A 198,692-nucleotide genomic window follows, 5' to 3' on the forward strand; every position below is an offset into this window, starting at 1 on the left:
CTTCCCGGTTGACCCGAATATTCTGACGCAGTTGCAGAACACGATGCCGATGATTCAGGAACATATGAAAGCGCAGGGAATGCCGCCGTTGCTGCTGGTTACGCCGCAACTACGGCCGCTGATTTCCCGCTATGGCCGCCTGTTCGCTTCCGGTTTGCATGTGTTGTCTTACAACGAAGTTCCTGATGAAGCAGATCTGAATATTGTCGGAACGCTGGCCTGACAGCGAGCCCAGCGTCGGGTTGAGAAAGGCGCTGGGCTATTTGAGTATGTAAGTTTTCACAAAATCTATTTTCTTCATCGGGCGGGAAAAAAGAAAGCCCTGAGCCAACTCGACATTGTGCTTGAGCAACATTGAGGTTTGCGCCATCGTTTCAACGCCTTCAGCGATAATTGAAGCGTTATTTTTATGCGCCGCCAGAATGAGCTGATGGGTTTTCTCGCTATGACCGGTTTTCAGACAATCACGATCCAGCTTGATAAAATCGCACTCTGCCAGGGCCTGCCGGTTATGCACGTCATCAATGGTGGCTATATCATCCCAGGCAAAAGCAAAGCCTTCATCCTGTAAGCGTTGAATATTTAGTTGACCGACTGGCGATAATGCTTCAGCCGATCGGGTTATCTCAAAAATCACACTCTTCGGCAATATCCCATATTCATTCTGCAGATCAATAATAATTTCCGCAAAGCCTTCGTCATTAAGCTGACGGGTTGCCAGATTAATGCTGAGGAAAAAATCAGGTTTCTCCTTTAACACATCTTGCTGAAGAAACTCAAAAGCTTTACCGATAATGTATTTACCTACGTTGATAATTCCGTCGTTCTCTTCAAGCTGTTGTAAGAATTTTGCAGGCTGAATAATATTGTGGCGATGTACACCGCGTAATAACACTTCAGCACCAACGCACTGAAAAGTTGATAAATTAAATATAGGCTGGACGAAGAAATCCACTACTCTTGAATATTCACAGTGAGTGATTTTTCTTAAAATAAAATTTGAGCCAATTTCGCTCATGTTACACCCTCTTTATAATACGGGAATGGGGAATTTCTACGTTAGATCGACGCATGAGAAGAGATAGCGCTGGGCAAAAATATGGGGTTCGAGAGGAGCAGAGTAATAATATCCCTGACAGACCTTAACGTTTTGTTGAAGCAACCAGTCTCGCTGCCAGGCATATTCAACACCCTCGGCAACTAACTGGAATTTGTCTGCCAGGCATCGTGAGATAATGTCCTTTGTCAGAGGTAGATGGGGTTCTTTCAAAAGACTGCGGTCAAGCTTAATCACATTGCTGGAAAATTCCGGGCTATTTTTATTCAGATCCTGATGACTGCGAATATCATCCCAGGCCACAATAAAGCCATGCTGTTGTAACCCTTTTGCGTTTTTCCGGCCTTGAGTACTGAGTTGAATCTCTGTTTCAGTGATTTCAATCATGACTCTATGGCTTGGGTAGCCTGCAGCATCCGTAATAGTTTTAATTTTCTCAACCACTGCACAGTCGTTGATTTCTACGGGAGAAAAATTACTGCTCAGGACAAAATCACTTTGTTGATGTAACCGGTGCTTCCTGGCAAAATTAATAGCACTGCGCAGGACAAAGATGCCTACCTTGCCGATATCGTTATTCTCCTCCAGCAGGCCGATAAAGTTTTCCGGAGAAACAAAGCGGCCCTGAGCCTGACCTCGAACCAGCGCCTCAGCACCTGTACAGTGGCCATCAGACAAACGAATAATCGGCTGATAATAAACACAGAGTGCGAGCTCAGGGTTTCCCTGAGAAATATGAGTCAGTATGACGTTAATATCCTTGTGGCTGACCGTCATTTTCTCTCACCTCCCTGTTAATGGTTAAATATGAAGCTGCCCTGTTCTGCACAACCCGCTCCATGGTTTATTCACACGCTCTGCAAATGGTATTTTTTCCGGCATGCTTGGCTTCATACAAGGCTTTATCGGCTTTGATGATGATATCCTGGGCGGTTTCACCTTTGTTCCAGCGGGCAATACCACAACTGAATGAGACCTTTAAAGGGGTTTCTCGCCAGACTCGCTGGCCCACCGCAACACGCCAGGTATCCATTAAATTGAAACAGGTTTCAAAATCGTCACCCGGGAAGATGACCACTAATTCCTCGCCACCAAAACGATAAACGTCGTAGTCAGGTTCGAGGACAGATTTCCCGACATTACTGACATACTTAAGTACCGAGTCGCCTACGGCGTGTCCAAACGTATCATTTATTTTTTTGAAATTATCGAGATCCACGATCGCCAGGTGGAACAGTATGTTGTTTTGAATGAGTTCATTGAGTTTGTCATCAAACCTGCGGCGCGTACCGATACCGGTTAATGCATCTTCACCTGAAATTCGGCGAGCTTCTTTGAGTTCGACATGACTTTGTTTAATGCTGTTATAGACGCGTTCCAGATCCTGAGACTCACCCTCATAACTAATACCATGCATGCTCATATAGAGACGGCTAATAATGCCTTTGATATAGACACGGCATAAGCAAATCAAAATTATATAAATAATCAAACAAATCGCCACGATGCAAATGAGTGTTTGTGGCGCTTTGCTAATAAACTCATCGTACATGGCTTTATCGACAACGGTAAATGCCACCCAGTAGGGTTCAGAAAATGAATGATAGAAAATAAACTTCTCTGACGCTTCATCATAAAAGCTACCTTCTATATCGATAGCTTTTTCAAGCCATTTTATTGGAACCGAACGATGGAAAATTTTTTTATCATTGGAGTGCATGATGATACTACCGTCTCTTGCCGCCACCAAAAACCGCCCTTCAAAAGGGGTAACAATATTCCGTAATGGCGCACTCATGGCATATAAGTCGAGGTCGAAAGCAATGTTGCCATATTTCAGCAACTCTTCATCAAACAGATCCATACTTACCGTGATCGCGCGGTCCGTCTTTTTTTGCGGATCAGGTAGTAAATCCTGGTATGGTTCAGAATAATGGACACCATTTTGCTGTTTGATGCCTGGATACCATGGGCGTTTGGACGGAAAATAATTATCAAACTTCATGTCAGGATAGATACGGTATTGGTTTTGGTTATCTGAAATAATGGCCGCATCAAAAAAGGTCAGTGTATTTACCATCGATGCAAAAATTGAATGCAGGACATCATGCTCATTATCAATATAGCCCTGCATGCCTTTGTGTGTGATTCGGCTGTTGAGGATCTTAAAGACCATCTCTATCTCTTCGAGCTGCCGGTTGACACTTTCCATTGCCGTATTATGGGTAAAACGACTCAGGCTATTTTCAAACACTTCAATATTATCTTTACGGGTATAGTCAAATGTCCACACCGAAACCATTATGAATGGAATGAGCATCACTAAAAAAAATAAGGTCAAAATGTGATTTACGGTGAACAACTTTTTACTGGCTTGCATATCATGATTCCATTCTGAGTTTGGCGTAACGTGAAACTGATGCCCTTGACGCCAGACCTTCACACTTCATCAGCATAAAACGACACACCAGCATCCAGTCTTAAATCGCAGTTTGAAAAATCTGCTTTGCCACCTTCGCCGGGCCTTTTCCCTGCTCAATGCCAGGCTTCGTGGCATCTGTTCATTAACCATTCAAATTCAAACAACTGCCAAACAAATAATTAACAAATACAACACAAACACTTTGAAACACCATTTCACAATTTGAATAACATTGTTTCTTTTGTGATGTGCATATCAGATAACGCTTAATCCCGAGTGCTAACATGATGTCGCTTTAATCTTGATTATTAAAAACTACCTTATTCAGACAAAAATAGAGACGACAGGGTAAACAAATGGATATTTTATTAGGGTTAGTGAAAACTCCCGCAGTCATCATTGCGATCGTGGCATTTCTGGGTTTATTATTTCAAAAAGCATCGGTTTCCCGATTAATAACAGGAACCGCACTTTCTTTTATCGGCTTTACGATGATAAAAGTCGGTGGAAGTATTTTGATGAAAGTGCTAACGGCCTTTAGCTCTCTGTTCTCTAAAGCTTTTGATATTGTCGGGGTTGTGCCGAGTAACGAAGCTATTATGGCGGCGACCATAGACAAACTGGGTGCAACAGCGGCTTTAATCCTGTTGTTCTCAATGATTTTAAACATTCTGATTGCACGTTTTACACGTTTTAAATTCATCTATCTGTCTTTGCATCTGGTTTTATTTATGGCATTTGCGCTGACAGCCGTTCTTATGCAGTTCGGATTTAGCAATACCGAGATGGTCGTCATATGTTCCCTGCTTATCGGGTCGTATATGGCAGTCTCGCCATTTATTCTTAACCGCTTTAGCCGCCAAATTATCGGTTCGGACGAATATGCGATTTCTCACGCCGCTATCTCCTCATATATTATTGGCTCCTATATGGGGAAATGGTTTGGTAACAAAACTACCGATACTGAACATCTGAATATCAGCAGTAAGTTTGATTTTATCCGCGAACCTAATATCGCGACGCTGTTAACCATGTTGGTGCTGCTGCTTATCTCTTGTATCTTCGCCACGCAGCCGCAGGTTAAAGATGCGATGACCATGGTATACGGTGCCGGGGCCGGTGATAAAAACGTGGTCATTTTCGTTCTTGAACAGTCGGCTATTTTTGCCTGCGGCCTGTATCTTGCCAAAGCCGGTGTTAACCTGTTCACGGCTGAAATCGTGCCCGCGTTTAAAGGCTTTGCTCGTGTGTTTGCACCCGGTGCGGTGCCCGCTGTAGACGTGATGGTACTGTTTACCAAAGCCCCTAATGCAACCTTAATCGGCTTCCTGGTGAGTTTCGCCGTTGAGCTGGTGTGTATCATTATTTTCCCGTTCATTGGCTTACCGATTATTGTCCCGGGGATCATGGCAAGCTTTATTACCGGTGGTGCAGCAGCCATCTTTGGTAATGCGACCGGTGGTTTCCGTGGCGCGATTATCGCCAGTGGTATTAACGGGTTACTGTTATGCGTACTGCCTGCCCTGACCTTGCCGATTTTCTCCCAACTCGGCGCTCATGGCGTTACCTTTGCAGACCCGGACTTTACTATCCCGTCACTGATCCTCGATTATATTCTGCGGATTTTCTATTAATCGAGACTCAAGCATGGATGCCCGGAATCATCTCTTCGGGCTCCAGATATAAAGGGCAGGCATTGAGATCTCTCTATGCCTGCCCTTCCTCTATTTCAGAGCAATAGCTTAACTTAGCCAATGCGAAGTCCAACATCCCCCGTGACTCAGCCACAAAAAAATTAACCAAATAAAAACCATAGAAGCCTTTAAATCAACAGGTTAAACCTGCGAACACTCACATTCCAAAACCAGGTTATCTCTTAGGCTGTGCGGTATAACTCACGCAGTGATCGCTCATAAGAGGTGCCAATACCATGATGAAAACACGGGTGGAGAAACAGGTAATCACGCTGGAAGAGCTGCTTGAAGCTAAGGAGCGCAGGGTGCAGCGGCAGCAAGACTGGCTGACGAGTTATCAACAACCGGTTATCTCGCTAACACTGGTAACGCCCGGCCCTGTAAAAGACAACCTCCGTTACCGCAACTGTATGGCAGTGGCATTACAGGCTTGCGATCAATTGTTGTGGCAGCGCCGCTGGCAGGTGTCGAACCGCCAGGTGTTTTGGATGCCGACGGGTGCCGAAGCCATATGGTCGGTGGCACATCCGGCGTTAGAACTGAAAGCATTGATGGTCAATCTGGAGCACAGCCATCTGCTCGGACGATTGTGGGATATTGATGTCCTCTGCCCCGAACAAGGCCCGGTAGGACGGCATACCCTGGCACTCGCCGGGCGACGCTGTGTCGTTTGCGACCAGCCAGCCCATGTGTGTGCGCGCGCGCAAAGCCATCCTTTAGTTGAAGTGACGCAACGTGTCGAGGAGCTGCTTGATGGCTGGTTTGCCAGGGATTGAGGTTCCAAAAGTTGCGGTATTACCCCAGGTCGACGTTTGCCGATTAGCACAGCAAGCATTGTGGGACGAAGTTTGGTTAACCCCGAAACCCGGCCTGGTGGATAGCGCCAATAATGGTTCACATCGTGATATGGATTTGGCTCTGTTTCTCAAGAGCATCACCGCCATTGCGCCATGGTTTAGCGCCTTTCACTCGTTAGGGGTTGAGCATTCTGGCCGCGCTGCAAAAGAATTATTAAACCTGATCCGTCCGACTGGTATCGCCTGCGAACAAGCCATGTATCAGGCGACCTGGGGGGTGAATACTCATAAAGGCGGCGTGTTTTCGCTCGGCCTGTTGTGTACTGCTGCCGGGCGGCTGGAAGGTCAAAAAAGGGCAATCACCGCGTCGTCGTTATGCGAAACCGTCAGTGAAATATGCGCGGGTCTGGTGGAGCGAGAACTGATCAACTCCTGTAAATCAGCGACGGTGGGTGAACGTCTTTATCAGCAACTTGGTTTAACTGGCGCACGCGGTGAAGCAGAAACTGGTTTTATGACCGTACGCGAGCATGTCTTGCCTTACTGGTTTGAAGAATCCGAGTTACCGCGCCGTTTGCTAAACGCTTTGCTGCGGTTGATGGCGCATAACCCTGACACCAATCTTGTCTCGCGTGGTGGGGTTGCCGGGTTGCAATATGTGCAGCGTTACGCCACACGTTTACTGCGCCAGCAATGGACAATTGAGGATATTCGCGAGATGGACGCTAACTTGATTGACCGTAACCTTAGCCCCGGTGGAAGCGCAGATTTACTGGCGGTGAGCTATATACTGGCAAACATCGGGATGTAATCGATAAAGTCAAAATGGTTTCGCAGGCTACCACGCACTTTCTCATGCTGCAGTAGCCTGCAATATCTCTCTTCGTTATCTAGTTTATAAATATTGGGCCCGCCGGAAACTGGCTAAGAAACCAGGTCACAGCCAGCAAATCCACACTGCCGCTCGGGCACAAGTTGCGTTCGATCAACTCATCATCCAACTTTTGCAGTGCTTCAATTCCCCCTTCAGCCAGTACGCCACCGCGCCAAAGCAAGTATTGCGCCTGCTGTTGCACAAAGTACAAACCTTCCAGCCCGCCACGAGATACCAGGTGAGAATCGTCGTTCCACGCCATCAGATGCAGCAGGGTTTGTAATAGCGCCAGTTGAGTATCACCCGTCTCGTGAATCACTCGCTGAAAAGTCGGCAACGCCAGCGTGCGTACGGTACGAAAACCGCTTTCCGCCTCACCACGCGCACCGCTAAATCCATAACGCAAAAACTGAGTTTCGCTGTGACCCGGTTGCCCTGTTTTTGAGGCCAGTTCCCGCTCGACCAGGTTACGACATAAACTCGCAACCTGATGACACAAGCGGTTGTGTTCAATCGGCTGGTTTTGCGCCATCAGGCGCCCAATAGCCGCGCTTAATAAACCAAAAGCAAATACCGCTCCGCGATGAGTCTTCACTCCACCATTCACTTGAAGAATGTCCGTTTCGCAGGCGATACCCACGGGTCGCAGCATCGTTAATACTTGCTGCGGTTGCAGAGCCGCACTATCGTGTCCCATCACGTAAAACTTCTTCATCCATGACATCATCATCTGGACTCCGGCTTCATAGCTCGCCAGATTGACCGCCTGCTGTGATCCGGTATTACGAATGTCCAACAGCCCTGGTTTCGGGGTTAAATGCAGGCTTTTCAGTAGTGCCTGTCTGACTAAATTCGCCACTTCTTCGGCGCGCAGGTTTTCACTGGCCTGCTGGTGTCTTTCAACGTGGCTGGCTTCGCTCATCACTTTCAATTCTCCTGGGATATTCATCGCCGTCAACATCAGGTCTGACAGCGATCGGCTCGGTTTATCAGTCCCGAATCTGGTGGATCACATCCACGACCGAACCATCGCGATAACGCACCACCGCGACAATACGATCGGTAAACTCGATGGCTTGAGGTTTACCCGTCAGCAACTCTGCCCGTTGTTGCAATTGCTCAATGGTGGTGAGCGAAATACCCGCAGCGCTGAGGTTATCAATCAGATCCTGCCGTGCCGGATTGACGGCAATGCCATGATCGGTAATCAGGACATCGACACTGGCACCAGGGGTGACGGTGGTTATGACCTTTTCCACCACGCAAGGAATACGCCCGCGTACCAGCGGTGCGGTGATGATCGTCAAATCCGCTCCCGCCGCCGTATCACTATGGCCGCCGGATGCACCACGCAGTACCCCGTTAGAACCAGTCATCACGTTGACGTTGTAGTTAATGTCAATTTCCAGCGCACTGAGCATCACCACATTCAGGCGTTCACACGCCGCCCCTTTGGAGCTGGGGTTAGCATACTGATTGGCTGAAATCTCAATGTGATTGGGGTTTTGCGCCAGCGAACGCGTGGCATCGCCGTCGAAGGATTGCGTATCGAGAAGGGCTTTGATTAACCCCTTTTCATGCAGGTCGACCATCGTGCCGGTGATGCCACCGAGGCCAAAGCCCGCGGTAATATTGTGACGACGCATTTTGTCTTCCAGAAAACGCGTCACCGCTAGTGAAGCGCCGCCCGTACCGGTTTGCAGTGAAAATCCATCATTGAAATAGCCGGAATGCTCAATGACATTTGCCGCCTGCCGGGCAATAAGCAACTCCCTCGGGTTACTGGACAGGCGAATCGCACCCGCGGTGATTTTGTCCGGATCGCCGACTTCATCAACCTGCACAATGAAATCAACTCGATCCTGAGCGATGCTGGCTGGGTAATTCGGATAATCCACCCACTCTTCTGTCAGCAACACCACACATTTGGCGTGATCCGCATCCACTCGCGCATAACCCAACGATCCACAACGCGATTTACCGCTGAACCCATTAGCGTTGCCAAATTCGTCACAGCAAGGCACGCCGAGGAACGTGACATCAATATTCAGTTCACCACTTGTGATCAGATGGACACGCCCACCGTGCGAGTGGATTTGCACTGGGTTTTCCATTAAGCCTGCGGAAATTTCCTCCCCTAATTTGCCACGCAAACCGGAGGTGTAAATTTGGCGGATGACGCCATTTTTGATGTGTTCGATCAGCGGCCAGTGAGCGTCGATTAACGAACTGGAGGCAAGGGTCAAATCGCGAAAGCCCATCTCTGCCAGCTTCGCCACCACCATATTGACGACTTTGTCCCCCCCGCGAAAGGCGTGATGGAAAGAGATGGTCATGCCATTTTGTAGCCCGGAGCGGCGAATGGCCTCTTCCAGCGAAGCGCACACTTTACGGCGACGCTTTTCACTTTCGCTGCTCAACCAGGGGCTACGAACCGTCACACCGCTGAAGGGTTGGAGATCTTTCTCATCCCGATAATGGGTTTTAAGTACTTCGATTGTCTTTTTCATCTTCTCTTCCTTAATCCCTAATCCCTGATGCCGACAGCGTCACGACTTTTCTGGCATGATCAATAATCGGCCCATCCACCATTTTGCCATGCAGTGAAACGACGCCCAGACCGCGTGATTCCGCTTCTTTCGCTGCGGCAATCACCTCGAATGCGTGTTCAACTTCTTTACGCGTTGGCGCATAGGCCTGGTGGAGAAGTTCTATCTGACGCGGATTCACCAGCGATTTACCGTTGAAGCCCAACCCACGAGCCAGTTTCACCTCTTTCAGGAAGCCTTCTTCATTATTAATATCCGACCACACCGCATCGTAGGCCGCGATGCCCGCCACTCTTGCCGCATGTAGCACCGCACAACGTGCGTAAAACAACTCAGTCCCATCCCCGCGACACGTCCCCATATCCATCACGTAATCAAACGCGGCCAGGGCAATCGCCACCATTCGTGGGCTGGAAGTGGCAATTTCAACCGCGTTCACCACGCCCATCGCTGATTCGACCGCCGCCATGATTTTCGTGCTGCCCGCTTCGCGGCCACACACAAGCTCGATGCGTTCAATGTGTTTTTCCAGCTCCAGCACATCCTCTTTACTGTCGGTTTTTGGCAGGCGAACAATATTGACTCCACCGCGAACCGCCGCTTCTAAATCGCTAAGTCCGAAGGGGGTATTCAGCGGATTAATGCGCACCACTTTTTCCACATTCTGATAAAAGGGATGTTGCAGTGCGTGATAAACCAGTAAGCGGGCGGTATCTTTTTCCCTTAGCGCCACTGCATCTTCCAGGTCAAACATCACCGCATCGGCGCCATAAACAAAGGAGGTACTCAACATAGCGGCGTTAGCACCGGGGATAAAAAGCATGCTGCGACGGGGTTTCATAGCTGGCTCCATTGAATTTGGGATTGTCCGGCTGCGCGCAATACTGCGGCCTGAATACGGGCGCGAAGCACACATTCCAGCGCCCCTTTGTCATCCACCACTACCCTTGCTCGAGTCACGCCCATACGGGTGAGGGTTTCCCGTGTCACCTGTTCAATGGCGGCACCAAATTGTTTTTTCACCAGACTTTCAATTTCAAGCTGAATACCTGATTCATCAGATGGCCCAATTCTGATCATCGCATCACTGGATTCCAGCGTGCCAGCCAGCGCATCTTTTATGATTTCCATTAGTTCTATTCCTTAGTTTCAAAGTAGCGTCAGGCGGTTTGTTTGTTGCTTGCCGCCAAACGTGTCAGAAATGTGAGGGTTGCCGGAGGCACCAGAGGGGCAACGGCCTGCCAGTCGCCCGCCTGGTAAAGCTTGCGGACGCGCGAAGCGGAAACCGGAGCGCCGCGTAATTCCATACGTTCCAGTTCAACCACCTCGATTGCAGGCCAGGGCGCAGCTTCTGCGCTTAGCGAGATTTTCATGCGCTGGTTGTAGGCGTGGGTCAGCGGGCATAACGGTTCACTGCCGACAAAACGGTGGGTAATACCCAGTACAGGAGCAAGGTGCTGACGAAAAAGTTGCAGATCGATCTGGCTGTGGCAGTCGTCGACCACGCCCTTTTCTTTCAGGAAGTAACCGGGGAAAGTTGCCCGAGAAATCAGATAGGCTGAGCCGGGATGCAGCGTGACGTGCGGGATACCGGCAATGCCCTGTTCAATTAGCTTCCAGCGATCGTTATAGCTGAAACAGGAGGCATCCTCTTTCACTACAAACAGATGCAGCCAGTCACATTGGCGCGCCGCCTGCTCCACCAGCCAGCGGTGCCCGAGCGTAAAGGGATTGGCGTTCATCACGATGGCACCCACCTTTTCCCCCGGCTGGCGATACATCGCTAACTGTCGACAGTAACGGCTCAGACGTTCACTGCTGTTTTCCATTAGAACCGCCTGATGGCCGGCGTGGGCGATAACTGAGAAGCCCGCTGCGGAAAACAGAACGGCATTTTCTGGTTTGGTGAATAAAAACAGCTCGCTGCGCCCAAGTTCATAAGCCAGAGTCAGCAGTTCGGTGAGTAATTTCAGACTCACCCCTTCCCCTTGCAGCTGCGGGTCAACGGCAATGCACTTCAGAACATTACCAGCCAGCGTTCCACAACCCACAAGGCGTCCGCATTGCTCGGCAATAACAAAGATTTCGCAATCACCGTCTGGGGTTAAACCTGCGGTTTGTAAGAAATCCAGGATGGCACTCATGCGCAGGGCATCGCGCTGCGGATAAACCCGTTTAAATGTCAGATTCATTATTTTTAGGTTCTCAGAAAATAATAACGGCTATTGCGCCACGGTTATGAAAAACGTTCTTCTATTCAGCTCACAATTTATTCAGCCTTTTTATTGGCTTTATAATTTTTATGTTGTTAATTATTTAAGCGCCATAAAAATAATTAAAGCCATTAAAAATACAATCGCAAAGTGAAGAGTGTCACATCAAGCCGCACCATCCTTTTATTAACATGCGATGGCCTTGAAACTATTTCATATACTTAATAACAGGATGTCTCATGACAAACATAAGCCAACTCCCGGCCTCGGAAAAAAAGGTGGTTAGTGGATTGCTGAAGTTTAAAATCTTCGGCATGCCGTTACCGCTGTATGCGTTCACGCTTATTACGCTGTTACTTTCACATTTCAATGATGCATTGCCGACTGATTTGGTCGGTGGCTTATCACTGATGTTTATCATTGGTGCTATTTTTGGAGAAATAGGTAAACGCTTACCGATATTCAATAAATATATCGGTGGTGCGCCGGTGATGATTTTTCTGGTTACCGCCTGGTTTGTTTATGCCGGAATATTCACGCAAAAAGAAATTGATGCCATCACTAATGTGATGGACAAGAGTAATTTCCTGAATTTATTTATTGCAGTATTGATTACCGGTGCGATTCTTTCAGTGAACAGAAAGTTACTGCTGAAATCTCTGCTTGGCTATATTCCAACCATTCTGTTAGGCATTCTCGGGGCATCCGTTTTTGGCATTGTCATCGGCTTGTGTTTTGGTATTCCCATTGACCGGATCATGATGCTTTATGTATTACCGATCATGGGCGGTGGCAATGGTGCCGGTGCCGTTCCGTTGTCAGAGATTTACCATTCTGTGACTGGACGCTCGCGTGAAGAGTATTACTCTACCGCCATCGCGATTCTGACTATTGCCAATATCTTCGCCATCGTTATTGCCGCCGTTCTGGATATTATCGGCAAAAAATATCCTGTGCTCAGCGGTGAAGGTGAACTCGTCCGAAAAACTTCTTTTAAAGTGGAGGAGGATGAAAAAGCGGGTGAGATTACCCATCGCGAAACCGCTGTCGGTTTAGTGCTTTCCACCACCTGTTTCTTGCTGGCCTATGTGATTGCAAAAAAAATCCTGCCAAGTATTGGTGGCGTTGAGATCCACACCTTTGCATGGATGGTGCTGATTATCGCGGCACTGAATGCTTCGGGTCTTTGCCCTCCAGAAATTAAAGCCGGGGCCAAACGCCTGTCTGATTTCTTCTCCAAACAATTGCTCTGGGTGCTGATGGTCGGCGTCGGGGTTTGTTATACCGATTTACAGGAAATCATCGACGCGTTGACTCTGGTTAACGTCATCATCGCGGGCTTCATTGTTATTGGTGCGGTAATCGGTTCAGCGATTGGCGGTTGGTTGATGGGCTTCTACCCCATTGAATCCTCTATTACCGCTGGCCTGTGCATGGCTAACCGTGGCGGGTCAGGTGATCTGGAAGTCCTCTCTGCCTGTAACCGTATGAATCTTATCTCTTATGCGCAAATCTCCTCTCGTCTTGGCGGCGGTATTGTGCTGGTCATCGCCAGTATTGTGTTTGGCATGTTCATCTAAATCATTGCGCGGTAGCCCCGTTTGCTACCTCGCCTCACTTTGAGGTGTAGTCCATGACCGATGCCCAACTGTTGAGCGAAGGCTTTACGCTCATGTTTGCTGGAATGGGATTTGTTGTGCTGTTTTTACTGTTGCTTATTCTGGCTATCCGCCTGATGTCGACCGCCATTAATCACTTTTTCCCGGAACCTGTCGCAGCCCCTGGCACCCAGCGTACTGCGCCTGCCGTCGTGGATACCCGCGCCCATTTAATGCCGGTGATTGCCGCCGCTATTTATCATCATCGTCAAATTAACCCCGATTTACGGAGTCACTCATGACCGTTGCTATTACCGATGTCGTCCTTCGCGATGCTCACCAGTCCCTGTTCGCAACCCGTCTGCGTCTTGACGATATGCTGCCCATTGCCTCCGCTCTCGATGAGATGGGTTATTGGTCGCTTGAATGTTGGGGCGGCGCAACATTTGACTCCTGTATTCGTTTTCTCGGAGAAGACCCCTGGTTGCGTTTACGAGAGTTGAAAAAAGCGATACCGAAAACGCCGCTGCAAATGTTGCTGCGTGGGCAGAATCTACTGGGTTATCGCCATTATGCTGATGACGTTGTGGAACGCTTTGTCGAACGAGCCGTGAAAAACGGCATGGATGTGTTTCGCGTATTTGATGCGATGAACGATCCGCGCAATATGCGTGCTGCCCTGCAGGCAGTGCGCAGTCACGGTGCGCACGCCCAGGGGACGCTTTCCTATACCACAAGCCCGGTGCATACCTTACAAACCTGGCTTGATCTGACAGAACAACTGCTGGAAACCGGCGTTGATTCTATTGTTATTAAAGATATGTCCGGCATCCTCACGCCTGCTGCGGCCCATGAGCTGGTACGGGAAATTAAAAGTCGCTACGACGTGCGCCTGCATCTGCATTGCCATGCGACGACCGGCATGGCAGAAATGACGCTGTTGAAGGCGATTGAAGCAGGCATTGATGGTGTAGATACCGCGATTTCTTCGATGAGTGCGACCTATGGTCATCCGGCCACCGAAGCGATGGCGGCGGCCCTCGCAGGCACCTCCAACGACACGGGTTTAAATATCGAAAAACTGGAGAAGATCGCCGCCTATTTCCGCGATGTTCGCAAGAAGTACCACGCTTTTGAAGGGCAACTGAAAGGCTACGATAGCCGGATTCTGGTCGCACAGGTACCCGGAGGGATGCTCACCAATCTGGAAAGCCAACTCAAACAGCAAAATGCGACGGATAAACTCGATGCGGTACTGCTGGAGATCCCGCGAGTGCGTGAAGATCTCGGCTTTATTCCGTTGGTGACACCGACTTCGCAAATCGTCGGGACTCAGGCGGTACTGAATGTTCTCAGTGGCGAGCGATACAAAACTATTGCCAAAGAAACGGCCGGGATCCTGAAAGGAGAATATGGCCGTACGCCCGCGCCGGTTGAGGCAAAACTTCAGGCGCGGGTGCTGGAAAATAATCCCCCCGTCACCTGTCGCCCGGCGGATTTGCTTCCCCCTGAACTGTCGCAACTGGAAACGGATGTGAAACGCCAGGCCGCAGAGAAAGGTATTCAGCTGGCAGCTAACGCCATTGATGACGTGCTGACAGTGGCACTGTTCCCACAAATTGGTATGAAGTTTCTTGAGAATCGCGGTAATCCGGCAACGTTCGAACCGGTACCGCAACAGGAGCAGGCGAAAACGCCATCGGCACCTGTAAATCCTTCTCAACCGGTTTCGGGGCCCAGTGTTTATACCCTCGAAGTGGAAGGTAAAGCCTTTGTGGTGAAGGTCAGCGAAGGGGGGGATTTAACTCAGGTTGTTCCGCTTAACGCCCCTGCTACACCTGCTACATCCCCAGCTGTGACAACCGGTACGCCTGTCTGCGCCCCACTTTCTGGCACTATCTGGAAGGTCGTCGTCACGGAAGGCCAGCACGTGGCCGAAGGAGAAGTGTTACTGATCCTCGAAGCCATGAAGATGGAAACTGAAATCCGCGCAGCCCAGGCCGGCGTGGTGCGCGGAATTACAGTGAAATCTGGCGATGCGGTGGCGGTAGGCGATTCCCTGCTGACACTGGCATAACGGGGGCGGCATGGAAAGTTTGAATACGCTGATACAAGGGTTGGGCTTTATGCATTTACAGGCAGGCCAGGGAGTCATGCTGCTGGTCAGTCTGGTATTGCTTTGGCTGGCAATCGCCAGGAAATTCGAGCCATTATTACTCTTACCAATAGGTTTTGGTGGCCTGCTGGCGAACATTCCTGAAGCCGGACTGGCGTTAACCGCGCTTGAAAACCTGCTGGCTCACCACGACGCCATCGCTCTTGGAGTGATTGCTGAAAAGTTGAATTGCGCCGTGGATGTTCACGTGATCAAAGAAGCGTTAGCGCTGGCATTGCCATCCGTGCAAAACCAGATGGAAACCCTGGCGACGGATCTGGGCTACAGCACGGGTGTGCTGGCCATATTCTATAAAGTGGCCATCGATTCTGGTGTTGCACCACTGGTTATCTTTATGGGTGTCGGTGCCATGACGGACTTCGGCCCGTTACTGGCTAACCCGCGTACTTTGTTGCTGGGGGCGGCGGCACAATTCGGTATTTTCGCCACGGTACTTGGTGCGTTAGGGCTGAACTATTTTGGCTTTATTCACTTCACCCTGCCCCAGGCCGCATCGATTGGCATTATCGGTGGCGCTGATGGGCCAACAGCGATTTATCTCTCCAGCAAACTGGCACCGGAACTACTCGGCGCCATTGCGGTAGCCGCCTACTCGTATATGGCGTTGGTGCCACTGATCCAGCCGCCAATCATGAAAGCGTTGACCACCGAATCCGAACGCAAAATTCGCATGGTGCAATTGCGCAACGTCAGTAAGCGGGAAAAAATCCTCTTCCCAGCGGTACTTCTGCTTCTGGTGGCATTGCTGCTTCCGGATGCGGCCCCGCTGTTGGGCATGTTCTGCTTTGGCAATCTAATGCGTGAAAGTGGTGTGGTCGAACGCCTGAGTGATACGGTGCAAAATGGGCTAATTAATATCGTAACCATTTTCCTCGGCTTGTCCGTGGGGGCAAAACTGGTCGCCGATAAGTTCCTGCAACCGCAGACCCTGGGGATTTTACTGCTCGGTATGATCGCCTTTGGTATCGGCACGGCAACCGGTGTGCTGATGGCAAAGTTACTGAATAAATTTGGCAACAACCCGATCAATCCGCTTATCGGTTCCGCAGGGGTTTCGGCAGTCCCGATGGCAGCGCGTGTTTCCAATAAAATCGGCCTCGAAGCAGATCCACAAAACTTCCTGCTGATGCACGCCATGGGCCCCAACGTCGCAGGGGTCATTGGTTCGGCGATTGCCGCCGGCGTCATGCTCAAATACGTGCTCGGAATGTAGCCATATAATGCGGAGTCCGCTCCGCATTTGTCCAAAATAATATAAAAGAAAAAACTGAAAATCAGAGCCGTAGCAATCTATAAAACTCTTAAACAACGGAAAATATTTTTTATTTACTTATCCTATATGTCAATTAGCCAAGTCACTCACTGGTTCGCCAGACGCTCATTTCAGAATCGCATTTTCTTGCTGATTCTTTTCACTTCTACGGTGGTGATGCTGGCCATTTATTGGTACCTGACCAGTATCAGTAGAGAGCGTTTGCATTACCAGGTTGGACAACGTGCGCTAATTCAGGCGATGCAGATATCTGCCATGCCGGAACTGGTTGAAGCGGTGCAAGCGGCAGATATTAAACGAATCAAAGTGTTAATTGATCCTATGCGATCGTTCTCGGACGCCGTTTATATTACCGTCGGTGATTCTCAAGGCCGCCGGCTTTATCACGTAAATTCAAGCGAGATTGGAAAATTTATGGAGGGGGGTGACAGCCAGGAGGCCCTTTCTCAGGCCAAAAGCTATATCTCAGTGCGTAAAGGTTCACTCGGTTCTTCTTTACGGGGTAAATCGCCGATTCAAGACAGCACCGGGAAAGTTATCGGTATTGTCTCCGTGGGTTATACCCTTGAGCAGTTAAATAACTGGCTCAATTTGCAACTCAGCTCTGTGATACCACCGATGGTTATCATGCTGTTTTTATTATTGCTTTGCGCCAGAATTTTTTCTCTACATATTAAAAAGCAAATGCTCAATATGGAGCCACAACAGCTAGCTCAATTAGTTATCCAGCAAAGTGTCTTGTTTGAATCAGTATTTGAAGGGTTGATTGCCATTAATTCAGATTATCGCATTACGGCCATTAACCAGACCGCACGGCGGATGCTGAACCTCGTTCAGCCGGAACAGAATCTGATCGGCAAAATTATTAGCCAGGTAGTGTCACCCGATAACTTTTTTTATCATCAGCCAGAGAAAAATAAGAAAGATGAGATCGTCGTTTTTAAGGATATTAAAGTCATTGCCAGCCGCATGGCGGTTATTTTGCATGGTGTGCCTCGTGGTTGGGTGATTAGTTTTCGCAGCAAAGACGATATTAATACTCTTAGCCTGCAACTTAGCCAGATCCAGCAATATGCGGATAACTTGCGTGCCGTACAACATGAACATCGTAATCTCATTTCAACTATCGCCGGACTGCTTTTTTTGAAGCGTTATGACAACGCGCTCGAACTGATTCAATTGCAGTCGGAAAGCCACCAAAAAGTTGTCGATTTCATTGCTACTAATTTTAAAAATAATCACCTTGCCGGTTTATTGATCGGCAAATATTACCGTGCCAAGGAATTGGGGCTGGAACTGGTGTTTGATCCCGGTTGTTACGTAGAAACGCTGCCAGAAACGTTAACCCAAAATGAATGGATTTCTATTGTCGGCAATTTGTTGGATAACGCCTACAACGCCACCATTCGTCAGCCGGGAGGCTCAACTCGCATTGAGTGTCTGATCAACAGTGAAGGCGCGGAAGTGATCATTGAAGTTGCCGATCAGGGTTGCGGAATTGATGAAAGCATCCGCGATTGCATTTTTGATCGCGGAATTTCCAGCAGCAAAAGCGCTGAGCATGGCATCGGATTATGGCTGGTGAGAAGTTATGTCCAACAGGCGGGAGGCTCCATCGTCGTTGAAAACAACATTCCATCCGGCACCATTTTTACCCTGTACATTCCACAAACAAGAGAAGAACATCATGGACTGTATCACTACACTGGTCGTTGAAGACGAACCCCTGCTCGCTGAGATTCTGGTCGATACCATCAGGCTCTTCCCCCAATTCAATGTGATTGGCGTGGCGGATAAACTAGAAACAGCCAAAAAATATATTCGCCTTTATCAGCCTGAATTAATTCTGCTGGATAATTTTTTGCCCGATGGCAAAGGTATCGAATTAATAAAGCACGCGGTCAGTATCAATTATTCTGGGCGAATTATTTTTATTACCGCCGATAATCATATGGACACCATCAGCGAAGCCATCCGACTCGGCGTGTTCGACTATCTCATTAAGCCGGTGCATTACCAACGCCTGCAACATACCCTGGAACGTTTCTCCCGCTATCGCAGTTCGTTGCGTTCCAATGAGCAAGCCAACCAAATGCATGTTGATGCCCTTTTTAATATTCAGGCCAAAGAGCTACTGGTGCCAGCGGCCTCTACCCTGCGGGGAATTGACGAGTCGACATTAAGCCGCGTGCGGCAGTTATTTAACGAGCGGCATATCGTCCATACCGCCGATTCCCTCTCTCACCTGTTTGGTTGCAGTAAAACCACCGCCAGGCGCTATCTGGAACAAGGGGTGAAGGACGATTTCCTGGAAGCCGAAATCAATTATGGCAAAGTGGGCCGGCCGGAGCGCATTTACCACGGAAAATAGTCTGGCTTATCTCTGCCATCCGGGGCGCGATTATCGCCAGAGGTATGAACGGGTTACGGTTATGCGTGCTGCCGGCCCTTTCTCTATATCAGAGCAATAATTATTTTGTTTTTTATTAAATGAAATAAGGCAAGCATTGCGACGGCTATTTGATAAAAATACCACCCCCAAAAAAGCTGAATTGATTAATACCGTGATTAATCGTGCACTCGTGTTGAGGTCAGCCATGGGGAATGATGTGAAGTTTTATTAATTGTAGAGTCCCCCCCTATTTGGCGTGATTCCCTATTTTGAGGTTTACCATGAAAAAATCTGTATTGATGCTTCTGACATTGTCTGCGCTTTTCACTGCCATCCCTGCTCAAGCAACTCAGCAGGCGACTGAGCGCCGTGATGCACGCGATGTGCGCCAGGATACGCGTCAGGATTCACGTGAAGTTAAGCAAGATTGCCGCAATGGTGTATTCGGGAATGCCGATTGCCGCCAGGATCATCGTGAGAACAAACAAGATGGCCGCGACGCTGCACGTGATGTGAAGTACTAATATCGCCATTCGCTAACCACCAGCCAGACCGGGATGTCATCGATATTTTTCCCCCTGATGGTGGTCATCTGTCACGGGTAATGACGCTATTCCCCTGACCAGAATATAGCGAAAACTCATATGAATTTTAGTATTACGCGTCTGCGCGCTTGCACGAGCGGGTTGCTTTCCAGTCTGGCTAACAAGCGCTGGTTGCTGCTCGCTTTGTTCGTTCAGGGGATGGCTGCTACCAGCTATCTTTATCTGGAACGCAACGGGATTGAAACCGGTGTGGTCCAGAGCCTTAAAAATGTGTCGGCGATGCATTTGCGCAGCTTTGAGCAACTCGAAAATACCATCCGCTATCAGCTTCTGACGGTTGGCGAGAGAATGCTGGCTAACAGTCGCATCGACTCCGGCTCGCAAAATGATAACAGTCGGCTGAAAACCGAGATCGGTCATCCGTGGCTGGATACGGTTATCGTTCTTGATCCAACAGGCAATATTGTGGCATCTGACTCCACTGTGCCACTCGCCTCAATCCTGCCAGCCAGCGTGCTGAAATCGCACTCCTTTAAGGGCTTACCCCAATATCAGTCCTTCTACAAAGGCCTCGGTTCTTCCTTCTTTGTACCCCGGCATTACGCCTCTGAAGCAGGCAGCAAAGGGTTGGTGATGTACCAGACCATCTCATCACGCGAGGGAGAAATTTTAGGCAGTGTGGTGGGTTATACCAAACTGAACAGTTTGTCCTCCTTGCTCAGGACTGATATCACACGGGGTTTTGATCTGGGCAAGGACGGTATTTTGGCCCTTCTTGATAACCGCACTGACGATGTCCTGTATCGCTATTCGTATGCCCAGGATCCCATAAATAAAAATCACAGTGACTCAGGGGTGATCGCAAAGGCACATTTTCGCGACACAAAGTACGGACCAAATGTGAAGTTCTACCGCTCGCCGATTGACGGTGTGGAGCGACTTGCGGTGCTGCAACCTCTGCATCAGGGGCAATGGCTGCAATTGACCGCTCAAAGTAAGAACGTCTACGAGTTTTACTGGCAACGTCAGGTGGTTATTTCCATCCTGTTATTTGCCTGTCTTGCGGTATTACAGTGGTTACTGATGAGCGCTTATCAGCGCAGTCGCCAGCAGCGCCTGCTATTGGATTTGGTCCTTGATTCCGTGGACGCCTGCGTCTATTTCAAAACCAGTGAACGGCACTTTGCCTACGTCAATGCAAAGACCGCAGAGCTGTTTGGCCTTCGCGCCGAAAAGATCATTGGCAAACGGGATAGCGAAGTTCTGCCACAGAAAATGGCTGATGATTTCTGGATCACGGACAGCAAGGTGCTCACTGCGGGTAGCAAGCAGATGTGCACAGAAATTGTGACCAATCCGCAAGGGGAAACCCGTTATTACTCATCCATTAAGGTCCCGGTGCAATTGCCAGGGCAACTGCCTGCCCTGGTGGGTATTTCGAATGATGTCACCGAATTACATCAGCAAACCCTCGCCCGCGAAGCCGCAGAGATTGAGCTGGCGGCGCACAACCACTCGCTATTGCTGCACAACATCGTCCTGGAGAAATTGGGTGATAACACCCCGCTTTCCGAAGTGCTGGACACCATGGTGCGCATCATCAATGACTATCGCCCGGGAATGATGAGTACCGTGCTACTGCTTGATGATGATGGCAAGACACTGATTGGTTGTGCAGGACCGGATTTACCTGAAGCCTGGTGGAGTAACAGTGCGCGGCTTCCGGTCAAAGAGGGCTACGGATCTGCGGTGACAGCGGTGCTTCGGGGTGAAACCGTGATTGCCGAGGACATTGCCATCCATCCGTGTTGGGCTGCGTTACGTGAAGTCGCTTGTGGTCAGGGGCTGCGTGCGGCCTGGGCGCAGCCAGTCAAAGACAATGAAGGCCGGATCCTCGGCGTCTTCGGTATGTACAAGCGGGAACCCGCCACTCCGGATACCCATGATCTTGCCCTGCTGGAGGATTACGCCCGTCTCGCGCAAATGGCTATTGAGCGTGCGCGAATGGCCGTAGCGCTTCAGGAAAGCCAGGCCCTGTATCGTCTGATTGCAGAAAACAGCAATGATCTTATCTGGGTGATGAAATATCCCTTTTTGACCTGCAGTTATGTCAGCCCGTCGGCTGAACGGATACGTGGCTGGACGGCAGAAGAAATAATGGAACAGCAACTGGAGGAGATGGTCTCGGAAGACTCAGTGCGACTGATACAAGAGACGCTCCAGGACTGCATGCAACGAATCAGCGAAGGCGACCTGTCGGGCCAGTTCTTTAGCATGGAGCTGGAGCATTTGCACAAGGATGGACGCGTGGTTCCGGTCGAAGCTAAGGGCACCATCATGCTCGATAGTGAGGGTAAACCCTCTCACATCATCGGCAACACCCGCGACATAACCAAACGCAGAGCCGCCGAGAACGCATTGCATTTGGCCCGGGAGCAACTCGCTGACCAGTTACTGTTTGCACAAACACTCATCAATGCGATTCCCAACCCGGTGTTCGCCAAGGACCTTACGGGGCGCTACATGATGTGCAACACGGCGTATGAGGAATACAAAGGCAAGTCCCACCAGCAAATACTCGGCAAGAATGTTTTCGATCTATGCCCGCGGGAAATGGCAGAGGTCCACTCTGAGGCAGACCGCGCACTCTTCGACAATCCGCATTCCCAGATGTATGAAGCGAAAGCAGTGTATCGTGACGGGTCACAACGTGATGCCTTATTTAACCGGGCGGTATTCCGCAACAGCAACAAAGAGGTGGCAGGTCTGGTGGGTGTGATGCTGGACATTACGCAACGCAAAGCGGCGGAGGAAGTTATTCGGAATATGGCATTCTTCGACCAACTGACGGGTCTGCCCAATCGCCGGATGATGGAAGACCGGCTTAGCCAGATGCTGGCACTGGCGAAACGGGAGCAACGCAAGCTGTCGCTGCTGTTTGTCGATCTGGATAAGTTCAAGGCGGTGAATGACCAGCACGGTCATCAGGCGGGTGACTGGCTGCTGCCACAGGTTGCCTACCGGATGAGTGCGCAACTGCGCCTCTCCGATACGGTGTCACGCATTGGCGGCGATGAATTTGTCATCCTGCTGCCCGATACTCACACCACAGAAGATGCCGTTCTGGTGGCGGAGAAGATCCGTGCGGTACTGGAACTCCCGTTTGTCATGGAGAATGACGTTGTGCTGGAGATTTCGTCGAGTATTGGTGTGGTGATGTACCCTGACCAGGCGGACACCGTGCGCGATTTACTGCACTTTGGCGACGAAGCCATGTATCGCGCCAAGAAGAATGGCAGGAATGCCGTGGAAGTCTTTGATCACCCGCTCCTGTAGAGCCTCGCACACACTCTGACTTCACTGGCGGCTCGCGCACTTGAAACGACTCAAACGCTAAAAACGAAAAAGCCCCAGCTTATTTCTAAGCTGGGGCCTGAATGTTGGTGGAAGCGTAGAGATTCGAACTCTAGAACCCTTTCGGATCGCCGGTTTTCAAGACCGGTGCCTTCAACCACTCGGCCACGCTTCCAACGAGGCGAACTATAAACATCCCCATACTTCCTGTAAAGCACGATTTTGTTCGTTCGCCTGATAATTCACCAAACTCGTGTTGTTTGAGCGAAACATCAACAACCTGAGTAATTTAACATCAGGATCGTTGCAGCTTTGCAGCCTGCATCCAGCGGGCATCAATGTTTTTTAATGTACATATCTTTGGTGTAGTAGAAACCAAGGTTGTTTGGCGCGTATCCCCCGACAAAAGGTTTCACCAACTGGGCTAAAACATAGTGATAAACCGGAATGGCTGGCACGTCTTCTGCAAGTTTATCCTCAGCTTGTTGATAGAACTTACCGCGCTGTTCAACATTGTCGGCTTTGGCTGCATTTTTTAGTGCGTCATCAAAAGCGGCATTGCTGTACTTCGAAGTGTTTTCGCTATCGCCAGTGCGGAAGTTGTTCAGGAAAGTTGCTGCATCGTCGTAATCAGCAATCCATGCATAACGCACCACGTCGAATGTTCCGTTATGCATTGTATCGAGCATCGTTTTCCATTCCTGGTTTTGCAGCTTCGCTTCAACCCCCAGATTTTTCTTCCACATTGAACTGGCGGCAATGGCAATGCGCTGATGCGATTCAGAGGTGTTGTACAACAAATTAAAACTCAACGGATGAGAGGAATTAAATCCCGCTTCTTCCAGTAGCTTTTTTGCTTCTGCTACACGCTTCTCATGGCTCCAGCTGGCGTAATCAGGAGATTTGAGTTCAACGCCACCAATACTTTTCTGACTGATAACCCACGCTGGAATTTGCCCCTGCCCTAACACTTTTTCAGCGATGATATCTTTGTCGAGCGCCATATTCAGCGCACGCCGCACACGCGGGTCATTGAATGGCGCTTGAGTGGTATTGAACTGGTAGTAGTAGGTTGCAAGCTTCGGGGTGACGTGAACCTGATCCGGAATGGATTTCTTCAATGAAGCGTATAGCGTTTGGGGGACGGTCAAAACTATATCTATCTCACCTGCTTTATAACGATTGATGTCTGCCGTTTCAGAAGCTATCGGCAGATAAGTGACTTTATTAATAACGGTATGGGCATCGTCCCAGTACTGTTTGTTACGCACTCCGATGACTTTTTCGTTAACCACCCAGTCTGAAAGCGTATACGCACCACTGCTGACAAAATTGCCTGGCTGCGTCCATTTGTCACCGAATTTCTCAACAACAGCTTTATCAACAACCACCAACGATGTATGTGCGAGCATTGCGAGGAATGCGGCGGTTGGTTGGGTCAGCGTAACTTGTAGCGTCGAATCATCTAACGCTTTAACACCTAACGTATCAGGGGATTTTTTACCTTCTGCAATATCTGCCGCATTTTCCACATGCATATTGCCGAGATAGCTTGCATAAGGCGACCCGGTTTTAGGGTCAACCAGACGCTGCCAACTCCAGACGACATCTTCAGCAGTTATCGACTCACCATTTGACCATTTAATTCCAGGTCGAAGATGGAAAACCCAGACCGTGCTGTTTTTCTCTTCCCATTTTTCGGCGAGTCTGGGTTCAATTGAACCGTCGTTGCGTACTTCTACCAGACCTTCAAAAAAGTCACTGATAATCGCCGACTCAACACTACTCTCGACCTTATGAGGATCCAGCGAAGCAGGTTCACTACCATTGTTGCGCACAATCTCTTGTTTCTGTGCCAGTTCAGTCCCTGCCGGCACGTTAGCCGCCCAGGCACCGGAAATGGCACTAGCCAATCCAATAGCGATAAAAGATTTGATCAATGTGTTGTGGTGGGTTGCTTTCATTACACACGCCTTATTTGAGTTATTAACGACGGTACGGTTAACACTCTTAGCACCCGTATTAATTTAAGCAATAATTTCCAGCCACATATAAGTGAAATTTATGACGCATGTCTTGTCTGTTATTGAATTCTGGACAAGGTAAAGATGGGTAAAAGGGCTTCCTTGCAATAAAGGAGGCCATTATTCTCGGTCACTATAACCACCTGCTATAAGAGAGAGTTTCTGAATGGATCGCATTATTACTTCCTCGCGTGACCGTTCGTCACTGCTGAGTACCCACAAGGTACTGCGTAATACTTATTTTCTGCTCAGCCTTACACTGGCGTTTTCTGCGATAACCGCAACCGCCAGCACGGTGTTGATGCTGCCATCTCCGGGTCTGATTTTGACCCTGGTCGGCATGTATGGCCTGATGTTTTTAACCTACCGCCTGGCAGATAAGCCAACCGGTATTCTTGCAGCGTTCGCCTTTACTGGCTTCCTGGGTTATATCCTTGGACCAATGCTGAACTCCTACATCTCTGCCGGTATGGGAGATGTGATTGGCATGGCGTTAGGCGGCACGGCGCTGGTGTTCTTTAGTTGCTCTGCGTATGTGCTGACGACGCGTAAAGACATGTCCTTCCTCGGCGGTATGCTGATGGCGGGTGTTGTCGTTGTGCTGGTTGGTATGGTTGCTAACATCTTCCTGCAACTGCCTGCCCTGCACCTGGCGATAAGCGCGGTGTTTATCCTGATCTCTTCCGGCGCCATTTTGTTTGAGACCAGCAACATCATCCGCGGTGGCGAAACGAACTATATTCGCGCAACGGTGAGCTTGTACGTTTCTCTGTACAATATCTTCATCAGCTTGTTGAGCATTCTGGGCTTCGCAAGCCGCGATTAATCGCTTACCACTCTCCATTCTAAAGCCTCGCTAATGCGGGGCTTTGTTTATTCTGACGCGGCAAAATTTGCTACACTGCGGCCAGTTTTTCTGGAGCAAAGAATAATGACGTTGATGTTTGAAGGCCGAGAAATAGAAACCGATGCCGATGGTTATCTGAAAAATAGCCAGGAGTGGAGTGAACCGCTGGCAGAATCAATTGCAGCAAAAGAAGGTATCACGCTTGCAGTTGAACACTGGGAAGTGGTGCGCTTCGTACGCGAGTTTTACCTGGAATTTAATACCTCTCCGGCGATTCGTATGCTGGTCAAAGCGATGGCCAACAAATTTGGCGAAGAAAAAGGCAATAGCCGTTACTTATACCGTTTATTCCCTAAAGGGCCGGCCAGGCAGGCAACAAAAATTGCCGGTCTGCCAAAGCCGGTGAAGTGTATTTAGTAGCGAATACCAAAATCTGTCCATTGACGGTCGGGTTGGTGAGGCTCAGTCAGCACTTTATCAACCCGGGCACTGCGCGGCCCCCCTGCTTTTAGCCACGCGACAAGTTTTTCGACCTGCGGTGCTTCACCGCAGGCTAATACCTCAACGCTGCCATCATCCATGTTACGGGCGTAACCGGTTAAACCCAGTTTTAGCGCCTCACGTTGTGTGCTGTAGCGAAAACCTACCCCCTGAACCAGGCCGTGGACCCAGGCAAGTGTGCATACTGTGGTCATAACTTCCTCCGTTTCGGGTTCTTACGTTGCATTTTCCCGGTGTTAACCGGAAAATGACGCCAAATTCTTAGCAAGAAAGCATAGCAAATTATGAGTGTACGTTTAGTGTTAACCAAAGGGCGCGAAAAATCGTTATTGCGCCGTCATCCGTGGGTGTTTTCTGGTGCTGTCGCACGCATGGAAGGCAAAGCCAATTCCGGCGAAACAATTGATGTTGTCGATAGCCAGGGCAAATGGTTGGCACGTGCCGCTTATTCTCCTTCCTCGCAAATCCGTGCACGCGTCTGGACGTTCGACGCCAATGAAAGCATCGATATCGCATTCTTCACCCGCCGTCTGCAGCAAGCCCAGCAGTGGCGTGAATGGCTGGCCGCTCGTGATGGACTGGACAGCTACCGTCTGATTGCGGGCGAATCTGATGGTCTGCCAGGTGTGACAATCGATCGCTTCGGTAACTTCCTGGTGCTGCAATTACTTTCTGCTGGTGCGGAATACCAACGCCCTGCTTTGGTCGCGGCACTGCAAAATCTCTATCCAGATTGCGCTATTTATGACCGTTCAGATGTCGCGGTGCGTAAGAAAGAAGGGATGGAATTAACGCAAGGCCCAGTGAGTGGCGAACTGCCACCTGACCTGCTACCAATCGAAGAGCATGGCATGAAGTTGTTGGTAGATATTAAAGGTGGCCACAAAACCGGTTATTACCTTGACCAGCGCGACAGCCGTTTTGCCACGCGCCAGTATGTGAAAGATAAGCGTGTGTTGAACTGCTTCTCTTACACCGGTGGTTTTGCGGTTTCTGCACTGATGGGCGGCTGTAGCCAGGTTGTCAGCGTGGATACGTCTCAGGACGCTTTAGATGTAGCGAAGAAAAACGTTGAGCTGAACAAACTCGATTTGAGCAAAGCGGAATTCCTGCGTGATGACGTGTTCAAACTGCTGCGCAAATACCGCGACCAGGGTGAAAAATTCGACGTTATCGTGATGGACCCACCGAAGTTTGTTGAGAATAAGAACCAGCTGATGGGCGCCTGCCGTGGTTATAAAGATATCAATATGCTGGCAATCCAGTTATTGAACCCAGGCGGGATCCTGATGACGTTCTCCTGTTCAGGATTAATGACGACAGATTTATTCCAGAAAATCATCGCCGATGCCGCCGTAGATGCTGGGCGTGATGTACAATTTATAGAGCAATTCCGTCAGGCAGCCGATCATCCAGTCATCGCTACCTATCCGGAAGGGCTGTATCTGAAAGGGTTTGCCTGTCGCATCATGTAACTTGAAAAATGGAATGTTGCCCGCACATTAATTGCAGGTAATGTTTCTCAGGAGGTGACTATGATTGCCAGCAAATTCGGCATTGGCCAGCAAGTACGACATTCTTTGCTGGGCTATTTGGGGGTAGTGGTCGATATCGACCCGGAATACTCTCTGGATGAACCCGCAGAAGATGATTTGGCCGACAACGATGTCCTCCGTAGTGCCCCCTGGTATCATGTAGTGATGGAAGATGATGATGGCCAGGCGGTGCATACCTATCTTGCTGAAGCCCAGTTAAGTGGGGAGTCACAAGACGAGCATCCCGAACAACCGTCGATGGATGAATTGGCGGCTTCGATACGGCAGCAACTTCAGGCACCTCGCCTACGTAATTAGCAAAAACCCCGCAATCGCGGGGTTTTTTAATTATTTCGCCAGACCCAGGCGGGGGATTTCAATCGCCGGGCATTTATCCATCACCACGTTTAACCCTGCATCCTGTGCCAACACCGCAGCCTGTTCATTAATCACACCTAGCTGCATCCACAATGTTTTTGCACCGATGGCGATGGCTTCTCGCGCCACTTCCCACGCAGCTTCTGAATTACGAAACACGTCGACCATATCCACTTTTTGTGGAATTTCAGCAAGCGACCCATAGCCTTGTTGCCCTAACAGGGTCTTGCCGGCCACTTTTGGTGACACCGGAATCACTTCATATCCTTGATCCAGCAAATACGCCATCACCCGATAGCTTGGGCGATCAGGTTTATCACTGGCTCCCACCAGTGCGATTGTTCGGGTGCTTTTTAAAATAGTTTCGATATCTGCCTGTTTCATCACACTCTCCGCTGGGACTTCGTAATCAAAAGTGTATGTCATCCATTACTGACTCACCATCTTTCCCATACAGAGGTAGTAGAGCAATTTTGCGAAATATGTCTATATGTTAATAAACTGTCCTTGTGAAAAATTTTGATACATTCAGTAAGGGATAGCCCCATTTACCCCGGCAGGAGAAATTGATGAGAACGGTGTTCTTTATCGCGATATGTTGGAGCCTTCTTTTGCCGTCTGAATCGTGGGCGACAACGTTACGTCTGTCCACGGATATCGATTTGCTGGTGCTTGATGGGAAAAAAGTTTCCAGTTCTTTATTAAGAGGGGCTGATAGCCTCGAACTCGATAACGGCCCGCATCAAATGGTGTTTCGCATTGAGAAAAATATTCGCAACAGCACACGCGAACAGCGTCTTTATATTTCGCCGCCTTTAATCGTCAGTTTCGATACTAAGGAAGTCAGCCAGGTAAATTTTAATCTACCCCGCATCGAAAACGATAAAGAGAGCGAGGAATTTGACCTCGCACCGCATCTTCAATTACTGGACGGTAACGCCGCAGTCATTCCGGTGAAAGTGGATATTTTGCCGGTAAAAGTGCTGCCACAAGGCATTGATTACGAGCAGGACACCCAGGTTTACAACAAATCGGGTAAGGTCGCGTCAGTAAAAGGTTTTGCCACCATGATGGCTGATGACAGTACATTGCTGTCCCGCGATTCCGAACTTGATGCGCCACCTCCTCAGTCCGAAACGATGACCGAGCAACGACTCAAGTACTGGTTCTTACAAGCAGACAAAACGACTCGCGAGCGTTTCTTACAATGGGTGAAGGACAACCCCGCGCAATAATTGCCTTTCCATTCCCGCATTTTTCACACCCTTCTCTTGCAGCATCAGTGGCTTCCAGTAAGCTGTAGGCATTATTAATCGTTCAATCTTAATCAATCAGGATTAACCAATGGAATTAACCTCCCGCACCCTGGCGGAAAAGAAGCATATTGCGCTGGTTGCGCACGATCACTGCAAAGATGCGTTATTGAAATGGGTTGAGCGCCACAAGTCTGTTCTGGCTCAGCACGTGTTGTACGCGACCGGCACTACCGGGAATCTCATCCAGCGCGGCAGCGGTCTGGATGTCAATGCCATGCTAAGTGGCCCAATGGGCGGCGATCAGCAAGTGGGTGCTTTGATTTCTGAAGGGAAGATTGATGTGCTGATTTTCTTCTGGGATCCGTTGAATGCTGTTCCACACGACCCAGATGTTAAGGCGTTACTGCGTCTGGCGACGGTATGGAACATTCCTGTAGCGACCAACTTATCTACCGCCGATTTTATTATTCAATCGCCGGGCTTTAATCAGTCAGTGGAAATTTTGATCCCCGATTACGCGCGTTATCTGGCAGAGCGACTGAAATAATTACGGTCGATTTGCAGCGGGCACGCCAAGTTGTTTCAGGATATCGACAAAACTGGATGGTTCTTTTTTGTTGAATAACAGCCAGACACGATGACGGGCCCGCGTTATCGCCACATACAACAATCGCCGCTCTTCAGCATCCGGATAATCTTCCGGCTGTGGCAGTAATGCCTCTTCCATAACAGATTCACGCGCCGCCGCCGGGAATCCATCTTTCCCCTGTTGTAGCCCCAGGATCACCACATAGTCAGCCTGTTGCCCTTTGCTGGCATGGATAGTCATGAACTCAATCGTGAGTTTAGGCCAGCGCGTCGCTGCCTTTTCCAAAATTGCCGGGCGTAAATGGTGGTAACGCGCCAGCACCAGAATGCGCTGTTGTGGCTGCACATAGCCGCTCATCTTATCGAACAACGCTTCAATCTGGTCATCAGCCAATAACGTGACCGATTTTTTATCACCTTTGGACAGGCTATTCAGCGGCTTAGCCAGTTGATGCGGGTTCAGCTGCACGAATCGATTTGCGATTTCACCGATGCGATCGTTGAAACGGTAGGTGGTATCCAGCGCGCACTGATCTGCATCGCCAAAGTGGTGAGCAAAGGCGGTCGTCAACGACATTTCCGCACCGCTGAAACGATAAATCGCCTGCCAGTCATCCCCAACGGCATACAGCGAAGTCTGGGAGTTTTGTTTTCTCAATGCTGCCAGCAACGCTGCACGCTGCGGCGAGATGTCCTGAAACTCATCCACCAGAATATGTTTCCACGGGCTGATAAAGCGCCCTTTTTCCAGTACGTTGACGGCCTGATGAATCAAACCTGAAAAATCGACGGCTTCTTCGGCTTTCAGCGCTGTTTTCCAGGTTTTTAATAATGGCGCCATCAGTTTGACGCGTTTTGTGAACACATCACGGATCTCATCTGGGGCTGAGGCAATCATTTCTGCCTGAGAACCTCCATGCATACGCATTAATCCCAGCCAACGGTCTAAGCGGCTGGCCAGGCGTTTGGCTAAACGTTCATCCTTCCAGTATTCCCCTTCGGGGACTTCCCACTGCAACTCGTCGCTCAGCCATTCGCGCCACCCTTTTGCCTGTGCTTTTTTCTCATGGCATTGCTGCTGCCAGCTCTCAATCAGCAGTTGATGGCGTGCCTGGGTATCTGACTCCAGATCGCTCACGCGCGGAACTTTTTTGCTCCCTTGCTGGATGATGTGCAGCGCCAAAGAATGGAATGTGCGAGCAGAAATCGCATCAGTATGCAGACGTTCAGCAATGCGCTGGTCCATTTCTTGCGCGGCTTTGCGACCAAACGCCAGCAATAAAATTTGCTCTTCGCTGGCCTCGCCGCGTTGCAGTAACCAACCCGCACGGGCAACCAGAACCGAAGTCTTGCCGCTCCCCGCTCCTGCCAGCACTAACAACGAGTCTTCACCATTCACCACCGCGCGAGCTTGAGAAGGGTTCAATGGAGAGCTTTCTATTTTCTCGAAGAAGTCAGCATACTTTTCAAGCATGTGATTAGTGAAAGCGGTATTACGTTGATGGCGGCGTTGATCGCCTTGCTCAAGCCAGGCCTTGCACTGTAACCAGACGTCGCGGCAATTATCGAACGCTTCGAGTCGCGCCTGAGGAAGGGGCAACCCGGTAAATGCAGCGCGGACATTCTTTTGTAATGCCTGCATATCGCTGCGTTTAAACCATTTCTCCTGCTGGATTCGGCGTGTAATTTCAGCGTACTGCTGGTGTAAAACCTGTGCCGCGACTTCACTCATCTCAGCACTCCAGCTCTGCCAAAGCTCGTCGAGATGATGATAAAAGCGCTGCGTTTCACTCCATTCTGTACCGTGCAGACGCACGACTTTATCGTCCGGCAGAACAAATTCCAGTTCACCCCATACCAGACCACGCTTGCAATTAATGGCAATTAACTGATTGAATGGAATAAGGTATTCATGACGATCACCCTTTACCTCAACACCTGCAGTCAGCAATCTCACACGATTGTAGGGATGTTGTGCTAAATGTTTGCCTAGGGAGGTCGCTTTCAGTTCCATTACGCTTTGCCTGATCCAAAATAGAGGTTGTGGTTAAGTTTACCCGCCGAAGGAATGACGCTCCAGGGTAAAAACGCGTTACAATTGTTGTGGTTATTCATTTATAGAACTTTAAACCAACGAAGAGTGAGTATGCGTACAGTCCTTAATATTTTGAACTTTGTACTGGGTGGCTTTTTGACCACTCTCTCCTGGTTGCTGGCCACGCTTGTCAGTATCATTTTTATTTTCACCCTGCCGCTGACTCGATCCTGCTGGGAGATTACCAAACTTTCCTTCGTGCCGTACGGCAACGAAGCCGTTCATGTTGATGAACTCAGCCCGCAGAGCAAAAGTGCCATCATGAATACCGGTGGGACGTTGCTGAATATTGTCTGGCTGGTGTTTTTCGGCTGGTGGCTCTGTGTGCTGCATATCTGCACCGGTATTGCCCAATGCATCACTATTATTGGCATTCCTGTTGGGATTGCTAACTTCAAAATAGCGGCTATCGCGCTTTGGCCAGTTGGCCGCCGTGTGGTTTCTGTTGAAACTGCGCAGGCTGCACGTGAAGCAAATGCCCGCCGTCGTTTCCAGTAATTCAGACAAGAATAGTGAGTATTAATGCTTAGTCCAATTCTGCGCCGCTATACCTGGAACAGCACGTGGCTGTATAACTTGCGCATTTTCATCGCGCTTACGGGTACGGCTGCCCTGCCCTGGTGGCTGGGTGAGGTAAAGCTGACTATCCCATTAACACTGGGTGTTGTTGCCGCGGCACTGGCAGATCTGGATGACCGGCTGACCGGACGTTTGCGTAATCTCCTGATTACCTTAATCAGCTTTTTTATTGCGTCAGCATCGGTTGAACTCTTGTTCCCATGGCCAGTATTTTTTGGCATCGGGCTAATGATTTCCACCAGCGGATTCATTCTGCTCGGCGGATTAGGTCAGCGTTACGCCACCATTGCCTTTGGAGCTCTGCTTATCGCGATTTATACCATGCTCGGGATCACTTTATATGAGCACTGGTATCAACAACCGATCCTGCTGCTGGCGGGGGCAATCTGGTACAACGTACTGACGCTCGCCGGGCATCTGGTCTTCCCGATTCGCCCGCTTCAGGATAACCTGGCGAGATGTTATGAAAGCCTCGCGCGTTATCTCGAAGTCAAAGCAACGCTATTTGACCCTGACATCGAAGAAGAAAGTCAGGCGCCAATGCTTGAACTTGCAATGGCTAACAGCCAACTGGTCACGACGCTGAATCAGACGAAAGGCTCATTATTAACACGTTTACGCGGCGATCGTGGACAGCGGGGCACTCGTCGGACTTTGCATTATTATTTTGTCGCGCAGGATATTCACGAACGCGCCAGCTCCTCGCATATTCAGTATCAGGCGCTACGGGATAAATTCCGCTACAGCGATATTATGTTCCGCTTTCAGCGCCTTCTGACCATGCAGTCGCAGGCCTGTTTACAACTTTCACGTTCAATTTTGTTGCGTGAGAAGTATCAACACGATCCACGTTTTGAACGTGCTTTTATCCACCTTGATGCCGCGGTCGAAAGGCTGAAAGCCGACCAATATCTGGCGGGCGAATTTAAAGCGCTTGGCTTCCTGGTGAGTAATTTACGCGCCATTGATGCGCAACTGGCGACCATTGAATCCGAGCAAGCGCTTGCCGCCCCGCAAAGCGATATCGAAAACCGTCTGGCTGATGATCGTATCACTGGTTTTGGCGATGTCTGGCAGCGTTTGAAACGCAATTTAACTCCGGAATCTGCGTTATTTCGCCACGCGGTACGAATGTCGCTGGTGCTGTGTGTCGGCTACGCTTTCATTCAGTTTACCGGGCTAAAACATGGTTACTGGATCCTGCTGACAAGCCTGTTTGTCTGCCAGCCAAACTACAGCGCCACGCGCCGCCGTTTAGCATTGCGTATCATCGGTACGTTAGTCGGTGTGGCTGTCGGGCTGCCGGTGCTGTTCTTCGTGCCGTCAATAGAAGGCCAACTGGTATTAATCGTGATTACTGGCGTGCTGTTCTTTTCTTTTCGCAATGTGCAGTACGCGCACGCCACGATGTTTATCACCTTACTGGTACTGCTGTGCTTTAACTTACTCGGTGAAGGGTTTGAAGTCGCCGTGCCGCGTATCTTCGATACACTGTTAGGTTGTGCCATTGCCTGGGCTGCGGTGAGTTTCGTCTGGCCAGACTGGCGTTTTCGCAGGTTGCCGCTGGTGGTTGAGCGTGCATTTAATGCGAACTGCCGTTATCTGGATGCGATTCTTGAGCAATACCATCAAGGGCGAGATAACCGTGTTGAATACCGAATCGCGCGACGGGATGCACATAACAAGGATGCGGAACTGGCATCAGTCGTGTCCAACATGTCGTCCGAGCCGCGCGTTACACCGCAGATGCAGGAAACTGCATTTCGCTTGCTATGCCTCAATCATACCTTTAACAGCTATATTTCGGCGTTAGGTGCGCACCGCGAACAACTCACCAACGATGATATCTTGCTGCTACTTGATGACGCAGTGTGTTACGTAGACGATGCCCTTCATCATTTGCCTGCCGATGAAGAGCGAGTGCAAAAAGCGCTGCAAGGGCTTTCCGAACGTATCACTTCGCTTGAGCCGCAACCAGATACCAAAGAGCCATTAGTGCTGCAACAAATTGGCCTGCTGGTTGCGCTACTGCCTGAAATATCACGACTTCAACAACAGGTGTCGCAGCAACATGATTAACGGGACTTTCGTTTCGCGTAAAGATGCCCCCACTCGACTAACTCCCGGCGCGTTGACGCCGGGAGTGCCGCTTCATGAACACCACTAATCGCGCCAGCTAAAGCCAACAACACGCGGACACCCAGCCCTTTCTTCAAATGCCTCAATTTTATCCATGTGCGTTTCGCGCCATATGCATGAAGGGTTCGCACATCAGCTATCCCCACCTCCCACAACATCATCTCCAGACTATGGGTTAAATTGGGTAAATCTTTGAGACGTTGCTGCGCTTTCAGGCGTGATTTTTCACGTCGGGCGCTAAACAACGCATCGGTTGAAAGCTGTAAAAGTTTTTCTCGATCAGACCACAGCGCTTCATCGACATGATAATAATTGAGCGCGATTGATCGCCCGCGCTTTTGATAAACCAGCGACTCTGACGCTCTTTCAACGAAGTAAACTTCCGATTGTTCGCACGCTCGCAGATAAAGTTCCCCCTCAGAAACCATGGCAAACACCACATTCTCGACGGTCAAACTGTATCCACCAAATAGCGAGCGATAGCTGATATCGCCTAATGGAGATAGACATTCTTTTGATTGATGAATCCTTGCATAAGACCGCTTTTTCATGAATATGTCCTTAAATATCAATCTATAACGCATCATCACGATTTGTTACCGTATCCCGTAACACGAAAATATGTAACCTGATGACCGACGGCAATCACATTCTTTCTTTCCGCCGATTTACATGTTGAAATTGCGATATGCTTTCCGAAATTTAGATTGATCTTTGTCCGAACTGGTATTACTGTATATTCATACAGTAACCCATCAGGCGGGATTAACTATGCAATCACATAACGTTCTAACTCACGTTGCCACTGTTCCAACTTCTGGGTCTTCATTGACTCAGTCATCAGCAGGTAACAACATTAAAGGGTTGATCAGTGAAGTGATCTACAGCGAAGATCAGCCATGGATTACGCAGTTGGTGTTGCTGCCTCTTCTGCAACAGCTTGGTCAGCAATCGCGTTGGCAGCTGTGGCTAACGCCGCAGCAAAAATTGAGTCGTAAGTGGGTACAATCTGCTGGTTTGCCGCTGACAAAAGTGATGCAGGTAAGCCAGTTAGATCCACTTTTTACCGTAGATGCTATGGTAAAAGCATTGCAGACAGGAAATTACAGCGTTGTGATCGGTTGGTTACCGGAAGAATTGACTGACGAAGAGCATTATAAACTGTCATCTGCTGCTGAAATGGGTAACGCAATTGGCTTCATTATGCGTCCCACCCGTACCTCGAAAACAGGTTGTCGACCACGAAGCGGGCTAAAAATTCATTCTAGTTTGTATCATTAAGTAAATTTAAGAGAAATCCTGGAACTTTTTCTTCTCTGCTGACAATTCATTGTGAATTATCGAGAATCCGCACTGCAAGCCGCTCCTGGCGGCCTTCCCCCCGTTTCGCTGAGTCTATTTTTTGTGCAAATTTGTGAAAAAATGTGAACGCAACTCGTTTTTTTTCATATGCCTGAGGGACTTCACACTTGTAAGTTTTCAACTACGTTGTAGACTTTAGCTCGCCAGGGTTGCTCTTCCATAACACCGATTGATCGGTAGAGTAACAAGTGAGCATAAACTCGGGCGAAGGATTTAACCCTGGGCTTTAGAGCGATTTTAAAGCTCATGGCCTTTTTGGATGATAATGAGGCGCAAAAAATGAAAAAGACAGCTATCGCGATTGCAGTGGCACTGGCTGGCTTCGCTACCGTAGCGCAGGCCGCACCGAAAGATAACACCTGGTATGCAGGTGGTAAGTTGGGTTGGTCCCAGTTCCACGATACCGGTTTCTACGGTAACGGTTACCAGAACAACAACGGCCCTACTCACAGCAGCCAACTGGGTGCTGGTGCGTTCGGTGGTTACCAGGTTAACCCGTACGTTGGTTTCGAAATGGGTTATGACTGGTTAGGTCGTATGCCTTATAAAGGCAGCGTTGATAACGGTGCTTTCAAAGCGCAAGGCGTTCAACTGGCTGCTAAACTGAGCTATCCAATCAATGACGACCTGGACATCTACACTCGTCTGGGTGGTATGGTATGGCGTGCAGACTCTAAAGGTAACTACGCATCTACTGGCGTTACCCGCAGCGAACACGACACTGGCGTTTCCCCACTGGCAGCAGTTGGTCTGGAATATGCAATCACCCGTGATATCGCAACCCGCCTGGATTACCAGTGGGTTAACAACATCGGTGACGCGAATACCGTTGGTACTCGTCCAGACAACGGCATGCTGAGCCTGGGTGTTTCTTACCGTTTCGGCCAATACGAAGCAGCTCCAGTTGTAGCTCCGGCTCCAGCTCCAGCTCCAGAAGTACAGACCAAGCACTTCACTCTGAAGTCTGATGTTCTGTTCAACTTCAACAAAGCAACTCTGAAACCAGAAGGTCAGCAGGCACTGGATCAACTGTATACTCAGTTGAGCAACCTCGACCCGAAAGATGGTTCTGTTGTAGTTCTGGGCTTCACCGACCGTATCGGTTCCGACCAGTACAACCAGAAACTGTCTGACAAACGTGCACAGTCTGTTGTTGATTACCTGATCTCTAAAGGTATCCCAGCTAACAAGATCTCCCCACGCGGTATGGGCGAATCTAACCCAGTTACTGGCAGCACCTGTGATAACGTAGCTCCTAAAGCTAAACTGATTGATTGCCTGGCTCCAGATCGTCGCGTAGAGATCGAAGTTAAAGGTATCAAAGACGTTGTAACTCAGCCTGCGGCATAAGTTACCGTTATAAAAAAACCCCGCCAAGGCGGGGTTTTTTGTTTTTAATCTTCCGGAAAATCACAGTAAAAAAGCACAGTGACAACTCAACTGCGCTCTACTTTTTACCCAGCATGGCCTGAAGGTCTTGTTTCAGCGAAGACATCTGATTGGCGTATTGCTCTTTACGTTCGGCATCTTCAATGAGTTGCACTATCGTTTCTGAAAGCGTGCATCCTCGTCTATGAGCAAGCCCTGCTAACCGCTGCCAGACCAGATACTCAAGGTCGATGGACTTTTTACGCGTATGTTGATGTTCGGCGTTAAAGTGCCGTTTACGACGTGCGCGGATAGTTTGCTTCATGCGGTTGTGGAGTACTGGATTCATATGCTTCTCTATCCAGCTCAACACGTGCACAGGCTCATTTTCAAAGCGTAGCAGTTCATCAACGGCTTCTTTCGCAGCACTCGCCTCGATATAACGCGTGATAAGCTCGCCTTCGCGATGTTTTTTAACCAGATACTTCCACTTCCAGCCGCTCTCGAGATTTTCCAACTGTTGATATTTCATTGTTGTCTCAGTGTGACCGTGTAACTCGTTTCAGAATAACAGTTTTTTTTATTTTCGCTTACCTGAAAAATGAAAGCTGTGAGCTAAGTAAACTTGCCGCTCCGCATAATCCGTGTGCTGCTCTGCCTATTCTTGTATAATCGCGCCTTTGACATCTAATTAATAAATAGCGACTTTGACGACTAATCGACTTGAATGGCGTGCTCTTGTACCTGATACCGAAAGCTATCAGGAAATTTTCGCACAGCCTTATGATTCCGAAACTGCCCCTTTCTCCGCTGTGCAACCCCGTCTGACCTATGGACTGGTGCAGCTCAGCCAACCGGTAGCCTCGGCCGATCTGATGCTGGTAAAAGCCGCTGAAGAAGCCGAATACCTTAATCTTATTGCAAGCGCGGCTCGCGATTGCTGGTCCCCGGAAAACACATTGACCGGCGGACATTATCTGATAGAAGGCGCGCGTATCACATTACGCCCGGCTGAGTCGGCTGAAGATAATTTTGCCGGTCAGTCGGAAGTCGTCGTGGCTGACTGGATTGAAGCCGAGCAGTTGTTTGGCTGTGTTCGTCAGTTTGCGGGCGAAATAACCCTGACTCCAGGTTTGGTTCACCAGGCTAATGGCGGCATTCTGGTTCTGTCATTGCGTAGCGTGTTGGCACAACCGCTGCTGTGGCTGCGTCTGAAGCAAATGGTGATTCAGGGTCGCTTTGACTGGATTTCGCCTGACGAAACGCGTCCGTTGCCTGTAAGCATTCCTTCATTACCCTTGAGCCTGAAACTGGTTCTGGTTGGTGAACGTGAATCGCTGGCTGATTTCCAGGAAATGGAACCCGAGCTGGCAACCTCCGCTATTTACAGCGAATTTGAAGAAAACCTGCAAATTACTTCTGCCGATGACATGGCGTTGTGGTGCCAGTGGATTTACGCCGTCGCGAAATCCAAAGCGCTACCTGCGCCGGCAACGGATGCCTGGACTGCATTTATCCGTGAAGCAGTACGTTATACGGGTGATCAGGAAACGCTTCCGCTGTGCCCATCGTGGATTGGCCGCCAACTGCGTGAGGTCGCCGCTTTTACTGAAGAAGAAACCTTCAGCGCGGATGAACTTATCCAAATGCTGACCCAACGTGAATGGCGTGAAGGCTATCTGTCTGAGCGCATGCAGGACGAAATTCTGCTTGAGCAAATCCTGATTGAAACCGAAGGCGAAATGATCGGCCAAATCAACGCGTTGTCGGTAATCGAGTTTCCTGGCCATCCACGTGCATTCGGTGAACCTTCCCGAATCAGTTGCGTCGTCCATGTAGGCGATGGTGAATTTACGGACGTTGAGCGCAAAGCAGAGCTGGGCGGCAATATTCATGCGAAAGGCATGATGATTATGCAGGCATTTTTGATGTCTGAATTGCAGCTCGAACAGCAAATCCCTTTCTCAGCATCACTGACTTTTGAACAGTCTTATAGCGAAGTTGATGGCGACAGCGCGTCAATGGCTGAACTGTGTGCATTAATCAGTGCGCTGGCGAATGTGCCGATTTATCAGCATATCGCGGTGACGGGTTCAGTTGATCAATTCGGGCGCGTACAGCCCGTTGGCGGCTTGAATGAGAAGATTGAAGGTTTCTTCCGTATCTGCCAGGAACGTGAATTTACCGGCAAGCAAGGCGTGATAATCCCGCTGTCTAACGTTCGCCACTTGTGCCTGCATCAGGATGTTCTGGATGCGGTGGAGCAAGGACAATTCACGATTTGGGCCATCGACGATGTCACTGATGCGCTACCATTATTAACAAATCTGCCCTGGGATGGTGAGGGGCAAAATACGCTCATGCGTGCGGTACAGGAGCGAATTGCTCAGGCATCGGCGCAAGATATTCGGCACCGTTATCCATGGCCACTGCGTTGGCTTAACTGGTTCAATCAAAACTGATCGGACTTGTTGAGCGTACACGTGTTAGCTAACATGCGTGCTTCATTATAAAAAGGCTTACTGTAAACATGGTAGATAAACGCGAATCCTATACTAAAGAAGATCTTCTTGCCTCTGGTCGTGGCGAACTGTTTGGCGCTGAAGGCCCACGGTTACCTGCACCATCCATGCTGATGATGGACCGCGTGGTCAAGATGACCGAAGACGGCGGTAACTTCGATAAAGGTTACGTTGAAGCAGAATTAGATATTAATCCTGACCTGTGGTTCTTTGGCTGCCACTTTATCGGCGACCCGGTAATGCCTGGCTGTCTGGGCCTGGATGCGATGTGGCAGCTGGTAGGTTTCTACCTCGGCTGGCTCGGTGGCGAAGGTAAAGGTCGTGCTCTGGGTGTGGGTGAAGTTAAACTCGCCGGCCAGATTCTGCCAACCGCGAAAAAAGTGACCTATCGTATTCATTTCAAACGCGTCATCAATCGCCGCCTGATCATGGGCCTGGCAGATGGTGAAGTGTTGGTTGATGGCCGTGTTATTTACACCGCTACTGACCTGAAAGTCGGTCTGTTCAAAGACACTACCGCTTTCTAGCTCTCTATACCCGCTAGCATTCCAGTTGCAGGTAGGCGGCAAGGGAGCTTATCCCGATGAGCTTACTTAGGTAAGTGATTCGGGTAAGTGAGTGCAGCCAGCACCCCTGAAGCTTGAAAGATGATGGGCATAAACGCGAAACCTCCGCATTGCGGAGGTTTCTTTTCTAAAGAGACAGTGATTACGCGGTAACCGCCCTGTCTTCCATGGCTTCTCGCCAGCCTCCCATCCAGTACGACCTTTGATTCAGTGTCTGATAAGGACACATCTCTTTGGAACGTCCGACGATACCTGCTTGATAACCACGTTGATGAGCCCGTTCCAGGCGATCTCGTTTTTGTCTCTTCATGCCTCGTTTCCCTCATTTCTTTAATCTGGTGGAAAGAAAACAGTGGCTACAAAACGTGCAACCACATATAACGAATACCTGTAAAAACTGATATCGTCAATGCGCAATATTCACGCCAATGTCATAAATGCGAGCTACGTGGGGTCGTTTTTTACAAAAAAATGTGAGACAGGCGGGATAACAAATTCATGTCAAAAGAAAAGCTGCGCTCCGCTTGAAGGGGATGACGCAGCTTTTTTGTGCTATTGAGCTAATTAATTAAAGCGTGTTAGCTGGCTGGCAATACTTTGGGCTTCTTGTTGCCACGCCTGAGCTAACGTTTTCACCATCGCATCATAACCATCGGCTTGTTGCGTCAGTTCAACATGGAATGGGCGCTTTATCAGCTGTCCCTGATGATTGAGAAGCCATTCACCACTCACAATCACCTTACCGTCGTAACGTCCGTGGAAACCTGTCACGTTAACACTTAAGGTGTCCTGAACACTGCCAAGCGGCTGTGATGCCACCACCCAGCCTGGCAGCGCGCTGCTTAAATTGCTTACCAGGGTATTGCGCAATTGCTGATCCAACGGACTCGCCCACAAATTACTGGTGGCAATAACGTATTGCACATCACTGGTCTGATAAACCACGCCGTTTCCGGCGAGGTAATCAGGCACCGCCACCTGCTCTACCCACAATAAATGGGTGCCAGGCTGGCTCACAGCCTGCATAGCAGGCGATGAGCTTTGTGGTAGCTGGTAATACGTTTTTCCATCATCAGTGCTGCTACAAGCCGTTAAAACCAAAGCAGCAATTATCGGAAGCCATTTTTTCATTATTGTGCCCTCTTCGGCTGGGGATCTTTTTTATCCTTCGCTTCAAAGATCAGCGAATTGCTCTTATCGTTCAACGTGCGCAGAACAGGCTGCAGCTCGCGCAGAACTTGATCAAGGCGCTGCATATCGGCAACCATCTTGTTGTATGCCGCGGAGCCCGGCTGGAAGCCCTGCATGCTGCGATTAAGCTCACGCAATGTGGTCTGCATATCCTCAGGCAGCGATTGCATGGACTTATTCGACGTAATCTTATTCAGATTATCCAGCGTCTGCTGCAAGCGCTTCATCGTGCGTTGGCTTTCAGCCAGCGAGTTGGTTGTCTCTTGAATCATCGGATTCAATGGCAAGTTGTTAATCTTATCCAGAGTCTCCAGCAATCGTTGTTGGATCTGCGCCAAACCACCACTCATGGTTGGAATGATCTGATAACCATCAAAGGTCGGCAAATCAGTCACCGGCGGTGCTTTCGGGTTGAAATCGAGATCGATAAACAGCGCGCCGGTCACCAGGCTGCCGGTTTTCATCGAGGCGCGTAAACCGCGTTTAATCAGCGATTCCATGTTGTCCTGAATACGCACGTCATCACCTACCAGATTCTGCAAACGTTCAGGTTCAAGACGAATCAGAACAGGAATACGGAAGTCATCGTTAATTTTCTGACGCATACCATCGGTGAAGAATGGCACCTGAGCCACCGTCCCGAGGCGAATACCACGGAATTCAACCGGAGCACCAGGCTGCAAGCCACGCACGGAATCTTTGAAGAACATCAGGTAATCGATGTGTTCGGTATACAGAGAATCCTGAATACTTTTTTGATCGTCAAAGAGCTTATATTCGCTGCCCGGTTTAGCCGGTTTTCCAAGCTCCCAACCTTCCGGCACATCGAAGCTCACGCCGCCGCTAAATAGCGTCGTGAGCGAGCCCATCTCAACGCGCATGCCCTGGGAAGACATATCAACGGCAATTCCGCTGTCTTTCCAGAAACGCACGTTGCTGGTCACCAGTCGGTCATTTGGCGCACTGATAAACAGCTGATAACTGATTAGGCGTTTGGATGCATCAAAGTTACTGGTTTCAACCGAACCGACGCGATAGCCGCGGAACAAAACCGGGTCGCCCGGAGAGAGCTGCCCTGCTTTATTACTGTCGAGGGTAATACGGATCCCTTTCGCATCAGGCGGTGCCAGCGGTGGTGAATCCAGTAAGTCATACTTCTCTTGTTTGGCACCTTTTGTTCCCGGTTGCAGTTCGATATAAGCACCGGAGAGCAAGGTTCCAAGCCCGGAAATACCTTCACGTCCAACCTGTGGTTTCACCACCCAAAAAACTGAGTCTTTATGCAACAGCTTTTCCATACCGGAATTCAGACGTGCCGTAATTTCCACGTGCAGTAAATCATCTGACAAGACCGCACGTTCGACGACGCCCACATTCACGCTGCGGCTTTTGATGGTGGTTTTCCCACCTTCAATACCTTCTGCGTTGGTGGTAATCAGCGTAACTTCAGGCCCCTGATGACTGTAGTGGTAGAATAAAATCCACGCGCCGATGAGCAGCGTAACAATCGGGAAAATCCATACTGGGGACCAGTTTTTAACCTTTGCTACTTTTGCTTCCCCGCTTTTATTTTCCATGCTCAGACGACTCCTCATAAGTTGAATCAGGTGCGCGATCCCAGGACAAGCGAGGGTCAAAGGTCATCGCCGCAAACATTGTCAAAATAACTACTAATGCAAACATGACAGCACCAATTGCCGGGTAGATACTCATCAATCCTCCCATCCGCACCAGTGCCGATAAAACGGCAATCACGAAGACATCGATCATCGACCACCGACCGACAAACTCGACGACCTCGTAGATCAAATGCATTCTTTCACTATCACGTTGACCGTGACCTTTGGCATCCCAACACAACCAGGCGATCGCCAGCATTTTTAGTGTTGGAACCATAATACTGGCGATGAAAATAACCGCTGCCACAGGATAAGACCCTTCACTCCATAGCAAGATAACCCCGGCAATAATCGTCGAGGGAATTTTGCTCCCAAGGACTTCGGTTATCATGATGGGTAAGATGTTGGCAGGTAGATAAAGCATAATTGAAGTCAGCAACAGCGCGAGCGTCCATTGCAGACTATGGCGACGACGGATGTAGCCTTTCGTTTCGCAACGCGGGCAGGTTTCCTGATCTTCGGGCACGATAGCCGTGCAGCATGAACACGACCGCAACCCTTGATGAATACCCGCCACGCCGACTTTTAGTGGCGCATTGATAACAGGTACAGGAACGATATCATCCCAAAGCCAGCGTCGGTCGACACACTGGAAGGCCCGTAATTGCAAGATGCAGAAAAAACACCATGGAAGAAAGCTACTGCCGACACCAATGTCGCCATACGCCATAAGCTTGACGAAACTGACCAGGATGCCGGCAAGAAAAATCTCAGCCATCCCCCAGGATTTTAAGTTAAACAGGATCCGCGCCAGGCGCTTTTTAAGCGTTAACGGCATGGCGACCTGGTTAACTAATAGCAAAATAGTGATGAGACAAAACGCCGGTACAGCTTGCACAAAGGCGATAAAAAAGGTGCCGAGGCTGGCGTAATCTTCATTAAAGAGCACACCAGGAATTTCAAGCAGTGAAACTTCACTGTTGATACCGGCAACTTTCATATTAATGAAGGGGAAAAGATTGGCGAGCACCAGCATACACAGAGCGGCTACCGCATAAGCTGTAGGACGTTGCCGTGGCGACGACCACTGCGTCAAAAGAGTGGTGCCGCAACGGGGACAGACGGCCTTATGGCCGTCTTCTAATACTGGTAGGGCTACCAGTAAGTCACATTGTGAACACAATATGTGTGAACGATCGTGATGCGTGGCACACATATCGTGTCTCCTTGCGTTAGGCGCCGTTTTTCAGAGCTTCAAGATATTCCCAGCGTTCAAAAGCATCTTCTAATGCTTTCTCGGCTGCAGACAGGTCGCCCAAGGTTTTTTGCGTGACATCATGTGGTTGGTTGAAAAACTCTGCATCACCGACTTTCGCCTGTAGGGCTTCTAGCTCATTCTCAAGCTGCTCAAGACGTTGCGGTAACTGCTCTAGTTCGCGTTGTAGGTTATAGCTTAGCTTGCTGCTTGCACGTTTAACAACTTCGGCTTTAGCAGCGGTGTTGTTTTGAGCCTTATCTGCCACAGACTGGCGTAAAGATTGAGCAGAAGCCTGCTGGCCTTTCGCATCATGATAACCACCGACGTAGCGACCGATTTTGCCCTCACCCTCGAAAATCCAGCATTCGGTCACGGTATTGTCGACAAATTGACGATCGTGGCTCACCAGCATAACGGTACCCTGATAACCATCAATCAGTTCTTCGAGCAGTTCGAGCGTTTCGACATCCAGATCGTTTGTCGGTTCATCGAGAATCAACAGGTTACTTGGTTTTAAGAATAAGCGGGCTAATAACAAACGGTTACGCTCACCGCCCGACAACGCGCGGACTGGCGTCATTGCACGTTTAGGGTGGAACAAGAAGTCCTGCAAATAGCCAAGAACATGACGCGGCTTACCGTTCACCATTACTTCTTGCTTACCTTCGGCCAGGTTGTCCATTACGGTACGGTCTGGATCAAGCTCGGCACGGTGCTGGTCAAAGTACGCCACTTCCAGTTTAGTACCGCAATGTACGCGACCGCTGTCCGCTTCCAGTTGGCCTAACATCAGTTTCAACAGCGTAGTTTTACCGCAGCCGTTTGGCCCAACCAGTGCAATTTTGTCACTGCGTTGTACCTGAGCTGAAAAGTCTTTCACCAGCGCACGTTGAGCAATGGCGTAGCAAACCTCTTCCATCTCAAAGACGATTTTCCCTGAGCGAGCCGCTTCTTCAACCTGCATTTTGGCGCTGCCCAGCACTTCGCGACGTGCACTACGTTCGTTACGCATCGCTTTCAACGCACGGACACGGCCTTCGTTACGGGTACGACGCGCTTTAATACCCTGGCGAATCCACACTTCTTCCTGGGCCAGTTTGCGATCGAACTCGGCGTTTTGCAGATCTTCCACTCGCAGGGCTTCTTCTTTCGCCAGCAAATACTGATCGTAATTGCCCGGGTAAGAAACCAGTTTGCCGCGATCGAGATCGACAATACGGGTCGCCATATTGCGAATAAAGGAACGATCGTGGGAGATGAACACGATGCTGCCCTGGAACTCTTTCAGGAAGCCTTCCAGCCAGTCAATCGCTTCAATATCCAGGTGGTTGGTAGGCTCATCAAGCAACAATACGCGCGGAGAACTGACCAGCGCACGGCCCAGCGCCGCTTTACGCAGCCAGCCACCAGACAGTGCAGACAATTCGGTATCTGCATCCAGGCCGAGTTGCAGCAGTACTTCATTGATGCGGCTTTCCAGTTGCCAGAGATTCTGGTTATCCAGAATTTCCTGAATACGCGCCATCTCGTTGAGATTTTTCTCGCTCGGATCGGTCATCACTTTATGAGAAATATCGTGATAAGCCTTGAGATGTTCAGCCTGCTCTTCAACGCCTTCGGCAACGAAATCGTAAACTGTTCCCGCAACATTACGCGGAGGATCTTGCTGCAGACGCGCCACGATCAAATCTTGTTCGTAAATCATGCGCCCATCATCCAACGGGACTTCACGATTCAGGATCTTCATCAGCGTGGATTTACCCGCGCCGTTACGCCCTACCAGACAGACGCGTTCATTTTCTTCGATATGGAGTTCGGTGTTATCTAATAACGGTGCGTCACTAAAGGACAACCAGGCACCGTGCATACTAATTAATGACATGACAATTAATCCTTGGCTACGTGAGTAACGAGCCAGCAGTTATGAATTTGGCGATTGCGGGCAAAGTCTTGCGACAGGGTTTTCTGAGTAATTTCCTGAGCGCTCAAGCCCAGGTTAGCCAGCCCGTCAAAGTCCATTTTGAAGCCACGTTTGTTGTTGGAGAACATAATGGTGCCGCCCTGGCGTAGCAGGCGCTTCAGGTCTTTCATCAGCACCAGATGGTCACGCTGGACATCAAAAGATTCTTCCATACGTTTTGAGTTCGAGAACGTCGGTGGATCGATAAAAATCAGATCAAACTGTTCATCGGTTTCACGCAGCCAGCCCAGGCAATCAGCCTGAATCAGGCGATGTGCGCGGCCACTCAAGCCGTTGAGACGCAAGTTACGTTCCGCCCACTCCAGATACGTACGGGACATATCGACGGTAGTGGTGGTTTTTGCGCCGCCCAACCCCGCATGAACGGTCGCACTGCCGGTATAAGCAAACAGGTTAAGGAAGTCCTTACCTTTGCTCATTTTGCCCAGCATATGGCGTGCAATACGGTGGTCGAGGAACAAACCGGTATCAAGGTAATCCGTCAGGTTGACCCACAGGCGCGCGTTATATTCGCTGACTTCCATGAAGTCGCCCTTTTCATCCATTTTCTGATACTGGCTTTTCCCTTTCTGGCGTTCACGGGTTTTCAGAATCAGGCGGTTGGACGGTAATTCCAGCACTGACAGCGTTGCGGCAATCACATCGAACAGACGCTGGCGAGCCTTGTTCGCATCAACGGTTTTCGGCGGTGCGTATTCCTGCACCACAACCCACTCGCCGTAGCGGTCAACGGCAACGTTATATTCCGGCAGATCCGCATCGTAAATTCGGTAGCATTCGATACCTTCCTGACGCGCCCATTTGTCGAGTTTTTTGATATTTTTGCGTAGACGGTTGGCATAATCATCAGCAATTTGGCCAGACGTTGCGCCGGTGCTGTTTTCTGCTAACTGATAGTTTTTCTGCACGCAATCCAGCGGGCCGTTCTTCGCTTTGAACTGGCGCTCGGCACGCAACTGCAGGCAGCTCAGCAAGTCTGGGGAAGCACTGAACAGTGACAAGTTCCAGCCGCCGAAGTGGTTCTTCATATTGCGGCCAAGCAGGCTGTGCAAGGCAATCAGTGCAGGCTCACTGTCCAGACGCTCGCCGTAAGGCGGGTTGCTGATAACCGTTCCCACCGGGCCTTCCGGCAGCGGGTTGGTCAATTTCGCCACGTCTTTGACTTCGTAACTGATGATATCGCCCAGACCCGCACGACGGGTGTTGGCGCGAGCGCGTTCAATTACTCGTGAATCGTTATCCGAGCCGAAGAAACGTGAGGTGTATTCGCCAAGGCCTTTACGGGCACGAACCTGAGCTTCGGTAGTGATTTCTTTCCATAGATCCACATCGTGATTAGCCCAGCCAAGGAAACCCCAGTGCTTGCGATGCAAACCTGGTGCACGATCGGTTGCGATCATTGCCGCTTCAATCAGCAGCGTACCGGAACCACACATTGGATCGAGCAGCGGTGTGCCCGGCTGCCAGCCTGAACGTATCACAATGGCGGATGCCAGCGTTTCTTTAATTGGAGCGGCACCGGTGCTGTCACGGTAGCCACGCTGATGCAGGCCTTCACCGCTTAAATCCAGCGCGATACTGGCGGTGTCTTTATTCAGCCAGACATTAATACGCAGGTCTGGTTGCTCACGTTCAACATTTGGACGCGGCAGATTTTTACGCGTGAAGGAGTCAACAATCGCATCCTTCACTTTTAGCGCGCCGTACTGGCTATTACGGATAACTTCGTTCAGGCCGCTGAAATGCACCGCGAAGGTCGCATCCGGGCCAAACAGCGCAGGCCAGTCGATGGTCTGTACGCCGAGGTACAAATCCAGATCGCTATAAACTTTGCATTCGTTTAATGGCAGCAAAATGCGGGACGCAAGGCGGCTCCACATCAAGCTTTGATAGAGCAGACGTGAGTCCCCCTGGTAATGTACGCCGCCCTGAACCACCTGGCATGCTTGCGCACCAAGGCCCTCCAGTTCAGTTTTTAATAGCTCTTCAAGCCCACGCGCCGTACTGGCAAACAGAGAATTCATATCGTCACTTAATCAGGTGTAAAAAGAAAATTGTGGCGCATTATAGCCAATCTGCCACGCATGTCATAAAGTTGGCCTCTTATATTGTTTATTTATTTCTGTCCAGGGAATGCGATGATCACCTTATCCCAGCTTTATATCCACCCGGTGAAATCAATGCGCGGGCTGGCCCTCTCTCATGCACAGGCAACCACCAGCGGTTTGGCTTTCGATCGCATCTTTATGGTGACAGAACCTGACGGCACTTTTATTACCGCGCGACAATTTCCACAAATGGTGCTCTTTACCCCGGCAATCACACACGATGGCCTGTTTATGAGTGCACCAGACGGCAGTTCTGCCACCGTACGCTTCGTCGATTTTCAGCCACAAGCCGAGCCGACCGAAGTCTGGGGCAATCATTTCACCGCGCAGATAGCGCCGGAAGATATTAACCAGTGGCTAAGCGGCTTTTTTTCACGGCCTGTGCAATTGCGTTGGCTGGGCGAAACTTTAACCCGCCGCGTGAAACGTCATGAAGACGTGCCTTTGTCGTTTGCCGACGGTTTTCCTTTCTTGTTAGCTAACGACGCCTCATTGCGTGATTTGCAAAGTCGCTGCCCGGCGAGCGTGAAAATGACACAGTTCCGCCCGAATATTGTCGTCACTGGCGCGCAAGCCTGGGCGGAAGATAGCTGGCAAGTGGTACGCATAGGCGGTGTGACTTTTGATGTCGCGAAACCGTGCAGCCGGTGTATTTTCACCACCGTCAGTCCGGAGCGTGGACGTAAACATCCGGGCGGCGAACCGCTGGCGACATTGCAACAATTCCGCACCGCACTGGATAACGGTGATGTCGATTTTGGTCAGAACCTGATTGCCCGCAACAGCGGTGTGATTCGTGTCGGTGATGAACTGGAAGTGTTATCCACCAAACCAGCGAAAGTTTATGGCGCAGGGGAAACCGCAGAAGCGATTGAAGCTTTCGAGCAACAAGAAAGCCTTGTTGATGTTGACTGGCAGGGTCAGGTTTTCCGCGGCAATAACCAACAAATTCTCCTTGAACAGCTAGAACAGCAAGGCGTTCGGGTGCCCTATTCTTGCCGGGCTGGGATCTGTGGCAGCTGCCGAATTAAGTTAGTCAGTGGAGAAGTGAAAGCATTGAAAAAAAGCGCCGTAGGAAATGATGGCACTATTCTGTGTTGCAGTTGCGTTCCTGCTGGGGATGTAAAACTCGAAGAAGTTTAAACCGCCTGATCGAGACTGAGGTCGTTAACCACCGGTTGCGGCCTTAATCTGTCATTCATCACTTTAATCGCATCGCCAAGTTGCATGGTACGACCGGCAAGTTGTAAACCCGGTTGTGCCAACAAACACAACGCTGCGTTATCACCGGTTTCAACCACCAGCAGATTAACCTGCTGCATATCGTCACTCAACCAGACACACGCGGCATCACCTGGAATGGGCTGCCAACAGTCTCCATGAGAAATGAAGTGCCAGCTTTTTGGCATTTGCGGCTTGAGATAACGAATGGCGACCAGCGCATTTAATACCAGTTCAGCACGCTGTTCTTTACTTAATACCAGCTCGCGGCATTTCTCTTCGAAAGAGAAAAACAGCGCAGCATCATCAACACAAAAACCTGTGTTTTCAAAGGCATCGGGGGTAAGCATTTTACGAGGGAAACGAGAACGGAATAGCATGCCATTGGCTAAATCGAGCATCATACGATCATGCTCTTCATCAAAATACCAACGCCAATTATCGTCCGGTTTTATCCGCATAACTATTTGCCCTTTCGTTTATTCCCACGATTTAAAACATCCTTATCGCCGCTTCGTTAAAGACCATATTAATAAAAGACCAATATGTATAATTTAGCAACAGTGGTGGAATATAAAACAACCAGGGCTGAAAATAAAGCCCTGGTTGTCTGAAAGATAAAATGTTGGGATTAGATTCCTGAGACGATTTCTTTTATCAGCGGTGGGCCTTTAAATATGAAACCAGAATATATTTGCACCAGTGAAGCACCCGCCGCCATCTTCTCGCGAGCAGCAATCACCGAATCAATTCCGCCAACACCAATAATCGGTAAGCGACCATTTAATTCTTGTGAAAGACGACGAATAATTTCTGTACTCTTCAACTGCACTGGACGGCCACTTAATCCCCCCATTTCATCGCAATATTTCATGCCCTGAACGAGGCTACGATCAAGCGTAGTATTGGTGGCAATGACTCCGTCAATATTATGGCGCACTAAACTGTCGGCCACCTGGATCAATTCTTCTTCAGAAAGATCCGGAGCGATCTTCACCGCCACTGGCACATATTTATGATGCAATTCCTGGAGGGCTTGCTGTTTATTTTTAATCGCAGCTAACAGATCGTCTAACGCTTCGCCGTATTGCAACGTGCGTAATCCAGGGGTATTTGGCGAGGAAATATTGATCGCGATATAACCGGCATACGGATAAATTTTATCCATGCAGATCAAATAGTCGTCTTTACCCTGCTCAACTGGAGTGTCTTTATTCTTACCAATATTGATGCCCAGCACCCCATCAAAATGGGATTTTTTGACGTTCTCAACCAGGTTATCCACGCCGTGGTTATTGAAGCCCATGCGGTTGATCAAACCTTCTGCTTCTACCAGACGGAAGATCCGCGGCTTGTCGTTTCCAGGCTGTGGACGCGGCGTGACGGTACCAATTTCAATCGAGCCGAAGCCCATGGCACCCAGTGCATCAATACACTCACCGTTTTTATCTAAGCCGGCAGCAAGACCTAAAGGATTCTTAAACGTGAGGCCCATGCAGGTCACAGGTTTAGAGGGTACATTTTGCCGCACCAGCCATTCGAGAGGTGTACCAGTTACACGACGCAATTGCTGAAATGTCACTTCATGAGCGCGCTCGGGATCGAGCTTGAAAAGGGCTTTACGAACGAAGGGGTAGTACATGAACACTCCAGAATTCCCAGTATGCAAACTGGGGCAGTATTATTAACGATAACGCCCCTGAATGGAATTGACCTGCAACAAAAAAGGCCTCATCAGCGCAAACGTTTTCTTATCCTCCTCTGCGTTATGCGTTTTTTGCAAATTGATTACCAGATAAATCATTTAGTGGAAAAACACTTCTGCGCGACTATCACACTCAATTGTTATCAAAGTTACCTAAATGCAAACATTTGGTTATAAGGATGCGACATGCGTGTGATTACCCTTGCAGGAAGCCCCCGCTTCCCTTCCCGTTCCAGTGCTTTGCTGGAGTATGCCCGCGAAAGATTAAGCGCACTGGATATTGAGGTGTGTCACTGGCATCTACAGAACTTCGCCCCTGAAGATTTACTGTACGCCCGTTTTGATAGCCCCGCACTGCTCGCCTTAACCGAACAACTGCAGCAGGCCGATGGCGTGATCATCGCGACACCCGTTTATAAAGCTTCTTTTTCCGGTGCACTGAAAACACTGCTCGACCTGCTGCCTGAACGTGCGCTGGATAAGAAAGTTGTCCTCCCTTTAGCGACCGGCGGAACTGTAGCCCACATGCTGGCCGTCGATTACGCCTTGAAGCCTGTCCTTAATGCGCTGAAAGCTCAGGAGATTCTGCACGGTGTGTTTGCTGACGATAGCCAGATTGCTGACTACCAGCACAAACCGGTGTTCTCTAACAATTTACAACAGCGCTTAGATAGCGCCCTCGAGACCTTCTGGCAGGCATTGCATCGCCGGGATTTTATCGTCTCTTCCCCGTTTAAAACTCAAGGAGCTGCTCATGTTTAATCTGCTAAAACGTACTGCCCCCTGGCTGATGCTGACAGGTGCTTTGAGTCTGAGCGCGACGCTTCACGCCGCAGAAACCGGACCAGACCAGCTGCGTATCGGTTATCAAAAAGGGTCAGTCAGTATGGTTCTGGCGAAAAGCCATGAGCTGCTGGAAAAAGAGTACCCGCAGACCAAATTCCAGTGGATTGAATTCCCGGCCGGCCCACAAATGCTGGAAGCGCTGAATATTGGCAGTATTGATCTTGGCAGTACCGGTGATATTCCCCCAATCTTCGCGCAGGCAGCGGGAGCGGACCTGGTTTATGTCGGTTCAGAACCGGCCAAACCTAAAGCCGAAGTGATCCTGGTGCCAGAGAACAGCCTGCTGAAAACCGTGGCCGATCTGAAAGGGCATAAAATTGCTTTCCAGAAAGGCTCCAGCTCTCACAACCTCGTGCTGCGCGCCTTGCAAAAAGCCGGGCTGAAATTTACTGATGTTCAGGCGGCCTATTTAACTCCAGCAGATGCACGAGCAGCCTTCCAACAAGGCAACGTGGATGCCTGGGCGATTTGGGACCCGTACTACTCAGCCGCCCTGCTGAACGGCGGTGTCCGTGTCCTGACCGATGGCAGCGAACTGAATCAAACCGGCTCTTTCTATCTCGCTTCACGCCCTTATGCTGAAAAAAATGGCCCATTCCTGCAACACGTCCTCAAAACATTTAGCGATGCTGATGCGTTAACCCGCAGTCAGCGCGAGGCAAGTGTCGCGTTACTGGCAAAAACCATGGGGCTGCCTGAAAACGTTATCGCCACCTATTTCGACCACCGTCCACCGACAGTGATCACCCCGGTCAGTGCAGAAACGGCTGCTAAACAACAGCAAACTGCTGACCTGTTTTACGAAAACCATTTAGTGCCGAAGAAAGTCGATATCCGCACCCGAATCTGGCAACCCTAACCACAGTAATACCCGAATAATTCGAGTGGTATCGCGGCGGCAAGAGAACGCATCCCAATGAGCTTACATAAGTAAGTGATTCGGGTAAGTGAACGCAGCCAACAAAGAGACAACTTGAAGTATGAAGGGTATTAAGGAGATAAATCATGAGTTTGAATATGTTCTGGTTCTTACCTACCCATGGCGATGGCCATTACTTAGGCAGCAATGATGCGGCGCGTCCGGTTGACCACGGTTATCTGCAACAAATTGCCCAGGCAGCGGACAGACTGGGCTTTACCGGTGTGCTGATCCCGACGGGCCGTTCTTGCGAAGATGCGTGGTTAGTTGCCGCATCCATGATCCCGGTGACGCAGCGTTTGAAATTCCTGGTCGCTCTGCGCCCGAGTGTTGTCTCGCCAACCGTGGCAGCTCGTCAGGCGGCAACCCTCGACAGACTGTCAAACGGCAGGGCTTTGTTTAACCTGGTTACCGGGAGTGATCCTGAAGAGTTAGCCGCAGACGGCGTGTTCCTCAATCATACGGAACGTTATGAAGCTTCCGCCGAATTTACTCGCATCTGGCGCAGCCTGCTGGAAGGTGAAACGGTTGATTACGAAGGCAAACATATTCAGGTCAAAGGGGCAAAATTGTTGTTCCCACCTGTGCAGCAACCACGTCCACCGCTTTACTTTGGCGGGTCATCTGATGTGGCTCAAGACCTGGCTGCCGAGCAGGTTGATCTCTATCTGACCTGGGGCGAACCGCCCCATCTGGTGAAAGAGAAAATCGAGCAAGTTCGCGCTAAAGCTGCCGCGCAAGGGCGCACTGTGCGTTTCGGTATTCGTCTTCACGTGATTGTGCGTGAAACTAATCAAGAAGCGTGGGATGCGGCCAATCGTCTGATTTCACAGTTGGATGATGAAACCATTGCCAAAGCGCAGGCTGCTTTCGCCCGCACAGATTCAGTCGGCCAGCATCGTATGGCTGCGTTGCACGGTGGCAAGCGTGACAATCTGGAGATAAGCCCGAACCTGTGGGCAGGGGTGGGTCTGGTACGTGGCGGTGCAGGTACTGCGCTGGTCGGGGATGGCCCAACCGTGGCCGAACGCATTAACGAGTACGCCGCACTGGGTATCGACAGCTTTATTCTTTCCGGTTATCCGCATCTGGAAGAGGCTTATCGCGTCGGTGAGTTGCTGTTCCCACACCTTGATGTCGCCATTCCGCAAATTCCACAACCGCGCCAGATCCATGAGAAAGGCGAAGTGGTGGCGAATGACTTTATTCCGCGCAAAGTCGCGCAAAGCTAAGGAGCCGCCCATGACACCTTCAACGCACAAACTGTTGTTGAGACTTGCCCCGTGGGCGCTGCCGGTTGCCATTATCGCAATCTGGCAACTCTCGTCGAGTGCAGGCTGGCTCTCAAATCGCATCCTCCCTTCGCCAGAAGGGGTGGTTGTCGCATTCTGGAACCTCTCAGCCAGCGGCGAATTGTGGCAGCACCTGGCTATCAGTTCCTGGCGTGCGGTGATTGGTTTCAGTATCGGCGGTTCTTTGGGATTAATACTGGGGCTGATTAGCGGGCTCTCCCGTTGGGGGGAGCGTTTGCTGGATAGCTCCATTCAAATGTTACGTAACGTTCCGCATCTGGCGCTGATCCCGTTGGTGATTCTGTGGTTCGGTATTGATGAGTCAGCGAAAATTTTCCTCGTCGCGTTGGGGACCTTGTTCCCGATTTACATCAATACCTGGCACGGTATCCGCAACATCGACCAGGGCTTGCTGGAGATGGCACGCAGCTACGGATTGTCCGGTTTCAGCCTGTTCGCTCAGGTAATTGTGCCAGGCGCACTTCCTTCGATTATGGTCGGGATCCGTTTCGCCCTCGGACTGATGTGGCTGACGTTAATCGTGGCAGAAACCATTTCTGCTAACTCAGGGATTGGCTATCTGGCGATGAATGCCCGTGAGTTCCTGCAAACCGATGTTGTCGTGGTCGCCATTATTCTTTATGCCTTGCTCGGCAAGCTCGCTGATATTAGCGCGCAATTACTCGAACGTGTCTGGCTTCGCTGGCACCCGGCTTACCAGTTACAGGAGGAGAACGCATGAATACCGCTCGTTTAAACCAGGGGACTCCCCTACTCCTTAACAACGTGACCAAACGTTACGGCGATAAAACGATTCTTGATGAGCTGGAATTACGCATTCCCGCCGGGCAGTTTGTTGCCGTGGTCGGGCGTAGCGGCGGTGGTAAGAGTACGTTGTTGCGTCTGCTTGCAGGGCTTGAAAATCCCAATGGCGGCACGTTGAATGCCGGTAACGCGCCGCTTCGTGAAAGCCAGGATGAAACCCGCTTAATGTTTCAGGATGCGCGCCTGCTGCCGTGGAAATCCGTGATTAATAATGTGGGGCTGGGACTGAAAGGAAACTGGAAAGAGGCAGCAACGAAGGCGCTGGAAGCGGTTGGGCTTGCCAATCGTGCTAATGAATGGCCGGCCGCCCTGTCCGGTGGTCAGAAACAGCGTGTGGCGCTGGCTCGGGCGCTGATTCATCGCCCACGTCTGTTGTTACTTGATGAGCCATTAGGTGCGCTGGATGCCCTGACGCGCATCGAAATGCAGGAGTTAATTGTTTCTCTGTGGCAGGAACATGGCTTTACGGTGTTGCTGGTGACGCACGACGTCAGCGAAGCCGTAGCCATGGCGGATCGTGTTTTGTTGATTGAAGAAGGGAAGATAGGCCTCGACCTGACGATTGATCTGCCTCGCCCACGTAAGCTCGGCTCTGTCCGGCTGGCTGAACTGGAAGCGCAGGTTTTAGAACGTGTGATGAAACGGCAGGTGGTTGAAGAACCGGAACGCGTGGTGCGCACCGGTTAAGTTTGTTCGCCCTCACCCCGGCCCTCTCCCCCAGGAGAGGGAGAAAACCGAGCAGTTCCCTCTCCCCCAGGAGAGGGAGGAAGTCCGTAATCCTCTCGCCCTCAGGGAAAGGGAGAGCACCGGACAATCCCCTCTCCCTCAGGGAAAGGGAGAGCACCGGATAATCCCCTCTCCCTCAGGGAGAGGGTTAGGGTGAGGGTGGTTTTTAAGCTAACGCCTTGCTGATCTTCTCGAACAAATCACCGGACAGATTTTCCAGCCCTTTCAGTTGCTCCAGTGCCGCACGCATCATTTCCTGACGTTTCGCATCATAACGCTTCAGTCGAATTAACGGCTCAATCAGACGTGACGCCACCTGCGGGTTACGGTGGTTCAGCTCGCTGAGCATTTCCACCATAAACTGATAACCGCTGCCGTCGACGGCATGGAAAGCTGATGGGTTAGCCGCCGCGAATGCTCCAACCAGTGAACGTACGCGGTTTGGGTTACCCATGCTGAATGAACGGTGGTGCAGTAATTCACGCACGGTGTTCAATGTGCCTGCCGCAGGGCTTGTCGCCTGCAACACAAACCACTTGTCCATCACCAGGCCGTCCTGATGCCACTTCTCATCGAACGCCGCCAGCAGCTCGACTCGGCATGGCAATTGCGCAGCAACACTTGCAGACAGCGCCGCGATGGAATCGGTCATATTATCGGCAGCTTGATACTGATGACGCACCAGTTGCTCGGCTAACTGTTGCTCACCAAACGCCAGATAACGCAGACAGGTATTGCGCAACGCACGTTTACCAATATCAGCATGCTCCACACGATAAGCATCGAGCTTGTTGGCGTTGTAAACGGCGAGGAACTCATCTGCCAGTTCATTTGCCAGGGTGCGGGTCAAGGCTTCATGCACAGCGGCAATCGCCTGCGGGTCGATAATCTGGAACAGTTCCGAGATTTCGATTTGCGAAGGCAGCGTCAGAATTTCTGCGGCTAGTGCCGGGTCGATTTTCTCGTCCAGCAATATGGCGCGGAACGCATCGGCCACATGCAACGGCAGAGACAGTGGCTGGCCCTGCTGGCTGCGGTTTACATTGAGCTTAATGTAAGTTGCCAGCAGACTTTGCGCCGCATCCCAACGGGAGAAATCGTTGCGAGCATGGCGCATCAGGAACGTCAGTTGCTGGTCGCTCCATTTATATTCCAGTTTTACCGGTGCTGAGAATTCACGCAGCAAAGATGGCACTGGTTGGAAGTAAACGTTATCAAAGACAAACGTCTGTTCTTCCTGAGTCACATTCAACACATGGTGAATGGGGTGACCATTCTTCTGCAATGGAATGACTTTGCCTTCGTTATCATACAGTTCGATGTCGAACGGGATATGTAACGGATGTTTTTCATGCTGTTCAGCCGTTGGCGGCGTTGTCTGACTGATCGTCAGCGTATACAGCTCTTTTTCCGGGTCGTAGTCATCACGCACGGTGACAACCGGCGTGCCCGCCTGGCTGTACCAACGACGGAAATGGGACAGGTCAACGTTTGACGCATCTTCCATCGCCTGGACAAAATCATCACAAGTCGCTGCACTGCCGTCATGACGTTCAAAGTACAGTTGCATACCTTTCTGGAAGTTTTCTTCGCCCAGTAAAGTGTGCAGCATACGGATAACTTCTGAACCCTTTTCATACACGGTCAGCGTGTAGAAGTTGTTCATTTCAATGACTTTATCCGGACGAATCGGGTGCGCCATCGGGCTTGCGTCTTCTGCAAATTGCAGGGCTCGCATGGTGCGCACGTTTTGAATGCGGTTGACCGCGCGTGACCCGAGATCTGAGCTAAATTCCTGGTCGCGGAAAACCGTCAGCCCTTCTTTCAGGCTCAACTGGAACCAGTCACGGCAAGTGACACGGTTGCCGGTCCAGTTATGGAAGTATTCGTGACCGATGACGCGTTCAATATCGAGATAGTCTTTATCAGTCGCCGTTTCAGCACGTGCCAGCACGTATTTAGAGTTAAAGACGTTCAGGCCTTTGTTCTCCATGGCGCCCATGTTGAAGAAGTCGACGGCGACAATCATATAGATGTCGAGGTCATACTCGAGACCGAAGCGGGACTCATCCCATTTCATCGAAGCTTTAAGCGAGGTCATCGCCCAGCTTGCACGGTCGAGGTTGCCACGGTCGACAAATAACTCGAGGGCGACTTCACGGCCAGAACGCGTTTTGTAACTATCGCGCAGCACGTCGAAATCGCCTGCCACCAGCGCAAACAGGTAACACGGTTTTGGGAACGGATCTTGCCATTGCACCCAATGACGGCCATTTTCCAGCTCGCCTTCGGCGATACGGTTGCCGTTAGAGAGCAGGAATGGATACTGTTTTTTATCGGCAATGATTTTAGTGGTGAAGCGCGCCAGAACGTCTGGTCGGTCGAGATACCAGGTAATGTGGCGGAAACCTTCAGCTTCACATTGGGTGCAAAGCGCGTCGCCTGAAAGGTAAAGCCCTTCCAGCGCGGTATTGGTTGCAGGGCTTATCTCATTAACGATGGTCAGCGTGAAGGCTTCTGGCAGTGATTCGATAATCAATGCACCCTCTTCCTGGCGGTAATCTTCCCAGGCAGTGCCATTTACAGCAACAGACACCAGCGTCAGGTCTTCGCCATCAAGACGCAGTGGTGCGCCTGCTGCCCCGTGGCGGGTAATCTGGCTAATGGCTGTGACCAGGGTTTTTGCGGCATCAAGGTCAAAGGTCAAATCGATATCGGTAATCGTGTAATCCGGCGCACGGTAATCGTGGCGATATTTGGCTTGTGGCTGTTGTGTCATAAAAAACCTTATATATCATCCGTAAGTTTTCGAGGTTCAGTCTATTCCTGTTGCCCTAATGTTGCCACGCAGAATCATTATCTTTTCTGGGCTTCTCACGCGAATTGCTACATTTTTATAACAAGCGGCACGAATTGCCATCGACCCGGATCGGTTCGTGTGTTGTGATCCAGGTTTAATAAACTGATAATCAGGGTATACTCCTGCGTCTTTTATCTGCTTAGCCCTTGATGGAAACGCTCCTGTGAGAGGATGCTGCAACGCGCCATGACACGACACGCTTCCCCGATTTTGCAAACGCTACTGGATACTGACGCCTATAAGCTTCATATGCAGCAGGCGGTATTCCACCGTTATCACGACGTGAGCGTCGCGGCCGAGTTCCGTTGCCGCGGTGACGATCTGCTGGGCGTCTATGCAGATGCCATCCGTGAACAGGTGGATTTAATGCAGCACCTTGCGCTCAAAGACGAGGAGTTCGCTTTCCTGGAAACTCTGCCGTTCTTTAAAGCAGATTATCTCTCGTGGCTGCGTACCTTCCGCTACGACCCCACTCAAGTGCACATCCGCAATAACAACGGGCATTTAGATATTCGTCTAACCGGTTCGTGGCTGGAAGTGATTATGTGGGAAGTGCCCCTGCTGGCGGTGATCAGTGAAGTGGTGCATCAACACCGCTCCCCTGGCGTGACGGCGCAAATGGCGCTGGATAATCTGGAAAGCAAACTGCTTCAGTTCAAAGAGCTGACAGCAGATATTGATCTTTCGGCATTCCGCTTGATGGATTTTGGTACCCGTCGCCGTTTCTCGCGTGAGGTCCAGGAGGCAATCGTCAGCCGTCTGCAACAAGAACCGTGGTTTGTTGGCACCAGCAACTACGACCTGGCACACCGCATGGATTTAACGCCAATGGGCACGCAAGCTCACGAGTGGTTCCAGGCGCATCAACAAATCAGCCCGACGCTTGCTAACAGCCAGCGTGCGGCACTCCAGGCGTGGCTTGATGAGTATCCGGATAAATTAGGCATCGCGCTGACTGATTGCATCACTATGGATGCCTTCTTGCGTGACTTTGACCTCGCTTTTGCCAGCCGTTATCAAGGATTGCGCCACGACTCCGGGGATCCCGTTGAATGGGGTGAGAAAGCAATCGCTCATTACCAAAAGCTCGGAATCGATCCAAAAACCAAAGTACTGGTGTTTTCTGACAATCTCGATTTGCCAAAAGCCATTGAGCTCTATCGGCATTTCTGCGATCGGGTCAATTTGAGTTTTGGTATTGGCACCCGTTTGACGTGTGATCTTCCACTGGTAAAACCGCTTAACATCGTGATTAAGCTGGTGGAATGTAATGGCAAGCCGGTAGCCAAACTTTCTGACAGCCCAGGCAAAACCATTTGCCACGATAAAGCTTTTGTTCGTGCACTGCGCAAAGCCTTCGATTTGCCACTGGTTAAGAAAGCGAGTTAATCCTGATAAAACCCATGAACGGTATTCATCTTGTTTATGGGTTCCCTTCTTTATTGTATTTCTTCATCTGCTTTGATTTTTCTGCTTGTCACATCGCACGCGACAGGTAACATAGATAACCCCCGATTGTGGGTAATTATTTCTTTTGTCACTGACCAATTAATAGAGAGAAAAATATGAGCGTTGTGCCTGTAGCCGACGTACTCCAGGGCCGTGTAGCCGTTGACCAAGAAGTCACCGTTCGCGGGTGGGTGCGTACTCGAAGAGATTCAAAAGCTGGTATCTCATTCCTCGCCGTCTATGACGGTTCCTGCTTCTCTCCTGTACAGGCCGTCATTAATAATTCTCTGCCTAATTACAATGAAGATGTACTGCGCCTGACAACCGGCTGCTCCGTTGTTGTCACCGGTAAAGTGGTTGAATCTCTTGGTCAGGGCCAGAGCTTTGAAATCCAGGCAACCGAAGTCGAAGTGACCGGCTGGGTTGATGATCCTGACACTTACCCGATGGCAGCTAAACGCCACAGCATCGAGTATCTGCGTGAAGTGGCTCACCTGCGCCCACGCACCAATATGATTGGCGCGGTGGCTCGTGTGCGTCATACCCTGGCTCAAGCGCTGCACCGTTTCTTCCATGAAAATGGTTACTTCTGGGTGTCCACGCCACTGATTACTGCGTCAGATACCGAAGGTGCAGGCGAGATGTTCCGCGTTTCTACGCTTGATCTCGAAAACCTTCCGCGTACTGATGCGGGCAAAATTGATTTCGATAAAGACTTCTTTGGTAAAGAGGCGTTCCTGACCGTATCCGGCCAGCTGAATGGCGAAACATATGCGTGTGCTTTGTCCAAGGTTTATACCTTTGGCCCAACCTTCCGTGCTGAAAACTCCAACACCAGCCGTCACCTGGCTGAGTTCTGGATGCTGGAGCCTGAAGTCGCTTTCGCCAATCTTGACGATGTTGCAGGTCTGGCTGAAGCCATGCTGAAGTATGTCTTCAAAGCTGTGCTTGATGAGCGTATGGATGACATGGAGTTCTTCGCTGAACGCGTTGACAAAGATGCAGTGGAACGTTTACAGCGCTTCATCGATGCTGACTTTGCTCAGGTTGACTACACCGACGCTGTTACAATTCTCGAGAATTGTGGTCAGAAATTCGAGAACCCAGTTTACTGGGGCGTTGACCTCTCTTCCGAGCATGAACGTTATCTTGCCGAGCAACACTTCAAAGCGCCGGTGGTGGTGAAAAACTATCCTAAAGACATTAAGGCCTTCTATATGCGCCTTAACGAAGACGGTAAAACCGTTGCCGCAATGGATGTGTTAGCACCGGGTATCGGTGAAATCATCGGTGGTTCTCAGCGTGAAGAGCGTCTGGATGTACTGGATGCGCGCATGGCTGAGATGGGTCTGAATAAAGAAGACTACTGGTGGTATCGCGATCTGCGTCGTTACGGCACCGTTCCGCATTCCGGCTTCGGTCTTGGTTTTGAGCGTCTGATTGCTTATGTCACCGGCGTACAGAACGTGCGTGACGTGATCCCATTCCCACGTACACCACGTAACGCGAACTTCTAAAACCGCGTTTTTTACGAAGGCCAGCATTGCTGGCCTTTTTTACATCTGCACCATGAACGTGTTTTTTCTTCAACGAAAGTTAAACAAACGTCAATTTCAACCCCATTCCACAACTCCCCGGTTACGAAGTGTGTCTGTGAAACAGATAAACATAAATTAACCCCACTTTCCGCTCGCGCTCCCGGTTTTAACATTGACTTAGCATAAATGGTTAAAACTCGCTCAGATGTCTGGACATCCAAAAACTACTCAAAGAATGTACAAATGTAAGCATAATATTCACCTGGGATTTCATTATGCGAATTAAACATAAGTAATTCATATATATAGGATAGGAGAGGTGATTTTTTAGGCGAAGCGGCAAGGAAGTTTGAGATAGTTCACAAAGTTCCATAAAATACATATTTAGTTACACATAGTTTCTTTTTGTAACTCACTCTCGATGTTTGTAGCACTTTCTGGCTAGCGAAACGGTTTCATGGATGGAAAGATGCCTGACAGATACAGAAAGACACCAAACTCTCATCAATAGTTCCGTACAGAATTATTGACGGCAGTGGCAGGTGTTCACAAAAAAAACCAATGAGGGTAATAAATAATGATGAAGCGCAATATTCTGGCAGTGGTAATCCCTGCTCTGCTGGTAGCCGGTGCAGCTAACGCTGCAGAAATCTATAACAAAAACGGCAACAAACTGGATTTCTACGGTAAAGCTGTTGGCGAGCACATTTGGACCACTAACGGTGCAACTGCAAGCGATGACACCACTTACGCTCGTATCGGTTTCAAAGGCGAAACTCAGATCAATGACCAACTGACCGGTTACGGCCAGTGGGAATACAACATGAATGCCTCTAACGCAGAAGGCACTCAGGGTACTAACACCCGTCTGGCATTTGCTGGTCTGAAATTTGGTGATGCAGGCTCCCTGGATTACGGCCGTAACTACGGTGCAATCTACGACGTAGCTGCTTATACCGATATGCTGGTTGAGTGGGGCGGCGATTCCTGGGCTGCTACCGACAACTTCATGAACGGCCGTACTACTGGCGTTCTGACTTACCGTAACAACAACTTCTTCGGTCTGGTTGATGGCCTGGCATTTGCTGTGCAGTACCAGGGCAAAAACGAGCGTAGCAACGTAGTTGCTCCAAGCGTTGATGACAACGGTACCATCTCTCTGGGTCGTGCTGGTAACGGCGCTAAAGCTAACGGCGACGGCGTAAGCACCGCTGCGACTTATGACATCGGCGAAGGCTTCAGCGTTGCTGCTGGTTATGAAACTGCTGACCGTACCAACGAGCAGGTTTCTGCAGGTACTTCTACCGCTTGGGCAAGTGCTGGTGGCGACCGCGCTGAAGCATGGTCTACTGCTGCTAAGTACGATGCGAACAACATCTACGCTGCAGTTATGTATGCAGAAACTCTGAACATGACTCGTGAAGCTGATAACAACTTCGCTAACAAAACTCAGAACTTCGAAGCTGTAGCACAGTACCAGTTCGACTTCGGTCTGCGTCCATCCATCGCTTACGTGCAGTCTAAAGGTAAGGACCTGAAATCTCGCGGTACCTTCAACGGCGGTGATGCTGACCTGGTTAAATACGTAGAAGTGGGTACCTGGTACTACTTCAACAAAAACATGAACGTATACGCTGCGTATAAGTTCAACCTGCTGGACGACAACAACTACAGCGAATCTGCTAAACTGGCAACAGACGACCAGGCTGCAGTTGGTATCGTTTACCAGTTCTAATTATCCAGCAACTTCGTTGCCAGATGGTTCAAAAAACAGGGCTTCGGCCCTGTTTTTTTATACCTGCAAAGTAGAAAAAAATAACTTGTGACAAGAGCGGTTTCTTTTTGTTGCAAACGGTTGGCATTTACTAAAACAGCAGTTAACCTGAGAGCGTTACTCCCTCGATATCACAATGGAAACTCGTCATGTTTGAGAACATTACCTCTGCTCCAGCTGATCCAATTCTTGGCCTGGCCGATCTGTTTCGCGCCGATGACCGTCCGACTAAAATTAACCTCGGCATTGGTGTATATAAGGATGAAACGGGTAAAACTCCGGTTTTGACCTGCGTTAAAAAAGCAGAGCTGTATCTGCTGGAAAATGAGAACACCAAGAACTACCTCGGCATTGACGGTATTCCAGAATTTGGTAGCTGCACCCAGGAATTACTGTTCGGGAAAAATAATGCTCTGAGCGCAAACAAACGTGCTCGAACTGCACAAACCCCGGGTGGTACAGGTGCGCTGCGTGTTGCTGCTGATTTCCTCGCTAAAAACACCACCACCAAACGTGTGTGGGTGAGTAATCCAAGCTGGCCAAACCATAAAAGCGTGTTTAACTCCGCAGGCCTGGAAGTGTGCGAGTATGATTATTATGACGCGCAGAACCACTCTCTGAATTTCGATGGTCTGATTAACAGCCTGCAAGCAGCGCAAGCGGGTGACGTGGTGTTGTTCCACGGTTGCTGCCATAACCCAACCGGTATCGATCCAACAGCTGAGCAGTGGAACACCCTGGCAGAAATGTCACTGGCTAAAGGCTGGTTGCCGCTGTTCGATTTCGCCTATCAGGGCTTTGCTCGTGGTCTGGAAGAAGATGCTGAAGGTCTGCGTATCTTTGCTGCAAGCCACCAGGAACTGATTGTTGCCAGCTCTTACTCTAAGAACTTCGGTCTCTATAATGAGCGCGTGGGTGCCTGTACGCTGGTTGCTGCTGATGCAGATACCGTCGATCGCGCGTTCAGCCAGATGAAATCTGTTATTCGTGCCAACTATTCTAACCCACCAGCGCACGGCGCATCCGTTGTTGCCACGATTTTGAGCAACGACGCGCTGCGTACTATCTGGGAACAAGAGCTGTCTGACATGCGTCAGCGTATTCACCGTATGCGTCAGCTGTTCGTGAATACCCTGCAAGAGAAAGGCGCTAACCGCGACTTTAGCTTTATCATCAACCAGAACGGCATGTTCTCGTTCAGCGGCCTGACCAAAGAGCAGGTGCTGCGTTTACGTGAAGAGTTCGGTGTGTATGCAGTTGCTTCCGGACGTGTAAACGTTGCGGGGATGACGCCAGATAATATGGCTCCACTGTGTGAAGCCATTGTCGCTGTGCTGTAAAAGCCAGACCGATAAAAAAAGAGCCGCGCAATGCGGCTCTTCTATTTTGCAAACTGCCCTTCCCAGATTTACCAGACCGGTAATTCGTCTTGCAGGAACGGATTATGCAGGCGCTCGTAGCCCAAAGTCGACAACGAGCCATGGCCTGGAATAAACGTGACATCATCGCCAAGTGGCAACAGTTTACGCTTAATCGAATCAATCAGTGCTGCGTGGTCACCACGTGGGAAATCACTCCGCCCCACTCCGCCTTTGAAAATCACATCACCGGAAATCAGTAACTGTGATTGCGCATCAAAGAACACGACATGGCCCGGTGTATGGCCAGGACAATGCAGCACTTTTAACGGCACATTGCCTACCGACACATTATCGCCTTCAATTAGCCAACGATCTGGCGTCAGTGGCAAACACTCTTCAAGCCCAAACATCTGGCTTTGCGCCGGTAAACCTTGAAGCCAGAATTCGTCTTCTTTTTCCGGCCCAATAACGGGAACACCGTAATGTTCTGCCAGTTCAGCGGCGGCTCCAACATGATCAAGATGACCATGCGTCAGCAGGATCTGTGTGACCATCACGCCTTTCGCCGTGACGTGCTGGATGATTTTTTCAGCTTCGCCGCCAGGATCAACCACTGCTGCTTGCAGCGTTTCTTCACACCAAATCAATGAACAGTTTTGGGCAAATGCGGTGACCGGAATAATGTGATAGTTCATGAGGCTCCAATACCGGCAACAATCGCCGGATTCCGTTGTTTTACCAGTGCCTTAGTGGCCCGGTATCAATATGCACAAAGTTGCTGCTGGGGTAGTATCCTACACCACCTGCACGCATAGATAATGCTGCTTTGCGAATATTGCTCAACGAAATCCCTTCAATATGAAAATCCATTGCCTGCCCTTTGGTGTGATAGCTTTTTTTCGCCACCCCACGGCTGCGAGCGCGTAGTTCATTATTGGTGTCCACAGAGCGATAACCCGACACCAGTTGCACTGGTTTGTTGGTCCCCAACAAGCCTTGCAGGCGATAAAGTTGGTCAAATAATTTAGGGTCGATGGATTTAATTTTATTCGCGCGATAATCACGGAAGAAATGATTAAGTCTTGCTAATTCATCCTGAATATAGCCTTTACCATCGAAAAATTCGGCTTTTAATGACTCACCAGTATGCAAATTATTGAGAGTCAGAATGCGCGGGCGCGGTGTTGATAGCATAGCAAATGCTTGTGTTGGCAACAGCGAGGCACCCAAAGCCACGCCGCCCAACGCCAGCAGCTTGCGGCGGTTTGCGTCAAATTTGTCCATGATGTCCAGGTCTACATGTAATAAACGATCGAATAATATGCACTTCAGGCGCACTGCCCGCACCTTAACCGCCAAAACAACATGAGTCAAGGCACGCTAAAACCCAGATAAACCGGGTCCTGTAGAGGACCCGGATGAGTTTCACAATTATTACGACCGCTAATTCATTAGAATTGCTGCATTTACCGTATCAATAACTCAGCTTTTGAAAGGATTTGTGCGCCAGATCGCGCGGTGAGATCATAATTGTAAATATCAGTTCGATATTGTGTCCGACCATCATCACCGACAAATGCAGTCAGATAGTAGAGATTGACTGGAATTGTCTGACGAATATTCACATATTTGGTGCTGCCATCTTTAAGCTGGCTGGAAATCCGTGCATCGTTCCAACCCGCATCTTGCAATAGCATGTTTGCCAGTTCAGACGCTTTATTGACCCTGACGCAACCAGAGCTCAGCGCACGCGCATCTTTCTGGAACAGGTTGTGATTTGGCGTGTCATGCAAATAAATCGCATCAGAACTTGGCATGTTAAATTTATATCGACCTAACGAGTTCTGCGTGCCAGGTTTTTGCTGGAAGCGGAAAGGCAAATTGCTGGCCGTGATGGTTTCCCAGTCCACGCGCCACGGGTCTATAGATTCGGCATTGTTACTCCAGCCACGCAGCACGCTATAACCGTGTCGGTCGAGATAGCCCGGATCCTGGCGCACTTTTGGCAGAATATCATTACGCGCAAGTGTTGGTGGGACGTTCCACGGCGGATTAACCACCACATTATTGAGCGCGCTGCTCATCATTGGCGTTTTACGATCGGGACGTCCAACAATTACGCGCGAAGCCAAGACTTCACTGCCGTTAAGGTAATAGCTCAGGGAATAGTTAGGGATATTGACCATGATGCCGGTATCGAGTTTCTTCGGCAGTAATCGCAAACGTTGAATATTTAACGCCACCAGCGATGCACGCTGTTGTGGCGTCACATTCAGCCAGTCACGGGTGAGTTGCCCAATCGAGCCATCAACACCCAGCCCTTGCCATTTCTGGAAGCGTTTCACCCCTTCCACCAGCTCTTTGCTGTAAACACTTCTCACCGCTGGAGCCGATTTCTTTTTCTTACCCGCTACCGCATCTGGGATCTGTTGTGTGGTCTGCTCACTGTCTAACTGAATAGCCGAGGGGCTAACGGCAACGGCGGCAGTAGATGAACCCGCACGTTCAGGAAGCGGTAAAGCAGGCTCGGCTTGAAGCATGCCAGTACGAGCCAGAATCTCTCTTAGCGCTGGCGTATCATTGCTCCACTGCCCCGGGCGAAGCGTTTCGCGGCCCGTCAGTTGTGGCCACGGACGCGAATCACTTAACAAATGCACTAAAGATTGATGCAGTTTGGCGTACTGCGGATGTTGCGGCGCAAGGGTTTCGACAAAACTCACCAGCGTTCCCTGGTCAACCGCCACCTGCCATTGGTTAATCACAGAAATGGGCGGCGTTTGCATCTTGTAAGGTTTGGTGCTGTACAACCAGCGGTTGCCTTCCGTTGGGATGCCGTAAACAAATTGCAGATAACCCATCATCGCATCAGATAATACGATGTCGCGGGTTAAACCGGTAACGGACGGATCGGTGAGCAGCTCAACCCATGTGGTGAATTGTGGCTGAATACCTGCAATCGCCAGTTCAGCAAGCTGTTGCTGGAAAGCCTTAACCGCATCGCGGTTCTCCCACATCGGCTTCATCTCACGCGCAGCATAGAACGCCGAGAGCGCATTCAGGTAAACCGGGGTGTAACCCGCAGGCAAACTGGCGACCAGCTGAGAACGACTTTGTGCGGCAGACATGCCTGTTGAGTTGAGTGGTAACACGCCCACCATATTAGCGGTAGCGGTAGATTGTGGTAATGGCTGGTCTGGAGAACTCGCGGGTTCAATGCTCACCGCAGAGCTGTCAGATTGAACGACTGCTGGCTCATCTGCATGTGCCATAAACAGTGGAGCGAAACTGAGTGCCAGCCCAAATGAAAGCGCTGACAGTCGAAAACCGTGCAATTTTGTAAGCAACATCCCTTGCCCCCTGTTTTTCACTTTCTATTTCCCCCAGTTTATGTCGCTGGGTTTTAATATCAGTATATAAACAGGAAAAAGTAATTGCCCGTATAAATGTAAATAAAATTAAAGATTAAGAACAATCAACAAAAGAAACGCGGGCCGAAGCCCGCGTTTTTTATGATGCATCTAAAGTGTCAGCAACCGGCTCGGGAAGCGGCGGGGCAAAGCCTCGCAGACCTACAACGTGAACGTGTTCATGGTTCTGAACCACTTTACGGACCAGCTTATAAGTGGTGCCTTTTTCTGGGCTGATGTTCTCTGGCGCTGCAATGATCAGTTGCATTTCAAGTCGTTCGCACAACTCAAACAGCGTGGCAATCGACTTCGCATCCAGTCGTGCGGCTTCATCGAGGAACAGCAAACGGCATGGGGAAATGTCTTTACCGCGTAGACGGCGCGACTCTTCTTCCCAGCTTTGAACCACCATCACCAGAATCGACATCCCGGTACCGATGGCTTCACCGGTCGACAACGCGCCACTTTCTGCACGCAGCCAACCATCTGAACCACGGTTAACTTCCACTTCCATTTCAAGGTAGTTACGGTAGTCGAGCAGTTCTTCACCGATAGTCTGCGGCGTACGTTGACCCATATCAATCTGTGGATTCAGACGTTGGTACAGTTTCGCTAATGCTTCAGAGAAGCTCAGGCGGTTGGAGTTAAACAGATCCTGATGCTGCTCATGTTGTTCGGAAAGCACATCCAGCAACGTCGCATGGGTTTCACGCACGTTCACATTCAGACGCACGCTGTTCACCTGGCCGAAGGAGACACTTTGCAGGCCCTGGTTCAGCATACGGATACGGTTTTGCTCGCGCTGAATAGTCTTACGGATGATATTCGCCACACTGCGAGAACTGATCGCCAGTTTTTGCTCGCGTGAAGTCAGCTCTTCCGTCAGACGGCTTAGTTCAATCTCCATCTGCTCGATAGCTTCAACAGGATCATCGGTACGGATAATGTCCTGGCGAATACGCTCGCGAAGATGCTGATAAACGGCCACGAAGAACTGAATCTTACGTTCCGGGCGCTTCGGATCTTCAGACATACGCAGCACATCACGCAGGTGTTCGTTGTCGGCAACAGCCAGACGCAGCGCGCCCAACGCTTTATCCGAGATAGAACGCAGTTCATCACCGGTGACGTATGCCAGCTCGCGACGATTCAAACGGCGTTCAACCCCATTCTCTTTCACCATCCGCATCACGGCACACCAACCGGCTTTCGCGGTCACAACCTGCTCGCGCATTTCGAAATAGCTGCGTTCCAGTTGCTTCAGTTTACGCGTCAGGTTGCTCATCTCCGCTTCACACATCGTCAGCGCTTTCTCAAGCTGATTGCGGCGGGAGCGGTTATTGCTCAATGCGGTGTGCAATTCATCACGACGTGAACGTGCGCGCTCTTCAGCACCAATATCAGCACGAACACCGATGTCCTGCAGTTCTTTGTGCAGGTCGGTTAACAGCTCTTTTTTGGTATCAAATGAGCTTTTCAGTGACGCCATTAACTGGCTGAACTGGCTTAATTGCTGTGCATGCTGACGCAAGGCTTCACGGGAGCGAGTACGTTCTGCTTCGGCTTGCTCAAGACGGCTACGCAATTTCTCGTTTAAATCGCTGTTGCCATCAAGCATTGCGGCGGAGTCAGAGTAGCTAAAGTGCGCTCGACGCTGCACAACTTCAGTCAACGCAAACGCCTGCTGACGGGCGTCACGCTGCACTTGCTGTGCGTACTGGTAATCTTCTTTTAACTGCTCGAATTGCTCAGGGTCACTTTGCAGTACCGATGCCACGGCTTCGAGTTTAGTCAGTTGAGTACCGAACTGATGCAGGAAGCGCGCGGCTTCTTCTGCCTCGTCGAGGCGTTCACGGATCTCATCACAACGGTCAGCCAGGGTTTCGTCATTAAGCAAGCTGATACGCGGCAACAGGCGGTTAAGTTGATCAACCCCTTCTTTCGCCTGATCATATTGCTGACGTTGCTGCTGATTGTCATTTTCATGGCTGCTGATAGCACGTTCAACTTCACCACGACGGGTGTTGAGCTGGCGAATTTCAGCTTCCGGGTCGTCATCAAATGCCACGCCCAAATGCTGGCCGATGAAACGACTGAATGCCTGGTGTAAACGCTGTGATTTCTGCACATCAAACGACAGTGTCGCAAAACGCTCTGCCAGGGTTTCACGTTCCGCATGCAGGCTTTCAAGGCGATTCTCACGCGCCGCACGGCCAAATATTGGCAGATCAGGCAAGCGAGAATAACGCCACTGGCGTTCAGCGGTTTTCACCAGAACGGCTGCGTTTAATTCTTCAACGGTAAATACGTTGTCATCGAAGGAAGACGGATCCCCTTCGATTAAATACAGGTCTTCCGGGCAATCTTCCAGGTTGTCTAGCTGCTCGCGCACCAGCGATAAATCTGGCACCACAATGGCGTGACGTGACGGACCATACAAAGCCGAGAAGTAAGGAGCATCGTCGAGACTAATATCGTCATAAATTTCGGACAGCAACACGCCGCCAAAACGTTCTGCCAGCGCATTTAAACGAGGGTCTTCGGCACCGCCGGGTTGGCTAAGGCGCTCGATTTCTTCGTCGATAGCACGTTTACGCGCACCCACTTCATCACGTTCAACCGTGACATCACGTTCGCGCTCAAGCAATTGCTGCATGTATTCGGTAACTTGCTGGCTGCTTTCAAACTGCTCGTTACTCTGCTCGCAAAGCTGATTGAGACTGGTTTGCGCCGCCACCCAAATTGGTGCGCGTAGCAGCAGGCGCTTGGTGCGTGCCTGAATCTGCTCTTGTTCCTGGCGCAAGTTTGCACGTTGATCGCTGGCATCAGAAACACGCTGCTGCAAGGTTTCGATACGTTCTGAGAGTTCTTCGTGCAGCACTTCCAGATCTTCAGGATCAAAGTGTTTGCCCTGACGCTTGCAGAATTCAGCGAACATGCGCTCAGCTTCTTGCTGTTCGCGAAGGCGCTGTTCAAGTTCATTGAGACGCGCACGGAGCGGCTGAACTTGTTCCATCAAATGGCGCTGGTTATTGCTGTCACGTAATAATTCACGCGCAACGCCCCAGGCTTCACTGCGACTGACCGGGCCATTAATAGCAGTAACAAGTTGATAAGCATGTTCAAACTGGCTGTGCGCCGTTTGCGCCACGCTCATTTTCTGTTCCAGGGTCAGCAGTTTTTCTGTGGTTTCCTGCTCTTTTGCCTGGAAAGTTTCTAACCATTCTTCCGCGCTTTCGGCGGTCAGGTCAGGCAAATGACACAGTGAACGCGCACGTTCCAGAGCCTGTAACGCTTGCTGATACTGAATGGCGCGCGTCTGCTGAACATCCAGCGCCTGCTGGTAATCCGCAAGCTGGCTTTTCAGTTCATCGACTTCGAGTTCAGCCGCTTCAGCGCGAGCTTCGTTTTCTTCTTGCTGCTCGGAGGCCTCGGCAACAATTTCATTTTGTTCTTCGAGGCGCATCTGCAGTTCGTCGAGATCGGCTTCGTAACGCTCGATTTTTTCCTGCTGGCGAATCGCCGTTTGCACCAGGTTCAGGTGGTCACTGGCCGCCTGATAATCCGTTTCCAGATCGCCTTCCGCGCCGCTGTGTTCGCCAAGCTCGCGTGCCATTTCAACATGTTTGTATTGTTCCGCAGCCAGTTGCTTACGGCTGGTCAATAATTCACGGCGGAATTCGAGCGCTTTATCCAGATGAATACGGCGCTCGTTGGCATGACGCATGTAATCAGCCGCCACATAGTTAGTGGCTTCCGAAATCAAATGCTTGAACAAATCACGATCTGACTGAGTCACGCGAATCGCTTCGAGCGTCATGCGGTTTTCACGCAATGCCGCTTCCATATCCTGGAACGCCTTACGCACACCGCCGTTTTCTGGCAACAGATAGTCACGCAGAGAACGGGTAATGGCGCTGGAAATCCCGCCGTACAGCGAGGCTTCGATAAGACGATAGTATTTGCTGCGATCCGAGGCGCTGCGCAGACGACGCGCCACAATACCCAAATCGAACATCAACGAGTGGTAATCAGTAATCGAGTTGAACTGTTTAAACTGAACACCTTCGATGGCTTCCACTTTATCTTTCAGTTCTTGCAGACTCAGAACGCGAGCCTGACGCTCATTAAGCGTTTCGGTCAGCAATTGCGTTGGCTGAATAGACGTCGGCAATCCCTGAATCGCGAACGGTTTGATGTCGACTTTGCGGTCGCGGCCTGCCACTTGTTGCAGGCGCACACCGACGACAACCCGCTGGTGACGCGAGTTGACCACATCAAGCAGCGAATAACACACACCGGCTTTTAACTTACCGTGCAGGCCTTTGTCGCGTGAACCTGATGTGGCTCCCGCTTCGGTGGTGTTTCGGAAGTGCAGCAGCGTTAAATCAGGGATAAGCGCGGTGACAAACGCCGCCATGGTAGTGGATTTACCAGCACCGTTACCGCCAGAAAGCGTAGTCACCAGTTCATCTAAATCAAAAGTACGCGCGAAGAAACCATTCCAGTTAATCAGCGTTAGTGAGCGAAACTTTCCGCGTTCAATCATTCCTGTTCATCCTCCGCGTTATCCTGAACAATTTGCGACTCTTCCGTTTCATCATTGAGTTGCAAACGAGTCTCTACCGGCATCGCTTCACCATCGCGGATCATGCGTAATTGCGCTTCACGCGCGTCATCACCGGCGCGCACATCGGCGCCAAAGCGGAATACAGATTCAGAGATACGGAATTTGCTACTGTCGTGGCCCATAAACCAGATCATGCCGAGGCGGCGCAGACGGGTTAACGACGCACGGACTTTTTCTTGCAGTTTTTGGCGGTCCAGATCCGAACCTGTAGAACGGTTATTCACAAGTTTTAGTAACTTGTTTTCATCTGCAAGCGTTAACAGCTCATCGTAGAGTTCAGCCTGCGTGAAGATGCCTTCGTTTGCCAGGCGTTCCGGGCTGAGATAGAGGTAACAAAGAATTTTACCGACCATCATATCCAGCTCGGACAATACAGAGCGCGGAATTAGCGTGGTGGAGCGCGGGCGCAAATAGAAGAAACCTTCCGGGGCGCGAATCAACTCGACGTTATAGCGGGTGTAAAACTCTTCCAGTTCATCCTGGAAATCCATCAAATAGGCATGATTATCCAGCTCGTCGAGCCCGACGTGTCGTCCGGAGCGTAATTGGCTATCGAGTGCCGGAAATAACGGATTGGCCAACGCCTGTGCCAGTTTTACTGGCATCACTTTTTCAATATTTGTTGATGACATGCGCCTGTACCTTGGCTCCGTAATCGTTAATTGCCTGCCACTGTGGCGGCAAGCCAGTAAAATCTGCTTCAGCCACACCCAGACGTACCGCCTGGTCGACTACGATTCTCGCCACATCAAAATGGCGGGCGCGTGGGTATTGCGCCAGATAGTCCCGCATTACTACACCTAAATCCAGCGGCACTTGTCTGGTTTTGTAGACCTGCAATGCGGCTTCGATCAGTGCAGCGAGTTGCTCGCGGATTTCGTTGAATTCTTCGAATTCCAAATAGCCTGGCAGTTCACCGGTCACTTCATCATCGCGCAGCGCCATTTCTTCATCGCGCATATCGAGCAGACGGTCAGCATTGGCATACGTCAGCGCCCATGGCGCATCGAAATAATTCTGTACCGAAACACGCAAACGCTGGGCAAAGACACGGTTTTTATCCATGTCGATAGCGGTACGAATGAATTTATGCACGTGGCGGTCGTAACCAATCCACAAGTCGATGGCCTGTTGGCCCCAACTAACGATACGATCGAGTTTGCTTTGCAGATCAAATACCAGACGGTCAACAAAGTGCAGGTCATCACGCCCCAGAATTGCATCCTGAATACGCAGCAGGTTTGCCTGCAATTTATCACCCGCCGCTTCCAGGGTGTCCTGCAATTCGCGCAGTGTCCCGGAAGTTTCCGACAACAGCATTTCGCAGCTTGAAATGGCAGCTCGCCAGTCTTTGTTCAGCAGCTGTGCGATGTCATCCTTAACCTGTTGCTGGTGCTCATCCATGATGCGCTGGGTGAGATCGATGCTGTCAAAAATCTCGGCAACCGAGTATTTCAGCGGGGCAAAGACGTTACGGTGCCAGTGGAATTCGTCACCACCTTCATCTGCCGAATCGGCAGCACGTTTCAGTTCACCCGCCACAATTGACAGTTGCATGGATAAACGCAGCGTCGAAAACTCACGTTGGCGAATGTAGTAATCTGTGATGCCAATCCCGAGCGGAGTCAGGCGATAGATAGCGTTGCCTTCGTTGATTTCGCTGACAAAACGGTTAAGTAAACGCTGGCGCACCATGTCATTGATGGCGTTATTAGCACGAACGTTTATGGTTTCGCTAGTCTGCTCAAAACCGTCACTCACGTGACGGAAGGCATCAATCAGCTCACCTTCACTCATTTCACCGTCGAGTCGCTCACCATTCAACGTGGCGATCGCTAACAGAAACGTCAAACGCTCTGTCGGTAGCGAAATCGAATAGTCATTTTTCCTGGCCCAGGCAACCAGTTCCGGCACTGTCTGGGAAACATCACTCATAATTTTTCCTTGGCTCAAGCGGCTTGATTGCTGTCACGTGGATATAGCGGCCGAGGCTCACAAAAGGTTCCTGCCGACAATAACGCGTTTCCAGTTCAAGCAAATTCTCAAAACCATCGCGTTGTTTGTGCTTATCGCGCAAGTAGTCGTGGAAAACTCGCACACCGGTTTTACCGGTAATCTGCCAGCCAATTTGCTCCAGCCAGTGATAAACCTGTTCTGGCTGCAGCGGATTGTCAGGCGAAAGTGTTTTTCTCTTATTCTTTTTCATACCCTGAAGAACATATTCGAAGTTGCCGACAAACATGTTTCGCATCAGCAAGCCGTTAGCATTGTAGAACATCAGGGATAAAGCACCGCCAGGTGCAAGGCTGTCCCACAAGGTTTTCAGCACCGCTTGTGGGTCGACGACCCATTCCAGCACCGCGTGGAACAATATCAGATCAACCGGCTTTTCCAAATGTTGACCAATATCCTGAGCGGAGGAATGTATGAAATGCATGTTGCTGCTCACACCTTTTTCACAGGCCAGGGCCTGGGCGCGGGAAATCATCTCAGCAGAAACATCACAAAGCAGGACGTCATGGCCACGTTCAGCGAGACCACTCGCAGTTTGCCCTTCTCCACCACCCGCATCTAATACGCGTAATTTTTCGGGCAGCGTGGAAAGCAGTGCATCAAGGTCTTGCCATAAGATGGCCTGGCGGAGCTGTCCTTTGGTTGTACCGTAGATGTTGCTTGAGAACTTCTCAGCAATGTCGTCAAAATTGCGGTCACGCACGGGTACGGCTCCATGGGGAAAGGGATCATCTTAGAAAGACGCTATTTTGGCACAGCTGCGCCAGGAATGAACCCGTCTGGTGTAATATCACCAGCGTTTACCTGCTGTATGGCTAAAAAAGGACCCATAATTCATGCTTTTTATCCTGAAAAAATATATCGGCGGGCTGCTGCTTCCGTTACCCTTTTTGCTATTGATGATGGGCTTTGCGCTTTGCTTGCTTTGGTTTAGTCGCTGGCAAAAAAGCGCAAAAGTACTCTTAAGTGTGAGTTGGTTAGTTTTGCTGCTGATTAGCCTGCAGCCGGTCGCTGATAAAATGCTCAAGCCCATCGAAGATACCTACCCAACCTGGCGGGGTAGCGAAAAAGTGGATTACATCGTGGTGCTTGGCGGCGGCTATACGTGGAACCCTGAATGGGCACCGAGTTCCAATCTGATCAACAATAGTTTGCCCCGGGTGACAGAAGCGGTTCGTCTGTGGCAAGCGAATCCTGGCGCAAAAATGATCTTTACCGGCGCACGTGCGATAACCAATCCGGTTAGTACAGCGGAAGCTGGTGCTCGGGTGGCAGAAAGCCTGGGGGTTCCGCGTACCAACATCATCACGCTGGAAGATCCAAAAGATACTGAGGAAGAAGCGGCAGCGGTCGCTAAAACTATCGGGCACCAGCCATTTCTACTGGTGAGTTCCGCATCCCATCTGCCGCGAGCGATGATTTTCTTTAAACATGCCGGGTTGGATCCGATCCCTGCCCCTGCCAATCAACTGGCCATCGCCTCGCCTCTTAACCCCTGGGAGCGAATTATCCCCGCACCGGTTTGGTTAATGCACAGCGATCGCGCCATTTATGAAAGTGTGGGTCGCGTGTGGCAATGGTTAAAAGGATCGTCAGGAGATCCAGGGCAGTAAGTTTTTCGAAGCGAGATCAAAGGCGGGTCGATTCAGTCGGCCCGACTGTAACAACTGCGCGACGCAATCCCACAGGACGTACACCCACCGCCGCCACAAGAATGACTCCGCAACCGGAGCTCGCTGCAAATAATGCCAGAGCAGGCTTTCCGACTGGCCAGGTTCATACAGACGGAATATTTCATATTCACGCGGTGCCCAAAGCATCATTCCAGGATTGACCATCGCCAGTAACTGGTCACTGCGTCCGTCTTTGAGCATACTACTGAGCGAAAAGTTGCCGTGGACCAGCACGCAGTTATCATTAAAGCCGTCGAATAAGCGCGGTAAGCATTCGCGGGTACGAAACAGGATGCGGCGATCCTGCATGGTCAGGCCATTGTTAGGATATTGATTGAGGGTGGCCCACAGGGTTTCGACACGCTGCCGATACCATGAAGGCCAGATATTTTCCTGGGTGCTGTCGACGTTACCGACACAACCGCGACTATCGACGCGATGCCAGGCCAGCAGCCCTTCCACGATTTGATCTTTAAGATGTTCCCAGCGGTCAGGCGTACGGGTGGGCGCTTCAACAGGTACGCCACGCAAGCGCTCCATTAAAAGCACATCTGGACCCGGCGTGTCATCATGCGTCACTACACCGTAAACTACAGGCAAACGTACCGTGCCGGAGCGGGCAAGCATCGACATTTTCCAGGCGAGTTGCGCTGCAACACCTGGTGTACTAAAACTTTTCGCCAGCAAAGACATCGCATGACCATCGCTGTCATACAGCGACCATAGGGCGGTGTTTGGCTGTTCGTTAATGCATTCGATCCGGCTTAGTTTTTCACCCAGCAGATGACTCAGTTCCTTGCGTAGCAACTCCATGACTCATTACCCCTTACAACACTGGTGTTTTTATAATGAGCTTGCTGGCAGCGGATGTCATCACCTCAGATCAATATGCCTTGAGATAATAAAAAAACCGGCATTTTGCGCCGGTTTTTAATAAATGAACGTGATTTACGCTCTGTCCTCTAGAGGATGACAGAGCGGTTAGCGCATCGCCAGGCGAACACGTTCCAAATCTTCAGGCGTATCAACGCCGATACCCGGAACCTCTTTCGCGACGGCAACATGGATTTTTTCGCCATTCCACAGCACGCGCAATTGTTCGAGCATTTCGATTTGTTCGAGCTGGCTTGGCTCCCAGGTCACATAGCGACGGATGAAACCGGCGCGATAACCGTAGATTCCAATATGACGCAGCAAGGTATCGCCAATCATTTCACGTGACTGGGCAAAACGGTCTCTGTCCCATGGAATGGTCGCACGGGAGAAATACAGCGCATAACCCTGCGCATCCATCACCACTTTTACCGCGTTCGGATTGAATGCTTCTTCTGCAGAGTCGATTGGCACTGCAAGAGTAGCCATACCGGCCTGGCTATTGGCCAAATTGTTGGCAACCTGGCGAATGATCACCGGCGGGATCATCGGCTCATCACCCTGCACATTCACAATCACGGTATCATCGCTGAAATTATATTTTTCAATAACTTCAGCCAGGCGTTCAGTACCTGAATGGTGATCGGCACGCGTCATGCACACTTCGCCACCCGCAGCTTCAACGGCACGAGCAACTTCTTCATGATCGGTTGCAACAATAATGCGATCGGCTCCCGACTCGCGGGCGCGTTCCAGAACGTGGACCACCATTGGTTTACCGTTAATATCTTTTAACGGCTTGCCCGGCAAGCGTGTGGAAGCAAAGCGAGCAGGAATTATTGCCACAAAACTCATGGGTTAGTCTCGTCAGAAGTCAGAACTCGTGCTTCAGTTTCCAGCAGCACTGGAATGCCATCGCGCAGAGGAAACGCCAGATGATCAGGTTTGCAGATAAGCTCCTGTTTTTCCTGATTAAAGTACAGCTTACCGTTACAAACCGGGCAAGCGATGATTTCAAGTAATCGATGATCCATGGTTACTCCAGAATGGCTGCCATCAAAGACGAAAGAATAACATAACTCACGCGCCCTCCGGGCTAATTTCCCAACCTTCACCCCATGATGAAGCGAATGCCGCCGGGATGTTACCCAGGCGAATTTGCTTAGCATTTTGCCATTGAGCAAATTCAGTAAATGCCGTGTGCAGGCCATTTAACAAGGACTGACTGGGCTTAACTCCGTCCTCAAGATAGAGGCTGATAATTTCCAGCTCTTCTATTTTACGATGCATTTTTGCATCAACCCGCCCCACTAACGCCCCTTGATGCAGCAATGGCAAAACAAAATAACCATATTTGCGTTTTTCAGCGGGGGTGTAGCATTCAAGACGATAAGAGAAGTTAAACAGCGCTTCAGCACGCTTACGGTCCCAGACTACAGGATCAAAGGGGGATAACACTGCTGTGTGAGTGGCACGCAGCGTGTTTTGTTCGGCTTTAGCCAGTAACGGAAACTGGTCGCAGTGAAGCCACATTTCGCCAATACCCTCAACGTTTACCGGTATGACGCTGCCGTTTTCCTGCCATTGAGCCAGCAACGGCTTGAGAGCGATGTTCTTTAAGCGGTAATAATCAGCCAGCCATTCGGGGCGAAAAATCCCGAGGCTACGCGCACTGTTTTCCAGCATCTGCTGCTCGGCATCGTGCTGATGGATAAGATGCAATTCATCATCCCAGTGCGGCATCACACGCGAGGTCAAATCATAGACACGCTGGAAATTGCGCCGTTCAATCACCATGACTTTCCCGGCCGTGAATAAACCCTCAAGATGTTTCTTGTGCGGTTTCCATTCCCACCAGCCACTCTCACCTTTGCGAGGATGTTCAAAGTCTGCTGAACGTACCGGGCCATTGCTCTCAATATGAGCCAGCAGTTTTTCAATCTCCTCCGCATGCTCAACCATCCATTCAGGACGATATTTCCATCCCATGTTTTCGGGATGAAGCATTCGATGACGAATCAGCGAAAAATCTTTTCTCGGTAAAAAACAGGCTTCGTGTGCCCAGTACTCCATTAAATCGCCGTTGAGCAAAGCTTCATCCAGCCAGCTTTGCGAGAACTGGCCTAAGCGGCTGAATAACACCAGATAGGGACTACGAGCGACAATATTAATGGTATCGATCTGGAGCAGCGACATGCGGTTAATCGCCGCGACAACATCGGCCGATTTGGAGCGACGGCGAGGCTTGAGCAATAAGCCTTGCGCCGCGAGATGGAGGTGACGAGCAGCACGTAAAGTCAGTTGCGGTACGGACATAAAAGAGTCCTGTATTTAGCGAACTCGAATTCTGGTGCGGAAAAGGAGGTTTATCGCACCAGCGCCAATAATGACTGCAATAACGCATCGGCTTGTGGTTGAGCCAGATGGGCATCCACTGGCAAAAACCACCAGTTATCGTGGCCGGCAGAGAACACGCGGCATTTGACTGCGTCTTTTTCAGTCATCAATAGGGCTTGGCCCGGTTGCACTAATTTTTCTACGTCACTCTCGCTAAGAGTCTGATGGTCTGCGAGACTGACCGTACGAATCGGAGTCAAACCACATTGCTGCAAGGTCGCGAAAAACCGTGGAGGGTGGCCAATACCAGCCATTGCGACCACGTTTTCCAGTGTATGCACCGGACGGCGTTCGCCCGTCAACAAATTGACCGCTTCGTCTGGCTGCAATGTCATGCTGATTTCACCCGATTGAGCTTCACCACCATTGGTGATGACGGCATCCACAGAAGCCAGACGACCTGTTCGTTCGCGCATCGGCCCGGCAGGAAGCCACCAGCCATTGCCAAAACGCCTGACACCATCAACAACCACAATTTCTTTGTCACGCGCGAGTGCATAGTGCTGCAAACCGTCATCGGTGATGATCAATTGCGGTTGTGCTTTTTCCACTAACATTTGCACTGCTTCGCTGCGTCGCGGAGCTACCGCTACGGCAGCACCAGTACGCAAATAGATAAGTACCGGTTCATCTCCAGCCTGGGATGTAGTGGTGCTTGCATCAAGCAATAACGGATATTGTTCGGCTTTACCGCCGTAACCACGGGAGACCACCCCAACACGGATACCGTGCTGCTGTAGTTGTTCAACCAACCATATGACAACGGGTGTTTTCCCATTGCCACCGGCTGTCAGATTGCCCACTACCACGACCGGCACCGGAGCACGCCACGATTTTTTAATTCCCAGCCGGTAGCAAAGACGGATAGCACCGCTCACCAGGCCATACAGCCAGGAGAGCGGTAACAGCAAAAGGTAGAGGGGAGATTTCCCCGACCAAATGCGTTCTATCATGAACCGAATTGCATTCTGTGCAGTTGCGCGTAAACGCCGCGATGCTCAATCAACTCTGCGTGAGGACCGCGTTCCACGATACGCCCATCTTCGACCACCACAATTTCATCAGCCTGTTCAATGGTTGATAAGCGGTGAGCGATGACCAGAGATGTACGGTTTTTCTGCAGTTCATCTAACGCCGCCTGAATGGCACGTTCTGACTCTGTATCTAAAGCGGAGGTTGCTTCGTCGAGAATCAGTATTGGGCTGTCACGCAATAATGCACGTGCGATGGCAATACGCTGGCGTTGGCCACCGGATAGCAGGACGCCATTTTCGCCGATAATCGTATCCAGGCCGTTATCCATCTTGCTGATAAAGTCCATTGCATATGCCATACGTGCAGCATTTTCAATGTCGGCACGGCTGTACTGTTGAGTACGCGCGTAGGCGATGTTGTTAGCAATGGTGTCATTGAACAAGTGAACGTTTTGCGAAACGAGAGCCACCTGATTACGCAGTGAGGACAAGGTGTATTCACGAATATCCACCCCATCAATCGTAATGTTACCTTCCTGAATATCGTAGAAACGCGTCATCAGACTGGCGATTGTGGACTTGCCTGAACCAGAACGCCCAACCAATGCCACGGTCTTACCGGCGGGAATGTCGAGGTTAATCTTACGCAGAGCAGGCACTTCACGGCCAGGATAGGTAAAGGTCACGTCACGGAATTCAACATCACCTTTCGCGCGTTCAATCACACGTTTCCCTTCATCTTTCTCTTGTTCTGAATCGAGAATAGAGAACAGAGTCTGGCAAGCCGCCATACCGCGCTGGAACTGAGCATTGACGTTAGTCAGTGATTTCAGTGGACGCATCAGTGCAATCATTGAAGAGAACACCACGGTAATCGTACCGGCGGTCAACGTTTCCATCACACTCGGGAAACTCGCCGCGTAAATTACGAAGGCCAGCGCCAGCGAAGCAATAAGCTGAATGATTGGGTCAGAAATGGATGAAGCTGAAACCAGTTTCATCCCCTGGCGACGCATACGGTTACTGACGTTGTTGAAACGTTCAGTTTCCACTTCCTGGCCACCGAAGATCAGCACTTCTTTATGGCCTTTCAGCATCTGTTCCGCACTAGTGGTCACCTGCCCCATCGTGTTTTGCATGTTTTTGCTGATATTACGGAAACGTTTGGACACCATACGAATCGCAAAGGAAACGATAGGTGCCAGTACAATCAGGATTAATGAAAGCTGCCAGCTATACCAGAACATCAGCACAAACAGGCCGATGATGGATGCGCCTTCACGTACCACAGTAATTAAGGCGCTCGAAGATGAGGAAGCTACCTGTTCAGAATCGTAAGTAATTCGTGAGAGCAGTGTACCGGTGGATTGTTGGTCAAAGAACGCAACCGGCATCCCCATCATGTGGCTGAACAAGCGACGACGCATGTTCATGACAACCTGCCCTGATACCCAGGAGATGCAATAGCTGGAGACGTAGCTCGTCACACCGCGAAGCACCATGAGCCCGATAACAACCAGCGGCATCCATAGCAGCACTGATTTATCAGTTTTTCCAAAACCATCATCCAGTAACGGCTTAAGCAAAGACAGCATATAGGTATCACTGGCAGCGTTAAGGATTAACGCGATACCAGCCACAATCAGACCCGGCTTGAAAGGAGCAATCATCGGCCAAAGACGGCGGAAGGTCTGCCATGTGGAAAGATCTTTATCGTTATGCATTCAGTAAACCAGCATTAGATGAAATAGCCGCATATTCTACCCATTATCCTGGGATACACCAAACCACTGATGATACCAACGGGGTGAAATTTGCTCTCTGAAGCTATTGATTTGCCATTTATCACTATTTATTTCGATAGTGACCTGGCCTGATTGGGCCGTGCTATACCATTTGACCCCCTGAGATTTATAGCGTTGAACCACTTTCCCGGAGGGTAAATGCCAAGCGTTGTAGCGCGATGTTGATGCAAGCGCAGCACTGGCGGAAACTGCACGCAGCAGCGGCGCACTGGATGATGTACGGCTTCCGTGATGAGGGACCTGAATAATATCAGCATCTAAGGAACCCCAACGCTTCTTGAGCATAGCTAATTCTGCTTCAGCTTCCACATCACCGGTTAATAAAATCCGAAAGTACCCGTCAGTCACCATCACCACACAAGATCCATTATTACCTTTCATCACTGGCTGAGTCGGGGGCCATATCGCAGTAAATTTCAATCCCCGCCACTGCCACTCCTGCCCTTGAAAACAAGGATGATGCCCTGCCCAACGCAGTGGACTGAGAATTTTTAACGAGGGCCATTCACGCTGTAAACTGATTAAACCCCCGCGATGATCAAGATGTTCGTGGCTAATGACGACTTGCTCAGGCGTGAGGTTGTGCCAACGCAACCATGGAATGATGACTTGCTGCGCCGCATCCCCACCCGGCCAGGCGTTCCCGGTATCGTAGAGAAAGACTTTCCCTTGCCGAATAAAGGCGACAGCCAGCCCATGTCCCACATCCAACATGGTGATTTGCCACGTGTCGTCTTTTTCCTCGGTCCGCATGGTGGAAGCGACCAGTGATACCATGAGAGCGATCACAGATAAAAACGAACTGCGCCATAATGCCAACCGATGGATGATGACCCCAATCCAACCACTCAGGCTCAAACACTGGAAACGTTTATCCACTTCCAGCCAGCCGTCAGGAAGCAGTGACAATGAGGTAAAAAGCAGCGCCAGCAAACGATCAACACTCCACCACAAACACTCTCCTGCCCATGGAACACTGTTAAGCACTAAACCTGCCAACAGCAATGGAACTACAGCGAATGTAATCAGCGGTACTGCGAGTAAATTCGCGAATAACGCACTGAGGCTAACGCCGTGGAAAATGAAAATTTGCAGAGGCAAAAGCAAAACCATGATGCCAATTTGTAAGTGCAGTAATGTGAGCGGGTAACGATAGAACCCTTTTTCCCCGGCAATCAGCTGTGGAAGCGGCATCCACTGGTACCAGAAAATCAGCGATGCCACGGCCAGTACTGATAGCCAAAAGCTGTCTGACAAAACAGTCAGAGGATCATAAATCAGAATGCCCGTGATACAGCAAAGCCACACCTCCCACCCGGACCAACATCGGCCCTGCAGCCGTAGAAAAAGCCAGATAACGACACCAATCAAGGCTCTGACAGCCGGAGGATTGCCACCCGCGAGCCAGGTATAGACAACCGCTGCAGCAACACTGGCTAATAAAGGCATTCTGAAATGTATTCGATGAGCAGGAAAACTCATTTGTATCAACCGCGCAATGAGCCAGCCAACCATCGCGGCCAGTGAAATATGCATTCCCGAAATGGCCATAAGGTGGGCCGTTCCGCTCTCACGTAGTAAGTTTTTCTGTTCATCACTGACTCCCGAGCGGTCGCCAAATGCTAATGCCAGGATCACACCCTGATATGGCAAAGATTGAGTCGCGATTTGAACAGTAGCCATCCATTGAGCACGTAGACTGCACTTCTGACTGATGGGCTCAGCCGAGAGAATACGAGCTCTCAAAGGCTGATGCTGTGCAAGAGCATATCTTTGGCTATCAAATCCGCCGTCGTTCAATTGACCATGCACGGGTCGCAGTTGCAGTTTCAGGCGCCAGCGCTGTCCGGCGCAGATGCTACCTGGTAAATAACTGCCGCGACTTCTGACACCGAATGGGGGAAAAACGCGTTTCCCTTCAACAGACGCTATCTCCCAGTCGTGGTTTTGCTTGCCGTCAGTACTCGTCATTACCGCTACAACCGCAACAGGTTTAGACGTCCATTGTTCAAAAAGTGTCAGGGTTCCTCTTGCACTAAATAGCGCCCAGCAAAAGCACAACAGACTAAAAGCGACATAGCGTGCAAACCGAAGTGGGATGAGCCCAAAGCATATTGCTGCCAGGAGGATTGCAGTGATAACAGACAGCCCGGGAATAGCCGGCAACCACATCAAAGGTTGAATGCCAATAATTGCACTGAAACATAATCTGATTGTATTCCTCACGTCAGCCTCCTTGTTGAAGCGAGTGTGGACTTTCAAAAAGATGGCGTCAGCTACGGATTATCACTTCTACGAGGAGGGTTCGAGGTTTTCAGCGTTGCATGCAAATGCGATTTAATTATTTGCGAGCAAAGTCGAAAACTGTGATTTTTGACATAAAAAAACGGCACCCATAGGTGCCGTTCTTGATGATTAAATCCGAGGATTTAATTACCGTAAATGTTGGCGCGGTCACGCAATTCTTTACCTGGTTTAAAGTGCGGAACGTACTTGCCTTCCAGATCCACTTTATCGCCAGTTTTTGGATTACGTCCGGTGCGAGGTGCGCGATAGTGTAAGGAAAAACTGCCGAAACCCCGGATTTCAATACGCTCACCTTGGGCGAGAGTAGAGGCCATATGCTCCAGCATCTCTTTAACTGCATCTTCTACAGCTTTCGCTGGGATGTGAGATTGCTGAGTTGCAAGTCTTTCTATCAATTCTGACTTGGTCATGATTCCTCCGGTTTCCTTTCAGGAAAATTAACTTACACCTATCATTCGAACAAGGGCGGCCGTAGCCGCCCTGATTTAGTGCTCAGACGATTACTCGCCTTTAGCTGCTTTGAATGCTTCAGCCATAGCGTTAGAGAAGTTCGGTGCATCTTCCTGTTTGTTGTTAACAGTAGCGATTGCATCTTTCTCGTCAGCTTCGTCTTTAGCACGAACAGACAGGCTTACAACACGGTTTTTACGGTCAACGCCGGTGAATTTAGCTTCAACGTCGTCGCCTACGCTCAGAACCAGAGTTGCATCTTCAACGCGGTCACGGGAAGCTTCAGAAGCACGCAGGTAGCCTTCTACGCCATCTGCTAATTCAACTGTAGCACCTTTCGCGTCAACTGCTGTTACTTTACCAGTAACGATAGTACCTTTCTTGTTCAGTGCAACGTAGTTGTTGAACGGATCTTCTGCGAGTTGTTTAACACCCAGGGAGATACGCTCACGTTCTGCGTCAACTTGCAGAACCACAGCCGCGATTTCGTCGCCTTTCTTGTATTCACGAACTGCTTCTTCGCCTGCAACGTTCCAGGAGATATCAGACAGGTGAACCAGGCCGTCGATGCCACCGTCCAGGCCGATGAAGATACCAAAGTCAGTGATAGACTTGATTTTACCTTCAACGCGGTCGCCCTTGTTGTGGGTTTCAGCGAACAGCTGCCATGGGTTAGATTTGCACTGCTTCAGACCCAGGGAGATACGACGACGTTCTTCGTCGATATCCAGAACCATAACTTCCACTACATCACCAACGTTAACAACTTTGGATGGGTGGATGTTTTTGTTGGTCCAATCCATTTCGGAAACGTGAACCAGACCTTCAACGCCTTCTTCGATTTCTACGAAGCAGCCGTAATCAGTCAGGTTAGTCACGCGACCAGTCAGTTTGGTACCTTCTGGATAACGCTTAGCGATAGCGACCCATGGATCTTCGCCCAGTTGTTTCAGACCCAGAGACACACGAGTACGCTCACGGTCGAACTTCAGTACTTTAACGGTAATTTCATCGCCAACATTCACGATTTCGCTTGGATGCTTAACGCGTTTCCATGCCATATCAGTGATGTGCAGCAGGCCGTCAACGCCGCCCAGATCAACGAATGCACCGTAGTCAGTGAGGTTCTTAACGATACCTTTAACTTCCATGCCTTCTTGCAGGTTTTCCAGCAGTTGATCACGTTCTGCGCTGTTTTCGGATTCGATAACTGCACGACGAGAAACAACAACGTTGTTACGCTTCTGGTCCAGCTTGATGACTTTGAACTCAAGCTCTTTGCCTTCCAGGTGCAGAGTGTCACGTACCGGACGAACATCTACCAGTGAACCTGGCAGGAACGCACGAATACCGTTCAGCTCTACAGTGAAGCCACCCTTAACTTTGCCGTTGATAACACCGACGACAGTTTCAGCTTCTTCGTAAGCTTTTTCCAGCGTGATCCAAGCTTCGTGACGCTTAGCTTTTTCACGGGACAGCAGAGTTTCGCCAAAGCCATCTTCAACAGCGTCCAGAGCAACATCAACTTCGTCACCAACCTGGATTTCCAGTTCGCCAGCAGCATTTTTGAACTGCTCTGCAGGAATTGCAGATTCAGATTTCAGACCAGCGTCAACCAGTACTACGTCTTTATCGATAGAAACTACAACGCCACGAACGATGGAACCCGGACGGGTTTCGATTGTTTTAAGGGATTCTTCAAAGAGTTGAGCGAAAGATTCAGTCATGTTGTTAATCTTCAAGGTTCTTTAGTTTAACGTCCATTTAGCATCCCGCCGAATGGGGTTGTTTCACATACCCCGCCATTGGCTCCATGCCGACAGGGTTTAGGTTACAGGGGTAAAAAACTACCCGATATGTCAGGATACCACTATGGCAATATCATGACAAATATGACAAAACTTCCACCAGCGCAATATTCACTATTGAGCTGGTGTTAAAATTTTCTGCGCATAAGTCAGCGCTTGTTTGATGACGTCGTCGATAGACATACTGGTTGAATCCAGCACCAGCGCATCTGCAGCTGGGACTAACGGTGCTATTGCACGGTTGCGGTCGCGGTCATCACGTTCTTTTATTTCTGCCAAAAGGCGCTCAAAGTTAACACTAAAGCCCTTCTCCTGCAACTGTAGCATACGTCTGCGCGCACGCTCTTCAGAAGATGCGTCAAGGAAAATTTTCACGGGCGCGTCAGGGAAAACTACGGTACCCATATCTCGGCCATCAGCAATCAGGCCTGGCGCTTCTCTGAATGCACGTTGGCGGCGCAGCAACGCTTCACGAACGCGTGGAAAAGCAGCGATTTGAGAAGCTGCATTGGCAACTTCCTGAGTACGGATTTCCGCACTGACGTCTTCGCCTTCAAGCACGACTTCCAGATTGCCATGGGCGGCAACAAAGCGTACATCAAGGTGTGCAGCGAGCGGGACCAGAGTATCTTCAGAGGTCACATCAACCTGATGATGCAAGGCCGCTAATGCCAGGACTCTATAAATTGCTCCAGAATCAAGCAGATGCCATTGCAACGCTTCCGCCATGGCTTTACACAGCGTGCCTTTACCTGCGCCGCTTGGGCCATCAATCGTTATTACCGGGGCGGGTGCCGTCATCGTACTCTCCTCTCGCTGAAATTGCGGACCTAAAATAGAAACGCCGCATATTATACGCCGCCAGATTCCTGACCGTTATCTTTCCTGCCAATTATCGTCGTTAATGACGCTGAGTGTAGAAGAATTGCGCAACTTGCGTTGTAACGAAAGGTGGTGATGTGAGAAAACCGCACCATAGTTGATGCGGTTAGAGGGTATTAAGCTAATGTACTAATGCGCGCTAACTGTTCAAAATAGTCCGGGAAGGTTTTCGCAGTACATTTCGGATCCATAATAGTGACGGGGATATCTGACAACGCCACCAGCGAGAAACACATCGCCATGCGGTGATCGTTATAGGTCCCAATTTCAGCGACTTGTAGCTGGGCCGGTGGAGTCACAGTGATGTAATCCTCACCCTCTTCTACTACAGCGCCCACTTTACGCAATTCAATTGCCATCGCGCTCAGTCGGTCCGTCTCTTTTACACGCCAGTTATAAATGTTACGCAGCGTGGTGGTGCCTTTAGCAAATAACGCTGCAGTCGCGATAGTCATTGCTGCGTCAGGGATATGATTCATGTCCATGTCGATGGCATTGAGTTCACCACGCTCGCAGGAGATGAAATCATCGCCCCAGGTCACTTTCGCACCCATTTTTTCCAGCACATCGGCAAAGCGAATATCGCCCTGAACGCTATTACGACCGATACCCGTCACTTTTACCGTTCCACCTTTGATTGCACCGGCAGCCAGGAAGTAAGAAGCAGATGAGGCATCGCCTTCCACCAGATAAGCACCTGGAGAGGCGTACTGCTGACTACCGCGAATGACGAAACTGCGGTAATCGCGGTTTTCTACATCCACACCGAAGGTTTTCATTAGATGTAATGTGATGTCGATATAGGGTTTTGATACCAGATCACCTTTGATGGTGATTTCGGTGTCGTTTTCCGCCAACGGTGCCGTCATCAAAAGCGCCGTCAAGAACTGGCTCGAAACACTGCCATCGACGGCTACCTGGCCACCACTAAAACCGCCACGTAAACGCAACGGTGGATAATTTTCTTGTTCCAGATAGTCAATCTGAGCCCCGCCCTGACGCAAAGCATCAACCAGATGACCAATCGGACGTTCTTTCATGCGAGGTTCACCGGTCAGTACAATATTATTGCTGCCGAGGCACAATGCTGCCGCAAGCGGGCGCATTGCGGTCCCTGCATTACCTAAGAATAACTCCAGGTCACCAGCATCTTGTAATGGGCCGCCCATGCCAGTGACTTCACAGCGCGTACGGTCGGCAGAAAGTGTATAGCTAACTCCCAATGCTTTCAGAGCGTTGAGCATATGACGCACATCGTCGCTATCGAGCAAGTTAGTCAGTTCAGTGGTGCCTTGCGCCAGTGCAGCAAGCAGCAGCGCGCGGTTTGACACACTTTTTGAACCAGGAAGGTTAATCGTGCCGTCGACCAGTGCGATGGGTTGTAACGTCAGGGATTCCAGCATGGGAAAAATACTCTCAACTCAAACAGAATAAAAACCCCGCGAACGATGTCGCGGGGAGAATAACAACGAGCAACGGTTAACCGTGGCGACGCTCAAAGTCGACCATGAAATCGGTTAACGCTTTAACGCCTTCAAGTGGCATCGCATTGTAGATAGATGCACGCATTCCGCCCACAACACGGTGGCCTTTCAATGCATGCAAACCAGCAGCAAACGACTCTTCGAGGAAGACTTTATCCAGCGCGCTATCCGCTAACTGGAATGGTACGTTCATGCGCGAACGGTTGGCAGGAGCCACATCGTTACGGTAGAAATCGCTTTTATCAATCACACCGTAGAGCAGGCTCGCTTTCTCACGGTTAATTTTGTCCATGACTTCCACACCACCCTGTTCTTTCAGCCATTTAAAGACCAAACCTGACAGATACCAGGCAAAGGTAGGTGGCGTGTTGAACATGGATTCGTTTTCATTTAGCACGGTGTAGTCAAGAATGGACGGGCAGGCTTTATGCGCCTTGCCGAGCAAATCTTCACGCACGATAACCAGCGTTAAACCTGCCGGGCCGATATTTTTCTGTGCGCCGGCATAAATGACGCCAAAACGGCTAATGTCCAGCGAGTGCGACAAAATAGAGGATGAGTAGTCCGCAACCACCACTTTATCGCCAAAATCTGGGGTTTCGTGAGTTGCAATGCCGTCGATGGTTTCATTCGGGCAGTAGTGCAGATAAGCACTCTCTTCAGAAACCTGCCACTCGCTCATTGGCTTGAGTGCGCGCAGGCCGTCAATAGTCACTTTCGCATCGAAAACATTTGGAGCGCAGTATTTGTGTGCTTCTTTTACTGCGCTGCTCGCCCAGTAGCCGCCATCCACATAATCCGCAGTCGTTTTGTCACCCAACAAATTGAGAGGGACGCCCGCGAATTGACCGCGACCGCCGCCATGACAGAACAAAACTTTGTAGTTCGAGGGGATTTGCAGCAGATCACGAAAATCTTTTTCAGCTTCAACAGCTACCTGAATAAACTCTTTTCCACGGTGGCTAATCTCCATCACGGAGGTGCCTAAACCTTGCCAGTCGCAAAGTTCACGTTGGGCACGACGAAGCACATCAGCTGGTAGCATCGCCGGACCGGAACTAAAATTGTATACCTGAGTCATTTCCCCTCACCACGCTTAGATCAACAAGTTTTTATACGTTATCGGTTTTATCACTCAGATGCTGAGCCTGCAATGGTTAATCAGGTGTGACCGAGTAATGTGCGCAAAATCACACAACAGAATCAACTACTCGCTGAATTAAACACCCGATAAATACCCGTCAGGTCACTCGCGAAGCGGTGCTGGCCTTAACCCAAACTTTGTTTGCACAGCGCGGGCACGTGGATTCGTCCCCGGCATTTAACGTAGTGACTTCACTGCAATGGATACAGGCATAGTCGGCATCTTCTGGCATTTTAATAAACCGTTCACAGCAGTGCTCAGGCAAAATGGGTAATCCCGGTCTGACGAGTTTGTCAGGGAAGAAATAGACACTTATCTGGCCATTGGTTTCAAGTATCGCCAGACGGACTTGCCCAAGGTGTTCAACGCCCAGCAAGCGAAGCTCCATAAAAAACTCAAATTCAGTCATGTTTTGCGACTTCATTTTTTCCCAGGCAAACTCCCCTTCTTCAATAATGACTGAAGGTTTTCCCTCAAACAGGTTTTCGAGTTTTTCACTATGGCTCATCAGCCACATCACCAGCCGATAAAGCCCCCCCAACGTAACGAAAACAATCAACACCGGTAGCATTGGCACGTCATGATAAAACGCCACATCCCCCGCCGCCGAGCCAAGGGTTAAGATTATCAGCACTTCAAATAGCGACATCTGCCGTACGCCGCGCCGCCCCGTTATTTTTAAAAACAGAAACACCAATATGAAGGTATAAAGACTACGTAAAGCGACTTCCCAGAGGAAATCGAGGGGTACGTCGTTCAAAGCCATCCGCTGGAGATCAAAGGTCTTCATTTTTCCGCCATAACAGTAGGTTACTGACAGTAAGCATAGCCTGTTATGCTATTGCCGCCTGCTTGCTGCTGACAATGGCGTCAGTCTGCTAAAACCCGTATCATTGCGCGCTTTGCGTACGACAAAAGTGAAACCTGATGACTCAAACCTTTATTCCTGGCAAAGATGCCGCACTGGAAGATTCCATCGCTCGCTTCCAGAAGCAGCTCTCCTCCCTTGGCTTTAATATTGAAGAAGCCTCCTGGTTAAACCCCGTTCCTAACGTCTGGTCAGTTCATATCCGTGATAAAGACAGCGCGCTGTGCTTTACCAATGGTAAAGGGGCAACTAAAAAAGCCGCATTGGCTTCCGCTCTGGGTGAATATTTCGAACGTCTGTCGACCAACTATTTCTTCGCTGATTTCTGGTTGGGCAAGACCATCGCCAATGGCCCGTTTGTGCATTATCCAAACGAGAAGTGGTTCCCAATTCCAGAAGATGAGCAGTTGCCAGAAGGCATTCTCGACGATCGTCTGCGTGCGTTTTACGATCCGGAAAACGAAGTGACTGCGGGGATGCTTATCGATCTGCAATCAGGTAATGAAGAGCGTGGGATTTGCGCCCTGCCATTTACCCGCCAGTCGGATCAAGAAACTGTCTATATTCCAATGAACATTATCGGCAACCTGTACGTTTCAAATGGCATGTCTGCAGGGAATACGGCAAACGAAGCTCGCGTACAGGGTCTGTCAGAAGTTTTCGAACGTCATATTAAAAATCGCATTATTGCTGAAAGCATCAGCCTGCCAGAAATTCCACAGGAAGTGCTGGCTCGCTACCCTGGTGTGGTTGAGTCGATTGCGACCCTGGAAGCGGAAGGATTCCCAATCTTCGCTTATGACGGTTCATTAGGCGGCAAGTACCCGGTTATCTGCGTTGTGCTGTTCAACCCAGCGAATGGAACCTGCTTTGCTTCATTCGGTGCCCACCCAGACTTTGGCGTGGCGCTGGAGCGTACTGTCACCGAACTGCTTCAGGGTCGTGGCCTGAAAGATCTGGATGTCTTCACTCCGCCAACCTTTGACGACGAAGAAGTTGGCGAGCATGCCAACCTCGAAACTCATTTCATCGATTCCAGCGGTTTGATTTCATGGGATATGTTCAAGCAAGATGCTGACTATCCGTTTGCTGACTGGAGCTTCTCTGGCACAACTGAAGAAGAATTCGCCACCTTGATGGCTATCTTCGACGCAGAAGATCAAGAAGTTTACATCGCCGATTACCAGCATTTAGACGTATACGCTTGTCGTATCATCGTGCCAGGGATGTCCGATATTTACCCTGCTGAAGACCTGCTGCTTGCTAACAATAATATGGGCTATCACCTGCGTGACACTATTCTGGCGCTGCCGGGCAGTGAGTGGGAGAAGCAAGATTATCTGGACCTCATCTCTCAGTTTGATGAAGAAGGCCACGATGATTTCACTCGCGTACGTGAGTTGCTTGGCCTGGCAACAGGTAAAGACAATGGCTGGTACACCTTACGTATCGGTGAATTGAAAGCCATGTTAGCGCTGGCTGGTGGTGACACCGAACAGGCGCTTATCTGGACTGAATGGACGATGGAGTTCAACGCATCTATTTTCAGCGCGGAACGTGCTAACTACTATCGTTGCCTGCAAACGTTGTTGCTGCTGGCTATGGAAGAAGATCGCCAGCCGTTGCAGTATCTGAATGCCTTCGTGCGTATGTATGGCGCAGAAACGGTGGAAGCTGCGAGTGCCGCACTGAGCGGTGAAGCGCCATTCTACGGCCTGCAAGCCGTGGACAGCGATTTGAAAGCCTTCCCTGCACATCAAGCGTTGTTAGCAGCTTATGAAAAATTGCAACGCGCAAAAGCCGCTTTCTGGAAATAGTGCCAAAAACTAAAACTCAAGCTACGTAAACCTTAATGTTTACGCTATATTACGGGGCGATTTTTATTGCCCCTTGTTTTTATTGGCAGCGTAATAATTTCATTTGTGTCTCAATAGTTAAATATTGGTGACATATTATTATTTTAAACTACAAATAATGTTGCGAAATTATTGAAATACTCCATTCTAATTAACCTGTCACCGGAGCTTAAAGGCTAAATATCAAATTACATTATAAAATTTAAACTTTATTTTTATCATCAAAATCAACAATTTAAGCTGAATTACAGGTAATCACCTGCTTTTTTCAGGCCTATAAGCTTGGCGAGATATGATCCATATCAAATTTTACTCTATAATGCTTTGTTAGTATCTCGTCGCCGAATTAAATAAGAGAGAGTTAGTGTGAAAGCTGACAACCCTTTTGATCTATTGCTCCCAGCCGCTATGGCTAAAGTCGCCGAAGATGTTGGCGTCTATAAAGCAACTAAACACCCGCTGACCACGTTTTATTTAGCGATTACAGCGGGCATGTTCATCTCGATTGCCTTTGTCTTTTACATCACTGCTACAACAGGCACTGCAACTATCCCATTCGGGATTGCAAAGCTGATTGGCGGTACTTGCTTCTCCCTGGGGCTTATCCTTTGCGTCATCTGCGGTGCTGACCTGTTCACCTCTACGGTGTTAATTGTGGTCGCTAAAGCCAGTGGCCGTATCACCTGGGGCCAGCTCGCAAAGAACTGGATTAACGTTTATGTCGGTAACCTTTGCGGCGCGTTGATGTTTGTCGCGTTGATTTGGTTGTCAGGTATGTATATGACAGCCAACGGTGCATGGGGTCTGAATGTGTTACAAACCGCAGACCACAAAATGCATCACACCTTTATTGAAGCTGTGTGCCTCGGTATTTTAGCTAACTTGATGGTCTGTCTGGCTGTCTGGATGAGCTACTCTGGCCGCACTTTGATGGACAAGATGTTTGCTATGATCCTCCCGGTCGCCATGTTTGTTGCTTGTGGTTTTGAGCACAGTATCGCAAACATGTTCATGATCCCTTTGGGTATCGTAGTACGCAACTTTGCAAGCCCGGAATTCTGGACCGCTGTAGGGTCGTCTCCGGACAATTTCTCTCACTTGACCGTATTGAACTTCATCACCGACAACCTGATCCCAGTAACTATCGGGAACATTATTGGTGGCGGCGTACTGGTTGGGTTGACGTACTGGGTAATTTATCTGCGCGGTGGTGATAAGCACTAAGTGCTCGCTAACGTGTAGGGAATAAGAAATCCACATTAGAAGGTAGGTGTTAAATGTCCGAGCTTAATGAGAAGTTAGCCACAGCCTGGGAAGGTTTTGCCAAAGGTGACTGGCAGAATGAAGTCAACGTGCGTGACTTTATTCAGAAAAACTACACCCCTTACGAGGGTGACGAATCCTTCCTGGCAGGTGCTACTGAAGCAACCACCACCCTGTGGGATAGCGTCATGGAAGGCGTTAAACAGGAAAACCGCACTCACGCGCCTGTTGATTTCGACACTGACCTCGCTTCCACCATCACCTCTCATGATGCTGGTTACATCAACAAGTCCCTCGAAACTATCGTCGGCCTGCAAACTGATGCTCCACTGAAACGTGCAATTATTCCGTTTGGTGGCATCAAAATGGTTGAAGGTTCTTGCAAAGTATACGGTCGTGAACTTGACCCAATGCTTAAGAAGATCTTCACCGAATACCGCAAAACCCACAACCAGGGTGTGTTTGACGTTTATACCAAAGACATCCTGAACTGCCGTAAATCAGGCGTAATCACTGGTCTGCCAGATGCTTACGGCCGTGGTCGTATCATCGGTGACTACCGTCGCGTTGCGCTGTACGGCATCGACTTCCTGATGAAAGACAAATTCGCCCAGTTCAATTCTCTGCAAACTAAACTGGAAAACGGCGAAGATCTGGAAGCAACAATTCGTCTGCGTGAAGAAATCTCTGAGCAACACCGTGCTCTGGGTCAGATCAAAGAAATGGCTGCTAAATATGGCTGCGATATCTCTGGTCCTGCTAAAAACGCTCAAGAAGCTATTCAGTGGACTTACTTCGGCTATCTGGCTGCAGTTAAATCTCAGAACGGCGCTGCAATGTCCTTCGGTCGCGTATCCACCTTCCTGGATGCATTCATCGAACGTGACCTGAAAGCAGGCAAAATCACTGAGCTTGAAGCACAGGAAATGATTGACCACCTGGTCATGAAACTGCGTATGGTTCGCTTCCTGCGTACCCCTGAGTATGATGAGCTGTTCTCTGGTGACCCAATCTGGGCAACAGAATCCATCGCTGGTATGGGTGTTGACGGCCGTACTCTGGTCACTAAATCTAGCTTCCGCTTCCTGAACACCCTGTACACCATGGGTCCTTCTCCGGAGCCGAACATCACTATTCTGTGGTCTGAAAAACTGCCACTGAACTTCAAGAAATACGCTGCTAAAGTCTCCATCGATACCTCTTCTCTGCAATACGAGAACGATGATCTGATGCGTCCTGACTTCAACAACGATGACTACGCAATTGCTTGCTGCGTAAGCCCAATGATTGTTGGTAAACAAATGCAGTTCTTCGGTGCTCGTGCAAACCTGGCGAAAACCATGCTGTACGCAATCAACGGCGGCGTTGATGAAAAACTGAAACTGCAGATCGGTCCTAAAGAAGCGCCAATCATGGCTGATGTTCTGGATTACGATAACGTTCTGGATCGTCTGGACCACTTCATGGACTGGCTGGCTAAACAGTACGTCACCGCGCTGAACATCATTCACTACATGCATGATAAGTACAGCTACGAAGCGTCTCTGATGGCTCTGCATGACCGTGACGTTGTTCGCACCATGGCGTGTGGTATCGCAGGTCTGTCTGTTGCAGCTGACTCCTTGTCTGCAATCAAGTACGCGAAAGTTAAACCAATTCGTGACGAAGACGGTCTGGCTGTTGACTTCGAAATCGAAGGCGAATATCCACAGTTCGGTAACAACGATTCTCGCGTAGATGACATCGCTGTTGACCTGGTAGAACGTTTCATGAAGAAAATTCAGAAACTGACTACTTACCGTAACGCTATCCCGACTCAGTCTGTTCTGACCATCACCTCTAACGTGGTTTATGGTAAGAAAACCGGTAACACCCCAGACGGTCGTCGTGCAGGCGCTCCATTCGGTCCAGGTGCTAACCCAATGCACGGTCGTGACCAGAAAGGTGCTGTTGCCTCTCTGACTTCCGTTGCTAAACTGCCGTTTGCTTACGCTAAAGATGGTATTTCTTATACCTTCTCTATCGTTCCTAACGCACTGGGTAAAGACGACGAAGTTCGTAAAACTAACCTCGCGGGTCTGATGGATGGTTACTTCCACCACGAAGCGTCCATCGAAGGTGGTCAACACCTGAACGTGAACGTAATGAACCGTGAAATGCTGCTGGATGCGATGGAACACCCTGAGAAATATCCTCAGCTGACTATTCGTGTATCTGGTTACGCTGTACGTTTTAACTCTCTGACTAAAGAACAGCAGAAAGACGTTATTACCCGTACCTTCACTCAAACCATGTAATTCACGGTTTGTCTGAAAAGGCGTAGAATAAAGGCTCCACTTCGGTGGGGCCTTTTCTTATATCAGAACCTATTTTGCAAGATAACTGCTACGTTTAGGGTATCTTGCAAAATTGATTCGACGCGGCATTCTGTCTAAAGACCGCGCTCAACCTGGTTCGTGCTTAAAAGCATGGACCAATACTGGAGAAAACACCGCAATGTCAGTAATTGGCCGAATTCATTCCTTTGAATCCTGCGGTACCGTGGATGGTCCCGGTATTCGTTTTATCACCTTTTTCCAGGGCTGCCTTATGCGCTGCCTGTATTGCCATAACCGTGATACATGGGATACGCACGGCGGCAACGAGATTACTGTTGAAGAACTGATGAAAGAAGTGGTGACCTATCGCCACTTTATGAACGCTTCTGGCGGTGGTGTCACAGCTTCAGGTGGTGAAGCTATTCTGCAAGCTGAATTTGTACGTGACTGGTTCCGTGCCTGCCGCAAAGAAGGCATTCATACTTGTCTTGATACCAACGGTTTTGTTCGTCGCTACGATCCGGTTATCGATGAGTTACTGGAAGTGACTGACCTGGTGATGCTCGATTTGAAACAGATGAACGACGAGATTCATCAGAATCTGGTTGGTGTTTCTAATCATCGCACGCTTGAGTTTGCTCGCTACCTTTCTGATAAAAACATTAACGTCTGGATTCGTTATGTTGTCGTTCCAGGCTGGTCAGACGATGATGATTCCGCACATCGCCTCGGCGAGTTCACGCGTGATATGGGCAATGTTGAAAAAATTGAATTGTTGCCGTACCACGAGTTGGGCAAGCATAAATGGGTGGCGATGGGCGAAGAGTACAAACTTGATGGCGTTCATCCGCCGAAGAAAGAGACCATGGAACGCGTTAAAGGCATTCTGGAACAGTATGGTCACAAAGTAATGTACTGATCTTTATACACCTAACAAAAATGGCCCTCAATTTGAGGGCCATTTTGTATCAGGCATGGGCAATAGGTGTGGAATGTGGCCCTGCTTTGCGCAGCAGCATTAGCAAGTAAACAAATGCCACTCCGGCAATCATCACAAACAATAGGCTATCCGAGTAGCTTTGCATCAGCATTGAGGTCAATGTTGGGCCAAGCAAGCTGCCAACGGTGTAACTCAGCAGCAGCGCCTGGTTCATCGCGACCAGCTGGTGATGTTCAACTTTTTCACAAGCCCACGCCATCGCCACCGGGTAAAGCGTAAAACCAGCCGCACCCAGTACAAATAAAGTCGGCCCCATGGCGGCGTGACTCAGCATCGCCATGCAACCCAGAATCACAATAAACACCTGAACACGCAGCACTAATAAACGGCCAAAACGATCGGCAAGACGGCCAACTGGCCACTGCCCTACAATCCCTGCGCTTACCATCACCGCCATCCAGAAACCAATCCCGGCATCACTCACACCCTGATGGTTTAAATACAGTGGCATTAATCCATACAGGGAGCCGAGAACAATCCCGGAAATAATACAACCGTTGACGCCCAGGCGTGCATGGCGCAGACGCAGCATAGGCCATACTTGTGCCGCTTCCTGGTTTTCACTGCGATCATTCACAATGCGAGTGAACAGTAACGGAAGAATAGCGGTCAACGTTAACGCCGTAACCCACGGTAAAACACTGGCTATATCGGTCGGCATTTTGCTGATCATCAACTGGCCAAGCACCGTGCCAACGTAATAAACCATCATGTAGGCTGCCAGCAAGCGCCCACGGTTACGCGACGTTCCGCTACACATCAGTGCACTCTCGACCACCACCCAGATCATCGCGCAACCAATACCTGCGATAAACCTCCACATCATCCAACTCATGAACCCGGTCATTAATCCCAAGCCTGCGCAGCCCGCAGCGAAGATCAACGATGCAAGATAATAGCTACGGTTGAATCCCTGGCGCTTAATCAGCCAACCGGTCATCAAAGTACCCACCAGATTTCCGGTAAAGTACGACGAGCCCACCATCCCGACTTGCCAGGTTGGAAGATTTTCGTGCGCTAACCAAAGTGGAACCAGCGTGTTTAACACTGCTATCGCCAGGGTCAAAAGCATCAGACCGCAGAGCAAAAGCATGACTGGCCGTGTATAGGTGGACATGTAAAAAACCGAGAGGAAGAGATGAAATTTGTGCGCATCATGCCACTGGAAAATTGATTGTCAATCCAGCGCTGACGGGGCCTGGCACGATTTGCAAGTTGTCGATTTGAAAAACTTATCTAAGTTGTCAGCAAAGTATGGGACGGTAATGCTATCTCTCTGTTTTTGATAAGATCAGCGATTGCGAACCGAAGCGGAATGGATGAAATATTTCATGGAGAATGGGTGGTTATTTTCTTATGCGATATTGAAAAATGCGCCCGAAGGCGCATTTAATTATGATTATTGATACTAGCTGGCAATCGCCATGCCGACGGTCATATGCAGACCGTAGAACACGCCGCGCCCGATCAGTTCGCCTGCAATCACCAGAACTAAGGCAAGAGTCAGCAATGCCGGACTCGCCTGTCGCCCTTTCAGCTGCGGAACAATCCAAATGACTAAAGCTGCAGCCAGTGCCAGCAGTCGCCATGACATTAATGCGCCGTATTGCGGCACCAGTGCTGATGCCTGTGCAATCGAGCTTTGAATCGTTGCCAGTCCCATGCCTTGCATCATAACGACAACACTGCTTGCTACCACCGCCAGCAGCGAAATTGCGGGAAGCATGCGCATTCCCCAACCAGTTACGCCCGCAACACGCAGCAACAAATAACCCAACAGCGGCCCGCCAATAAACATGGTCAGGAAGAAACTCAGCGGTGTGTAAACGCTAAACCAGGTGGGTACGGTATCAATCAAGTAAACTTTGCACATCATCCAGACGAAGACAACGCCGAGAATCATTGTCAAAACCATCCAGATTTTACCCAACGCCTGAGGCATTTTGCCCAGCACGGTCACCAGCCACCAGAAGCCACCGACAGCGAAGAAGACCGAACCGCTGGCAATTTCATTACTCAGTGCTGAATCACCAATGCGATTGAGTGAGTTGAACGCGCGCAACGGAGAGCCTAAGTGTAAAACTGAGGCAATAAAACCAATACCCATTAGCACCCACAATACAATCATTGCCCAATGGACACGTTTTTGCTGTGTGCGTTCTGAAACACCCGTCATCAATGCCAGCGCCATGACAATAAAACCGCCCGCAACGCACTGTCCCAAAACTGTAAAGACCATTAAAGGCCATTCATGCCATCCGTTACCCATCTCACACCTCCTTCGGGTTTGCCAGATAGCCGGTTTTATCCCCACAAGGACGGCTGTTGGCGTTGGGTTTAATGACGATATTTGGCTTCGTGAAGTGTGGTGATGGTAAAGGTGCAATCGCTGCTTGCTCGCCATACTTTTCACGCAGTTCCGCGATAGGCGCCATATCCAGAGCACGTAACGGGCAAGATTCCACACAAATAGGTTTCTTACCTTCAGCAACGCGCGAATAGCAGCCATCACATTTCGTCATGTGCCCTTTTTCCGCGTTGTACTGTGGTGCACCGTATGGGCAAGCCATATGGCAATAGCGGCAGCCAATACACACATCTTCGTTTACAACGACAAAACCGTCTTCACGTTTATGCATTGCACCGCTTGGGCAGACCTTGGTACAGGCAGGGTCTTCGCAATGGTTACAGGCAATCGACAAATAGTAAGCGAACACATTTTGCTGCCAGACACCGTTATCCTCCTGCCAGTCACCACCTGCATATTCATAGATGCGGCGGAAGCTGACATCCGGACCTAAGTTCTTGTAGTCTTTGCAAGCCAGCTCGCAAGTCTTGCACCCGGTGCAGCGGCTGGAGTCGATATAAAATCCATATTGAGTTGTCATCAGCTATTCCTTACGCCTTCTCGACCTGGACGAGGTTACTGTGGGATGGGTTACCTTTCGCCAGTGGCGATGGTCGCTGGGTGGTTAACACGTTAATGCAGCCTGCGTGATCCACTTTGTTAGCATCCGGGCTGTATCATGCCCCTTCCCCCATTGCCACAACACCAGGAATAATGCGTGGCGTAACTTTCGCGTTGATATTGACTTCGCCACGACCGTTGAAAACGCGCACGATATCGCCATTTTTTATCCCGCGCTGTCCTGCATCAATTGGGTTGATCCACATTTCCTGACGACAAGCTGCCTTCAATACTTCCACGTTGCCGTAGGTTGAGTGCGTACGCGCTTTGTAGTGGAAACCGGTCATCTGCAATGGCCATTTCTCGGCGAGTGGATCGCCATAGTTTTCGAAGCCAGGGCTATAAACCGGCAGTGGATCGATAACATCCCCTTCGTTGAGTTGCCACGTCGCGGCAATCTCAGCCAGCTGTTCAGAATAGATTTCAATTTTGCCGGACGGAGTGGTCAGCGGGTTAGCTGCGGGATCTTCACGGAAGGCTTTATAAGCCACGTGATGCCCTTGCGGGTCGCGCTGCTTGAAGATGCCTTGTTTGCGGAATTCATCGAAGCCTGGTAATGCAGGAATCGCTTCCTGAGACTGTTGATACAAATGACGCATCCAGCCTTCTTGCGTGCGGCCTTCGGTAAACTTCTGCTCAACGTCCATACGTTTCGCCAGTTCACTGGTCATCTCATAGATCGTTTTGCACTCAAAACGTGGCTTGATTGCCTGATCGGCAAAAATCACATAAGCCATGTTGCCGCACGACGCATCGAGACAGAAGTCCATTTGTTCAGACGCTGTGCAGTCTGGCAGCAAAATATCTGCATATTTAGCCGATGAAGTCATGTGGTTATCGATGACCACAATCATTTCGCATTTCTTGTCGTCCTGCAGAATGTCGTGGGTGCGATTGATTTGTGAGTGCTGGTTAATCAGACAGTTACTGGCGTAGTTCCAGACCATCTTGATTGGAACATCCAGTTTATCTTTGCCCCGTACTCCATCGCGAGTGGCCGTCATTTCCGGGCCACGCTCGATGGCATCGGTCCACAGGAACATCGAGATACTGGTCTGCACCGGGTTTTCAAGCGTAGGCATACGGACGAACGGTAAACTGTAAGAACCCTCGCGCGCACCGCTGTTCCCGCCGTGGATCCCAACGTTACCCGTCAGAATTGATAACATAGCGATAGCACGTGAAACCAGTTCGCCATTCGAGTGGCGTTGTGGCCCCCAACCCTGGCTGATAAAGGCCGGTTTAGCCATGGCGATTTCACGAGCCAATTGAATAATACGTTCAGCAGGAATACCGGTGATTTTCGCCGCCCACTGCGGCGTTTTCGCCACGCCATCGACACCATTTCCCAGAATATAGGCTTTATAGTGCCCGTTTGCAGGCGCCGATTTTGGCAGTGTTTTTTCGTCGTAGCCGACGCAATATTTGTCGAGGAAAGGCTGATCAACGAGGTTTTCAGTGATCATCACCCACGCTAACGCGGAGATAAGCGCGGTGTCAGTACCTGGACGAATTGGAATCCATTCATCTTCGCGCCCTGCACCCGTATCGGTATAACGCGGATCGATGATAATCATGCGAGCATTAGATTTTTCGCGCGCTTGTTCGAGGTAATAGGTCACCCCGCCGCCACTCATACGCGTTTCGCCAGGGTTGTTGCCAAACAGCACCACGAGCTTGCTGTTTTCAATGTCAGACGGGCTGTTGCCATCCGCCCATCCACCGTAGGTGTAATTCAGGCCAGCGGCAATCTGAGCGGTTGAATAGTCACCATAATGATTCAGATAACCGCCGCAGCAATTCATAAGTCGTGCGATCAGTGTTGAACCCGGTGGCCACGAACGAGTCATGGTGCCACCCAACGTACCAGTGCCATAGTTGAGATAGATGGCTTCGTTGCCGTATTCTTTTATGATGCCTTTCATGCTGTTAGCGATGGTATCGAAGGCTTCATCCCAACTAATACGCTCAAATTTACCTTCGCCACGGGCACCCACCCGCTTCATTGGATATTTCAGACGATCGGCATTGTAGACACGTCTGCGCATGGAACGGCCACGCAAACAGGCGCGAACCTGATGCAACCCTTCGTAATCATCATTTCCGGTATTGTCTGTCTCAACGTATTTGATCTCGCCATCTACAACATGCATGCGCAATGGGCAACGGCTACCACAGTTGACAGTACAGGCACTCCAGATAACTTTTTCAGGTTTACTTACGGTATCAGCAGCGTTTTGTGCAAAAGCCAGGCGGCTAAAGGGAAGTGTTAATGCACCGCTCGCAGCAGCAAGCCCACCGATAGCCGTGGTTTTCACCAGCTTACGGCGGCTTACAGGGGCAGTAAGTACCGCATTAGAAGTTTTCTCTTTCATAGGACCCACTTGTTTCGTGCTCACATTTAAACAAGCCGGCAGCGGTTACTCAGGGAGGTACGGCCCGTGCTTCCATTGCTCAGCCAAAAAGAGAAAGGAGTGTCTTAATTTTTGTCAGTATCACGATTGACGACCCGGTTAAGTCATTTAACCTAAGCCGACAAATGATAAGAATACTGAATGAGTTGTGTAAGTAATCATCACTCGCTTTCTGGGGATGATCATACTCATATAGGGGTATTTGTTATTGTTTGGAGTCAATAAAGTCTGACTGACTCTGGGAATGAGAATATTTACGCGAAAAAAAAGCGCCCGTAGGCGCTTTTTAAGCATTTAATCGTACTAACCGATTAGCCGACGTACTCTAGGCCTTTCATGTAAGGACGCAATACTTCAGGCACTTCGATACGACCGTCTGCCTGCTGGTAGTTTTCCAGCACGGCGACCAGGGTACGACCTACAGCCAAACCAGAACCGTTCAGGGTATGCACCAGACGAGTTTTCTTGTCTGCCTTGCTGCGGCAGCGAGCCTGTAAACGACGCGCCTGGAAATCCCACATGTTGGAACAAGACGAGATTTCACGGTAGGTGTTCTGCGCCGGCAACCAGACTTCAAGATCGTAGGTTTTAGCCGAGCCAAAACCGATATCACCACTGCACAGCAGCACTTTACGGTATGGCAGACCCAACAACTGCAACACTTTCTCAGCATGCCCGGTCAGTTCTTCCAGTGCATCCATAGAGTCTTCTGGACGAACGATCTGCACCATCTCAACTTTATCGAACTGGTGCTGGCGGATCAGACCACGAGCATCACGACCGTAAGAACCGGCTTCGGAGCGGAAGCATGGCGTATGAGCAGTCATCTTCAGCGGCAGTGTATCTTCATCAATGATCTCGTCACGCACCAGGTTGGTCAATGGCACTTCTGCGGTTGGGATCAGAGCATAGTTGCTGCTGTCAGCTTCTTCATCCAGCGGACGTGTATGGAACAAGTCACCACCGAATTTTGGCAACTGACCGGTACCGTACAACGTTTCATGGTTGACCAGATACGGAACGTAGTTCTCAGAGTAACCGTGCTGTTCGGTATGCAGATCCAACATGAACTGGCTCAGCGCGCGGTGCAAACGGGCGATTTGCCCCTGCATCACCACAAAGCGGGAACCCGTCAGTTTTACCGAAGCAGCGAAATCCAGGCCTTTAGCCATTTCGCCTAGGGTCACGTGATCGCGCACTTCGAAATCGAATTTACGCGGCTCGCCCCAGCGGCTGATTTCAACGTTTTCGCTGTCATCTTTGCCCAGCGGTACGCAATCGTCCGGGATGTTCGGCAGAGTCAGAGAGATATCGCGAATTTCTGCCAGCAGAGTATCAAGCTCAGCTTTCGCTGCATCCAGCTCTTCACCCAGCTGGTTTACCTGCAGACGCAATGGCTCGATGTCTTCCCCGCGTGCTTTCGCCTGGCCGATGGATTTCGATCGCGAGTTACGTTCAGCTTGCAGATTTTCAGTTTTGACCTGCAACACTTTACGACGCTCTTCTAAAGAGCGCAGCGTTTCTACATCCAGCTTAAAGCCTCGGCGTGCCAGTTTTTCAGCGACTGCGTCTGGCTCTGTACGCAGCAGATTGGGATCGAGCATGCTTATCCTGTGCTTATCGAATTAATGGAGGGGATACGGTCACAGCCTGCAACCGCATTGATATTCTTGCTAACCTTACCGCAACGCCTTCATTAGCGGTAGCGTTTTGTCGGGCTATTTTGATCCTGTTCAGTAAGCCAGGCGAGCTTTTCACCAATCTTGCCTTCAAGACCTCTGTTTGTCGGCTGATAATAGCGAGTTTGTGCCATTTCCTGCGGAAAGTAGACCTCGCCGGACGCGTAGGCGTTAGGTTCGTCATGAGCATATCGATACTCCTGACCATATCCCATTTCTTTCATCAATTTGGTTGGCGCATTACGCAAATGGACCGGAACATCGTAATCGGGGCGATCGCGGGCATCGGCCATGGCGGCTTTAAAAGCCGTATAAACCGCATTACTTTTTGGCGCGCATGCAAGATAAACAATGGCCTGAGCAATCGCACGCTCACCTTCCGCCGGGCCAACGCGGGTGAAGCAATCCCACGCCGCAAGAGCGACCTGCATCCCGCGCGGGTCGGCATTCCCCACATCTTCCGAGGCAATCGCCAACAACCGGCGGGCCACATACAACGGGTCGCCACCCGCTGTAATAATGCGCGCATACCAATACAGTGCAGCATCAGGGGATGAGCCGCGAACTGATTTATGCAAGGCTGAAATCAAATCGTAGAAACGGTCGCCTTTATTATCAAAGCGCGCGCTGCGTTCGCCTGCAATTTCCGTCAGCAGAGCAATGTGCAACTCACGATTTCCATTGGCATTGGTTTCGGCCATATCAGCCATCATTTCGAGAGTATTCAACGCGCGGCGGGCATCGCCATTCACCAGTTCGGCGATGGCTCTACGCGTCTCATTCGGCAGGACAATATTCTGGCCGCCATAACCGCGTGCATTATCGCTCATCGCCTGGTCGAGGACTTTTTCGATATCTTCCGTGGTAAGTGATTTAAGCAAGTAAACGCGTGCGCGTGACAGCAGTGCCGAGTTCAGCTCGAATGAGGGGTTTTCGGTAGTGGCACCGATAAACGTGATGGTGCCGTCTTCAATATGAGGCAAAAAAGCGTCTTGTTGGCTTTTGTTGAAGCGATGGACTTCGTCGACAAACAGAATAGTGCGACGACCTGCGTTCCGGTTCTGACGCGCGCGCTCTATGGCTTCGCGAATTTCTTTCACACCGGAAGTGACAGCCGAGATACGTTCAACATCCGCGTCAGCATAGTGAGCAATCACTTCAGCAAGCGTGGTTTTCCCCGTGCCGGGTGGGCCCCATAAAATCATCGAATGGAGATGTCCCGCTTCGATAGCCTTAGGAAGCGGTTTGCCAGGGGCGAGCAGATGTTGTTGACCGATGTACTGCGCGAGGTTCTCCGGCCGCATTCGAGCGGCCAGAGGCTGGAAGGTATTCTCAGAAAAATCGAGCGACAGGTTGCTCACTCATACCTCTACTTACGTTGATCGTCCACCGTCACGCCTTTAGGCGGGGTAAACGTAAACTTACTCATATCTACAGCACCATTTTGCTGGGTTTTCAGCGCATAGCTGCTGCGTTGGTCGTCTTGCTCAATGGCACTGAACTGATGAATAGTCCCGTCGCGTCCAACATTGATGGTGAACTGCTTCAGGTTACCGGCGCTGGTTTTTGGCGTCAGGATGAAATCATCACCGCTTTGTTTGATGTTGTACTGCTGCCAGTCGCTGCTTTGGTTACGCGCAATCAACATAAACGGCGTATTGCCCGTCGCATCTTTCAACCAGGTTGCGCTAACTTGTTCAACAAACGGGTTATAGAACCACAACGTTTTACCATCAGAAACCAGAATGCTTTCATCGGGCTGAGTCATGTGCCAGTTGAACAGGTTAGGACGTTTAACCCACAAATCACCCTGACCTTCTTGCACTGCAGCACCGCTACCGTCTGTCACTTTCTGAGTGAAGCTGGCGTGGAAGCTGCTGACTTTATCTAAACGATCTTTCAGGTCACCTGCGGCATCAGCCCAGGCAGCAGTTGCGGTCATAGCAGTCAACAAAGCACAAGTAATAGCGATTTTTTTCATTATGATCCCTTAAAATTCATGCGCCACAAAGCGACTGCGCTGTGGCATTTCTGTTGCCCACTCTAGTCGAGTGCTATTGATGAGCAATAGAAGAAAAAGCTGATTTTCCGGTAATTTACCCTTCTTTGCACAAGAGCCACATCAGCGACCCTTGTACTCAGGTTTACTCGAATGGCGGCGGAGCCAGTACTTCGCGATTACCGTTATGCCCTTGTGGGCTGACGATCCCCTGCGCTTCCATTTGCTCAACAATTCGGGCAGCACGGTTATAGCCGATCCGGAACTGACGCTGAACACCAGAAATAGACGCTTTACGTTTTTCGACCACGAAAGCAACGGCTTGATCAAACAGCGGATCGAGTTCTTCATCCCCGTCAAGGCCGCCACCTGCACCACCTTCACTTTCGTTATCTGAGGTAATGCCGGTGATATATTGTGGACGCCCACGCGCTTTCCAGTCCTGAACGACCGCATGCACTTCCTGGTCACGGACAAACGCGCCATGAACACGCACTGGCAGCGTTGAGTTTGGCCCAGAATAGAGCATATCCCCCATCCCCAACAGTGACTCAGCGCCAGCCTGATCAAGAATGGTACGAGAGTCAATTTTGCTCGATACGGTAAACGCTACGCGCGTCGGGATGTTGGCTTTAATCAGACCGGTTATCACATCAACCGATGGACGCTGAGTGGCCAGTACAAGGTGAATCCCCGCAGCACGCGCTTTCTGTGCCAGACGAGCAATCAACTCTTCCACTTTCTTGCCAACCGTCATCATCAGGTCAGCAAATTCGTCCACCAACACCACGATATATGGCAGCTTCTCAAGCATTGGATGAGACACTTCCATGCTGTCGCCCGGCTTCCAGAATGGATCAGGAATTGGACGGCCCATGCGCTCAGCTTCCAGCACTCGTTCGTTGTAGCCTGCCAGGTTTCGCACGCCTAACGCTGACATCAGTTTGTAGCGGCGTTCCATCTCGTTAACGCTCCAACGCAATGCGTTAGCGGCGTCTTTCATATCGGTAACGACTTCAGTCAACAGATGTGGAATGCCTTCGTACACTGACAGCTCAAGCATTTTCGGGTCGATCATGATAAAGCGCACTTCTTCAGGCGTCGCTTTATACAGCATGCTGAGGATCATGGCGTTGACGCCAACAGATTTACCGGAGCCCGTGGTACCGGCAACCAGCAAGTGCGGCATTTTCGCCAGGTCAGCAATCACCGGTTCACCACCGATGTCTTTACCCAGCACCACCGTTAACGGTGAAGCACTTTCACGGAACTTGGCGCAATCGAGCACTTCACGTAAGTAGACGGTCTGACGCTTTTTGTTCGGTAACTCCAGACCCACATAAGGTTTGCCCGGAATAACCTCAACGACACGCACTGCGACTGTCGACAATGAACGCGCAAGGTCACGAGACAAGTTGGAAATACGCGCGGCTTTCACTCCTGGAGCTAAATCAAGCTCAAAACGAGTGATGACCGGGCCTGGAGAGTAATCCACGACATCGGCTTTAATACGATAATCCGCAAGGCGCGCTTCCACCAGGCGCGCCATTTGCTCAAGCGCAAAGGTGTCCACAGGCTCAACTTCTGCTGGCGGTGAGGTCAGCAAGTCCAGCGACGGCAAAGGCGTGGTAGGACGTTGCAACGGACGATCATCACCATTTCGCATGAGGAATGGATGGATCAAACTTTCCTGCGCCTTTGGTGCGGCAACCGGTGCAACAGGCTGTGGCGGCGTACTCTGCGGTTGGGCTGCTTGCCAGCTGTGCTGAGGCTGAACCGGTGCGGGTTCTTCAACCGGGCTCGGCGTAAACAATGGTTCACTTGGCCCATCGTTGACTAAGGTTTTCATTGGCGAGAAATCAAAATCATCCAGTGAGAACGGCGCATTATTCGGTTGTTGCTGAGTGGATTGCGGCTCAGGTGCTGAGTAGCGTTGCTGCTGTTGTGCCGCAAATTGACGCGCTAACTCAGCCTGTTCGGCCTCATCTTCATCTTGCTGGGAAGCGTCGTCTTCATACTCTTCGCCATAACGTTGATGTTGTTGAGCAGCAAACTGACGAGCAAGCTCATGCTGCTGAACTTCTTCGGCATCGTCGGCATACTCATCTTCGATGTCCATACCATTTTGACGACGAGCTTCCTCTTCAGCCATGCGCTGAGAAGGCAACTTAATCCCATATGAAGCCAGTTCACGGCGAGTCGGTACCCGCACTCGATTTGGGCGTGGCAATTGCGGGCCAATCCCCTCTTTAGTTTGAGGACGTGGCGCATCACTGGCTATGCTAAATACCGGGCTAAAGGCTGCCGCTGCACCCACGACTTTTGCCGCATCTTTTACATCCTGCGGAATGGCAGCCGTTGGGGCTGGCACCGCAGATGGGGTGTCGAACACACCTTGCGGCATTGATGGTGTTTCAATGCGTGGCGCTGTCGTCGAGGTCGTTTGAGTAAACGCAGGGCTTTGATCATAGCCGTAGGGATCAGGTTTGGGCTCGTTAACCGGTTGATACCAGGCAGCAAGTTGCTCACGCTCACGCGCACGTCGCTCTTCAACCTCTTCGAAATGGTAAATCGGCGGGCGGACGTACGGTTTAACTTCTTCTACTACCGGTTCCGGCTCTGAGATTGGCTCGACAGGCGCAGGCTCGTAGTAAGCAGGTTCAACTGCCACTGGCTCAACGACAGGTTCTGACCAGTGGTTAGTCACCTGCTGCGGAATATATTGCTCGGCCTCACGCGGTGCCTGATAGCTTTCAGGAGCAGGCGCAATCACGGGGTCTGGCGTGACGGTGGTTGGCGCAGGTTCCCAGGCAATAGCAGGTGTAGGTTCCACTTCTGGAGCCGGTGCCGTAACCGGAGGCACGGTTGCCGTTGGCATAACCGGTGCTGCGTAGTCTGGGTTATTTGCCATCGCCGCGGCTGCAGTCGCGGCGACCGGTGCAACAATAGACTGGCCGTGTAAAAGCGGATCGTACTCTTCGCTTTGCGGCAAAGTGGCTTTATTACCCGAGAACAGCACGTCATCTTCCGGCAGCGTCGCTTTGTTATTTGAGAACAAAACGTCGTCTTCAGAGTCATCCATTCGCTTACCAGAAAACAGCGCAGAGTCTGTTTTGCGCGCGTTTGGATTAGCAAACTTCTCTGAGATACGCTGCTTACGGGCTAAAGCGCCACGTAAAATGCGCGCACGACGAGACTCACGCTTTTCGACTTCTGGCGCGTGTTCTCCGTCATGTTTTTCATCTTCTTCGTAGTCGTAATCATCATCCTGCCAGGTGTTATCACGACGAGTGCGATTGCTGGCAAAGGTGAGCACGCTTAAGGTTGCTCCGCCAATTTTTTCAGCAATGCTGACCCACGACCAACCGGTAAACAGGGTCAAGCCCGCGGCCCATACGCACAGCAATGCGATAGTCCCGCCGCTGCTATTCAGTAAAGGCATCATGGCGGTACTCAGCAGACTCCCGATAACGCCGCCGGAGGCGAAATACCAGATGTCATCGGCGTTAATCGCCGCGAGGCCGCAAGCCGTCAGCACCATGGCCAGAACGCCAATCAGACGTAAGGAAACGGCAAAATAATCGACAAACTCTTCGCTATCACGATTGCGGAATGTAAACCAACATGCACCGATAATAATCACCGGAATGGTGTAGGCCATTACGCCAAAGATGAAAAATAGCGTGTCGGCCAACCATGCGCCGGGCGTCCCACCCAAATTATGGATAGGTTCATGCCATGCGGTTTGTGACCAACTGGGATCGGAAGGATTGAAACTAAGCAACGCTGCCATCAAATAGACGGCAAAAATGGCCACAAGAAGCAGTAACGCCTCTAATGCCCGACGCCCGCTGCTGAGTTTCCTCAATGTAACTTCTTTTTCTTCGGTGTATTCCTGGCTCAAGTAAGACTCTCCAGGTCCTTAATAAATATGGAGAGCAACAATGCCGGGCATTCCCGGCACTGTTGCTGTATGAATTACCAGGAGTGTAACCAAAATACGCAGATTTTGCACCTGGCCCGTGTTAACGGGTCTTAATAACCAGACGATTGCTCTGTTTGACCTCTTCCATGACCACATAGGTACGGGTATCGTTCACACCCGGCAGTCGCAACAAGGTTTCGCCCAGTAATTTGCGGTACGCTGACATATCCGGCACACGGGTTTTCAACAGGTAGTCGAAATCACCGGATACCAAATGACACTCTTGAATTTCTTCAAGTTTTTGAACTGCGGCATTAAATTGCTCAAACACATCCGGTGCGCCACGATTCAGAGTAATCTCAACAAATACCAGAAGTGATGCATCCAGATAATGCGGGTTCAACAGAGCAGTGTAGCCCTGGATGAAACCCTGTCGTTCCAGACGACGCACGCGCTCAAGGCACGGAGTCGGTGAAAGCCCTACTCGTTTAGAAAGCTCGACGTTGGAAATACGCCCATCCTTCTGCAGTTCATTAAGGATGTTGCGATCGATGCGGTCGAGATCTTTGCCAGGGCGCTTCTTGCTATCTACCATTATTATAGTCTCTCTGTGTTCCTTCCTTCACCTGCCATAACCCGGTCAACGTCAATGTTCCGGGTGTACGTGAGAAGACCGGTGCCCAATGGCTGCTAACGACATCACTTATGGCGTCTGTCCACGCCATGAGTAGATTTCAATAACCCGGTAAAATTGCATCAGGTATGCGTGATTATTTTGCAACTGTCACACCAAATGTTTTTCTTCCTCGAATGTTTTCGCAAATGCTTAGCGGATTGTCAAAGCAAAACATCTAAATTTAGTGGAACGTGCCGGATATCTGGGCTACTTGACGATTATTCATCACTTTACCCAGGTGAGTATTTAGACTTTCTGAATGATTTTTTATGCGCTTCTACTGAATTTAATGCGGCTGATTGAACACAGCTATTGCACATATAGTTAACATTATCGCCAACACAACCCCTGTACCCTTTTTTTACCCCGCCAAATTCCCTACAATCCCTCGATTGTCTGCCAACGAACAATGAGGATCTCATGGGCACCGCTAAACACAGTAAATTGCTAATTCTTGGCTCCGGCCCTGCGGGCTATACCGCAGCAGTCTACGCGGCACGCGCCAACCTCAAGCCCGTTTTGATTACCGGGATGGAAAAAGGTGGCCAGTTGACCACCACGACCGAAGTCGAGAACTGGCCGGGTGATCCTAACGACCTGACTGGCCCTGCGTTAATGGAACGTATGCACGAACACGCAGCCAAGTTCGAAACAGAAATTCTTTTCGACCACATCTCGAAGGTTGATCTGCAAAATCGTCCATTCCGTCTGACGGGTGACAGCGGCGAATACACCTGTGATGCCTTGATTATTGCGACCGGAGCATCCGCTCGTTACCTGGGCTTGCCTTCTGAGGAAGCGTTTAAAGGCCGTGGCGTTTCTGCCTGCGCAACATGCGATGGCTTCTTCTATCGCAATCAAAAGGTCGCAGTCATCGGTGGTGGTAACACCGCCGTTGAAGAAGCGCTTTATCTGGCGAATATCGCCTCTGAAGTGCATTTGATTCATCGCCGTGACAGCTTCCGCGCCGAGAAAATCCTCATCAACCGCCTGATGGAGAAGGTGAAGAACGGCAACATCGTGCTGCACACCAACCGCACTCTAGATGAAGTTACCGGTGATCAAATGGGTGTGAGCGGTCTGCGTCTTCGCGATGTGCACAATACCGACACCACTGAAGAGCTGGAAGTTGCAGGCCTGTTCGTGGCTATCGGCCACAGCCCAAATACTGGCATCTTTGCCGATCAGCTTGAACTGGAAAATGGCTACATCAAAGTTCAATCTGGTATTCACGGTAATGCCACGCAAACCAGCATCCCAGGCGTGTTTGCAGCGGGTGATGTAATGGACCATATCTATCGCCAGGCCATCACTTCTGCAGGCACTGGCTGTATGGCGGCACTTGATGCTGAGCGCTACCTTGACGGACTAGCCGAACAGAATAAGTCTCTCTAACTGCCCATGGTGGCAGTTTGAAGATAAGTAAAGGCGACTGAATAGGTCGCCTTTCTTTTGCCTGCGTTGTAACATTGCCCGCAAATTTTGCCTGATAATTCATTATCAACCTGCACCGGCAACTACTGGCACTCATGAATAAAACCCGTCAACAAGAACTTAGCCGCTGGCTAAAAAAACAAAGCATTATCTCCCGCCGCTGGTTAGGGCTTTCCCGCGTTCTGGGACTGGTCAGTGGGCTTTTAATTGTGGCTCAAGCCTGGCTGTTAGCCAGAATGTTGCAGCACATGATCATGGATAACATCCCCCGTGAAGCGCTGCTGTTGCTTTTCGTTATCCTGATACTGATTTTTGTATTGCGCGCATGGGTGGTGTGGCTACGAGAAAAAGTCGGTTTTTACGCGGGGTTGCACATTCGTCAGGAAATTCGGCGAAAAGTGCTCGATCGGGTACATGAAGCGGGGCCAGCCAGGATTCAGGGAAAACCTGTCGGCAGTTGGGCCACTCTCGTGCTGGAACAAATCGAGGATATGCACGATTACTATGCTCGCTATCTGCCGCAAATGTCGCTTGCGGTGATGGTGCCGGTGCTCATACTTATCGCTATTTTCCCCTCTAACTGGGTTGCCGCCCTGATTCTGCTCTGCACCGCGCCGCTTATTCCGCTGTTTATGGCGATGGTCGGTATGGGTGCCGCAGATGCTAACCGCCGTAACTTCCAGGCCCTTGCGCGACTGAGCGGGCATTTCCTTGACCGTCTGCGCGGTATGGAGACATTGCGTCTGTTTAACCGTGGCACTGCTGAAACGGAGAATATTCGCGCCGCTTCCCAGGACTTCCGTCAACGCACCATGGAAGTGTTACGCCTTGCGTTCCTCTCTTCCGGCGTACTGGAATTCTTCGCTTCTTTATCCATCGCTCTGGTCGCGGTTTACTTCGGTTTCTCCTATTTAGGCGAGCTAAACTTTGGCCACTACAGCACCGGCGTAACGCTATTTGCTGGTTTTCTGGCCCTGATCCTTGCGCCTGAGTTCTTCCAGCCATTACGCGATCTGGGCACCTTTTATCACGCCAAAGCGCAGGCCGTAGGTGCCGCAGACAGCCTGATGACGTTCCTTGATTCGCCTTTGCAGCAACGTCAACAAGGCACGGCTAAGTTCAACAATAACGAGCCTGTCAGCATTGAAGCTCGAGATTTGGTTATCCTCTCAACTGAAGAGAAAATTCTTGCCGGGCCGCTCAACTTCTCCCTTTCAGCCGGACGACGAGTGGTGCTGGTCGGGCAAAGCGGCGCAGGTAAGAGTTCGCTACTCAATGTATTGTCCGGATTTTTACCGTATCAAGGTCAGTTGCTGATAAACGGTGTTGAGCTTTCAGCACTGGAGCCTAAATGGTGGCGTGAACAACTGAGTTGGGTTGGGCAAAACCCGCAACTCCCTGCACCGACCATCCGCGAAAATGTGCTGTTATCCGCACCTGATGCGAGTACCGCTCAGCTGACAGCTGCACTGGATAAAGCTTCGGTGAGTGAATTCCTCCCATTGCTGCCACAAGGTGTGGATACCCCGCTGGGCGAAGCAGCGGCGCGTTTGTCTGTCGGGCAAGCACAGCGAGTCGCGGTTGCACGTGCGTTGCTGATGCCCTGCGGATTACTGCTGCTCGATGAACCGGCAGCAAGCCTGGACGCTCACAGTGAACAACGTGTCATGGACGCGCTAAGCCACGCATCCCGTCAGCAAACCACATTGATGGTGACCCACCAACTGGATTACATCAACGACTGGGATGAGGTTTGGGTCATGCGTGAGGGTCAAATCGTACAACAAGGTGATTTCGCCACGCTTGCCGCCGAGCAAGGCCCGTTTGCTACGTTACTGGCTCACCGCCAGGAGGAGATCTGATGCGTGCTTTACTCCCGTATTTGGCGCTTTATTGCCGTCATAAATGGCTATTGATGCTTGGCGTGGTATTAGCCATTATCACCCTTCTGGCAAGTATTGGACTGCTGACTTTATCTGGCTGGTTCCTCTCGGCTTCGGCGGTGGTTGGCGTCGCTGGCCTGTATACTTTTAACTATATGCTGCCCGCGGCAGGCGTGCGAGGCGGAGCGATCACCCGTACTGCAGGACGATATTTTGAGCGTCTGGTGAGCCACGATGCGACATTCCGCGTGCTTCAGCATTTACGCGTTTCCACATTTAGCAAACTGCTCCCGCTCTCACCTGCTGGTCTTGCACGTTTTCGTCAGGGCGAATTACTCAACCGCCTGGTTGCGGACGTAGATACGCTCGATCACCTTTACCTACGCGTGATTTCGCCGATGGTCGGCGCGTTTGTGGTGATTGTGGTGGTGACCTTTGGTCTGAGCTGGCTGGATGTGCGACTGGCTCTCACACTCGGCGCTATTTTACTCGCGACTTTAGTATTGCTTCCGCCAATATTTTATTACCTCGGGAAATCAACCGGCGAAGCGATTACCATTCAGCGCGGTCAATACCGCCAGCAACTGACAGCCTGGCTGCAAGGCCATGCGGAGCTGACCATTTTCGGTGCCTCCCAACGTTACCGTGAACAACTGGATAAGACCGAAGATGACTGGCAAGAAGGACAGCGTCGTCAGGCCGAGTTAACGGCATTGTCTCAAGCCGTGATGCTGCTGATTAGCGGGATGGCGGTGATTCTGATGTTATGGATGGCCGCCGAAAGCGTAGGCGGAAATACTACACCGGGCGCGCTCATTGCGCTGTTTGTCTTCTGTGCACTGGCGTCGTTCGAAGCGCTGGCACCTGTCACCGGCGCTTTTCAGCATCTTGGCCAGGTTATCGCCTCAGCACTGCGGGTAACGGAAATCACCAGCCAAAAACCAGAAGTCATTTTCACTCAACAACCTCATGCCGTTCCTGAGCGCGTGGCAGTGGAAATTAACCATGTGAGTTTCGCGTATCCTGAGCAATCTCAGATGGCGCTACGGGATATCTCACTTAACGTTGAAGCAGGCCAGCACGTTGCGATTTTGGGGCGTACCGGTTGTGGTAAATCAACACTGCTTCAATTGCTGACCCGCGCGTGGGAGTGCCAGCAAGGCGAGATCCTTCTCAATGGCGAAGCGCTAAGCCAGTTCGATGAAACGGCATTACGCACCTCCACCAGTGTGGTATCGCAACGCGTCCATTTATTTAGTGCCACATTACGCGACAACTTGCTGCTTGCCGCACCACAGGCCAGCGATGAAGACTTATGTCGCGTCCTGACCCGTGTCGGTCTTGAGAAGTTACAGGAAGACGCCGGGCTGAATAGCTGGTTGGGTGAAGGCGGTCGTCAGCTTTCCGGTGGGGAATTACGCCGTTTAGCCATTGCGCGTGCCTTACTGCATGACGCTCCGCTGTTCTTACTCGACGAACCGACAGAAGGTTTAGATGCGGAAACTGAGCGCCAGATCCTTGATTTACTGTCTGAAGTGACCAAAGAGAAAACAGTGTTGATGGTTACCCATCGCCTGCGCGGTTTGGCTCATTTCGACAGCATTATTGTGATGGACAATGGACAAATTATTGAGCATGGTACTCACGCCGAATTAATGGCGAGCGGTGGACGTTATTATCATTTCCATCAGCGTTTGTAGGCTGTGTAATTGGTCTAATATCAATAATTATTACCCCGTTGCCCGGAGTTAAGAAGTCATGCGCCTTATTCAGCTTTCTCGTGACTCAATTGCCTTCCCTTCCCCGGAAGGCGCGTTGCGTGAACCTAATGGGTTACTGGCGCTCGGGGGCGATTTAAGTCCAGCCCGTTTATTGATGGCTTATCAGCGCGGCATTTTTCCGTGGTTCTCTCCTGGCGACCCTATTTTATGGTGGTCGCCCGATCCGCGTGCGGTGCTTTTTCCTGAGCGCTTTCACTTAAGCCGCAGCATGAAGAGATTCCATCGCAACTCCCCGTACCGCGTGACGCTAAACCATGCTTTCGAACGTGTGATTAGCGAATGTGCTGACGATCGCGATGAAGGGACCTGGATTACTCCTGACATTATTGATGCTTATAAACGGCTGCATGAACTCGGGCACGCCCATTCGATTGAAGTCTGGGAAGATAATGAGCTGGTTGGTGGAATGTACGGCGTGGCGCAAGGTGCGTTATTCTGCGGTGAATCTATGTTTAGCCGACGAGAAAACGCCTCTAAAACGGCCCTGCTGATATTCTGTCAGCACTTTATCAGCTATGGCGGCAAGCTTATTGACTGCCAGGTGCTTAATGCCCATACCGCATCTTTGGGCGCAATTGAAATTCCCCGCCGGGAATATCTCTCACATCTGTCTATATTTCGCCCACAAGCGCTCGCATCCTATTGCTGGGTACCACAAATCCTGTCGTAACGATAATGTTTACGGCACATTACTGTTAAGAGTGTTATAATTAGCCCCGCAGAGTGAGCTCTGCTCATTACCCCGCCGCTGTATGGGATTAGCTTTAACAGGGACAGCCCATCGTTTATCTCTTCGCAGCCTTCTTCGTGAGCGCCAATTGTGCGGCTTTTGAGTGGGTCTCGGGTAATGCGCAAATTGCACTTTCGCTGGTGATTTCACCAACAATTCTTTACATGATACGTGAACTTGGGCATTATCTTGCCGGTTCAAAACTATGGTAGTGATACCCTCGAGGATTAGATGGCCAAAGAAGACAATATTGAAATGCAGGGTACCGTACTTGATACGTTACCTAACACCATGTTCCGCGTTGAGCTGGAAAACGGGCACGTGGTTACCGCTCATATCTCCGGTAAAATGCGTAAAAACTATATCCGCATCCTGACGGGTGACAAAGTCACTGTAGAGCTGACCCCGTACGACCTGAGCAAAGGCCGCATTGTCTTCCGTAGTCGCTGATAGTTTTATTTAGCGCTGCGGCAACAACAGGCGGCGTGAACAATATAAGTACAAATTAGTAATAGAAAGGCCAGGTCGATGACCTGGCCTTTTTTTATTCCGTCATACTGATAAATTAATGAGCAGTTTCCGGTTTATGTTTCTGAGCGCCATGGAAGTTATAAATCAGTTTCTGATTTTCTTTATCCAAAGCGACCGTTACTTGTCCACCATCCACCAGTGAACCAAATAATAGTTCGTTAGCGAGCGGTTTCTTCAGGTTATCCTGAATAACACGTGTCATTGGACGTGCGCCCATTGCACGGTCATAGCCTTTTTCTGCCAGCCAATCGCGGGCTTCCTGGCTCACTTCAAGCGACACCCCCTTCTGATCCAACTGCACCTGAAGCTCGACAATAAACTTGTCAACAACCTGGTGGATCACATCCGTAGACAGATGGTTGAACCAAATGATGTTGTCCAGACGGTTGCGGAATTCTGGCGTAAAGATCTTCTTGATCTCTTCCATTGCGTCGGTGCTGTTGTCCTGACGAATCAGGCCAATAGACTTACGCTCCGTTTCACGCACACCGGCGTTGGTGGTCATCACCAGAATCACATTACGGAAGTCAGCTTTACGTCCGTTGTTATCGGTCAGCGTTCCGTTATCCATCACCTGTAATAACAGGTTAAAGACATCCGGGTGCGCTTTCTCGATCTCATCAAGCAGCAATACGGAATGAGGATGTTTAATCACTGCATCCGTCAGCAGCCCGCCCTGATCAAAACCTACATAACCTGGAGGCGCGCCAATCAAACGGCTTACCGTATGGCGTTCCATGTATTCCGACATATCGAAACGTAACAGCTCAATGCCCAGCGATTTTGCCAGCTGTACGGTGACTTCGGTTTTACCGACACCCGTTGGCCCGGCAAACAGGAATGAACCCACAGGCTTGTGATCATGACCCAATCCCGCACGGCTCATTTTGATGGCTTCGGTTAATGCCTCAATGGCTTTATCCTGGCCAAACACCAGCATTTTCAGGCGATCATCAAGGCTGCGCAGCGTATCGCGATCGCTTGCCGAAACGCTTTTCTCCGGGATGCGGGCGATACGTGCAACCACGGTTTCAATGTCGGAAACATTGACCGTTTTCTTACGTTTGCTCACCGGCATCAGGCGGCTACGGGCACCCGCTTCGTCAATAACGTCAATCGCTTTATCTGGCAGATGGCGATCGTTGATGTATTTCACCGCCAGTTCTACCGCCGCACGAATCGCTTTCGCGGTATAACGCACGTCATGATGCGCTTCGTATTTCGGTTTCAGGCCGTTAATGATCTGAACGGTTTCTTCAACGCTTGGCTCAGTAATATCAATCTTCTGGAAGCGACGCGCCAGAGCACGGTCTTTTTCGAAGATATTGCTGAACTCCTGGTAAGTCGTTGAGCCGATAACCCGAATCTTGCCGCTCGACAGCAACGGTTTGATCAGGTTTGCAGCATCAACTTGCCCGCCGGATGCGGCACCCGCACCAATAATGGTATGAATTTCATCTATAAACAGGATGCTGTTTTGATCCTGCTCGAGTTGTTTAAGCAGCGCTTTGAAACGTTTTTCAAAGTCACCACGGTATTTTGTGCCCGCCAGTAACGAACCGATATCCAGCGAGTAGATGGTGCAATCGGCAATCACTTCCGGAACATCGCCCTGCACGATACGCCAGGCAAGGCCTTCGGCAATAGCTGTTTTACCTACGCCCGACTCACCCACTAACAGCGGGTTGTTTTTACGGCGACGGCAGAGAACCTGAATGGCACGCTCGAGCTCTTTCTCGCGACCAATCAGCGGATCTATCCCTCCCACACGTGCAAGCTGGTTGAGATTGGTGGTGAAGTTTTCCATACGTTCCTCCCCGCCTGCTTGCTCTTCATTGACCGGATTTTCTGCACCCGGTGCCTGATTAGGTTCGTCTTTACGTGTACCGTGAGAGATGAAGTTGACCACATCAAGTCGGCTGACTTCATGTTTACGCAGCAGATACGCTGCCTGGGATTCCTGCTCGCTGAAAATAGCCACCAGCACGTTTGCGCCAGTCACTTCACTGCGACCAGAAGACTGGACGTGGAACACCGCACGTTGCAGCACACGCTGGAAGCTGAGCGTAGGTTGTGTATCACGCTCTTCTTCACTGGCTGGCAGAACCGGTGTGGTTTGTTCGATGAAGGCCTCGAGTTCCTGTCGTAACGCCACCAGATCTACGCTACACGCTTCCAGCGCTTCGCGAGCTGACGGGTTGCTTAGCAAAGCTAGCAACAGGTGCTCGACAGTCATAAACTCATGTCGGTGCTCGCGCGCTCTGGCGAAAGCCATGTTTAAACTGAGTTCCAGTTCTTGATTGAGCATAGGCACCTCCCCCAAATTTTGCCTTCTTCAGGCTTTTTCTAGCGTACACAGCAGCGGATGCTCATGCTCTCTTGCATACTGGTTCACTAACGCGACTTTGGTTTCCGCTACTTCTGCAGTAAAAATGCCACAGATAGCTTTACCCTGATAGTGCACAGTGAGCATCAATTGCGTTGCACGTTCTACATCATAAGAAAAGAACTTTTGCAGCACGTCAATAACAAATTCCATCGGCGTGTAGTCATCGTTCATTAACATAACTTTATACATCGACGGTGGTTTCAGCGCTTCGCGCAGTTTGTCACCCACCAGCTGGTCGAAATCCAACCAATCGTTCGTCTTACCCATTGCAAATCGTCATCATGTTTAATCGCCCATTGTCATTAAGGCGAAGCCCATAGGTTGAGTGTAATACGCTTTCAGATAACGTGACTCATCGTGTTCAAAAGTGACAGTCATTCGCTTACGAGAGCTCTGTCACATTAATCACAATAGCGTTAACTGCTTCAAATTTTTGATTCATTTTCATTCTTACCCCCCCGTGCAACGCTTGACGACATGCTTAAATTATCTACATTGTACAAGCGTGAGTTGGTGAGGTTTTGAACAGCCCACCCTCATCCCACCGGTTCATTCCATCTCACTTATAAGATTTACGAAGGATGTAGAAGCATGGAGACGGGTACTGTTAAATGGTTCAATAACGCTAAAGGGTTCGGCTTTATCTGCCCTGAAGGCGGCGGCGAAGATATCTTCGCTCATTACTCCACCATTCAGATGGATGGTTACAGAACGCTGAAAGCCGGACAAATTGTCAGGTTTGATGTACATCAGGGGCCTAAAGGCAACCACGCTAGTTTGATTGTGCCTCTGGAACTCGAAGCAGCAGCGGTCGCCTGACCCTTTTGTTTCATTGTGTACATCCCAGGGTCAAAATGCCAGCCCATCAGCTGGCATTTTTATAACCAAACGTAATACCTCAGATGAAAATTATTCACGAGCTAAAGCGTCAATAGGGTTCAATCTCGCGGCATTTCTCGCCGGTAACCAGCCAAAAATAATTCCCGTCGCGGTCGAACAGGCAAATGCCGTGAGCAACGCCATCGGTGAAAAGCCAATTTCCCAGCCCGGCAAGACCAGTTGCAAAGTGAAGGCAATTAACAGAGATAACGAAATCCCTAACGCGCCTCCCACCAGGCAAACCAGCACGGCTTCTATCAAAAACTGCTGTAGCACATCACTGGCTCTTGCACCCACCGCCATGCGGATACCGATCTCTTTAGTACGTTCCGTCACGGACACCAGCATGATATTCATCACGCCAATACCGCCGACCAGTAACGAAATGACCGCCACCAAAGTCAGGAACATCTGTAGAGTACGTGTGGTCTTTTCTGCGGTTTTCAACAGGCCATCCATATTGTAGGTGAAGAAATCCTTCTTGCCGTGACGCAGCTGCAACAACCGATTTAGCTGAAGCTCGGCTTCATGGCTGTTATAGCCTTCGTTAACCCGCACCGTGATGGAGTTCAGCCAGCTTTGCCCCATTACGCGGCCCGCCATAGTGTTATACGGCAACCAGACCCGCAGGATTTTGCTGCTGCCAAACATCGACTGCTTCTCTTGCGCCACACCAATCACCGTTGCAGGCATATTCCCGACCAGCACAATTTCGCCGACCACTTTGGCTTTATCAGGGAACAGTTGCCGTTTGGTATTGCTGTCCAGCACCACCACCTGCGCGCGTCCCGCCAGTTGCTCTTCGTTGAAGGTATTGCCCTCGCTAAAGCCCATGCCATAGACGTTGAAGTACTGGCTGCTGACTCCGTTGACACTCGCGGCGGCATCAACATTGCCATAGCGCACACGTAAATTGCTGGAAAGCGACGGTGTCGCCGAACTGACCCAGGGTTGCTGGCTAATGGCCACCAGGTCGTCGTATTTCAGCGCCTGCTGATACTGAGGATCGTCGTCACCAAAATCTTTGCCGGGATAGACATCGATCGTGTTGGTGCCAATGGAGCGGATGTCCTGCAATACCATCTGTTTTGCCGCATCACCAACAATCACAATCGAGACCACTGACGCGATGCCGATAATAATCCCCAGCATGGTCAGCAACGTGCGCATTTTATTGGCCGCCAACGCCAGCCAGGCCATGGTGAACGCTTCGCGAAAACTGCTCAGGGTTTGCTGAAAGGCCGAGTAAACGGGCTGGGTTTTCGGCTCTTTGCGTGACACGGGGGGATGTGCCACCGAGGGAGGATTACTGATGATTTCGCCGTCATGGATTTCAATCACCCGCTGTGCCTGCGCGGCAATAGTCGAATCGTGCGTGACTATGATGACAGTATGGCCCTGCTCACACAGTTGCTTGAGCGTCGCCATCACCTCTTCGCCCGAATGGCTATCCAGCGCACCGGTCGGTTCATCGGCGAGGATCACCTGCCCACCATTCATCAGCGCACGCGCAATACTGACACGTTGCTGTTGGCCGCCAGAAAGCTGTGAAGGCAGGTAATCGACGCGTTCCGCAAGCCCCAGGCGCATCAATAAAGCACGCGCGCGTTGCTGGCGATACACACGCGCCGTTCCGGCATACACCGCCGGCACTTCCACATTCTGCGTAGCATTCAGATGCGAGAGCAAATGATAGCGCTGGAAGATAAAACCAAAGTGTTCGCGACGTAAGGTAGCAAGCGCATCGTTGTCGAGCAATCCGACATCCTGGCCTGCGACTTTATAGCTGCCGCTACTGGGCTTATCGAGGCATCCGAGAATATTCATCAGTGTCGATTTACCCGACCCCGACGCTCCGACAATCGCCACCATTTCACCGGCTTCAATGGTGATATTAACGCCTTTTAGCACCTCAACTTGTTCGTCTCCCGACGGATAGCTACGGCGAATATCCCGTAGCTCAAGCAGTGCCGTCATGGTGCGCTCCCGGCAGTGGATTTACCGATAACCACTTCTTCACCTTCGGTGAGACCCGTCGCAATTTGCACCTGGGTATCGTTACGCATACCGATGGTAATTTCACGGTCGCGGGTTTCGCCGTTGCGTAACACGGAGACTTTGTAGCGGCTATCGCCAACCGGCTCGCCCAGTGCCGCCAGCGGAATGGTTAATACATCTTTCACTCCACCCAACTGGATATGAACTTGTGCAGTCATTTCCAGGCGCAATACGCCTTGCGGGTTCGGGACTTCAAATCGCGCGTTATAGAAAATGGCATCATTCACTTTCACAGGCGTCGGCAGAATATCGATTAACACCCCTTCATAACGCGTTAAAGGGTCGCCCAGCACGGTGAACCAGGCTTTTTGACCCGGCTTAAGATGAATCACGTCCGCCTCAGAAACCTGAGCTTTCACCAACATGGTACTCAGATCGGCGAGTGTCAGAATGTTTGGCGCTTGCTGCGCAGCAATCACCGTCTGGCCTTGTTTGGTAGTGATTTCAGTAACTTCACCCGCCATAGGTGCAACAATCTGCGTGTAATCGAGGTTAGTCTTGGCGGTATCTAAAGAGGCCTGATTGCGTTTGATTTGCGCATCAATGGTGCCAATTTGTGCCTGTCTGACTTCAAGATCGGTCACCGCCGTGTCGAGATCTTGTTGTGATACGGCCTGAGTTTTTGCCAGCGCTCGTTGACGATTTAACGTCACTTGCGCAAGTTTCGCCTGAGCCACCGCCTGACGCCGCTGGGCACGCAATTCCATTAAGGTGGCTTCAACTTCCTTAATTTGGTTCTGTGCCTGTTCGGGATCGATAACCCCCAACAGCTGATCCTTTTTCACCTTATCGCCGATATTTACCGACAACGTTTTCAACTGCCCACTCACCTGAGCACCGACATCAACTTTACGCAACGCATCCAGCTTCCCGGTCGCCAGCACGCTTTGCTGCAACTCGCCTTTGCGCACAATCATGGTCTGGTAAACCGGCGTTGGCGCATTCAAGAATTTCCAAAGCCAGACGAGCAACAACACAACCAGCAGGCCCAGAAGCCAATAACGTTTTTTTATTTTTCCCTTGAATCTCATAAGTATCCTGCAAGCAGACTGGCTAATTAAATAAAGTATCAACAAAAGTCGTAAACCCGTATCAGCCTGGTCCTGATTGAACATCTGTTGAATGAACAAATGGTGAAATTACGCCAATGTTTTTCAACCAGGTTTCAATCATGTCATCAATTGCCGAAAACGAATTCAGAACAACAACCCAACTCAATGGCTGGCGGCTGTTTCTTTCTTTAGCGAAGGGACAGTGGATGCCTGGAAGTGCCTGGCACAATCCCACTTACCGCCGCAAATTTGTCCTGCGATCGCTGGCTAACCCGCTTTCCACCGCACGCTTAATGAGCGACTTATCGCATCAGCCGTTGTTAGAAAAACTGCTAACCGCGCAACCTGGCCTACCTTGCCGGGTCCATCGCCCCTATTTAACGGCCAGGTTTAACCGTAAGGCGGCGGTTGATGCCTTGTCTTTCCACTATCAGGCCCTGACCCGCGCACTCCCTGAGCGCTTGTTATTACAGCACTACTCCCCTGACGGCGCACGTCTGGCAACAATAACGGGTAAAGATGAGAACTTCTACCATCTTGATTTACGCACCGACGCCAATGTTGATAAAGAAGGTGAAGCCACCGTCACGCTGACCCGCGAGGACGGTGTGGTTCTGGCCGGATTAACCTTCACCCTTTGCCTGCATCAGCAAAAGCCTACCCTGTTTATTGGTGGCCTGCAGGGTGCCAAAAATGATATTCCACATGAATATATTCAGCTCGCGACCAAAGCGTGTCATGGATTATTCCCAAAACGTCTGGTGTTGGAAGCGACCTGCCTGTTAGCACGTCATTTAGGGGTGAACACCATTCTTGCCGTCAGCAATAACGCACATATTTATCGCTCGTGGCGTTATGCCAATAAGAAGAAAGACAAGATCCATGCCGATTATGATAGCTTCTGGGAGTCGATGAGCGGCGAATTACAGCCTCAAGGTTACTTTAAGATGCCACTCGGCGTGGCTCGCAAACCTATCGAAGAGATCGCCAGCAAAAAACGCGCTGAGTATCGCCGCCGCTACACGTTATTGGATGAGATGATGGAACAAATCGAGCGCCTTCTTTAAGCCAGTCGCCGGGCTAATCGGCCCGGCCACGCGCCAACCATAACACCCGGGAGAACATTTTGCGCAGCAGCGACGGCACGGCATCCACTCCACGCCTTCCCGCTTCCATTGCCACTTCTATGGCTAAATCGGGTTTGGATGAACGGTGGATGGCTTTCACGATCACGCGGCGCATATTCATCGGCACGTTTTCGGGAATTTGCGCCACCCGATGGAACACATCCGCAAACCCCTGGCGATACATGAAATGTTCCATGTCCATTGCCGGCAACGCAGTGAGATGCTCGCGTTCCTGATCCCGGTCATTTTCCAGAATGCCGCGCACCACGGACGCATATTTCTTCCCAGCTTCATCACCATCCACCAGCACATGCCATTCAATACCCATCCGGCGGGCAAACTTGATCAACGGGCGCAGGCCTGATTGGGCAAATTCGATAACTTTCACCCCTTCGGCGTCGAAGTGATGCCCGCACTGGCGCGCCAGTTCATTCATGACCCAGACTTCCGTTTCGCCTTCCACTAATAACCAGCAGCGGGCAAACAACGACGAGGCGCGGTTAAACCGGATATGGAATGCGATGCGCCGGCTATCTTCTGCATTCATCCCAGCAGGACCCAGCCGCCAGGCCGCCACTTTTGATGATTCGCGCACCAGGCGGCAAACGTGCTCGACTGGGGTGAGGGACAACAGTTCACCAGAGTTGGTGGTGGTGATTTTTTGTAGTGGCAGCAGATTTAGCAAATGCCAGGCCACCGATAACATAATCGGGTGCAGGCGGGTTTCCGGATCTTCCACCAGCAATAGCGGACGGGCGTCTTTATCCAGCGCGACGCTGCCTTTTGCCTGCAATAGCGTTGAAAACATCCCCAGTAAAATCATGCGATGTGCCCGGCTATTGGGTTTGTCGATCATGCGGTTAATGATATCCAGATAGCGCCAGCTACGTTGTTCATCGTGCAAGCGACGACGCAACAAACGATTATGCGCGGGCGCGCCTTGCTCGGAGAAATAGTGCTCAAGCAGTTGCACCATCGCCGTCAGACCTTGCCGCAGCTGCGCATCAGTGAGATTTTGCGGGCGTGAGACCAGTTCTCGCGCCAGGAAATCGAGCTGGCGAGCGGTCATTTCGGTTTCTGGCATCGCGGGAATGCTGTCGTTACGCAAGCGGCGCATAAAACGCGCATCACGCAGACGTAATACGGGGTTGAGGCGGATGATTTGCTGCGCGAGGTTGTCGATGTCATCCAGTTCGATTGCCCGGCCTTGATTATCAAGAAAGCTGCGCAGCGTCAGAATGGAGCCATCTTGCGCGAGTTCACCCACCAGCCGATACATGATGCGATGAAAACCGCCCTCGCCTTGATTCCATACCGGTGCAAGCGCGCGATAGCGTCGCCCAAGATGATGCCCGGGTGCGGCTTCCCGAAAAGTCAGAACAATATGTAAATGATGCTCCCGACCTTGTACGTCCCCGGCCGGGAAATAGAAATCATCTTTTTGGAAGTGATACAGCGTCTGGTGCGGCGACAACAATAGCGTTAATGCATCTAACAGACTGGATTTACCCCAGGCGTTTTCACCAATCAACACGTTATTTTGCTCAAGCATTAACGATAGACGGTTAATCCCTCTGAACCCGACAACTTCCACTCGCTCAAGAAACATAATCCCTCCAGATTGGTGATGCTTTCCTTTATCAACCCGAACCTGACTGCATTATTCGAGTATATACCCAAAATAATTCGAGTTGTGGCAGGTGGCAAGAGAACGAGTCCCGATGAGCTAACTGTAGTAAGAGATTTGGGCGAGCAAACGTCGCCAACAACTTGAAGCAGGACAGGTATAGCGGGAGATGAAGTGCACTTCCCTCCCTAAAAGAGGTGTAATAAAAAACGCGTCAAATTGTAATAACTATCTATTATTTATCTGGTTAACAGAAAATGCGATCGATACAAGAAGATTCTTATTTATTTAAAAATCTTCTATACTTCTAAATGCGTATGCCCTTGTAAACAATGGTATATCAATGCCCTAAGTCAATTTAAGAGGATTTAATCAACTGGTTCTTTTATACCGAACTCATTAATATCACTGCTCTTTTATTTATAGCCTTACTTCCATAATGGTTGTAACAAAAAATAATCGGGTAAGTTTTAAAAATATCCCAAATATCTTGTGTTGTTGTTGAACGACAAGTCCATAAATCCCGCTCACAATGTAATCTTTGTGACTCAGATGAATGGATTCAGTCCGCGTTTCTGCCACTTGAAATTTGAGGATATAACTTGCCTGAATTTCGTTTTTTTTAGAAAGCAGAGGTGGTTATGTTTAGGAAATTAGCAGCAGAATTTTTCGGTACATTTTGGTTGGTCTTTGGCGGGTGTGGGAGTGCTGTGCTCGCGGCAGCTTTTCCAGAATTAGGAATTGGTTTTGCCGGTGTTGCATTAGCTTTTGGTTTAACCGTATTAACCATGGCTTATGCAGTCGGTCATATTTCTGGCGGCCATTTTAACCCGGCAGTGACTCTGGGTTTATGGGCTGGTGGTCGCTTCCCGGCAAAAGAAGTGATTGGCTATATTGTTGCGCAGGTAATTGGCGGTATCGTTGCGGCGGGTATTCTCTATTTAATTGCCAGCGGTAAAAGCGGTTTTGATGCAGCGGCCAGTGGCTTTGCTTCAAATGGCTATGGCGAACATTCGCCTGGTAATTATTCCATGTTGTCAGCAATTATTATTGAAATCGTATTAACCTGCGGCTTCTTGATTGTTATTCATGGTGCAACAGATAAATTTGCCCCAGCCGGTTTTGCACCAATTGCGATCGGCCTGGCACTGACGTTAATTCACCTGATTAGTATTCCGGTCACCAACACGTCGGTGAACCCAGCGCGTAGTACTGCGGTGGCTATCTTCCAGGGTGGTTGGGCCTTAGAACAGTTGTGGTTATTCTGGGTGATGCCAATCATTGGCGGTATCCTGGGTGGCGTTATCTACCGCACTTTACTGGAAAAACGTAACTAATTGACTCGCGTAGGGTAGATTCCTCTGCCCTACGCAAACTCTCTTCTTTTGCCGCGTACAACTTGCATAAAAACCCTCTATTTTCGGCGCTTTACTCATTCCCCTTCTTTGGGTAGTGTGACATACGCCGTTACTTATTTTGCAAGGATTGTCCGCACCATGTTTTCGGGATTGTTAATTATCTTAGTACCGCTGATCGTCGGTTATCTCATTCCTTTAAAACAAACCAGTTTGCTTAAGCTAATTAATCGCCTGCTGAGCTGGATTGTTTACGTCATTTTATTTTTCATGGGCATCAGCCTCGCATTTCTCGATAACCTGGCCAGTAATCTGCTGGCGATATTTCAATACGCGGCGGTTAGCGTGGTGGTGATACTGCTGTGTAATGCCGCAGCACTGCTTTGGCTGGAACGATCCATGCCATGGCGGCACAGTCACCAGCAGGAACAACTCCCGTCGCGTATTGCGATGGCGCTGGAATCGCTCAAGCTCTGTGGCGTTGTGGTGGCCGGATTTGCGCTCGGCCTTACCGCATGGCCGATTTTGCACCATGCCACTGCCGCCAGCGAGTACACGCTGATCTTCCTGTTATTACTTGTTGGTATCCAGTTGCGTAACAGCGGCATGACCTTAAAGCAGATAGTGTTAAATCGCCGTGGCATGATAGTCGCGGTAGTCGTCGCTCTCAGCTCACTGGCGGGCGGCATTATCAATGCCTTTATTCTCGACCTGCCGATTAAAACCGGCTTAGCCATGGCGTCTGGCTTCGGCTGGTATTCGCTTTCCGGTATTTTGATGACGGAATCTTACGGCCCGGTGATTGGCAGCGCGGCGTTCTTTAACGATCTGGCGCGGGAACTGATTGCCATCATGTTGATTCCAGGCCTGGTCCGCCGCAGTCGCTCCACCGCGCTCGGGTTATCTGGCGCAACATCAATGGATTTCACCCTCCCGGTGCTGCAACGCAGTGGCGGCCTGGAAATTGTCCCGGCGGCAATTGTTCACGGCTTTATCCTTAGCTTACTGACTCCGCTGTTAATGGCATTTTTCGCCTCCTGATACCTCATTGGCGGTAGGTTCCTGCCGCCAAAATTGCGCTAAATCAATCTCCACTTAAGTTGCATAAAAAATACCTTTTCCCTCTGCAGCACTGAGCATAACCTTAAACATGTATATCAAATATAACTTTAAAAGGTACGATTATGTTTTGTGTGCAATGTGAACAAACAATCCGCACCCCGGCGGGCAACGGCTGTTCTTACGCTCAGGGTATGTGTGGCAAAACCGCCGAAACATCTGATCTGCAAGATCTGCTGATTGCCGCCTTACAGGGGCTGTCTGCATGGGCCATTGCCGCACGTGAAGTCGGTATTATCGACCATGACATCGACAACTTTGCGCCTCGCGCATTCTTCTCTACCCTGACTAACGTTAACTTCGATTCGCCACGCATTGTCGGATACGCGCAAGAAGCCATCGCGCTGCGTGAAAGCCTGAAAACGCGTAGCCTCGCCATTAACCCACAACTCACCGTCGCCAACCCGATGGCTGAACTTCAACTGGTCAGCAACGATTTGGGCGACCTGCAACGCCAGGCAGCTGAATTCGCGCCAAACCGCGATAAAGCAGAAATCGGTGAAGATATTCTTGGCCTGCGCCTGTTATGCCTGTACGGCCTCAAAGGTGCCGCAGCTTACATGGAACACGCCCACGTTCTCGGCCAGTACGACAACGACATTTACGCCCAATACCATAAAATTATGGCGTGGCTCGGCACCTGGCCTGCTGATATGGGCGCGTTGCTGGAATGCTCGATGGAAATCGGCCAGATGAACTTCAAAGTGATGAGTATTCTGGATCACGGCGAAACGGAGAAATACGGCCACCCGACACCGACCCAGGTCAACGTCCGCCCGGTTGCAGGCAAATGTATTTTGATTTCCGGTCACGACCTGAAAGACCTCTATAACTTGCTGGAACAAACTGAAGGTACTGGCGTTAACGTCTATACCCACGGCGAAATGTTGCCTGCACACGGTTATCCGGAACTGCGTAAATTCAAACATCTGGTCGGTAACTACGGTAGCGGCTGGCAGAATCAGCAAAGCGAATTTGCCCGCTTCCCTGGGCCAATTGTGATGACATCCAACTGCATCATTAACCCAGAAGTCGGCTCTTACACCGACCGTATCTGGACCCGCAGCATCGTCGGCTGGCCGGGTGTGAGCCACCTCGAAGGTGATGATTTCACCGCGGTCATTACCCAGGCACAGCAAATGGCGGGCTTCCCTTACAGCGAAATCGAACATCTGATCACCGTCGGATTTGGCCGCCAGACTCTGCTGGGTGCTGCCGATACACTGATTGATTTGGTGAGCCGTGAAAAACTGCGCCACATCTTCCTCGTCGGTGGATGTGATGGCGAACGTGGCGAACGTAGCTACTTCACCGACTTCGCCACCAGCGTGCCGAAAGATTGCCTGATCCTGACGCTTGCGTGCGGGAAATACCGTTTCAACAAACTGGACTTCGGCGATATCGAAGGCTTGCCGCGCCTGGTGGATGCCGGCCAGTGTAACGATGCTTATTCGGCGATTATCCTTGCGGTCACGCTCGCGGAGAAACTCGGTTGTGGCGTTAACGATTTGCCACTGAGCCTGGTGCTGTCCTGGTTTGAGCAAAAAGCGATTGTTATCCTGTTGACCCTGCTGTCGCTGGGCGTGACAAATATCGTCACTGGCCCTACCGCTCCGGGCTTCCTGACGCCAAATCTGCTGGCCGTTCTTAACGAGAAGTTTGGCCTGCGCGCCATTACGACCGTTGAACAAGATATTGAACAGCTGATGAGCGCATAAGGAGCCGCCATGACTATGCCAACGCCACTGTGCCCGCATCGTATGCAGGTGCATCATATTCACCAGGAAACGCCGGATGTCTGGACGCTGTCGCTGATTAATCACGACTTTTATCCTTACAAGGCCGGGCAATACGCGCTGGTGAGTATTCGTCATAGTGACGAAACACTCCGTGCTTACACGATCTCTTCGACACCAGGCCTCAGCCCATTTATTACGCTAACGGTCCGTGGAATCGAGAATGGCGTTGGTTCTCAATGGCTGACGCAAGAAGTGAAAGTCGGCGATTACCTGTGGCTTTCAGAAGGCCAGGGGGAATTTACTTGCGAAGACTTAGCGGCTGAAAGTTTTTTGCTACTGGCCGCCGGTTGCGGTGTGACGCCCATTATAGCGATGCGCCGCTGGTTAGCGAAACATCGTCCGCAGGCTGATGTGCAGGTGATTTATAACGTCCGTTCACCGGAAGATGTCATCTTTGCGCAGGAATGGCGGGACTATCCCGTGACGCTGGTTGCCGAGAATAATGCGCCCCAGGGTTTCATCGCCGGGCGCCTGACACGCGACATTCTGGCAAGCGTACCGGATCTCGCTTCACGCACCGTGATGACCTGCGGGCCCGCGCCTTATATGGAAATGGTGGAGAAAGAGGTCAAAGCCCTGGGCGTAACGAACTTTTACTGCGAAAAATTCTTCACCCCCGTTGTGGCACCTGTCGACAGCGGTTTGAAATTCACCACGTTAAAACCTCTGCGTGAGTTCTACGCGCCTGTCGGCAGCACCCTGCTGGCTGCGCTGGAAAGCAACAGTGTTCCGGTGAATGCCGCCTGCCGTGCCGGGGTGTGTGGAAGTTGTAAAACCAAAGTCGAATCCGGTGATTACTCGGTCAGCAGCACTATGACCCTGACCGCAGCAGAAATTGCTAACGGTTATGTGCTGGCCTGCTGTTGCCATCCGCAAGGTGATTTAGTTCTCGCTTAATCTCACACGTGCCACTCAACGCAGAGTGGCACTTTCTGCTCAGCCTCTTCTGTTTCCTTGACTAAGCTTGTTTACGTTAACTGAATCGTGACAAGGAGAAGTAATGAAACAGACTGTAGCCGCTTATCTGGCAAAAACTCTCGAAAGCGCAGGTGTGAAACGAATCTGGGGCGTGACCGGCGATTCCCTCAATGGATTGAGCGACAGCCTCAACCGCATGGGGACTATCCAATGGATGCCAACGCGCCATGAAGAGGTCGCCGCTTTTGCTGCCGGAGCCGAAGCCCACCTTTCCGGCGAACTGGCGGTTTGTGCGGGTTCATGCGGACCCGGCAATCTGCATTTAATTAACGGCTTATTCGACTGCCATCGGAATCGCGTACCGGTGCTAGCGATTGCGGCCCATATACCGTCGAGTGAAATTGGCAGCGGTTATTTCCAGGAAACCCATCCCGAAGAGTTATTCCGCGAATGCAGCCATTATTGTGAGCTGGTGTCATCCCCGGAACAAATTCCACAAATTCTTGCGATCGCCATGCGCAAAGCGATACTCAATCGTGGCGTATCCGTCATTGTTTTGCCCGGCGACGTAGCGCTCAAACCTGCCCCTGAAACGGCCAGTACACACTGGTATCCTGCACCGCAACCCGTCATTGTTCCCGCACAGGATGAGCTGAAAAAGCTTGCCCAGCTATTGCGCTATAACGACAACATCGCCCTGATGTGCGGTAGCGGTTGTGCCGGAGCGCATGAGGAGCTGGTGCAATTTGCCGCGACGCTTAAAGCGCCGATTGTTCATGCCCTGCGCGGTAAAGAGCATGTGGAATATGACAACCCTTACGATGTCGGCATGACCGGGCTGATTGGTTTTTCGTCCGGGTTCCATACCATGATGAATGCCGACACGCTGATCCTGCTCGGCACCCAATTCCCGTATCGCGCCTTCTATCCGACCGATGCGAAAATTATTCAGATTGATATCAATCCAGGCAGTATTGGGGCGCATAGCAAAGTGGATATGGCGCTGGTCGGAGATATTAAAGCCACGCTTGCGGCATTGATTCCACTACTGGAAGAAAAAACCGACCGCAGCTTCCTTGATAAAGCGCTGGATAATTATCGTGAAGCGCGAGAAGGCCTCGATGAACTGGCGCAGCCCGGTGATGGCAGCGTTATCCATCCACAATATGTCGCGCAGCAAATCAGCCATTACGCTGATGACGACGCGATTTTTACCTGTGATGTGGGCACACCAACCGTATGGGCCGCGCGATATCTGAAAATGAACGGCAAACGTCGGCTGATTGGCTCGTTCACCCACGGTTCAATGGCGAACGCCATGCCGCAGGCGTTGGGGGCAAAAGCAACCGATCCGAATCGTCAGGTTGTCGCGATGTGCGGCGATGGCGGCTTTAGCATGCTGATGGGCGATTTTCTTTCCGTCGTGCAAATGAAATTACCGATTAAAATTGTGGTGTTTAACAACAGCGTGTTGGGTTTTGTGGCGATGGAAATGAAAGCAGGTGGCTATCTGACGGACGGTACCGAGCTGCATGCCACTAACTTTGCCAATATCGCCACGGCCTGCGGCATTACCGGTATTCGCGTGGAAAAAGCTGAGGATCTGGATAACGCGCTGCAACGTGCTTTTAGCATTGACGGTCCGGTGCTGGTGGACGTGGTGGTGGCGAAAGATGAGCTGGCGATCCCTCCGCAAATCAAACTCGAACAGGCAAAAGGATTTAGCCTCTACATGCTGCGCGCCATTATCAGTGGACGCGGTGATGAAGTTATCGAACTGGCGAAAACGAACTGGTTCCGGTAAAACATTCCTTTAATTGAGGATAATAATAAGGATCTACCGTGATTGATTTGCGCAGCGATACAGTAACCCGCCCGAGCGAAGAAATGCTCAAACGTATGATGGCCGCACCGACGGGTGATGACGTCTACGGTGATGACCCAACGGTTAATGAGCTTCAGGAATATGCTGCGAAAATCAGCGGCAAAGAAGCAGCGTTATTCCTGCCAACTGGCACTCAGGCAAACCTGGTCGCACTGCTTAGCCACTGTGAACGCGGTGAGGAATATATTGTCGGACAACTGGCCCACAATTATCTGTATGAAGCCGGTGGTGCTGCGGTATTAGGCAGTATTCAGCCGCAGCCTATCGACGCCAGTCCGGACGGTTCGTTACCGCTCGATAAAGTCGCCGCGAAAATCAAACCTGATGATATTCACTTTGCGCGCACCAAACTGCTTAGTCTGGAAAACACCCATAACGGCAAAGTCCTGCCGCGTGAATATCTTCAGCAAGCCTGGGATTTTAGCCGCAACCACAATCTGGCGCTGCATGTTGACGGCGCGCGTATCTTCAATGCCGTGGTGGCGTATGGCTGCACCCTCGAAGAAGTAGTGCGCTACTGCGATACCTTTACGATTTGCCTCTCAAAAGGGCTGGGTACGCCGGTGGGTTCACTGTTAGTCGGCAGCCGCGAATACATCAAGCGAGCGACTCGCTGGCGTAAAATGGTCGGTGGTGGAATGCGTCAGGCCGGTATTCTCGCAGCGGCAGGTTTGTACGCCCTTGAGAATAACGTTCAGCGCCTGCAAACCGACCATGACAACGCCCACTGGCTGGCTGGCGAACTGCGCGAAATTGGTGTGGATGTGACCCGTCAGGATACCAATATGGTGTTTGTGCGCGTCCCGGTTGAACAAGCTGAAAGCCTCGGCAAATTCATGAAAGAACGCGGTATTTTAATGAGCGCTGGGCCAGTCACTCGTTTGGTGATTCACCTTGATGTCAACCGCCAACAGCTGGCCGAAGTGGTTTCTCACTGGCAGGCATTTTTACAGCGCTAATCAGGGGTCAAGGACGATGACACAGCCACAAAATATTCTGGTGCTCGGCGCAAGCGGCTATATAGGGCAACATCTGGTGCCGCAACTTGCCCAAGCCGGGCATCATGTCACCGCCGCAGCAAGGCGGGTTGAGTGGCTGGAGAAACAACCCTGGGACTCTGTCGTCTGTCGGCACGTCGATTTGCAATGGCCCGAGACGCTCCCGGCACTGCTGGAAAATGTCGATACGCTTTATTATCTGGTGCACAGCATGGGTGACGGGGCGGATTTCGTCGCCCATGAACGCCAGACCGCGCTTAATTTGCGCGACGCATTACGTGCGCATCCGGTAAAACAGCTGATTTTTCTTAGCTCGCTGCAAGCCGCCGAAGGTGATGGGGACTCTGAGCATCTGCGTGCCCGCCAGCTGACAGCCGATATTTTACGTGATGCGGCCGTACCGGTGACGGAAGTGCGTGCGGGGATTATTATCGGTGCGGGTTCAGCCGCTTTCGAAGTAATGCGCGACATGGTCTATAACCTTCCGGTGCTCACGCCACCGCGCTGGGTTCGTTCGCGCACCACGCCGATTGCATTAGAAAATTTACTGCATTATTTAGTCGAACTGCTAAATCATCCATCGCAGGAAAACCGCGTTTTTGAAGCCGCCGGGCCTGAAGTGCTGAGCTACCAGCAGCAGTTCGAGCGTTTTATGGCGATCAGCGGCAAACGCCGTCCTTTAATCCCCGTTCCGCTGCCGACCAGTTGGATCTCCGTGTGGTTTCTCAACATGATCACCTCGGTGCCCCCCACTATTGCTAAGGCGCTGATCCAGGGGTTGAAACACGATCTTTTGGCGGACGATCGCGCATTACGCGCGTTGATCCCGCAGCAACTGTTGAACTTTGATGACGCGGTCCGTGCGACCCTTGCTGACGAGAACAAGCTCGCAAACTCGCAAGACTGGGGTTACGACGCTCAGGCATTTGCTCGCTGGCGACCGGAGTATGGTTATTTCCCGAAGCAAGCGGGTTGTACGCTGAAGACATCTGCTGAACTGGTCGACTTATGGCGAGTGGTGAATCAGGTTGGCGGCAAAGAGGGCTATTTCTTCGGCAATATTTTGTGGAAAACCCGTGGCTTAATGGACTTGTTAGTCGGGCATAAACTGGCGAAAGGCCGACCGGCGCGCGACATGCTGGAGGTGGGCGATCAAGTCGATAGCTGGAAAGTGATTATTGTCGACCCGCAAAAAGAGCTGACGCTGTTATTTGGTATGAAAGCGCCAGGGCTGGGTCGGCTTTCGTTCACTTTGCGTGACCATGGTAAGCATCGCACGCTGGATGTTCGCGCCTGGTGGCATCCACATGGAACCGCAGGTTTATTCTACTGGTTAGTCATGATTCCCGCGCATCTGTTCATTTTCCGGGGAATGGCCCGAAGGATTTGCCAGGTTTCCGAACAATTGTCACATAAAGTCCGTTAAGTTCTCCTAATCTTTAGCATTCCCCATTGCAAGCGCTGCCATTTCACGGAAAAATGCGCAGCGTAAATCTCAATTACCATGAGTTGGTCTACATGAAGGTACTGGTAACGGGCGCCACCAGCGGTTTAGGCCGAAACGCGGTCGAATTTCTTCGCGCGAAAGGCATCAGTGTTCGGGCTACCGGGCGCAATGAAGCCATGGGCAAACTGCTGGAAAAAATGGGTGCGGAGTTTATTCGCGCTGACCTTACCGAATTGGTTTCCTCGCAGGCCAAGGTATTGCTGGCGGATGTCGATACACTTTGGCATTGCTCGAGCTTCACCTCGCCGTGGGGCACTCAGGAAGCGTTCGATCTCGCTAACGTCCGTGCAACCCGTCGCTTAGGCGAATGGGCCGTTGCCTGGGGCGTACGTAACTTCGTGCATATCTCCTCGCCATCGCTCTACTTTGATTATCACCATCATCGTAATATCAGCGAAGATTTCCGCCCTGTGCGCTTTGCCAATGAATTTGCCCGCAGCAAAGCCGCCAGCGAAGAAGTGATTCAGCTGTTAGCACAGTCAAACCCGCACACACGCTTTACCATTCTGCGTCCGCAAAGTTTGTTTGGCCCGCATGATAAAGTGTTTTTCCCGCGCCTGGTGCAGATGATGCGCCATTATGGCAGCGTTTTGTTGCCACGCGGCGGCGAAGCGATGGTCGATATGACTTATCTTGAGAATGCGGTGCATGCGATGTGGCTCGCCACTGAGCGTTGCGAAACGTTGCCTTCAGGGCGCGCGTATAACATCACCAATATGGAAGCTCGCCCGCTACGCGTGATCGTGCAAAAGCTGATTGATGATTTAGAGATCAAATGTCGCATTCGCTCCGTTCCCTATCCGATGCTGGATATGATCGCCCGCAGCATGGAGCGTTTTGGTAATAAATCGGCCAAAGAACCTGTGTTGACGCATTACGGGGTATCGAAACTCAACTTTGATCTCACGCTTGATACCACGCGCGCTGAAACAGAATTAGGTTATCAGCCGATTGTGACGCTGGATGAAGGCATACGTCGTACCGCTCTCTGGTTGCGTGATCACGGTACATTGCTTCGTTAATTACGCCGTCTAGCTTTGCCCGTATTTTTCGAGCAACGCTTCAGCGATAGCTTCAGTTTGTGCATCCGGCAGGCCAGAATATTCGTTGGGACGGAAGTGCATCTGGAAAGCCTGAATCACCCTCTGTTGCTGCGCTGGCGTCATTTCAGGCGTCACCTGATACCCATAACGCGATAGTAAATTGAGCAAACCCCGCTTATCCACAGGTTGGTATGGACCACGGCCATTCAGATAAAAGGCCACTCTGTTGGCATCCGGCCAGGCACCAATGCCCTGCTGCGCCAGTTGCTCCCAGGGGAATAACGGACCCGGGTCGACTTTACGTTGCGGGGCAATATCCGCATGTGCGACCACGTTCTGCGGCTTGATTTGATAACGAGCGATGATAACTTTCACCAGCTTCTCTAGCACTGAAATTTGTGCCGCGTTGAACGGGTAAAACTGGTTAACGCGCCCGATGCGGGTAAACCCTTTATTTTCCAGTTCGATACCAATCGACGTGTCATTGATGCGTGTCGCACCACCCCAGAAACTCACTCCAGCATGCCACGCCAGTTCACTTTCAGGCACCAGTTGCCAGATAACCGGCTTGCCGCCAGATATCGGTGGCGTATCGGGTATCAGATAATGTGAACTGACATTTTTGTCAGTTAAAGTGGATAACGAACCGGTAAAATCATCGGCGGTGTAGTGAATAACTAACACTTTCACGCGCGGATACGCGGCCTGTGCAGCGTGTTGGGTATCGACGATATAATCGCCTTTATCGATAATGCGTTTATCGACAACCTCAGGCTTACTGGCGCACCCCGTCAATAACGCCGCGATTAAAAATGTGGCTAAACGGCCCTTCATCGACGCGTTTTTACCGCAGTACCGGTGACACTCACCATCAGCATGCTCCCTTCCTTGCCCACGGTTTCGTAATCAATATCGATACCGACCACGGCATTGGCGCCCAAACCTTCAGCTTGTTCCTGCAATTCTTTAAACGCTATCTCGCGCGCTTTACGTAATTCTTTTTCGTATGCACCGGAACGGCCACCGACGATATCGCGCACCCCGGCAAAAAAGTCGCGAAAAATATTGGCCCCCAGAATCGCCTCTCCTGTCACCACGCCACAATATTCAGTGATGCTCTGCCCTTCGAGCGTTGGGGTAGTTGTAAATTGCATAAGCTTCTCCTCTCTTTGTATCAACATCTTAGCGCATTACCTGCCACGCATTTTGACAACGATACGCTATGCTAAGTTAGTCCTCCTGAGAAGATAAGGAAATAAAAATGCGCAGCTCAGTTTTGGTTCTTCTTCCGTGCGCGATGTTACTCACGGCCTGTACTACCCCCGTCACGCCCGCTTTTAAAGATATTGGCGCCCGCAGCGGCCCTTGTATTGAAGGCGGCCCGGATAGCGTGGCACAGAAATTTTATGATTATCAGATAAGCCATAAATCCCAGGGCAACAGCGCCATTACCGGCTTGCGTCCGTATATGAGTGATGCTCTGGCACAGCAAATGCAAAAAGCCAGTACGTCGCCGAATGCGCAAAATGACTTTATGCGTAGCAACATGTTTACCAGCAACGCCGATGGCGCTGACAGTGCCACCGTGGCCTCGGCGTCAACCATTCCTAACACCGATGCGCGCAATATCCCACTGCGTGTAGACCTCACTAAAGGCAGTCAAAGCTGGCAAGATGAGGTGCTGATGATCCGTGAAGGCCAGTGCTGGGCGGTCGATGACGTACGTTATCTGGGTGTAAATAGCCATGCACCTTCTGGCAGCCTGCGTCAGGCGATAGAAACCGAGTAATTTCCCCTGCGGGAGACGGATGGTAACCCTTGTAAATAGTCTGGAATTTTCTCATAACTCCGACATTTATTCTTGCCTCCCTCCCGCCTCGCTATTTTGTGCTACCTTTAATGCATGCGAGTAGTTATTTTTAGGTTTTAACGCACAAAGATTGCATAACTATTCTGTTAAAGGTACCCTTTGCGGCTTCAATTGCTATTCAACTTATGCGCATGAGTATTCAACTAAACGGCATTAATTGTTTTTACGGCGCACATCAAGCGCTGTTCGATATCACTCTTAGTTGCCCACAGGGCGAAACGCTAGTGCTGCTTGGTCCAAGCGGCGCAGGTAAAAGCTCGCTTCTGCGCGTACTCAATCTGCTTGAGATGCCGCGCTCTGGGCAACTCACCATTGCAGACAACCATTTCGATTTTGCAAAAGCGCCAGGCGACAAAGCCATCCGCGAACTGCGTCGCAATGTGGGTATGGTGTTCCAGCAATACAATCTTTGGCCTCATCTCACTGTGCTGCAAAACCTGATGGAAGCGCCTTGCCGCGTCCTTGGGATCAGCAAAGATGAAGCACGCCTTCGTGCTGATAAACTGCTTGAGCGTTTACGTCTGAAACCCTATCAGGACCGCTATCCGCTCCACCTTTCAGGTGGTCAGCAGCAGCGTGTCGCAATCGCCCGTGCATTGATGATGGAACCACAGATCCTGCTGTTTGATGAACCGACCGCAGCACTGGACCCAGAAATCACCGCGCAAATCGTCAGCATCATTCGTGAGTTGGCTGAAACCAACATCACGCAGGTCATCGTTACCCACGAAGTGGAAGTTGCGCGTAAAACCGCAAGCCGCGTGGTTTACATGGAAAATGGCCACATCGTTGAACAAGGTGATGCGAGTTGCTTCGCAAAACCACAGACCGAAGCGTTTAAATTCTATCTGTCACACTGATGTATCCGGGAAAATAACCATGAAAAAAGTTCTGCTTGCCACATTATTAGCCAGCCTGAGCCTTTCCGCGACGGCTGCACAAACTATTCGTTTTGCTACGGAAGCTTCTTACCCTCCGTTTGAATCTATGGATGCCAGCAATAAGATCGTGGGTTTTGACGTCGATTTGGCTAACGCGCTGTGTAAAGAGATTGATGCCACTTGCACCTTCTCTAACCAGTCTTTTGACAGCCTGATCCCAAGCCTGAAATTCCGTCGTATCGACGCAGTCATGGCCGGTATGGACATCACTCCTGAGCGTGAAAAACAAGTTCTGTTCAGCAACCCGTACTACGATAACTCTGCCCTGTTCGTTGGCCAGAAAGGCAAAGTTGCTGATATCGCGGCGCTGAAGGGCAAGAAAGTTGGCGTGCAGAACGGGACTACGCACCAGAAATTCATCATGGATAAACATCCAGAAATCACCACCGTTCCTTACGACAGCTACCAAAATGCCAAACTCGATCTGCAAAATGGTCGTATCGACGCAGTATTTGGTGACACCGCTGTAGTGACCGAGTGGCTGAAAGCAGAACCGAAACTGGGTGCTATCGGCGATAAAGTGACAGATAAAGGTTACTTCGGTACCGGTCTGGGCATCGCAGTCCGTCAGGGCAACACTGATTTGCAGGCGAAGTTCAACACCGCGCTGGAAAAAGTGAAAAAAGATGGGATTTATCAGACCATCTACGAAAAATGGTTCCAGAAGTAATCTGAATGAACGAAATGTTTCCTTTAGCGAGCGCCGCCGGGATGACCGTCGGCCTTGCCGTTTGCGCGCTGGTAATCGGCCTGGCTCTGGCGATGATTTTCGCCGTGTGGGAGTCTGCGAAATGGCGTCCGATTGCCTGGCTGGGTTCAGCCGTGGTAACGGTGCTGCGCGGCCTGCCTGAAATTCTGGTGGTGCTGTTTATCTATTTCGGCTCCTCACAGTTGCTGCTTATCCTCTCTGATGGTTTTGTGCTCAATCTCGGTTTTGCGCAAATTCCTGTTCAACTACAAATTGAGAATTTCGATGTCAGCCCGTTCTTGTGTGGGGTGATTGCGCTTTCCCTGCTCTACTCGGCTTATGCTTCGCAGACTTTGCGTGGCGCACTCAAAGCTGTGCCAATCGGGCAATGGGAATCTGGCCAGGCGTTAGGTCTGTCGAAAGCTGCCATTTTCTTCCGTCTGGTGATGCCGCAAATGTGGCGCCACGCGCTGCCGGGATTAGGCAACCAGTGGTTGGTTTTGCTGAAAGATACCGCGCTGGTTTCGCTGATTAGCGTCAATGATTTAATGTTGCAGACGAAAAGTATCGCCACCCGTACTCAGGAGCCGTTTACCTGGTATGTGGTTGCTGCCGCGATCTACCTCGTGATCACCCTCATCAGCCAGTACGTGCTCAATCGTATTGACCAGAGAGCGACACGTTTTGAACGGAGACCCGGCTGATGCTTGAGTATTTACCGGAACTGTTTAAAGGCCTGCACACCAGCCTGACACTCACCGCGGCATCCATTGTGGTCGCGTTGATTTTATCGCTGTTTTTCACCATCGTTCTGACGCTGAAAACACCGGTACTGGTTTACATTGTTCGTGCCTACATCACCCTGTTTACCGGTACACCTTTGCTGGTGCAAATCTTCCTGATTTACTACGGCCCAGGTCAGTTCCCATCGATTCAGAACTACCCGGTTTTGTGGCACCTGCTTTCTGAGCCATGGTTATGTGCACTGATTGCGCTGTCATTAAACAGTGCAGCCTACACCACACAACTGTTTTACGGTGCGATCCGCGCCATTCCTGATGGGCAATGGCAGTCATGCGGCGCACTTGGAATGAGCAAGAAAGACACCCTCGCGATTTTGCTGCCTTATGCATTTAAACGCGCGCTTTCTTCTTACTCGAACGAAGTAGTTTTAGTGTTTAAAAGTACTTCTCTGGCGTACACCATTACGCTGATGGAAGTCATGGGCCACGGGCAGTTGCTGTACGGCCGCACTTACGATGTGATGGTGTTCGGGGCGGCAGGTTTGGTTTATCTGGTGGTTAACGGATTACTGACGCTGTTAATGCGTGTGATAGAGCGGCGGGCGCTGGCATTCGAACGCCGTAATTAAGGCATCGTTAAGGCTGTACTAATCACTCAAACAGGCGGGGACTTCCCCGCCTTTTTTACACCCAAATAAATATAACTATACATTTTATTTGCATATAAATTCATTTGCTGGCATGATTTTTTGACGCCGGGAAACGGTGAAAACTATAAAACACGACAGACGGGAGCAACACACATGAAGAAGTTTATTTTGGCCGCTATGTTCGCTACAGCCGCATTCAGCGCGGCCGCAGCCGACAAAATCAACTTTGGTTCTTCGGCGACTTATCCGCCATTTGAATCGCTTGACGCCAGTAATCAGATTGTCGGTTTTGATATCGATTTGGCTAAAGCTTTATGCAAACAAATGCAGGCTGAATGCACATTCACCAACCACGCCTTTGACAGCCTGATCCCGTCGCTAAAATTCCGCAAATATGACGCGGTAATTTCAGGCATGGATATTACGCCTGAACGTAGCAAACAAGTTTCCTTCACCACGCCGTACTACGCTAATTCAGCGGTAGTGATTGCCAAAAAAGGTGCGTTCACATCTTTTGACGAACTTAAAGGCAAACGGATTGGCATGGAAAATGGCACCACCCACCAGAAATATCTCCAGGATAAGCATCCGGAAATTAAAACGGTGTCATACGATAGCTATCAGAATGCAATTATCGACCTGAAAAATGGCCGTATTGATGGCGTATTTGGTGACACTGCAGTGGTGAATGAATGGCTGAAAACCAACCCGCAATTAAGCACAGTTGGCGAGCACGTGACTGATGCAGAATACTTTGGAACGGGGTTGGGTATTGCGGTGCGTCCGGATAATCAGGCGCTGTTAACCAAACTGAATGCTGCGCTGGCGGCAATTAAAGCTGACGGGACGTATCAGAAAATTAGTGACCAGTGGTTCCCACAGTAACTATTTTCTAAATCAGGATGCCCTCACCCCGGCCCTCTCCCACAGGAGAGGGAGAAAACCTTAGGACATTACCGGACAATCCCCTCTCCCTGGGGAGAGGGTTAGGGTGAGGGGGAAACTACCCGCGCACTAACAACGCCAACACCTCGTAATGCGCGGTGTGCGGGAACATATCAAACAACTGCACACGCTCTACCCGATATTCTGCCAACGACGCGATATCCCGCGCCATGGTCTGTGCATTGCAGCTGGAATAGATAATGTATTTCGGTGCCATGTTATTGAGGAAATAACAGAGCGCCTGGCCAATTCCGCGCCGTGGCGGATTCACCAGAACCAGATCAGGAACGTCGTGCTGTTCTGTGGCGAATTTCGTTGAATCCAGCGCCTGGAAGTGAATATCCGTCAACCCCAGTTTTTCCGCCGACTGGCGTGCGCAGGCAATCGCCTCTGGGGCAATTTCAATGCCGGTCAGTTTCATATCGGGAGTCGCGCAATGCAGGCCAAAGCCGCCCACTCCGCAGAACAAATCCCACATATGTTTGACGGGCAACACCCGTACCCATTCACGAGCCGTGGCATATAAAGAAGCCGCAACGACCGGGTTGGTCTGGAAGAAACTTTGCGGGCGGATATACAACGGCACACCGTTAAACTGCTCTTCAAGCCACTGTTGCTCGGTTAACGGGATCTCCTGCTCGCCTTCCATAATCGCCATATGCACCGGCTGAATGTTGGCGGAGATAACCTTTAACTGCGGAAGTTGTTGCTGCAACCACGGCAGTGCTGCGCGTAGCTGTTCCAGTTTGGCATCGCTTCGCAGGACAAAACGCAGCATCATGCCACCGTCTAACTGGCTTTCTGTTAACAGCAGATATTTTAGCTCACCGCGTTTACGCGCCACGTTATACGGCGTCAGTCCCGCACGGGCGATAAACGGTTTCAGTAGGTTAAACACCGCTGGGAATGAAGCCGGATAAAGTGGGCAATCGGTTAAATCTTCAGGATTACCATTGCGATGCAGCATCCCTAGCAGAGGTTTTTCTACGCTTCCGCTGACCACCATTTTAGCTTTATTACGGAATGCGTGCTCAGGGCCGCTGACTGGCGCGCACCAGTCTTGCACCGCAATGCCCTCCAGCAAATGCTGAAGTTCCTTCATCTTAGCGGTGAGTTGTTCGGAAATCGGCTGTTCAATCCACTGACAAGAGCGGCAGCGATTAGCCTCATAGAGCGCGCAATGCATAATAAAATCCTGAAGACTTGAAACGCAGATAGTAACACTGCGTGGTTATTGAAGTTTAAAAAAAAGTCGACTGCGAGAAGGGATAAATAACAAAAATAACACCAACAAGTCGGGTAGTTTTTGCGTCATTAGCGATCGGAATATTTCTCGTTTTGACTCGCCTGGGATACTAAACAGCTCGGGATAACCCCAGCCAAGTGATGCGGCCCATAAATAACTGACGCTAATCACCTGCGTCCCAAGAAACACCCAACGTCCCCAACTCCGCCCTTTCATGATGACAAATGCGCAGCGTAACTCGACGCACAGCATCACCAGGCTGCCAAGGAAAATCAGCGTCAGGCTCCAGGTTTGTACGCTACGGTGAATGAAATCAAGTACTCCACTCACACCGAGCAGGTTGAAAATCAACATCAGATCGAGGATGCGTGTAGAAAGAATAGCAATCGCCGCCACCAGCACTAATGTGGGAGCGTTCAATTTAGCTTGTGTTTGACTTCGTTTCCTGAAAATTTCCGCAAACCTCGTGTTCCATACGACACAGTGCCGCGACAAGCGCGGCACTGTGGGTTTTATCAGATTTTAAACCTTTCAGCTATGCCTTGCACGCTGGATGTCGCGCAGACGTTGCTTTTCTGCTCGCGCCATAAACCACCAGGCAATTAAACCGATAACCCCAACAACTCCTAAGATTATAGACGCCAATGCGTTTATTTCAGGATTAACCCCCATTCTTACGCTTGAGAAAACCAGCATCGGTAACGTCGTCGCCCCAGGGCCTGAGACAAAGCTCGCGATAACTAAATCATCAAGCGATAAGGTAAATGCCAGCAACCAACCGGAGATAATCGCCGGTGCAATCATCGGGACGGTGATAACGAAGAATACCTTCAACGGGGTAGCACCCAAATCCATCGCCGCTTCTTCAATGGAGTGATCCAACTCCCGCAGGCGTGAGCTGATGACCACCGAAACATACGCAGTACAAAATGTGACGTGCGCGAGCCAGATGGTCAACATGCCACGGTCACCTGGCCAACCAATGGCATGTCCTAATGCGACGAACAGCAATAACAGCGACAGACCGGTGATGACATCAGGCATAACCAGCGGTGCAGTGAGCATAAAGGCAAATCCCGTAGAGCCACGAAATTTACCAAATCTAACCATCACCACGGCGGCTATGGTGCCAAGAATAACCGCCGCAGTGGCTGCTGCCGCTGCAATCGTCAGACTCAGCCCCACCGCATTCATCATCGCGGAGTCATGGAACAACTCCACATACCAGCGCGTTGACCATCCTGCCCAGACGGTCACAAGCTTTGAGCTGTTAAACGAGTAGATCACCAGCATTAACATTGGCGCATAGAGGAAGGTGAAACCAATCGCCAAAATCACAATGCGCCACGGTGAACGCACTACCGGTAAATTATTCATGCGTGGTCCCCCGCAGTTTTGTTCTGGTATTTGTGGAACCACATAATCGGCACAATCAGCAAGATAAGCATGGTTATCGCCACCGCTGATGCCACAGGCCAGTCTCGGTTATTAAAAAACTCCTGCCATAATACGCGACCAATCATGATGCTATCCGGCCCGCCAAGCAGTTCAGGGATAACAAATTCCCCCACTGCCGGAATGAATACCAGCATGGAACCGGCGATAATGCCGCCTTTGGTGAGTGGCACGATAACACTGAAGAAGGTTTTCAGTGGGCGAGCCCCCAAATCTAAAGACGCTTCCACTAACGAGTAATCGAGACGTGTCAGCGCGGTATAAATCGGCAACACCATGAACGGCAAATAGGCATAAACGATACCGATATACACCGCCAGATTGGTATGCAGAATCACCAGAGGCTGGTCAATCACACCCAGCCACATCAAAACATTGTTCAGTACGCCGTTGTTTTTGAGTATCCCCATCCACGCATAAACGCGGATAAGGAATGAGGTCCACGACGGTAGAATCACCAGCAACAACAGAATATTACGCGTTGATGATTTACTGTGCGCCACCGCCCACGCCAGCGGATAACCCAGCAGCAAGCAGCAAATCGTTGATATACCTGCTACCTGCAATGACTGCAAATAGGCCTCGGCGTACAACGGATCGTCCGTTAACTGGAGATAGTTCGCAAGGTTCAGCGCCAGGGAAATCTGATCATCAGCCCAGGTAATTAAGTCGGTATAAGGTGGAATAGAACGCGCTATTTCTGCAAAACTTATCTTGAAGACAATCAAGAACGGCAGCATAAACAGCAAAATCAGCCACAGATAAGGCAATGCGATCACCAGCTTGCGGCCATGACGCATTTGCATTTTTCCCAACCACAATTTCAAACCGCTTGCCGGTGGCTCGGCCGGGCGTTCATTCATCGTGCTCATTTCACCCCCTTAAACCGTCAGCACCACACAACTTTCAGCATCCCAACACAGTCGAACTTCATCGTCCCATGTTGGCATTCCTTTACGATTGCGGTTCTCATTTTGCAACTGCGCGCTGATCATCTGGCCGCTTTTCAGGCGTACGTGATAGATCGACAAATCGCCCAGATAAGCGATGTGTACCACTTCACCGACCGCAAAGTTATAGCCGTCGGCTGGCGGTTCATCACACAGCATCACTTTTTCAGGACGCAACGCCACGTAGACCGGCACGCCATCAACGACAGAAATGTCTGCGTCAACTTTGAGTGGGTGGACAAGCCCTGGGCTTTCAATGACCAGACCATCTTCCTGGCGCTCTTTCAGCAGCCCTTCAAAGACGTTCACCGAGCCGATAAATTCTGCGCTGTAGCGCGTGGCCGGATACTCGTAGACCTCTTCTGGCTCGCCAATTTGCTCGAATTTGCCGCGATTCATAATCGCGATACGCCCCGCCATAGTCATCGCTTCTTCCTGGTCATGGGTCACCATCACGCAGGTCGCGCCAACACGCTCCAGAATATCCACCACTTCGAGTTGCATCCGGTCACGCAATTTCTTATCCAGAGCGCCCATCGGCTCATCCAGAAGTAATAATTTAGGTCGTTTTGCCAGGCTACGTGCCAGCGCGACACGCTGACGTTGGCCGCCTGAAAGCTGGTGCGGCTTACGTTTGGCAAACTCTTGCATATGTACCAGCGTCAGCATTTCCTGCACGCGCTGGGCGATTTCCGCTTTTGGGAGTTTGTCTTGCTTGAGTCCAAACGCAATGTTTTGCTCGACCGTCATATGCGGGAAAAGCGCATATGACTGGAACATCATATTGATGGGACGCTGATAAGGCGGTACGTGGGACAAGTCCACGCCATCCAGCACAATCTGCCCGGCACTTGGCTGTTCAAAACCCGCCAGCATGCGTAACAGGGTTGATTTTCCACAGCCGGATGGACCGAGCAGCGCAAAAATTTCGCCTTTATAAATAGTCAGATTGACATCATCAACGGCATGTTGCCCGTCAAAGGACTTGGTGAGATTGCGAACTTCAAGCAGCGGAGTAAGCGCTTTGCGAGTTTTCGCATGCGGACGAGGGGTTGCGTCGTTCAATATGTTGCTCTCCGGCGAATCTTATTATAAGGCACTCATACCCAGGTCATTCGCGAGATCTTGAAGGGTGGATAAGCGATAGCGCCATCCACCATTTTCACTCGTTTGGTCGGTTGACGCGTTGCTTAACCGACCTACGATGCCAAAGGTTATAAATAACTAAGATATGTAGTTATTTGCCTGTTTTAACCTTAGTCCACGCGCGAGTAATCACGCGGTCAACTTTTGGCGATTGCACACCCTGTGTGAACAATTTGGCACGCACATCAGCCGGTGGATAAATACCTGGATTATCACGAATCTCAGCGTTGAGCAGCGGAGTCGACTCTTTATTCGCATTCGCGTAATAAACATGATTACTGATATTTGTCACCACATCTGGACGCATCAGGTAGTTGAGGAACTGATAAGCTTCGTCTTTATTCTTCGCATCAGCGGTCATTGCGAACATATCGAAGTACACCATCGCCCCTTCTTTAGGAATGGTATAAGCAATATTCACGCCATTTTTTGCTTCTTTGGCGCGGTTTGCTGCCTGAAGAATATCCCCAGACCATCCGATCGCGACGCAAATGTCACCGTTAGCCAGGTCGTTAATGTATTGGGAAGAGTGGAAATAACGAATTGATGGGCGAAGTTTCATCAGCAGATCGTTCGCCGCTCCGGTGTAATCTTTCGGATCGGTGCTGTTAGGATCTTTACCCAAATAGTGCAGCACGCTTGCGTACACTTCGCTCGGCGCATCCAGGAATGAAACGCCGCAGCTTTTCAGCTTCTCAAGGTTTTCTGGTTTCAGAATCAGATCCCAGCTATCTACTGGCGCATCTTTGCCCAGCGCCGCTTTGACTTTCTCGACGTTGTAACCAATCCCGGTGGTGACCATCATGTACGGAATGCCGTATTTGTTGTCGTGGTCGTTATGGGCGACCAGTTTAAGCATTTCCGGATCGAGGTTTTTGTAGTTGGGCAGTTTGCTCTTATCAAGCGGCTGGAAGATACCTGCCTGGGCCTGACGCTCAAGGAATTGCGAGGAAGGCACCACGAGGTCATAACCCGTGCTGCCCGCCATTAACTTCCCTTCCAGGACTTCGTTGGAGTCAAAGACGTCGTACACCACTTTGATGCCGGTTTCTTTAGTAAAGTTTGCCAACGTATCTGGAGCGATATAATCAGACCAGTTATAAACGTGCAGCGTCTTTTGTTCAGCGGCAAACGAGGTGGCAGAAACGGCCATCAGCAAACCCGCTACCATACCCGATAGCAATTTTTTACGTTGGGTGAACATATGTCATTCCTTCTGAATAAAGGGTATACCCGTCATACTTCAAGTTGCAGGTGCGTTGGCTACCTTCATTCACCCAAATCACTTACTCCAGTAAGCTCATTGGGATTCATTCACTTGCCGCCTTCCTGCACCTTGAATAATTTTGGGTACCAATCCCGCTTTCGCGAGCATAAATTACTCACTCGAACTTTTACGCATTTTTTTCTCGCCTGTGTAACATGCAAGAATCATGCATCTCTATTCAAACTGCTGCAAAAAAAGGACGGTCGCCTTCCTGCAGACGTTGCACGCTTTAAGCGTCCCGCAAGAATAACTGTAGCCATAGTTAGTGACTATAGCTCGGATAAAAAAACGCCATTTATCAATTTTTTAAGTATAAAACGCCTACGCTATGGCCTAAAAATGGCTGCAGCGGCGACAAATATGCTGGCTGGATGTGATTGAGACAGGATAAAAACGCGTGGAACGCAGCGGGTATGGTAGCCGCTGCGCCCAGGAAACGAACGATTAGTGCAGAAAGTGGGTTTGAATAATTGTGTCGTCTTGCACTTCTTCATCAGAGATAAACAGTAACTGGTTCGCGCAAGCTTCGAGGATAACCATCGAGATTTGTTCTTCGCTCTGTTTTACAAAGGAAGCAAACTGCTCGCGAGTAATACCCACTGCCGCTTGTAGCGACTGGCAAACCACCAGTTTAGGTAAATTATCATCCTGGATATCTAAAAACGCTTTCACCGTCAGTGAGCTGGCATTAATCGACGAAAGATCGGATGCCAGCGGCAGCAACGCGGAAGGCTTTACCTCGGCCAGGGCTGAAAACAAGACGATATTATCGACCAGATCGATTTTCGCATCGTAGACACCATCAAAATTCTGCATATGGGGCAGATGGAGCGCCTGGCAGGTATCGCACTCGAAAATGGTCACGCCGATTTCGTCAAGCCAGCGGCGTAAGATGTCCAGAGTAGGGACAACGAGTGAATCCATAAATGCCGTAGCCTCTTTAAAAAGGGGAATGAACGTAGCCAACAAAGATGCAGCCTGAAATATGAGGGGTATAGCTTACGCAAAAATAACGCCTCATACTAATATTATGCGCCCGATGGCGCGGATGCTCGAATTTAGCCGCCCGTTTTCAGGCAAAAGCCTGGTTGCGCCTGCTGCTCAATCCACTGGATCATTAAAGTCGCAATATCCACACCGCTCGTCTTTTCAATGCCTTCCAGACCCGGCGATGCATTCACTTCCATCACCAGCGGGCCACGTTCAGCACGTAAAATATCGACGCCTGCAACATCCAGCCCCAGAGTTGCCGCCGCATGCAGGGCAATTTCACGCTCACGCTCGGTAATTTCGACCTGATTCGCTACTCCTCCGCGGTGTAAATTGGAGCGGAAGTCCCCGGGTTTTGCCTGGCGTTCGATTGCCGCCACGACGTTGTTCCCGACAACCAGACAACGGATATCCCTGCCCTGCGCTTCTTTGATATATTCCTGCACCAGAATATGGGCATTCAAACCTCGGAAGGCGTCAATCACGCTTTCTGCCGCCTGCCGTGTTTCCGCTAACACCACGCCGATGCCTTGTGTCCCTTCGACCAGTTTCACCACCAGCGGCGCCCCACCGACCATGTCGATGAGATCACTGGTGTCATCGGGAGAGTGGGCAAAACCGGTGACGGGTAAATCGATACCCTGGCGTGCCATCAACTGCAATGAGCGCAGTTTGTCGCGGGCGCGAGTGATCGCCACAGATTCATTGAGCGGATAACTGCCCAACATCTCAAACTGACGTAATACGGCGGTGCCATAAAATGTAATGGCCGAGCCTATACGCGGGATCACCGCATCATAATGAGGCAACTGCCGCCCTTTATAGTGCACTGACGGGGCAGCCGGATTGATGTTCATATAGCAAGAAAGGGGATCGATGATTTCGATAACGTGACCACGGCGGGATGCCGCCTCACGTAGGCGTTTGCAAGAATAAAGCGTTCCATCCCGGGATAAAATGGCGATTTTCACCCTGTACCTCTGCGCGACCAGTCCAATAATGACAGCGGAGCTATCATAACACTGCCATTACATTTCAACGAATGGGCAATGTGTCCGGCGATTGTTTTAACACGTCGATTAAATGACGCGTAGTGGATGCCAGATGATGCGGATCGTAGACCACATAAAGATCCGCCGGGATGGCTTTCGTCAGCGGGCGGAACGTAACACCCGGCCAGTTCATTTGCGCATAGCTATCCGCCATGATGGTTAACCCCATACCAATGCTGACCAACGCCAGGACCGTTTGCGGCTCCACAGCTTCCCTGACCACGTGTGGGACAAAGCCTGCCTCGCGGCAAACACCCTGCAAAAAAGTCCAGTCAGAGTGCACGGCCGTCATGGTCACAAAAGCCTCGCGGCGCAATTGCTCAATATCGATGGCCGATTTTTTTGCCAGGGGATGTTTTTCTGGCAACGCCACCAGGAACGTGGCGTCGTGAAGCTTTTCACTGCGTAAACCCGGAGGAGGATTGGTTTCCATGCGCCAGATTCCGGCATCAATATCATGACGGTCAATCAAAGCAAGCTGGTCACCCGGTGACTTTTCGCGGAACAAAATATCGATAGCAGGATAGTCAGCAATAAATTGCTGTAACCCCAAACGCAACCCACCCCAGATTGCCGTACCGACAATTCCAAGATGAATTCGTCCCCCTTCCCCACGACCGATCTGTTCCACGCGCGCCAATGCCTGGTTCGCGCTATCCAGCAATTGTCGGGTTTCTTCGAGCAACACTTCTCCCGCATAGGTCAGGGCGACGCTACGGGAGTGACGTATAAACAGAACGGTGCCGAGTTGGGATTCTAACTCTTTGATGTGGAAGCTCAGTGGCGGCTGCGACATGTTAAGCCTCGCCGCGGCTTTACCAAAATGCAGCTCTTCCGCAACAGCCTGAAAATAGCGCAGTAGTTTTAAATCGGTACGGTAAGTTCGCGGTGAATGGCTCATGAGGCTCCCTATGCTCTGGCAGCCCCATAAGTTATCACTCCTGTCGCTCACTGTAATCCAGCCGTCGATTAATGTGCGACAGGTGCCGAAGCTTTAAGCGAAGGGGTGTGACGATACTGGAAACTGAAGTGGAAAATAACAGCCAGCACCAACGCATATCCCGCGAAGACTAACCAAATGGTCGTCCAGTCTTTGACGCCATCCACACTGAAGTAATCCACAACATAGCCGCTCAAAATCGCGCCAACATACGCGCCAACCCCATTCACCATCGTCATGAACAGCCCTTGAGCACTGGCCCGGATACGCGAGTCGACTTCTTGTTCTACAAACACGGAACCGGAAATATTGAAGAAATCGAAGGCGCAACCATACACCACCATGGAAAGCAGCAGTAATACAAAGCCAAATGCTGATGGGTCGCCCCAGGCAAACAAGGCAAAACGCAATACCCATGCCACCATACTCATCAACATCACTTGTTTGATGCCAAAGCGACGTAAAAAGAAGGGGATGGTGAGAATAAATGCCACTTCGGACATTTGAGAAACCGACAGCAAAATCGAGGGATATTGCACCACGAAGCTATTCGCAAACTCAGGCTGACGAGCAAAATCATGCAGGAATGGATTGCCGAAGGTGTTGGTGATTTGCAATACCGCACCTAACAACATGGCAAATAAGAAGAAGACGGCCATGCGTGGATTCTTAAACAGCACAAAAGCATCTAATCCCAGACGGCTCACCCAGCTACGGGACACCCCGCCTTTTACCACCGCAATAGTTGGCAAAGTGAGTGAATAAAGTGCCAGCCCAAGAGAAGCACCCGCCGCAATGTACAACTGCACATTACTCAGTTCAAAACGCATCAGGCTGACCGTCCACATGGCGGCAATAAACCCGATGGTGCCAAACACGCGGATCGGTGGAAAATGGCTGACGGTGTCCAGGCCGGCTTTTTCGAGACTGGCATAAGAGATGGTGTTTGATAGCGCAATAGTTGGCATAAATGCCATCGCATTACCCAGCATCACCCAAAACATCAGCCCCGGTTGGTTAATGCTGGCCGCCCAGGCCAGCATGAGCGCACACACCAGGTGGCATAGCGCGTAAACACGATTCGCGGGCAGCCATTTGTCGGCAATAATACCCACGAGCCCCGGCATTAATAGCGCGGCAATCCCTTTGGTGCTGTAGACCATGCCCACATCAGCCCCCCGGAACCCGAGGGTATTAATCATGTAGGAGCCCAGTGTGACAAGCCAGGCGCCCCAAATGAAATACTGCAAAAACAACATGATTTTCAAGCGTGGTTGAATCGCTATGGAGTTAATCGCCATGTGTTTTACCCGGTGTGTTGGAAGTGCCTTAGGCGAGTTTGCCCAGGAAACCGCAGATCAGATTGATGAAGTTCTGGCGCGAAAGTGCTGCAGCCGCCAGGGTCTGTGCGTGGGAAAGCTGAACACTGCCCAGACCTTCAGCCAGGTTAGTTATCGCCGAAACCGCCACAACCTTTAGGCCACAATGGCGAGCACTGATCACCTCTGGTACCACTGACATTCCTACAACATCACCGCCAATGATTTGCATCATGCGAATTTCTGCTGCGGTTTCAAAGTTTGGACCTGGGTAGGAAACAAACACCCCTTCAGGGAGTGGGAAGCCCTGCTCTTTCGCTACTGTCTGCAAAACGCCACGGTAATCAGCATCGTAAGCATTCGCCAGAGAGAAGAAACGCTCACCGAAGCGCTCATCGTTCGGGCCAACAGTCGGGGTACCTGGCATGGTATTAATGTGGTCGTTAAGCGCAACCAACTCGCCAGGGCCAACTTCAGGGCGCAGTGAACCCGCCGCATTAGTCGAGAACAGAATTTCACAGCCCAGCAGTTTGAAGGTGCGAATCGCATTGGTCATCACAGACATGCCGCGTCCTTCGTAAAAATGTCCGCGCCCTTTCATACACGCGACTGGAACACCCGCGAGCGTCCCAACGACTAACTCGCCGGCATGGCCGTGCACGGTGCTAACCGGGAAGCCAGGCAGCTCTTCATAAGGGAAAACGACCGGCTGTTCGATTTTCTCAGCCAGTTCGCCAAGGCCGGAGCCCAGAATGAAAGCCACGCGCGGGACCAGGCCATTAATACGTGAACGGATAATATCTGCGGCGTAAAACGGGGAGTTATCAAGTGTAGTCATCGGCATCAGGTGCTCCTTGTCTTGGTGTCGAAATAATCAGAGGAAGTGTGAATCACTCTGTTATACCGACTTGCGACTACGCATCACCAATACCGTTTGAGCCGATGATTGATACCGAAAATGTATTGATTAGCGATGGCTGATGCCATCGCTTGAGTCACTACCGTGTTGCCCACCCCTGCTGATGCAAATAATCCAGGATGAAAGGACGGTTCTCTTTAATGATGGTACGACGAATGTGGTCACTCCATGTGTCGCGGCGGGCATTACTATCGCGAGAAAGATAATACTGCGCGATCTCTTCGTCATATTGTGCCAGCACTTCAGCATCAACCGGCTTATAGCTATTCTCATGCATCACCATCGCCGCAGGCATGCGAGGTTTGAGGTCGTGATCTTCATCCGGCCAGCCAAGGCACAGGCCAAACAGCGGTAGAACGTGTTTCGGCAATTCCAGTAATTCTGTCACCGCTCCGATACTGTTACGAATGCCGCCAATATAGACACCGCCTAAACCTAACGACTCCGCTGCCGTAAACGCATTTTGCGCAAGCAGTGCGGTATCGACTACGCCGAGCAGTAGTTGCTCCGCCAGACCAAGTTGTGCTTCCGGGCAGATTTGCAAATGGCGGTTAAAGTCAGCGCAAAATACCCAGAACTCAGCGGCCTGAGCCACATGTTTCTGGCCACCTGTTAGCGGGACAAGCTGTTCACGCAGTGATTTATCGGTAATACGAATAATCGAAGTGCATTGCAAAAAGCTGGAACTGGAAGCCGCCTGGGCACTGGCAACAATCGCTGCACGCTGTTCATCGGTAATGGGGGCGTCGGTAAATCGACGAATGGAACGGTGTGAACGCAGCAGATCAATGGTCGGCGTCATCGCGTTTATCCTTTGGCTTATTTGAAAGAGTTTTATCCACTGGTGGCTCGCCTTTGGTCAGCAGCGGTGCAACGTTCTGCGCCATCACCCAAACCATAAAGCCCGCCGCGGGGATCATTAGAGCAATTCCCAAAAATACCATGACAATAGCCGCTGTGGCACTCCCTACGGGCGCAGGTAATGTCACATAACCATTCAGGGAGAGATAGGAAAGCAGTAAAAAAGCGATACCGATAACTTCGAGAATTAAAACCGGCTTCGGTAACGAACCAAGTGAACGCATCCGCTTGTCTCCAGAGGCAATAATCGACTCAGTATACCCTGGTGTCCGGTGTTTTTATGCCCCAGACTCCCCCCCAAAACTTGCGAGTCGCGGGATGCGGGGATAGGCGGCGAATATCAGACTAACAGGCAAGACCTTCTTCCCATTCGTAACAGTTAGCGGCATTATAGTTGTCATACGCCGCTTCGTTCGGCCACAAAAAATGAAGGAGATACCATGTTTGCAGTAATTTTTGGCCGTCCAGGCTGCCCATATTGCGTTCGTGCTAAAGAGTTGGCTGAGAAACTGACCGCTGAGCGTGACGACTTCAACTTCCGTTATGTTGATATCCATGCAGAAGGCATCAGCAAAGCCGATCTGGAAAAAACTGTCGGTAAACCGGTTGAAACCGTTCCACAGATCTTCCTCGACCAGAAGCACATCGGTGGTTGCACAGATTTCGAAGCTTACGCAAAAGAACACCTGAGTTTGTTCCAGAACGCGGAATAAGCAGCAGACAAAAAAACCGGCTCAATGAGCCGGTTTTTTTTATCGCCGCTGACGGCGGAGCACGTTATGTAAAAACAAATAGCACAATGCTCCAAGAGCACACCAAAACACAGCACTAAACATCCAGGCCATTTCTTGCCAGAACGTTCGCGTTGGCGACATCCAAAACTGAATGATTAACAGACAAAGCGGTGAAGCAAGGACTGCGCCTATCAGCGGTTTGATCACTCTGCCATCGCGGGAAAACACGCTTGCGATAATACCCGGCAGGATAAAAAACAGCATCCCCCACTCAGCGTGCTTATCACCCGGGTAGCTGTTGGCGGCCATCAATTTCTGTGAAAGAAACACGCCAACAAACAACACGAAGCAGCAAATGACCCCAAACCAACGTTGTCCACGCATGAACACACATCCTCCTGACGATCGCCTATATCGAACTTAAAATTACAGTTCTGCACGCAGAACCTGCCCGAGTCAGATAAGTTTCAGCAATCCTTGCTAAAAAATAGATAGCGTAATTAGCACAATATTCTTACTAGCCGTTAATCTTTATAAAGATTAAACTACCGGCCATTATGAGGTCCGCGCACTGGATATTTTAATGCAAAGAAAATACATCAAATTGCGTCGTTATTAGTTGAAACCTTAAACCAAAAAACCATCCCTTTCAACAAGTTACTAGTAAACAAGAAGTTAGCCTTCGTGAATATAAACGTCGCAGATTTGTTAAGCGGGAATTACATCCTGTTATTATTTGTTGTTCTGACCCTCGGCTTGTGCCTGGGGAAATTACGCCTTGGTTCCGTCCAACTGGGTAATTCCATTGGTGTTTTGGTGGTCTCTTTAATACTCGGCCAACAACATTTTTCGATTAACACTGACGCCCTAAATTTGGGTTTCATGCTGTTCATTTTTTGTGTCGGCGTGGAGGCTGGGCCAAACTTTTTTTCAATTTTCTTCCGCGATGGCAAAAATTATCTGATGCTGGCCCTGGTCATGGTCGGATCCGCCATGTTGCTGGCATTAGGTTTGGGGAAACTCTTTGGCTGGGACATCGGTCTGACCGCCGGGATGCTCGCAGGCTCGATGACATCAACTCCAGTATTAGTGGGTGCGGGGGACACTTTACGCCATTCTGGTGCCGCCGGAGCCCAGTTAGCCGCGTCACTGGATAACCTGAGTGTCGGTTACGCGCTGACTTATCTTATCGGCCTGGTTAGCCTGATTGTTGGCGCACGTTACTTGCCAAAACTGCAGCATCAGGATTTGCAAACCAGCGCACAACAAATCGCCCGGGAACGCGGCCTGGATACTGACGCTGCTCGCAAAGTCTATCTGCCCGTGATTCGAGCCTACCGCGTCGGTTCTGAACTGGTCGCCTGGGCTGATGGTAAAAATCTGCGTGAACTCGGTATTTATCGCCAGACCGGTTGTTACATTGAACGCATTCGTCGTAATGGCATTCTGGCAAACCCGGATGGCGACGCGGTGCTGCAAAAAGGTGATGAGATAGCACTTGTGGGTTATCCGGATGCCCATTCCCGCCTTGACCCGAGTTTCCGAAACGGTAAAGAAGTCTTTGACCGCGACCTGCTGGACATGCGCATCGTCACCGAAGAAATCGTGGTGAAAAACCACAATGCAGTAGGCCGCCGCCTCGGGCAATTAAAGTTAACCGATCATGGCTGCTTCCTGAACCGCGTTATCCGCAGCCAGATTGAAATGCCTATCGACGACAACATCGTGCTCAATAAAGGTGATGTACTGCAGGTCAGTGGTGACGCCCGTCGTGTGAAAACCGTCGCTGAGCGTATCGGCTTTATCTCGATTCACAGCCAAATTACCGACCTGCTCGCCTTTTGCGCATTCTTCATTATTGGTTTGATGATCGGCATGATCACCTTCCAGTTCAGCTCGTTTAGTTTTGGTGTGGGCAATGCGGCAGGCTTACTGTTCGCCGGGATTATGTTGGGCTTCCTGCGAGCCAACCACCCTACTTTCGGCTATATCCCGCAAGGGGCGCTGAATATGGTGAAAGAGTTCGGGTTGATGGTGTTTATGGCAGGCGTAGGTTTAAGTGCAGGCAGCGGCATTGGCAATGGCTTAGGCGCAGTTGGCGGGCAAATGCTGGTCGCCGGGCTCATCGTCAGCCTGGTTCCTGTCGTTATCTGCTTCTTGTTTGGTGCATATGTTTTACGTATGAACCGCGCATTACTGTTTGGCGCAATGATGGGCGCACGTACCTGCGCACCAGCAATGGAAATCATCAGCGACACAGCACGTAGCAACATTCCGGCACTGGGTTACGCCGGGACTTACGCTATCGCTAACGTGTTGTTAACCCTGGCGGGGACGCTTATCGTAATCATATGGCCAGGTTTGTGATCCATGTTGCAGACAAAGAAAAAAGATTTTTTTATGACAGTGCGAACTTTTTGCCCAAGGCAAAGTCTTAATTAGTGCCACTGCTTTTCTTTGATGTCCCCAATTTGTGGAGCCCATCAACCCCGCCTCTTTGGTTCAAGGTTGATGGGTTTTTTATTGCCTGAAATTTACGGCTTTTCATATCAGTAACTTACCCTTACCTATCTGAGCTAATGGCGACAAAATGGCGGCAGCGCTTAAAGAGACATGGCGACCTGACCTGAATTGGCGGGATGTGGCTGCACCATATGGTTTTCTTTAGGGGTTGTGATTGACCGCACAAAAGTCTCATGCGTGATGAATGTATGGCTACAGTTGATGTTCTGACATTGGTTGTATCGTTCTTTGGTTGTTGAAGAAACCTGAAAACTGCTGCGGGTATGGGCCGAGTTCCCACACAATGGACAAATCATCATTTAAGCGTCCTCACCATCCAATCCTACAGAACGGCGCAGCGCATTAAGCGGGGCGGTCAATAACTTGGTGCTGCTATCAGATGCAGCAAGACCACGACGCAATAAAGCGGTGCACTGGCAAGCCATGACAGCGCATTGCCAGTCCGGGTCACAGACGGCACGTTTTTATGCCCAAAGTGGACAGGCCAAAACGGATCAACGCCAGCGGTCCGAGCACTGTAGCAATTGCCACCGCAAGCGTGCCAAGCGCCACTGTGATCGCTGCCGTGGCTGCTGCAACCTTCATCAGAGTGCCAGCCAACTGCGGGTTTTGCTCCACCCAACGGCGCAACGCTCCGGTGACTCCCTTCACGGCGTTCATAATGTCCAGCAGTGGCTGACGGAATGTTTCAGCCAGACTACTGAATGCATTCTGGGCACCGGTCTTAACCAGTAACCATTGCGCGGATAATGAATCCTTATTGATATCGGATTCTTTCTGAATGTAACCGTTTGCATCCCCGCCAGACGTGAGACTGAGCTAGGGCTGCAGCTCCGGCAGGTTGTTCGCAAGCTTCGCCGCATCATCGCCACACTCTTTGCCAAAAATCATCGTCATGGCGGACACGCGCTTGTCCTGCGGCAGATGGTTGATCTTCTCCAGCACCCGCTGGATGGTGCCCATCGCATCTTGCCTCATCAGCTTTTCATTCTCAGCCGGAATAAGTTTCAGCAGATCCATCCCTTCAAAGAAGCGCTTGCTTTGCATGGTGGCAATCGACAGCTCGCGCACCATGGCATTCGAGGCGCTGGCGTAACTTTTCACTGCAGCCACAACCGATGCACCCATTGCCAGCCGGCAGCCGTTGTGGTTGCGCCTGCTCCAGCGATACTGTCACGTACCTGCAGACTACGTGAATATTGATCGCGTGTTGCGTTCATCCGCGCTTGTTGTTTGCCCAGCCGTTTGAGGGACTTTTGCTGACGGTCCAACGCCTGTCGGGTTTCGTCAGCGCTCGGCCTCAGTTCCCGTTGTGCGCTGCTAAGTTTCTTCGTATCAAGACCATCCTCATTGAGTGCAAGACGCTGACACTGCACCGATTGGCGTAAGCCGTTATATTTTCCCTGCAGCTCAATGACACGATTCTTTGCCTGTTCAAGCAGACGAGTCTGCGCCGCCGCGGGCCGGTTGGTTGCAGAAAACTGCGTGGCAAGTTTTGCGGCTTCTTCGCGTGCGGATTTGAGGTTATTTCCATTAGCGGCAAGCATGGCGCTGGCCTTTCTGAAACCTTCAACGCGCCCCGCCTGAGTGTCTAAATTTTTGAGCCGGCATGACTTTGCTGGATAGCTGTTGCCAGTTCTTTTGAACTGGCTTGAGCTGATCGGAATGGACGGGTGATTTTATCAACCGCATTAAGAATGACCTGCAGGCGCAGGTTGTTATCACTCATCGCTGGCCCCGCTTCTCTGAATCGCTTTGTGTCGCCACTCCAGCACTTCGGTCAGCGGCATAACGTACTTAACGGAGGGCGGCCAGTGAAAGATGGTGGCAATATCTGCCACTAAATCGTCAACCGTCAGGCTGTTGGTAAATCGGCAAGCACCGATTTCTTCAACAAAAAAGTGATGACCTCCACGGACAGCGAGGTCAGATCGGCTGGGTCCAATTCCGCCATTTCCTGCGCGGTCAGGGTTGGGGTTGAGATGCGCGGGCTCACCGTCATCATAGCCGTGCTTACCGTGGAAATTGATCGGGTGCCGTCCTTGATTTAAACAACGCGCACCCCAAGGTGGTAATCCTGAGCCATGAAACTGTCTCCTGTTATAACGGGTCAGAATTATGGTGAGGCTGTCATCCTAAAGATCCGCCTCTTGGGGTTGTAGGATAAATGGCAGAATAGAAATGTAGTCCAGACTCCGAGCATATCAACTTCGGTGTGATGTGTTTAAATTTACCAACCCTAGTTGCTTCTGGCGGTACGCTTCAAGATTCCAACTTGGTGATTTAGTACCGTTTCTTTGCTATATTCGCAACCAAATTATGGTCAGGAACAAATGATTTAATTGTAACTGACATCCAAAACAGCTTTTGGCACAGTGATAAATAAAGTACAAACAGGAAGCGGTGTTAATGTTTAGACTAGATATAAATGCACTTAGATTTTTGGCAGTAATATCAGTTGTATTATTCCATTTTAAAGTGCCCTATACCTCTGGAGGATATTCTGGTGTCGATATTTTCTTTGTGATATCTGGGTATCTCATGCATCTTATGCTGTCCAAAAACACGCTTAGCCGAGCTAACATAATAATATTTTATAAAAAAAGATTCTCTCGTATTTTTCCAGCGCTAGCTGTATGTTTATTTATTTTCTCCATAATTTCTACCACTCTAAGCCCTTTATCTCTTCTGAATAACATCACAATCCAAGTTCTTTCTGCAGTGACTTTTACATCAAATTTATTTTTTACCAACGCACTTTCCAGCTATTTTTCACAAACAGCAGATAGTTATATATTCCTCCATACTTGGTCATTGGGATTAGAGTTTCAATATTATTTAATCTTCCCATTAATTTTATTAAATATACGGAAATTTAAATTTAATGAAAGTTTGGCATTAGCCTTTTCAGCTGTGCTGTCTTTAATTTTTTGCCTGGTAATGGTAAACAATGATCAAACAGTAGCATTCTATAACCTCCCATTTCGGGCATGGGAACTACTGATAGGTGCTTATGCCTCGTCAATTGGTGATGTTGTAAAATTAAAGCCTAAGGCAAAGAAAGCAGTCGAAATCTTCTGCATTTTTGGAATCCTGGCATATGTCATTTTTGGAGGTTCTCCCTCTTCATGGCCTGATGTAAAGGCAATTATACCAACCTTACTTACCTTCATTATTTTAGTATTAAAAATTGACAATGATGATATCGCCATTAAAAACACACTTTTCCAAGGGATAGGAAAATGGTCGTATTCAATATATTTATATCATTGGCCACTGGCATCAATTTTAGTTACGCATAATCTAGAAAATAATATTTTTTTAGTTTTAACATTCTTAGTTCTCTCTATTGTTCTTGGATATATATCATATAGATTTGTCGAGAATAATAAACACATCCCTAAGAAAACTATCGCCGTTTTAGCTCTGGTAGCTGTTTTTACACCAGTGCTTGGGAAATATCTATATTTGCATGAAAAATGGTTGGGTAAAAATGATCTATTATTGGACTCATACAGCAAATACAATATTAATCCTCAATTTAATGGAAACCCCAAAGATCCAGCAAAAAGTTGTTTTTTAAGCAGCAAAAACCCATCCATTAATGATTACGACTATAGTTATTGTACTAATACAGAAAAACACAAGAAAACAATTTTATTATTTGGCGATAGCCATGTAGCCGAGTTCTCTAAGGCTATTCGGGAAAAGTACTGGAATTACAATATAATTCAAGCAACTTCCTCTGGATGCCCGCCTATCATAAATGTTAAAGGTGAAGGGACTTGTCAAACTCTGTTTAACATGGTCTTTAACAAGATTATAAAAGATAAACAAATCGACCTCGCTATAGTTGGTGCTAACTGGAGTGCTTTTGCTGCAACTAATGATATAATTTCGGGAATAAACAAAACAAACCAATTACTTAAAGAAAAGATACCTACTGTTAAATTCATTAGTCAAACGAAGAATTATTCCACTTCGCTTCCGATGTTAATCATGAACTCAAAAAACATAAATGATATAGCCCCAACAGAAGATAGTCATACTTTCTATAATAAAATGAAGAAAGATCTACCTGCAATTGATTTTATTGATATTTATAATTACGGTTGCCAGAAAGATAAATGCAAATTATTAAATGACGATAACGTACCTATGTTCTTTGATAACAACCACTACACATACGAATGGACAAAAAGTATTGTTAATGAATTGTTTTAACCAAAATATTAGCGCCATTAGTTGGCGCTAATATTTTATGAATCGATGATTAATCCACAAGAACTCGATACAGGAAAATGGATTTGCGAATGCTACCCCGCCGGGCGTGGTGGGCGCCGTGTGCGTAAGCAGTTCGCTACGAAAGGCGAAGCGTTGGCATTTGAACTGCACACCATGGAGGAAGCGACCAATAAGCCCTGGTTAGGTGAAGCAGCAGATCACCGCAGGCTAAGCGAGGTAGTCACGCTTTGGTACAACCTGCACGGAAAATCCCTAACCGCAGGTGAGCGCGTTTTTAACAAACTCAAATTAGTTGTCGAAGCCCTGCAAGATCCCCTGGCGACAGACTTCACAGCTAAGCAGTTCGCCCACTATCGAGACAAACGTCTGTCAGGAGAGATTTACTTTAACGAGAAGTGGAAGAATGGCGCGGACCCGGTCACCATCAATCTTGAGCAAAGCTATCTAAGCAGCGTGTTCAACGAACTATCGAGCCTTGGAGAATGGACACAACCGAATCCATTAGAAACCATGCGGAAATTTACCACTGCCGAGAAAGAGATGGCCTGGCTCACGCATGAACAAATAACAGAACTCCTGGCGGCATGTAATCGGCTTGGCGAAGATTTAACTCTAATAGTTAAGGTTTGCCTGAGTACCGGCGCACGCTGGCGTGAGGCTGAAAATCTGGGACGTTCACAGATATAAAAACACAAGATCACTTTCGTTCGGACGAAGGGAAAGAAAAACCGCAGCATTCCAATCAGCAAAGAACTTTATGAAGAACTGACTGCTCGCAAGACTGACAAGCTTTTCAAGGAATGCTACTTCCAGTTTATGGGTGCCGTAGATTCAACGTCTATCAAGCTGCCTCGCGGCCAGCTCACCCACGTTCTACGCCATACTTTCGCAGCACACTTCATGATGTCGGGTGGCAACATTCTGGCACTACAGCGCATCCTTGTTCACCACGATATTAAAATGACGATGCGTTATGCTCACCTCGCTCCCGATCACCTGGACACCGCTTTGCGGTACAACCCTTTAGCCACAATGCCGCCCCTACCTCAAGATAATAGTGGCGACAAAATGGCGGCAGAGGTTGGTAATCCCCCTATTTCCTCCCCACTCACCGCCTGATTAAGTCATTGATAAACAAGTAACTCATTGTTTTTACTAACCCATTTACATAAATGGTTTTTTTATTGCCTGAAATTTAGACCCTTTCAGATCAACAGCTTGCTACTCTCCTTCTTGCCCCTAGCGACTGCATAGCGGTACAAACCATGTCCCGGTCATATTCAGCATGGATGCACCTCTCCTTTTACGGTATGTGTGTTATTGCCCATACTTTTTATGGAGCAAGCTGATATGAGGGGATACATGATGCTCCTAAAAGGCAGTCACTCCCTTTATGGGTGGTGAACGTCCCGGCGTAATCCTGACCGTCGTCGCCCCACGATATGGTTCGCCACCAGCAGACAAATCATCACAGCAAACCCACCACCAGAACTCAGATACAACACCCATGCGGGATCGTAAATATCAGCTGCGAACCCTGCGATGACGGGCAAAATTAGCGTGATAATAAGCTGAAAGCGCCACGCCTTCGCCATCGCTCTGCCGGTTATCGAGGCGGGAAAGGTCTGCATGATATTTAACGTCGCCAGTACGTAGACGATGTTAGTAAAGATATGCGCCATAACAATCAATAACATCGCCAACCATTGCCTGTCCGTGATGGAAACCAGGGCATAGCAGCAAATAAACAGCGCAAGCGAAATGATAAGCACATTGATTTTCCCCGTGTGGCGTTGCAAATGCGCTTCAGACAATAGCAACGGGCCAATAAGTTGCCCCACACTTCGCGCCAATAACAACATCAGCCCTGAGCCTGAAGAACTGCCACCAAAGTTTGGAGCCAGCGCGGGTAACAGGGCCATGGCGGGTGCGCCAACGAAGGCAATTGCTGGAAGAAACAGCAGGCTACGGCGTTGTAGCTGTGTGAGTTCTCGCCAGTTGAGGTTGGATATAACCTCCCCATTTTCCTGAGCAGACACCGGCCGATACGCCCTGTGAGCAGCGAAAAGCAGAACGATCCCGAGCACAAAACTCATCGCATCGAGGGCGAGAAGCGATGCCACCGCGATATGCCCATACAGCAACGTGCCAATGCCGATGCCAAGAATAACGTTTGCCGCGAATATAAATGTTTCCAGGCCAGAGGCTGCGGGGAGTTCTGCCGGTTTCAGGCCGCTTTTTAATGTCTGGCTTAATACCGGCACCATCATGCCACTCGCAAAAGCCGCCACCGCCTGGCTTGAAAGTAACAGAATAAGGTTGTCGCTAAATAACGACCATGCAGGCAATGCCAGCCCCACCAGCCCTATGACTTCACAAAAAATCATTACTGGAATGGGAGCCATTTTGGTGAGCAGTTTTTCTGCCAGATAACTTCCCGGAAAGCCTGGCGCTAGCGCGAGAATATAGGCAAGTGTAAGTACCGAGGGTTTCGCTTCGAGGGCGAGGAGCTTTCCAAAAACAATGACGTAAGTCAGCCCGTTCCCAACAGACGAGAGCAGTAATGCCGCCCCAAGCAGGGCAAACCAGCGATGCTGGCGAAGCGTACGCAGAATGAGAAAAAACATCAGTTATCCCTTATCAACAAGCACAAAGAAGTCGCCGACTTTTCGTCGGTTTAAAAGCTGTGTTTATTGCGAAGGAAAAAACTACATTGGTCAGAGACTCATATTAAGAAACTGCATCAAACTCTAGCTAACAATACGCAGAAAATCACCTGGCAATTTATCCAATAATTTTCGCCAGCATTCTGCTGAGATCATCGCGGCTTAATGGATGCCGGTCCGTCACATAATGCAAGGTCATGCCTTCGATAAAAGCATCCAGCGTACGGGCAGTTATCGGGTCAAAGAAGGCCTCCAGCACTTGTTGGCTGCGACACATCCAGTCTTGCATGATGATTTTTACAGCGGGGTTACGATTGGCGTAGGCATAAAGTTGATACATCACTTGCAGATTGTAGGAGGTTGCAATTTTCTCACCGCAAATCATATCCACGATAGCCTCGCAGGCTTCATCGCGATTACCCGCTTGTTTCATTCGCGCACGATACTCATCTGACATTTGAATGGCGAATTGCGTGAATGCCTCACTCAGCAAAGATTCAATTCCGTCGAAATAATAGGTCATTGAACCTAACGAAACGTCAGCTGCTTCAGCAATTTTACGGTGCGTAATATGGCTAATTCCGTGCTCTACCAGCATATCCAGTGTCGCTTGTAGAATGCGTTCACGTCGGTCGGGATCGTTACGGCGCGGGGCTTTGCTCATTATTTTCACTCGTTTAAACCAGACTAAAAAGAGTTTACCAGGCAATGTGTACAAATGTACACGATCTTGCTAGTGTAATTCTCATTCATCGCCAACCGGTATTTCCATGTCTGCCGCTATTAGCCAACGTAAAGCGACTCAACGTCGCACCTGGGCATTATTCGCCTTCTTCTTTCTGCCTGGTCTTGTGATGGCCTCCTGGGCAACACGTACTCCTGCTATTCGTGACACGCTCAGCGTGTCGACCGCAGGGATGGGGATTGTACTGTTCGGCCTGTCGATTGGTTCGATGAGCGGTATTCTCTGTTCCGGTTGGCTGGTTAAACGTTTTGGAACACGCAATATAATCCGCAGCGGCATGACGTTGATGGTGACCGGCATGTTGGTGATGGGCGTTGCACTTTTCCTTTCGTCCCCATGGCTGTTCGCACTAGGGCTGGCGATTTTAGGTGCCGGGCTTGGCTCGTCCGAAGTGGCGATGAACGTCGAAGGTGCCATTGTTGAAGGCCTGCTGAAAAAAACGGTGCTACCGATGATGCACGGTTTTTACAGCCTCGGAACCCTGGCCGGCGCAGGTATCGGTATGAGTCTGACGGCCTTTAACGTCACGGCTTATGGGCATTTGTTGGTGATTGGCTTAATCGTCATTACACCGATTGTTATCGCGATCACCGCAATCCCCCATGGGGTCGGTAAAAACAATGCCGATGCGAATTCCGCCGATCCGCACCAACCGCACCCGCCCTTTTATAAAGATCTGCAACTGATTCTGATTGGCACGATTGTGCTGGCGATGGCGTTTGCAGAAGGTTCTGCCAACGACTGGTTGCCACTGCTGATGGTCGACGGTCATGGTTTTAGCCCGACATCCGGCTCAATGATTTATGTCGGGTTTACACTGGGTATGACAGTGGGTCGCTTTACCGGCGGTTGGTTTATCGACCGCTACAGCCGTGTGACGGTGGTTCGTGCCTGTGCAGTAATGGGGATTTTAGGCATCGGCCTCATCATCTTTGTCGATAATACCTTTGTGGCGGGCATTTCCGTCATCCTGTGGGGACTGGGGACGTCGCTCGGCTTCCCGCTGACAATTTCTGCCGCAGGGGATACCGGTCCTGACCCGGCGACACGCGTCAGTGTCGTTGCCGCTTCAGGTTATATTGCGTTCCTCGTGGGGCCGCCGCTGCTGGGCTTCCTCGGTGAATATTACGGCCTACGTCTGGCTATGCTGGTCGTACTGAGTTTGATGGTGGTAGCAGCCCTGGTTGCGAAAGCCGTTGCTAAACCCACAGAACTTGAACCTGAGTTAATTCAACGGAGTAATCGATGAGTGTGAAATTAATTGCCGTCGACATGGATGGAACGTTCCTGGACGATAATAAAGAGTACAACCGCGCACGTTTTGCTGAGCTTTATGCGCAGATGAAAGCGCAAGGAATTCGGTTTGTGGTCGCCAGCGGCAACCAGTATTACCAGTTAATTTCATTTTTCCCGGAGATTGCCCACGAGATTTCTTTCGTTGCCGATAACGGTGGTTGGGTAGTCACCGAAGGCAAAGATACCTTCAACGGTGAGTTGACCCAACAGCAGTTCAACACGGTTATCGACCATCTGCTGACGATACCGCATGTGGATATCATCGCCTGTGGCAAGCGCAACGGTTATACCCTGAAAAGCTATGACGACGAGTTCAAAAAGCTGGCTGCTATGTACTATCACCGCCTTGAGTTCGTCGATAATTTCTCCGGGCTCGACGACGTCTTCTTTAAATTTGCCCTGAATCTGCCTGATAGTTTACTGGATGACACCATGAGTTCGCTGGCAGAACAATTCGAAGGCATTATGGTGCCGGTTTCCAGTGGTCATGGTTCAATTGATCTGATCATTCCTGGCATTCATAAAGCTAACGGCTTGCGAATTCTGCAGGATAAATGGGGTATTGATGACAGCGAAGTGGTGACGTTTGGCGATGGCGGTAATGATATCGAAATGCTGCGTCATGCCAGGTATGGTTTTGCGATGGCGAATGCCCCAGAAAAGATTAAGCAAATCGCCTCTTATCAGGCAGGACATTGCAACCAGCAAGGTGTGCTGGATGTCATTGAAAAAGTGCTGAAAAAAGAAACGCCGTTTGACGTGTGATTTTAAATAGAAGGTTAATGACGCTGCGCTTATCCAGCCTGGATTGGCCATTCGCAGACCTGATAAGCGCAGCGTCATCCGACATTTATATCAGGTACAGCAAACCATACCCCACCACTGCTGCCCACACTAACATCGGCAATGAATAGAAGTGAAAACGCACCCATATACGGCGGTCGTTAGCCATACGTAGGGCAATCAAATTCGCCAGTGAACCGGGCAACAGGCCAAATCCACCAATGTTCACCGCGAAGGCGAGCAACACCGACGCAGGGACGTAATTGAGCAGTAAAATAGTCGAAGGAACATTACTAATCACCTGCGACAATCCGATACCCAGTACGAACAGACCATCCGTTGAAAGCTGATTAATACCGGTTAATGCATGTTGTAATATCGGCAACTGCGTTATCAGATAGACATCGATAAACATCACCATAAATACCAACAGCAAACTCCAGTCGATACTCAGCAATACTTTCCTGGCCAGCAGGAGAAAACCAATGGCTACGATCAGCAGGCCCCAGATTTCTTGCTTTAGCTCAAGCGCGACAATGAAAACCCCGTACAACGCTACACAACTCAGCACCAGTCGCGGCTGCCAGTCATGTTTTTTATCATGAGCCTGATAAACGAGTTTTTTATTCGGGAAACAGAACCAGCAAAGCACTAACAGGCTAAGCGTGATCGCCAGGGCCAGCGGAGCCATTTGCCAGCTAAAAGCCCCGAACGATAAGCCTGAGCGCCCCCATAGCAAAATGTTCTGCGGATTACCAATCGGCGTCAGCATGGAGCCCGCATTGACCGCTAACGCTTCAAAGATAATCAGCCGGTTAATCGGGATTGCACATAACTTTTTCAGTGTGATGGTCAGCGGCACGATAATAAACAGTGCCACGTCATTGGTCAGAAACGTTGAGAGCAGTGCCGCCGCGCTGACTAAAAACAGAGCCAGCGTTCGCTCATTATCAAAGCGCTTCACCATACGACGGCCCAACACATCGAAATAACCACTCAGCTCCACGCCTTTGGTCAGCATCATTAAGCCCGCGAGCGTAATAATGGTGTGCCAGTCGATGGCATTAACCCAAAGCTTGGGATGGAAAGGTGTGACAAAACACAATGCCAAACCGATAAGAAGCAATAAATGAAGGAATCGATCGCGAGCAAATGGGCGAACCAGGGTTAACAACATTCCTACTTAAATCCTCGCTGCTCACTAAATAAGCGAAATGCTGCCAAAGTTTCTTCGCTGACGTGATGTTCGACCCCTTCGGCGTCGATTCTTGCGGTTTCCGGGCTAATCCCCAACGCGAGGAAAAAGTTCTCGACGATCTGATGACGTTCGCGGCTAATTTGCGCCAGCTTTTCACCTTCAGCAGTCAAAAACACACCGCGCCACGGAATTTGCTCAATAAGCCCAACTGAGGCGAGTCTTTTCAACATTTTCGCAACAGTTGGCTGAGAAACACCGAGTCGCGCCGCCATGTCTACCTGGCGCACTTCCCCCACTTCGCGAATCAAATCTGAAATCAACTCAACGTAGTCATCTATTAATTCACGACGGTGCGCTTCCCGCACCTGTCGAAAGCCTTCGACATGCTCTTCAACGTTTACCAACTGCGTCACTTTCTGTTTATTCTTTTGGCCAGGCGTACGGCTCATGATGCTTCCTCATGCAGTGGCGCGGCATCGTCCAATGACGACGTTCGGCCCCATTGTAAACCAGCATCACGTAAGCACAAAAATTTAACGAATTAGCAATAGCTATACAATATAGCCTATGCTATATCTGTATGTAATGCAGTCAGCCCGAAAAGGAATCAAGGGCAGCAGAGGTGAACAGGAGGATATAATGAACGAATTTAAAAGGTGCATGAGCGTGTTTACACATTCCCCGTTTCAAGTGCGGCTAATGCTGCTCAATATGTTATGTGATTGGGTTTCCGGGAAACCGCAGCAGGGCGAAAAACCTAAGTCGTAGGCAGCCGCCCTGCCTTCTTCTACTTCATTCTCTCTGAAGTTAAGCCGCTGCCTGTTTGTAACTAATCATTTCAATAGATCCTATGATTACCTCGCGCGAATGCGCTTTATCCCTACCATTTGTCGGATTTGTTACCTGCTTCGCAAAACACATTTCTGTTATCAGTTGATCTTCTTATCGTAGCGCTCTATCTTCTTGCAGCCCTGCACATGAAGCGGCTCGCAGATGCGGTCCAGTTTCCCTTCTTTTCCGTCTGTCAGGCAGGTTCTTACCCTCGTCGCCAGGGTTTTCGCATGGCGTTTAGTAGATCTCAATAAACATGAATTTAACGGTCAAAGATACCCTGACGATCCGCGCTGTTGCGCTTAATCCGTGGACTGGTTTTTATTTCCTTCAGTCTCTGCTGATTAACTTTGCTCTTGGTTACGAATTTAGCATTCTGTATGCAGTGGCATTTAGTTGCGTCTTATTGCTGCTGTGGCGCAGCGCGCCCAAATTACAAAAAGGTTTACTGGCGATTTGCAGCCTGATTGCTGCGATGTATTTCCCTTTTGGCCAGGCTTACGGCTCGCCTAACTTTAATACCCTGCTCGCTCTGCATTCGACCAATTTCGAAGAATCCACGGAACTGATGACTATCTTCCCGTGGTACAGCTATTTAGTGTCGGTGTTTATCCTGGCGCTGGGCGTGATTGCTTTGCGCCGCAAAGTTGCGCCAAAAAAACGCCTCTGGTGCCATTTCGATAGCTTATGTCTGGTCGTCAGCGTGGTGTGTTTCTTTGTCGCGCCAGTACAAAACCTGGTTTACGGCGGCGTATTTAAAATCAAAGATTCCGGTTACCCGGTCTTCCGCTTTGTTAAAGACGTGGTGGTGAATAACCAGGAAGTTCTTGATGAGCAAACGCGCATGCAGGCCTTCGCGAAAATGAAGGACACCTGGAATGTGCTGGCGGTTAAACCGAAGTATCAAACTTACGTCGTAGTGATTGGCGAGAGTGCGCGACGCGACGTGTTAGGCGCCTTCGGCGGTCATTGGGACAATACCCCGTTTGCCAGCCAGGTGAATGGCAATCTGTTTATGGATTATGTGGCCGCCAGTGGCTCAACACAAAAATCGCTGGGCATGACGCTCAACCGTGTGATTGACGGCAAACCGCAATATCAGGACAACATTATTACGCTTGCGAACCGCGCAGGCTTCCAGACCTGGTGGTTCTCAAATCAGGGTCAAATCGGTGAGTACGATACCGCCATCGCCAGCATCGCCAAACGCGCCGATGAAGTGCAGTTCCTGAAAAGTGGTGATTTTGAAGCGGATAAAAATACCCGTGACGAAGCCTTGCTTAAAATGACGGCGCAGGTGTTGTCCACACAACGAACCACGCCACAATTAATTGTGCTGCATCTGATGGGCTCGCATCCGCAAGCCTGCGATCGCACACAAGGTAAATATAAAGATTTCGTCCAGTCGAAAGAGACGTCTTGTTATATCTATAGCATGACGCAAACCGACGATTTGCTGAAACAGCTCTACCAACAGCTGCAAAATAGCGGTCAGACTTTCTCGATGGTTTATTTCTCCGACCACGGACTGGCAGTCAAAGAACGCGGTACAGATGTGCAGTATCTGGCGCATGATGATGAATTCCAACAAAACTTCCAGGTACCGTTTATGGTGCTGTCCAGTGACGATAAAGTGCATCGTCAGATAAAGGCGCGCCGTTCGGCGAATGATTTCCTGAACTTTTTCTCTGCGTGGACGGGGATTAAAACCAGGGAGTTAACGCCGAAGTATAAATTCATCTCTGAGCAGAATGCCGGGCCAATCTACATCACCAACTTTAAGCTTAAAAAGGTGGACTATACTCACCTTCAGACGGATGTATTTGAGACTAAGACCCGGTAACTCAAATTGCAGACATAAAAAATCCGCCCCTTGAGGCGGATTTTTTTTCACTCGATAAAAGAGTGAAATTAGAAGCGGTAACCCACGCCAGCGATCCAGGTGCCAACATCAACGTTACGGATGCGGCTCTGCTCGTAGGAAACGTCCAGTGCAACGTTTTCCATTGGGTTAAACTGCATACCTGCGCCGTAAGAGAAACCGTAGTCGCTGGTGTCTGCTTTAGCTGGGTAGTTAGTGCTCTGGAATTTACCGTAACCAACACCGACTACACCGTAGATGCTTGCCCAATCATTGATGCGGTAAGCTGGACCAGCAGTGATGCCGTAGTATTGGCCTTTGTTGTAAACGCCATTCTCAGCGCGGTCTTTTTCGGTGTAAGTAAAGGAACCGATGTAACCCAGCGGGGTGTCGTTTTCGTAACGGTATTTCAAGTTGAAACCGTTAGCTTTGTTAGCAACGCCCTGCATATCGCTTTGTGCATAGCCACCGGTTACGGTGCTAGTTGCTGCAGATGCGGTACCAACGGAAACGGCCAGAACACAAGCCAGTGCTGAAAGACATGCAATTTTTTTCATAATCCACCTCAAATGTGCTTCAAGTAACTTCTAAGTTTTTAATATATCAAAATTGTGTCAGAAACTCTTCGACATTTACGTTGTCTAATGAACCCTTTCATGTAACAGATCATTTCCATTACATCCTACTACCTTAAATTCATAGACTTTTTACCCATTTACGGCGTAATTGTTGGCATAAAATGCAACATAGTCATCCAGATTATTCTTAAACATTTTTGAACAAATTCTATGCAATCACGCAGTTATCTTACGCCATCGGGTGATTATTTTTTTCAATGAAATCTCAACCAGCCATAAGTTAATCATTTACACTGGGGTTACTTTTACTTTCTTGACCGAAATAGACACTGACTGACAGGATGCTGGATGCCGCTTTCGCCACGTAAAACCCCCGTATGGTTACCGATAGTCGTACTTTTGATAGCTATGACCTCAATCCAGAGCGGTGCCTCACTTGCTAAATCGCTCTTCCCGCTAGTCGGTGCACCAGGGGTGACCGCGTTGCGTCTGGCGCTGGGCACCTTGATTCTGGTGGCCGTCTTTAAGCCGTGGAGACTGCGTTTCAAAGCCGAGCAACGCGTCCCTTTGTTGATGTACGGGCTGGCGCTCGGGGGCATGAACTACCTGTTTTATTTGTCTATTCAGACAGTACCACTCGGGATTGCCGTCGCTCTTGAATTCACCGGTCCCCTTGCCGTAGCGCTGTTTTCATCGCGCCGGGCGGTGGATTTTATCTGGGTGATTTTGGCGGTGTTGGGGCTGTGGTTCTTGTTACCTCTTGGGCAGTCTATTTCCCATGTCGATTTAGCGGGTGCCGCCTTTGCGCTGGGTGCCGGGGCTTGTTGGGCGATATACATTCTGTTTGGACAGAAAGCGGGTGTCGATCATGGGCCGGCAACCGTGGCATTCGGTTCGCTGATTGCAGCCATTATCTTCGTGCCGATTGGTGTCTGGCAGGCGGGCGACCTCCTCTGGCACTGGTCATTGATACCATTAGGTCTTGGCGTTGCAGTGCTGTCGACGGCTCTGCCTTACTCGCTGGAAATGATTGCGCTTACGCGGTTACCAACGCGTACTTTCGGTACGCTGATGAGTATGGAGCCAGGGCTCGCCGCATTGTCAGGGATGTTATTCCTGGGTGAACATCTGACCCTGGTGCAGTGGCTGGCGCTGCTTTCGATTATTGCCGCATCTGTCGGCTCGACGCTGACACTCAAGCGCGAAGCACAGATTACTAGCGTTGATGTTAATTAACCTTCTCCATTATTATTTACCGTGGTGAGGCTTATCACGGTAAATATTCTTATGTATTGAACCCATTCCATTGCCTTGACAACTTATATGCCCGTCATGTCACTCAGATAATTCCGCTATTATTTGTCATTTCCTTTGAGCGCAAACAATAATTATTACTATTCAAAGTTCATATCCGGTTCATCTCTCTTACCCGCCGTTACATAATATTCAAAACCATTCATTAACAATGAGTTACTAAATTCCATTAATTAATTGCTATTTAACTGATAGGTTTTAACTTCTCCGGCGAAATCAAAAACCGGTGCTATACTTAATCCCGGCAATACATTGGACTTAACATCAAGAGGATGAAAGATTATGACTACCGCTAAACTGGTAAAAACCAAATCTACCAATCTGCTGTATACCCGTAACGATGTTGCAGACAGCGAAAAGAAAGCCACTATTGAGCTGCTCAATCGCCAGGTCATCCAGTTCATTGATTTGTCGTTGATTACCAAGCAGGCGCACTGGAATATGCGTGGTGCGAACTTTATTGCAGTACATGAAATGCTTGACGGTTTCCGCACCGCTTTGACTGACCATCTCGACACCATGGCAGAACGCGCCGTTCAACTTGGAGGCGTTGCACTGGGTACTACTCAGGTCATTAACAGCAAAACCCCCCTGAAAAGCTACCCGCTGGACATCCACACTGTTCAGGATCATCTGAAAGAGTTGGCTGATCGTTACGCGATTGTGGCTAACGATGTTCGCAAGGCCATTGGCGAAGCTAAAGACGAAGATACAGCCGATATCCTGACCGCCGCTTCGCGCGATTTGGACAAATTCCTGTGGTTTATTGAATCAAATATCGATTAATTGCTATTGATTTATGAGTTCATCCTCCCGTTCCCGGGAGGATGCTTGCACCGTTTTAGCGCATCAAATTGTTCATCCCCGCCGCAAAAGTTACTCATTTGTAATAATCACTTCACACAATCGTTAACAGATGATTGTTTTGCCGCCTTGATCTGCGGTAAAAATAGGCTTCAACATTTTCCCCTACTTTACGCACCAAAATTGGGCACCATTACAGTGCATCGTAACTGGCTTGCAACCATTATTGTGCAATGTTACATATTCACATCCTTGCAAAAACAGTAAGTTGAAAACCTGGCATGATTTTTCCATGGTGCCGCTTACTGATGCAGGGGATTGCCCCATGGATAAACAAGGAAATGCTATGAAGTCGATTTTAAAAGTTTCACTGGCTGCACTCACCCTGGCTTTTGCGGTTTCTTCCCACGCCGCTGATAAGAAACTGGTCGTTGCGACCGACACCGCATTCGTTCCTTTCGAATTTAAACAAGGCGACAAATACGTCGGTTTTGATATCGATTTGTGGGATGCCGTAGCAAAAGAATTAAAACTGGATTACACCCTCAAGCCTATGGATTTCAGCGGTATCATTCCTGCGCTGCAAACCAAAAACATTGACCTGGCGCTGGCGGGTATCACCATCACCGAAGAACGTAAAAAAGCGATCGAATTCTCTGACGGTTATTACAAAAGCGGCCTGTTGGTGATGGTTAAAGCGGATAACGACACCGTTAAAAGCGTAAAAGATCTCGACGGTAAAGTGGTTGCAGTGAAGAGCGGTACGGGCTCTGTTGATTACGCGAAAGCTAACATCAAAACGAAAGACCTGCGTCAGTTCCCGAACATCGATAACGCATACATGGAACTGGGCACTAACCGTGCTGACGCCGTGCTGCACGACACGCCAAACATTCTTTACTTCATCAAAACCGCAGGCCAGGGCAAGTTCAAGGCTGTAGGTGATTCTCTGGAAGCTCAGCAATACGGCATCGCCTTCCCTAAAGGTAGCGATGATCTGCGTACTAAAGTGAACGGCGCGCTGAAAACGTTGAAAGAGAACGGCAAGTACAACGAAATCTACAAAAAATGGTTCGGCACTGAGCCAAAATAATAAATCTAAAATGATGTAAGCAAGACCTCGGGGGCGGCTTTCGCCCCTGATATTTTTGAACCACGGTATAACAACCCCAAATATTTCGAGTTGCATCGCGGCGGCAAAAGAGCGAATCCCAATCGGCTTACATTAGTAAGTAATTTGGGTAAGTGATAGCAGCCAACAAAGAGGCAGCTTGAAGGATGAAGGGTTAACAATAGGAATTAATCATGGAGTTCGACTGGAGTGCCATCTGGCCTGCAATCCCGCTTTTGATTGAAGGCGCCAAAATGACGTTGTTGATTTCGGTCATCGGGTTATTTGGTGGTCTGATAATTGGTCTGGTGGCCGGTTTCGCCCGTACTTATGGCGGCTGGATTGCCAACCACATCGCATTAGTTTTCATTGAAGTCATCCGCGGTACGCCAATTGTCGTACAGGTGATGTTCATTTACTTCGCACTGCCTATGGCAGTCCCTGACTTGCGCATCGACCCGTTCACTGCGGCTGTCGTGACCATTATGATCAACTCAGGTGCCTATATTGCGGAAATTACCCGTGGTGCGGTGCTGTCGATTCATAAAGGCTTCCAGGAAGCGGGTCTGGCTCTGGGTCTGTCCAAGCGCGAAACCATTCGCCACGTGATTATGCCACTGGCATTGCGCCGTATGCTGCCACCGCTGGGTAACCAGTGGATTATCAGCATCAAAGATACGTCGCTGTTCATCGTTATCGGTGTGGCTGAACTGACCCGTCAGGGGCAAGAAATTATTGCCGGGAACTTCCGTGCGCTAGAGATTTGGAGCGCCGTTGCGGTCTTCTATCTGATTATTACTTTGGTGCTGAGCTTCGTGCTGCGTCGCCTTGAAAGAAGGATGAAAATCCTGTGATTGAATTTAAAAATGTCTCTAAGCACTTTGGCAAAACCCAGGTGCTGCATAACATCGACCTCAACATTAAACAGGGCGAAGTGGTTGTGATTATCGGGCCATCAGGCTCTGGTAAATCAACGCTGCTGCGTTGCATCAACAAACTTGAAGACATCACCAGTGGTGACCTGTTTGTTGACGGTCTGAAAGTGAACGATCCGAAAGTGGACGAGCGCCTGATTCGTCAGGAAGCGGGCATGGTGTTCCAACAGTTCTATCTGTTCCCACATCTGACCGCACTGGAAAACGTCGCCTTTGGTCCGATTCGTGTCCGTGGTCTGAAAAAAGATGCGGCCGATACCCAGGCTAAAGAGCTGTTGGCGAAAGTAGGCCTGGCAGAGCGCGCGCATCACTATCCATCAGAGCTTTCCGGTGGCCAACAACAGCGTGTGGCGATTGCCCGTGCGTTGGCTGTTAAGCCGAAAATGATGCTGTTTGATGAGCCAACCTCTGCACTTGACCCGGAACTGCGTCACGAAGTGTTGAAGGTTATGCAAGATCTGGCAGAAGAAGGTATGACGATGGTTATCGTCACCCACGAAGTGGGATTCGCTGCCAAAGTCGCATCGCGGCTGATCTTCATTGATAAAGGGCGCATCGCCGAAGATGGTAATCCGCAGGAGCTGATTGAGAACCCACCAAGTCAGCGCTTGCAGGAATTCTTGCAGCACGTTTCCTGAGTTTTCGCCCTCACCCTAACCCTCTCCCCCGGGAGAGGGAAATAACGGTTTTCTCCCTAACCCTCTCCCCGGGAGTGGGAATTAACGGTTTTCTCCCTCACCCTCTCCCCCGGGAGTGGGAATTAACGGTTTTCTCCCTAACCCTCTCTCCTGGGAGAGGGAATTAACGGTTTTCTCCCTCTCCTTGGGGAGAGGGCCGGGGTGAGGGAATTCCCCACACCAGATTAATCCCGTTTTCCAACCCGCCTGCCCCTGCGCTCTATACTTATTCCTTTGTCTGACTATTCAGTCCGGAGGAACGCTGTGCCGCTACTCTTGCTTCTGCTGTGCATGTTTAGCTTCCCGTCACAGGCTGTCTCACTTCCGACAGCTGCCGTTGCTGCATCCACCCAACAAAACTCTGGCACGCCACCCGCCGAGCCGAATCTCGAAGAAAAAAAGAAAGCCTATTCTGCGCTGGCCGACGTGCTGGACAACTCCCAGTCACGCAATGAACTGATTGGGCAGCTACGCAAAGTCGCCTCCACGCCACCGCCTGAACCGGTACCAGCCATCGTTCCGCCAGAACAAATCAGTGAAGACAAAACCGTTCTTGAGAATGTCACCGATTTGAGCCGTCATTACGGTGGTGAACTCGCACAACGCTTCGCTCAATTGCATCGCAATATCATTGGCGCACCGCATAAAGCATTCAACCAGCAGACTTTTTATAATGCCTTAACCCATTTTTCGATGTTGGTGGCTGCCGTTTTCGCCTTCTATCTGCTGATTCGCGCCTGTATGACTCCTGTCTGGTCACGCTTAGGTAAATGGGGACGAAAAAAGAATCGCGACCGTTCGAACTGGTTCCATCTGCCGCTGATGATCATCGCGGCGTTTATTATCGACTTGCTGTTGCTGGCACTCACCCTGTTCGTCGGGCAAATATTCAGTGACATGATGAATGCGGGCAATCGCACCATCGCCCGTCAGCAAGGGCTATTTCTTAATGCCTTTGCACTGATCGAATTCTTCAAAGCGATTTTGCGTCTGATATTCTGCCCGCGCTTCCCTGACCTGCGCCCGTTCCCGATTTCGGACCCACGCGCCCAATACTGGAACCTGCGACTGGCCGGTTTAAGCAGCCTGATTGGCTACGGTATTTTGGTGGCGGTGCCGATTATCTCCAACCAGGTGAACGTGCAAGTCGGCGCCATCGCCAACGTCATCCTGATGCTATGCATCACGCTCTGGGCGTTGTACCTGATTGCCCGTAACAAGCGGCAAATTCAGCAGAGTTTGATTCAACTGGCCGACCATTCCATGGCATTTTTCAGCCTGTTTATTCGCGCATTCGCGTTGGTCTGGCACTGGCTGGCAAGCGCCTATTTTGTGGTGCTATTTTTCTTCTCGCTGTTCGACCCGGGCAATAGCCTGAAATGGATGATGGCCGCATCGCTGCATAGCCTGGCGATCATCAGCGTGGCGGCGTTTATTTCAGGGATGTTGTCACGGTGGCTTGCGAAAACCATCACCCTTTCACCGCAGGTCCAACGCAATTACCCCGAGCTGCAAAAGCGCTTGAACGGCTGGATTTCGGCTGCGATAAAACTGGCGCGCTTTCTCACCGTCTGTGTCGCGGTCATGATGTTGCTCAATGCGTGGGGCTTGTTTGATATGTGGGCGTGGATTTCCAACGACACAGGTGAGAAAACCATCGATATTCTCATCCGCATCGTCCTGATCCTGTTGTTCTCCGCCGTAGGCTGGACATTGCTTGCAAGCCTGATTGAAAACCGTCTTGCGTCTGATATTCATGGCCGCCCGATGCCCAGTGCCCGTACTCGCACGCTACTGACGCTGTTTCGTAATGCGCTGGCGGTGGTGATTAGCACTATCACGATTATGATTTTGCTGTCCGAAATTGGCGTAAACATTGCGCCACTGCTGGCCGGTGCAGGAGCGCTTGGTTTGGCGATCAGTTTCGGTGCACAAACTCTGGTGAAAGATATTATTACCGGCGTCTTTATCCAGTTTGAGAATGGCATGAATACCGGAGATTTAGTCACCATCGGGCCGATTACCGGTAGCGTCGAACGCATGTCGATTCGCTCGGTTGGCGTGCGCCAGGACACCGGCGCATATCACATCATCCCGTGGTCCTCGATAACCACCTTCGCAAACTTTGTGCGCGGCATTGGTTCGTTTGTGGCGAACTATGATGTCGACCGCCAGGAAGATGTCGATAAAGCCAATCGCATTCTCAAAGAAGCGGTCAATGAGTTGATGGAGCAAGAGGATATTCGCAGGCTGGTTATTGGTGAGCCGTCATTTGCGGGCATTGTCGGGCTGACCAACCAGGCGTTCACGGTACGCGTGTCATTCACCACCCAGCCACTCAAACAATGGTCGGTGCGATTTGCATTAGATGGGATGGTGAAAAAACACTTCGACGCGGCCGGTATTCGTCCGCCAGTGCAGACGGTACAGGTAATGCAGCCTGGGGCGGATGCCGCTCAGGCGCTACAGGAGTCGCAGGCAGCGGCGGGAATGCTGCCACCTGCAAATCCTACGGTATAACTATTTGTAACGCGTAGCGGCCCAACGAGCGCGTTGTGTGTCGTTCATAAAGGTCCAGGCGATGAAGCGGCTCTGTTTCTGACCCTGGGCCATCTCTTTTTTCACCACTTTTTCGACCCCTGCTTCCTGCAACACGCGGTAAATCAGCGGCAGGTTTTCCCCACGGGATACCAGCGAAGTAAACCACTGCACCTGGCGACCAAAGGCTTTGCTCTCGTTAACCATCTGGCTGACGAAGGCCACTTCGCCACCTTCACACCACAGCTCTTGCTCACGGCCACCAAAATTCAGTGCCGCGTCTTTATCCTGACCGAGGTTCACACGTTTACGCTCACTACCGCTACGAGCAGCTTGCGCGGAGTCGTGGAACGGAGGGTTGCAGAGCGTGGCATCGAACATTTCATTCTTATGGATAACGCCAGGCAAAATCGCGGTTGGCGTTTTCTGGCGACGCACACGAATCAGGCGTGACAGACCAGGATTGGCATCAATAATCGCCGTCGCATTACGTACCGCTTCGGCATCCACATCGGTGCCCGTGAAGCGCCAGCCGTATTCATGTTGACCAATCAGCGGATAAATACAGTTCGCGCCAACACCCACATCCAACACTGAAGCCTGAGAAGGCACCACGCCGCCGTTACCTTCTGCCAGCAAATCTGCCAGATGGTGAATATAATCGGCACGTCCTGGCACCGGAGGGCAAAGAAAACCTTCTGGAATATCCCACTGCTTCACACCGTAGAAATGCGCCAACAACGCCTGATTGAGCGCTTTGACAGCCAAAGGATCGGCAAAATCAACCGTAGTATCGCCATGGGGGCCTGGGCGTAAAAAGGCACTCAGCGCCGGGCTACTTTGCGTCAGCGCCGGGAAATCATAACGGTTACGGTGGCGGTTGCGTGGGTGCAAACCCGGTTTAGTGGTGGCAGGGGTTTTCATTGCGGCTTCTCCTTGTGTGGGCGCGTAAGATACTCTGTGAAGCCTGCGGGGTAAATACGCCACGCCAATTTCATCACTGAATGAGGTCTTATGTCCGCGAAACGCTATTACTACGAACCAGCCGACGGCCACGGTTTGCCGCACGACCCGTTGAACGCCATTATCGGCCCGCGTCCTATTGGCTGGATTGCTTCTTACAATCAGCAAGGCCAGCGTAACCTGGCGCCGTACAGCTTCTTTAACTGTTTTAATTATCGACCACCGATTATTGGTTTCGCCAGCAGCGGCTGGAAAGACAGCGTGCAAAATATTCTTGAGACCAAAGAGTTCGTCTGGAACCTGACCACCCGTGAATTAGCCGAACGGATGAATGAGACCTCCGCCTCCCTCCCCCACGGTGAAGATGAATTTACCCGGGCCGGGTTGACCCCGGTAGCTGGACGTAAAGTGAAAGCCAGCCTGGTGGCAGAAAGCCCGGTCAATTTCGAATGCCGCTTATCTCAGTGCATTCAGTTAACCGGTGCTGACGGGACGGCAATTAATACTTGGCTGGTGTTGGGCGAAGTTGTCGCGGTTCACATCGATGAATCGCTGCTGATAGACGGCATTTATCAAACCGCACTGGCAAAACCGGTGCTGCGCGCGGGCGGGCCATCAGCGTATTACACCATTGATGAAGCTCATCGCTTTGATTTAATACGCCCCGACGCTCGATAAAACCAACGAAATCATGATCCTGTATCTGCATGATTTGTAAGTATTTCGTCAAGTAATGTTGTTCAAAAAATGAGCATGAGTTAATCAATTTTTTGCGCCGTTTATTTACCGCATTGCACCTACACTTCAAGTGCTGATTGATTTTTAACCAGCGCCCCTAAAGCGAGAGGATGTGATTATGAAAAAATTGCTGTATTTTTCTGCGGTTGTCACCCTTGCGACACTACCGTTTATTACCATAGCTGCCGAGCCACTCACGCACGGCAACACCGGTCAACTTCGTCCGGCAGGTACGGTTTCTGTTACTGGCGCAGCTAATCTTGATGATCTACAAACAAAACTTGGTGAAAAAGCGAAAGAAGAAGGTGCAAAAGGTTTTATTGTTAACTCAGCCAGTGGTGACGAACGTATGTTTGGCACCGCGACTATTTATAAATAGTCTGAATAGTTTGTCCCCGGGGTATTTGTAATAACGGCTTCCTAATCTGGAGGCCGTTTTTTATTTCATAAGCAATCACATGATACTTTTATCGGTTATCTGTGAATCCTCTCACTTTTTTCGCCGCTAACAATGTCTACTGTATGCAGCACAAGAATTGTCTCTTGTGATTCCTTACGGAGCGGTAACAATGAAAAACCTGATGGCCGCAATAGAAGCAAAGCTGATGCCGCTTGCGGGAAGAATGGCGCAACAACGCCACCTCGGCGCGATCCGCGATGCTTATATCTCGTTTATGCCGTTTATTATTGTTGGTTCAATCCTGCTGGTTATCTCTTCCTTCCCAAGCACTGCCTATCAGCAGTTTATGGCATCGATTTTTGGTGAAGGTTGGTCTGCAACTATCGAAATCCCGTTTAATGCCATCTTCTCGACCATGGCGGTATTTATTAGTTTTTTGGTCGCCTACCGTCTGGCCGAACGTTATGACATCGATAAAATGTCTGCCGGAATTTTGTCTCTCTCATGCTTTTTAATCCTGACCCCTTTCGCCAAAACCCAGGAGATCGGCAACCTGATCCCTATGGAGTGGCTTGGCTCGAAAGGCCTGTTTGTCGCGATGTTGGGCGCACTCGCGAGCACTGAACTGTTTGCCTGGATGCTGCGTCAGAACTGGGTGATTCGCATGCCTGATGGCGTGCCACCTGCTGTGCAAAAATCCTTTGCCGCATTGATTCCTTCACTGTTGATTCTGGTCATTGCGCTCGCAGTCCGCGTGTTATTTTCCAAAACGGATTACCACACCATTCACCAGTTTGTGTATGAAGTACTGGCGACACCGATCCGTCATTTTGGTACTTCGTATATTGGCGCGCTGTTTACCTGCTTTAGCATTACCAGCTTGTGGTCGATTGGGATTAACTCCGGTTCGATGGTCAACGGCATCCTGCGTCCTTTCTGGATGGAAAACCAGATGGAGAATCTGACGGCGACACAAGCGGGTTTGCTGCCACCGCATGTGGTGACCGAGCAGTTTTACGACATGATTTGGATGGGTGGCGCGGGTGCCACTTTGTCTCTGGTGATTGCTATGCTGCTGTTTGCCCGTAGCCAGCATATAAAAAATGTTTCACGTCTCGCGGTAGGTTCTTCCCTGTTTAACATTAATGAGCCGGTACTGTTTGGCCTACCGGTCATCATGAACCCGATAATGCTTATCCCGTTCAATCTCGTTCCTCTGGTGTTGGTCACCGTACAGTACATCACGATGTCACTAGGCTGGGTCGCTACAACAACCGGCGTATACATCCCCTGGACGCTGCCGCCAGTGCTAAGCGGATTCATTGTTACCGGGCATCTTAGCGGCGCAGTCATTCAACTGATTAACCTGCTAATTGGCGCCATCATTTATTTGCCATTCCTTAAAGTTGTGGACAAGCAATATCGGGCCAATGAAACCCCGGTCGTGTCTGCATCCACTAAACCCGCCACGGAGTAAGTAAACATGACGTTATCGAAAAACTGGGGCGTGATTGCGACCTGGCGCATGGCCTGGGAAGGCGTCAGCGAAGCCGCGCACATGTTGCAAGAACACAGGGCTGCCAGCGAAGCCGCTGTAAGCGCGGTGACGTGTGTAGAAGATTATCCTTTCTACAAATCCGTCGGTTACGGCGGATTGCCCAACGAGCAAGGCGTGGTTGAGCTTGATGCCGCATTTATGGATGGCACAACCCTTGCCATTGGTGCGGTTGCCAGCATTCGCGATATTGCCAACCCAATCCTTGTGGCGCAGGCCTTAAGCCGGGAACGCTTTAATAGCTTTATGGTGGGGGAAGGTGCGCAAACCTGGGCTTTAGCCCACGGGTTTGAACGAAAAAATATGCTGACGGAACGTGCTCATCAACATTACCTGAAACGAAAGCGTGAAACGTTAGATCGCGGCCTGAGCCCGTACACCGGCCACGACACCGTCGGTGTCGTTACGCTCGATCAAAATCAGCAGATGTGCGTGGCGACCTCCACCAGCGGGTTATTTATGAAACGCCCAGGACGTGTGGGCGACTCGCCGGTTTCCGGTTCAGGTTTTTATGCCGATAGCCAGATTGGTGCCGCAACGGCAACCGGCCTTGGAGAAGACCTGATGAAAGGCTGCATCAGCTATGAAATTGTTAGTCGCATGGGACGCGGCATGTCGCCACAGCAGGCCGCTGAATCAGCCGTTTACGATCTCGAAAGCCAGTTGATTGCCCGCTATGGCCGCGCCGGGGACTTGTCAGTCGTTTGTATGAATAAACATGGTGAGTACGGTGCCGCAACGACCATTGATAACTTCTCGTTCTCCGTTGCCACCCCCACCCAAGTCCCAACGGTGTTTTTGACCACACGCGAAGGCAAACAGACGTTAATTCGCCCGGCGGATCAGGCGTGGTTGGATGCCTATCACCAGCGTGTCACATCTGAGGTGATCATATGAAATGCCAGCTAATCAGCCAATGCCCGACAGACGCACATTTGATGCTGTGGAAAATTCACACGCCGGCATGGCCACGCACTCTGCATCCTTTGCTTGAAGAAATGGCTTTGCAAGACGAAGCGCAATCCACCCCTTTTGGCCTGAATGGCGTTTGTCAGCAGCTCACGCTGTTGCCTTCAGCCGACATCGAATGCCCGCAAGTATTGCGCCAGCTAACGGAGAGCCTGAGTACGGTGTTACCCAGCCCACTCGCACATCCTGTCGTGCTGGATATCTCCGGATTCTCTCTCGGAAATCCGACTGTTTTTGCCCGCTTGCGCACACTGCTTGTGGCCATCATGAATCGTTTCTACCAGCTTCCACAGTTAGGTTATCGCCAACAACCGCCCGAAAGTCACGACCAGGTTTGGCTATTAACTGCTGAGCACAGTGAGAGAGCCATTGAACTGGCTGCTCAAACCCAGGCGATTGCCAATGGAATGCGACTTTCCCGCATGCTTTCCGATACGCCGGCGAATGACTGCCGTCCACAAGATATCGCCCGACAGGCAGAAGAGTGGGCGAACGGTCATCGGCAAACTCACTGTGACATTCTTGATGAAAACGACATTCATGAACTCGGAATGGGGTGTCTGGAGGCCACAGGAAAAGGCAGCAACAACCCGCCACGCCTGGTCACACTGCGCTGGCAAGGTACACATGAAAATGCGCCTTACTATGCCTTCGTTGGCAAAGGCATCACCTTCGACACTGGCGGTTTGTGGCTCAAAGAAGGCGAAGGAATGCGTACCATGAAATACGATATGTGTGGTGCTGCCACCGTGTTCGGACTGATGGAAACCGTCAAACAGCTGCAATTACCCCTGAATGTGGTTGCCGTGATGGCACTGGCAGAAAACATGCCTGGCGAAAAGGCGATGTTGCCAGGTGATGTGGTGAAATCTCACGCTGGGCTTAACGTCGAAATTATCAATACTGACGCCGAAGGCCGCCTGGTGCTGGCAGATGCTCTCAGCTACGCCGCAACGCGCTTTAAACCAGCGGCATTAATCGACGTCGCCACCCTGACGGGTGCAGTGGTCAAAGCGTTGGGATACGACATTTCCGGCCTGATGAGTAACCATTCACAACTTAGCCAGCAATTGCAGCAGGCTGCAGAGTTAACGCAAGACCGGGTCTGGCCTCTGCCACTGGATGAAAGTTTTGATCCGCAGGTCAAAAGCCATATTGCCGATCTCACCAACACGCCGCCAAACAATGCAGCCATCGCCGTCTCCGCAGCCCATTTTTTAAGTAAGTTTTGTCATCAGACGCCATGGGCACATTTAGATGTCAGTGGTACCGCACTGAGCCGCGGAAAATTTACCCAGGCTAGCGGTCGCCCTGCTTTGCTACTGACGCAGTACTTACTTGATCTGGGTAAAGTCGATTTGTAGACCAGGCTCCTGTCACGGGATTAACAGGCTTTCAACCACGCAGCCGGTGTGAGATTTTTCAACCGGTTGCGGATTATCCGATGATTAAGCAAATCCTCGAATTCCAGTAAAACCGCACCAAAACCCAACCGCTTGTCGAAACGCTCACCATTCAGTAACTGCTCAAGAGATTGCTCCCACCCGCCGCTGGCCGCCCTTTCCAACCACTCTTCTGGCGTAGCTTGATGCAATGGCACCTGGAGTTGTTGCGCCAGTTGCTGTGTGAGTTCAGTAGAACGCGCGGTTAATGAACGCACCTGCAACAGCAAACCTTGTTGCAAAAAGCCCACCAGCGCATCAAGGGGTTGTGCGTCACCACGCTCGCGCAGCGCCACAGCAATAAAACCCGAAACTGGATCGCTAAATACCATCAGGCTGCCATGTTTATGGCTAATGATCTCCGGCAGTGGGAAAACATCCAGTCGCAGATGCCCGACGGGTTGTTTCAAATCAGGTTTCGTCAAACGCGATTGCTGCCAGTTTTGCAGCGTACGGCTGATGCTTGCGCGGGAAATGCCCTGTTGTACCAGTAACTGTGCCGCTTCCAGCAGTTCATCAAGGGAAAGGGAGAGCCGCACGCGTAGAAAGACCAGCATCGCCTCCTGCTGATGGCTCAGGGCGCGATGAATGGTATTTGGCCGATGAGATTTGTCATAACAGTCATCTCGCTTACGCCAGCGCCTGACGGTATCGACAGATATATTCAGCTCTTCCGCCAGTTCACTGTCAGATTTTTCAGAGCTCTGAATGTATTTGCGGGTACGCGGCGTCGTGGTGGCGTTGGAGTGCAGCTTAATCTCCATCAGACCCCTTCTGGTATGCAGTTAAGTAAAGTCTTCATTATAAAAGCATGTTAGCCGGCGAAAAGAGTCATTCGCTACATTATCTTAAAAAGAGCGCGCAAGCGATTGCAGGCCAGAGCGGGCCGGACCTTTCAAAAAAAAGTAGCAAAAGATGCGGTAAGCGAAGCGGTTGTAAAGATATATAAACCGAAATGATAATTCGCACGCTAATCATTTTTAATTTCAATGATTTAACATAAATTCAAATTTTTTGAACAAGGCGGTCAATTCTATTTGATTTTATATTCTGCTTAAAAGTGTGACCATAATCACATCGACGGAACATCGTCACCCTAAACAGAATAACCTGCGAGAAATTAACTATGAAAACCATCAAATATGCTGTAGCCGCTATCGCCCTTTCTACTCTTTCATTCGGTGCGTTCGCTGCACAATCCATCAATCCTGCTGAAGCACAGAATTTAGACAAAGTCGGTGTGGTTTCAGCGGATGGCGCATCCACTCTGGATGGCCTGGAAGCAAAATTGGCGTCTAAAGCAGAAGCAGCAGGCGCAAAAGCGTACTCAATCACTTCTGCTAACACCAACGGCAAAATGAGCGGTACTGCGGTTATCTACAAGTAATCCTGCAGTATTGCCCGGTATTACCCCTCATTGTTTTGGAGCTCTGCTCCACCCTGATAGACTCTGTTATACGCTTGTTGCCCGCGGATATTTACCGCGGGCTTTTTTTTGCCTTTTTTCCGTTAAAACGCGCCGGGTCAGAAGGTCTGATTGACGCGGGAAAGGCCATCTTCAAGGGTTGCCACTTCACCCGTCGCCAGCAGGCAACAGGCCATTTGTGTTTTGAGTGATTGCGGGACAGGTTCCAGGCCAGCAACGCAGCGTTCTATCCATCGGGCGGTCACTTCTGGATCTTTCCCGACTGGCAGCACCACTTCCTCATCACTGACGTCCGTTTGACGTTCGCTGACTACGCGTGCGCCCTGCGTATCGATAAGGGTTATCTGCGGGCAGCGTTGCGGATTGGCATACACTTCCCCTTCCGTACCGTGCATTAACAGGCCGCGCCCACCAATATCGGCAAAGAATTTTGCCACTTTCGGAACATACTCAGGATGGGAAACGCTTGCCAGACGGAGTGCTGCATCTTCTTCAAATGGGGTGGCCAGTTTAGCGAGCGTATGTGCACTATTGCGCACACCCATTCGCCAGCGCATCGCGAGTTGATCATCCATTGGCGGACAAAGCGCGCTGATGGGAATATAGACCGGATGATGTGAGTCCAGCCGGGCTTGCGCCTGGCCCGCATGCAGCGTCGACTCGACGCCCATCAGCTTAAAGATAGTTTCGGTTAATACGCGCGTTGGATCGTGACTGACCCCATGCACCACCACCGGAAAACCGAGACGATTAAGTAACATCGCCAGCAACGGTGTCAGATTCGCTTGTTTTCGTGCGCCGTTATAAGAAGGGATAACAATCGGCATCGGCTTATTAACCGGTGGCGTCAGGGAGATCAGGTGATGCTTCATTGCATCATAAAAGCCCAGCATTTCTGCTTCGCCTTCACCTTTGATACGCAGCGCAATCAACACGCCACCGAGTTCCAGTTCCGGCACCTCGCCTCTGAGCATATGGGCGTACAGGCCACGAGCAGTGTCAAAATCCAGGTCGCGAGCATGGTTCTTACCGCGCCCGACTTCTTTAATGATTTTACGGTAATCCACTCAGAGTCTCCTTTCTATTTCTTACTCGTACGTTTGCGCCGCACCGGAGTTTTTTTCGGTTTGGTATCTATCAGTTTAGCTGCTGGCGCTTCAGGCTGGCTTATGGGGAAAACCGGCAACGCGCCCAGTAAACGCTGGCCATAATTTTTGGTCAACAGACGTCGGTCATAAATCACCACCTCACCATAACAGCCGTGGCTACGAATTAAACGCCCAACCTGTTGAATAAGGTTAAACGACGCCGCAGGTAAGCTCTGTACTTCAAAAGGATAGCGTTTCAGGGTTTTTAACCACTCACCTTCCGTGACCACCACCGGGCTGTCGATAGGCGGGAACGCAATTTTGTGGATATGCACCTGGCTGAGTAGATCACCCTTTAAATCGAGCCCCTCAGCAAAGGATTGCAGACCCACCAGCACACTGGTTTCGCCTTGTTCCACCCGTTTACGGTGCGTTTCTACGAGCCGGTAACGCGGTTGGTCGCCTTGCACTAACAGCGTCAGGCGCAGGTCGGTGACATGGGTCATGAAAGTCTGCATCGCCCGGTTACTGGCAAACAACACCAGCATCCCTTTATGTTCACCTTTTGCCAGTTCAGCACGGAAAAATGCAGCCATTTCAGCCAGATGCTGGGCCTCGTTTTCCATAGTCGGCTCAACGGTTAATTGTGGAATAACCAGTTTTCCCTGTTCGACATGGTTAAACGGCGAGTCCAGCGCAATAAACCGGTCCCCCGCATGTTCGTCTAACCCGCTCATCTCTTTCAGGCGGTCGAATTTATTCAGCGAACGCAGCGTGGCGGAGGTCACAATGACATGCGGCACATTGCGCCACACCAGTTTTTCCAGCTGGTCGCAGACGCGGATACCGACGCAATGGAAGAAGAGATGCGGCTGGCCTTCACGAATTTCACGCGTCACCCATTTCGATACCGGTGCACCTGACGCCTGTGCCATCGCCGAGAGTCGCCACAGCTTGCTCTGGGTTTCGAAATAACCCAGTGCGCGGTTCATATGCAATAACGAGCGGTGTAAGCGCACAATATCGTGGGTGCCGGTTTTTTCACTGAGATCGTTAAGCAGCGCTTCTGCCAGGCTGCGCAACCCTTCCATCAGCTTCGCCAGGCGCTTACAAATCGCCATGATTTCATCGGGCAAAACACCCATTTCAAAGCGGTGCTCAGCCTCCTGCTCACCCGGCAACCATAGCGACACAATGCTGTTAAACGAACTCAGTAATTCGTAGATTTCGTCGCAATGGTTGGTCAGACGTTCTGGCACTGTCAGCGGCGGCGGGCTTTTCGGGCGGAACTGCGCCATGCAGGTTTCCACCAGTTTACTAAACAGATCAAACTGCAAACGGCTGTACCCTGGCGTGATTTCCGCGCTCATTTCCAGTGCGTCGCGCGCCACATCCGGCAAATGGTGGCCTTCATCTAAAATCAGCAGCAGGTTTTTTGCTTCCGGTAAAACTGCATCACTTTCCATGGCGGCCATCACCAGCGCGTGATTCGCCACCACCACTTCGGCATCGTCAATTTCACGTCGCGCCACAAAGAACGGACATTCACGATACCAGTGGCAATTGCGACCCAGGCAACTGGCTTTATCAGTGCTTAAGCGTCGCCACAAATCATCATCTATGGAGTGCGAGGTATGGTCGCGCAACCCGTCCCATTTGTAAGCGTCGAGATCGGTTTTTAGTTTGGAGCAGCGCTGCTGTTCGTCTTTGCTGGTCGGAGTCAGTTCATCTTCCAGAAAAGCCAGTAAATCGCCCTGAGCCAGGTTATCCGTGGCAAGTGCAGCCAGGTTTCGCGGACAGACATAGCGCCCGCGCCCAAAGGCGGCAGTAAATTTCAGGTCGGGAATGATTTTGCGTAGCAGCGGCAAATCTTTGCTAAATATTTGATCCTGTAGGGCGACGTTGGCGGTGCTGACCACTAACGTTTTCTGCTCGCCACGCGCGATGGCGATCCCCGGGATCAGGTAGGAAAGGGTTTTGCCTACACCGGTGGGTGCCTCAATCGCCAGATGACGTCCCTCATCACCCGCGAGCGTTTTCGCCACTTCGGCAATCATCTGCCTTTGTGGTGGGCGGGGAATAAAGTCCGGGATCTGTTGCTGTAGCGCCTTATACCAGGCGGCGATTTGCGCTTTTTGCGCAGAGGACAAGGCCATAAAAACTACGATACCCTAAATAATTGAAGTTGCAGGAAGGCGGCAACGCTGTGAACCCCGGGAGCTTACTCCAGTAAGTGACTGGGGTGAACGAGGCAAGCCAACGCACATGCAACGTAAAGTATGACGGGTATATACTGTATAAACAACCACTACTGCCCCACTTTTTGCAGTCTTACAGCAAGCCTTGACGCATGACAAGGCGGCTAATGGGCGACCCTCTCTATAATTGAGCCCGTTTATCCTCCACTGGTGTCAAAAATGGATTATCAACTTAATTTAGACTGGCCTGAGTTTATGGCGAAATACTGGCAGAAAAAGCCAGTTATTTTGAAAAATGCGTTTCCTAATTTTGTCGATCCGATTACGCCGGATGAATTAGCCGGTCTTGCTATGGAAGCAGAGGTGGATAGCCGACTGGTCAGCCATACCAATGGTCAATGGCAGGCCGCCAATGGGCCTTTCGAGCATTTTGACAATCTGGGTGAAACGGGCTGGTCCTTGCTTGCGCAAGCGGTTAACCACTGGCATGTGCCTTCTGCTGAGCTGGTACGTCCGTTCCGCGTGTTACCGGACTGGCGTCTGGACGATCTGATGATCTCCTTCTCGGTACCCGGTGGCGGCGTTGGCCCACATATCGATCAGTATGATGTGTTTATTATTCAGGGCATGGGCAGCCGTCGCTGGCGTGTTGGTGACAAACTGCCTATGCGTCAGTTCTGTCCACATCCGGCGTTGCTGCACGTTGATCCGTTTGAACCGATCATTGATGAAGATCTGGAGCCTGGCGACATTCTGTATATTCCGCCTGGTTTCCCACACGATGGCTTCACCCATGAAACTGCACTCAACTACTCCGTGGGTTTCCGTGGGCCAAATGGTCGTGATCTGATCAGCAGCTTTGCTGACTACGCGCTGGAAAACGATCTGGGCGGCGAGCATTACAGCGATCCTGATTTAACCTGCCGTGAGCACCCGGGCAAAGTTGAAAGCTATGAGCTGACTCGTCTGCGCGACATGATGATGGAAGTGATTAGCCAACCAGAAGATTTCAAGCAGTGGTTTGGCCGCTTTATCTCCACTCCGCGTCATGAACTGGACGTTGCGCCAGCTGAACCGCCCTATCAGCAAGATGAAATCCTGGATGCCTTACTCGGCGGTGAAAACCTGACGCGTTTGAGCGGATTACGCGTGCTGAATGTGGATGGCGCGTTCTTCGTCAATAGTGAGCCAATGGAAGCTCCGGTTCCGCAGGCCGCTGATGCTCTGTGCCGTTACACCACACTGGGTCAGGACGAACTGGGCGATGCTTTACAAAACCCAGAATTTATCAACGTCTTAACCGAGCTGGTCAATCAAGGCTATTGGTATTTCGACGATTAACAGTTTTACGGTGGATTAGCGCCAGCGACATCCACCCTTTTCTCCGTAATGCGCTGATAAAAAATATTTAGTTTCTCAACGTAACTAAAAATTACACAGAGTCTTTGCCACTGACTACAGTTATACGGGGGGTTTCCCGGGCAGACTTTGGGGATAACATGGCGCTTTATACGATCGGTGAAGTGGCTCTGCTTTGCGACATCAATCCCGTCACGTTGCGTGCCTGGCAACGGCGTTACGGGTTATTGAAACCACAGCGTACGGATGGTGGTCATCGATTATTTGACGATGCCGATATTGAGCGTATTCGGGAAATAAAACACTGGATTGAGCACGGCGTTCAGGTAAGCAAGGTGAAAGCCTTATTGGGCGGCGAGCTTCAGGATCGGGAAAACGGCTGGCGTGAACGTCAGGAGCAATTACTTCATCATTTACAAAGCGGCAGCCCGAACCGGCTACGCAGCTGGATTGCCGACATTGGTCGCGACTACCCAGCTGAAACCCTCGTCAACCAGCTCTACATCCCCCTTCGTCGTCGCCTGCAATGCCAACAAGTTACCCTCCATACTCTGCTTAGTCTGCTCGATGGCGCGCTCATCAATTACATCGCGTTGTGCCTCGCTTCGGCGCGTAAACGCAGTGGCAAAGATGCGTTATTGATAGGCTGGGACACCCCTGATACGACGCGTTTGTGGATGTCCGCATGGATGGCTATTCAACAGGGCTGGCGCGTGGATGTGCTGGCGCATCCGCTGCATCAGTTGCGCCCTGAGCTTTTCGCTCAACAAACATTACTGGTCTGGTGTGGCGATACGCCGACCCATAATCAGCTCGACCAACTGGAACTCTGGCGCTGCGCAGGGTTACAAATTTTCCCGCTGATGAGCAATGGGCATTCGACTCAACGCGCTTAAGAAAAATTTAAAGGTTCATTAACAACCCTGCTTCATCTTATAATCGCTCGCGTAATGTATAGAGCGGACATAAAGATGAAACTGAGTAAAATTGCCCTGGTGGGCGGTATGCTGGTAATGGCTATCGGCGGGATTGGCGGCGTAATGTTGGTAGGCTATATCGTTATCCTTCATGGCGCGTGATGTAACGTAACAAGCGCTCAAACAGGCGGTCGATAACCACTGCCGCCAGCGCAACCAGCAAAGCTCCCTGAATCACATAGGCGGTGTTAAAGCCGCTCAGCCCGATAATTATCGGCGATCCCAGGGTGCTGGCACCCACGGTTGAAGCAATCGCCGCGGTCCCGATATTAATGATTACCGACGTGCGGATCCCCGCCAGAATCACGGGTGCGGCCAGAGGTAACTCAACTTTTCGCAACATTTGCCAGCGACTCATCCCGGCACCTAACGCAATCTCTTTTGTCGATTCCGGCACGGCCCCCACTCCAGCCAATGTTCCTTGTAAGATTGGCAACACACCGTACAACACCAGTGCAATTATCGCTGGCTGCTGACCAAACCCCATCACCGGAACGGCAATTGCCAGCACCGCAACGGGTGGAAAAGTTTGCCCTGCCGCGGTAATGGTTTCCACCAGCGAGCGGAACTCAAGCCCTGCCGGGCGAGTTACCGCAATCCCCAACCCCATGCCAATGACAATCGCGACCAGGCTGGAAATACCCACCAGCATGAAATGTTTTAAGGCCAGCGCCACAAAACTGTCTTGCTGATAGAGCGGCCTTTCAAGTTCCGGGAAAAGCCAGCTGAATAAAGGGCTGCTGTACGGCATCACCATTAACAAGCCGATAAATAATGCAATCAGCCATAGCAAGGGATCACGGAGCAGACGCATTTTCACCTCGCATTTTTTCACCGTGAACCAGATCGCTAAAATGCAACACACCGGAAGGTTCGCCCTGCTGATTCACCACCGGTAGCTGCTGGCACTGACGGTCGACAAACTGCGACAACGCCTCGCGTAAGCTTAATGTTTCACTGATCGGCTCACCCGCTAAACGCTCCTCGGATCGTACCCGGTCGGCGACCAGGCGAAGTGACAATAGCCGCACCCCAAGCTCGCTGCGTCCAAAGAAATCCCGCACGAAATCTGTCGCCGGGCGCGTTAATAATTCCAGTGGCGTCCCTTGCTGAATCACCTGCCCGTTATCCATCAGCACAATTCGGTCAGCGAGCGTCAGCGCTTCATCAATATCGTGCGTCACCAGCACAATGGTGCGCCCCAGCAACTGATGGATGCGGATAATTTCTTGTTGCAGCGCGCCTCGTGTCACCGGATCCAGCGCGCCAAAAGGTTCATCCATCAGCAGCACTTCCGGATCGGCTGCCAGGGCACGCGCCACGCCGACACGTTGCTGTTGCCCACCTGAAAGTTGATGCGGATAGCGGTCACGAAATTGCGCCGCCTCAAGGCCGAGCAAATCCAGTAATTCGTCAATACGTGCACTGATTCGCGCTTTCGGCCATTTCAACAATTGCGGCACGGTCGCGATATTCTGGGCCACGCTCCAGTGGGGGAACAGCCCAATAGACTGAATCGCATATCCCATACGGCGACGCAGGGCTTTCGCGTCAAAATTACGGATCTCTTCGCCAGCAAAACGGATACGCCCGCTATCGTGCTCAATCAGCCGGTTTATCATTTTCAACGTAGTGGATTTACCGGAGCCAGAGGTGCCAATCAGCACCGTGAACTCCCCTTCCTTGATATTGAGCGACAAGTTGCTGACTGCCGCTTTGCCCTGGAAGGACTTGCTGACATTCTCAAATTCAATCATGGCTGTTTTTCCTCAAGTAATGAGATAAACAGTTTAAAAAATGCGTCCAGGATGACTGCCAGCGCGATAACCGGGATCACGCCGAGCAGTACCAGATCCAGCGCGCTGCTGAGTAATCCCTGGAAAATAATCGCCCCGAAACCGCCCGCACCAATCAGCGCGGCGATAACTGTCATGCCAATGGTTTGCACACACACCACCCGCAAGCTGCGTAATAAAACCGGTAGCGCCAGCGGCACTTCGGCCTGCCAGAAAACCTGCCAACGCGACATGCCCATACCTTCAGCACTTTCAATAATATTGCGCGGAACTTGCTGCAACCCAGATACAACGCCGCGTACCAGCGGCAACAGCGCATAGAGCACCAGTGCGATTAACGCAGGGGCGACGCCAATCCCGCTCACACCGATAGAGCCTAGCCATGGAGCCAGCTTAACCAGTCCCGCTAGCGGCGCGATTAACAAACCGAACAGCGCCACTGAAGGCACCGTTTGAATCACATTGAGCACCGAAAACACCGAGGATTGCCAGGCCGGACGGTTGTAACACAGCACGCCCAACGGCACGCCTATCGCCAGTGCGGGCAATAACGTCCCCACGAGCAGCGCCAGATGGCGAGACAGCGAATCATCAAACACGTCCTGCCGATTGGCGTACTCTTTGAGCAGTGAAAGTGAGTCAAAATAACCGCTCCACAACAGCGCCACCGGCACAATCCAGATTTGCAGATTGAGCAGCAAACGCCAGAGCGCTTTAGGTGTCAGGCGGCTGATAGCATCGGCACACAGTAACAAGCACAGGGTTAACGAAAGCCACAACCCGCTACCTGGCGACGTTCGCGCAAGGGGACTGCCCTGCGCAGCAAATTGTGTCGCCGTGCGCCCCATAACCCACAAGATAGCGATAAATAAGAGCTCGCCCACCAGCAAGGTCACGAGCAATGAAGAGGGCCGACACGACACAAGCGTAAGGCATGCCAGAATGAAAACCGGAACGCAGAGAATCAGCCAGGCATGCGCGGGGAGTTTGCTAAGCGCAATGGACTCTCCGGAGACCAGGCGGTTAGGAGCGAAGTTGATAAACGGTAATGCCGCGCCCGCCACTACCAGCAAAATCACCAGTAGCAGCAGGACGCGATTATGTATTTTGAACAAACAGACATCCTGTTGTTTTCGCTGTAACTGTCGGATGGCACTTACGCTTATCCGACCTACCAATATCCCCGGTCAACGACCTACTTCACAAAGCCTTTCTGCTTAAGATAATCAGCGGCGACTTTTTTAGCATCCAACCCTTCCACAGCAATGCTGGCGTTCAACTGTTGCAGTGTTTTCTCATCAAGAGAAGCAAACACTGGTTTTAACCAGTCACCCATTTCCGGATAGGCTTTCAGCACACTTTCACGCACTACCGGCGTTGGGGCATAAATCGGTTGTACGCCTTTTGGGTCACTCAGGGTTTGTAAACCGAGTGCTGCCACCGGCCCGTCAGTGCCATAAGCCATTGCGGCATTCACACCCGATGTTTGCTGCGCGGCGGCTTTAATAGTGACGGCGGTATCGCCCCCAGCCAGCGACAACAATTGCGGCTGTTCGAGTTTAAAACCATAGGCTTTTTCAAAGGCAGGCAGCGCATCGGAACGTTCGATAAATTCGGCGGACGCCGCAAGTTTGAATTCACCGCCCTTTTTCAGATAAGCACTGAGATCGTCAAGCGAGGTCAGTTTGTTTTTCTCGGCCAGATCTTTGCGAACGGCGATGGTCCAGGTGTTATTGGCCGGAGCCGGTGTTAACCACACCAGATGATTTTTCTCGGCATCGAGTTTTTTAACTTTCTCATAGCCAAGCTGCGCATTTTTCCACGCCGCATCTTTTTCATCTTTAAAGAAAAATGCCCCGTTACCAGTGTATTCCGGATAGATATCCAGTTCGCCCGCGGTAATCGCCCCGCGAACCACAGGCGTCGTGCCCAACTGGACTTTATTGACGGTTTTCACACCGTGGCTATCCAGCACCTGCAAAATGATATTACCGAGCAGTGAACCTTCGGTATCGATTTTAGAACCTACTTTCACTGGTTCTGCAGCCTGTGCCCCTGCAGCCAGCAAGACTAATCCCGCCACGCTCCAACGCGCTGATAAGTTCATCGTGCTTCCTCGCTGTTGTTCTTTGCTTAAAAATCATGGAGTCGCAAAAAGTTTAGTCGAGAATTTAGCAACTCGTGAAATCATTGCCTGCATTCGCGCACATTCGGACACTAAGGAATTATTGGGCATTCGTCCCCCCAACATTGCCTGCTATTGCAAAATTCTTTCTGAACCAGCCAGTAACTCTGTCCGTTTTCCACTTTTTAGTTATGTGATCTACATCACTGTCACGCCCTGACTCTGCCCGTATCTTCACAACCCTCTATTGCATTGATTTAATTACATTTATCAGGATTATAATTCAGTTTTAAGAATAGGTACTGATCAATAATTCCACGGACAGGAAAGGACTTCCATCATGGCCTCAGACGGCACCCGCTTTACCTTCACCGCCGGGCATACTCCGGCGGACACCTTTGCGGTGGTGGGCTTTACATTAAAGCAGTCTCTCTCTTCCCTGTTCAGCCTGGATATCACCGTCGCCTGCAAGGATCCGGCAATTGACTTCAAAAACATCCTTGATGAAACAGCCACGCTGGTTATCTGGC

Annotated in this window: 170 protein-coding genes, 1 tRNA gene and 4 pseudogenes (1 of these 175 only partly in view); 84 read left to right on the top strand and 91 right to left on the bottom strand. The window is 50.3% G+C overall.

Going from position 1 to position 198,692, the window contains the following annotated elements; genetic code table 11:
* A protein-coding gene (locus tag WBL83_RS03715; protein ID WP_424587856.1) for a flagellar biosynthesis protein FlhA crosses the window boundary here: on the top strand, positions 1-223 show its final stretch. It extends 1,874 nt beyond the left edge of the window; only the last 223 of its 2,097 coding nucleotides appear in the window; its start codon lies off the left edge, out of view; the stop codon is at positions 221-223.
* Between the two features lie 36 nt (positions 224-259).
* Here the strand turns inward: WBL83_RS03715 and WBL83_RS03720 are convergent, their stop codons facing one another.
* From WBL83_RS03720 to WBL83_RS03730, 3 genes are all read right to left on the bottom strand, one after another.
* On the bottom strand, positions 260-1,018 hold the full coding sequence (locus WBL83_RS03720) for an EAL domain-containing protein (protein WP_424587857.1): 759 nt from the start codon (positions 1,016-1,018) through the stop codon (positions 260-262).
* Positions 1,019-1,054: 36 nt separating this feature from the next.
* A complete protein-coding gene (locus WBL83_RS03725) occupies positions 1,055-1,834 on the bottom strand; it encodes an EAL domain-containing protein (protein WP_424587858.1) in 780 nt (259 codons plus the stop codon).
* A gap of 67 nt (positions 1,835-1,901) precedes the next feature.
* Positions 1,902-3,437: a sensor domain-containing diguanylate cyclase gene (locus WBL83_RS03730; protein ID WP_424587859.1), complete on the bottom strand. Its 1,536-nt coding sequence runs from the start codon at positions 3,435-3,437 to the stop codon at positions 1,902-1,904.
* A 398-nt stretch (positions 3,438-3,835) separates the two neighbouring features.
* On the opposite strand from WBL83_RS03730, the gene WBL83_RS03735 reads away from it, so the two are divergent.
* The 3 genes from WBL83_RS03735 (at position 3,836) to citG (WBL83_RS03745) (ending at position 6,781) form a co-directional block, all read left to right on the top strand.
* Complete coding sequence (locus WBL83_RS03735) at positions 3,836-5,113, top strand: PTS ascorbate transporter subunit IIC (RefSeq protein ID WP_424587860.1); 1,278 nt, start codon at positions 3,836-3,838, stop codon at positions 5,111-5,113.
* 296 nt (positions 5,114-5,409) lie between these two features.
* Positions 5,410-5,949: a citrate lyase holo-[acyl-carrier protein] synthase gene (citX, locus tag WBL83_RS03740; protein WP_424587861.1), complete on the top strand. Its 540-nt coding sequence runs from the start codon at positions 5,410-5,412 to the stop codon at positions 5,947-5,949.
* On the top strand, positions 5,927-6,781 hold the full coding sequence (gene citG, locus WBL83_RS03745; protein ID WP_424587862.1) for a triphosphoribosyl-dephospho-CoA synthase CitG: 855 nt from the start codon (positions 5,927-5,929) through the stop codon (positions 6,779-6,781). The genes citX and citG (WBL83_RS03745) overlap by 23 nt, the downstream gene beginning before the upstream one ends.
* 79 nt (positions 6,782-6,860) lie before the next feature.
* Here the strand turns inward: citG (WBL83_RS03745) and citG (WBL83_RS03750) are convergent, their stop codons facing one another.
* The 5 genes from citG (WBL83_RS03750) to citC all read right to left on the bottom strand — a co-directional run bounded on the left by citG (WBL83_RS03750) (position 6,861) and on the right by citC (position 11,585).
* Entirely contained in the window at positions 6,861-7,766 is a 906-nt protein-coding gene (citG, locus tag WBL83_RS03750) for a triphosphoribosyl-dephospho-CoA synthase CitG (RefSeq protein ID WP_424587863.1), read from the bottom strand.
* Between the two features lie 67 nt (positions 7,767-7,833).
* Entirely contained in the window at positions 7,834-9,354 is a 1,521-nt protein-coding gene (gene citF, locus WBL83_RS03755; protein WP_424587864.1) for a citrate lyase subunit alpha, read from the bottom strand.
* A 10-nt stretch (positions 9,355-9,364) separates the two neighbouring features.
* A complete protein-coding gene (citE, locus tag WBL83_RS03760) occupies positions 9,365-10,234 on the bottom strand; it encodes a citrate (pro-3S)-lyase subunit beta (protein ID WP_424587865.1) in 870 nt (289 codons plus the stop codon).
* Positions 10,231-10,524: a citrate lyase acyl carrier protein gene (gene citD, locus WBL83_RS03765; protein WP_424587866.1), complete on the bottom strand. Its 294-nt coding sequence runs from the start codon at positions 10,522-10,524 to the stop codon at positions 10,231-10,233. Before citD ends, citE begins: the two co-directional genes overlap by 4 nt.
* A gap of 29 nt (positions 10,525-10,553) precedes the next feature.
* On the bottom strand, positions 10,554-11,585 hold the full coding sequence (gene citC, locus WBL83_RS03770) for a [citrate (pro-3S)-lyase] ligase (protein WP_424587867.1): 1,032 nt from the start codon (positions 11,583-11,585) through the stop codon (positions 10,554-10,556).
* Between the two features lie 260 nt (positions 11,586-11,845).
* Here citC and citS point away from each other — a divergent pair, with 260 nt between their 5' ends.
* The 8 genes from citS to WBL83_RS03810 all read left to right on the top strand — a co-directional run bounded on the left by citS (position 11,846) and on the right by WBL83_RS03810 (position 22,926).
* Positions 11,846-13,186 (top strand): citrate/sodium symporter CitS, encoded by a 1,341-nt coding sequence (gene citS, locus WBL83_RS03775; protein WP_424587868.1) that lies wholly within the window; start codon positions 11,846-11,848, stop codon positions 13,184-13,186.
* Positions 13,187-13,239: 53 nt separating this feature from the next.
* The gene (locus WBL83_RS03780) at positions 13,240-13,506 is read left to right on the top strand and encodes an oxaloacetate decarboxylase subunit gamma (RefSeq protein WP_424587869.1); all 267 of its coding nucleotides are present in this window, start codon (positions 13,240-13,242) and stop codon (positions 13,504-13,506) included.
* Entirely contained in the window at positions 13,503-15,281 is a 1,779-nt protein-coding gene (gene oadA / locus WBL83_RS03785; RefSeq protein WP_424587870.1) for a sodium-extruding oxaloacetate decarboxylase subunit alpha, read from the top strand. Before WBL83_RS03780 ends, oadA begins: the two co-directional genes overlap by 4 nt.
* 10 nt (positions 15,282-15,291) lie before the next feature.
* Positions 15,292-16,593 carry an oxaloacetate decarboxylase subunit beta gene (locus WBL83_RS03790; protein WP_424587871.1) on the top strand — a complete coding sequence of 434 codons (1,302 nt, stop codon included), beginning with the start codon at positions 15,292-15,294 and terminating at the stop codon, positions 16,591-16,593.
* A gap of 126 nt (positions 16,594-16,719) precedes the next feature.
* Positions 16,720-18,369, top strand: coding sequence for a citrate sensor histidine kinase CitA (gene citA, locus WBL83_RS03795; protein ID WP_424587872.1), 1,650 nt, complete (start codon positions 16,720-16,722; stop codon positions 18,367-18,369).
* Positions 18,341-19,024 carry a citrate response regulator transcription factor CitB gene (gene citB, locus WBL83_RS03800; protein ID WP_424587873.1) on the top strand — a complete coding sequence of 228 codons (684 nt, stop codon included), beginning with the start codon at positions 18,341-18,343 and terminating at the stop codon, positions 19,022-19,024. The genes citA and citB overlap by 29 nt, the downstream gene beginning before the upstream one ends.
* Before the next feature lie 302 nt (positions 19,025-19,326).
* A complete protein-coding gene (locus WBL83_RS03805) occupies positions 19,327-19,569 on the top strand; it encodes a hypothetical protein (protein ID WP_424587874.1) in 243 nt (80 codons plus the stop codon).
* A gap of 120 nt (positions 19,570-19,689) precedes the next feature.
* The gene (locus tag WBL83_RS03810) at positions 19,690-22,926 is read left to right on the top strand and encodes a diguanylate cyclase (RefSeq protein WP_424587875.1); all 3,237 of its coding nucleotides are present in this window, start codon (positions 19,690-19,692) and stop codon (positions 22,924-22,926) included.
* Positions 22,927-23,031: 105 nt separating this feature from the next.
* Here WBL83_RS03810 and WBL83_RS03815 read toward each other — a convergent pair.
* Both WBL83_RS03815 and WBL83_RS03820 read right to left on the bottom strand, forming a co-directional pair.
* Positions 23,032-23,119 (bottom strand) — tRNA-Ser (locus WBL83_RS03815).
* A 160-nt stretch (positions 23,120-23,279) separates the two neighbouring features.
* Positions 23,280-24,908, bottom strand: a complete 1,629-nt coding sequence (locus WBL83_RS03820; protein ID WP_424587876.1) for an ABC transporter substrate-binding protein — start codon at positions 24,906-24,908, stop codon at positions 23,280-23,282.
* 226 nt (positions 24,909-25,134) lie between these two features.
* Between WBL83_RS03820 and yccA the strand changes: the two genes are divergently transcribed.
* Positions 25,135-25,794, top strand: coding sequence for an FtsH protease modulator YccA (gene yccA / locus WBL83_RS03825; RefSeq protein WP_121813931.1), 660 nt, complete (start codon positions 25,135-25,137; stop codon positions 25,792-25,794).
* A 105-nt stretch (positions 25,795-25,899) separates the two neighbouring features.
* Positions 25,900-26,232 (top strand): sulfurtransferase TusE, encoded by a 333-nt coding sequence (gene tusE, locus WBL83_RS03830; protein WP_424587877.1) that lies wholly within the window; start codon positions 25,900-25,902, stop codon positions 26,230-26,232.
* Here the strand turns inward: tusE and yccX are convergent.
* Positions 26,229-26,510 carry an acylphosphatase gene (gene yccX, locus WBL83_RS03835; RefSeq protein WP_424587878.1) on the bottom strand — a complete coding sequence of 94 codons (282 nt, stop codon included), beginning with the start codon at positions 26,508-26,510 and terminating at the stop codon, positions 26,229-26,231. The two genes, tusE and yccX, sit on opposite strands and share 4 nt — an antisense overlap.
* Positions 26,511-26,600: 90 nt before the next feature.
* On the opposite strand from yccX, the gene rlmI reads away from it, so the two are divergent.
* Entirely contained in the window at positions 26,601-27,791 is a 1,191-nt protein-coding gene (gene rlmI / locus WBL83_RS03840) for a 23S rRNA (cytosine(1962)-C(5))-methyltransferase RlmI (protein WP_424587879.1), read from the top strand.
* A gap of 60 nt (positions 27,792-27,851) precedes the next feature.
* On the top strand, positions 27,852-28,169 hold the full coding sequence (hspQ, locus tag WBL83_RS03845; RefSeq protein WP_034494367.1) for a heat shock protein HspQ: 318 nt from the start codon (positions 27,852-27,854) through the stop codon (positions 28,167-28,169).
* Between the two features lie 30 nt (positions 28,170-28,199).
* Here the strand turns inward: hspQ and WBL83_RS03850 are convergent, their stop codons facing one another.
* On the bottom strand, positions 28,200-28,613 hold the full coding sequence (locus WBL83_RS03850) for a CoA-binding protein (protein ID WP_424587880.1): 414 nt from the start codon (positions 28,611-28,613) through the stop codon (positions 28,200-28,202).
* Positions 28,614-28,798: 185 nt separating this feature from the next.
* Between WBL83_RS03850 and csgI the strand changes: the two genes are divergently transcribed.
* A complete protein-coding gene (csgI, locus tag WBL83_RS03855; protein WP_424587881.1) occupies positions 28,799-29,464 on the top strand; it encodes a curli synthesis inhibitor in 666 nt (221 codons plus the stop codon).
* Positions 29,465-29,573: 109 nt separating this feature from the next.
* Positions 29,574-30,032 (top strand): methylglyoxal synthase, encoded by a 459-nt coding sequence (mgsA, locus tag WBL83_RS03860; RefSeq protein ID WP_424587882.1) that lies wholly within the window; start codon positions 29,574-29,576, stop codon positions 30,030-30,032.
* On the opposite strand, the gene helD is transcribed toward mgsA, so the two are convergent.
* Complete coding sequence (helD, locus tag WBL83_RS03865; protein ID WP_424587883.1) at positions 30,033-32,087, bottom strand: DNA helicase IV; 2,055 nt, start codon at positions 32,085-32,087, stop codon at positions 30,033-30,035.
* A gap of 132 nt (positions 32,088-32,219) precedes the next feature.
* Between helD and WBL83_RS03870 the strand changes: the two genes are divergently transcribed.
* Both WBL83_RS03870 and yccS read left to right on the top strand, forming a co-directional pair.
* Positions 32,220-32,666 carry a YccF domain-containing protein gene (locus tag WBL83_RS03870; RefSeq protein ID WP_424587884.1) on the top strand — a complete coding sequence of 149 codons (447 nt, stop codon included), beginning with the start codon at positions 32,220-32,222 and terminating at the stop codon, positions 32,664-32,666.
* Between the two features lie 24 nt (positions 32,667-32,690).
* Positions 32,691-34,826, top strand: coding sequence for a YccS family putative transporter (gene yccS, locus WBL83_RS03875; RefSeq protein ID WP_424587885.1), 2,136 nt, complete (start codon positions 32,691-32,693; stop codon positions 34,824-34,826).
* Here the strand turns inward: yccS and WBL83_RS03880 are convergent.
* On the bottom strand, positions 34,823-35,437 hold the full coding sequence (locus tag WBL83_RS03880; protein WP_424587886.1) for a TfoX/Sxy family DNA transformation protein: 615 nt from the start codon (positions 35,435-35,437) through the stop codon (positions 34,823-34,825). The genes yccS and WBL83_RS03880 overlap by 4 nt on opposite strands.
* 220 nt (positions 35,438-35,657) lie before the next feature.
* On the opposite strand from WBL83_RS03880, the gene sulA reads away from it, so the two are divergent.
* Positions 35,658-36,167 (top strand): SOS-induced cell division inhibitor SulA, encoded by a 510-nt coding sequence (sulA, locus tag WBL83_RS03885; RefSeq protein ID WP_424587887.1) that lies wholly within the window; start codon positions 35,658-35,660, stop codon positions 36,165-36,167.
* A 360-nt stretch (positions 36,168-36,527) separates the two neighbouring features.
* Positions 36,528-37,598, top strand: coding sequence for a porin OmpA (ompA, locus tag WBL83_RS03890; protein ID WP_424587888.1), 1,071 nt, complete (start codon positions 36,528-36,530; stop codon positions 37,596-37,598).
* Positions 37,599-37,695: 97 nt separating this feature from the next.
* On the opposite strand, the gene matP is transcribed toward ompA, so the two are convergent.
* Entirely contained in the window at positions 37,696-38,148 is a 453-nt protein-coding gene (matP, locus tag WBL83_RS03895) for a macrodomain Ter protein MatP (protein WP_424587889.1), read from the bottom strand.
* A 175-nt stretch (positions 38,149-38,323) separates the two neighbouring features.
* On the opposite strand from matP, the gene WBL83_RS03900 reads away from it, so the two are divergent.
* Both WBL83_RS03900 and fabA read left to right on the top strand, forming a co-directional pair.
* On the top strand, positions 38,324-40,078 hold the full coding sequence (locus tag WBL83_RS03900) for an AAA family ATPase (protein ID WP_424587890.1): 1,755 nt from the start codon (positions 38,324-38,326) through the stop codon (positions 40,076-40,078).
* Between the two features lie 68 nt (positions 40,079-40,146).
* Positions 40,147-40,665, top strand: coding sequence for a bifunctional 3-hydroxydecanoyl-ACP dehydratase/trans-2-decenoyl-ACP isomerase (gene fabA, locus WBL83_RS03905; protein WP_034456318.1), 519 nt, complete (start codon positions 40,147-40,149; stop codon positions 40,663-40,665).
* A 181-nt stretch (positions 40,666-40,846) separates the two neighbouring features.
* Here the strand turns inward: fabA and rmf are convergent, their stop codons facing one another.
* The 6 genes from rmf to rlmKL all read right to left on the bottom strand — a co-directional run bounded on the left by rmf (position 40,847) and on the right by rlmKL (position 48,777).
* Positions 40,847-41,014, bottom strand: coding sequence for a ribosome modulation factor (gene rmf / locus WBL83_RS03910; RefSeq protein ID WP_034456319.1), 168 nt, complete (start codon positions 41,012-41,014; stop codon positions 40,847-40,849).
* Between the two features lie 254 nt (positions 41,015-41,268).
* Complete coding sequence (gene pqiC, locus WBL83_RS03915) at positions 41,269-41,835, bottom strand: membrane integrity-associated transporter subunit PqiC (protein WP_424587891.1); 567 nt, start codon at positions 41,833-41,835, stop codon at positions 41,269-41,271.
* Positions 41,835-43,472, bottom strand: coding sequence for an intermembrane transport protein PqiB (gene pqiB, locus WBL83_RS03920; protein WP_424587892.1), 1,638 nt, complete (start codon positions 43,470-43,472; stop codon positions 41,835-41,837). The genes pqiC and pqiB overlap by 1 nt, the downstream gene beginning before the upstream one ends.
* Entirely contained in the window at positions 43,462-44,730 is a 1,269-nt protein-coding gene (gene pqiA, locus WBL83_RS03925) for a membrane integrity-associated transporter subunit PqiA (protein ID WP_424587893.1), read from the bottom strand. Before pqiA ends, pqiB begins: the two co-directional genes overlap by 11 nt.
* A 16-nt stretch (positions 44,731-44,746) precedes the next feature.
* A complete protein-coding gene (locus WBL83_RS03930) occupies positions 44,747-46,654 on the bottom strand; it encodes an ABC transporter ATP-binding protein (protein ID WP_424587894.1) in 1,908 nt (635 codons plus the stop codon).
* A gap of 5 nt (positions 46,655-46,659) precedes the next feature.
* On the bottom strand, positions 46,660-48,777 hold the full coding sequence (gene rlmKL / locus WBL83_RS03935) for a bifunctional 23S rRNA (guanine(2069)-N(7))-methyltransferase RlmK/23S rRNA (guanine(2445)-N(2))-methyltransferase RlmL (protein ID WP_424587895.1): 2,118 nt from the start codon (positions 48,775-48,777) through the stop codon (positions 46,660-46,662).
* Positions 48,778-48,891: 114 nt separating this feature from the next.
* Between rlmKL and WBL83_RS03940 the strand changes: the two genes are divergently transcribed.
* A complete protein-coding gene (locus WBL83_RS03940) occupies positions 48,892-50,004 on the top strand; it encodes a YcbX family protein (RefSeq protein WP_424587896.1) in 1,113 nt (370 codons plus the stop codon).
* Here WBL83_RS03940 and zapC read toward each other — a convergent pair.
* Positions 50,001-50,543, bottom strand: coding sequence for a cell division protein ZapC (gene zapC / locus WBL83_RS03945; RefSeq protein ID WP_424587897.1), 543 nt, complete (start codon positions 50,541-50,543; stop codon positions 50,001-50,003). The two genes, WBL83_RS03940 and zapC, sit on opposite strands and share 4 nt — an antisense overlap.
* 170 nt (positions 50,544-50,713) lie before the next feature.
* A complete protein-coding gene (pyrD, locus tag WBL83_RS03950; protein WP_424587898.1) occupies positions 50,714-51,724 on the bottom strand; it encodes a quinone-dependent dihydroorotate dehydrogenase in 1,011 nt (336 codons plus the stop codon).
* A gap of 249 nt (positions 51,725-51,973) precedes the next feature.
* Between pyrD and ssuE the strand changes: the two genes are divergently transcribed.
* The 5 genes from ssuE to ssuB all read left to right on the top strand — a co-directional run bounded on the left by ssuE (position 51,974) and on the right by ssuB (position 56,356).
* Positions 51,974-52,549, top strand: a complete 576-nt coding sequence (gene ssuE, locus WBL83_RS03955) for an NADPH-dependent FMN reductase (RefSeq protein WP_424587899.1) — start codon at positions 51,974-51,976, stop codon at positions 52,547-52,549.
* Complete coding sequence (locus WBL83_RS03960) at positions 52,542-53,492, top strand: sulfonate ABC transporter substrate-binding protein (protein ID WP_424587900.1); 951 nt, start codon at positions 52,542-52,544, stop codon at positions 53,490-53,492. The genes ssuE and WBL83_RS03960 overlap by 8 nt, the downstream gene beginning before the upstream one ends.
* Before the next feature lie 146 nt (positions 53,493-53,638).
* Positions 53,639-54,784, top strand: coding sequence for an FMNH2-dependent alkanesulfonate monooxygenase (gene ssuD / locus WBL83_RS03965; protein ID WP_424587901.1), 1,146 nt, complete (start codon positions 53,639-53,641; stop codon positions 54,782-54,784).
* Between the two features lie 10 nt (positions 54,785-54,794).
* Positions 54,795-55,586, top strand: coding sequence for an aliphatic sulfonate ABC transporter permease SsuC (gene ssuC / locus WBL83_RS03970; RefSeq protein WP_424587902.1), 792 nt, complete (start codon positions 54,795-54,797; stop codon positions 55,584-55,586).
* On the top strand, positions 55,583-56,356 hold the full coding sequence (gene ssuB, locus WBL83_RS03975) for an aliphatic sulfonates ABC transporter ATP-binding protein (RefSeq protein WP_424587903.1): 774 nt from the start codon (positions 55,583-55,585) through the stop codon (positions 56,354-56,356). Before ssuC ends, ssuB begins: the two co-directional genes overlap by 4 nt.
* 205 nt (positions 56,357-56,561) lie before the next feature.
* On the opposite strand, the gene pepN is transcribed toward ssuB, so the two are convergent.
* Positions 56,562-59,174, bottom strand: a complete 2,613-nt coding sequence (gene pepN / locus WBL83_RS03980; RefSeq protein ID WP_424587904.1) for an aminopeptidase N — start codon at positions 59,172-59,174, stop codon at positions 56,562-56,564.
* Positions 59,175-59,441: 267 nt separating this feature from the next.
* Between pepN and pncB the strand changes: the two genes are divergently transcribed.
* The 4 genes from pncB to WBL83_RS04000 all read left to right on the top strand — a co-directional run bounded on the left by pncB (position 59,442) and on the right by WBL83_RS04000 (position 65,356).
* Positions 59,442-60,644 (top strand): nicotinate phosphoribosyltransferase, encoded by a 1,203-nt coding sequence (pncB, locus tag WBL83_RS03985; RefSeq protein WP_424587905.1) that lies wholly within the window; start codon positions 59,442-59,444, stop codon positions 60,642-60,644.
* 176 nt (positions 60,645-60,820) lie between these two features.
* Positions 60,821-62,221 carry an asparagine--tRNA ligase gene (gene asnS / locus WBL83_RS03990; protein ID WP_424587906.1) on the top strand — a complete coding sequence of 467 codons (1,401 nt, stop codon included), beginning with the start codon at positions 60,821-60,823 and terminating at the stop codon, positions 62,219-62,221.
* Positions 62,222-62,822: 601 nt separating this feature from the next.
* Positions 62,823-63,977, top strand: coding sequence for a porin (locus tag WBL83_RS03995; protein ID WP_424588036.1), 1,155 nt, complete (start codon positions 62,823-62,825; stop codon positions 63,975-63,977).
* Positions 63,978-64,165: 188 nt separating this feature from the next.
* On the top strand, positions 64,166-65,356 hold the full coding sequence (locus WBL83_RS04000; RefSeq protein ID WP_424587907.1) for an amino acid aminotransferase: 1,191 nt from the start codon (positions 64,166-64,168) through the stop codon (positions 65,354-65,356).
* 68 nt (positions 65,357-65,424) lie between these two features.
* Here WBL83_RS04000 and WBL83_RS04005 read toward each other — a convergent pair whose 3' ends face one another.
* The 7 genes from WBL83_RS04005 to cmoM all read right to left on the bottom strand — a co-directional run bounded on the left by WBL83_RS04005 (position 65,425) and on the right by cmoM (position 76,130).
* Entirely contained in the window at positions 65,425-66,072 is a 648-nt protein-coding gene (locus WBL83_RS04005; protein WP_424587908.1) for an MBL fold metallo-hydrolase, read from the bottom strand.
* Between the two features lie 40 nt (positions 66,073-66,112).
* Positions 66,113-66,661 (bottom strand): DUF882 domain-containing protein, encoded by a 549-nt coding sequence (locus WBL83_RS04010; protein ID WP_424588037.1) that lies wholly within the window; start codon positions 66,659-66,661, stop codon positions 66,113-66,115.
* A 182-nt stretch (positions 66,662-66,843) separates the two neighbouring features.
* Positions 66,844-68,724 (bottom strand): L,D-transpeptidase, encoded by a 1,881-nt coding sequence (gene ldtD / locus WBL83_RS04015; RefSeq protein WP_424587909.1) that lies wholly within the window; start codon positions 68,722-68,724, stop codon positions 66,844-66,846.
* Positions 68,725-68,884: 160 nt separating this feature from the next.
* Positions 68,885-73,333, bottom strand: coding sequence for a chromosome partition protein MukB (mukB, locus tag WBL83_RS04020; protein ID WP_424587910.1), 4,449 nt, complete (start codon positions 73,331-73,333; stop codon positions 68,885-68,887).
* Complete coding sequence (mukE, locus tag WBL83_RS04025) at positions 73,330-74,046, bottom strand: chromosome partition protein MukE (protein WP_424587911.1); 717 nt, start codon at positions 74,044-74,046, stop codon at positions 73,330-73,332. Before mukE ends, mukB begins: the two co-directional genes overlap by 4 nt.
* Positions 74,027-75,349, bottom strand: a complete 1,323-nt coding sequence (gene mukF / locus WBL83_RS04030) for a chromosome partition protein MukF (protein WP_424587912.1) — start codon at positions 75,347-75,349, stop codon at positions 74,027-74,029. The genes mukE and mukF overlap by 20 nt, the downstream gene beginning before the upstream one ends.
* A complete protein-coding gene (gene cmoM, locus WBL83_RS04035) occupies positions 75,342-76,130 on the bottom strand; it encodes a tRNA uridine 5-oxyacetic acid(34) methyltransferase CmoM (RefSeq protein WP_424587913.1) in 789 nt (262 codons plus the stop codon). The genes mukF and cmoM overlap by 8 nt, the downstream gene beginning before the upstream one ends.
* A 133-nt stretch (positions 76,131-76,263) precedes the next feature.
* Here cmoM and elyC point away from each other — a divergent pair, with 133 nt between their 5' ends.
* The gene (gene elyC / locus WBL83_RS04040; protein WP_424587914.1) at positions 76,264-77,040 is read left to right on the top strand and encodes an envelope biogenesis factor ElyC; all 777 of its coding nucleotides are present in this window, start codon (positions 76,264-76,266) and stop codon (positions 77,038-77,040) included.
* Here elyC and WBL83_RS04045 read toward each other — a convergent pair.
* The 13 genes from WBL83_RS04045 to WBL83_RS04105 form a co-directional block, all read right to left on the bottom strand.
* Positions 77,020-77,913: a YcbJ family phosphotransferase gene (locus WBL83_RS04045; RefSeq protein ID WP_424587915.1), complete on the bottom strand. Its 894-nt coding sequence runs from the start codon at positions 77,911-77,913 to the stop codon at positions 77,020-77,022. The two genes, elyC and WBL83_RS04045, sit on opposite strands and share 21 nt — an antisense overlap.
* Positions 77,914-78,081: 168 nt before the next feature.
* Complete coding sequence (gene kdsB, locus WBL83_RS04050; protein WP_424587916.1) at positions 78,082-78,828, bottom strand: 3-deoxy-manno-octulosonate cytidylyltransferase; 747 nt, start codon at positions 78,826-78,828, stop codon at positions 78,082-78,084.
* Complete coding sequence (gene ycaR, locus WBL83_RS04055) at positions 78,825-79,007, bottom strand: protein YcaR (protein WP_034494329.1); 183 nt, start codon at positions 79,005-79,007, stop codon at positions 78,825-78,827. The genes kdsB and ycaR overlap by 4 nt, the downstream gene beginning before the upstream one ends.
* Before the next feature lie 46 nt (positions 79,008-79,053).
* Entirely contained in the window at positions 79,054-80,289 is a 1,236-nt protein-coding gene (locus WBL83_RS04060; RefSeq protein ID WP_424587917.1) for a winged helix-turn-helix domain-containing protein, read from the bottom strand.
* 50 nt (positions 80,290-80,339) lie between these two features.
* Complete coding sequence (gene lpxK, locus WBL83_RS04065) at positions 80,340-81,323, bottom strand: tetraacyldisaccharide 4'-kinase (protein ID WP_424587918.1); 984 nt, start codon at positions 81,321-81,323, stop codon at positions 80,340-80,342.
* Entirely contained in the window at positions 81,320-83,068 is a 1,749-nt protein-coding gene (gene msbA / locus WBL83_RS04070; RefSeq protein WP_424587919.1) for a lipid A ABC transporter ATP-binding protein/permease MsbA, read from the bottom strand. The genes lpxK and msbA overlap by 4 nt, the downstream gene beginning before the upstream one ends.
* 36 nt (positions 83,069-83,104) lie before the next feature.
* A complete protein-coding gene (locus WBL83_RS04075) occupies positions 83,105-85,375 on the bottom strand; it encodes a ComEC family protein (protein ID WP_424587920.1) in 2,271 nt (756 codons plus the stop codon).
* A gap of 203 nt (positions 85,376-85,578) precedes the next feature.
* Positions 85,579-85,866, bottom strand: coding sequence for an integration host factor subunit beta (gene ihfB / locus WBL83_RS04080; RefSeq protein ID WP_034456367.1), 288 nt, complete (start codon positions 85,864-85,866; stop codon positions 85,579-85,581).
* Positions 85,867-85,956: 90 nt separating this feature from the next.
* A complete protein-coding gene (gene rpsA / locus WBL83_RS04085) occupies positions 85,957-87,633 on the bottom strand; it encodes a 30S ribosomal protein S1 (protein ID WP_424587921.1) in 1,677 nt (558 codons plus the stop codon).
* 195 nt (positions 87,634-87,828) lie between these two features.
* Positions 87,829-88,515 (bottom strand): (d)CMP kinase, encoded by a 687-nt coding sequence (gene cmk / locus WBL83_RS04090; RefSeq protein WP_424587922.1) that lies wholly within the window; start codon positions 88,513-88,515, stop codon positions 87,829-87,831.
* Between the two features lie 197 nt (positions 88,516-88,712).
* Entirely contained in the window at positions 88,713-89,996 is a 1,284-nt protein-coding gene (gene aroA, locus WBL83_RS04095) for a 3-phosphoshikimate 1-carboxyvinyltransferase (protein ID WP_424588038.1), read from the bottom strand.
* Between the two features lie 79 nt (positions 89,997-90,075).
* A complete protein-coding gene (serC, locus tag WBL83_RS04100; protein ID WP_424587923.1) occupies positions 90,076-91,161 on the bottom strand; it encodes a 3-phosphoserine/phosphohydroxythreonine transaminase in 1,086 nt (361 codons plus the stop codon).
* Between the two features lie 160 nt (positions 91,162-91,321).
* Complete coding sequence (locus tag WBL83_RS04105; RefSeq protein ID WP_424587924.1) at positions 91,322-92,014, bottom strand: DUF421 domain-containing protein; 693 nt, start codon at positions 92,012-92,014, stop codon at positions 91,322-91,324.
* A gap of 137 nt (positions 92,015-92,151) precedes the next feature.
* Here WBL83_RS04105 and ycaO point away from each other — a divergent pair, with 137 nt between their 5' ends.
* The 4 genes from ycaO (at position 92,152) to pflA (ending at position 98,448) form a co-directional block, all read left to right on the top strand.
* Positions 92,152-93,909, top strand: coding sequence for a 30S ribosomal protein S12 methylthiotransferase accessory factor YcaO (gene ycaO, locus WBL83_RS04110; RefSeq protein WP_424587925.1), 1,758 nt, complete (start codon positions 92,152-92,154; stop codon positions 93,907-93,909).
* Positions 93,910-94,314: 405 nt separating this feature from the next.
* A complete protein-coding gene (gene focA, locus WBL83_RS04115) occupies positions 94,315-95,172 on the top strand; it encodes a formate transporter FocA (protein ID WP_424587926.1) in 858 nt (285 codons plus the stop codon).
* A 53-nt stretch (positions 95,173-95,225) separates the two neighbouring features.
* Entirely contained in the window at positions 95,226-97,508 is a 2,283-nt protein-coding gene (pflB, locus tag WBL83_RS04120) for a formate C-acetyltransferase (protein ID WP_424587927.1), read from the top strand.
* A 199-nt stretch (positions 97,509-97,707) separates the two neighbouring features.
* A complete protein-coding gene (gene pflA, locus WBL83_RS04125) occupies positions 97,708-98,448 on the top strand; it encodes a pyruvate formate lyase 1-activating protein (RefSeq protein WP_424587928.1) in 741 nt (246 codons plus the stop codon).
* 49 nt (positions 98,449-98,497) lie between these two features.
* Here pflA and WBL83_RS04130 read toward each other — a convergent pair whose 3' ends face one another.
* The 9 genes and pseudogenes from WBL83_RS04130 to lrp all read right to left on the bottom strand — a co-directional run bounded on the left by WBL83_RS04130 (position 98,498) and on the right by lrp (position 112,109).
* Positions 98,498-99,646 (bottom strand): MFS transporter, encoded by a 1,149-nt coding sequence (locus tag WBL83_RS04130; protein WP_424587929.1) that lies wholly within the window; start codon positions 99,644-99,646, stop codon positions 98,498-98,500.
* 291 nt (positions 99,647-99,937) lie between these two features.
* Entirely contained in the window at positions 99,938-100,798 is an 861-nt protein-coding gene (locus tag WBL83_RS04135) for a DmsC/YnfH family molybdoenzyme membrane anchor subunit (RefSeq protein ID WP_424587930.1), read from the bottom strand.
* A 1-nt stretch (position 100,799) separates the two neighbouring features.
* A complete protein-coding gene (locus WBL83_RS04140) occupies positions 100,800-101,417 on the bottom strand; it encodes a DMSO/selenate family reductase complex B subunit (RefSeq protein WP_424587931.1) in 618 nt (205 codons plus the stop codon).
* A 10-nt stretch (positions 101,418-101,427) separates the two neighbouring features.
* Positions 101,428-103,872: pseudogene (gene dmsA, locus WBL83_RS04145) on the bottom strand (dimethylsulfoxide reductase subunit A).
* Between the two features lie 350 nt (positions 103,873-104,222).
* Positions 104,223-105,515: a serine--tRNA ligase gene (gene serS / locus WBL83_RS04150; RefSeq protein WP_424587932.1), complete on the bottom strand. Its 1,293-nt coding sequence runs from the start codon at positions 105,513-105,515 to the stop codon at positions 104,223-104,225.
* Positions 105,516-105,607: 92 nt separating this feature from the next.
* On the bottom strand, positions 105,608-106,951 hold the full coding sequence (locus WBL83_RS04155; RefSeq protein WP_424587933.1) for a replication-associated recombination protein A: 1,344 nt from the start codon (positions 106,949-106,951) through the stop codon (positions 105,608-105,610).
* An 8-nt stretch (positions 106,952-106,959) separates the two neighbouring features.
* Positions 106,960-107,571 (bottom strand): outer membrane lipoprotein chaperone LolA, encoded by a 612-nt coding sequence (lolA, locus tag WBL83_RS04160; protein WP_424587934.1) that lies wholly within the window; start codon positions 107,569-107,571, stop codon positions 106,960-106,962.
* 163 nt (positions 107,572-107,734) lie between these two features.
* The gene (locus WBL83_RS04165) at positions 107,735-111,493 is read right to left on the bottom strand and encodes a DNA translocase FtsK 4TM domain-containing protein (RefSeq protein WP_424587935.1); all 3,759 of its coding nucleotides are present in this window, start codon (positions 111,491-111,493) and stop codon (positions 107,735-107,737) included.
* Between the two features lie 121 nt (positions 111,494-111,614).
* Entirely contained in the window at positions 111,615-112,109 is a 495-nt protein-coding gene (gene lrp / locus WBL83_RS04170) for a leucine-responsive transcriptional regulator Lrp (RefSeq protein WP_000228469.1), read from the bottom strand.
* Positions 112,110-112,610: 501 nt separating this feature from the next.
* Between lrp and trxB the strand changes: the two genes are divergently transcribed.
* From trxB to infA, 5 genes are all read left to right on the top strand, one after another.
* Positions 112,611-113,585 carry a thioredoxin-disulfide reductase gene (gene trxB, locus WBL83_RS04175; RefSeq protein WP_424587936.1) on the top strand — a complete coding sequence of 325 codons (975 nt, stop codon included), beginning with the start codon at positions 112,611-112,613 and terminating at the stop codon, positions 113,583-113,585.
* Positions 113,586-113,719: 134 nt separating this feature from the next.
* Complete coding sequence (gene cydD / locus WBL83_RS04180) at positions 113,720-115,486, top strand: heme ABC transporter permease/ATP-binding protein CydD (protein ID WP_424587937.1); 1,767 nt, start codon at positions 113,720-113,722, stop codon at positions 115,484-115,486.
* Positions 115,486-117,207 carry a heme ABC transporter ATP-binding protein/permease CydC gene (gene cydC / locus WBL83_RS04185; protein WP_424587938.1) on the top strand — a complete coding sequence of 574 codons (1,722 nt, stop codon included), beginning with the start codon at positions 115,486-115,488 and terminating at the stop codon, positions 117,205-117,207. Before cydD ends, cydC begins: the two co-directional genes overlap by 1 nt.
* Before the next feature lie 58 nt (positions 117,208-117,265).
* Positions 117,266-117,958 (top strand): leucyl/phenylalanyl-tRNA--protein transferase, encoded by a 693-nt coding sequence (gene aat / locus WBL83_RS04190; RefSeq protein ID WP_424587939.1) that lies wholly within the window; start codon positions 117,266-117,268, stop codon positions 117,956-117,958.
* 291 nt (positions 117,959-118,249) lie between these two features.
* Positions 118,250-118,468, top strand: a complete 219-nt coding sequence (infA, locus tag WBL83_RS04195) for a translation initiation factor IF-1 (RefSeq protein ID WP_002211347.1) — start codon at positions 118,250-118,252, stop codon at positions 118,466-118,468.
* A gap of 115 nt (positions 118,469-118,583) precedes the next feature.
* On the opposite strand, the gene clpA is transcribed toward infA, so the two are convergent.
* Together clpA and clpS are read right to left on the bottom strand one after the other, a co-directional pair.
* Entirely contained in the window at positions 118,584-120,857 is a 2,274-nt protein-coding gene (gene clpA / locus WBL83_RS04200; RefSeq protein WP_183270895.1) for an ATP-dependent Clp protease ATP-binding subunit ClpA, read from the bottom strand.
* A gap of 27 nt (positions 120,858-120,884) precedes the next feature.
* Complete coding sequence (gene clpS / locus WBL83_RS04205; RefSeq protein ID WP_034456405.1) at positions 120,885-121,205, bottom strand: ATP-dependent Clp protease adapter ClpS; 321 nt, start codon at positions 121,203-121,205, stop codon at positions 120,885-120,887.
* 324 nt (positions 121,206-121,529) lie between these two features.
* On the opposite strand from clpS, the gene cspD reads away from it, so the two are divergent.
* A complete protein-coding gene (cspD, locus tag WBL83_RS04210; protein ID WP_183270896.1) occupies positions 121,530-121,757 on the top strand; it encodes a cold shock-like protein CspD in 228 nt (75 codons plus the stop codon).
* Positions 121,758-121,847: 90 nt separating this feature from the next.
* Here the strand turns inward: cspD and macB are convergent, their stop codons facing one another.
* Together macB and macA are read right to left on the bottom strand one after the other, a co-directional pair.
* On the bottom strand, positions 121,848-123,794 hold the full coding sequence (gene macB, locus WBL83_RS04215) for a macrolide ABC transporter ATP-binding protein/permease MacB (RefSeq protein ID WP_424587940.1): 1,947 nt from the start codon (positions 123,792-123,794) through the stop codon (positions 121,848-121,850).
* A complete protein-coding gene (gene macA, locus WBL83_RS04220; RefSeq protein ID WP_424587941.1) occupies positions 123,791-124,906 on the bottom strand; it encodes a macrolide transporter subunit MacA in 1,116 nt (371 codons plus the stop codon). The genes macB and macA overlap by 4 nt, the downstream gene beginning before the upstream one ends.
* Positions 124,907-125,046: 140 nt before the next feature.
* On the opposite strand from macA, the gene WBL83_RS04225 reads away from it, so the two are divergent.
* Complete coding sequence (locus WBL83_RS04225) at positions 125,047-125,994, top strand: VirK/YbjX family protein (RefSeq protein ID WP_424587942.1); 948 nt, start codon at positions 125,047-125,049, stop codon at positions 125,992-125,994.
* Positions 125,995-126,007: 13 nt separating this feature from the next.
* Here WBL83_RS04225 and WBL83_RS04230 read toward each other — a convergent pair whose 3' ends face one another.
* Positions 126,008-127,663, bottom strand: a complete 1,656-nt coding sequence (locus WBL83_RS04230) for an ATP-dependent endonuclease (protein WP_424587943.1) — start codon at positions 127,661-127,663, stop codon at positions 126,008-126,010.
* Positions 127,664-128,322: 659 nt separating this feature from the next.
* Between WBL83_RS04230 and aqpZ the strand changes: the two genes are divergently transcribed.
* The 8 genes from aqpZ to WBL83_RS04270 all read left to right on the top strand — a co-directional run bounded on the left by aqpZ (position 128,323) and on the right by WBL83_RS04270 (position 138,284).
* Positions 128,323-129,018, top strand: coding sequence for an aquaporin Z (gene aqpZ, locus WBL83_RS04235; RefSeq protein ID WP_424587944.1), 696 nt, complete (start codon positions 128,323-128,325; stop codon positions 129,016-129,018).
* A gap of 159 nt (positions 129,019-129,177) precedes the next feature.
* A complete protein-coding gene (locus tag WBL83_RS04240) occupies positions 129,178-130,077 on the top strand; it encodes a lysine exporter LysO family protein (RefSeq protein ID WP_424587945.1) in 900 nt (299 codons plus the stop codon).
* Positions 130,078-130,220: 143 nt separating this feature from the next.
* Positions 130,221-131,873, top strand: a complete 1,653-nt coding sequence (hcp, locus tag WBL83_RS04245; RefSeq protein ID WP_424587946.1) for a hydroxylamine reductase — start codon at positions 130,221-130,223, stop codon at positions 131,871-131,873.
* A 9-nt stretch (positions 131,874-131,882) separates the two neighbouring features.
* A complete protein-coding gene (gene hcr, locus WBL83_RS04250) occupies positions 131,883-132,851 on the top strand; it encodes an NADH oxidoreductase (RefSeq protein ID WP_424587947.1) in 969 nt (322 codons plus the stop codon).
* Between the two features lie 103 nt (positions 132,852-132,954).
* Complete coding sequence (poxB, locus tag WBL83_RS04255; RefSeq protein WP_424587948.1) at positions 132,955-134,676, top strand: ubiquinone-dependent pyruvate dehydrogenase; 1,722 nt, start codon at positions 132,955-132,957, stop codon at positions 134,674-134,676.
* 38 nt (positions 134,677-134,714) lie between these two features.
* Positions 134,715-135,716 (top strand): low-specificity L-threonine aldolase, encoded by a 1,002-nt coding sequence (gene ltaE / locus WBL83_RS04260; protein ID WP_424587949.1) that lies wholly within the window; start codon positions 134,715-134,717, stop codon positions 135,714-135,716.
* Positions 135,717-135,732: 16 nt separating this feature from the next.
* Complete coding sequence (locus WBL83_RS04265) at positions 135,733-137,181, top strand: DUF2867 domain-containing protein (protein WP_424587950.1); 1,449 nt, start codon at positions 135,733-135,735, stop codon at positions 137,179-137,181.
* A gap of 92 nt (positions 137,182-137,273) precedes the next feature.
* Positions 137,274-138,284 (top strand): NAD-dependent epimerase/dehydratase family protein, encoded by a 1,011-nt coding sequence (locus tag WBL83_RS04270; RefSeq protein ID WP_424588039.1) that lies wholly within the window; start codon positions 137,274-137,276, stop codon positions 138,282-138,284.
* A 9-nt stretch (positions 138,285-138,293) separates the two neighbouring features.
* Here the strand turns inward: WBL83_RS04270 and WBL83_RS04275 are convergent, their stop codons facing one another.
* A complete protein-coding gene (locus WBL83_RS04275) occupies positions 138,294-139,139 on the bottom strand; it encodes an N-acetylmuramoyl-L-alanine amidase (RefSeq protein WP_424587951.1) in 846 nt (281 codons plus the stop codon).
* The gene (locus WBL83_RS04280; protein ID WP_424587952.1) at positions 139,136-139,459 is read right to left on the bottom strand and encodes a heavy metal-binding domain-containing protein; all 324 of its coding nucleotides are present in this window, start codon (positions 139,457-139,459) and stop codon (positions 139,136-139,138) included. The genes WBL83_RS04275 and WBL83_RS04280 overlap by 4 nt, the downstream gene beginning before the upstream one ends.
* Positions 139,460-139,566: 107 nt before the next feature.
* Here WBL83_RS04280 and WBL83_RS04285 point away from each other — a divergent pair, with 107 nt between their 5' ends.
* The 6 genes from WBL83_RS04285 to artJ all read left to right on the top strand — a co-directional run bounded on the left by WBL83_RS04285 (position 139,567) and on the right by artJ (position 144,082).
* Positions 139,567-140,094: a lipoprotein gene (locus WBL83_RS04285; protein ID WP_424587953.1), complete on the top strand. Its 528-nt coding sequence runs from the start codon at positions 139,567-139,569 to the stop codon at positions 140,092-140,094.
* Positions 140,095-140,306: 212 nt separating this feature from the next.
* Positions 140,307-141,035, top strand: coding sequence for an arginine ABC transporter ATP-binding protein ArtP (artP, locus tag WBL83_RS04290; protein WP_424587954.1), 729 nt, complete (start codon positions 140,307-140,309; stop codon positions 141,033-141,035).
* Positions 141,036-141,054: 19 nt separating this feature from the next.
* Complete coding sequence (gene artI / locus WBL83_RS04295; RefSeq protein ID WP_424587955.1) at positions 141,055-141,786, top strand: arginine ABC transporter substrate-binding protein ArtI; 732 nt, start codon at positions 141,055-141,057, stop codon at positions 141,784-141,786.
* A 5-nt stretch (positions 141,787-141,791) separates the two neighbouring features.
* Complete coding sequence (gene artQ, locus WBL83_RS04300; protein WP_424587956.1) at positions 141,792-142,508, top strand: arginine ABC transporter permease ArtQ; 717 nt, start codon at positions 141,792-141,794, stop codon at positions 142,506-142,508.
* Complete coding sequence (gene artM, locus WBL83_RS04305; RefSeq protein ID WP_424587957.1) at positions 142,508-143,176, top strand: arginine ABC transporter permease ArtM; 669 nt, start codon at positions 142,508-142,510, stop codon at positions 143,174-143,176. Before artQ ends, artM begins: the two co-directional genes overlap by 1 nt.
* Before the next feature lie 174 nt (positions 143,177-143,350).
* The gene (gene artJ / locus WBL83_RS04310) at positions 143,351-144,082 is read left to right on the top strand and encodes an arginine ABC transporter substrate-binding protein ArtJ (RefSeq protein ID WP_424587958.1); all 732 of its coding nucleotides are present in this window, start codon (positions 143,351-143,353) and stop codon (positions 144,080-144,082) included.
* Between the two features lie 118 nt (positions 144,083-144,200).
* Here the strand turns inward: artJ and rlmC are convergent, their stop codons facing one another.
* From rlmC to WBL83_RS04375, 13 genes are all read right to left on the bottom strand, one after another.
* A complete protein-coding gene (gene rlmC, locus WBL83_RS04315; protein WP_424587959.1) occupies positions 144,201-145,328 on the bottom strand; it encodes a 23S rRNA (uracil(747)-C(5))-methyltransferase RlmC in 1,128 nt (375 codons plus the stop codon).
* Between the two features lie 45 nt (positions 145,329-145,373).
* Complete coding sequence (locus tag WBL83_RS04320) at positions 145,374-145,808, bottom strand: YbjO family protein (RefSeq protein WP_424587960.1); 435 nt, start codon at positions 145,806-145,808, stop codon at positions 145,374-145,376.
* Between the two features lie 111 nt (positions 145,809-145,919).
* Positions 145,920-146,765 carry a putrescine ABC transporter permease PotI gene (potI, locus tag WBL83_RS04325; protein WP_424587961.1) on the bottom strand — a complete coding sequence of 282 codons (846 nt, stop codon included), beginning with the start codon at positions 146,763-146,765 and terminating at the stop codon, positions 145,920-145,922.
* Positions 146,762-147,715 (bottom strand): putrescine ABC transporter permease PotH, encoded by a 954-nt coding sequence (potH, locus tag WBL83_RS04330; RefSeq protein WP_424587962.1) that lies wholly within the window; start codon positions 147,713-147,715, stop codon positions 146,762-146,764. The genes potI and potH overlap by 4 nt, the downstream gene beginning before the upstream one ends.
* Before the next feature lie 9 nt (positions 147,716-147,724).
* The gene (gene potG, locus WBL83_RS04335; RefSeq protein ID WP_424587963.1) at positions 147,725-148,858 is read right to left on the bottom strand and encodes a putrescine ABC transporter ATP-binding subunit PotG; all 1,134 of its coding nucleotides are present in this window, start codon (positions 148,856-148,858) and stop codon (positions 147,725-147,727) included.
* 172 nt (positions 148,859-149,030) lie between these two features.
* Complete coding sequence (gene potF, locus WBL83_RS04340) at positions 149,031-150,143, bottom strand: spermidine/putrescine ABC transporter substrate-binding protein PotF (RefSeq protein ID WP_424587964.1); 1,113 nt, start codon at positions 150,141-150,143, stop codon at positions 149,031-149,033.
* A gap of 507 nt (positions 150,144-150,650) precedes the next feature.
* Entirely contained in the window at positions 150,651-151,130 is a 480-nt protein-coding gene (locus WBL83_RS04345) for a YbjN domain-containing protein (protein WP_424587965.1), read from the bottom strand.
* Between the two features lie 134 nt (positions 151,131-151,264).
* The gene (rimK, locus tag WBL83_RS04350) at positions 151,265-152,167 is read right to left on the bottom strand and encodes a 30S ribosomal protein S6--L-glutamate ligase (protein ID WP_424587966.1); all 903 of its coding nucleotides are present in this window, start codon (positions 152,165-152,167) and stop codon (positions 151,265-151,267) included.
* Positions 152,168-152,231: 64 nt separating this feature from the next.
* Positions 152,232-153,149 carry a LysR family transcriptional regulator gene (locus tag WBL83_RS04355; RefSeq protein ID WP_424587967.1) on the bottom strand — a complete coding sequence of 306 codons (918 nt, stop codon included), beginning with the start codon at positions 153,147-153,149 and terminating at the stop codon, positions 152,232-152,234.
* A 68-nt stretch (positions 153,150-153,217) separates the two neighbouring features.
* Positions 153,218-154,474: a nucleoside permease gene (locus tag WBL83_RS04360; RefSeq protein ID WP_424588040.1), complete on the bottom strand. Its 1,257-nt coding sequence runs from the start codon at positions 154,472-154,474 to the stop codon at positions 153,218-153,220.
* Between the two features lie 43 nt (positions 154,475-154,517).
* Positions 154,518-155,351 carry a xanthosine phosphorylase gene (gene xapA / locus WBL83_RS04365; RefSeq protein WP_424587968.1) on the bottom strand — a complete coding sequence of 278 codons (834 nt, stop codon included), beginning with the start codon at positions 155,349-155,351 and terminating at the stop codon, positions 154,518-154,520.
* Between the two features lie 154 nt (positions 155,352-155,505).
* Positions 155,506-156,228 (bottom strand): oxygen-insensitive NADPH nitroreductase, encoded by a 723-nt coding sequence (gene nfsA, locus WBL83_RS04370; RefSeq protein WP_424587969.1) that lies wholly within the window; start codon positions 156,226-156,228, stop codon positions 155,506-155,508.
* The gene (locus tag WBL83_RS04375; RefSeq protein ID WP_424587970.1) at positions 156,212-156,511 is read right to left on the bottom strand and encodes a YbjC family protein; all 300 of its coding nucleotides are present in this window, start codon (positions 156,509-156,511) and stop codon (positions 156,212-156,214) included. The genes nfsA and WBL83_RS04375 overlap by 17 nt, the downstream gene beginning before the upstream one ends.
* Positions 156,512-156,727: 216 nt before the next feature.
* Between WBL83_RS04375 and WBL83_RS04380 the strand changes: the two genes are divergently transcribed.
* Entirely contained in the window at positions 156,728-157,000 is a 273-nt protein-coding gene (locus WBL83_RS04380; RefSeq protein WP_034456459.1) for a GrxA family glutaredoxin, read from the top strand.
* A gap of 39 nt (positions 157,001-157,039) precedes the next feature.
* On the opposite strand, the gene WBL83_RS04385 is transcribed toward WBL83_RS04380, so the two are convergent.
* Positions 157,040-157,405, bottom strand: a complete 366-nt coding sequence (locus WBL83_RS04385; RefSeq protein ID WP_424587971.1) for an inner membrane protein YbjM — start codon at positions 157,403-157,405, stop codon at positions 157,040-157,042.
* Between the two features lie 300 nt (positions 157,406-157,705).
* On the opposite strand from WBL83_RS04385, the gene WBL83_RS04390 reads away from it, so the two are divergent.
* Complete coding sequence (locus WBL83_RS04390; protein WP_424587972.1) at positions 157,706-159,388, top strand: aspartate:alanine antiporter; 1,683 nt, start codon at positions 157,706-157,708, stop codon at positions 159,386-159,388.
* Positions 159,389-159,624: 236 nt separating this feature from the next.
* On the opposite strand, the gene WBL83_RS04395 is transcribed toward WBL83_RS04390, so the two are convergent.
* The 4 genes and pseudogenes from WBL83_RS04395 to WBL83_RS04410 all read right to left on the bottom strand — a co-directional run.
* A complete protein-coding gene (locus WBL83_RS04395) occupies positions 159,625-159,843 on the bottom strand; it encodes an ogr/Delta-like zinc finger family protein (RefSeq protein WP_424587973.1) in 219 nt (72 codons plus the stop codon).
* 289 nt (positions 159,844-160,132) lie between these two features.
* Positions 160,133-161,273, bottom strand: a pseudogene (locus WBL83_RS04400) (phage tail tape measure protein); the annotation flags it as partial.
* Positions 161,266-161,385, bottom strand: a complete 120-nt coding sequence (locus WBL83_RS04405; RefSeq protein WP_424587974.1) for a GpE family phage tail protein — start codon at positions 161,383-161,385, stop codon at positions 161,266-161,268. The gene WBL83_RS04405 and the pseudogene WBL83_RS04400, both read right to left, overlap by 8 nt.
* A 14-nt stretch (positions 161,386-161,399) precedes the next feature.
* Positions 161,400-161,552, bottom strand: a pseudogene (locus WBL83_RS04410) (phage tail assembly protein); the annotation flags it as partial.
* A gap of 401 nt (positions 161,553-161,953) precedes the next feature.
* Here WBL83_RS04410 and WBL83_RS04415 point away from each other — a divergent pair.
* On the top strand, positions 161,954-163,768 hold the full coding sequence (locus tag WBL83_RS04415) for an acyltransferase family protein (protein WP_424587976.1): 1,815 nt from the start codon (positions 161,954-161,956) through the stop codon (positions 163,766-163,768).
* Positions 163,769-163,813: 45 nt separating this feature from the next.
* Positions 163,814-164,908: pseudogene (locus tag WBL83_RS04420) on the top strand (phage integrase).
* Positions 164,909-165,180: 272 nt separating this feature from the next.
* On the opposite strand, the gene WBL83_RS04425 reads toward WBL83_RS04420, so the two are convergent.
* Complete coding sequence (locus WBL83_RS04425) at positions 165,181-166,416, bottom strand: MFS transporter (RefSeq protein ID WP_424587977.1); 1,236 nt, start codon at positions 166,414-166,416, stop codon at positions 165,181-165,183.
* Between the two features lie 157 nt (positions 166,417-166,573).
* Positions 166,574-167,119 (bottom strand): TetR/AcrR family transcriptional regulator, encoded by a 546-nt coding sequence (locus tag WBL83_RS04430; protein ID WP_424587978.1) that lies wholly within the window; start codon positions 167,117-167,119, stop codon positions 166,574-166,576.
* Between the two features lie 106 nt (positions 167,120-167,225).
* Here WBL83_RS04430 and WBL83_RS04435 point away from each other — a divergent pair, with 106 nt between their 5' ends.
* Both WBL83_RS04435 and WBL83_RS04440 read left to right on the top strand, forming a co-directional pair.
* Positions 167,226-168,449, top strand: coding sequence for an MFS transporter (locus WBL83_RS04435; protein WP_424587979.1), 1,224 nt, complete (start codon positions 167,226-167,228; stop codon positions 168,447-168,449).
* Positions 168,446-169,261, top strand: coding sequence for a Cof-type HAD-IIB family hydrolase (locus tag WBL83_RS04440; RefSeq protein WP_424587980.1), 816 nt, complete (start codon positions 168,446-168,448; stop codon positions 169,259-169,261). The genes WBL83_RS04435 and WBL83_RS04440 overlap by 4 nt, the downstream gene beginning before the upstream one ends.
* An 85-nt stretch (positions 169,262-169,346) precedes the next feature.
* On the opposite strand, the gene WBL83_RS04445 is transcribed toward WBL83_RS04440, so the two are convergent.
* Entirely contained in the window at positions 169,347-170,456 is a 1,110-nt protein-coding gene (locus tag WBL83_RS04445; RefSeq protein WP_424587981.1) for an SLC13 family permease, read from the bottom strand.
* A 2-nt stretch (positions 170,457-170,458) separates the two neighbouring features.
* Positions 170,459-170,926: a manganese-binding transcriptional regulator MntR gene (gene mntR, locus WBL83_RS04450; protein ID WP_064548362.1), complete on the bottom strand. Its 468-nt coding sequence runs from the start codon at positions 170,924-170,926 to the stop codon at positions 170,459-170,461.
* A gap of 190 nt (positions 170,927-171,116) precedes the next feature.
* Here mntR and mntS point away from each other — a divergent pair, with 190 nt between their 5' ends.
* Positions 171,117-171,245, top strand: a complete 129-nt coding sequence (gene mntS, locus WBL83_RS04455) for a manganase accumulation protein MntS (protein ID WP_034456469.1) — start codon at positions 171,117-171,119, stop codon at positions 171,243-171,245.
* Between the two features lie 319 nt (positions 171,246-171,564).
* Complete coding sequence (locus tag WBL83_RS04460) at positions 171,565-173,151, top strand: sulfatase-like hydrolase/transferase (protein WP_424587982.1); 1,587 nt, start codon at positions 171,565-171,567, stop codon at positions 173,149-173,151.
* Between the two features lie 68 nt (positions 173,152-173,219).
* Here the strand turns inward: WBL83_RS04460 and ompX are convergent, their stop codons facing one another.
* A complete protein-coding gene (ompX, locus tag WBL83_RS04465; RefSeq protein ID WP_424587983.1) occupies positions 173,220-173,726 on the bottom strand; it encodes an outer membrane protein OmpX in 507 nt (168 codons plus the stop codon).
* Between the two features lie 369 nt (positions 173,727-174,095).
* Between ompX and rhtA the strand changes: the two genes are divergently transcribed.
* From rhtA to ybiO, 6 genes are all read left to right on the top strand, one after another.
* A complete protein-coding gene (gene rhtA, locus WBL83_RS04470; protein WP_424587984.1) occupies positions 174,096-174,983 on the top strand; it encodes a threonine/homoserine exporter RhtA in 888 nt (295 codons plus the stop codon).
* Between the two features lie 360 nt (positions 174,984-175,343).
* Entirely contained in the window at positions 175,344-175,847 is a 504-nt protein-coding gene (gene dps / locus WBL83_RS04475; protein ID WP_424587985.1) for a DNA starvation/stationary phase protection protein Dps, read from the top strand.
* Between the two features lie 364 nt (positions 175,848-176,211).
* Positions 176,212-176,958: a glutamine ABC transporter substrate-binding protein GlnH gene (gene glnH / locus WBL83_RS04480; protein ID WP_424587986.1), complete on the top strand. Its 747-nt coding sequence runs from the start codon at positions 176,212-176,214 to the stop codon at positions 176,956-176,958.
* 212 nt (positions 176,959-177,170) lie between these two features.
* Entirely contained in the window at positions 177,171-177,830 is a 660-nt protein-coding gene (gene glnP / locus WBL83_RS04485; RefSeq protein WP_183270989.1) for a glutamine ABC transporter permease GlnP, read from the top strand.
* Entirely contained in the window at positions 177,827-178,549 is a 723-nt protein-coding gene (glnQ, locus tag WBL83_RS04490; protein WP_424587987.1) for a glutamine ABC transporter ATP-binding protein GlnQ, read from the top strand. The genes glnP and glnQ overlap by 4 nt, the downstream gene beginning before the upstream one ends.
* Before the next feature lie 303 nt (positions 178,550-178,852).
* Entirely contained in the window at positions 178,853-181,108 is a 2,256-nt protein-coding gene (gene ybiO, locus WBL83_RS04495; protein WP_424587988.1) for a mechanosensitive channel protein, read from the top strand.
* Here the strand turns inward: ybiO and rlmF are convergent, their stop codons facing one another.
* On the bottom strand, positions 181,109-182,050 hold the full coding sequence (rlmF, locus tag WBL83_RS04500) for a 23S rRNA (adenine(1618)-N(6))-methyltransferase RlmF (protein WP_424587989.1): 942 nt from the start codon (positions 182,048-182,050) through the stop codon (positions 181,109-181,111). It abuts the gene before it with no gap.
* Positions 182,051-182,140: 90 nt separating this feature from the next.
* On the opposite strand from rlmF, the gene WBL83_RS04505 reads away from it, so the two are divergent.
* The 5 genes from WBL83_RS04505 (at position 182,141) to WBL83_RS04525 (ending at position 187,115) form a co-directional block, all read left to right on the top strand.
* On the top strand, positions 182,141-182,767 hold the full coding sequence (locus WBL83_RS04505; protein WP_424587990.1) for a flavin reductase family protein: 627 nt from the start codon (positions 182,141-182,143) through the stop codon (positions 182,765-182,767).
* A gap of 178 nt (positions 182,768-182,945) precedes the next feature.
* Positions 182,946-183,206 carry a DUF1471 family periplasmic protein McbA gene (gene mcbA, locus WBL83_RS04510; protein WP_424587991.1) on the top strand — a complete coding sequence of 87 codons (261 nt, stop codon included), beginning with the start codon at positions 182,946-182,948 and terminating at the stop codon, positions 183,204-183,206.
* A gap of 190 nt (positions 183,207-183,396) precedes the next feature.
* Complete coding sequence (gene celB, locus WBL83_RS04515; RefSeq protein ID WP_424587992.1) at positions 183,397-184,704, top strand: PTS cellobiose transporter subunit IIC; 1,308 nt, start codon at positions 183,397-183,399, stop codon at positions 184,702-184,704.
* A 6-nt stretch (positions 184,705-184,710) separates the two neighbouring features.
* Positions 184,711-185,679: a N(4)-(beta-N-acetylglucosaminyl)-L-asparaginase gene (locus tag WBL83_RS04520; protein WP_424587993.1), complete on the top strand. Its 969-nt coding sequence runs from the start codon at positions 184,711-184,713 to the stop codon at positions 185,677-185,679.
* Complete coding sequence (locus WBL83_RS04525) at positions 185,676-187,115, top strand: leucyl aminopeptidase (protein ID WP_424587994.1); 1,440 nt, start codon at positions 185,676-185,678, stop codon at positions 187,113-187,115. Before WBL83_RS04520 ends, WBL83_RS04525 begins: the two co-directional genes overlap by 4 nt.
* 20 nt (positions 187,116-187,135) lie before the next feature.
* Here WBL83_RS04525 and WBL83_RS04530 read toward each other — a convergent pair whose 3' ends face one another.
* On the bottom strand, positions 187,136-187,957 hold the full coding sequence (locus WBL83_RS04530; protein ID WP_424587995.1) for a helix-turn-helix domain-containing protein: 822 nt from the start codon (positions 187,955-187,957) through the stop codon (positions 187,136-187,138).
* 362 nt (positions 187,958-188,319) lie between these two features.
* Between WBL83_RS04530 and ybiJ the strand changes: the two genes are divergently transcribed.
* On the top strand, positions 188,320-188,580 hold the full coding sequence (ybiJ, locus tag WBL83_RS04535; protein WP_424587996.1) for a DUF1471 family protein YbiJ: 261 nt from the start codon (positions 188,320-188,322) through the stop codon (positions 188,578-188,580).
* A gap of 137 nt (positions 188,581-188,717) precedes the next feature.
* Here the strand turns inward: ybiJ and ybiB are convergent, their stop codons facing one another.
* Both ybiB and dinG read right to left on the bottom strand, forming a co-directional pair.
* Positions 188,718-189,686: a DNA-binding protein YbiB gene (ybiB, locus tag WBL83_RS04540; RefSeq protein ID WP_424587997.1), complete on the bottom strand. Its 969-nt coding sequence runs from the start codon at positions 189,684-189,686 to the stop codon at positions 188,718-188,720.
* A gap of 14 nt (positions 189,687-189,700) precedes the next feature.
* On the bottom strand, positions 189,701-191,863 hold the full coding sequence (gene dinG, locus WBL83_RS04545; protein ID WP_424587998.1) for an ATP-dependent DNA helicase DinG: 2,163 nt from the start codon (positions 191,861-191,863) through the stop codon (positions 189,701-189,703).
* Between the two features lie 261 nt (positions 191,864-192,124).
* Here dinG and WBL83_RS04550 point away from each other — a divergent pair, with 261 nt between their 5' ends.
* From WBL83_RS04550 to WBL83_RS04560, 3 genes are all read left to right on the top strand, one after another.
* Complete coding sequence (locus WBL83_RS04550) at positions 192,125-193,246, top strand: JmjC domain-containing protein (RefSeq protein ID WP_424587999.1); 1,122 nt, start codon at positions 192,125-192,127, stop codon at positions 193,244-193,246.
* Between the two features lie 158 nt (positions 193,247-193,404).
* On the top strand, positions 193,405-194,160 hold the full coding sequence (locus tag WBL83_RS04555; protein ID WP_424588000.1) for a MerR family transcriptional regulator: 756 nt from the start codon (positions 193,405-193,407) through the stop codon (positions 194,158-194,160).
* Between the two features lie 75 nt (positions 194,161-194,235).
* Complete coding sequence (locus WBL83_RS04560; RefSeq protein WP_034494204.1) at positions 194,236-194,343, top strand: membrane protein; 108 nt, start codon at positions 194,236-194,238, stop codon at positions 194,341-194,343.
* Here the strand turns inward: WBL83_RS04560 and WBL83_RS04565 are convergent.
* The 4 genes from WBL83_RS04565 to osmF form a co-directional block, all read right to left on the bottom strand.
* Positions 194,324-195,055, bottom strand: coding sequence for an ABC transporter permease (locus tag WBL83_RS04565; protein WP_424588001.1), 732 nt, complete (start codon positions 195,053-195,055; stop codon positions 194,324-194,326). The genes WBL83_RS04560 and WBL83_RS04565 overlap by 20 nt on opposite strands.
* The gene (locus WBL83_RS04570) at positions 195,039-195,998 is read right to left on the bottom strand and encodes an ABC transporter ATP-binding protein (protein ID WP_424588002.1); all 960 of its coding nucleotides are present in this window, start codon (positions 195,996-195,998) and stop codon (positions 195,039-195,041) included. The genes WBL83_RS04565 and WBL83_RS04570 overlap by 17 nt, the downstream gene beginning before the upstream one ends.
* Complete coding sequence (locus WBL83_RS04575) at positions 195,995-197,152, bottom strand: ABC transporter permease (RefSeq protein WP_424588003.1); 1,158 nt, start codon at positions 197,150-197,152, stop codon at positions 195,995-195,997. Before WBL83_RS04575 ends, WBL83_RS04570 begins: the two co-directional genes overlap by 4 nt.
* Before the next feature lie 80 nt (positions 197,153-197,232).
* Entirely contained in the window at positions 197,233-198,144 is a 912-nt protein-coding gene (osmF, locus tag WBL83_RS04580) for a glycine betaine ABC transporter substrate-binding protein OsmF (protein ID WP_424588004.1), read from the bottom strand.
* Positions 198,145-198,502: 358 nt separating this feature from the next.
* Between osmF and WBL83_RS04585 the strand changes: the two genes are divergently transcribed.
* Positions 198,503-198,692: hypothetical protein (locus WBL83_RS04585; RefSeq protein WP_424588005.1), on the top strand; the 190-nt coding region annotated here is incomplete at its 3' end.

This window comes from Buttiauxella sp., assembly GCF_049686335.1.
GTDB lineage: Bacteria > Pseudomonadota > Gammaproteobacteria > Enterobacterales > Enterobacteriaceae > Buttiauxella.

What these genes read in the sequence shown, in the direction of transcription:
- WBL83_RS03720 (WP_424587857.1), bottom strand. Translation starts at nt 1,018, where the DNA reads ATGAGCGAAATTGGCTCAAATTTTATTTTAAGAAAAATCACTCACTGT.
- WBL83_RS03725 (WP_424587858.1), bottom strand. Translation starts at nt 1,834, where the DNA reads ATGACGGTCAGCCACAAGGATATTAACGTCATACTGACTCATATTTCT.
- WBL83_RS03730 (WP_424587859.1), bottom strand. Translation starts at nt 3,437, where the DNA reads ATGCAAGCCAGTAAAAAGTTGTTCACCGTAAATCACATTTTGACCTTA.
- WBL83_RS03735 (WP_424587860.1), top strand. Translation starts at nt 3,836, where the DNA reads ATGGATATTTTATTAGGGTTAGTGAAAACTCCCGCAGTCATCATTGCG.
- citX (WP_424587861.1), top strand. Translation starts at nt 5,410, where the DNA reads ATGATGAAAACACGGGTGGAGAAACAGGTAATCACGCTGGAAGAGCTG.
- citG (WP_424587862.1), top strand. Translation starts at nt 5,927, where the DNA reads ATGGCTGGTTTGCCAGGGATTGAGGTTCCAAAAGTTGCGGTATTACCC.
- citG (WP_424587863.1), bottom strand. Translation starts at nt 7,766, where the DNA reads ATGAGCGAAGCCAGCCACGTTGAAAGACACCAGCAGGCCAGTGAAAAC.
- citF (WP_424587864.1), bottom strand. Translation starts at nt 9,354, where the DNA reads ATGAAAAAGACAATCGAAGTACTTAAAACCCATTATCGGGATGAGAAA.
- citE (WP_424587865.1), bottom strand. Translation starts at nt 10,234, where the DNA reads ATGAAACCCCGTCGCAGCATGCTTTTTATCCCCGGTGCTAACGCCGCT.
- citD (WP_424587866.1), bottom strand. Translation starts at nt 10,524, where the DNA reads ATGGAAATCATAAAAGATGCGCTGGCTGGCACGCTGGAATCCAGTGAT.
- citC (WP_424587867.1), bottom strand. Translation starts at nt 11,585, where the DNA reads ATGAATCTGACATTTAAACGGGTTTATCCGCAGCGCGATGCCCTGCGC.
- citS (WP_424587868.1), top strand. Translation starts at nt 11,846, where the DNA reads ATGACAAACATAAGCCAACTCCCGGCCTCGGAAAAAAAGGTGGTTAGT.
- WBL83_RS03780 (WP_424587869.1), top strand. Translation starts at nt 13,240, where the DNA reads ATGACCGATGCCCAACTGTTGAGCGAAGGCTTTACGCTCATGTTTGCT.
- oadA (WP_424587870.1), top strand. Translation starts at nt 13,503, where the DNA reads ATGACCGTTGCTATTACCGATGTCGTCCTTCGCGATGCTCACCAGTCC.
- WBL83_RS03790 (WP_424587871.1), top strand. Translation starts at nt 15,292, where the DNA reads ATGGAAAGTTTGAATACGCTGATACAAGGGTTGGGCTTTATGCATTTA.
- citA (WP_424587872.1), top strand. Translation starts at nt 16,720, where the DNA reads ATGTCAATTAGCCAAGTCACTCACTGGTTCGCCAGACGCTCATTTCAG.
- citB (WP_424587873.1), top strand. Translation starts at nt 18,341, where the DNA reads ATGGACTGTATCACTACACTGGTCGTTGAAGACGAACCCCTGCTCGCT.
- WBL83_RS03805 (WP_424587874.1), top strand. Translation starts at nt 19,327, where the DNA reads ATGAAAAAATCTGTATTGATGCTTCTGACATTGTCTGCGCTTTTCACT.
- WBL83_RS03810 (WP_424587875.1), top strand. Translation starts at nt 19,690, where the DNA reads ATGAATTTTAGTATTACGCGTCTGCGCGCTTGCACGAGCGGGTTGCTT.
- WBL83_RS03820 (WP_424587876.1), bottom strand. Translation starts at nt 24,908, where the DNA reads ATGAAAGCAACCCACCACAACACATTGATCAAATCTTTTATCGCTATT.
- yccA (WP_121813931.1), top strand. Translation starts at nt 25,135, where the DNA reads ATGGATCGCATTATTACTTCCTCGCGTGACCGTTCGTCACTGCTGAGT.
- tusE (WP_424587877.1), top strand. Translation starts at nt 25,900, where the DNA reads ATGACGTTGATGTTTGAAGGCCGAGAAATAGAAACCGATGCCGATGGT.
- yccX (WP_424587878.1), bottom strand. Translation starts at nt 26,510, where the DNA reads ATGACCACAGTATGCACACTTGCCTGGGTCCACGGCCTGGTTCAGGGG.
- rlmI (WP_424587879.1), top strand. Translation starts at nt 26,601, where the DNA reads ATGAGTGTACGTTTAGTGTTAACCAAAGGGCGCGAAAAATCGTTATTG.
- hspQ (WP_034494367.1), top strand. Translation starts at nt 27,852, where the DNA reads ATGATTGCCAGCAAATTCGGCATTGGCCAGCAAGTACGACATTCTTTG.
- WBL83_RS03850 (WP_424587880.1), bottom strand. Translation starts at nt 28,613, where the DNA reads ATGAAACAGGCAGATATCGAAACTATTTTAAAAAGCACCCGAACAATC.
- csgI (WP_424587881.1), top strand. Translation starts at nt 28,799, where the DNA reads ATGAGAACGGTGTTCTTTATCGCGATATGTTGGAGCCTTCTTTTGCCG.
- mgsA (WP_424587882.1), top strand. Translation starts at nt 29,574, where the DNA reads ATGGAATTAACCTCCCGCACCCTGGCGGAAAAGAAGCATATTGCGCTG.
- helD (WP_424587883.1), bottom strand. Translation starts at nt 32,087, where the DNA reads ATGGAACTGAAAGCGACCTCCCTAGGCAAACATTTAGCACAACATCCC.
- WBL83_RS03870 (WP_424587884.1), top strand. Translation starts at nt 32,220, where the DNA reads ATGCGTACAGTCCTTAATATTTTGAACTTTGTACTGGGTGGCTTTTTG.
- yccS (WP_424587885.1), top strand. Translation starts at nt 32,691, where the DNA reads ATGCTTAGTCCAATTCTGCGCCGCTATACCTGGAACAGCACGTGGCTG.
- WBL83_RS03880 (WP_424587886.1), bottom strand. Translation starts at nt 35,437, where the DNA reads ATGAAAAAGCGGTCTTATGCAAGGATTCATCAATCAAAAGAATGTCTA.
- sulA (WP_424587887.1), top strand. Translation starts at nt 35,658, where the DNA reads ATGCAATCACATAACGTTCTAACTCACGTTGCCACTGTTCCAACTTCT.
- ompA (WP_424587888.1), top strand. Translation starts at nt 36,528, where the DNA reads ATGAAAAAGACAGCTATCGCGATTGCAGTGGCACTGGCTGGCTTCGCT.
- matP (WP_424587889.1), bottom strand. Translation starts at nt 38,148, where the DNA reads ATGAAATATCAACAGTTGGAAAATCTCGAGAGCGGCTGGAAGTGGAAG.
- fabA (WP_034456318.1), top strand. Translation starts at nt 40,147, where the DNA reads ATGGTAGATAAACGCGAATCCTATACTAAAGAAGATCTTCTTGCCTCT.
- rmf (WP_034456319.1), bottom strand. Translation starts at nt 41,014, where the DNA reads ATGAAGAGACAAAAACGAGATCGCCTGGAACGGGCTCATCAACGTGGT.
- pqiC (WP_424587891.1), bottom strand. Translation starts at nt 41,835, where the DNA reads ATGAAAAAATGGCTTCCGATAATTGCTGCTTTGGTTTTAACGGCTTGT.
- pqiB (WP_424587892.1), bottom strand. Translation starts at nt 43,472, where the DNA reads ATGGAAAATAAAAGCGGGGAAGCAAAAGTAGCAAAGGTTAAAAACTGG.
- pqiA (WP_424587893.1), bottom strand. Translation starts at nt 44,730, where the DNA reads ATGTGTGCCACGCATCACGATCGTTCACACATATTGTGTTCACAATGT.
- WBL83_RS03930 (WP_424587894.1), bottom strand. Translation starts at nt 46,654, where the DNA reads ATGTCATTAATTAGTATGCACGGTGCCTGGTTGTCCTTTAGTGACGCA.
- rlmKL (WP_424587895.1), bottom strand. Translation starts at nt 48,777, where the DNA reads ATGAATTCTCTGTTTGCCAGTACGGCGCGTGGGCTTGAAGAGCTATTA.
- WBL83_RS03940 (WP_424587896.1), top strand. Translation starts at nt 48,892, where the DNA reads ATGATCACCTTATCCCAGCTTTATATCCACCCGGTGAAATCAATGCGC.
- zapC (WP_424587897.1), bottom strand. Translation starts at nt 50,543, where the DNA reads ATGCGGATAAAACCGGACGATAATTGGCGTTGGTATTTTGATGAAGAG.
- pyrD (WP_424587898.1), bottom strand. Translation starts at nt 51,724, where the DNA reads ATGTACTACCCCTTCGTTCGTAAAGCCCTTTTCAAGCTCGATCCCGAG.
- ssuE (WP_424587899.1), top strand. Translation starts at nt 51,974, where the DNA reads ATGCGTGTGATTACCCTTGCAGGAAGCCCCCGCTTCCCTTCCCGTTCC.
- WBL83_RS03960 (WP_424587900.1), top strand. Translation starts at nt 52,542, where the DNA reads ATGTTTAATCTGCTAAAACGTACTGCCCCCTGGCTGATGCTGACAGGT.
- ssuD (WP_424587901.1), top strand. Translation starts at nt 53,639, where the DNA reads ATGAGTTTGAATATGTTCTGGTTCTTACCTACCCATGGCGATGGCCAT.
- ssuC (WP_424587902.1), top strand. Translation starts at nt 54,795, where the DNA reads ATGACACCTTCAACGCACAAACTGTTGTTGAGACTTGCCCCGTGGGCG.
- ssuB (WP_424587903.1), top strand. Translation starts at nt 55,583, where the DNA reads ATGAATACCGCTCGTTTAAACCAGGGGACTCCCCTACTCCTTAACAAC.
- pepN (WP_424587904.1), bottom strand. Translation starts at nt 59,174, where the DNA reads ATGACACAACAGCCACAAGCCAAATATCGCCACGATTACCGTGCGCCG.
- pncB (WP_424587905.1), top strand. Translation starts at nt 59,442, where the DNA reads ATGACACGACACGCTTCCCCGATTTTGCAAACGCTACTGGATACTGAC.
- asnS (WP_424587906.1), top strand. Translation starts at nt 60,821, where the DNA reads ATGAGCGTTGTGCCTGTAGCCGACGTACTCCAGGGCCGTGTAGCCGTT.
- WBL83_RS03995 (WP_424588036.1), top strand. Translation starts at nt 62,823, where the DNA reads ATGAAGCGCAATATTCTGGCAGTGGTAATCCCTGCTCTGCTGGTAGCC.
- WBL83_RS04000 (WP_424587907.1), top strand. Translation starts at nt 64,166, where the DNA reads ATGTTTGAGAACATTACCTCTGCTCCAGCTGATCCAATTCTTGGCCTG.
- WBL83_RS04005 (WP_424587908.1), bottom strand. Translation starts at nt 66,072, where the DNA reads ATGAACTATCACATTATTCCGGTCACCGCATTTGCCCAAAACTGTTCA.
- WBL83_RS04010 (WP_424588037.1), bottom strand. Translation starts at nt 66,661, where the DNA reads ATGGACAAATTTGACGCAAACCGCCGCAAGCTGCTGGCGTTGGGCGGC.
- ldtD (WP_424587909.1), bottom strand. Translation starts at nt 68,724, where the DNA reads ATGTTGCTTACAAAATTGCACGGTTTTCGACTGTCAGCGCTTTCATTT.
- mukB (WP_424587910.1), bottom strand. Translation starts at nt 73,333, where the DNA reads ATGATTGAACGCGGAAAGTTTCGCTCACTAACGCTGATTAACTGGAAT.
- mukE (WP_424587911.1), bottom strand. Translation starts at nt 74,046, where the DNA reads ATGTCATCAACAAATATTGAAAAAGTGATGCCAGTAAAACTGGCACAG.
- mukF (WP_424587912.1), bottom strand. Translation starts at nt 75,349, where the DNA reads ATGAGTGATGTTTCCCAGACAGTGCCGGAACTGGTTGCCTGGGCCAGG.
- elyC (WP_424587914.1), top strand. Translation starts at nt 76,264, where the DNA reads ATGCTTTTTATCCTGAAAAAATATATCGGCGGGCTGCTGCTTCCGTTA.
- WBL83_RS04045 (WP_424587915.1), bottom strand. Translation starts at nt 77,913, where the DNA reads ATGGAGTTGCTACGCAAGGAACTGAGTCATCTGCTGGGTGAAAAACTA.
- kdsB (WP_424587916.1), bottom strand. Translation starts at nt 78,828, where the DNA reads ATGAGTTTTGTGGCAATAATTCCTGCTCGCTTTGCTTCCACACGCTTG.
- ycaR (WP_034494329.1), bottom strand. Translation starts at nt 79,007, where the DNA reads ATGGATCATCGATTACTTGAAATCATCGCTTGCCCGGTTTGTAACGGT.
- WBL83_RS04060 (WP_424587917.1), bottom strand. Translation starts at nt 80,289, where the DNA reads ATGTCCGTACCGCAACTGACTTTACGTGCTGCTCGTCACCTCCATCTC.
- lpxK (WP_424587918.1), bottom strand. Translation starts at nt 81,323, where the DNA reads ATGATAGAACGCATTTGGTCGGGGAAATCTCCCCTCTACCTTTTGCTG.
- msbA (WP_424587919.1), bottom strand. Translation starts at nt 83,068, where the DNA reads ATGCATAACGATAAAGATCTTTCCACATGGCAGACCTTCCGCCGTCTT.
- ihfB (WP_034456367.1), bottom strand. Translation starts at nt 85,866, where the DNA reads ATGACCAAGTCAGAATTGATAGAAAGACTTGCAACTCAGCAATCTCAC.
- rpsA (WP_424587921.1), bottom strand. Translation starts at nt 87,633, where the DNA reads ATGACTGAATCTTTCGCTCAACTCTTTGAAGAATCCCTTAAAACAATC.
- cmk (WP_424587922.1), bottom strand. Translation starts at nt 88,515, where the DNA reads ATGACGGCACCCGCCCCGGTAATAACGATTGATGGCCCAAGCGGCGCA.
- serC (WP_424587923.1), bottom strand. Translation starts at nt 91,161, where the DNA reads ATGACTCAGGTATACAATTTTAGTTCCGGTCCGGCGATGCTACCAGCT.
- WBL83_RS04105 (WP_424587924.1), bottom strand. Translation starts at nt 92,014, where the DNA reads ATGAAGACCTTTGATCTCCAGCGGATGGCTTTGAACGACGTACCCCTC.
- ycaO (WP_424587925.1), top strand. Translation starts at nt 92,152, where the DNA reads ATGACTCAAACCTTTATTCCTGGCAAAGATGCCGCACTGGAAGATTCC.
- pflB (WP_424587927.1), top strand. Translation starts at nt 95,226, where the DNA reads ATGTCCGAGCTTAATGAGAAGTTAGCCACAGCCTGGGAAGGTTTTGCC.
- pflA (WP_424587928.1), top strand. Translation starts at nt 97,708, where the DNA reads ATGTCAGTAATTGGCCGAATTCATTCCTTTGAATCCTGCGGTACCGTG.
- WBL83_RS04130 (WP_424587929.1), bottom strand. Translation starts at nt 99,646, where the DNA reads ATGTCCACCTATACACGGCCAGTCATGCTTTTGCTCTGCGGTCTGATG.
- WBL83_RS04135 (WP_424587930.1), bottom strand. Translation starts at nt 100,798, where the DNA reads ATGGGTAACGGATGGCATGAATGGCCTTTAATGGTCTTTACAGTTTTG.
- WBL83_RS04140 (WP_424587931.1), bottom strand. Translation starts at nt 101,417, where the DNA reads ATGACAACTCAATATGGATTTTATATCGACTCCAGCCGCTGCACCGGG.
- serS (WP_424587932.1), bottom strand. Translation starts at nt 105,515, where the DNA reads ATGCTCGATCCCAATCTGCTGCGTACAGAGCCAGACGCAGTCGCTGAA.
- lolA (WP_424587934.1), bottom strand. Translation starts at nt 107,571, where the DNA reads ATGAAAAAAATCGCTATTACTTGTGCTTTGTTGACTGCTATGACCGCA.
- lrp (WP_000228469.1), bottom strand. Translation starts at nt 112,109, where the DNA reads ATGGTAGATAGCAAGAAGCGCCCTGGCAAAGATCTCGACCGCATCGAT.
- trxB (WP_424587936.1), top strand. Translation starts at nt 112,611, where the DNA reads ATGGGCACCGCTAAACACAGTAAATTGCTAATTCTTGGCTCCGGCCCT.
- cydD (WP_424587937.1), top strand. Translation starts at nt 113,720, where the DNA reads ATGAATAAAACCCGTCAACAAGAACTTAGCCGCTGGCTAAAAAAACAA.
- cydC (WP_424587938.1), top strand. Translation starts at nt 115,486, where the DNA reads ATGCGTGCTTTACTCCCGTATTTGGCGCTTTATTGCCGTCATAAATGG.
- aat (WP_424587939.1), top strand. Translation starts at nt 117,266, where the DNA reads ATGCGCCTTATTCAGCTTTCTCGTGACTCAATTGCCTTCCCTTCCCCG.
- infA (WP_002211347.1), top strand. Translation starts at nt 118,250, where the DNA reads ATGGCCAAAGAAGACAATATTGAAATGCAGGGTACCGTACTTGATACG.
- clpA (WP_183270895.1), bottom strand. Translation starts at nt 120,857, where the DNA reads ATGCTCAATCAAGAACTGGAACTCAGTTTAAACATGGCTTTCGCCAGA.
- clpS (WP_034456405.1), bottom strand. Translation starts at nt 121,205, where the DNA reads ATGGGTAAGACGAACGATTGGTTGGATTTCGACCAGCTGGTGGGTGAC.
- cspD (WP_183270896.1), top strand. Translation starts at nt 121,530, where the DNA reads ATGGAGACGGGTACTGTTAAATGGTTCAATAACGCTAAAGGGTTCGGC.
- macB (WP_424587940.1), bottom strand. Translation starts at nt 123,794, where the DNA reads ATGACGGCACTGCTTGAGCTACGGGATATTCGCCGTAGCTATCCGTCG.
- macA (WP_424587941.1), bottom strand. Translation starts at nt 124,906, where the DNA reads ATGAGATTCAAGGGAAAAATAAAAAAACGTTATTGGCTTCTGGGCCTG.
- WBL83_RS04225 (WP_424587942.1), top strand. Translation starts at nt 125,047, where the DNA reads ATGTCATCAATTGCCGAAAACGAATTCAGAACAACAACCCAACTCAAT.
- WBL83_RS04230 (WP_424587943.1), bottom strand. Translation starts at nt 127,663, where the DNA reads ATGTTTCTTGAGCGAGTGGAAGTTGTCGGGTTCAGAGGGATTAACCGT.
- aqpZ (WP_424587944.1), top strand. Translation starts at nt 128,323, where the DNA reads ATGTTTAGGAAATTAGCAGCAGAATTTTTCGGTACATTTTGGTTGGTC.
- WBL83_RS04240 (WP_424587945.1), top strand. Translation starts at nt 129,178, where the DNA reads ATGTTTTCGGGATTGTTAATTATCTTAGTACCGCTGATCGTCGGTTAT.
- hcp (WP_424587946.1), top strand. Translation starts at nt 130,221, where the DNA reads ATGTTTTGTGTGCAATGTGAACAAACAATCCGCACCCCGGCGGGCAAC.
- hcr (WP_424587947.1), top strand. Translation starts at nt 131,883, where the DNA reads ATGACTATGCCAACGCCACTGTGCCCGCATCGTATGCAGGTGCATCAT.
- poxB (WP_424587948.1), top strand. Translation starts at nt 132,955, where the DNA reads ATGAAACAGACTGTAGCCGCTTATCTGGCAAAAACTCTCGAAAGCGCA.
- WBL83_RS04265 (WP_424587950.1), top strand. Translation starts at nt 135,733, where the DNA reads ATGACACAGCCACAAAATATTCTGGTGCTCGGCGCAAGCGGCTATATA.
- WBL83_RS04270 (WP_424588039.1), top strand. Translation starts at nt 137,274, where the DNA reads ATGAAGGTACTGGTAACGGGCGCCACCAGCGGTTTAGGCCGAAACGCG.
- WBL83_RS04275 (WP_424587951.1), bottom strand. Translation starts at nt 139,139, where the DNA reads ATGAAGGGCCGTTTAGCCACATTTTTAATCGCGGCGTTATTGACGGGG.
- WBL83_RS04280 (WP_424587952.1), bottom strand. Translation starts at nt 139,459, where the DNA reads ATGCAATTTACAACTACCCCAACGCTCGAAGGGCAGAGCATCACTGAA.
- WBL83_RS04285 (WP_424587953.1), top strand. Translation starts at nt 139,567, where the DNA reads ATGCGCAGCTCAGTTTTGGTTCTTCTTCCGTGCGCGATGTTACTCACG.
- artP (WP_424587954.1), top strand. Translation starts at nt 140,307, where the DNA reads ATGAGTATTCAACTAAACGGCATTAATTGTTTTTACGGCGCACATCAA.
- artI (WP_424587955.1), top strand. Translation starts at nt 141,055, where the DNA reads ATGAAAAAAGTTCTGCTTGCCACATTATTAGCCAGCCTGAGCCTTTCC.
- artQ (WP_424587956.1), top strand. Translation starts at nt 141,792, where the DNA reads ATGAACGAAATGTTTCCTTTAGCGAGCGCCGCCGGGATGACCGTCGGC.
- artM (WP_424587957.1), top strand. Translation starts at nt 142,508, where the DNA reads ATGCTTGAGTATTTACCGGAACTGTTTAAAGGCCTGCACACCAGCCTG.
- artJ (WP_424587958.1), top strand. Translation starts at nt 143,351, where the DNA reads ATGAAGAAGTTTATTTTGGCCGCTATGTTCGCTACAGCCGCATTCAGC.
- rlmC (WP_424587959.1), bottom strand. Translation starts at nt 145,328, where the DNA reads ATGCATTGCGCGCTCTATGAGGCTAATCGCTGCCGCTCTTGTCAGTGG.
- potI (WP_424587961.1), bottom strand. Translation starts at nt 146,765, where the DNA reads ATGAATAATTTACCGGTAGTGCGTTCACCGTGGCGCATTGTGATTTTG.
- potH (WP_424587962.1), bottom strand. Translation starts at nt 147,715, where the DNA reads ATGAGCACGATGAATGAACGCCCGGCCGAGCCACCGGCAAGCGGTTTG.
- potF (WP_424587964.1), bottom strand. Translation starts at nt 150,143, where the DNA reads ATGTTCACCCAACGTAAAAAATTGCTATCGGGTATGGTAGCGGGTTTG.
- WBL83_RS04345 (WP_424587965.1), bottom strand. Translation starts at nt 151,130, where the DNA reads ATGGATTCACTCGTTGTCCCTACTCTGGACATCTTACGCCGCTGGCTT.
- WBL83_RS04355 (WP_424587967.1), bottom strand. Translation starts at nt 153,149, where the DNA reads ATGAGCCATTCACCGCGAACTTACCGTACCGATTTAAAACTACTGCGC.
- xapA (WP_424587968.1), bottom strand. Translation starts at nt 155,351, where the DNA reads ATGCCGATGACTACACTTGATAACTCCCCGTTTTACGCCGCAGATATT.
- nfsA (WP_424587969.1), bottom strand. Translation starts at nt 156,228, where the DNA reads ATGACGCCGACCATTGATCTGCTGCGTTCACACCGTTCCATTCGTCGA.
- WBL83_RS04375 (WP_424587970.1), bottom strand. Translation starts at nt 156,511, where the DNA reads ATGCGTTCACTTGGTTCGTTACCGAAGCCGGTTTTAATTCTCGAAGTT.
- WBL83_RS04380 (WP_034456459.1), top strand. Translation starts at nt 156,728, where the DNA reads ATGTTTGCAGTAATTTTTGGCCGTCCAGGCTGCCCATATTGCGTTCGT.
- WBL83_RS04385 (WP_424587971.1), bottom strand. Translation starts at nt 157,405, where the DNA reads ATGCGTGGACAACGTTGGTTTGGGGTCATTTGCTGCTTCGTGTTGTTT.
- WBL83_RS04395 (WP_424587973.1), bottom strand. Translation starts at nt 159,843, where the DNA reads ATGATGATTTGTCCATTGTGTGGGAACTCGGCCCATACCCGCAGCAGT.
- WBL83_RS04415 (WP_424587976.1), top strand. Translation starts at nt 161,954, where the DNA reads ATGTTTAGACTAGATATAAATGCACTTAGATTTTTGGCAGTAATATCA.
- WBL83_RS04425 (WP_424587977.1), bottom strand. Translation starts at nt 166,416, where the DNA reads ATGTTTTTTCTCATTCTGCGTACGCTTCGCCAGCATCGCTGGTTTGCC.
- WBL83_RS04430 (WP_424587978.1), bottom strand. Translation starts at nt 167,119, where the DNA reads ATGAGCAAAGCCCCGCGCCGTAACGATCCCGACCGACGTGAACGCATT.
- WBL83_RS04435 (WP_424587979.1), top strand. Translation starts at nt 167,226, where the DNA reads ATGTCTGCCGCTATTAGCCAACGTAAAGCGACTCAACGTCGCACCTGG.
- WBL83_RS04440 (WP_424587980.1), top strand. Translation starts at nt 168,446, where the DNA reads ATGAGTGTGAAATTAATTGCCGTCGACATGGATGGAACGTTCCTGGAC.
- WBL83_RS04445 (WP_424587981.1), bottom strand. Translation starts at nt 170,456, where the DNA reads ATGTTGTTAACCCTGGTTCGCCCATTTGCTCGCGATCGATTCCTTCAT.
- mntR (WP_064548362.1), bottom strand. Translation starts at nt 170,926, where the DNA reads ATGAGCCGTACGCCTGGCCAAAAGAATAAACAGAAAGTGACGCAGTTG.
- mntS (WP_034456469.1), top strand. Translation starts at nt 171,117, where the DNA reads ATGAACGAATTTAAAAGGTGCATGAGCGTGTTTACACATTCCCCGTTT.
- WBL83_RS04460 (WP_424587982.1), top strand. Translation starts at nt 171,565, where the DNA reads ATGAATTTAACGGTCAAAGATACCCTGACGATCCGCGCTGTTGCGCTT.
- ompX (WP_424587983.1), bottom strand. Translation starts at nt 173,726, where the DNA reads ATGAAAAAAATTGCATGTCTTTCAGCACTGGCTTGTGTTCTGGCCGTT.
- rhtA (WP_424587984.1), top strand. Translation starts at nt 174,096, where the DNA reads ATGCCGCTTTCGCCACGTAAAACCCCCGTATGGTTACCGATAGTCGTA.
- dps (WP_424587985.1), top strand. Translation starts at nt 175,344, where the DNA reads ATGACTACCGCTAAACTGGTAAAAACCAAATCTACCAATCTGCTGTAT.
- glnH (WP_424587986.1), top strand. Translation starts at nt 176,212, where the DNA reads ATGAAGTCGATTTTAAAAGTTTCACTGGCTGCACTCACCCTGGCTTTT.
- glnP (WP_183270989.1), top strand. Translation starts at nt 177,171, where the DNA reads ATGGAGTTCGACTGGAGTGCCATCTGGCCTGCAATCCCGCTTTTGATT.
- rlmF (WP_424587989.1), bottom strand. Translation starts at nt 182,050, where the DNA reads ATGAAAACCCCTGCCACCACTAAACCGGGTTTGCACCCACGCAACCGC.
- WBL83_RS04505 (WP_424587990.1), top strand. Translation starts at nt 182,141, where the DNA reads ATGTCCGCGAAACGCTATTACTACGAACCAGCCGACGGCCACGGTTTG.
- mcbA (WP_424587991.1), top strand. Translation starts at nt 182,946, where the DNA reads ATGAAAAAATTGCTGTATTTTTCTGCGGTTGTCACCCTTGCGACACTA.
- celB (WP_424587992.1), top strand. Translation starts at nt 183,397, where the DNA reads ATGAAAAACCTGATGGCCGCAATAGAAGCAAAGCTGATGCCGCTTGCG.
- WBL83_RS04520 (WP_424587993.1), top strand. Translation starts at nt 184,711, where the DNA reads ATGACGTTATCGAAAAACTGGGGCGTGATTGCGACCTGGCGCATGGCC.
- WBL83_RS04525 (WP_424587994.1), top strand. Translation starts at nt 185,676, where the DNA reads ATGAAATGCCAGCTAATCAGCCAATGCCCGACAGACGCACATTTGATG.
- WBL83_RS04530 (WP_424587995.1), bottom strand. Translation starts at nt 187,957, where the DNA reads ATGGAGATTAAGCTGCACTCCAACGCCACCACGACGCCGCGTACCCGC.
- ybiJ (WP_424587996.1), top strand. Translation starts at nt 188,320, where the DNA reads ATGAAAACCATCAAATATGCTGTAGCCGCTATCGCCCTTTCTACTCTT.
- dinG (WP_424587998.1), bottom strand. Translation starts at nt 191,863, where the DNA reads ATGGCCTTGTCCTCTGCGCAAAAAGCGCAAATCGCCGCCTGGTATAAG.
- WBL83_RS04550 (WP_424587999.1), top strand. Translation starts at nt 192,125, where the DNA reads ATGGATTATCAACTTAATTTAGACTGGCCTGAGTTTATGGCGAAATAC.
- WBL83_RS04555 (WP_424588000.1), top strand. Translation starts at nt 193,405, where the DNA reads ATGGCGCTTTATACGATCGGTGAAGTGGCTCTGCTTTGCGACATCAAT.
- WBL83_RS04560 (WP_034494204.1), top strand. Translation starts at nt 194,236, where the DNA reads ATGAAACTGAGTAAAATTGCCCTGGTGGGCGGTATGCTGGTAATGGCT.
- WBL83_RS04565 (WP_424588001.1), bottom strand. Translation starts at nt 195,055, where the DNA reads ATGCGTCTGCTCCGTGATCCCTTGCTATGGCTGATTGCATTATTTATC.
- WBL83_RS04570 (WP_424588002.1), bottom strand. Translation starts at nt 195,998, where the DNA reads ATGATTGAATTTGAGAATGTCAGCAAGTCCTTCCAGGGCAAAGCGGCA.
- osmF (WP_424588004.1), bottom strand. Translation starts at nt 198,144, where the DNA reads ATGAACTTATCAGCGCGTTGGAGCGTGGCGGGATTAGTCTTGCTGGCT.